Origin of the sequence: Vulcanisaeta moutnovskia 768-28, from assembly GCF_000190315.1 — an archaeon.
Classification (GTDB): Archaea; Thermoproteota; Thermoprotei; order Thermoproteales; family Thermocladiaceae; genus Vulcanisaeta; species Vulcanisaeta moutnovskia.
The window spans coordinates 401,389-632,074 of sequence record NC_015151.1 but is presented as its reverse complement, the minus strand read 5'-3'; the positions used below and the strand labels follow the sequence as shown (position 1 = coordinate 632,074).

The following is a 230,686-nucleotide window of genomic DNA, read 5'->3' as shown; positions in this document are numbered from 1 at the left end:
AATCAATAACATCATCACTAAGGCTTAACCTACCTATTAATTCCCTCGCAGTTCTTTCAAGCATTAACTTCTCATCAGCATGTGGATCCACATTATTAAGGGATCTTGCCATGTAGTTAAACGTCTCAGTAAACACGGTTGCCCTACCCAAAGGCGCTAATTCCATCACGATTTTCCCCAGGTCAGTGAAGGATCTAGCGTCATTAATGCCCAATCTTCTCAACTCACTGAACCTGGACTCAAGGACACAGAGCAAGCAGTCACTGATGCTTATATACCATGGACCACGCATAAGCGTCACCTCACCACTCTAACTCTCCTTCTCATCGTTACTGGATTACCCTCACTAAACCTCTCTTCAAGCCATGGATCACCATTATCATGATAACCAAGTAATTCCCAATAACCAGCTTCATTACTATCCATGACAATTAACTCACTAAGGTACTTAGCACTTTTCCAGCCGTAGCGCGACGGCACAACAAGCCTCAGTGGAAAGCCATGCTCCCTAGGCAGTATTTTCCCATTCATTGCGTAGGCAATTATTGTTGTTTTTTCAAGCAGGGTACTCAGTGGTAGGTTTGTTGTGTAACCATCAATGCCTACGGCCATTACATAATTGCCTTTAGGCTTTGCCATATCAATTACGTATCTAGTAGGCACGCCTCTCCATGTTACGTTTAACACACTCCATCCCGTAACACAGTGAAAATCAGCAACTAGGTCCATACAAGGTGCTTTTGTGAGTAGGTCCACGTACGGTATTTCAATATTATTCTCAACGACCCCAGTTACCCTTAACCTATAGTTAAATAGATCAGGGTCTTTAGGAGGGTCATAAACGTCATAAATTATGAAGCGAGGTATAATCTTCTGGTTTGGTGGTAATTCACGTTTGTAAACTAACTTATCACATGGCCTACTTAATGCGGTCTTGAAGATTTCATCGATTGCTTTAATCACGATTTACTAAGTCAAGGCTACTTTTAATAGGTTTAGGTATGGCTCATTAAAATTAATAGTGAACTTAAACTCTCCATGTCTTAGAGACTAGGCAAAGATAATGGGATGCTCGCTTTTAGGTGTGTAATTAAAATGGATAGTTAGGATTAAATACCTAGTACGTACTTCGTCTTCCGTGGGTTTCGTAAATCTATTAATAAACATATTTAATTATATTGGGATAATGGCGTTCGCGGCATCCGGCGCTTTTAAGGCATATGAGAAAGACCTAGATATTTTGGGCGGTGTTGTACTTGGTTCATCAGTTGCCCTTGCTGGTGGTATAATTAGGGACATCCTCATTGGTGTGTTTCCACCAACGAATATTGTTTACTTGCCCTATCCAATAATGGCGATAATCGCATCATTAATGGCCTATGTATTCTACCCATGCATCTCCAGATATAGGAATGCGCTCATGTATGCAGACGCGATTGGTCTCGGCACGTTCTCTGCCGTGGGTGCTGAGATAGCCGCTGAGCATGGACTTAACATACTTGGCGTGATATTAATGGCTGCGGTGACTGCTACAGGTGGTGGTGTTGTTAGGGACGTGCTAGCCGGTGAGATTCCTACAATTTTCCGACGCGATATTTACGCAACAGTAGCAGTGCTTGGTGGTATAATATACCTAGTGTTTAGGTCATTACTAGGTAGTGAGACTGCGGTGTTTGCTACGGCGATTATAATAATAATTACTAGGTTCGTAATAATAATGAAAGGTCTTGATAAGGCGTATGTGACGGTGCATCTATCAACCCATAGTAAATCAGAGAATGTAAAAAGTACCGAGCAAAGAGGTGTTAATCCTCGTTCAAGTTAATGCCCAATTCGCGGGCTATATTCATTAACTTATTAATGCGGCTCCACGATCTATCTCTAATTATTACAACATTACCCATGAATTCAGCATTTAAGCCTAACTTGCTTAACGATGGTTCTAATAATTCATAAGTCTCGATGTCCATGACAACGACATAATTACCCTCCGGGTCTTTTCGGCGACTTACGTTGATCCCCCTCACCCTCACCACTGGTGTTCACCCCTCCAACGCCGAGTGTCTTCTCAACACTCTCCAGCGAGTAACCCATGATCTTCATTAGGCGTTCAAGTAGCTTCTTCTTGAAGGTATCACTTGTTGCCATTAACCTAAGTAATGGTATGTAGTATAAGGATACCTCGGAACTACTAACATGAAGTTCAACCCTAAGCCTATTAATCAATGCATCCCTTAGTTGCCTAATTTCCTTTGTCTTGGCCATTAGCCTAATCCTCTCAGGAAATGATAACCTAGCGAATCTAGGAAGCGGAGGTTTATTACGCACTAGCGCTACCCCCGCCGTCATTAACTCAAGCATGTACGGCATCAACTCCCACTCCTGAGTCTTTGTAATCCTACCTTTAACTACGTCGGATAGTGATAAATTATCGAAGGCATCACTAACAGCTTCTATGGACTTAGCATACACAGAGGGTATATTATCCAATGCCCATGGATAGTAATTCTCCCAATCAAAACTGGGTAAGAACGTGACAGACCTGGCCTCATCAAACCTCCTTGCATGAAATACCTTATCAAGCACCTTAAACATATCAAATTGGTGCGCCCTCTCTGTTACTGTAACGTCATCCTTTGTTAAGACCTTCTTACCCTCAGCAGCGGCTTGTAAATCATTTATCGCAGCCCTAACATCACCACCAGAAGCTTCTGCAATAAGCTTCAAGGCGTCTTCCTCGCATTTAATACCCTCGTTATTACATATTCTTCTTAATATTGTTAAAATATCATTCTCACGTAAAGGCTTTAACTGAATAACTTCAGCTTCATCCCTCAACTCCCTGAACTTAGGATCCCACGGATTATTTGCGGTCATTATAATGGGCCATGTAGATTCCCTAATTAATTCCACAATTGCTGCCAACCCACCCCTATCCTCCCTGACATTTAATCCATCAACCTCATCAAATAGTATAATCCTACCCCTAAAGCCAAAGAGCGAGCCCATCTTCATCGAGCCACCAATTATCTGCCTAATCCTCTCGCCGGTCCTTACATCACTTGCATTAAGCTCGAGAACTTCATAACCCTTCTCATTGGCCAATGCATAGGCAAGTGTTGTCTTACCAGTGCCAGGTGAGCCTACAAGCATCACAGCCTTCCTACTTGGTTTACCCTTCTCCCAGCTATTTATCCAATCAAGTAACGCCTTCTTAGCCTCCTCCTGATTAACAACCTCAGATAATTTACGCGGCCTATACTTTTCTATCCATGGTATTTTCCTAGACAATTAGTGTCACCTCTTCTTGGCAGGTGCCTTGGTCTCCTTACCAGTTACTAACCCATACTTCTTACCAATCAACATTAGCCTAGCCAGGAAAGCTGAAAGCTGTATCTCCTCATCAGAACCCTCAGTGAGTCTATAATCAATGTCAGCCGCTGTCTCAGCAATCTCAACCTTAGCTTCATCAGGAACATTAATGGCACCGCTCATTATCTGTCTCTGTATTACCCTCAGTATTTCAGTTCCGGATACACCATGCTCATACATTAAAGTCCTTAACTTATCCCGTGCTCTAATGAAGTCGCCATTGAGTGCAATATTTACTAGGTCAACAATATCCTTAGGTTCTATATAACCCACGGTTTTATAAACAACCTCAGGCGTTATTTCCCTGGCCGTGGCAGTCGCTGCCTGTAGTGTGTTTATTGCTTTTCTCATGTCTCCCTGGCTTATGTCCCAGATGGCCTCGAGGGCCTCATCAGTAACCTTAACACCCTCCCTCGAAGCAATATCCCTAAGCCTACCAAGAACAGCATCCTTAGGAAGCGGCGAGAATCTAAACATGGCGCAGCGGGATTGTATTGGATCGATGATCCTGGACACGTAATTGGCAATCAGTATGAACCTGGTCACGTTCGCATACATCTCCATCATTCTCCTAAGGGCCTGTTGTGCATCGGATGTCATGTTATCAGCCTCATCAAGTATTATCAACTTATACGGTGCCTTACCCATAGGGGCAGTCCTTGCGAATTCCTTAACCCTCTCCCTAATTGTTGTTATTCCTCTTTCGTCGCTTGCGTTTAGTTCAAGGACATTCTCACGCCAAGCATCACCATACAGCTCACGGGCTATGGCAAGAGCCATCGTAGTCTTACCAGTACCAGGAGGACCATAAAAAAGCATGTGAGGCATGTTACCAGTCTTAAGAAGCTGCTTCACTCTTTCCTTAACTTCCTCCTGGTCAATAATGTCATCAATCCTCGAAGGACGATACTTCTCAACCCATATCAATTCTGCGATTGACATTACGAGTAATTATTGAATTACTTAGTTAAATAAATATTCCTCCTGGGTGGCCAGTAAAATAATATTAAAATTTAAGAAGTGCATGGTGTATTGTTTCATGCAGGTTAATATTAAGTTATTGCGAGTAGTTGAATATAGAGTAATTAGGTATTGTCATCTTGCGCTTGCGGCTACTCTCTCCATCTCATCCTTCTTCCTAATGGCATAGGACTTCTGGTCATTCTGTGCGGCAGCGATTATCTCATCAGCAAGGCACTCTTCAATGGGTTTAGGATTATTGAAGGAACATTGTCTAGCTCCCTCAATTATCCACTTGATGGCTAGGTCTAGTCTTCGCAATGGCGAAACATCAACGGATACTGGGTATGCAATACCGCCATATACGACCCTAGTGATCTCCTCCCTTGGTGCAGCATTAACCAGGGCGTCAACAAAGATCTGTATTGGATTCTGGCCTGCCTTTAGATAAACCATGTCGAAGGCTCTCTTAACAATATTATAGGCCTTGTGCTTCTTGCCAGCGTTCCTACCTGGGTGCATTAATTGATTAATCAATCTCTCAATGGCTGGTATCTTCGCCTTACCAAACTTTCTCTTCTGATACCTACCACTCGTGTGCGGTAAGTACATGGGCTTAAGGCATAGGTATCTCCTAAGACCTGGGTCCTTAACAATAACGTTATCAAAGGGCCACTTACCAAATAACTTAATTGATTCACCATCCAGTGCCTTCAAATCCCTCGGACACTCCTCAATTATCGTTACACCACTAACCTGATAAGTAACAGTCTCCTTAGACAGTGTAATTCCTCGATCACTCATTACGCAGGATAAGAAACGGGCACCTTTTTAAAGATTTACTATTATCCAGCTGGGAATGGTTTAAAGCAATAAAGCCTTAGCCCTTAACAACACCAATGGGTGTATGCCTCGAGACCCTCTTAGCCATACCAGTTAACTCGGCAATCTCAGCTACCTTATCAACGTTCTTATAAGCCTCAGGCGCCTCCTCAGATATTATCTCACTCTCTGCAGATCTCACGATAATGCCCCTACTCTCCAGAGTACTCCTAACCTTATTTGGTGGTAGCATCCTAACCGCGGCCGACCTACTTAGCGTTCTACCAGCTCCGTGAGGTGCCGTACCAAAGGTTACCTGGAATGACGTTGGTAAACCAATCAATACGTAGGATGCCGTGCCCATGCTACCGGGTATTAGGACGGGCTGTCCAATATCCCTATACTTAGGTGGTATCTCCAGCCTACCCGCTGGGAATGACCTTGTGGCTCCCTTCCTATGCACGAGAACCCTCCTAACGTGACCCTCGTCATCAATCACGTGATCCTCAATCTTAGCGATGTTATGGGCGACATCATAGACAATCTCAAGACCAAGCTTGTCCGGGTCCTTACCAAAGGCCCTCCTGAAGGCTTCCCTAACCCAGTGCGTTATTATTTGCCTATTCGTCCATGCGTAGTTAGCCGCGGCCTTCATGGCAGCTAGGTAGTCCTGGGCCTCCTTGGTGCTCAGGGGCATCGCTGCCAACTCCCTATCCGGCAGGAACAAGCCCCACTGCTTCATCTTATTCTCCGCAACCCTTATGTAATCAGTGGCGACTTGGTGACCAAGACCTCTACTACCAGTATGTATCAGAACCATTACCTGACCCTCCTGCTCAATACCAAGCCTCTTGGCTAGGTTCGCATCGAATATCTTATTAACGACTTGAATCTCAATGAAGTGGTTACCACTGCCAGTAGTACCAAGCTCATCCTTACCCCTCTCCTTAGCCCTCTGACTAACCTTACTCGAGTCCGCACCCTCATAATGCCCAAACTCCTCAATGAAGTTCTTATCATCACTCCAACCATAGCCCTTAGACAATGCCCAATCAACACCATCATCAAGCACCTTATCCAGGTCACCAAAGGACAACCTAAGCAACCCAGTCTCACCAACACCAGCAGGTACTAACTTGAATATAGTATCCACAAGCTCCCTTAATTTAGGCCTGACATCCTTCTCTGTTAAATTTGTTCTAAGAAGTCTCACGCCACAATTAATATCATAACCAATTCCTCCTGGGCTTACTACACCTTGTTCTATGTCCATGGCCGCCACACCACCCACTGGGAATCCATAGCCCTGATGGGCATCCGGCAGTGCAATGCTATACTTATAAATGCCGGGCAAGCACGTGACATTAGCCGCCTGCTCCAGTGTCATGTCCGTCTTCATCTTCTCAAGCAGTGTCTCGTCGGCGAATATTCTAGCTGGCACCTTCATGCACGGCTTATATCCCTTCGGTATCTCCCACACATAATCACTTATTTTCCTTAACGGTGGTACCATGATTAAGCCATAATTCATTATTGGGTTAATAAAACTTCACTCAATATCCAGTTGGGTTAATATCACGTATTTAAAACATGATTTTTCGGATCTATAAACCCCAGTTATGATTAAACCTTACATGATACTTAATAATTGTATTACGGACCATAAGCCATGTATTGACTTACGCATTATGAATTGTGATGCCATTTTATGAAAAGATAAATGAATAATTAGTTTAACGACTAATAAGGGCTTAATCAATCGCCTAAAACATTCTCAATATTTAAGTTTCCCAGGGCTTACTCGCCGATCAGTATTAAGATTTTAAGGATTTAAGGTCTTGACAGATTAATTATTAATGCTTAAAGACAATGGGCGGCGTTAAGTAATTAAATAGGTATGGTTTTTAGTCATGGGTATTATGCCGATTGATTATAGGGCTGTTGGGCTTAAGGTTGGTTTGGAGATTCATGTTCAATTGAATACTGGTAGGAAGTTGTTTTGTAATTGCTCTCCGGTCATTAGGAATGATGAGCCTCATTTCAGGGTTGTTAGGAGGTTGAGACCTAGCATGAGTGAGCTTGGTGAGGTTGATCCAGCGGCCATTTGGGAGTTTAGGAAGCATAGAACGTTCATTTATGAGGGTTATTACGACACCACGTGTCTTGTGGAGCTTGATGAGGAGCCTCCGCATGACCCAGACCCTGAGTCTCTCGAGGTTGCGTTAGCCGTTGCTATGATGTTTAATGCCAAGATATTTGATGAGGTTTACGTGATGAGAAAGACCGTGATTGATGGGTCCAACACCTCGGGTTTCCAAAGGACCATGTTAATAGCCCATGATGGTTTGGCCAAGTTCTTTGATTATAAGGTCCCGATACAGACGATAGCCCTTGAGGAGGATGCGGCTAGGAAGATTGAGGAGAAGGGTGACACGGTTGTTTATAGGCTTGATAGGCTTGGTATACCGCTTATTGAGATTTCCACGGGAATACTCACCTACAGCCCACAGGAGGTTATGGAGGTGGCTTACTACATTGGTCATAGTATTAAGATGACGGGGAAGGCGAAGAGGGGGCTTGGTACGGTTAGGCAGGACGTGAACGTGTCCATTGAGGGTGGCGCTAAGACGGAGATTAAGGGAGTCCCAGACCTTAGCCTGATACCCAGGGTCATTGAGTATGAGGTTCAGCGTCAATTAAACCTACTGGCTATTCGTGATGAATTAATCAAGAGGGGTGTTAAGGAGGAGTGGTTCATTAAGGACTTTGTCGACGTTACTGACATATTCTCATCAACGAAATCTAACTTGATTAGGAGGGTCCTTGATGGTGGTGGTAAGGTCATAGCCATAAAGACACCGGGGCTAAGGGGTATACTAGGTAGGGAGGTTCAGCCGAATAGGAGGTTTGGCACGGAGTTAGCTGATAGGGTCAGGGTTTGGACGAGCCTATCCGGGCTTATTCATAGTGATGAATTGCCAGGCTATGGAATAACGGCTGAGGAGGTTTCTAAGGTATCTTCAAGGCTTGGTATTGATTCTTTCATACTTCTAGCTGGCATTAATGATAGGGATTTAAACGATGCCGTCGATGTTATTATCGATAGGATTAAAGAGGCACTTCATGGAGTTCCCGAGGAGACAAGGGCGGCTAACCCCGATGGAACCAATAAGTTCATGAGACCCAGACCTGGCGCCGCGAGGATGTATCCAGAGACCGATTTAAGGCCTATTAGGGTTACGCCTGAGATGATAGAGAAGGCCAAGTTATTAATACCTGAACCTATTGAGTCGAGGGTTAGTAGGTACGTTAGCTATGGCATGAGTAGGGAATTGGCTATGCAAGTCATTAGATCGCCGTATTATGACCTAATTGATTATCTAATTGAGGAGTTTCAGGGAAAGGTTTCGGCAACCTTAATAGCCAATACCCTAGTTAATACACTTAAGTCTCTTCAAAGGGATGGTGTTGATTTATCATTTATAACGGAGGAGCATCTTAAGTCCTTGTTTAATGCGTTGGCTATTAATATGATAACTAAGGAGGCAGTACCTGACATAATTAAGGCTTGGTCTAAGGAACCAAATAAGGATATTAACATCGTAATTAAGGAACTTGGCTTATTAAGGATGAGTTACGAGGAGGTCAAGAAGGTTGTTTTTGAGAGGGCTAAGGAATTGAATATTAAAGATAAGGACAAGCTATTGAAGGTATTAATGAAGGATCTAAGGGGTAAGGCTGATCCAAACGACATACTGCGTGCTATTGATGAGTATTTGAAAGGATGATTTCTCTAAATGGCCCAGGAAATTTGCGATCTTTTTATTGAGCTCCTTAGGGCGTTTATTTGCTTTATGGTTAATTTCACGGATTTATTAACCATGTTGTGAGTCACCACAAGCCTTACCTCATTGGCATTGTTTATCTTTCTGTCAAGACCATCTTCACGGAACTTCAAATAGTGTATGCTCCTCGGCTGTGCGTTGGGACCATAATCCTCGGGATATATTGGTGTAGCATTAATTCTTTGTCCATCGATTTCCAGAAAGACCGACTTCTCGATACCTCTGTACAGTGGTAGTAAGTTTCGTAATTCATTATCGTTATAAATATACACAAATAGCGTCATGCTTACCTCATTATCACTAGGTATCATGGGCAAGTACGTCCTTACAGCCTCATTTAGTATTTTCTCATCATCAACACCCTCAAGAAATACTGTCTCCTCTATCTGGAACCATACCGTTACAGTGTCCTCAAAGAGTATGGTTAATCTATCATCAACCTTAACGTACCTATTCGCCTTATAGTTACTCACTAATTCGTAAACCCTCTCTCTGATGCCTAAGTATTGTGATGGTGGGTATATATGGCTTATGATTTTAAGTAGGTCACTTGCCATGATTAACGCCTTATAACTTACCCAGTGTTTCGTCCTCTACCTCAGTTTTAACTCCTTTACCCCTATAGTACTTCTCAAGTACCTCATTGAATCTATTTGCATGTAGTCTCTCTACCTTAGCCACGGCCTCAAGCCACTCGGCAACCTCCAGGAATCCCTCCTCCCTAGCTATCTTGGCAAAACCTGGATACATCTGTGTCCACTCATAGGTCTCTCCATATATTGAAGCCCTAAGTGCGTCCTCTATTGTATTTATTTCAATCTCTGCAACAGGATCAACACCTAGGAACATTAGGTGTCCAAAGGCATGCCCTGTCTCAGCATTCGCTGTCTTCTCAAAGGCCTCGGCTATGTCATTAAGCCCTAGCTGCCTAGCCATCCTTGCATAGTATAGATATCTCCTATTTGCCATTGATTCACCTTGAAACGCAATCTTCAGGTTTTCATAGGTTTTCGTACCCTTTGGGATCCTTTTTGTGCTCATTCCTGATCTAAGTAATGCTTTGTGCTCTAATTTATAAATATTTCGAGTTAGAACTTACTTCTGAGAATTACCACCTGAAAGAGAGGGACTTATACAATTGCCGCGAACTACAATGGTAAGATCCCTAATCATTATACCCATACTCCTTATCTTCCTCTCTATTGTGGAAACATCAACATTAACATCAATTATCTGACCTGTATCTTCACAGACAACATTAATATGCGGTTTCTTACGAATCTCATACCAAGTCTTACCATCAACCTCGAAGGATCTCAGTATGCCCAGCTCTACGAAGGTATTTAATGCATTGTACACGGTAGATATGCTAATGTTAGGTTCAATCTTCCTTAACTCATTAAGCACCTGTTCAATATTAAAATGCCCACCGTTCTTCAGTAATCTTAGTATTGCAATTCTTTGCGGCGTTACCTTAAGCCCCCTACTCCTTAGTAATCTTACTATTTCATCTGTTTCATTCATTTCGAGATAATAATTATTTCTGGATAAAAATCTTTCTGAACTCACGTCCTGGCTAAACCCTATATAGTTTATATGTGAATAAGCAATATTAATACGCTGAGAGTACTAAAGCCCGATTAGAATGGGCGAGGACAAGGAAGTATACATGGTTTACTTTAAGAGGACTGCATTCTCCAGGGTTAAGAGGGAGGATCCAAAGTTCGATGTATTTTATGAAATAAGTGGGCCAACACTATTCTCGAAGTTACTTGTCAAGGCAGTTCAGGATATTGGCATAAAGCCTGAGCAGATAGACCATGTAATAGTTGGTAATGCACTTCAGGGCGGTGATAATTGGAGCATGGGTGGTAGAATACCCGTGTTCTTAGCGAAGTTTCCGGTCACCATACCGGCCATGGCTGTGGATATGCAGTGTGCCTCTTCCTTCGATGCAATAGGTATCGGTGCAATGGAAATATGGACGGGACAGGCTGACATAGTGTTTGCCGGTGGTTATGAGCACCTATCGAGAGTACCAATGTACAATAATCCATACATAGTTCCACACCTTGAATTAGCCACAAATCCTGAATACGCCATGTATGACATGGCTACGGGATACGTAATGGGATTAACCGCCGAGAAGTTAGCTACTCTCAAGAAAATAAGCAGGGAGGAAATGGATAGGTGGTCCTACAGAAGCCATATGCTTGCTACTAAGGCCTATGAGGAGGGTTACTTCAGGGATGAGATACTTCCAATAGAGGTTGTTAAGGATGGTCAGAAGACTGTGGTTGACAAGGATCTAAGCGTTAGACCCAATACGTCAATAGAGGCATTAGCTAAGTTACCGCCTGCCTTTAAACCTGGTGGTATAATAACGGCTGGTAATTCAGCACCCCTCAACTCTGGCGCATCACTAGTCGTACTAATGTCAGGTAAGATGGTTAAGGAACTCGGTTTGAAGCCATTGGCTAGGGTCGTATCTCTTGGCTGGGCTGCTGTTGACCCGTCAATAATGGGTGAAGGCCCAGTACCAGCATCAAAGAAGGCATTGGCTAAGGCAGGACTTAAGGTTGATGATATAGACCTATGGGAGATAAATGAGGCATTTGCAGTGGTCACATTAAATGCAATTAAGGAGTTAGGCATTGATGAAAATAAGGTAAACATTAAAGGAGGTGCCGTGGCAATAGGTCACCCACTCGGCGCAACTGGAGCCAGGCTCACCGGTACATTGGCCAGGCAATTGCAGTTAATGGGTAAGGAGTATGGATTAGCAACGGCATGTGTTGGTGGTGGACAGGGCTATGCAATAATAATTCAAAGGGCATAAATCAACTTTCTTCTTAATAGCTTCGAAGTTTAAAATAACAACTTACTAAGTATATCTAAAACAAGTTTGCTTGGTCTCAAAGCATTGTTTCTCTCCGGGTACTATTCAGTTTTTTATCAAGGTTTAGTACATACTTCCTAGTTCTTATGGCGTTCATTGATGCGTCATGAATGACGGAAAACGCTTTTAAATAAGCAATGAATAAACAGAACCCGCGGCCGTAGTCTAGCCTGGTCTAGGATGGCGGCCTTCCGAGCAATGAACGTAGAGAGCCGCAGAACCCGGGTTCGAATCCCGGCGGCCGCACTAATCAATAATTAAATTAACCGTATATTATTGTCATGATCGTTTACGTCATCCTAATGTCCATTAATGTATGAGTTAATTAGGTAATGTTGCATTTAGGATTAAAACTGGGCTATGCCATATTAAATATTAGCATGGTCAATTTATACCTTGTTCGGTACGTTGACCTCTTCCCTGCCCTAAAGGACGAGGCTTTATGTACATTGTAATTGGGTCATTAAGTGGTTAATTATACCAGAACTAGTGCATTAAGGTCTTCTTAATTCCTTGGGAGTCTTTAGCTTCAAAATTATTTCTCTGGCTTCTTTGCCATTCTTGGCTCGCGCAATTATTGTTACTTCCTCAATACGCATTACATAGCCGCAGTATGGACATTGATGCGTTTTAGTAGTATCGCGGGTAATTGAGTAATTCCCACACTTAGGGCATGCCACGACTAGATACATAGTCCTATGCTATATATTACAGGGAATAAATTGCTTTTTGGGTTTCAGCAATTACAGTTGAGGTGAGTGAAAGCAATATATATTCTCTTCACTTAGGTTCGTGTTAACTTATTTTGTCCGCTGCCCCCTAATAAAAGTAATTTAAATTTCCTGTGTGCAATTAAGTACTGAAGCAATAAGTAAGGTGGTTAGAATAAGGATATTAAAGAGGAATGGGAACACTGAGGACTTCTCAAGGGAGAAGTTAGTCCGCTCTCTTAAACTTGCGGGTGTCCCAGACCCTGACCTAGTAATTAATGCCCTCGATATTAAGGGCACACTGCCTAGCAGTGAATTGTCAGATAGAGTTCAATTAATCATGCTTAACATGGTCACTGATGACTTGAAGTGGCATGATGCGGCTAGGAACTACCTACTTTGGAGCATGTATAAGCAGGTTTGGGGTAAGGACGTTGTTAAGGCAATTAATGATGGAAGAACTAGATTCGAGGATGCGTATAGGGAGGGCTTTAGGGCTTGGTTTAGGACAGGGCTTGAGCTTAGGATTTGGGACTCAGAGATGAGTGCCTGGTATGCCCAGCACATTGATGAGTTGGCTAAATACCTTGACCCAAGTAGGGATTTACTACTTACCTACAATGGAGTTAGAACGCTAATGAGTAGGTATCTGTTAAAGAGACTTGACGGTTCATTTTTCGAAGCGCCCCAGTACCTATGGATGAGGACGGCAATGGGCGTAGCCTATGCGGAGCTTAAGTACGGTGGTGATCCAATAACGTGGACGAGGAGGTTTTACGACCTAATGAGTCAATTGAAATTAATGCCCAACTCACCAACGCTTTATAACGCAATGACAAGGCTTGGACAACTTTCTGCATGCTTCGTTGTACCCATTGATGACTGCCTATCCAGAGAGAGCGACACGAATAGGGAGGATCCAGAGTGCAACTTCGGAATAATGGATGCCCTAAGGCTCGCCGCGTTAATATTCCAGTCAGGTGGTGGTGTTGGTTATAACTTCGGTAAGTTAAGGCCTGAGGGTGATATAGTTAGGAGTACGACTGGTATTGCCTCTGGGCCGCTTAGCTTCATGAAGCTCTTTGATACGTTGGTGGACACAATTAAGCAGGGTGGTAAGAGGCGTGGTGCCCAGATGGGCATGCTCTTCTGGTGGCACCCTGACATTGAGAAGTTCATAACCTCAAAGAGCGGTGAGCTTAAGGACATTCAGCTCCAGAACTTCAACATTAGCGTTGCCATAGACGACCACTTCATGCAGAAGGCACTTAAGGGAGAGGACATTTACCTAGTAAACCCAAGGGAGTGTCCATGCCTATATAAGACCTGGGGTGAGGAATTCATTAAATGCTATGAGGGCTGTATTGAGGCAATAAAGGCTGGTAAGATAAGGATTTGGAGAAGAATTAACGCCAAGGAGCTTTGGGACAAGATAGTCAAATCAGCATGGGACAGCGGTGATCCAGGGCTATGGAATAGGGACCTAGCTAATTACATAAATAATGAAAAAATACCAGGCGAGGTCATAAATGCCACTAACCCATGTGTTACTGGTGATACGAGGATACTCACTAAGTATGGGTATTTACAGATTGGGAGATTAGTTAAGCAGGGAATTAACGAGGTTGATTTAGTAGTGCCTGGCAAAGCAGTAGTATTGCATGCAGTTACCAGTCATGGATACAAAGCAGTTAAGGTTAGTGAACCTGTCGTAATGAGGTCCAAGGTCTTTAGCCAAGGCGTTAAGCCTGTATATAAGGTGATTACTAAGGAGGGCTATGAATTAAAGGCAACCCCTGACCATAGGTTAATCGTTGCAACTAAAGATCCATGTGAGGAATGCGACGATGCACCACTTGAGGTACAGCAGGTAATCAGGGCTTCGTTAGGCAATAAAGCATATGATTACTGGATTGTCTGGAAGAGAGTTGATCAATTAAAGCCCGGTGACTTGATATACATGTCCAGGATGGACATAGACAGATTCAGCAAGGACTTTGGCAGTAATAGCATTGGTGAGGACATGGCATTCTTACTGGGCTTATTGGTCGGTGATGGATTCTTACGTGAAAATAAGGAGAGACATAATGGGTATGTTGCGTGGTACTTCAATGCTGAGAAGGAGGAGGGTATTGCACAGATGGTCATCGATATCTTAAGGAATAGATTCCCACGTGCAATAATCCATGTTTACTATGAAGGAAATGAGATAAAGGTCATGGCCACGTCCAAGGATGTACGAACATACTTCAAGAGAATAGCGTCTGAATTAGTAAATGCAGATTCTACGATGAGGGTTGTGCCAGAGATAGTCTATACACTAAAGCCAAGTGAGATTAGGGCGTTCCTTAGGGGATTGTTCACGGCAGATGGTACGGTAGATCGCGACTCAGCAATAAGATTAGCATCAGCATCTTTAAGACTACTCAAGCAGGTTCAGGAGTTACTCCTGTTATTTGGAATAATGTCTACAATATACGAGGATAGGGCTAGGACCGAAACGTCAAAGGCCGAACGTGGCTTCGTATACGTAACTAAGTCTGGCGATGTCAGAGTTTACAGATCGAATACCTTCCACGAATTAGTGATTAAGAATTATAGCAGGAAGTTGTTCATGGAAAAGATAGGGTTTGCTGACCCTGCCAAAAGCGCTAGGGTTTCTCTTAAGAAGGTTAAGGTGGATCCGCCATTAGTAACGGTTAAGGACATAGAGTACATGGGTGAGGAGGAGGTTTTTGATACCACAGTACCTGGTTATCACTACTATGTGGCTGGCGGGTTTGTAAGCCACAATTGTTCTGAGGAGTCGCTTTATGATTTTGAGAGTTGTAATTTAGGTAGCATTAATTTAGTGAAATATGTTTATGATGGAAGGATTGATTGGGATTCCCTGGCTAGGGATGTTCAGTTAGCCGTTAGGTTCCTAGATGATGTTATTGATGTTAATAAGTTACCGCATGATAGGCTTAGGAAGAGGGTTCTTGAGACTAGAAGAATTGGACTTGGTGCTAATGGACTTGCTGATACTTTAATAGCCCTTGGTCTTAAGTATGACTCACCGCAGGCGCTTGCCGTCTCTAATGAGTTGGCTAGCTTCATTGCTAGGATGGCTGTTAGAGCAAGTATTGAGTTGGCTAAGGAGAAGGGTGTTTACCCAGCGTATAAGCATAGTGATTGGGCTGAGGGGGTATTGCCGTGGACAAAACATAGGGAAAGGCTTGAGAAGTTCTCAAGTGCTATCGATAAGGATGCAGTTGATGAATACTTAAAGACGCTGGATGTTGGTTATGGCGATATCAAGGTTAAGGCAATAATTGATGGAGCAACAACAGTACTTAGGGGGTATAAGGCCTCAGATAGTGACCTGTCAATAGATGTAAGTACTATAGGCATTAGGAATGGTTCAATAATGAGCATAGCGCCTGAGGGATCGAGAAGTCTCATTGCTGGTGTGAACTCGAGTATTGAGCCCCTCTTCGCTATCGCTTATATTAGGAATTTATCAATTGGTAAGCTCATTGAGTATAACTATACAGCACTTAAACTGTTAATGCAGACAAAGGCACTTGATGAGGCGACGAGGAGTTTTGTCGAGGAGTACGGAATATTACCAAGAGACCATCCATTAGCCAATCTGCTTAGGACTGCGCATGAGATTCACTGGAAGTGGCACGTCTACATGCAAGTGACTTGGGCTAGATGGAATGACTCAGGTGTTAGTAAGACGATAAATATGCCGAGCGATACCCCTATCGAGGATGTTGAGCAAGCCTATAGATTAGCTTGGCTGCTTAATGCCTTTGGAATAACGGTGTATAGGGATAAGAGTAAGTCCGTTCAGGTGATATACACAGGTGTTAAGGGTGCTGAGGCTAAGCCGTCTGTAGAAGTTAAGGAGGTTAAGGTAGAGACAAAACCTAAGGTTGAGGCCAAGGCTAGTTACACGTCCCTATCTGCGCTTAAGGATAAATTGATTAGAATTAAGGGTAATGGCGGCGAGAGTATTGAGGAGGAGATGCAGGAGGAACTTGGGGAGACTGATGATCCATACTGCAAGACAGGGTCATGCGGTTAAGTTTAACTAATAACGTTCTCCTTAAGTATTCCCTTACTTATCGCCTCGTTAAATAACTCATTAAGCACATCCATGTAATCCCTTTCACCAACCTCAACATCATCCATATGCTTCTCAACCATCCTAGTCCTCTCCTCACTAACTAAGTCGCTGAATTCCTTATTATCCTCAGTCAAGAACTTATAGACTTGACGGCCAAGATTCGTAGGTACAACATACCTAGTCCTCCTGCCGACAACTAAGGCATAACGTCTCTTCAGTATTACATCAACAATCTTGGCATAGGTGCTTGGTCTACCAATACCTCTCTCCTTCATCATGGCGATTATATCACCCTCCCTAAGTGGTAATGTTCTACTCACCTTCTTAATGTAATCAATACTAGTCACGTTATATTCACCTGGTGTAAGTTCTTGGTATTCCTTACCCTCAAGATAGCCCCAAAATCTCGTAAAGCCTGGCTCTAGTATTTTTGAGATTCTCTCAATTTCCTCGTCATGAGTATCAACACCATTAAAATAAACACTTATTCTTAACTTCTCCTTCATAACTTTAGCACTCTTCATCTGGCTTGCGATGAATCTCTTAAATATTAAGTCGTAAACCCTTAAGTGATTTGCTGTAACCTTAATTGCTAACTGAAGTAACCCAGTATTAAGTAGGTTCCTTAAATCATCACTATCAATGGGTCTCGTTGGTCTTATGCACTCGTGGGCGCCAATTTCCTTACCACCCCAAGTCCTGCCTACGAAGTAATCAGAACTGACTTTCTCGCTTATGTACTCCTTAGCAATGCCAATACCCACACTAGATACTCTGGTGCTGTCGGTTCTATGATATGTTATGAGACCTGACTCAAATAATTCCTGCGCAATTGCCATTGTTTGTTCAACGCTTAAACCAAGTATATTCGCCGAATCCCTTAATAGGGCATCCGTGGTATATGGTGGTGGTGGGTTCAATTCTTCCTCAGTTTCCCCGACCTTTGTTACTGCAACCTTAATCACCGCATCAACGGCTTTATTTCTATGCAGAGCCTTGAGGGTCTTTACCAACTCCTCCTTATCAGGTGGTATACCTAGCCTTATCTTTATGCCGTTGCTTAATGTCATGGTAACCGTGTAAATCTTATCTTTCCTGCTCTCATCATATCTTTCTATTATCCAGCCAAGGACTGGTGTTTGAACCCTACCTGCCGATAGGGTCCTCCTACCGAACTTTTCCTGGACTATTTGGCTAAGTCCGAATCCTATCCACCTATCCTCAATCCTCCTTACTAACTGAGCACCAACCATACTGAGGCTTATGGTTCTTGGGTTCATTATCGCATCAATAATGGCTTTCTTAGTGACCTCATGGAACTCAATCCTAGCAATATTACCCACATAGGGTCTCAACATCATATATACATCCCAGGCTATTTTCTCACCTTCGGCGTCAGGATCAGTGCCAATCATTACTTGATCAACCTCAGTAGCGATATCCCTTACCGCGTTAACTATGTCCATGGCGTCAATGAGCTCAGCACCATGTATCTTGCAAACATTGATATCCTCAGTATACGTCTCACCACCAACGGGGCATCTCTTTATCGTGCCATAAATTGGTACGAAATTATTACCAGCTCTAAGTATTCCATAATAATCAAGGAGTTTTTCTGACCTTAAAAATGAAGAGAAGCTCTTAACGTCTGCTGGAGCAGCGGGTATTAAATCCCACATATGGCCCTTAGTGGCGGTTATTAATAGGTATAGGTTACCTAAAGTGGCTTCATAAATAACTAATGGGCCTGTCTCCCTCCTTGTAGGTACACCAAAGAAGTTCGCAATGGTTCTTGCTTTCGTTGGTGATTCCACAATAACAAATGCGGTTCTTAGTGGATCTTTCTCAAGGAATTGATTGGGGATTCTCCCAAGCATTATATTCCTTATTAATTCTCTCTCATTCCTAATCTTCTTCATTAGCTCATCAATATTTATCTCATTAATGTCCTGGACCTTAACATCCTCAAGCCTATACCTAAGATTTCTAACTAAGCCGTTGAATACCTTCTCATTGTCTACTATTAATACTGATAATCCTAGGGATACGCCACCAACGTATAACCTTGATGTTCTACCACTTCCCTGAATATACGTTGTTAGGTCAGGAATAATTACGTAAAGATCATTACCCCTATACTCAAGACCAACCTCATTAGATTGTTCAATTGCTCTTCTAATACCTGGATCACTTAATAACTTATTCACAAGATCGACAGCATCCTTAATCACATCAGCCGCGTATTTATCAAATCCACTCAATTCTCTATTTTCCTCAATTGCCATCAATAAATTATTCACCTGCTCCTGATTAAGTGCCGTTAAATTTCTAAGTCTTGCAATGACTCTATCAACATCGTTCCTCAAGTATTGAGGCACAATATTTCTAATATTAAATAGAAACATTAAATATCTCATTGGTGTGAACTCCTCAAGTTTTATCCTAAACTTCATGCGCGGAACCCCGACAAAAACCACATAAGCTATTCTCTGAGGTAAATCAATACCCCTAACCAAGGAGGACCTAGATGTTGCAAGACCAATGAGTACGTCGATCTTTCCATCAACAAAATCATTAAGTAATGACTTACTTGGCTTAAGGTATGCTGCAGCCTTTATTCCATTATTATTCAATTTTTCACTTAATTCATCGATAATTTCCCTCAGATCGGGTGGTACATATATTATTCCTCCACCGCCTAGTCTCTTTACTATCTCAACCGCTGCACTCACCAAGGAGTCCTTAGGTCTAGTATAAGCATCAACTACATTTCTTAATCCCTCGGCTCTGCCACCAGTTTCGAAACCAAGGAATTCCCTAAACAGGAACAACCTAGCCGTTCTTCTAATTCTTGTTAATGCTCCTGAGGCTATCAATATGCCTATATTATTGCTCTTTACATAATTACTTAGTTCAGTACTTAGTTTCTTAATATCTTCCTTAAGTTTATTAATTTCCTCATCACTTGCCCTGAATCTAATAGCCTTCCTAAGCTTCTTCATTAAATCAACAACGGTCAAGGCCTTATGGAGGGCCTCCTCATTAATACCAAGCAGTAGTAATAATCTATCAATGTTTTTGCTGGATGCTTTTAATACGCTATCTACATCATCAACGAAAATCAGCGAAAACCTATACTTTCTGAGTAAATCCATGTGTCTTGGTAAAAAGGCGTTTGTTATTATCAATATATCGAAGTCGCCATTTTCAATGGCGTTCATTGCATCTATCAACTCCTGTTTGTATAGTATAGATGAAGCCATAATAATCCTTATGTTGCTATTCATTTTCCCTGAATATTCACTTAACCTTCTATGGACGTCGTAAGCCAGTGTTGATGTTGGAACGACTATTAATACCTTACTCCTTTTTCTTAAGGCAATGTATAGTGATGCCATCATACCAAATGTTGTCTTTCCACTACCCGTTGGTGCAACTATTGCGAAGCTCTTGCCTTTAATGAGTCTCCTTGTCCATAGTCTTTGGGCACCCCACATATTTGTTCCAACTACTTTCTTAAACATGTTCATGAATTCGTTATATTCATTGATTAAGTTCGACAATGATTTAAGCCTGTTAATTGTACCGAGCTTCTCTAATGTATTTAATACCTCAATTGTGTTTGCCACCTTCTTTGCCACCTCAGGTAAGCACTTATAACATGGTAATCCAGCGCCCAATCTATCCGATGTTATGTCTCCCCCACAGTTTGGGCATGCTTTTCGATATATTACTATTGGTTGTTTCTCCATTTAATCTTCTCACATTATGAGAAACCCCTTAATAAATATTCGTCGCCAACGCGGTTTCTTAATTGTTAGTATTAAATATTGATATTACATTGGTATTGCTTGAGTAGTATGTCGGTTAATACGGGTGGCATTCAGGATTATGTGCGATACGTATACATAATGTCATTGGTGTCTGCCCTAGCAATGGCTATCGCTGTGGACTACGTATTGACTGAGTTGTGGATATATGGTGCTGCTGACTTAACAATACTTGTGATAACGCCTGTGTTCATGTTCATGTTCTCTATGCTCGTGATATCATCAATAACAATGATCAAGCAGTTAAAGGGTAACTTTGGTAAGATGTCCTCTAAGGCTAAGGCATTAATGATTACCTACATTACATTCTTCATGATAGCTCTCATATACTTCACATACATATCAATAATTCATTACGCTGGCCTAGGACTTACGATTTCAGACCCACAATTAACTGGAGATCATTACCTGGGCTTTGGACTTGCGCTTTATGATGCGGGGTTACTAACAACATCATGGCAATTAGTTGAGGATTTATTAAATAATAAACTATCATCATTATACAAGTTTTTCATTATGATGTTTAAGTCTCATGGAAATGATGATGACGATGGTACCATAACCATTAAATAATATTACCCTTAGTTTATAGCGTAATTTAATAGCATGTGTATGAAACAACTGATTTTAAAGCAGACACTGTAAGGGAAGAAATAATGAGTATGCGAGTTGCTGGTTTAGTCGCTGATTTGCTCATGAGGACTTGCAATGCTAGTTCAGTGGAGAGGCAGTCATTCATGGATGGCTCTAGGTACATGATTAGGTTTAGTGATAATAATAACATGGAGGTTCATTTAGTGGATAGAGGTGAGAGACTTTTTGCTGAATTTTGGATTAGTACATATGCAACGCCAATAATGATAATCGAGTATATAAACGCAGGTATAAAGCCATCAAGTATTTGTGAAGAGATATGTGCATTAATTCGTATAATCAGCGAGTCATTGATAAAACATGGTGAAAAGAGCACTAAAGCCCAATAACCTAACCGTAATGCAAGAAATGTAGAAGCTAACACAAAGTAATTAAGGTGCGGGATCATTAATTTCAGCATATTATAAATAGTCCAAAATCCCGCCTTTTCTGCTTACGGTCATGGCCGTCGTACCAGGTAGCACATCATTTGTTAATATCCTTATTAAGTCATTCCAGGTAAGTGTGTCTTTAATGGCCCAATCAATTAATTCCTGGGTATGATTACTAAGTATCGAAAGGAATTTCTGCCAATTAATACCTGCCCTGGCTAATTCCCGGTTCCAGTGGTTCCATAGGTACTTTGCAATTTCATTACCAAACCATACAGAGAATGAGTCACAACTAGGGCCATTACACACACTCCTCCTTTTTACTATTCTATCCTTAATGTCCTTAGGTTCAGGTGGTATTGGTAACATTACAAGTAAAATACCCTGAAGTATTATATTAAGCTACCGCCTAGGTAATATACTAGGTTCCTCCATGTAGTTGTGAAATGCTAGGTCAAATCATCGATTAATCTCTTACCGTTTATTAATAACCAACCCTCCCTATCGCCTATTACTTCACCCTTAATTTCATATCTACGTAGTAAGGCACCGAGCAATGCCTTACCATCAAACACCTTAAGGCGAAATTCCTTACTAAAGTACCTACTTACATTTTCAATGTCTCTAAGCAGGAACTCAGTCGCGTTAGGGTGATTAGCCTTTACGGCGCTACCCCAATCAATTATTACTAACTCATTTCCTGTGTTTACAATATTGAATTCACTTAAGTCTGAATGAATTATTTTACCCAGAATAAACGCTCTCTCGATATACCTAATAATTGTGAGATAGGCTATTTCAGGGTCTTTAGGCGGTGCATCCTTAATTAATGGTGCTGGCACGCCACTATATCCCTCATAGCTTATGAATTCCATGACCAGGATATTCCTATTGAAGGTTATCGGCTTAGGTACCCTAACCCCTGCATTATATGCATCGCTTAAATTGCTAAACTCCTTCTTGCACCAATACTCAATAAGCTTTCTCGTATTCGTGATCCTTGCATTGGCAAATCGTGGATCACCAAGCAGGTACTTATACCTACCCCTAATGAATTGTGCTGTAGATGTGTAGAATATCTTCAGTGCAATATCCGTGCCGTCAGACGCCTTAGCCCATATCACCTTAGCCTCTTTACCCTGCGCAACTGGTCCGTAAACCTCCTGAACGATGTGTTTATTCATTAATTCCCTTAGGGCATCTATTGTGTATTGATTAAATACGTCGTCAACAGTCTTTAACTGATCAATATCCTTTATTCTAAACCTCCTACTCTCTACTCTATTCCGAATAATTCTATCTATATTATCGTGAACACTCACTGAAATTAATTAATGAAAGTAGCATTTTATATACCAGTGCAGTCCGTAAAGATCATTTTGCTTACTTTCATGAGAAATATTCTAATGAATTCAATATATAAGAATAAATAAAAATGCATGCAAAAGGTTAGTATCAATAGGTATTGTACGATTGAAGAAGAAAAAAGATTTAAAAACATTTCTAATGAAAATAATTAAGCAAATATGATTTTAGCTCAACATGACGAGGTTTGGTCCATGCGTAGGCTCGTTAATCTCCATAAGATGAAACGACCAATTGGTAAGATTATCGTTAACCCTGATCTTTGCAAGGATTGCAGGTTCTGTATTGAGTTTTGCCCTAATGACGTTCTTGAAGAATCTAAGGACGTCAACATCAAGGGTTATCACTACCCAGTTGTTAAACCAGGTAAGGAACTTGACTGTGTTGCTTGTAGAATGTGCGAGAAGGTTTGCCCTGACTTCGCCATTACCGTTGTTTCAGAGGAATACATAACTTATGATAAATACTATGGGGTGAGTAGGCATGCCCACAGTGGCTGAGCTTTATAAAAAGGATCTGGATAAATTATTGAGGCCTGGTATTCACTTTCTAGATGGTAATACTGCGGTTGCTGAGGGTGCGGTAACGGCCGGTTGTAGATTTTACGGTGGTTACCCAATAACTCCGTCAAATGAGATTGCTGAGTATATGTCGTATAGGTTACCTCAGGTTAATGGTAAGTTCATACAGATGGAGGATGAGATAGGTAGCATAATGTCTGTATTAGGCGCATCGGCTGCTGGGGTTAAGTCGATGACAGCAACATCAGGTCCTGGCTTCTCCCTAATGCAGGAGGAGATTGGGCTTGGCTCAATGCTTGAGATTCCAGCTGTGATTGTTAATGTTATGAGGGCAGGTCCATCAACAGGAATACCAACATTACTAGGGCAGGGTGACATTCTTCAGGCTAAGTATGGTTCTCATGGCGATTATGAAATAGTGGCTTACCTGCCGGCTAATCCTCAGGAGGCCTTTGACTTCACGATAAAGGCCTTCAATATGGCTGAGAAATATAGGGTAGTAGCAATAGTGCTTTCTGATCAATTAATTGGGCATATGTATGGTAAGGTCAGGGTTCCTGAGTTTGATGAGATTGAGATCGTTGAGAGACCAAAGCCAACGGTACCGCCAGATCAATATCTACCCTATGATAGTAGGTATTTAGTACCGCCCATGGCTATTGCCGGTACTGGCTATAGGGCTAATAATGAATCATTAACACATACTGACAAGGGATATCCAACCACTGATAGGGATTCTTCGTTTAAGCTCGTCATGAGGCTCGTCCGTAAGATTAGGGAGAATGAGAAGGAAATAGCGGAGTGGGAGGAGTACTTACTTGATGATGCTGAGTATGTCATTGTTTCCTATGGCTCGACCTCAGGCTCTGTAAGGAGAGCAATAAAGGTATTGAGGGCACAGGGCTATAGGGTTGGTATGCTTAGGCCGAAGACGGCTTGGCCATTCCCTGGTTGGGTTGTGGAGAACTTGGTTTCGAGGGGCATTCAGAAGCTCATAACTGTTGAGGTCAATATGGGCAAGATGTACCATGTAGTTAGGGAGTTTTCTAAGGGGGTTCCTGTGGAGCATATACCGTATGCCCCTGGTTATATTCCTGATCCTGATTATGTAATAAATAATGTGAGAAAGGTGATCGAGAAATGAGTGTAGAGGCTGAAGTAACAACCACGGGAGTTAAGGTAGAGCTTCCCAAGTCCTATGAGGATATTAAGGACTTAATAAGGATTGATAGATTACCGCATATATGGTGCCCAGGATGTGGATTAGGGATACTACTTAAGCTATTAGCGAGGGCTATAAAGAACTCTGGCATACCAATTGAGAAGCACGTGATAGTCACAGGCATAGGCTGCACGGGTAGGCTTGGTGGGTATTTAAAGTTAGATGCATATCACGTAACTCATGGTAGGGCTATACCATTTGCCGTGGGTCTAAAAATGGCTAATCCAGAACTCGAGGTGACGGTAGTCGGCGGTGATGGTGACATACTGGCCATTGGTGGTAACCACTTCATACACGCTGCTAGGAGGAATGATGATATTAATGTCATAATAGTAAACAATTTTATCTATGGAATGACTGGTGGGCAATACAGCCCAACTACACCTAAGGGTGCTAAGACGACGACATCACCGTATGGTCATTACGAGAATCCATTCAATGTACCATTACTAGCATATGCAGCAGGGGCTTCATATGTGGCTAGGTGGACTGTCCTACACCAGAATGAGCTTTATCAATCCCTCCTTGATATGTTTAAGGTTAAGGGCTTTGCTGTTGTTGAGGTCTTATCGCCCTGCATAATCTATACTGATAGAAATGCCATGGGTGATGCTGTCGACTTAATGAAGGTTTTGAAGGAGAGACCGGTAATAGATCATAATGCGAACTTGGCTGATTTAGAAATAGACTTTAGCATGAAGAAGGTAATCCTGGGAAATTTTGTGAAAAGAGAGAGACCTATTTCATATGGATAGTGATCATAAAATTTAAACTTTCTTCTTGTTGTTACGTATAGTTTAAAATAATTTTTGTCAAACTAGAATAAAATTTATTAAGGTTTCATAATTATTTATCAATAGAAAAATATGCAACAACAGCTCGATCAGATACGTATTAGGCTTATGGGGCTTGGCGGTCATGGCATAGTCTTTGCCGGCAGACTTCTGGGTATGGCAGCTGCAATGGGTGGTCTTGACTCAATACTAACAATAACGTATAGTCCTGAACAGAGAGGTGGTTGGTCTAGAGCTGATCTTATAATAGCTAAGGAGATGGTTGATTATCCGCTTATTGATGAAGCTGACGTATTCCTTGCAACTAATCAACAGGCATTTAGTCTTGAGTTTAAGAGTCTCCGTAAGGGTGGTATATTTATTTATGAAAGTACAATATATAAACCAGCAATTTCAAATACTAATGATTACGTAATAATTCCTGTACCAGCAACGGAAATAGCGGAAAGTGTAACGGGCAGGAGATTAACAATGAACGTAGTCCTTGTTGGTGTTATTACGGCAATTCTCGAACCACTATTAAAGGAGGATTATATAATTAATGCAATAAGGAATGTGACGAGGAGGGCTGGTAAGCTCGATACTTCCATCCAGGAAATGAACATAAAGGCGTTCCAGGCGGGATTTGATTATGGTCGTAAATTCCTACAGGGGTTAAGGTGATTGCATGCCCACAAACAGGATTCTTATTCTAGGTGGTGGTATTGCTGGTATTGAAGCTGCCCTGGCTTTAGCCAACATGGGTTATAGGGTTACGCTTGTTGAGAAGTCCCCAGCTATTGGCGGTAAGATGGCGATGCTCGATAAGACATTTCCAACACTGGATTGTAGCATATGTATAGAGGGTCCATTAATAAGTGATGTTGCTAGGCATCCATACATCGAGTTATTATCGCCAGCCGAACTACTTGATTTATCAGGATCTCCAGGCGACTTTAAGGCTAGGATACTCGTTAAACCCAGATACGTAACTGATGATTGCACCAAATGTGGCCAGTGTGAAGATGTATGTCCGGTGGTTGTTCCTAGTGAGTTTGAGGCAGGTATTGGCGCGAGGAAGGCCATATACCTACCATTCCCACAGGCGGAACCACTACCATTCCCACAGGCGGAACCAGGTATATACATGCTGGATATAGATCATTGTCTCAATAAACCACCAAATTACTTTCCATGTGATAGGTGCGCCAAGGCATGTGATAGGAATGCCATAATATACACAATGATGCCAAAGGTCATAGAGCGCGACGTGGCTGCCGTGATCGTGTCAACCGGTTTCGAACTTGAAAGGAGTGACATCCTTGGAGAGTATGGATATGGCAAGCATATGGATGTTGTAACCTCACTTGAATTTGAGAGGCTTGTTAATGCGTCAGGACCATCAAGTGGTGTCGTTGTTAAACCGAGCACCGGCGAGGAGCCAGAGAACGTATTGCTTGTGTCCTGTGTTGGCTCAAGAAATAATAAGTATAATGATTATTGTTCAGGTTTTTGCTGCACATACTTGCTTAAACAAGGTATATACGCCAAGGTACTTCATGGCATTAAAAATGTGACTATAATGTACATGAATGATGTTAGGACGTACGGTAAGGGATTCGAGAGTTTCTTCGATAGAGCCCTCAAGGAAGGGGTAAACATTGTTTGGGGTAGACCGGAGATAGTTGGTGAGAGGAATGGTAAGATAATCGTTAGGTTTGAGGATACCAGGAATAAAAAAGTTACTATGAAGGAGTATGACATGGTTGTTCTCGCACCTTCCATAAAACCTGTTAGCGACATGAATAAGTTAAGTAAAATATTAAGCATTTCATTGAATAGGGCTGGCTTTGTAAGAGCAGAGTCAACAAATCCCACATTAACCACAAGACCAGGTATTTTTGTTGCCGGTTCAGTTAGTAAACCTAGGGATATCTCCGAATCAGTGGTCACTGGATTAGCCGCTGCAATACAGGCAATTAGGTATGCAGGTCCTGGTATGATTGAGGAGGAGAAGTATGAGGAAACTATAGAGCCATACCCAATCAGGGTAGGTGTATTTGTATGCCACTGCGGCACAAATATAGCCGGTGTAGCCGACGTACCAGCCTTGGTTGAAGCAGCTAAGCAAATGCCTGGCGTTGTCCATGCTGAGGATCTCCAATTCGCATGTGCAAAGTCATCACTAGACAGAATAACAGAGGTAATAAAGGAGAAGAAACTGAATAGAGTGGTCATTGCTTCATGTTCCCCAGTTACGCATCTCAGATTTTTCCAAGACTCCGCCAAGAGGGCTGGCCTTAATCCATACCTCGTGGAGATGACTAACATTAGGAACCTAGACACTTGGGTGCACAACGATAGGAAGGCGGCCACAGAGAAGGCGAAGGACATGATAAGGATGGCGGTAGCCAAGACTCATCACATGGTACCATTAAATACGATAAAACTGCCAGTAATTAAGAGGGCATTGGTTGTTGGTTGTGGGCCAGCTGGTCTCGCGGCAGCTACTGGATTAGCCGGTGCAGGTATTGAGACAATACTTGTCGAGAAGGCTGATGAGTGCGGTGGCATGCTTAGGCATCTAAATAGGCTTGAGCCTGAGGGTATTGAGGCTAGGAAGTTACTCGATAAAATGGTTGAGGAGGCTAAGGAGGTCGGTGTTAAGTTCATGCTTGGGGCAACGATTAAGGATGTCTCTGGATTCACAGGAAGCTTCCATGTAGTTCTTAGCAATGGTGCAGAATTTGATGTTGGTGCGATAGTAGTTACTACGGGTGCTAAGCCTTACATACCAAGTGAATTTAATTATGGTAAGGATCCCAGGGTATTAACAACATTAGATCTTGAGAATGGGAAGACCGTTGATGGCAAGAATGTGGCAGTAATAAACTGCGTTGGTTCTAGGACCAGTGGTAGGGGATGTTCAAAGTATTGTTGTGCCGTGGGTTTGAGTAAGGCAATTGAACTAAGGAACCAGGGTAAGAATGTAGTCCTAATTTATAGGGATATAATGGGTGTTGATCCCGAGGTCGAAGATCTATACAAGAAAGCTAGGGATGCTGGCGTTCTCTTCATTAGAATACCAAGAAAGGCGGAATTAACCGAGGCTATAAAGATGGATAATGATAAGTTGATAGTTAATGATGTTGAGTTAGGGGATGATGTTGAGGTACCATTTGACAATATTGTCCTTAACATAGGCTTAGTACCAAGTGAGGATACGGACGAGGTCTCTAAGGTACTGAGACTTTCCAAGGATCAGGAGGGCTTCTTAATGGAGGCTCATCCGAAACTTGGCCCCGTGGATACGATGACGCCTGGAATATTCATAGCAGGTGCTGCCAGGGGTCCAAAGAACGTGGCTGAGACAATAGCTGAGGGTTACGCAGCTGCATCAAGGGCGTTGATGATGCTTGCCCAGGGCTATGTCACTAAAGAGCCATTTATTCCAAAGTTTGATTGGTCTAAATGCACTAAGTGCGGTCTCTGTATTAAGGCTTGTCCATATGGTGCCATTAGGGGTGTACCGGGTAAATGGATTGAGCACATACCAGCCGCTTGTCAGGGCTGTGGTTCATGCGTGGCCGAGTGTCCACAGGACGCCATAACACTTGAGGCTTTAAGTGATGATGCTATTATGGCTCAGATTGATGCTGCCCTGGCTGAGGAGCCTGAGAAGAAGGTTGTCATGTTCACATGCGCCTACTGTTCCTACTGGGCCGCCGATAATGCTGGCATATTTAAGATGCAATACCCACCATATGCTAGGATTATTAGACTTCAGTGCAGTTCTAGGTTGTCTTGGAAACATGTTAAGCATGCCTTTGAGCTTGGTGCTGCTGGAGTTTTCGTGACTGGTTGTAGGCTCGGTGACTGCCACTACATAACCGCGAACTACAACACGGTCAAGAGATTCGAAAACTGGAAGAAGAGATTAAAGAACATAGGTGTGAGGGAAGAGAGGTTCCAATTAAGACTATTTGGTGCTCCGGATGTAGTTGACCTTGTCGAAACTATGAAGGAGGCTGAGAAGGTTGTTAAGACTGTGACTAAGGAGGAGATTGAGCAGACGAAACAAAGAATAAAGCAATTGAGGTGATAGACATGCCAGTAACCGTTAACTTTGGTCTTAGGGAGGAGCTCCTTAAGATAGTACCCACATTAAGCCTTTGCTATCAATGCGGTACATGTAGTACTTACTGCCCAATAACTGATGAGTCATATAATATTAGGCTAATTGTTAAGAAGGCTCAGCTTGGTATCGTTGATCCAAAGGATTACAAGGTCATTTGGGACTGCGTAACCTGTGGCACCTGCCAAACCCTATGCCCTAACAACGTTGAAATTGTGAATCTTGTGGAGGTAATTAGAACAATGGCGATGAAGTCCAAGGTATTCCCAACAAAGATTAATGAGATACTTTGGAAGATTTATGAGAACCAGAATCCCTGGGGTTACACAGTCACTGATAAAAGAAGATTCTTAGCTCAATTCAGTGGTCTAATTAATAATGAAAACCCAGATGTGGTTATTTATCCATGCTGTTTATCAATTGGAGATCCAAGAGTTCAGAAGCACATTAAGGCCTTGATTAGGGTATTGACCAAGGCCGGCCTCAAGGTAGGCATGTACACTGGTTTATCTTGCTGTGGTGACATTATTGAGCATACAGGTAACAAAGTATTCTACGAGGAGTACACAGCAAAGTTGAGGGACTCAATAATGAGTAGTGTTAAGGCTCCAGTAATAGTGACATTATCACCACACTGTGAGTACTCACTTAAGAAGTATCTTAAGGGTGTTAAGGTTGTTCATTACGTTGAATTGCTTGATGAACTTATACGTAGTGGTAAGTTAAAGATTGATAAGAAGGCAGACATTACCGTGACTTATCATGATCCGTGTTACTTATCTAAGCATCAGAGAATTATTGAGGAGCCCAGGAGAGTAATCACATCAGTACCTGGTGTTAGGCTTGTTGAAATGGCTCACTCAAGGGAGAAATCCCTTTGCTGCGGTGCTGGTGGTGGGGGTATAACCCTTGAGACTAGAGTATCCACTGATTTATCGAAGCGCAGGTTGAAGGAGGCCATCGATACTGGTGCATCCATCGTGCTTACAGCATGCACCTATTGCTTTAGGATGCTTGAGGATGCGAATAAGGTCGTGAAAACTAACATGAAGGTTATGGACCTAGTTGAGTTCCTAGACAGTATTATGGGTGATTAACATGAGCGAGTGGAGAGGAATATTCGTATTTATTGAGCAGGACAACGGTGAGCTGGAGAGGGCTTCACTTGAGGTTTTGACGAGAGCAGGTGAACTGGGTAGAAGATTTAATGAGGATGTTCTCGGCGTATTATTAGGCCATGAATTAAGGGACATGGCCAAGGAATCCTCTAGGTATGGTGCCGATAAGCTCATCATTGTTGATCACCCTGACTTAAGGCATTACAATAGTGATGCCTATACTGAGGTCATGACTTACTTAGTTAATAAGTACAGGCCTAGATACTTATTATTACCAGCTACTAGGAATTCGAGGGATCTCGCGGGTAGACTGGCCGTTAGGTTTAGAGCTTGTTTGAGTGCTCATGTAATTATGGTTGATATTGATGAAAAGGATAGGAAGTTGGTCACTGCAGTACCTGGTTTTGGCGGTAATATAGTCGCTACTGTGGTTTGTACAGGTGGTAAGCCTGAAATGGCCACTGTAAGTCCAGGAACCTATGAAGCCAGGTTAAGTGATAAGGAGGCTACCGTAATCGAGGAAGCGGTTCCTGAGGATGTATTGAAGGGTCACAGAATAGAGCTTGTAGAGAAGAAGACCTCACCAATGCCAGACTTATCAAGGGCCGAGAAGGTTGTTGTGGCTGGGCTTGGAACTGGTGGTGATCTAGAGTTAATTAGGGAATTCGCAAACCTAATTGGTGCTGCTGTTGGTGTAACGAGACCACTTGCAGACATGGGTATAATACCTAGGGATTATCAAATAGGCACTACAGGTATTTCGTTAAGAGCTAAGACAGTATTCGTATTTGGCGCCAGCGGTGCCCCACACTTTATCTATGGTATCAGGGATTGCGGCACAATAGTTGCGGTTAATACCGATAGGGAGGCACCAATATTTGAGAACTGTGATTACTGTATTGTGGCTGACTTATTCGATTTGCTTAAGGCATTGATAAAGGAGTTGAGGGGTGGTAAGTGATGGTCTCTCTCAGGAACATAATAGTTACAATGAAGGTAACGCCAAAGCCCGAGGAGATAAGGTTTGATCCAGTCACTAAGACTGTCGACAGATCAAAGGCGACTAATGAGATAAATCCAGCGGATAAGAATGCCCTGGAGCTAGCCCTACAATTAAAGGAGAAGTTCGGAGGTAGGGTGATCATACTGTCCATGGGTCCGCAATTCTGGGATCAATTCCTTAAGATGGGCATAGCCATGGGCGCCGATGACGCGGTATTAATAAGTGATAAAGCATTGGGTGGCTCCGATGCCTTTGTAACCTCTAGAGTCCTTGCGGCCGCTATTAAAAAGATAGGTGATTATTCGGTTATTATTACTGGTGAGGAGAGTGAGGATGGTTCAACGGGGCAAGTACCTCCTGGCATAGCTGAGTGGTTGGGTATTCCAGCAGTTACATATGTTTCTCAGGTCATTGATGTAACCGAAGATTCAATAATTGTCAAGAGGACTATTAAGGGAGGATACGAGATTGTTAAGGTTAAGATGCCTACCGTAATATCAGTAGAACTCGGTGTAAATACACCTAGATTTCCAGATTTTGAGAGGTTGCAGTGGGCCCAGAGCCAGTTCAAGACAACAGTATGGGGTATTAAGGACCTAAGCCTTACTGAGGATGAGGTTGGCTTTAAGGGTTCATTAACTGCCGTGACGGAGCTAAGGGAGTTAAGGCCTCGTGAACGTTTACGCCAATTCATTGAAGGGAGTCCCGAGGATATAGCTAAGGAGCTCATTAAGAGGCTTGGTTTAAAATAAATTAACCCGCTAGTTCGTCTAATTGGTTTAAAATATCGGCATAACCACTTTGTCTTAACTCATTGACCTCACCCTTTTCATACTTATAGATTAAGTCGGCCCTATTCGGTTCAAAGTCCCATGGTGCAACCAGGATGTAATCACCAATTCGAAGCCACATCTTCTTTCTATACTTACCTGGTATTCTCACGAGTCTAATCTTACCATCTTGGCAAACGGCCTTTGCCCTATCATCACCGACAAGTTCTATTACCTTAGCAAGCATTTCACCCTCCTCCGGTAGGCGAACCTTACTTCCTTGTTGATTCTCTTTGGGCATTTACGATAATTAATTTCATGTCTTTATAAACCCAACCTTTGTAATTAACACATGCCACTAAGTACGTACTTATCATTATCAATAGTGATCTCTAAATTCTTTGAGTTTTTGTTCTCAATGCACTTGGTTTCATAGTTCGGTATCGAGATCTCGCTCTTAATAATATCATTTAATTTAATATTCACGATCTCTTTACTAGCTAATTCCATTAACTTAATAGTATTCTGTGAGTAGGCGAGAACATAGTAAGGCTTATTTGAGTACATGATTATTGAACCACGGTTTAAAGGAACCAAGACCACACTAATGCTTAATTTCGTGATTACCTTATCTCCACGACCTCTAACCACACTTTGGCTCTCAATTACCCTGCTTGGTATTGTTTTATGTATTTTGTAGGCTATGGATCTTGCAAGACCCTGATCTGAGAGCTTAATATCAAGTCCTTCCCACGCATCCTCAATCTTTAAGAAGCCACTTCTTTCATCCTTAATAGTTTCTTTCCTCACAATATCAATAATTATCCTCTTTAATTGTCCATCCATGGGGATTACACTCCTGACCTGAATAATGGCCTTCTCCTTCTCATTAATCATATCTCTACACCTTGGGCATAATTCCTCACTATACCTAATCTTAACCTGTACATACTCATCATAGTCATTAATAAGTTCATGAACAGAGCCCCTAATCTTAACCGTGGCATTGTTTAATCCATGCCTTAATCCAAGGCTTTCAATAGAAACGCTTGTGACCTTACCTTGATACTCTATGGACTCTAGTATCAGTTTCTCAATAATCTTCGGATCCTTCACCCACCTTCCCTTATAAAGGATTGCACCACAACTTGGGCATCTCACGATACCAACAATCTCCCTCTTTACACTTGCCAATGGATGAGTCCTTCTATAGCAGTCTGGGCATAATCCCTCAATTAATATGTCAGTCTCCCTACCGCATAATGCACATATTTTACGCATTTTCCCATAGCATCCTCAAAGAGGGGATAAATAAATCATATTTTTCATTACCATAATACTTAATATATTAAGGGCGCAAAGTACTTGTGAGTAAGGATATAGAATCGAGGATTATAGATATCGTTAATGAGATGAAATCGTCAGTTGTCAGTATAATAACGACAAGGTTAATGGTTGATGAATGGTTAAACGCAGCACCAGTTAGGGGGCTTGGTACGGGCTTCTTCATTGATGACAAGCATGTGGTCACGGCAAATCATGTCGTGCAGGACGCTGCGGAATTAATCATAGTTACACCAGAGGGTGATGAATACGAGGGCGAATTATTAGGTAGAGATCCCGAGTTTGATGCAGCATTAATAAGGGTTGAGGGTGCTAAATCAATTAAGTCCGTTAAACTTGGTGATTCTGATAAGCTTAAGGTAGGGCAAATGGTGATTGCCATTGGCTATCCGCTTGGCTTGCTTGGAGAACCCACGGTAACCTTAGGCGTAATCTCAGCAATTAGTAGAAGCATAAGAACTCCTGTGGGTGTACTTGAGGGTTTAATACAGACGGATGCCGCAATTAATCCAGGAAACTCTGGAGGTCCTTTACTTGATCTTGATGGTGAGGTTGTCGGTATGAACACCGCAATAATAGCCGGTGCCCAGGGAATAGGATTTGCCGTACCTATAAACCTGGTTAAGTTAACTATCGATGAAATACTAAGGTTTGGTAGGGTTGTTAGACCTAGGTTAGGTATATATGGTATTGATTTGAGTAAGCCCATGGCGAAGTACTTCAGGATACCCACGGAAAAGGGCGTGCTTGTGGTTGGTGTTTTACCTGGCTCACCAGCTGATGATGCTGGTATTAGGCAGGGTGATGTAATTACGGCAATAGACGACGAGGAATTATCAAGCATTATTCAGCTAAAGGTACATTTAGCCAGGAAATTCATTGAGGGTAATAGGGCGTTTGAATTAACAGTGGTTAGGGGCAGGACTAGGTATAGGATCAAGGTTAGTATTTGAGCTATTATCTCATGGGAATTGTTAAAAAATAAATTATATTATTAGGATTGATGGATGAGTTTGCAGTACCTAATTACGCAGGTCTTAGTATTCAAAACTTGGCAAATACGTTATTGTCACACTTCGGCGCGGTGCCTAGAGGCCCTAAGTTAAGGCTTGACCTTGATCTTAACAACCACGTAGTCCTAATACTAATCGATGGGCTTAGTTACCAGGATTTAGTAAACACCATGGGTGATTCATTACCTGTGAGTAGGCTATATAGAATAACCACGGTATTTCCCACAACAACATCCACGGTATTAACAACATTATTCACTGGTCTAAGCCCCGGGCAACACGGTGTCTTAGGCCCTAACTTATATGTTAAGGAGCTTGGTGCTATAATTAACACGTTATCTATGGGTCCAATAATTGGTGAGAGGGACGGTCTTCATAAAATGGGTTATGACTTGAAAAAGTTCTTTCCAGTGAAATCGACAATATTTGAGGAATTGAGTAATATGGGTATAAGGAGTAGGGTTTACGTACCTAAGGGTTTATCTGGTGGCTTATCAAGAATCACCTATACTGGTGCTGAAATTGTGGAGTACGCGACACCATACGACGCAATAATAAACGCATCTAAATTCCTTAATGAATACGAAACGAGTTTCGTGCATATCTATATAACTACCGTAGATTCTGCATCACATAAGTATGGCCCTAACTCTGAGGAATGTGGTGCTGTAATTAGGGAGACGGTTGATTCAGTAATTAAAATGGCTAAGAAGTACATGGTTAATTTCACGGTCTTAATAACCGCAGATCACGGTCATGATGAAATTAAGAACAATATTAAGGCTAATGATATACAGGGCCTAATGAAGTTGTTAGATACACCACCTTATGGCGATGCAAGGGCTATTTACTTAAGGCTAAATGATGGATCAAATACTAATGAATTAATAACGTTACTTAATAAGTATAATATAAATGGGCATTTTCTCAGTAAGGATGAGGCAATGAGTATGGGCTTATTTGGTGAGGTCTCAAGTGATATTGCTGATAGGATTAGTGACGTGATTTTCATACCAAATAGCGGTTCAGCCTTTATTTACCTGTATAGGCCTGATAATGAGGAGTTATTAACTTTCAGAGGACAACATGGTGGCTTAACTGAAAGGGAATTGTACATCCCATTAATTCAATTATAACTTACTCACTGGTTAATCTGCCTAGTCTTCTACGTGACTTCTTTATTTGGTTAACCATCTTCCTCATTAATTGGTAGTAATTCAGTAATTCCTTAACGTCCTTGGAAGTTACACCAGCGCCCTTGGCTATTCTACGTATTCTAGAGGCATTAATTATTTCTGGGTTTAATAATTCCTCCTTAGTCATTGAATCAAGTATGTGTCTCCATCTCCTAAGCATCTCCTGGGCATTGCTTACCTTCTCCTCATCAAGCATAACAGTCCTATACTGCATTGGTAGCATACTTGCTGGTAGTAACTCCATTATCTTACTTAGAGGGCCTAGCTTCATTATGGAATCAATCTGCTTCTTAATGGTTAGTAGATTTATCTTACCCTCCTCAATCTCCTCCATTATTTTATCCTCCTCCTCAATAGCCCTTACCTTCTCAATCAATGCCTCAAGATCGCCCATGCCTAGTAGTCTTGAAACGAATTTATTAGCATCGAAAATCTCTACCTCATCAATATCCTCACCGATACCGATGAACTTAATCCTCGCGCCACTTCTTATTACTGATGTTAATGCACCGCCAGCCTTTGCTGTACTATCCATCTTCGTCAAAAATACGCTATGTATTGGCACATACTTCATGAACGCTTCGGTTTGAGCAGCAGCCTGCCTACCAATTGTTGCATCGATCACGAGCATTACCTCATCAGGCTTAGCCTCATCATAAATTGCCTTAGCCTCCTTCAGCAATTCCTCTTCATTCCTATGCCTACCTGCAGTATCAATTATTATTAAATCAACCTTATTTCGTTGCATGTACTCAAGACCATGCCTAAGTATGGCTATAGGATCCTTCGAATCCTCCTCTCCATAAAACAACGCATTAACCTTCTCAGCTAACTGCTTAAGTTGGTAGTACGCGCCAGGTCTATAGGTGTCAGTTTCAATGAGACCAACCTTCAGATTTCTCTTGATATAGAACCTGGCGAGTTTAGCCGCTGTTGTGGTTTTACCACTACCCTCAATGCCAATTAGCATTAACTTATATGGTCTCTTACTAATGTTAACACTCGGTACTTCCTCACCACCCAAGGCCTTAACCAATTCTTGGTAAAGAAGGTATAGTAAGAATTCCTTGGATGTAATACCTTGTGGAGGCTTCTCTTGTCTAAATCTTTCCTCAATGGTTTTCGTTATTGAGGAAACGACATCAGCACTAACGTCAGCCCTCAATAATATCCTCTGTATCTCCCTTAATATCTCCTTCAGTGTTGCTTCATCTATGTAGTTCAATCCCCTAATCCTATTAACCAGGTTCGTGAATGCCTCAACCAATGGATTTGGCGCCACTGCAGTTCAGTCCTTTCTTAATCCCTATAAATAATTTATTGCGGGTATTGTTGCGTCTCGTAGTACTGGGACGTATAATATTGCTGCTGTGGATAGTAATAATAGCCCTGTGAATATTGCTGTCCGCAGTAATAACCCTTGTAATAATTAAGTGTATTTTCATCATTTAAGGGGCCTATTACGTAAATACCACCAGGCCCTATTTCATATATTAACTTTATTGGCCTAATGGGCATCCATCTCATCTTCCTAATGAACATAATCCTCGCTAGACACCCAAAGTCACTGTTAGCCATCGATATCTCTCTGAGAGACAGCATTATTACACCACTCGCTAAGTACTCCTCGACGCCAAATCTACTAAGCTTATTTTCCTCACCAGTAGGTATCTCTGACGTCATTATTGTGGTCACGTCCTTCATCCTCTTAAGCTGGAAAACGAGTTCCCTAAGGTACTCCCTTATCCAAATGACATCTTGATGGCTCATTATTATCAATGGTGCTATTGGATCGATAACGAGTCTCTTAACATCATACTTCTTAACCTGCTCGATAATCATCTTAGCCAAATCCCTCGGATCAAGGGTTATCTTCTCATCACGTGCATAAATTCTAAAATAGGTCCTGAAGTCCGCCACTATTAACTTGCCTCCTCTTTCATAAGAGTCAAGGTCCCAACCAAGGGCATCACGAACACCCTTCTTAACATCCTCTGATGGTTCATCTACCGTTACGTACATGCCAACTTCACCAAGATCAGCACCCGTCCTCAGGAATGTCAGGCTGAATATTGTTTTTCCTGTACCTGCCTCACCAGCGATTAGATAAACCTCGCCCCTTTTAAGCCCGCCACCAAGTATATACGCATCTAAATAATTAATACCTGTTAATGCCTTATCCTCATAATAATAGTAGTAATATGGATATTGATCCTGTGGATACTGCATTGTCTGCGTATTGTATGGATATTGGTAATAGGTCATTGTATCATTATAGTAATTACCTGTTTGATAATTTCCATAGTAATTATAATTATTATAATTCGAATAAGCATCCGATTCAGTGGTCACTGACTTCCTTATTGAATTCATATTACCTGTCAATAGTTATAAAAGTGCTTATATATGTTGCGTTTCATTACTGTTCTTTTGGTCTTACCTTAAGTTGAACATTGAACTTTCTCCTAATATTCTCAAGCTTAGGTAGACCCTTAGAAATAACAGCGCCTATGTATGCATCGGGGACTTGGATAATCACTGAACCATCATCGCCCTTAATTATTGATATTTCCTCAGGAGGTACGTACTTCCTCAAAACCCTAACAATTCTACTAATCAATCTCTTATCACCAACTGCCTGGCCTACTCTACGTGACTTAGTAATTGGTGTTACAAAAATCTCCTCACCAAATACATAGATCTCATACTCGACAACATCATTTATGAAGTCCTTAACAATAACCACAGGTCTTGCTAAATCTTCCTCGCTCATACCCTCAGGAACCTTAACGGTGAGTTCAAGGCTATAGACCTTCTGAACCTCACCGTCCTTCATAAACAATACCGTGTCTATTATCGATGGAAGCATGCCAAGCTCTGTCCTACCTATGAACCTCTGTATGGCATCAATGGGACTTGTTGCATGTACAACACCAACCATACCGACACCGGCGAGTCTAAGGTCTATGTATAATTGAAAGTCAGCCGTATCCCTCATTTCATCAAATATTGTGAAATCAGGCCTAGATAGTAATAATAAATCATGAACTTCCTCAGATGAGGCATAGGTTTTTGATATTTGCGTTATCTCATTAGGCAGTATCATGTCTCTTGGGGATTCAACTGTCTTAACTACCTTACCAAGGCTCATGTAATACTCAGCTAATGCTTGAGCGAAGGTTGTCTTACCTGCGCCAGGTGGACCGGCTATTAATATTCCCTCGGCTTGTTTGCTCAACCTGTCAAGAACCCTTGGATGAAGTGCGTATTCCTCAAGTTTTCTCTTAATTAATGGTTTTACGGCAGTTATCTCAATGCCGTCAGATACAGGGGGTAGCGCAATGACAATCCTATACTCACCATGTTGTATTATTAATGAATTCTCCCTCCTAATCTCAACTCTAGTATTACTATCGGCCATTAACGATGCTGATATCAACTCCCTAACTACTCTCTCAAGGTACTCCCTACCGAGTGGTTCATTACCAAGAGGCACTAATTGCCAATTTCCCGGCCTACCCTTCTTGGCATAGGGTATTGAACCCTCCTTTAGATGCACAGACATAGTATCATTATCGAAGAACCTCTCTATCTCTAATCTATCCTTATGCTGACCTATGAACAACGTCTCAATGCCCATTGCTCGCGAGATCTCAAAGTTCATCTCATCACTAGTTACTAAAATTGCACCTAATTCTCTAGCTAATTCTCTAACGATTTCATCAACAGAATGCTGATCCGGCCTTGAAATCGACTTAGGAAATATTGATACATACTCTACCTTTACATCCTCAAGGCCAAGTTTATTTATTGAATCCATTATATAATTCAATTCCCTAATACCTAACCATCCCAATGCACCTCCAGCTCTAGCTTCATTCTCAAACCTTCTAATGACTTCGGTATGTATTAGTAACCTACCCCTAATATTGCCCCTTAATATTGCCTCCTTTAAACTACCATCCAAAAACACTGATGTATCAGGTATGTAAATAGTGCTTACCTGCATTCCACTTATCGCTAAGTAATCGATACTAAGTACCCTTAATAAACACTTTTGCTCTTGAGACGTGTGATTAATCATTACTAACAATCGTGGCGCCATTAGTATCTAAACCAGCCCTTAACACGGAGCCGCCGGTAAGCTCTATAGCCTTCTCAACCTCGATCCTATCAGATAAGGCAATCATGCATCCACCACCACCTGCACCAGTTAATTTAGAGCCAAGGGCTCCTGCATGTCTCGCTGCGTAGACCATATCGTTCAGTTGCCTAGTCGATACACCCAGGGCATCTAATAACCCGTGATTAATATTCATTAAAGTGCCCATTAATTCTAGATCACCCATCTCCAGGGCTTCCCTGCCCTTCTTGGTGATTAAGCCTATCGATTTTATTATAGGTTCAATAATGTTTCTCATAATCTCATACTTTCTCCTAACCATAGCAACCAAATCCTTGGTAGTACTAATTCTTGGTACATAACCAATAATCAATGGAACATTAGCCCCAGGTTTTACGGGCTCCATCACCGTATTATTACCCTCGGGTTTTATGTACATGATCCCGCCAAAGGTGGCCATGGTGGTGTCTGTGGGGCTTGCGGAACCCTGGACATCTTTTTCGACTTGCCAAGCCAATCGCGATAATTCACGTTTATCAATATCATAACCTAGTTCTTTAGCGTATGCCAATATTGTTGCAACAGCCACAGCAGCTGATGTGCCTAAACCAGCGCCTACGGGCATTTCTGACCGTATTTCTAAGTCAATACCCACTTTCTTATCTAAGTACTCCATGGCTAATTCAATGGCTCTCTTAACATAACTTAATGCGGAAATAACAGCCCCATAATCTGTCTTAGCAACAACGTCGCCACCCTCACTAATTGTTACTGAAATACCTGCCAATCTTAGATCCCTTGCATTTATGTTTATCTTATTATCATCTCTAGCCCTTGCAGTTACGTATAAGTACTTATTTATAGCCATTGCCAGGGCTGGCTCGCCATAAACCACCGCATGTTCTCCATACAATATTACCTTACCTGGTGCTCTGATGGTAATCATGTAGAATAATGATAATTACTGGGAAAATAATTTTTTCGTTAAATCTATAATTAAATACTAATGATTCATTAAAATCGTAATACAATCACTACCTATTAAGTTTCATCCTATACAGGCTAATCATCATTATCGAACTAAGTGAGAGAATAAGCGGTATTAAGAATATGGACCCTGTACTTACTTTATACAATTCACCTGTTACATAACTACCGATTGTTTGTCCAACCAATTGAAACACTATTAACATGCTCATTCCGTAACCCCTCCTATCAATACTAATACTGCTACCCAACTTGCTCTGTATTGCTGTCATGGCTAACTGAGTACCGATCTGAAGTAGGAGTAGGTATCCTATGGTTGAGTATGCATTTTCAAGTAATCCTATTGCGCTACCCACCGTATTTATTATAATCCCTGAAATAAGCAACTTATTTCTATACTTATCGACATAAAACATTAAGAAAATGCCTATTATTATGTATGCTGCGTATGAAATCGATACTAAGTAACCCCAATAAACTGTACTTAGTCCTAGTTTATAAACAACGTATATAGATAGTAATGTATTAACGGGCATCACCGCAATTGCTATTATTAAGGCTGAGATATAAGTGATCAACAAGTCACTAGGTAAATTAATGATATTCCTTAAAAGATAATAGGAATGCAGGAACTCCCTAAGGGATGCTTTGCTTAATTTATTGTTTAAGGTTTCTTTAATGGCTAATTGCCTAATTACTGCTACGATTGTCGATATTATTGATGAGATTAAATACGCAAACCTAATACCAAGCAATCCATATTTATTAATTAGAAAGCCGCCAATTGGTGGTAATACTAACCAGGGTATTTGAGGTAGTATTGATGTGATTAAGATTCCGCTGGCGTACCTATCCCGTGGTAATGAATCTATCAAGATTGCAAGTAGTGCGGGTTGATAAAACGCAGCGGCCATGTTTATGGCATAAAAGACTGCGAGCAATTGCCAATTGGGTGCAATAACCATTAGGAACGAAGTTATGGTTATTAACCAAGTCCCTATTATTATTGATAATCTGCGGCCCAATGTATCCGTTAAGTACCCACCTGGTATCACAGTGATTAACTGAGCAATTATTGAAATGGAATATGTTAATCCAATATCTATGGCATTAGCACCAAGCATCTTTAAGTAAATTGAAAAATAAGGTATTGTTAATGCATTACCAATTGCATAAAGGAACCAAGTAAGTAATAGAATTCCCACGTTACCTGTTACGTAATACCTAATGTTATTTCTTATATTGCGCAACAATGATCCCTTCTCATTCATGGATATAAACGTGACTTCTTTTAAAGGTTATGAACGCAGGAAATTCAGTTACTTACCCATCATCACAGTTCAAGAGACCGTCGTCTCATCACAAGAAAGCAATGTGTAACAGGCTTTAAAAGACTTGCATTATGATTTTGTTACGGTAGTATGTAATAACGATCCTTAATTAATTCTCTAGCAACTCTCTCATTTACGTATATGGGCATTATTATTGGTAATGCATATGGCGTTGGTATTATCATTAAATGCTCAGTGTTTCGACCATACTGGGCTGCATTAATCTCAATATTTTCCGAGTAACTGCTAGTAATCGTATCTTTCCTTAACTGGATTGGAAATGCTCGTATACTTCTAATTATTGACTTTATGTTCATCATACATTTTTCAATCATTATGAAGGGTTTAAATACTTATGAGGTGGGGAGAGTACACTTGCTATATATCAAGAATAGTGAAAAAATTACTATATATAATATATATTTTACGTAGATTCAAGTACACGTTATTTAATATTTTTCATGGAATCTTGACTATAGCACCTCTCGAACATACCAACTGGCAAATGCCACAGCCAATACATATCTTAGTATCAATTATTGGCTTCCTACTTAATTGAATTGCAGGGCATTTAATTCGTAAACAATCACCACAGTTATCGCAATACTCATCATCAATCTTAAACATGTATTTACCCATGGAATTAGTTATGATATTTACAATGACTATACCCCGTGAATTAATTATGCTTAAAAGACCTGATAACGAGGCTAAGGGAGTACTTGGGTCATAGTTTATGACCTTGTAATTAACGCCTATCTGGGAAAGAACATTAATAGCGTCCTTACATTCATCCTTAATCAACGGAATTATAATGAGGTATTCATTCTTAATGTCGATGATTTCCCGTATAATTTTTTCCTGGTTCATCAATGTGCATGGATTAGCCACAGCTATTAGCCTACCATAGTTATACCCAGACTTTAGAAATGCTAGAACTGCCATTAATGGGTTTATCACGATATCGATTATTTGATCAAAACTTCTTGGTTCAAAGAATGTGGGAAGCATGTCATAGCTCGGTGTTAATCCCTCAATATCAATTAAATGTGCATATGCTGGATCAATTGCAATGATCGGTACCTCACCCTGCCTCCTATATTTTGAAAAGAGCCATTCAATGATCATTAATGGGTCTCCTGGTTCTCGAAAAAAGAATTGCTGGATTATATTATTGATTAAATCATTATACCACTTATCGATATCTTCGCTCATAAGCTTATTAACGCTCAATTCTCTCACTAGGTAATCACCAGGATCAACCACATACTTAGCATTAATTGAATTCTTAGGCAGTGGATTTACGTATAATGACAGTACTATTGAGTAATTACTGACTCTATCAATATGGTCCTTAATGAACGGCCATGCAGAACCCGAAACAAGTACACCATCGCCTTTATTAATGATAGTAATGTTATCACGGGACCTAACCCTAACCTCCTCAGGCATGTCTCTACGGACACCATCCAATAATCGATTAAGACCCCAACGCATAGTCTCACCCCAATTCTTATTGAACGTAGGTTCTCTATGCCTAACACCAATGCCACTAACACTCTCACCTATACTTAACCAAGGCCCTAGTCTCACAACATACGGCAATTCAAAAGCTTCACTATAGTCTCGGCTCTCCTTAATAGCCTTACTTAGGCTCTCTTGATCCCAGGGCTCTAGACATGGCAAGTTCATTAAATTACAGAATGGTCTCACGTCATGAATGTCATAAACGAATACTGTAAGTGAGCCCCTAACCTTAGCAACACCTAGGGAGCCTAGGGAGTTTAGGAAGCCAATATCATCAATTAACACTGCTACATCTCTAAACATGCCTGAGAGAGCCTCGGCTTCATTAATCGTGTTCTCAGGACTTGTTTTAATACTAAATACCTTATTTATTAAGTAAGAGCCTGTTATCAGTACGTCATTGAATGAATTCCTTAATGCATCCGTAATTCTCATGATACTGCCTCTCACATCATGCACTAATTTCGGTGATTATACTGCGATTTAAAAAGTATTATTTTTATTACAAAATTGAAAGTTTTTAATAACTTTAATATAAAGGTAATTATTAAATATAAATGTGAGCCGCAAGAATGGTTTCATGGTTTCATTAAGTGGAAGGTTCTTACTTATTGCGTTAATTGCCTTGATTCTCATGTCAATTAGCACTAGGGCATTAACGCCTTCCGTGGATAGTACGCACTTCCTAGTTTATGACTTAGCAAATGCAGGTTCATTATATGACCAAGCCCTAGATAACTACCTCGAGCAGGCATACTCACTATATACCACTACTTTGGGCATGAAAATGGCGCCACCATGTAATGGAAGCCAATACATAGTGTACGTAGTACCTTTTCTCTCAGGGTCAGAGGCAGGCATAACTGAGTGGGAGTACACCTATACAAGTACCGGGCAAATAACTAGTACTTGTATAGAATATATAAATATAAGTGCTGGCTTATCGAGTCAATGGCTTGAGCATACGGCTTATCATGAGCTTGTCCATGTATCTCAATGGGCATACATACAATACATAACAATACCCCAGAATTACCCGTGGTACATAGAGGCTGATGCTGAGGGCACGGCGAGCTACTACACGAATCAATGCCCGTTGGCCCAGGACTACTTCCAATATAATCAGTATGAGTATGACCCATATGACTACTCAGGGAAGCCAATAATAAACATGTACTATTACTCAGCCTTCATATACTGGCTGATTGCAAATAGCATTAGACCAGCAGAGATTGAGCAAAACGTGTTCAGTAGTAATAGTGTTGTTAATTCATGGCTAGATAATTACTATGTTCAATATCTAACCTCAATAGTTCATGGGCAGGACTTATGCGGTTCAACCTACTACCCAAGCTTCCAAACAATAAGTATGAGCGGCAGTACTTACTCATTTAGCGTTAGTCTCCAAGGTCTCGGTGCCCAGTATTACGAGGTTCAGCTACCTGCCACAGGCACCATAGAAATCACGGCAAGTGGTGGTTCGGTTGTTAGTAACATTGAACTCAATTCCGCATTCTCGATAACAAACACGACACTATACATGGCAGTGGTCAACCCAACAACCAACAGTGAAACCGCCACATTAACGATTGGTTATACCCCAGGCGTAATGGCTAGGATAGTCAATGGCACGTACAACGTAATGAAGCAATCACTAACGCTGGAGTTATACGTCACGTATGGAACGACGCCGATCACAGGCACAATATACGTTAATGGCACATCGGTAAGTGCAAATAATGGTTATGTAAGTATAGCATTTACGGGAATTACCTGGGGCACCTATGCAATAAACGTGACGTATGAAAACTCAACAGCACTTGCCTACGTTACATTAATGCAGCCAACAATGTCGTTAATAACATCATCCACGTTATACTTAACAAGTAATAGTCTTGGTTACCTAGTATTTTCGGTAAACAATCCAAATAATATGACGTTAATCACGAATGTGATGATTACATCACCACCAAGCCCAACAAATATGTATAAACCAATGATTTATTTTGAGCCATCTAATGAAACATTAACGCTAAGTCCAGGTGCATCAACAGTTAGGGTCTATTTCTTCACAAACGCCACGGTATCAAGTAGTCAAGGTGATATTTACCTATACAACAGTCCAAGCACTGCAATAACCCTTGGGTATAATGTAGTGCCTGTACAGGTAGGTATCACTAACGCTACGTATTACTTAAATGATAACTATACAGTGATTAATACCTACATTATTAATGTAGGGGTATTACAGTCAATGATAAGAGGTCTTGCTGGTTCGGTCTACGTTAATTATAGTACATACACAATAACCGTAATTAAAGTAAATATAACAAGCCCAACGATAAAGTTATTACCAAGGATTACAGTGTTAGCGCCACACTGGGCCTTAATAAATGCAACAATCGAATTAATGACACCGAAGTCCTGCCCTAATTATCCAGTATTTTATAAGGGTGTACTTTATGTGAATAATACGTATGTAGGCAGCGTACTGGTGCCATGTAATAGCGAGAGCATTACATGGGGTTTATTAAACATGACTTATACAAAGTACTATATCGTACTTTCCATCACGAATACTACAATTAATACAGGGATTAGTATAGTGTATCCATTAATAAACGTGATTAATTACTTATGGAATATAACGGGTACTAATGAATATGTGTTTGCAAATCTAAGTGTATATGGTCCATATAAGTATGTGGTCCTTGGCCATGAGATAAGCAACTCAACATTACAGGTAATGTATACCTTACCTATGAATTATACTGTATTAACCATAAATACTGGTTTCGGTAACATAACAATTTTAAGACCAACACCAATAATAAGTCTTGAATCACCAGCAATAATCATTTATCCGCAAACACTTAATGTAGTCGTAAATGTAACAATGCCACCAACACTTACTTACCGAGGGCTACTAAACACTTACTTAAATGGTTCTTTATACTCATCAATGACGGTTAATTTACCACCAGGCAAATCAACGTTAATAAGTATAATCGTTAAACCCGCAATACCAAGTATATTCACAATAAACGTTAAACTCGGTATATGGTCTTCGAGCAACATCACAGCAGCAAGTGTGGAGATAAATGGATTAAGTGTACAGGTGAAACCTTTAGTGATTATTGGTCGTGCCGAATTAATAAACATAACGATAATTGATAATCCTCCGATAGAATTGCCAGTGAACCTTACGCTTCAAGGTTGTTTGAATGAAACAACCACGGTTATGGCTAATACCTCACTAAGTCTAGGGTTTAATAATGAATGCGCCCTATACATTAATGCATCATCATATACATTAACCAGTGAAGCCATTAGTTACTGGGATTACTTAAACATGTGGCTTGGCAACATTATTGGTTATTACGAGGGAATACCACTAATACTGAATGAAACGGTAACGGCATACGCCACCTTCCTAAATAACTCGAAAGTGCCAGCTACGGTGCTCATTAATGGAACAAGTACATTCACACCAGAATACCTAGGATCAACCACCCTAATACTAAGTATTAATTATCTTGGCGTTACTAATGAGTCCTTACTCAACGTCTTTGTTGTGCCACCAACGTACTTTGAAGCTGAGGAGATACTTAATGAATTGGGGAATCCACCATTCCTAAACTCAACAATAGGTAACGCAATAACAAGCGGTAATTGGGGCTTAATTAATAAGATCGTTAATGAGTATCAAGAATCATCAAGGCAATACGACCCACTGGCTCAATTATCGAGATACCTATTAGTGCAGGCCATAATGAATGGTGATATTAGTAAGATAAGTCTCGTAAGCACCATACTTAAGTATGAATTCATAATTTATGCAGCATTCCTATTAATAATAATACTGATAATAGTGATGGTATACAGAGTAAGTAGGGCTAGGTCACGTAAGACCTAACTTACCCTCCTCCCTTAAACGCCTATCGAATATCCTTACGAGTATCGCCGTTATGATGAATAGAGATGTCACTGTGATTATTGAGTAAATTATCTGGTAAATAATTGGTATGGGTAACTCCAAGTATCCCAGGGCTGACTCACGCATTAGTATGAATGGGTAAGCTATTGGTGAATATTCGTTTATCATCGTTACGTACCTACTCGTCTCACTCGGTATTAATCCACCCAATGTGGGCATTAGGAATTGCATTATGTCTGTAATAACCCAATTAGACCTAAGCTTAATCACGAGCATTGCATATATGGTTGATATAAAGAGTAATTGTAAAGATGCAAGCACTATGGATATAATGAGGAGTATGGGATCCCTAATACTAATTATTAAACCAAATATTATGTAGAAGCTAACCACGAGTGCAACAAGATCAAGCAATGTATATATGGAGTATGCAATACCCCAACCAATTACGTGAATTAGTATGTTGTTTACAGTGGACATGACGTTTTCAAGGATCCCTTCATAACCTTCCTCAATTATTCCATTACCAAACCCCCATAACCAACTTGAGTATAAGGCGAAGGCATATGCCGCCCATAAAAATAATTGAAGAATCTGCATGCCTAAGGTAAGCACTCCAAACCCCCTGAGGGTTAGTATGAAGAATGCGAGCCATAATGGTGCCGTTACAATATTTATCATTATCGATGATGGCTTAGAGAACAACAGACGTAAGCCTCTCCATACCTCAACACCTAGTTCCCTAAATACCCCTGCTCCTAAAGCTTCTTTCAAGCTTGGCATACGAAGTCACACCGAGTAATAGGTAAATTATTGTCGCAATTATTAAATATACAATAAAGGTGATACTTTCATGACTAGCACTCTCCAGGTACATAGAGTGGAAAGTAATATACATAGGTAATACGTAGATAAGTTCCTTGATCCACCATGGCAATACATATATTGGATACGTAGTTCCAGAGAGTATTGTTAATATTGGTGTTAAGATGTTCATTACTGTATCGGCGTCATTCAATTTCATAACAAGCCCCGCTATTAATAAGCCAAGCCCGTAAAGAGGCAATAACCCAATGAATAATAAGAGCAACGCCAATGCTAATTTTATGGTTCCGACCAATCCATACTCTGCATAGAACAATGGCAAGGAAGCTATTGTGAAGGCACCTATGTTCATTATTATCATTACCATAGACGTACCAAATAACACTATGTACATACTTGTTGGCGTTGCAAGCAAAAACTCAAGCCGTCCACCCCTCTTTTCCTCCCATAGAAATCGAGCCCCTGTTTGCATCATTATCATTGATAGCATTAGTACCTCGAACCCAATAAATTGCCTAAGGAAAACACCACTGGTTATCTTCACGAAAAACGAGGCTATGAAGGCCATACCACCAGCAACAAAGTATGGAAGTATTATTAGCAACGCTAAGCCACCCGGCTCCCTACTTATTATCTTCAGCTCATTTATCATTACTGCATAGAGTATACTTAGTCTACTTACCTTCATTCTCAACCACCCTGACAAAAGCTTCCTCTAACGATGGTTCATTAATCCTTACCTTACCTATTCTTAAGCCCCTTGATTCAGCTTCATTTATTATTTTACGAAGTGTATCAATAGGATTCGTAGTTTCTTCACGTATGATTTCTACACGTCCATTAATCTGAGTCTCGATCTCAATTGTGTATTTTAATCCAAGCATATCCTTGATATCCCTTGGTGATCCTTCAATGATCATTTTCCCATTATTTATTATACCAACTCTATCGCAAATCTCCTCCACCTCCCAAAGGTTATGGCTTGTGAAGAGTATCGCCTTGCCCTCGTTTCTTAGTTTCCTTACCAATTCCCTTACCTCCCTCGCAGAGATTGGGTCTAAACCAATGGTTGGCTCATCGAGAAATAACACAGGCGGATCATGAATTAACGCCCTAGCTATGGCCAATCTAGCCCTCATACCAAGTGAGTACTCCTCATAGGGCCTATTCATTGCATTCTCAAGGCCAACGAGTCTCATTAACTCCCTAGCCCTTGTCTCGACCATGGATTTACTTAACCCATAGAGCTTACCAAAGTAGACGAGGTTTTCATACCCACTAAGTCTTGAGTAAAAGCCCTTGTCTGGGTAAAGAATCAAGCCTATAATGCTCCTAACAATGTTTGCTTCCTTAACTACATCATGCCCATTAATCATGGCATAACCATCATCAGGAATTAATAGGGTGGCCAGTATCTTGACGGTTGTTGTCTTACCCGCTCCATTTGGCCCCAGTAACCCATATACCTCACCCCACTTAACATTGAAGGACACGCCCTTCAGCGCTTCAACTATGATTTTTCTCCTTCTTATGAAGCCAATACGCTCATAACTAACGAATTTCTTCCTGAGATTTAAGGCTATTATTGCATCATTCACACAATCCTTAATGCAGCAATCCCAGATAATAAGGTTTTGTCGCGTTCTCCTTTGGAAGATTAACTATTCATATTATCTTAAGGCATAAGGTTTATTAAGCCAGGTATTTTTATGAGTGTCGAATGAAAATACCGTTTTGTACATTCTGCGTTAAGACTAGGGTGTTCTGCCAGAAGTGCCAATCTTTGCTTGATAGTGGGGAATATTCTATGCTTGATGTTGATGTCAGCGATGCATTGCTAAACATAGCCACCGGCAAGATGGATGAGATTTTGAAGAATGTTGAGTATGTTAAGTCCTATGAAGTTGGTGATTTGGTAATTGTAGTACTTAAGGGTGTAAAGACGCTTCCTCGGTCTATAGTGCAGCAGATTGAACATGATATTGAGAGGACATTGAATAAGAGAGTTAAGGTTGTTGAGAAGGGTGTTAATGTGAATGAATTAGCTACGCAATTGGCATCGCCCGCCCGAATACTCACTGTATCAACGTCCTGGCTGCCTGATGGTACCACAGAAACTGTTGTCAGGATAACTAAGAACGAGCTTAGGAGATTGCCATTTAGACCGAGTGAGTTGGCTAAGGTTCTTAGTCAGATTAGTGGTACAAATATAAGGGTTGAGATTACTAAGTGATCATAATTTTTAAATCCCCAAATCTGTAAGTGGATCGTGGGTCCTTTAAGAAAAACTCACTGGACTAAAGACTTAACGCCTGAACTGGATGGTAAGGAGGTCATACTGACTGGTTGGGTTTGGGACATTAGAGATCTCGGTAATATAAAATTCATATTAATTAGGGATAGGGAGGGCTTTATTCAATTAACAATAAAGAGGGGTGTTGCTCCAGATAGTGTTTGGTCAATGATACCATCATTAAATAGGGAGGATGCTATAGCGGTTAAGGGCGTTGTTAGAGCGAGTAAGATAGTTAAGGCTGGTATTGAGGTTTTTCCAAGTGAAATACAGGTTATTGCTAAGTCGAAAGCCTTGCCCATAGATATATGGGGTTCCGTGGAGACTGATCTAGATACTCGATTAAAGTTCAGGTCAATAGATCTTAAGAGGCCATTTAATTTGTTAATATTTAGGGTAGAAAGTGAAACTGTTCGTGCCATTCGAGAGACGCTGTATGGCCGTGATTTCATAGAGGTGTTTACGCCGAAAATAATCGTAACAAGCACTGAGGGAGGCGCTGAATTATTCACTGTACAGTATTTTGAGAGGATTGCCTATTTAGCCCAGAGTCCGCAGCTTTATAAGGAGGAATTGACAGCGAGCCTTGAGAGGATATTTGAGATAGCACCTGCATATAGGGCTGAAAAGCATAATACTAATTATCATCTTAATGAGTTCATATCCGTAGACATTGAGGAGGCCTTTGCCGATTATATGGATGTTATGGAGATTCTCGAGGATGTAATTGTTAATGTTTATGATAGAGTCAGTAGGTTATATGGTAATGAGCTAGCTAAATATGGAATAGAGGTTAAGGTCCCAAAGAGACCATTTAGGAAGATTACATACGATGAAGCGTTGGATATACTAAGTAAGAGAGGTTTAAGGATTAATTGGGGTGAAGATGTGCCGAAAAATGGCATGGAGATCCTAAGCGAAGAGATCGTAGAACCATTCTTTATAATACACTTCCCAACGGACTTAAGGGCTTTCTATACAAAGCCTCTTGACTCGGATCCCAAGATAAGTGAATCATTTGATCTAGTAATAGATGGTTTGGAAATAGCATCGGGAAGCAGTAGAATTCACATTAAGGAGCAATTAATGGATGCATTAAAGAAGAAAGGTCTTAATCCGGAGAGTTTCGAGAATCACTTAATGATTTACGACTATGGCATGCCACCACATGCAGGATGGGGTATGGGGCTTTATAGATTATTAATGGTGTTATTAAAGAGGAGTAATATTCGAGAAGTCGTACTCTATCCAAGGGATAGATATAGGCTCGAGCCGTAGCTATATCACCTTTTTCTTTCGAGGTATTTTCGTTATTATACATGAACCAACAAACCCTAAACTATCCTTGAATCTCCCACTCCATAGTGAAACTTCCTTAATTGGTTGATGGCTAGGCGTATAGTCGCTTATTAGTATTGATCTTCCTTTCATTTCAAATTCTCTTAACTCAATATTTAATGATAGTATTGATATTATTAATAATGTCCAAGCCACTGGATTAGCCGGTAGTTGTTGCATTGGTATTGAGGTTATTAATGAACTTATAGTTTCAACTGAGGATGTTAATGATACTTCAACAGGTCCTACGTGCCTAATCGCCACCGCATATAGTGTATAGGGTATTACATTACCGATTAGGGCAAGTAACAACGGATAATAGAAGTAATTCAATTCAAAAATAAGTGATAACATAATGAACTTTCGCATTGTTAAGTATGCTATTACTAACGTACCCAATGATTGTCCAAATACGAAATTTATTATATCAATATTATTAATCTTAGCCAAAACTATTGTGTAAATAAGATTCATAACCATGAGTAGTAATGCTATGTATATAGGATCACCATAGCCCTGAAATAATAAGTATAATGCACTAAGCAGTGTGATTGCAGATATTATGTGCCTAATGTTGATTCCCTCGTTATTTATGTAATTAATGATTATCAACGGTATTATATAACTTGAGCTTACAAGAGCCGTTAAGCCACCAACATTATTCGATAACTCCACATATAAATACGTAATTATGTAATTTATTGGTGACAATAATAAGCCCTTAATTATTGACTCAGTGTCATAATTATAATACAATAATGCCGTTAATAATAAAATGGAGAATAGATAGCTCGTTGCTATTAATTCATCAGCACCAAAGAATCTAAGGGCTACGTAAGTAATTGGATATGATATTCCCCATAAGGCCGAGGCAAGTATCGCCAGTACTAGGTAGCGCTTGGTCATAGAAATCACCAAGGAGTTGAGTTATTGATGAGAGCAAAACTTTCACCGCACTTAGTAATTAAAAACCTTTCTAAATTAATTTCTCAGAAAGTGCGTTAATGTTTTAGTATATTTTTCACAACTAATACATTTATTAATTTAATTATTTTCACGAATCATATAAATGATCATAATTCAATTCATAAATAATAGTTCCTTAGTTACTCTTATCTGCGGCTTTATCAAGGACATTTATTGGTAATCCTCTAGTTTCAGTTCCGTGTATAAACCACGCCAGCGCAGCGGAGAAGCCTATGACGTAAAGTATTAAGTTAGATAGTAAATATGTGAAGGCGTTGGTTGAGGCAAGTAGGTAATAGATGAGTAATACGTATATCGTCCATGCAATGAGCCTAACCATACCAACCCAAGTTGCTCTGTTCTTTGTTGGGTATAGTTCGGGCTCAAGAAGTGTTCTAACGGCCCATCCAAATTCACTAAATACCATGTTCAGAAATAATAGTGTATAGAATATGGTTAATGACGAGCCTAGATGGCTATTGGTCATTAGGCCATATATTATGAATATAGGGATCATAGTTAGTAATCCGCCTAAGTATGAGAATAATGTGAATGTTTTCCTGCTTAACCTATCAACAATAAACCCAATTAGACCTGCCATGGATGCACCTAGATTAGCCCATAGTAATACTTGAGTTGCTAGGGTTTCATCACTTGAGAAGGGTAATGACGGCAAGTACACTATGTAATATGCCATTAATCCATACGTGACCAATTGGGACACGCCAAGGAGCGAAAGCACTAAGGTCCTAAACCATAATGATGGAAACTTAATGAGTTGACCAGGACTTTCCGTAAGGGCATAGGATAATCCATACTCCTTAGCTATTCGTTCAGCTTCATGAACCTTACCCTTAGTAACTAACCACCTCACAGATTCAGGGGTTAATAACCTAATTATTATCGCCACAATTAAAACAACAATAGCCGCGCTGATCATGGTCCAGGTAGCTGATAATTGCGTACCCCTCATCAAGGCCAATAATAAAATTGCCGATGCTATCGTTGCACCAATATTGTCGAAATTCGTTATTAAGACGAGCATGGCACCCCTATAATTAGGCGGTATTAACTCAGTGGTAGCAGCCAGCGCAGGAGGTTCTTCACCACCAACGCCAATCTCTGCCAGTATGTATGATATTATGAATAGTATGAATGCCTTTGATACAGATATAATATTCATTAAAAGTATTGATGAACCCATACCAATTAATCCAATGGTATATAGTGCCATAGTATATACATATATACCTCTCCTACCAACGATATCCGCTAATCTGCCCATGAAAACATTACCAATCATTAGGAATATAGGGCCGAGCGCTGCCGATAGAGGTACCAGAAATCTGGGTATGTGGTTGGAGAAATAGTAAAGGGTCATTACACCGCTTGTAGTCACGAATCCCCATATCAAGAATGTTAAGGAATAACTCATAAACATTACATAATGAGTCCCTGATAATCCAGGGCCTCTTGATGATTTATTCATATCAATCACTTTGTTATTATTAATCAATAACAAATTTATATTTAAAGATTACTCGAGATTCTTAACTGCATGCACAATCTGCGAATAAATAATTTACGGAGAGATTTTCCTAGAGAATGATATTTTCGTAGTTATCATTAATTATGATCATTATCTTAATCCTTATATTATTCCTCAGCGGTCTCTTGTGGTAATTCTATATTCAATTTCTTAAACCAATTAACATAATAGTTCTTAATTTTATCCCTAATCTCCTCAAAATGCTTCGGCAGTTCTGTTGGTTCTAAACTCTTCGCAAGATATTGCGAGAAATGGACTTTGTATAATGTCTCATTCTCGTTCTTAAGTTTCTCGGCATATTCAGCAATGTGTTTACCCTCTATTCTATCATCATCAGGAAGTACATCCTCACCATGTGGTATTTCAAGCCCAGCATCAAGTGCCCCCTTAAGTACAGCAAAGATACGAGCACCATTGGTGGGCCTATGAAGTCCTATATCAAGTATTGCCTTCTTAACACCCTTCAGTAGCGCCTTATAACCGATTATTAAGCCCACAAGGTAAGCACTCGCTGTGTTCTTTGTACCACCTTTCCAACCAAAATTAAGTAATTCCTTAGATGTGGCGCTTACAATAACTTCATCACCCATAACCTTAGGCACAATAACCTGGGCAATTATGTACCTATTGGTCCTCCTAACAACAAGCCTAGGCAAACCACTCTTAATCATCTCCCTACGCCTGTAGTAATTAGTCTTACCAATCCTCCTACGCCTAAACTTAACCTTATAACGACCGGTCCTTGCCATGCTCGTAAAGCCAAAAGATAATTACTTAATAAGTATTTCTAGGATAGAGGTATGAGCATTTTTACTGCTGCTTGATGATGTTATTGCTAATTAAATAAGCCCTGAGCGACGCCACACTATCAAACCTACCACCCTTAACCTGCAGGTAAAGCTCTCTCCAAGTCCTTACATCAATTAATCCCCTCCTCTTAAGCGAATTCAAATACCTCCTCAAAGCTCTAATTCTTCCAATCCAAGCCTCCTTAGGATCAAGCCTCGCGTACTTACTACCCCTCCTCCTACCAACATTTCTCCTCCTACCCTTCCTCCTCTTCTCATGCAACTCACGCCACCTACCCCTACTAACGCCCCTGGCATACTCAGCATATATCAACCCCTCCTTAATCAAAGCCCTAATATCAGCCTTCGTAGTAACTTCACCAAGCCTATCAATAGCCTCAGGGCTAATCCTAACCCGTGACTCACCAACACCAAGCACCTCGGCAGCCAATTTCTTAACGTCAACCATCAGTGGCTTGCTGCAAACGCGGTTTTTAAGTGTTTACTTATAAGGAAACTAATGGTAAATCGATCCTAACAAACTTCAGCATGGTCGAGAGACTATACGCTAACTTCTACCACAACTTCATGAGTAGGGAGGAGTTAGAAGTACATAGGTGGTCAGCCCTGGAACTAGTTAAAAGATTAAGAACCATAATCAAAGAATTATAGCATGGCGCTTAAAGAACTTAGTAAGCCTAGGTGTAGTACTTATAATTTAAGATGGAGTATGCCAATAAAATTTATATTGATTAACGCGATCATTAACAAAGAAGAAATACTATTATTCTCGTTAGATTTTTTACTTTATTATAAAATAACATTACCTAAAGCCTACTATGGCGTGAGTAACACCTTACCCACTCTATCCTCTGACCTGAACATGGTATCAAATGCCTCCTTAACCCTGTCAAGGCTCATTTTTGAGTAGATTGGTGCCTTGATCCTACGTTTACTGAGTAAGTCAAGTAGCTTAATGAGCTCAGCCCTGGTGCCGCCTGTTGAGCCTATTACGGCAATCTCCCTTGAGTAAAGTGACGGTAAGCTAAGCGTGGCATCTCCACCAGTCAGTGCGCCTGCGGTTACCCACCTACCATAGCGCGCAACTAATTGGAAGCTTAGGTTCCAGGTTGCTTGACCAACGGCATCAACTACCAAGTCAGCGCCAAGCCCATTGCTTAACTCATTCACCAGTACTTGAGCCTCCTCTGGTGTCACTACGTAATCGGCGCCTAGCCCCATTAATGCGTCCCTGACCTTGCTTGCCTTACGGCTTATCGCGACTACGGTGGCGCCGGCTAGTTTTGTGAATTGAACGGCATAACTACCCACGTTACCCGTAGCTCCAAAAACAACGACCAACTCTCCCGACTTTACGCCAGCCCTGTCAAAGACCATGTGCCAGGCGGTTAATGCGCCAACGGGTAGTGTCGCCGCCTCCTCGAGACTGACGCTCTTTGGTATTCTTATCACGTTAGTTGCAGGCACAACCACGTACTCTGCAAACCCGCCATTAGTCACAACGCCTATTAAACCACCATTCACGCATAATTCTTCATGCCCGATTAAGCAATACCTGCAGCTGCCATCAAATAGCCTGTTGTAAATCACGATCTCATCACCAACACTGACGCCCCTAACGTTGGAACCAACCTCCTCAATCACGCCGGCAAACTCCGCACCTGGTATGTGTGGCATTGGTTTACCGCCCCTATTGATCGTGAAGTAATCCACTGGATTAACACCTGCATATTTAACACGTACTAGCACCTCGTTCAGTCCAGGCCTTGGCGCCTCAATATCCATTATACGCACATTTTCCATGCCTGGTCTATCAAAGACTACAGCACGCATTATGTCGTCGTAATCAGCCTTAATTTAAAGTAGTATGCGGCGGTTTTCAAATTCTTGACACATACAACATGGAGCAGAGGCTCATGATTATCGTGACCGCAGCCACTATGAGCTTGATAAAGCGCTCCGAAAGCCTTCTCTGGGTAATTGTACCTAGGTAAATACCAATCATTCCTCCAAGACCTATGGATAACCCATTAATAATATCGGGCGGGTAACCAAGGTATGTATATGATAGTATTCCGATAAGGGATACGACTAGTGTTACCACCAATGTTGGTCCCGAGATTATGTAGGTCGGTAATCCCATGGGACCTATTAATATTGGTGATAGTATTGACGCACCGCCTATACCATAGGCACCGCTTACGATGCCTACCAATACCGTAATAATCACCAGTAATGCAGTGTTGACCCTATAGGCATTGCCCTTATTCGTTATAATGACCAGCGATGATCCATCACGACTACACCGTATTACTGATTCATAAGTATGGATCTGCCTTACAAACAAGGAGTTTAAGATAAGCTCCGCGGCTAATGAAAATAATACGAAACCCATGAAACAGGAAAATGCATAACCATCGGTTAAGTAATGTTCTCTTAACCATGTCCCTACCACGGTCCCTGCTGACGCCCCCATGATTAGGATTAACGCAAATGGCATTGCGATTCTTCTTTCACGAATATACGCATGAATGCTTAATGGTATTGAGATTAGATTATACAATAAGTTTGTACTACTTATTACTGGGTTTACGGTATTAAGGATATATGATTGTATTGGCAGTAATAAGTAGGCGCCGGATATTCCTCCCTGGGATGTTATAAATGATATAATCAATGCTGCGATAAATAACTCAATAAGCCTAAATAAGCCATAACTCATAAAAGCTCAAAGCGATTATTAATGAGTTTAATCTTAAAGTTTATTCCACTTTGTAAATTTCATGGATTTAATTAGGAAAAACCATAGGGTTAAGAAATATTATTTAACGAAGCGTCATGCTATAATTGGATTCCTTGTTATAGTGGTTTAATTTCATACTTACCATCAGGATAAACGATTGCTCTAGCCCTCCTGGTTGCCCAGCAGGAGAAAACTATGCCTATCGCGAAGGTTGCTGGGTGTCTATAGGCGTACTCAATATGGACATCGAGTGCCGTTACTTTACCGCCAGTTCCATGAGCACCAATGCCCAACTTATTAATGGCATTTAGTAATGCATCCTCAATCTTAGCAATATCAGGATTATTATTCCTAGAACCAACTGGTCTTAGCACCGCCGCCTTCTTGGCGAGTTTAGCCGCAACATCGAGGTTAGGGCCTATACCAATACCAACAATGACTGGTGGACATGGCATCGGTCCTGCATCTATTACGGCGTTAAGTACGAGCTCGGGTAATCTTTCCCAGGCATTACCTGGCGGCACTACGAAAGCCTTACTGGGTAACTCGGTACCACCACCCTTTGGCGTATAGATTAATTCCAGGTAATTCCCATTAAATAACTCGACATCAAAGACAGGTATTCCAATCCCGGAATTATCTCCTGGATTCTTTTCCGTTAATGGATCCACAGAATTAGACCTTAGTGGTAATTCCTTGGTAACCTCCCTCACGGCTTCTGTAAGGATAGAGAATAATTTACTCCTGATTGGGAACTCATCACCCAACTTTATGAAGAATGTTGGAACACCAGTATCCTGGCACACGGCGGCTGTGTACTTCTGCGCCAATTCAATATTAGTTAATATAGCGTTTAACTGAACCTTACTTGGTTCGTGTACCTCAATCTTAACAGCGTTCCTCAATGCATTAATCACATCCTCAGCTGGGGATACGCTAGCCATTCTCACTATTGCCTTCGCTGCCTCCTTTACTACGTCCTCAAGGCTCGGCATGGGTGAACATCGCTTTACTTGTATTAAAACTTTAAACCTATGTTTGCTTATGGAAAATACTTAGAGGAATACTTAATTACACCCGACTTGGGAACTTAATTGATACGTATGGGGACTTACTACCTTAAAACGCCCATACTGGATGACGACATTACTAAATTAAGGGTTGGTGATACAATATATGTAAGTGGGGTCATAATTAGTGCCAGGGATGCGGCGCATGTGAGAATGGTTGAATTACTACATAAGGGTGAAAAACTACCTGTAGACCTTAAGGGTGGTGTTATTTATCATGCAGGTCCCGTGGCGCTTAAGCAAGGCAATACTTGGAGAATTGTAAGTATGGGTCCAACAACGAGTGCCAGGATGGATGATTTCGAACCAGAGGTCATTGAGAAATTAGGTGTTAAGTTGGTCATTGGTAAGGGCGGCATGGGTCCAAAGACTACAGAGGCTATGAAGAGGTATAAGGCGGCATATGCGATATTCACAGGAGGTGCGGGAGTTCTTGCGGCTCAGGCTATAAGGAGGGTAATTGATGTTCATTGGCTTGATTTAGGTGTTGCAGAGGCCATGTGGGTTCTTGAGGTTGAGAATTTTGGGCCATTATCAGTAATAATTGATTCATATGGCAATAATTATTACGAGGACTTAAGAAAAAACGTTAGAGAGAAGGTCCCAGGCTTAAGTGAGGAGGTTAGGGACGTAATTAAGAATGCAATTAAGATCTGATGGCTCTTTCTTAAATGTTTAGTTTCCTTAATTTTATTTTATCATGTTTTTAACAATATCGTGCTCCGTAATAAGGCCCATTAATTTACCCATCTCGACAATTGGTAATGAACTAATGTTATTTCTTCTCATAAGCTTAATAGCATCTATTAGTGATGCGCCACTATCGATCGTTACTGGATTGTGGCTCATTAATTTGGAGATTGTTATATTAAGATCAACCTGGCCCCTGAGTTTATAATACTTAATCACGTGCTTAAGTATGTCCTTAACGGAGATCACTCCAAGTAATTTATCCTGTTCAGTAATTAATAAGTGCCGAATACCATGGCTTATCATGGTCTCCATCGCCGTCCTTAATGTAACCTCCTCATTAATGCATATAGGGCTTTTATTTGCCACTTCATGGACTCTATACTTGATAAATAATTGCTCGGGCATCTTAGAAACCACATCACGCTCGGTAATAATGCCGGTTAAATCATTATCCCTGAGTATTAATGCTGCATCAACATTATTATTAAGCATTTTCTTAATCACCATTACTGCATCATCATCAGGAGATGCAATAATGAATTTATCACTACCATGCTTAGCTACGGGTTCCTTTAGGGCATTAACACCATTATTAATAATACCATTAATAGCCCCTAATGCAGTTATTATGGACTTTAATGAACCACCTTCTAGGATAGGTACATGCCTAAATCCATGGTCAATCATTAATTGTACCGCAGTTATTAATTCCTCATGGGAATTAATTGCAACTACATTACCTGTCATTAACTCACGTGCAATCATTACATAATACTATGTTTACTTACAGATAAGTATTTCTGATCGTTAAATTCCGTAAGGATGATTAAACCCACAAGATTTATTTGAGGTAATTACCAAACATGGTTAATGCAAGTAATTAACGTAAACCTACTCGGCCCGGTAATGCTTCCAGAATTACCAAGAGAGTTTCATGATACTATGACGAAGTTCGGTGTTTTCCGTGTCTTCATTACCGGTTCATGGGTTGACTTTGGTAATTACATGCCTGTTAAATCGCCAATAAATGGCGAGGTAATTGCCCAAGTTAATAAGTTAGGTGCTGAGTACGTAAATTCAGCCATAGAGAGGCTTCATTACTCATGGTTGTCACTTAAGGTAATACCAGCGCATAAACGTGCTGACATGTTGATTAAGGTAGCTGATTTCATAGAGGAATATAAGCAGTTGTTTAGGGATGTTCTTGTTATTGAAGGTGGAAAGCCAATTGATGAGGCTGAGGGCGAAGTTGAATCAGCAATAACTAGGTTAAGGATGATACACCAAGATCTTGGCAGGTTATTAAACGTCGGTATTCCCGGTGAGTACAGTGCGGGTACTGAGAATAAGTATGCAATTGTTGTTAGGGAGCCTATCGGTGTAGTGGCGGCTATTGCTCCATTTAATTACCCATTATTCACGTCGATTGTTAAGATAGCCACAGCCTTACTTGCAGGTAATCCTGTTATTTTTAAGCCATCAAGTTATACGCCAATAACTGGCGTGCTAATAGCTAAGGCTATTGAGTATGCCGGACTCGGTAATTACTTCGCAATGATTACCGGCCCTGGTGCTACCGTGGGTGATGCAATGATTACACATCCACTAGTTAGAGCTATTACCTTAACTGGTAGTACAGAGACCGGACTCAGGGTTATGAGGATGGCTGGATTAAAGAAACTGCAACTTGAGCTCGGTGGTAAGGCTCCAGCCATAGTTCTTGAGGATGCTGATCTGAAGGATGCGGCCAGGAAAATAGTTATTGGTTCATTAAGGCTCTCTGGGCAACGTTGTGATGCCATTAGTAGAGTTATAGCCATGAGCAGTATTGCTGATGAATTAATTAATTACATAATTAAGGAGATGAATGGGTGGGTTGTTGGTGATCCACGTGATCCAAAGGTTAAGGTTGGTCCATTAATAGATACCAATGCTGTTGAGAGAGTTCATTCAATGGTTGATGATGCATTGATGAAAGGCGGTAAGTTAATGTATGGCGGTAAGTACTGGCTCACCTATCATGAGCCTACCGTAGTTGATAACGTAAGTAGGAAGTCTAGGCTGGCGCTTGAGGAGACTTTCGGACCTGTGATACCCATTATAAGGGTTATGTCAATTGATGAGGCTATTGAGGTAGCTAACGAGGTTGTTTATGGCCTTGACGCAGCAGTATTCGGCCGTGACTTAAACACGTTATGGAAAGTAGCGAGGTCTCTGGAAGTGGGTGAGGTCACAATAAACGACTTCCCAAGGCATGGACTCGGTCTATTCCCCTTCGGTGGCGTAAAGGAGTCTGGATTCGGGCGTGAGGGGGTTGGATTTAGTGTGGAGGATGTTACTGAGCTGAAGACTATAGTCATGACGTATAAGTAATCAGTCCCTGACCCACCATTCATTGGTATTCATCCGCCGCTGAAGTTTCATCACCGCAAAATGCTATAAGTGGGTGTTAAAATACATTTATTGAGAATGAGCTTAAGGGAGAGGCTTGTTAAGGCGTTGATAATGGTCTCTAAGGATGGAGTCTTCACACGTGAATCACTTAAGAGAGAGTCTGGTCTTGGCGATTTTATGATTGATGATTTTATAAATTCGTTAATTAATGAGGGGATTTTGGTTAGGATTGGTGATGGCTATAAGTCTGTCATACCGCCTCATAGGTTGATTAGGTACTTTGTGGATAGGGGTGTTTATGTTGATCTTGAGTCGATATCGAGGTATTTACCGTGGGATGAATTTGAGGCTTTGATAAGGCTATTGTTTGAGGAGTGGGGGTTTAGGGTTGTTAGTAGGCTTAGGGTTCCCGTGGCTGGTTCTAGGGTTGAATTCGATGTAATAGCCTATAGGAGGCCTTGGGTATTACTGATAGAGGCTAAGCATTGGAGGAGGGTTTCATCATCGATACGGCAAATAGTGGGTAGACACCTAGAGAAGGTTGGGTCGGTTGCCAGGGAGCCTGAGGTTTTGATGAGTAGGATTGGTGTTAATTGGGGTGAGGCATTGTTAATACCCGTGGTTATTACATGGCATAGGGCATCCACGGAGTTAATCGAGGGTGTACCAGTGGTCAGTATTTACCAGGTTAATTCATTCATTAATGAGTTTGACGGTATAATTGACGGTATAAGGTCATTTAGTGTTTCCTGGAGACGTTTATGATATTAATGAATGATTATTAACTTTTCCTGGTGCTCTACTTTTCCCTGCGTGATGTGATTTTGGCGTAGCACTCAGGGCATGCATAGACCTTGAATACTATGCCTAGCTCCTTAACCTCATAGTCAACTATGTAGTACTCCTTAACCCTTCTTAGACAGAAGAAGCAGATCACGCCCTTATTACTGACCTTCTTCATTACTCTCTGATTGCTCTGTTTCTTCCTCACTCTTAAGCATAACGGTCATGCTCATTAACTGGTCAATATCTGAGTACAGGTTTTCCATGATGGTTTGTTCCCGGTAAAGCCAGGTACTCATTACTAGCAGTACTGTGCTTATTAAGTACATTATTGATGAGAAGCCTACGTACGCATTAATGCCGATAAGAATTGTCTTTGTTAATGATCCTTCACTTAGATATACCTGTGTTGGTATTGGGAATGCAAATATTAATGATATTATGAGCATTAGTAATATGCCGAAGAATAATGGATCTGAGATATCGATTTTCTGATTTTTCTTAATTACTAGGAGTGCTATTGAGATTATTATTCCCACGAAAACGAATATTGGGGATAAATAATCAACCATGTTTATGAATGCTGAATAACCCTTAATGGGTATTAGTGCTAGTGAGCCGTTAGTATCACTAATGATTAATTTCAATCCTGGTGTTACATTAACAACCTCACTTAAACTAGGTATTGATGCGCTAACTATTATTGGTAATGTAATCCTTATGTTTGACATTATGAGTATTATTATACCAATAGCAATGAACGCAATTATGACTTTCCTCATCGCTTATCGATTAATAAGGCATTACTCTATTTTAAGGTTTTCTCTATCAATTTCTAATCTCATACCTGTATCATCGCCTTTAATCCTATTTCTAATAACACCCTTGATATAGTAAATTATTGAATAATCATTATTAATCCACCTGCTCACATTATCAAGTAATGAATCGACAGGGTTCTTCATAAATAACGGTTCAAGCAATTTTCTATTAGTTTCTAATCGCCTTATTACGTTTGATGGGTCAGCATACAATGTTAGAAAATCGTAGACTCTAGCGATTGGTATTGCGGAGAGCTTGGTTGACCAATGCAATGATAATGGTACTCTATACATTTTAACCTTGAGCATTGTATTACCGCCAATTATTATATCATTACCATATGCCTGGAATAAATCAAGGGGTTTCATGCTCCTATTTATGACTTCGTTTATTAGGTTTATGAAAGCTTTCATTTCCTCATTCCCAACTTCCCTAGACAATGATGCAATTACCTTAAACCCATTCATGCCATCAAATACAATGGCATTATTCGTTAAGCCTACGTACTCAAAGGTAACACGTATAGCACTGACTATTAAATCCATGAGCTCTAATCCTCTATCAAGCATCCAAACCTTCCTGCCTCCTTTAACATCAATTATTACTGTATCAATGCCCTTAGACAACGCGGTACTTACTGAAGCCATGAAATCAATACCACCCATTTTAACATACCTAATTAACTCATCCTTACTATTAATAATAATTGGTAATTTACTCCCATCCTCATGCCTGGCTCTGGTCATTAATGTCGCCGTATCACCAACTTGCCTAATAATTGTCGCCTTTCTACCTGTTAAGAAATTGATCATTAAATCACCAATAACATCATAGTACTTAAGAGGTCTAACAGATGGTTTAAGTACCATGGGTATTAACTTCTTAGGCATTACTAATCACCCCAGGTTTATAATAATAAATAAGTTTGCCAAGTATCCAATCCTTAATTAAGGCAATAGCGGCGCCCCTAATGTTTACCTTACCACCCTTTAATAATAATCCCCTCCTTCTACCAACTAATTCCAGGAGTTCCATTGGATCCTCAGAATCAACACCATACCTATCCATAAATGCCTTGGGGTTGAACGACTTAATTCTCATTATTAACTTTACCGCTGGTAAGACAGGATCCTCAAGTTTCGATGGATCTATGGCACCCTTAATAATTAGCAAAGCTTCGTCCTTAACCTCCTCCGGTGGTATGACACCTGGCGTGTCAATGACAATTAACCATTGCTTAGCCTTAACAATTTGTTCGCCGATGGTCCAGCCAGGTACTGGGCTCGTTTCAGCCACGTGCCTACCCTTTAGGTAATTAATTATTGTTGATTTACCCACGTTCGGATAACCAACCACAGAGACCCTGACTGGGAGTCTAGGTGCATATTGCTTAATACTGACAATGAGTTTCCTAGTGCCTAACCTATTCTTGGCACTTATGAATACTGTGGGATACTCCCTCTCTAGGTATTTCTTCCACTCCTTAAGTATATCCATTGGAATTAAGTCCGCCTTATTAATCACAATTATTAATGGTTTGCCCAACCTGTCCAGTAATTTCTCGAGTTTTTTATTCCTGGTTTCTATGGGATCTCTAGAATCAATAACCTCAAGTACTAAATCGCTCATTTCCAAGACATTCCTAACTCTCCTCCACGCTTCGCTCCAGCTCACCCTGCTCATCTACTAAACCTTAACGCCTATGTAATAATGTTTAAAAATATAAAACGTTCCCTAATTACGTGGCCTTTGAGAGACCAATACCATCAAGGCTAACCCTATTGAGACTTAGAAATCAAGAGAGACTGTACAGGGGTATTAAGAAGACTGTGGAGGATGCGAGGAATGCAACAATACAGAGGATTAGGGCGATAATACCTAAGCTCGAGAGTTCTAGGAAAAGTGTTTACGATGAGCTGAGTAAGGTGTCATTAATGCTTAGGGCGGCTATATCGAAAATGAGCATTGAGGATTATGGCAAGTTAAGTGAGGTCATAAAGCCATCAGTCGATGTGGAGTTCATGGATATCGTGATGGAGGGTCTTAAATTCAGAGGTCTTGAGTTCAGGGGTGTATCAAGTCCTAATTATGGAATCTTCGCAATACCGCCTGAACTTGATAGTGCCTTATACGGCATTTACAGTAATTTCAAGGTTATTTCAGATATGATGAACCTAGAGAGCCTATTCTACACATTACTTGCTAGGGTTAGGGAGTACCAGAGAATGGTAAATGCAATAGATAATGTACTATTGCCCAGAATAGTCGAGAGTTCTAAATTCGTCAGACTCAAGCTTGATGAGGATGAACGTGAGGAGTTTGTTAGAAGAATAGTGATTAGTAGGCTTCTTGAGACATTGGGCAGACGTTAAATTTGATAAGTAAGGCTTAAGTATTATACATGGCATTTATCATGTAATGAAGACAGGAGGGATGTACTGAACGATGACGAGGGATTTGAACGCAGATTTTAATAGACCCTCCCTCCTTTACGTAATTTAACTAATAATTCATGGCTAGGAAGCACTAAGCTGATTATGATTATTGAGTTTACGCTTATTGGTGCTCTATGCCAATGCTGAATTAAGTAAGGCGAATAATGAAACTAGCCCCACCACCCAAAATGCGGATTCATTACAAATAGTGACACAGTTTGTGCAATGAATATTCACATACGTGCCATCCAAGCACATACGAGTATGCCTGAGTTAAACCCAAGGGGGAGAGACAAAAATGAAGGGATGAGGACGGTATTTTCAAGCACCGCTAATTAACAGTAAGCACTAAACAGACCCAAACCCTTATTTTTGGCCTCTTCTTACATTTTAGTAAAGTGATGTTTTGTGGCAATAAGCATTAGGAGGGTTGTCTTGATCTATGTAATTGAATTACTAATATTAGTATTTCTATCTATAATGGGTTTTTACGTGGGTCCCTTGTTTATAGGTCAGTCGATAATTGGGTCATTAAGGAATGAATTAATAAGCACAGTAGATTTGGGACCGAATTATATTTTTCTTCATAATCTTGAAATAGACACGTTAATGGCGATACCCGTGATTGGTCCGTTTTTCTTTGTACTTGCATTGGCAATGACCGGTTTCATACTGGGTGTTTACGTTGCATATGCAATTAATTCCATAATAGGGCTCGTCCTATCTCTATTCATTACGATGTTCTTTCCACACGGCATTATAGAGCTCCTTGCATATGCCTTCTCCACAACGGGGTCACTAACCTTTACAAGAGACATCATTAATGCGCTACGTAGAGGAAGGCACATTAGTAGAGGTGATATTACGGCATTGATCATTTATTACTTAATTTCAGTGGTTTTACTTTACATAGCAGCTAATGTTGAGTATTTCGAAATAATCACATTGAAGGGCTTAATAAGTAGGATTATTAGCTAACCATTTAGGTTCTGATAAATGAATTTCTGGGTCATTAGGTTTTGCACGAATATTGGTAATTGAATGTTGTTAATAGTATCATCATAAGCACCAGTCATTGAATTATAACCAAGCATGAATAGTACTGGTGAGTTTATGGGAATCTCATACGTAAGAGGCGTTGGCGTTAAAAACGGAGGTACATAGTATAGAACAAGGACGTAACCAATGAGTCTTTGGTAATTCATAACATATGTTTCATACTTATTTACGCACTCAGTGGCATTGATATTAATACCTAGTTTATTAAGTATCTCCTGTATTGACGCTGTACTTGTAAAATTAGCCACATTACTCGTATTTGAACCTATTATTGAGCCAACCTCACTAAGGAAAAGCAATGCATTATCACTATTAGTTGAATTAAAGTATAGGCAGTAAGCTACGGATGCTACGTTGGTCTCGGCAGTGGTTAATGGTGATGCTGACATAGCGCTCATATATGAATATACGTTAAACGCAATCTCATACTGAACAAGCCCCTCCTCTGAGGTATTAATTATATAATTAGCATTAGTAACTGTGAAATTCGTTGCAGGAGGCATGACTGGATTATATAGTATTAATACCTTAATTGGTGCTGTGTTAGGTCCATAAACTAGGCTGTAATTCTTAAACGTGTTATAAACTACTGATGAGTTAATTAATTGAAAATATGGTGGCCATGCATTTATACCTTCATAGGTTGACGTTATTATTGTAACCCCACTATGTAACCTTGATGGTGGTGCTATTATTTTCACTAGCATAAAGTACGTCAGTACTGCGGCCAATACAATCACCAGCGTAAGTATTGCAATGTCTATTGCCTTATTAATGTCCATCTCGTTGTCATAAGTACCCGGATTTATTAAGGATTACTCACGCATTAATGACGTTATAGAAATATTTAAATTAGTGGTAATTCCACGAAATACTTAATGGCGATACCTAGAGTTGAGAGGCCAAGACCAGCGCTTCATGGACCGACCGTGCCAGTATGTAGTTCATGTGGTAAGCCTATTAAACCCTACGAGAGAGCATCGCACTTCCTATGTCCTAACTGCGGTAAAGCCGAGATATGGAGATGTGAACACTGCAGAAGAACAGGAAACCCATACAAATGCCCGGTCTGTGGTTTTGAGGGTCCATAAATATTTAATTAATTACTCAATCACGCCTTCTCCAATCACTAAATGGATTTGGGAACAACTCACTGAGGTTATGCCTTATCACCTTATCTCCATGAACAATAATCACCTCCTCAACACCGAACTCACTCATTACTTGGAGACAAGCTCCGCAGGGATATATTGGCTTATCTAGGTTTGAGGTCAGTACTATCGTCTTAATTTTCCTCTCGCCATTTGACACTGCATTGAATATGGCAACCCTCTCTGCGCATACCGTGAGTCCAAGAGATGCGTTCTCAACGTTTACCCCTCTATATACCTTACCATCTGGTGTTATGGCCAATGCACTTACCTTAACCCCGCTGTATGGTGCGTATGAGTATTTCAACCCATCCTTAACAAGCTCCACCCACTCCCTTAAGACCACGGTTTGTGATAAGTAATAATGAATTTAAATGGCTCTCGCTTAGGTTACGTGGTCGGTGATTAATATTGAGGATTGCAATAATTATTGGAGCCAACAACGTTAGTATTAACGTGGCTAAAACACTCATGGATAAGTACGAAGTGATGATCGTTGATTCAAACGATGATGCTTGCTCAAGGGCATTTAAGGCGCTTAAATCATCAGCGTTAGTATATAGAGGTGATCCAAGTAGTGAGGATGTCCTAAATGAGGTTGGTATTGATAAGGCTGAGCTTTTCCTGGCTTTGTCAGATAATGATGAATTAAATTATAAAGCATGTAGTATTGCCAAGGGAAAGGGCGTTCCATTAATAATTGCCAGGGTTAATAATAAGGATAATGAGGATTTATTTAAGGAGTTAAATATAAGCATGACATTAAGTGTTGAGGATTTAATAACGAAGAACGTGGAATCATTGATCATGAAAGGCCTAACTAGAGCCCTATTTACAGATACTTCGACAAACCTTACATTCACAATAGTTAGGGTTAGTGGCGATTCACAATTAATAGGCAAATCCATTAGTTACATAGTTAATAATTACGGTGTTGCAATACCATATATAATAACGCTTAATGGCTTAATTAAGCCAAGTAATGACTATGTTATTGAGGGGGATAATGAGTTAGTAATTGTTGGTTCTTTGGAGGACGTTAATAGATTAATAAATGACCTATCGAGTAAGTAGGACCAGAGGTTATTCATTACTTCTGACGCTATATCTCTTTCTCAATTCCATTGATAATTCAAATGCTTTATTAAGTATGGAATACCTAACATCATCTATAGTCCTCAAGTCCTTATAGGTGCCCCTAGCCATTAACTCCACGTACTTATCCTCAATTGCAGCAACATCAACATGAGGATCTTCAATACCCAGTTCCTCCATGTAATCGGTGAGTTCCTTGCGTAGATCATCAATGAGCAATCCATCCTTAGGGGCCTTAAATGGTATCCTAACCTCAATACCCTCAGCAGGTGGTACCTTTCTAATTACGTTCTTTAGTACGAGTGTGTATGGTACGTATATTAACTCGTTACGTGAACTCCTAACTATAAAGCCCATTGATGTCTGCTTAATTATATAACCCTTAATTCCCATGACCTCGACGTGATCCCCAACATCTAATGAATAATCCTTAATAAGCCTACTGAGCTTACCCGTGAAGTACTCCTCAATGATTGGCCTAGTGCCTAGTATTAGGATTACCGCGACAACAATGAGTAATGAACCAACTATTAGGTATTGCTTATAGACGTAGGCTATGGCCGATAGTATAGTCACTATCAGCATTATTCTAAAAATAAATCTCGCGTTCTCAACATCACCCTTTCTCGAGAGTTTCACAACAGCTCTAACCAACTTATCAAATACGTAATCAAGTACGAAGTATATGGCTACAGCAACCACAATAACTACAATAGTATCCCAAACCCAAGTTGGGACTAAACCACCCACCCTACTTACTCCACTGCCTATATTGCTTACATTGACTGCATTAATTATTATTGCCATAATTACAATATCACTGTGTTAATTACGCATTTAAGCCTAACCTTATTTCAATGAATAACAAGAACAGGTTTATTGGCGTACCTAACTACTTTTTCAGATACAGAGCCGAGTAGGAACCTAGTCAATCCCTTTAATCCTCTCGAACCAACAATAATAAGATCCACATTTAGATTATTAGCAATGCTTATTATAGTGTCAGCAGCATCAGTACCTACCTCAAGTAGTCCCTCTGCATTAACACCGAGACTTTTAGCGCGATCAACAGCCTTACTTAGTAAATCTCTGCCCTGTCTCTCCATTGTTTCTATTAAAGCAGGGTACATCGAAGAATCAGGTGCTACGGCGATTTTTCCCTCCTCAATAACATGAAGTATGTAAAGCTTAGCATTGAAGGTCTTCGCGATATTTATTGCGTAGTCCAGTGCCTTTTCTCCAGCCTTCGATCCATCAAAGCCCACCAATATCTTTGTTATTAGTGACATTGGTTTTACTCACTTAATGATTATTAATAAATATTATCGGTCAACATTATTATTAATATTACCTGAACCTATAATGACTTTATTACCCCTATAGATGGCATATGTAATACATATGGGTCTTAGCTCGCACTTAGTACATAATAATGGATCTGGAGGTTCCATAGGCCAACCCTGGTATGTTTCCATTGTCTTGAGTTCCACCAAGACATTTTGGTTCTCCTTCCTTATTTTATTTATAGGTAGTGACTTGACATCCTTCATGGTCACCAGGTACGCCTCCCTAATGGTTATGCCCGCCTCCTCAAGCATTAATGCATAGGAAACTATTTGCTTAAGATACCTTTTTTCTCTATCCTCATTTAGATTCCACGAACTCTTTAACTCAATTAATCCCCAAATCTCCTCACCATCAAACTCCCTCATATACACAATGTCAGCCCTACCTGATGTATCCACGGTCTCTATACCACTTTCAACTTCCACATGAACCCTGGGATTAGCAATCTTAAACCACTCCTGATAAAGATCATGAATTGCTTTACCTCTCGCCAAATTCCTTATACCTTCCATATTGGTTATGGTTCCAAACCTCAACTTTATTAATGACTTAACAAAGCAATCATTACTGAAGAAGGAGGGTGTAGCCCTGCCTGTGGCTCTGTCTATGAGAAATAAGTCATCACCAATGGCCTGGGCACTCCTCAACATTTCGTTTATGTGCTCCTCCATTTTTCTCCTAATCTCGTCTTCACTTACGACATCTGCTATGGGCCTTATGACTAATTTAACCATAAATATTTAAGGAATTAATTAATCACCCTTTATAAACCCATCAATTATGATCCATATAATAACTTAAAAACGGAGATTTTTATCGAAGAACTTATATGGTTTATGTGGGAGTTGATGTTGGCGCAACGTACATAAGAATTGGTTTAATACGCGAGGATGGTAGCGTCATTAATAAGGTAAAGATTAGACAACCTGTGAGTGGCGATGAGAATACTGTAGCAAACGTAATTATAAAGTCAATAAAGGAGCTAACTAATGGTATTCATATTGATGGTATAGGCATTGGCTCAATTGGACCTTTAGATCTAAGTAAGGGCATTGTTCCCTGGGCACCCAATGCGCCCATCAAGAGGTTTAAGCTTGTGGAACCAATAATTAGGGAGTTTAAGGTAACGGTGATTCTAGGTAATGATGCTATGGCCGCTGTTTGGGGTGAATACCTATTCGGTATTGGGAAGGGCATTAATAACCTGGTTTACATAACCTTTAGCACTGGAATTGGTGCTGGCGTAATAGTTGATGGGCATCTACTCGTTGGTAAAGATGGTAATGCCCACGAAGTCGGGCATATAGTTATTGACATAAACTCAAGGATTCAATGCGGTTGTGGTGGATATGGCCATTGGGAAGGCCTTGGCTCGGGCGCTAATATACCGAGGGTTATTAATGAATTCATTAAGAATAAGTCCTACAAGTCAAGAATTTATGAAAAACTCGTTAGAGGTGAGCATGTAAGTACTGAGGAGATATTCCAAGCATACTATGATGGTGATGAACTTGCTAGGGATTTCATCGATAATTACTTAATGAGAGTCCATGCAGTTGGTTTGGCTAATGTAATGAATGCATATGACCCGGAATTAATAGTACTAGGCGGTTCTATGGCTCTTAATAATGTGGATTTATTTAGAATAGGAATTGAAAAGTATCTAAGGGAGTACGTGGCAGTTAAGCCAGCGCGTATTGATTTCACGAAATTCGGCGATGACATTGGCATAATAGGCGCCGCAGCACTTGCAATAAAGGTACCCGAGTCATTAAGAATGTATGTGAGGCATTATGAGGAATTCCTTAGTTAAGTTAATTAAAAATCCTAATTACTACAAATTGTGGTTGATGTTATAGTAATTGGCGCAGGGCATAATGGATTAATTGCTAGTATAGTATTGGCTAAGGCAGGATTAGACGTACTGGTGATAGACCATGTAACATGGCCAGGAGGTATGGCTGGCTATCACGTGATTAGTGGTATTGAGGTGCCCATTGGCGCGTACGTACTTGGTCTAATACCCAATGACCTAATGAGTGAGTTGGGAATAGGTATTGAGCAGTATAAGCCTGAGCCAATTGCGGTATATGTTAAGGGCAGTGAGTTGGTCAGATGGTGGAGAAGCCTTGAGGATAGGATTCGCGAATTTAATAGGTGGGGTCTCGGCGATAACCTAAGGGCCATGTGGAACAAGATTATGGACTTTCATAGGGCATTACGTAAATATCTATACAGATTGAATCCACCAAGTAAGGAGGAACTACTAAATGACCCTGTGTTGAGCGAGTTCATTAGGTCAAAGGGTTGGGAATTCCTTAGTCAATATTTGCCCAGGGAGTTTTGGGATATGTTCATATTCGAGCCGTACCTGGATCAGCCGGCTTTCATGATTGGTTATTACAACCCCGACACTGATTGGTGGTTTCCTGCCAAGAACGGCGAGGTTGGCATTCAAGTCTTCGCGCATGAACTATACAATGCTGTTCTGAGGGCTGGCGCTAAGGTCGTGCTTGGCCTGGGCGTTAAGAAGGTAATTGTTGATAGTGGTAGGGTTAGGGGCGTGTTGACTGATGATGGAAGGAGGATTGAGGCGAGGGCCGTATTATCCACCGCCAGCCCAATAAATACATTGATTAACCTGGTTGGTAAGGAATACTTCGATAAGTCCATAGTTGATAGGTTAATGAATGTGCAGTTGGGAGGTGCATCTAGGCTTGTCATTGTTAATAATGGGCCGATTAAGTTAAGGAATGAGTTGAATAATTACAGGGACTCAATTCTCCAACTACCCTTTGGAGAGACTGTGGTTCATGACAATTACCTAATAGTCACGGGCTTACCGACCAGGGATGAGCTTAGTGAGTACGTGGATATTGACTGGTCAGTTGTAAAGGCCTTTGAATTAATAACGCCGAGTGATTACGAGTCCATGTTTAGATTGGCTGGCGGTAACCTTAATCACTTACCAATGACTGAGGAGTACATGTTCAGTAATAGGCCCATACCTGGTTGGGGCTACTCAACGCCAATAAAGGGCCTTTACCTGGGTGGTGCAGGTACGTGGCCTGGCGGACAAGTAACCGGCGTGCCTGGTTATAACGCGGCCAGGAAAATACTCAGTGATTGGAGTTCGCTGAGGTGATTACCCATGTATAAGCAGGTTATTGTGGTTAGAGCTGACCTTGGGATATCCTGCGGTAAAACTGCGGCTCAAGTGGCTCATGGAGCCGTTGGGGCTGTACTCAGAGTCCTTGAGAATGGTAAGAGGGAATGGCTTGAGTGGTTTAGGGCCTGGGAGTCCTCCGGTCAGAAGAAGGTTGTTTTGATAGTTAATTCATTAGATGAGTTACTCAAGCTTAAGGAGAAGGCTGAGAAGTTGGGTTTACCTACATTTCTAGTTGAGGATGCCGGTCTCACGGAGTTACCGCCAGGTACAGTCACGGTATTAGCGATTGGACCTGGGCCTGAGGATTTAATTAATAAGGTCACTGGCTCGTTGAAGTTACTAAGGTGATTATGTGAGCTTGTCCCAATTCTTTAAGGATGTAATGAATAAGGTCTTTGCATATTCAAACTATGAATTAGTAAATACGGCTATCACGCTCTTCCAACTGAGGAGACTTAGGTATTGGGCCTTTCAGGAGGTAATGACCTCAGTACGTAATTGCAATGGTTATCTACTTGACCTTGGTGCTGGGGATGGCTCAATGACCAGGTTCATAATAAGTAACGGCTTCAGGCATAGGCCAATAATATTGCTCGACCCAGCAATTAGTGGCCTCAGGTCAATGGGAAACCTACACTCTGAATTGGTTGATAGGGTCGTTGGTGTTAGTGAGTACCTGCCGCTTAAGCGTGGGTCGATATGCACTGTTTATACGTCATTTGCGTTAAGGCAGTTTAATAATAAGCCGCTCGCTCTAATTGAGGTACGCCGGATCCTCAGAAAGGATGGATCATTTATAGTTCTCGAGTTTTGGAGACCTGATAATCCACTAACATACGCTGTCCTATTATTTTACCTTGTGTTTGCACTGCCATTGTTGGTGTCGATTGTGGCACCAAGGGAGGTTCGGGATTACGCCACAATGAGGATTACGGTTAGAGGTATCGGAAGTATTTCGTGGTTAAGGGAGTTAATCAAGGAGTTAGTTGGCAATATAGAATCATATCAAACGTATTTAGGAATATTCTTACTAATAAGAGCTGTGAGGACTTAACTCTGAGACAATATCTTAAGCCTGACCAACGTATCCTGCCTGGGTTTTCCCAATTCGTCATAGCCTCTGAGCTCGTAGTATTTCCTAACCATGAATGACCACTCCTCCTCAGTAACCACGTATTTCTTACCGTCATACTCCACGGGTTCCCTTAACCACCTTGGCGGTATTTTATCCTGTTCTATTGTGGTTCCATTCATGTACCTATGAAGCACAATAATCCTCTGAGCGGTCTCCCTTAGCTCATCAATAGTATAATTAAAGCCAGTCACTGCATTCATGACGTCCCTAATGACATCCCATGTATATATAGCCCTACCGAACTTACAGAGAAGCATTGAGTCATACAAGGCATTCCTCTCCTCAATATCCATTATAGCCCTAACCTTATCCTCACCCGTGGCAAACCTACCACCTGCCTGACCAGCAATATCAACGGCGTAAGCACTCGCCCATAAGTGATCAGCGCCTCTCTCGGAAATAGCATTGTTAAGTATCATGCCCTTAAGAGTTCTTGGATCGTAAGCAGCAGGCTCAAGACCCTTAACATGAATTGCCAGGTCTGGCACACTCAGTTTCTCGGCAATGGCCTTAGTACCCAGTGCAGCTAGCTCACCAAGTCCACGCCTATAGGCTGTGTTAATTATTAATTGCTTAATGCCTTCATAATCACCCCACTTTGGTGCATCCTTAATAATACCCTTATCACCGAGGTATATTAGAAAGGCTATTGTGTTCCCGAGGCTTATCGTATCGAAACCAAGCCTATCAGCTAATTCAGCGAGATCAATAAGTCTCTGCGGATCATGAATTCCCGTTAATCCTCCAAGAGCCATCATAGTCTCATACTCAAGGTCATACTCCCCATCGCTTGATCTAACCACCTTATGACAAGCCACTGGGCAGTATAGGCATGCGCCATTTTTAATGAAGTACTTAGGCTTCAAGGTCTTCTCCCACGAGATATTCTCCCAATTAGGCATGACTACCCTAGTCCAATAAATTGATGGGAAGAACCCCATGCCATTACCAGTATCTACTAACCTCACGGTACCACCCTGCCTATACGGTACCATGCCTGGGTTAGTCACGGCTTGCCTACCTAAGTTCCTAACTAAGTCCTGGTAAGCCTTATCGTCAGCCACATCCACGGTCTTACCAACCGGCACGAAGGTTATGGCCTTCACATTCTTACTACCCATAACAGCCCCAGCCCCAGTACGTCCAAACTGTCTCCAATCCTCATGACCAATACATGCATATGGCACCTTATTCTCACCAGCAGGTCCAATCGTTAGGACTGCGGAGTCCCTAAATTCCCTCTTGATCACGTGCTCAGTCTCGACAGTATCCAAACCCCATAACTCCCTGGCATCCCTAAACTCAACTCGACCATCACTAATCACTAAATGAACAGGTCTCGGGCTTATTCCAGTAATCACTACTACATCAACACCTGCATACTTCATGTAGGCGCCCAGGGTTCCACCAACTGTCGAGTAACTCCACCTATTCGTAAGTGGTGACTTAAATATAGCAGCGGCTCTAGTGGTCAGTGGTATCCTCGTTCCACCCAGTGGGCCTGTAGTTATTATTAACGGGTTCTCAGCACCGTATGGATCAATATTATTAAGGCCTAGATTTAGGTCAAAGATTATCTTAAGCCCTAATCCCCTACCTCCTATGAAGAGCCTGGCGTTACCTTCATTAATACCCTCCGCTCTTGTGTTGTTTCGACTCAGATTAATCCATAATATCCTACCGGCATAACCATGCATATTAACATGCAGCAAGAATAACTAATTAAAAGGACTTACTCAAATGTGTTAATCTCAATACTCATTTAAAATGGGTTATTTTAATTCAGAATCTGTGGAGAGGCCCTACTCGAGTGGTTGGTTAGTTAGGGTTAACAATGGCGTCGCCGAGGTCGTAATAAATAGACCACCGCTTAATATAATAACGCTTGAAATGAGGATGGACCTGGGCGGGATAATTAATGAGTTAGAGCAGGATAATAATGTGAGAGTTGTGGTTTTTGAGGGTAGTGGTGACAAGGCATTTTCGGCTGGTGGCGACGTTACCGAGTTCCTAAACACAACACCAAATGACCTAATTAACTGGGGTAAAACAATAGAGGCCGTGGAGAACCTCAGCAAACCAACAATAGCCCTCCTTAGGGGCTACGTACTTGGCGCAGGCACGGAATTAGCCCTCGCATGCGACATTAGGATAGGCACGCCAGACGTGGAGATAGGGCTTCCCGAGATAAGGCTTGGCATGGTGCCGGCTAGCGGTGGTTTAACAAGGATCGTAAAGTCACTCGGCCCACTCCGCGCAAAGTATTATTTACTTCTTGGCAGGAGGATTAAGCCGGAGGAGGCGCTGCAGCTTGGTCTACTTCATGAGGTTGTTGAGTCAGCGAGGATTTATGATAGGGTTATGGAGATAGCCAGGGACTTAATGTCACTATCGCCACTGGCCATTAAGGCATTGAAGGAGGCTATTAAACTCATCCAGGACTCGCCAATGGGGATTGGCTTTGACATTGAAAGGAAGACCTTCGCACTACTGCGATATAGCCAGGACTTTCAGGAGGGTATCGAGGCATTCAAGGAGAAGAGACAGCCCCGGTTCCAGGGCTTATAGTGGCGAAAAATTATTAAATAATTTCAACACCATTAATCAACCACACAGAGACCCGACGAGCGGGCCTATGAAGGTCGTGGGTTACCCCGGCCATATTTCATCCTTAAATTAATTACGAATAATTACTAAGTTCATTCATAATAAGCCTTAAGTCATTTGTAATATAATATTTAATTTGTTTAACTTCATAATCATTGATAAGGTATATTTGTGGTATTCTTACAATACCATTACTAACCCCATACTTAATTATTAATCGCATGGCCTCAGGATCCCTATAGTCCTTAATTTCACAGTTAATACCAGCCTTAATTAATTGTGAGCATAGGTTACTTAGTCTATCCTTAAAGTAGTCCCACTCGGCTGTTACTATGATTATTTTCTTCGGCATCCTATGATCTATTGAATTAAGTAATGTTTTTAAAGCGGTTTTCAAGTGACATGTCGAGGAGATATGGAGTACGTATATGCAGCATTACTATTGCACTACGGTAAGCAGCCCATTAGTGAGGAGAATGTGGTTAAGGTTTTACAGGCAGCTGGGATACAGGTTGATGAGGTTAGGGTTAAGGCGCTAGTTGCTGCCTTAAAGGAGGTCAACATTGATGAGGCAATAAAGACGGCGGCTGCAATGCCCGTGGCCGCTGCCCCCACAACCACTGCTCAGGCAGGTGGTGCTGCGGCTGGTGGTGAGCAGAAGGCTGAGACTAAGGCTGAGGAGAAGAAGGCTGAAGAGAAGAAGGAGGGTCCGAGCGAGGAGGAGATCGCAGCCGGCCTTGCGAGTCTATTTGGTTAATTTAAAATTCATTTATCAAGCATTATTAATTCAAAATTATTTGGCAGTGCTATCCTCGACCTTAAATAAATTCTTCATCACCTTATCCCATAATTCCCTTGGTGATTTATGATAAATCCTTATCTTGGTATATGGAAGTCCAGATAGTGGCTTTGATAGTTGGAACTCTATGAATCTACGCTTCTCATTAATTATTATCTGCTTAACAGGTATTGGCGACTTGAGTAGGTACATGCCATCTATGAGCATTGCATCCTTAAAGATTATTAATTCCTTAGTTACTGTGTATGGGTAATCAGTTACTTGTACGTTGGTCGTCATGAAGGGCATCCTCATCATTCTAAATATTACGTACATAAGTACGAAGAAGACTCCAAAGTATATGAGGTAATCAATGAAATATGCATAGTATAGGTTGGCTTCCTCAATGGTTTGTGTAAACCAGGGCTTTAGGTAGTAACCAATATTTACAGCATTTGATATGTACTTTGCCAGGGTAATAAATGGTCCTGAAAGTACGTATGTATAGAGCATTAGTAATCCTATTAGGACGACCATGAGAATCACTAGATTTTTCATCTGAGCCTTTACGAACTTGTTCATTTCCTGTGCATATTCAGTGTCCTTTTCCATGGCCTTCATGAAATCATCGCGTGTAAGCTTTTCTATAGCCCCCGACTTTGTGGACTTCATGTACTCCTCAATCTCCCTAAATCTAACTCTGGTACTCCTAATACCTATTGTTATGACTATTCCAAAGAATATTGCCAGATATGCAATAACTATTATGTACGTGATAGAGGTTTCATGGGATACATTACCCCAAGCCCCAACTAATGCGAATACTATTGTGAATAGTATTGGCCATAGATACCTAAGTACCTTACTCCTTAGATTGTTTTGTTGAGTAAACATCCCATTTTTAACTCTAATACCCATTTAAAACCTTACCAAGTGTCAGTGGGTGTGAGAAAAGATTTATTTTCTTACATAATTATTCACTTAGTGAAAATGAACGCTAATGGTAAATTAGCAATAAGCGTAATATGTGATAATGAGGTTAAGGCGCCTAACGTGGAGGGGGATAATTCTATATCATTACTTATTAATAATGAGTTATTAATTGATGCCTGTTCAAGTATTAATAAATTAATTAGTAATAGTAAAGTATTGAGTATTAACATTAAACCTAGGCTGCTTGTTGTAACGACACCAGTTAATCATCACTGGGGTGGTATTGAAGCATTGACGGGTGTATCCACGGTTATAATGCCTGTTGATAATACGATACATGGGTTCGAACTTAGGAATAAACTGGATGAACTTGGTCTTGACGTTATTGAGGTTGGCGGTAGAGAGAAGGTTAAACTTAGTTTTGGTACTGTTGAGTTTATTAGAGTTGGTAATAGGAGAGTTGGTGAGTTACTTATTTATTTACCAAGCCATAATTTGCTAATTAGTGGTTGTGGATTGAACCTATGGCTTATTAGCGACGATGAAATAATGAAGTTTTTCAGGGAATTAGATATTAGGTACTTCGTGGGTGGTTTAGGGGCTACATCAATAAGCGAATACCAGGGCGCATTATTAAGGGATATCATTAGAGATCTGAGAGGTGTTTATCCACTTCATGGTACGGGACCCATATTGAGGAAGGAGTTGGTGAGTAGTTATAGGAATGCCCATGATGTCGGCGTAGGTTCTATACTGAGGTTTGGGTGAGTGGTTATGCAATACCTTGGTTTGATAATTGTTATTGCAGCTTGGTTCGTGATTGTCGGCATAATATACCTACTGAGACTTCTTGGTGTTAGGGTACCGGTTAAGGTTTACTATGGGATATTCATCATGCTTAAGGATGAGGAGTTAGTTAAGGAGGTGATAGCGCCACTCGGTAACTTACTACGTAGGGTTCCAAGTTGGCTCATCATAGTATTAACGGTGGGTCTCTTCTCGGTCTCCATGTTCATTATAGTACCAATACCACTAATAATAATGAGTATTAATGAGTGGGGCCTACCATCAATGCTCTATCTGATGTTTAAGAACATCGTCTTAATGATCATAGCCATAATGCATAGATTTAGTCCCATAGAGACTGTAGAGAAGGGATTTACACCATTAGCGCCGTTAATACCTGGAGTCACTGTTTCGCTATATACGTTCATCTACATAATAGTGGCCATAGGCATTGGAATACTACTTCATGAGCTTGCTCATGGGGCGGTATCATCGAGGTATGGCATAAGGATAAAGTCAGGGGGGGCCTTCGCACTTTTATTTCTGGCATTTGGTGGTTTTGTTGAGATTGATGAAGATGAATTAAGGAGCAGAAGCACTCTCATAAGGCTTGCCGTATATTCGAGCGGTGTCTTCATGAATATAGTACTAGCCTACTTAGCCGTAGCCCTTGTGGAATTAGCCCTAATAAGTCCTCAATTAACCCAGGGTCTTTTAGGTACGACGATCGTTTATACGGCTAATTCTACGGATGCCGTGCTCAGGAGTGGTTATATAATAACGGCGGTGAATAACCATCCCATAGCCAGCATTTACACATTGATCTCAATACTTAGCTCCGTTAGTTCAAATAATGTTACATTAACGATTTTTAATCCAGTAAATGGTGCTGTATTTAATGAAGTCTTAAGCACGAGGAATCTAACAATGGAATTACTTGGTTACTCAGCGCTCTATGTAGGTCCGTGGGGTGTCGTTGTTGAGAGTAGGTCCTTCTATAACCTAATGTTTTGGATATACACGTTAAATCTAACCCTGGCCTTACTTAATACCTTCCCTGCGTATCCACTAGATGGTGGTCAATTCCTAGATGCCTTACTCGCAAATGTGATAAAGAATCAAGCATTTAGGAGTAAGGTCATGATAGTAATATCGGTGGTCCTATGGTCACTCATAGGCTTAACACTATACTACACATTAATAACCGGCTTGTACAGGTTGATTTAGCGTGATTCTTTAATAACCACTCAATAGGGCATTTAATAATGGGTAGTAATGATATTGTGAATAGGCGTGATGACGTAAGGACGAGGATTAGGAGAGGGTTCATACTTGGTGTAGTGATTACGATTTTGTTCTTTCCACTGGGTCTTTCTAATTTTGGTGAGGCATTTGCCCTAGAGTCTAGGGTTTATGGTTACGTGATTTACAGATCTGGGAGTATAATCCATGTTGGTTATTTACCGACTTACCTATACATGTGGAGAATTTCATCCCTATTATTCCTTGCGTGGATAATTACATACATCGCCTATATTATTAAACCATCAATAGTACTTGACTCCTCTGGCATTATTTACGGCATTTCCTATGTGATTACCCACTACATTTATCTATTCACAATAGGTGCACCCATAATTATTTACCCGTTCGCTTACATTATGATCACCGTGGGTAAACCACTCCTCTACCTTGATTGGGGTCAAGTCATTACATTAATAACTATTTGGAGGTTCTACTCAATTCGTAAGTTAATGCGGGGTTGAGGATGAGTGGTATTAAGGAGAGAATAGCGGGTATATTACGTGAACTTGGTATTGTTTGGGTTAGGGGCTTCGAGGAGAGGGATCCTCAATATGCCGCTGTGACTAGGCTATGCCGTGAGTTGGAACATGATGTCGACAAGATCCTAAAACTAACAATACTTAATGCCCTAGTCAGTTATCAATTAACGGGTAAGGGTGAGGATCACTGGAATTACTTTGCCAATTACTTTATTGGGAATAAGCCAGTCGATTTATGTAGGGACTTCATTAATTACGTAATGAATAGTAGGTACTTAGCTCGGTATAGGGATTCAAAGGTGAAGAGGATTCGGAGTACCTGCCCACAAATAGCTAGGTTAAGCCTTAGTAATTATCTTAATGACCTAGCATCACTATGGAGATTACTTTCGAGGATAACCAACACGCATGGTGATGAAAAGACCATAGTGTTTGCAGTTAAGATGGCTTATTACGTGGGTAGGGCCTGCGGTCTTGATTTATCGGTTCCAATGGATATACCAATACCAGTTGATTATAGGGTTACGGTTATGACAATATGCAGCGGTTTAATGCCGATTATAGGTAATTCCAACAAGGTGACTGACCTAGCGAGGGAATTAATGACTAGGCACAGGAGAGAAATACAGGGAGTATGGAGTGAGATTGGTAGACTCAGCGGCATACCACCGCTTAACCTTGACTCTGTGATCTGGGTTCTCGGTGGTTTACTAATTAACTCATCATTTAATGTAGATAGGGCAATTAATGAGTTAAGGATTCTCAATGCATATAATGAGAAGGTCCTTGAGCTACTCTATTTACTCAGTGAACGTTGCATTAATAAGTAAGTATTAATGATAATGTCTCTAGCCTCCCTATATACCCGCACCTGGCTCTTATCGGTTTTGAACCTACGTAGTAATTCGACCTCATTATCCTTAATACTTATGTAACCAGTCGAGACTAGCTTATTGAGTATTGCTTTAACATACTCACGACCGAGCCAATACATCATCATTCTATACACCTTTAAGTACCTAAGTTTTGCCTTACCGTTCCTTAACTCAAGTTCCTCAAGTAATAATAATGCCAGCCTAGCCTCAGGACTCACTGACATAAATCTCACCCTTATCTAAGTCTACACGTGCCGTAATTCCACTACTCAGATTGAGTATTTCCTTGGGTAAATTGGTCATTATTGGTATTTGTGCCATAATGGCGCCAATGATGAGCATGGTATCTGCCTTAACGCTAAGTATTGCCAATGGTGCCTTGCCATACTTACTCAGTTGGTACATGACGTAGGGACCTACGGTAGAACCCCTCGAATTCGGTATTACCAGTATCTTACCCACAATACTAGTGTTAATGGTCCTTATGGTACCGCTCTTACCATCAACATCCCCAAGAAAGGAAAGTGACTCGCGATAAACCACCAATTCACCATTAATAATGCCACTTCCAAACAAGGTCTCTCCCTTAAACTTCATGAGAAGTCCAAGAATTCATAAAATAATGACTTATTTATATTTTTAAGATCAACAACATTAATAATTTTACTCAATTCTAATCTTAATAATCCTCTTGGTCTCCTCAACCTCATCCTTCGGCAACTCCTTGTAGGTTAACCACCAAGCATAGCCCTTATACTGCTGGAGTCTCTTTGGAGCCTCCTCAACATGGTGCGGTGGTGGATTCAGCACATTTTCGCCAATTATCTCGTTGTACGGCCAATTCGCCGGCATAACAACACCATACTTATCAATGAGCTGTAACGACCTAACTATTCTGAGTATCTCTGGTATGTTCCTACCAAGTTCCAGTGGGTAATACAGTATTGTTCTTATTGTCGCTTTGTCATCAACTATGAATACTATCCTAACAGTAGTTGTACCCGACTCTGCATGTAACCCTCCTAAGACCTTTGAGACGTTGCCCAGTGGATCGGCGATTATTGGGAATGGTATTTTAACGCCTAAAGACTTCTCAATCCACTGCACCCACTCAATGTGGCTGATGTCCGTATCAACACTAAGTCCTATCAACTCAGTATTTAACTTCTTGAAGTCGTCGTAGTGCTTGGCAAAGCTCACGAACTCTGTGGTACATACTGGCGTGAAGTCACCTGGATGGCTGAAGAGTATGAACCACTTGCCCTTGAAGGCATCCGGCAGTTTCATTGGTCCGTGTGTAGTCACTACATTTAGCTCGGGGAATTTTTCTCCTATTGATGGAATTGTTATTGGCATACTACGACTCAGTAAGCAGCCATACATTTAAGTAAGGTTTCTTTGTTATTTTAAATTTACTAGGCAAATAGTTAGGAATGTCTTGGTATTTATACAATGAGTATGTGAATCATGTGTTTATAGGGATCATTTAAAATACGTGTATTAAATTACTTTAAATTTAATATGCCGATATTGAAGGTGGTGGATTATGAGTAATGAGGGTGTTGCGTTATTGATCATGTATGTTTTTGTAGTATTTACTGTGATATTACCATTGGCATTGACCCCACTTGATTTCTTAATGGGTTATATTAATGCTGTTAATGTTAGGATTCTCGTTAGTAAGTATCTCGAGGTAATGGTTGGTGTGATATTACTTTTAGTATCGGGTGCGTTTTTGGTCTATAGGTATAGTTCATCATTAGTGAGGTTTGTCATGCGTGATATGATAAGGATTTACCATTCTCACGGTATTTTCGACATTTTCATCAATAAAAAATTAATTCAATTATACCTATTATTGTTGATACCAGCGGTGATCACTTACCTAGTTAGTTCAGGCATTCTGAGGGTAACGAATTCTAATTACATAACCCCTAATAATTTCCCATTAATTAATCCAGTTAATTTAACGCTCATGATAATAGGCATTGTTAACCTGGTATTGAGTACGTGGTTAATAATTAGTATTTCTTACCTGCAGTTGAGGATCGCGACCAAACGCATAATTAGCAGGTTAGGTAGTGCTATTGGTAGTACCGTGGGTATTGCAGCGTCTACAGGCACGGCAGCGTTTATCGGTTCGGCCTGTGGATTGGGAGTTTGTACGGCACCCGCCTTCAGCGTTTCACCAATGGCGATGATTGTTATGAGTGTATTTGATATCAATGTTCTCGAATTAATACACTATTCATTAATAGTACTACCGCTCCTAACGCTAATTACATTGGTTCTATTAGCAGTTATTCATAGGAACTTAGTTAGGAGTTTATAATGGTTGTGGTGGTTAATTTCAGCTCTACTTTTAATAAAGGGTTAATGTCTTTACTCTTACATTCAATTTCATTTATTAATTCAGGTAAGAATTTTCATATAATTGTTAGCAAAGTTTTTAAGTTAACCTATGATACCCATATTGATGGGTGTTGTTTTGTTTATTGATACTCAGACCTTGATTTTGATTATCATAGCCTTCATTGTCCTTGTTATTTGGGGTCCGAGTAAGATTCCTCAGTTGGCTAGGAGCCTTGGTCAGTCAATTAGGGAGTTTAAGCGTGGTGCTGCTGAGAATGAGCCGGAGCCTGAGCTTATTGAGGTTGCCAGGAAGTTGGGCATAGACCCAACGGGTAAGACCAGGGATGAGTTGCTCACGGAGATTAATAATATGTTAGGTCAGCAGAAAACCGTTGTGGAGAAGCCCAGTGTTGATCCAAAGGTTCTTGAGATTGCCGAGAGACTTGGAATTAATACTAAGGGTAAGTCTGAGGAGGATTTAATCAAGGAGATTAATTGGAGGCTAAGTAACAAGTAAGTAAGGGATGCTCAAGGGACTCAAAATGCACATCTACCTAGTCCTTGATGAGCAGACCAGTATTTTGATCTTTCTATTCTTCCTAATCCTAATCGCCTGGAAACCAGAGGCCTTGCCTAGGATAGCCAGGGAACTTGGCAAGTGGTATAGTTGGGCCAGGAGGTCAATGGATGACTTCCTCAGGGAGATTAATGAACCTATTAACGAGACAAAGGCATCAATAAACAATACCACATTGGATATAAAAAGGACAATAAACGATGCAATAGACCCAGACCTGCTCAGGATAGCCAAAGCCCTAAACATAAGCACGCAGGGAAGATCTAGGCAGGAGGTAATAGATGAAATAATGAAGAAGCTATCAAGTAATAATAAATAAAATAACTATTGACCTTCCTCACCCATGTTCTTTAGCCTTTCCGTTAATTGTTGTGTCCATTTGTTTGCTATTTCGTTCATTTCCTTGAGTATTTCTTCGTAGTACTGTAGTAGGGCTTGTCCTTCTGGTGTTAGTTTTGCTCCACCCCTTCCTCTACCTCCCTTCCATGCATCAACCAGTTTAATGCCCAGTGTCTTCTCCATCCTATCAATGTAATTCCAAATGAAACGATACGACATGCTCAACTTACGGGCGGCACCACTAATCGAACCAACCTCATCAACAGCCTTAAGAATCTCATAACCACCAGGACCAATAACATGCCTACCACCAACCTCAACCCAAACCCTAAACCTAACACTCACACTCATGTCAATCATGGGTAAAATAAATACAGAACTTTATCTTTTTTGAAATAAGCAATGTTCCTATAATAATTGTTATATCTATTTACTTATCATTTATGTGAAAAAGGAATTTTTACCCAGTATTTAACTTCATAGGTAATAATGAGTGAAGGTGAGAATAAACCTCCATTTGACAGAGAGTTACCCTTTTGGGAGCATATTCGTGAACTTGGGGTTAGATTGAGGAGGGCCTTGATAGTCTTCGCAATAGTCTTTGCAGCTCTTTGGTTACCAATGCCTGGCGTTCATAGTAATAACATTGTCCAGATAGCCATTGGGTTCTTCACCATGAAGTACAACCCAATAATCGCCTACATATTCAAGAGCTACATACTTAATCAAGTAATCTCCTCAGCTAAGTCCGTATCCTGTGCCAGTAATTACATTATTGGTAATTCCACTCAGCCTATAGGCATTATATCGACTACGGTACTCGGCCCCTTTGTCTTCAGCGTTGAGCTTAGCATGGTGATTGCATTACTTGTTACAATACCAGTGCTTATTTATGAAGTATATCAATACGTTAAGCCAGCTCTTTATCCGCATGAGCTCAGGGCTGTTAGGAGGTATGTCTGGATAGCTACGGTATTATTTTATATAGGCATGTTCATTGGTTATTACTTCGTATTCCCAGCCTTCCTGAGGATAAGCCTATTCTGGAGTTGCCTATTTGGTTTTGTGCACTTACTTACTACGAGTGGTTTCCTGGACACCTTCATAGCCACGTTATTTTTTGCAGGTTTCCTCTTCGAGACTCCAGTAATAATGGCCTTACTAACGCAGGTTGGTTTTGTAACCCCTGACATGCTCTCTAGGAATAGGCCCTACATATACTTCGGCGTTTTAGTGGCAATAGCCATAGTGAACCCAGATCCAACACTAATCAGTACATTGCTCTGGTTCATAATGTTCATAGTACTATTTGAGGCAGGATACGCATGGAGCAGGAGCATTTACAAAGGCATACCCAAGGTGTGATTTAGTAGCCTTACTAAATGCTATTAATGGATCATTCTATAAAATATATACTGAAGGTAAGACCAAGAGAGTTCTTGAGTTAGGAAGGTGGTTGGATGGGTAAGGGTTCAGGTCTCTTTGTTGATTATTAGCAAGTGGTGTCTGTGATTATAGTCCTCATTCCTTCATACCTGTTTCTTCTTCCCCTTTCATTTCTCATTAGAAGAACGTTCAGGGTGACCTTGGTGAACCCACACATGCTTAGGTATCCTTAAGAAATATGTTCATTGTGTTAACCATGTTTCTGTTGACTGTAAACCCGGCACTTTGTGCAATACACCAATTATTTATTATACCCATTTATTTCTGGAGATTGGGCACGTAATTGACGTTTTCCCGGACTGGCAAGTTTAGGGTAATTACATGGATATTAGTGATATTGACTAGTGATTATTAGCGATGTCTAGGTATATGGACCAGTTAAAGAGGAGATTATTGCTTAAGAGTTTTATTGAGTCTAGGGTTAAGTTCTTCATATGCACCACCAAGGAATAATGAGCCCATGGTCTGGATAAAACAACCTAAGCGTGAGACTGTTAAGCTAGTTGTCCTAGTTAGGATTTACAGCATAAGCCCTGAATAGATATTGAGAAGATTTATAATTAATTAAGCTAAGGATTATACATAGTATGAGTATACCTCAGTCATTAATTGATGTGCTCAGGAGGAGGGGCCTTGATGTTGATTACATAATTGATATCCTAACGACAAAACTCGAACTAGACCCATCAGATGCCGCAAGGGCACATGCAGAATTAGCATTGACGGCATTTAACGAGGGTTTAAGTTTCGTTGATAAAGGTGACGTAATGCAAGCCAGCGAGAAGTTGTATAAGGCGGTGGAAGAGTGTATCAAGGCCTTAGCTATTGTCAGGGGCTTAGACGAGGCCAAAGAAGCCCTGAGCAAGGGTAGGTGGACAGTAAGCCTACTGGACAATGCAGCGTCAAAGCTTGGTGAAATAGTGGAAAGGGCTTGGGATGCGGCATACTTCCTACATATCAATGGCTTTCACGAGGTCAGGATAGGAATTGATGAGGTTAGGAGGAGGGTTAAGTACATAACTCCATTAATTGAGGAACTTAGGAGGGAGGTTAAGATTTGATGCTGTGAGAGAAGAAATTGAAATTCTTATTTTTAACCGTAATTTAATTAATTAGTGATTATTCGTTAACCGTTACGTATACCTGGAACTTAATACCATATGCCTCGTATTGCCCATCAGCATCGTAGACCCTGACTATGTATGTACCTGGACTAAAGGTTACTGGGGCATAGAGCTTAACAATGGCTGATTGGCCTAGTGGCACTACGAGTGCGAAGCCATCAGAGTGCACTAGGTGCCCTGGTAAATTGTACTTATTTATGATGTCGTACTGCGATATGTGGCCTAAATATGTAGAGTTCCACTCATAGGCTACCGTGCCGTTTGGGTAGAGTACTTGTACAAGCACTATGAATCCGCCGTAGGTGTCTGGACCAGCTACCCTGATGACGTGCAGTAGTAATGTGCCATTCTTAAATAATTGGGTGCCGGCCAGTGAGTATGCGGGTGTCTTTGAATAATTGGTTAGGTGGGTGAATCCCTGGAAGTTTATTTGGTATAGGCCCATTGTCACTCCCGTGGCAATTATGAAGCCCAGCAAAGCCAGTGCTGTCATCCTATCCATGCTCATCACCTTACCATAATGGTATGTAGAATTTCCATATTTTCAATCCTCTTGGGTACTTCTTCGCTAAGTATTGATCTATTGATAACCACCTACTACCAGTAAACATGAACATTAATGCAGCAGCCCCCTCAACAGCCGCTATCTGCCACTCATCAACGCACGTGGGCCCCAACCAACCACCAGCAGCCCCAATGCTCCAGGCTAAGAGAGTTATTACAAGTCCTGATAGTCTCGTTGTAAGGCCAAGTATCATTAATAGGCCGAACAATCCCTCAACGGCAGTGAAGAGAAGTAAGAACATGTAAAGTAGGTGTGGATGCAGTAATATCCACTCGAGTTGGCCAACGATAGGCTGCCATGCATGTGGTAAGAATGTTATTAACTTACCACCAACATATGCTGTAGACAATGGATTAAGTTTAGCAGGCACATTAATGGTCCTCCTAAGAAACGCTGAGAAATACATCCAGCCTAGCGTAATTCTTAAAATTGGCAGATATCTTTCAATAACGAAATTTTCTACTGCTTTTTCTAAAGTTTTGCTTATTTGTGTCATATCTATCAAATCAATGATAGCAATTCATTTCTTAAAGATTAATTTCTAACTATTGATTTTTATCTGCCAAAGGAAGTTAACAATCATTAAAATATCGCGATTGTGTAAATATTTAAATAAATTCATTAATATATTTTTCTATAATTTATAAATTATTGCATCTTTACTTTCTGCGTCTAATTAGCACATTCACTTTCATTTATTGCTGATGACTGTATTGTCATTTTTTTGACAATAAAAGTTAAAAATATAACTAATTCTTCTTATATTTGGCGGTCAGCATGGATATCTATCATTTAGATAATTACCATATCTTATTACTTCAAATCCTTCTTGTTCATTCAGTGGCTTCAATTCCAAGAAACTATTAGACACTCAATGGGTTATTCATTCTCCAATACCACAACCCCATCATCTAGTTCAAATTCAAACTCAGGTACGGATCCAAAGAGTAAGAAAAATGGGCAGGGGTGACCTAAATGGTCCAGCTAGCCATACTCACAGACCTAAGTAAATGCTTTGGATGTAATGCATGTATGTTGGCATGCAAGGAGTGGCATTCCAGTGGTTGTTATGGACCAATGACAGATCTGAAGCCATGGGGTCCAGAACCCGGTAAGGCACCATGGTCAGTATTCTTCATGAGGGTACTGCAGGTTGAGGTTGGTGCGTTCCCAAACACTAAGACGTTTAGTGTGCCAATTAGTTGCTTCCAGTGTAAGAACCCAGCATGTGTTACGGTATGCCCAACTGGGGCCATATATAAGAGGAGGGAGGATGGTGTAGTAGTTATTAACTATGAGGTATGTATTGGCTGCAGGTATTGTGAGAATGCATGTCCATATGGTAACATAATATTTGACCCAGTGGAGGGCGTTAGTAAGAAGTGTGTCATGGCTATTGATAGGGTTTACGATGAGTCATTACCACTCTACGAGAGGGTACCACCCTGCGTTAGGAACTGTCCAGCCGGTGCTAGGGTATTCGGTGACATGGATGACCCTAACAGTATAGTTTATAGAACTGCCATGAGAAAGGGTGCAGTACCAATGGGCCCTGAGTTCGGCACAGACCCACCTAGCCTTTATGTAATGCCCGGCGTACAGACTAACGAATCAACAAGGATAGTAACTAGTGAAGAACCTGAGGAATTTGCCCTAAGAACTGGTGCAGCTGATTTACCAACCTTATTACAGAAGCTGAAGAACGTTAAACCAACCGGTGGTCACTGCAGTGGTGGAGTAGGTAATGCTAAGGGTCAAGGCACGTGATTAATATGGAGAACTTAGATCCTCAGGCTTTAAAATCACTTGCATTTTCCCGTTCTATTATTTACGACTTTCTAGCCTCATCCTACATATACCCGTATAGGCTTAATGATTTTGAGAAGTTAATTAAGTCAAGGATTAGTAGGGTTAGGGATGTTGCCGAGGCACTGGCGAGACTTTACTCATCAATGAATAACCTAATTAAGTTGTTAGACATTGCTAAGGATATTAATGATTATAATGCATTAACGCCAATACAGGTAGACTTCACTAGGATTGATTATGGGGCGATACCCTACGAGGGCTACACTCATACTGGTTATCTTGATATGAACACTGAGATATCGCTTAAGAGGATTTATGCAGATTATAACCTTATCGTGAATAAGGAATTTAGGGATTTGAGAAGTGATCACATTGCCGTTGAGTTTGCCTTCATGAGCTTCCTGGCCTATGAGGAATATGATGATTGGAGTAATGCTACTAGGTATATTGAGGAAGAGGATTACTTCATAAATAATCACCTAGTTAATTGGGTCTCAATATTCGTAAGTACATCGCTCAAGCTTGTGAGGACTGATTACCTTAAGCTTCTGCTCAATTTCACGAAGGATTTCATGACTCAGGATAGGGAGGTCATTAAGATTATGAGGGATGTCTATGGTGGTAAGTGAGGAGGGCAAATTACTAATCCTTGAGGATCCAAGTGATGAGGAATTGAATAGGGCTAGGGAGCATAATGGCCCAATAATTATAGTACTTAGGAAGTTAGGTAGTGTCAATGTCCAGGGTAAGCACCCAATGAACATTTACATACTTAAGTCGCCGAGTGATGAGGAGTTAGAGGCGTTAAAGGCACAGTTAATGGCTAGGAGAACAAGCACGAGGGAGGTCGCCATCGAGGGCCCCATCAGCAGGAGGGAGTTATTGATAGGTAGGGTTGTCAAGGTCATTGAGAAGAACGTACCCACGTACTTCGAAAACGCATGCAGTGCTAGGTTTGGATGTAATGATTGCGTTAATGCATGCCCAACCAATGCAACATCAATTGTTAATAATAGGGTTGTCATTAACGAGAATGCATGCATTGAGTGCGGTCTATGCGTGTCAAAGTGCCCAACAGGTGCCCTGGCAATGGTTGGCGCAGATGATAATGAGTACGTAGCCCTACTCAATAAGTTAAATGACGTGAAGGGCATTAAAAGAATAACATTCACATGCCCATTGAATACTAGGGAGCCTAGGAATGGCGAGTACATTTACAGGGTGCCATGTGTCGATGCCGTTAGCCCTGAGTGGGTGACAATGGCGCTTGCCAAATCCCTTGAAGTAAGTATTGAATGCCCTGACCAGTCATGTAAATTGGGCGGTGCTGACTATGCTAAGGGATTAATCAACGCGTTTATGGGGTCGTTTAAGCTGGGTATTACCAAGGATGACGCATTGTCGATGGCCACTGACGAAACGTTGAGTGAGAGAATTATTTACATGGGTATTAGGCGTAATGACTATGTTAAGGCATTGGTAAGGCTTAGGCCGAGGAGTAAAGGCGTTACTAATGAATTACTTAAGATATTTAGTATTCACATTGATGATGTTAAGTGCTCATTCTGCGGGGTGTGCTTTGCTAAATGCCCTGAGAGGGCGTTTGATGTTGGTAGGGATGGCAATAAGACAGTGCTTAAGTTCAACAGTCTCAAGTGTATTGGTTGTGGCCACTGCGCGAGGTTATGCCCTGAGAAGGCAATAACAATTAATAGGGCTAGGGAATTCCCGATGAGCGATAGCACAGACGTGGTCTATGACGAGGTAGTCACATGTAGGATGTGCGGTAAGCCCTTCGACACGAGGAGACACATAATGACTATGAAGATTAAGCTCGGTATCAAGGGAGACCCGGAGTGGCTATACCTATGCCCAGATTGTAGGAGGTACTACACGGCGAAGAAGATGCTTGAGAATGCATTGGGCGTAAAGGAAGTTAAGAGCTATGTCTAGTGATATGTTTATCATTCATTAAAATCCAAATCCAGTAGTTAAAAGCTCTACGGAACTAGAAACAGCCCTACCACTGGTTGTGTCAGGTCTGTTGTTCAACGATAACCATATTTAGTTACTTAATGACCAAGATTTTCCTTAATTTAAATAGTACTTAGTAATTAGGTAAGAATTTGTAAGAGATTACGAAAAATAGAGTTAAATAAGACCGTGGGTACGTAGTCGATGAACACCCAAACAATAGGACTGGTAATACTGGTGGTAATACTCGCAATAGGACTAGGATACGTGGGTTACCTATACTCAACCACCGCGTCAATAGCCAGTAAGTATATGATACTTCAAAGCCAATACCAGCAGTTGCAGAGTAAGTATGAGACCCTTAAGAGTGAGTACTCAAGCCTAATGACAAACTACACAAACCTAGAGAATCAATACATGAGCCTACAAGGCCAGTACCAATCACTGGAGGGCATGTCCAACTCAAGTATGGGCATTATGCAGCCAGAGTTAATACCAGTTGGTGAGGCTACGGTGACGGTAAACGCCACACAAGGAGCCACGGTTAGGCTTGGCAACATAATAGCCGTGATTAGGCCGGGCACGTACATGGAAACACCAAGTGGGCAGGTACTTAGTACGTATCAATTCTCAATAATAGACTACATGCTAGAGAATGTTGAGCCAACGCCCATGGAGATGGGCATGGGAGGTTCGCCACCAATTTACGCCTTCGCCTATGCCGTTAATGGACAGGTATCGCCGGGATACACATTCGTTAACCAGGAGGGTAAGCCGCAGGCGATAATCACTGTTGTTAGGATGCCGAGCACGTGGACCACTTGGACATGGCTTGGATTCACCGAGGAGTCTAATGGTACATTAATCGGCGGTCACTACGCCTTCCCAGACAACTGGGTGTATGTTGGCTCTGGCATATTCGTGAATTACCAATTCGTTAAACCAGTGCCCTGGGTATTCGTATACACTGGGATGCCGGCAATGTCAATGACAGTGTACACCTCAGAGACCACACCAAATAGTACGGAAATAACGACGATGGAGCCCGAGTTAGTGCCCGTTAGCATAGGCACAATAACTGTGAACGCAACTCAGGGAGGCGCCATTACCGTAGGTAATTTACTGGCAATAATACCGCCGAGCACGTACGTTAAGACCCCGAGCGGTCAAATACTTAATACGTACAACTTCAGCCTAGTATACCAAGCCCTCTACAACTTGGTCTACCTAAATGCGAGTGGTACCATATACTGGCCAATATTCTCCTACGCCTTCGCAGTGAATAATGAGATAAGCCCAGGATACACCTTCGTAAATGCCTCGGGCTCCCCAACACCCGTGATAACTATTGCCTTCCTACCACCACAGGCCTTCTATAATCCGAGCAGTATGATGATGCCTACTAAGGTTACGGCATCATGGACCTGGTTAGGCTATACGGAGTTACCAGACGGGACGTTACTCGGTGGTAATTACGCCTTTGCGGACCCATGGCTGGTGGGTGATGATTACATAGTGAATGCCGTGTTCGTTAAGCCAGTGCCCTGGATATTCGTGGCGCCAATACACGGCTTCGCAAACATGACAGGCACCATGGTGACGTCAATGAGTCAATCATCGACAAGCTACTCATCGGGAGGCTACTCATAATACGTATTGCGTATTCAAATTTCGTTAAAAACACTAAATTGCCTTTCATAATGCTCGTAATCTCGTCGTAACTATTAATTTACCTAATTGGTGAGTTAGACAGTACTTTTGGGTTATTGCAGTGTTATTACAATTTAGTTTCCATTTCATTATTAATGCCCACAGCCCAAATGCGCAACTGCCTTATTAATTGATTCACCTAATGCACGTTAATGCTTAAAACTTATAAATCATTGACAGGTAATGCTGCCTATCTAATGGTTGAGTATGAGAAGGATTTGAAGAAAATACTTATTTGGTTGCTTGGCGGTTCCCGCGGAGGTTTAATGAGGTTAAAAATCCTACTACTACTTAAGAAGAAGCCCATGAATCCCCACCAACTGGCTAGGGCGTTGAACGTGAATTACAGGACCGTGATTTACCACCTGGAGCTCCTTGAGAGGTACGAGCTAGTGAGTAGGCTTGACGTAGGTTACGGAGCACCATACTTCATTAGTGATAAACTTGAAAAAAGGTGGGACCTTATTAAGGATGTTATGAGTATAATAGGCATTGATGAAGAGGAGGCAGGGGGTGGTAAGTCATGACGCATTACCTATGGTACATAGACATTGGCGCCGCAGTTGCACAGACAGTAATTGTGGCATTAATATTCAAGAATTACCTAGGGATTGGTTTTACGAAAATTGGCAGGATACTACTCTCGGTATCAGCAATACTCCTTGTTGAGAGCATATCGATGATAGCTATATACTACATGTGGCTGAGCCTAGGCCTTGGAATGGAAGTCGCAGCGCCAACGCTACTAATCACAATACTGAACCTAGTCGTGATATCACTATTGTACGTCATATCAAGGCTTTAATGAAGCTATAATGAATAACTGGTGCTTTCCCACCCGTTAAGTTAGCAGGAAATGCTATTAAGTACGCATAACTAAAGGACTAGATTTAAGTAAGTAGCCATTAATTGTCTATTAAAAACGGTTTAGGACCTGAATGATTATTAGGAGTTGAGGATTGGGTAGGCAGAGTGGAGGTAAGATTATTCTTATCTCCGCTCTTTCAGTCCAGGATTTGACAGATAATACGACTTCCCTGGGTCGTAGGAATGTTGTTCATGGTCTTGCTAGTGCCTTTACTGCATTTACTATGTTCCTGGCCTTTGCGAGGTCTATTTGTCCCTCCTCGTCCTTTAGGTATGTGCCTACTATGAAACCGTGGGCCTCCCTGTAGTCGTTTATGTTATTTGGGTTTATGCCGCTCCCAACTAGTACCTTTGTGTTTACGGACTTTATGACTCGCCTAAGTAGTAGCGGGTCTGGTGGTTCCCCGGTCCTTGGCCCAGTGACTACCAGTGCATCGGCCAGGGCCCTCTCCACGCAGTCCTTGGCCACGTCTTCAACAGTCATCCTGTGCAGTGGGCTTGCGTGCTTGACAAATATGTCCGCGAGCACCGTGACCTTAGTGTTAAGCCTGGTCATTACCTCAAGGACTTCCCTGGACACAGGCTCGATTATACCCTCGGCACTAACTATGGATTCGCAGTATGCATTTGATCTAATGAAGGATACACCAGTAACAGCAGCTATGGCCACTGCCTCAGGTCCTGAATTCCTGAGTAAGTTTATACCCACAGGTATTGTCATGGTTCTCACCACTTCTCGTGCTATAATCGCCATCGAAGCGATTGTTTCAGTTTCTTTAACCCTAACCCTAAATGGATAGTCATTGAAGTTCTCGAGAATTATCGCATCAAAACCAGCCTCATCAAGTACCCTGGCATTTCTCACGGCGAAGTCTATTATCGTGCTAATGTCAAGACCACCATACCTAATAGAGCCAGGTAGTGGTGGCAAGTGTACGACTCCTATGAGTGTTGGTCGATCGTCCCGAAACTTCAATGTAGGCATTGATTAATGGTCAGATAAGGAATTAAATAATATTACCATTCAAGACCCCTTACACCCACCACGCCCTTATCGAAGTAGTGTCTCTTGGCTTCCATAACAGTTATTAAGTCAGCCAACTCCATAAACTCATGGGGTATGTCTCTACCTGTTAATACGACATTAACCTCGGGTGGTAATGACTTAATACCATCAATCACCTCCCTTGCCGTTAAGTATCCACTCGATACTGCATTATTAACCTCATCTAGAATTAGTAGGAATGGTTTAATCTCCATAGCTCTACTCAGCGCTATCTTAAATACATCTCTAGGTGTTAAATGCTGGTCTGGATCTAGTGAGTAGACATCGACATAGCCACTAAGGAACTTCTTAATTGCCAAGTACTCACCAACGTACTCACCCCTGTAGATTAGGGTCTTCATTAAGTGGGCGATTACTACTCTGTAGTCATGACCAACAGCCCTAAGCATTAATCCCAGGGCTGCCGTTGTCTTCCCCTTACCATCCCCTGTATAAAGCAGTATTAGCCCCATCGAGACACCTTATGAACCAGCTTAATTTGCATTACTGTGATGCTCTGTATCCTTTAGTAAACACTTGTAGAATGTCGATTGGTTATACTTAAAAATACGTGAGTTATGTTTTCCTTGCTATGGTTAGCACGTACATTGGTGCATTAATAACGCTTGGCGTTTTCGCCGTATTATCAGCCATAGGTATCACTGTAACCAAGGACAACCTATACGCAGCGATATACCTGGCAATAACGACGGGGCTCATTGGTGCCGTTTACGGCTTATTTGGAATAACCTATGGTTTCATACTAATATACCTAGTATTTGTTGGGGCGACAATAACAATAACAATAGTCCTAGCTGCAACGTATAGGCGCATTGAGTTCAGAGGCGGTATTGGTAAGTCCTGGATACTACCAATGTTGTTATTCATAGCAACCATAATCATTGCCTCAGTATGGACAAACTATAACGTTGTACCAGTCACTAGTCAATCATTAATAAGCTTCGCATCAACACCAGACAGCATATTATTAATCGCATTATTGTCCTCGCTCTTGATGGCCATAATGATTGGATTAATAATGTACTACCTGGAGGTGAGTGGCCGATGGAGGTGAATGCCGCGATAATCTATGGATTTGCGTCAATATTACTGATGATTGGTTACTACAGCGCATTGAGGGCTAGTGATTTAATTAGGGTATTAATATCACTGGAGTTAATGTTCAACGCAATATTCCTAACATTAGTGCCGTTTTTTGCCGTGAATGCCATCGCGGCTTTCGGTATTCTTATCGTTACAATATTGACATCATCCACGGAATTCATGACATTAATAACGGCGATAATGGCAATGGATAAGGTTAGGAAGTCCGTTAGGGTTGAGGAGATTAAGGCTGGTGGGGAGCAGTATGTTGAGGCGAAGAGTAATACTTAAATCGCATGGTTAAGGGTGATGCGAAGTGTCCATACCATACACATACATTCTCCTTGCCGCAACGATAATTAGCGTGGTTGGTACGGCACCAACATTACTTAGTGAGGAGACCAGGAAGTACTCATGGATAGCACCATTAATTTCAATGGTGATACTCCTTATAACAACTAACATTTACCTAATGGCTTACATAGCCTTCCTGGTGATTATTGGAGCGCTGGGTGTGGTCACATTAATGAGGTTAAACTCGCCAATAAGAGGCGTTGATTATATGCTTGTTTCCATAATGATAATAGCCACAGTACTAGCCCTATACACGAGTGACCTAGCCCTTGTCCTACTATCGCTAATGCTTGTTTCAGCACCAACGTACTTATTAATCCTAATGGGCGACCCAAGCATTAGCATTGAGGTTGGTGTTAAGTACGTGGTCAACATGATAATAGCCACGGTACTATTCTTCGTAGGAGCAATAATGATTAGTTCAGGACCATCACTAATAACATACATAATAGGTTTCTCCCTATTATTGCTTGGTCTATCTCTTGAGGTCGGTGTAGCACCAATGCATGAGTGGGTTCCCGACGTATTCACTGCCGGTAATCCAATACCTGTCTCAATAATAGCATCAATAGCTAAGATAGCACCATTCATTGTTGCAGTTAAGATAACACTAACGTCGATGGAACTATACAAGGTATCACCCTATTACTTGGCCTACATAGCCAGTGCCTTCGCGGTAATATCGATGTTCCTAGGCAACATAGGCGCATTAACAAGTAAAGAGAGCCCCAGGGTATTGGCATACTCATCAATAGCGAATATGGGTTACGTAATGTCAGCCTTTGCAGCGGCAATAATGGGTGCCCAGGAAATGGGCATAACACTTGGATTAGCATTAGTTGGTTTATTACTTCAGTTGTTCATGAATGCGGTTGGTAAAATGGGGTTCTTTAACACAGTATTTTCAAAGGGCAATAATGCCGTGAGTACTTGGTTAATATCGCTAGCCTTCATAGGCACACCACCACTTCTGGGTTTCTGGTCAAAGCTATACATAATACTAGCTCTAGTTTATGGAAACCTGACATGGCTCGCTATTCTCCTTGTCATAAACTCAGTGATCTCAGTACCATACTACGTTAGACTTGCCAGGGAGTTAGGGACTGGTTGGAAGGGTAGCTTGGCTGAGGGCTTGATAATAGTGTTTACGATAATAGTGCTGTCAACAACAATACCACCCTCATGGCTAATAAAACCAATAATGAACTTAGTTAATTACCTAATCCTCAATCTATAAACAATCTACTTAAAAATAAGATACATTCATTAAACAACAATGAGCATTGTTAGGGGTGTTTATGAGGGATTAACGGCAGTAATTTATGGTTTCATATTTGACATAGCCCTAAAGTTACTATTGCTCATTGGTTTTACGGATATAATCTACGATATACTGCAATTGATAATAGCAATACTTTGGATAGGCATGGCAATGTTTGGTTGGGGTGGGGTTTGTATAATCAGTAAGGGTACCTGTAGATTATCAACTATTTATAGGTATGTAATGTTTATTGTAATACCAATAATGGCCTTTTCTTACATACTTTACCTGTACAGCAATGGGGTTGCGGCCGCCCTACTATTCCTAATAGCCGTAAGTATAACACTCGGACTATCAGTGTCAGGTTATGTCGGTGCTTATATAATTAGTAATCAGTTCAGGAATAACCTAGGTAGGATTGGGGTAGTAATCTCGATAATTGCAGTAATTATGTGGTTAACATTGATTCCCAGGGTTATGGAGATTGGTACGGCAATAAATGCCGTGGGTAATGCGCTAATAGTGATTGCCTTAATGCAGGTAAGGAGAAGGTATTCACCAAACATTAGTATTCGCCGTAAATAAACTGATATAGGTAGTTTTAATATATGTAGAGTTCCTCAATAATCTTCATAAACTTCATAAGTCCTGGATAGCCAAATACTCCTTGTCCAATATTCTTTACCAGATTACCAATTATTATTGTTGGTGTTCCTGGCGCACCTAGTTCCTTAGCTATTGACTTAGCCTCCATAACTCTCTGAAGCTCCTCATTAATACAATCATTACTAGCTCCAGTAATAGTCTCCTCACCCTTTAATTTACCGCTTAGGTAAGCCTCATAGTGTCTCTTAAGAACTTCCAGGAAAATCAACGGATCCCTCTTGTAAATGCACCTAAAGGCCGCATGAAACTTCTCAACACCCCTATGCACTGGGTAATCAACGAAATAAAGCGATGCCTTACCCTCCCTGAAAAGCTCGAGTAAGTAATCGCCAGCCTCGTCCTCAAGCAATGCGCAGCCAGGGCAGTATAGATCGTAAAAGATCACAATAAGTAGTCTAGAGCTTTGAGCTCTAAAACCAAGCCCAACACCCTCGACCTTCTCCAGCACTCTCCTAATATCCTTAATCAACCACTCATCAGACATTAAGGCAGTTAATAATGATTAGCTTAAAAAGATTAAATGCTAAGTGCGGTATTTAGTGTTCGTGTTCATTTTATTTGAGGATTCATTGCCTTGAGTGTTATAAGATGAAGCGAAGAAGAATAATCTTGATTTTCCTGATACATGTTTTAACGTGATACCATGGGTCATTTAATCACGTGTCTAATCTCGAGATAGGTCATTACTGCTACCCAGGAATCTATTACTGCTATTCCATAGGCTTCTTCCGTAGCGGCAGATGGCCATGGAACAATCAATGCTATTATTGGCGCTATGATACCGAGAATTAATGAGAATGAGCCCAACACCCTATCTTTAGCCATTAATGAGCCAATTCCCCACGTAATTAATGCCATATCCATCTGGGCAAAGAACCAGGTTGAGACAAAGACATGCGGTCGGGTCCCAGCATGGTAAATACCTATTAGTGCCAGGAATATACCCGCCACAAATACGAAGGCTGAGGCGAAATTCTCAACCTTGTTTCTTGATATTAGTAATAGGTTTATTGAGTATAGAACAATAAATATTGACGTTATTATTAATCCATAATTGTAAATCCAGGGATCAGTAGCATGCGGTCCTCCTAAATCACTGAATGCGTTTTTCGTGAAAACGAACCATGGATTAACAATTATACTAATGGCTATGAATAACCAAGCAAGTACTGCAGCCACCATACCTGTATACGCTAGAAATTGCTTAGCACCCACATGATAAAGATGAAACTATCTTTTTATACTTCACCCAAAATTAAATCTCAACCATAAGTGATTCAGTATCTCTTGGATAGTAAGTTATTACCTCAACATGATCCTCATGAATAACGACAGTATCCGAATGCCTAAAACCACCAAGACCCCTTATGTATATACCCGGTTCAACAGTAACAACCATGCCAGGCCTAAGCACAGTATCATCACCGGCATCCAAAAATGGCGCTTCATGACCCTCTAACCCAATCCCATGACCACTATGATGCAGCAAATATTCAGTCACGCCGAGTTCCTCTGCAGTCCTTATAACGGCCTTATCAACATCCGAAGCCTTAACCCCAGGCTTTAAAATACTTAATGCAGCATCCTGAAGCTTAAGCATTAATTCATGGTACTTAATAACATCATTACTCGGCTTACCAACAAAGAGATTTCTTTCTAGTTCCGCCATGTAGCCACCAACATCTGCCGAGGCTCCTGTCACCAACACATCACCAACCTTAATCGGTCTCTCAACACTTATTGAGTGAGGATAGGCGCCATGCTCACCAACCTGGCCCCTAAAACCCGCGTAAGCAGGATACTCAGACCTCACCGGTTTATACCCAGACCCTAAGGCCTTCTTCATCATTATAGAAGCGTCAAGTGAAGCCCTCAGTGATACCTCGTAGTCATATATACCAGGTGCCGTATAGTCTTGAAGGAGTGAATGAGCAAGATTTGACCATTTAGCACTTTCCCTAAGTAATTCGATCTCCACGTCACTCTTTATTAACCTCATGGAGTAAATATCGACTGATATGCTCACGAACTTAACACCAGGAAGAAGTTCAGCTAGGCTTGGCCCTTTGTATCCCCAATAACCTACATAGCCTGGCGATGTATCATAACCAATGGCGGAGCTATCCAACCGAAGTTCCTTAAGCCAATCAGCAAATAATCGCATTGGATGTACCTCACCTGGGTAATCCCTATATGTATACACCCTACTCACGAACTTTGTCTGGTTTAGTACATGGTCGCTTTCAAGGAGTGGTCCAAAGAAGTAAATATCGCCATTCCTACGCACAATTATGGCCGCCGGTCTCTCTGTTTGTAGGTAGTAAAACCCTATGAAGTACGTAATGTTTATTGGATTAACTATGTAGGCAGCATCCAGCTTCTTCTCATCCATTACCCTATAAAGCAGGTTTAGTCTTCTCTCAAATTCCCTAGTCGGTACTGTGTACATCGTTCATTATTACTTTAAAATCATTTTAATGAATTATCCACTTCTAACCGAATAAATTAACCTCAGGAACATTCTCTGCAGTGGCCTTCTCACTAAGCACGTCATTGCTTATCTCAATCACGTACTTAAGTCTCGCAGTATAAACAACATTGTTACCCTCCTCGCCAGTTGGTGTTAGCGGTATTTCACCAGTAACCCTGGCATAACCCTTCTCCTCATTACTCCTCATCAACTTCCAAACCATGTTAATATTGTACTTACCGCCTACATCCTTAATATCCCATGTTCTCTCACCAGGTGTTAATCCATAGTCCGTGGAGAACGACTTAACAAGCTGCATGAAACTAGTGCCAGAATCATCAAGAGGCACCGATAAGCCAGCTTCCCTAGGCCACCTCTCAAGTCTCTTTCTCTTTGCATCATCGTTGGCCGATTTACTTATTTTTATTGGCACCTCCAAATCCCTTTCATACACGGGTGTGAAGCTCATCAAGATCTCGTAGTTTAGACCAGAATAAAAACACTTTCCTTAATGGTGGGTCTCAGCTAACACCTTACTCGTCATTATTGTCTGAACAGCCATCGCATCATCATTGATGATTACTAGATTAAAAAGTCGGTATTTAAAACCTACTCGGTCCCAATAACCTCATTTATATCCAGTACCTCTACAGCACCCTCAGCATTTCTACTAAGGTTTGCCAGGCATATTGGGCATACGGTCACCACGGTCTTCGACAATTTAGCCAAATTCTCAATCCTAATCTTAGCAATCTTCCTCGAGAGTTCAGGGCTAAGTGACTCAAGTGGTCCTCCACAGCATGTTGATGTTTCCTTACCAGTTATTACTGGGTCCTCAATATGCTTAATACCTGTATTGTCAAGTATTGATCTATAAACATCGTACTTACCCAGATACCTTGCGTATAGGCATGAGTCATGTATTACCACATCACTCCTCACCCTGGACTTAACTTTAATGCCTCTCAGTAGGTCTAGGTAATTAACGACCTCAAAATCAAGCTTAAAGTAATTGGGCGCCGCATTCACCAGTACATTATGGGTATGTGGATCTATCGTTATTACCCTCTTAACTCCATACTTCCTAAACGTCTTAAGTACGGTATTCTCAAAGTACTCCCTGAAAATATCCTCGGCACCAACTTCATATAGTAACGCACCACTGTATGGTTCATCCTCATAAAGAAAGCCAAAGTTAATTCCAGCCCTCTGTAATGCCCTTGCTATATTCCTAAGAATACCATTGGCCCTATCAATATCAGCCCTATTAGGTTTCACCACAAAACCGGCAAACCTAGATAGGACGCTGGCTAATCCACTCAATGGTGTTCCTCTAATCTTCTCTATCCACGGCACTAATTGATTAATCATCGGAGCCATTTGATAAAGGCATGACGTGTAGATAACCGTATCACCACCCCTAGGTATACCCAACCCACTTGCCCATTCTGTGCAGTAGGATTTATCCATCGGTATTGGCAGGCCATTAGAATTAAGGCTTCTCTTCATTATATCGATTAATGATTTAGCCCAACTCTCCAAGAAGATTCACCAAGGATCCCTAAGTCACCCAGTATTTAAGTATTATTTATTATTTATAAAAATAAATTAATACTTACGCAGACTTATTACTCTTGATGTAGAAGTTAACCTTGGATTTGTTTATTATGGCGTCAAGATTACAATCACACTTAAGAAGTATTTTCATTAAACCGAGTATATAGCCCCTAGTGAATGGTAGGCCGGCGTCTAAGTCAAAGGGTTCTATTAACGATATACTGGCCACATTACCGTCCCTCTCTAGATTAAGGTTTATATTCTCAATACTCCTTGCAAGGTTCATAACAACTAGCATGTTTATGGCTGTTTCAAGGACCTTATTCATAGCTGCATTTGCCGGTATTTCATACTTAGTCCTAAGCATTGTACTTGCCATTGATAGACCCATTTCATAACCAAGCTTTGTTAAGAATGCATGAACCTCGCCACCACTTTGCACCATACGCATTAATATACTCCTGAGAATCTCCTTATCAAAGCCCACAAGCTCCATTGGCGCCTCATGGCTTGCCCAAACATCATGAACACCATTAATACTCCTTAGTTTATCAAGGGCACTTATTGGTAGGGAATCGCTAAGTCTCATTGCAATAACTCTCTCTGTCTCTGATGGTATTGATACGAAGACCCACTCAATGCTCGTATAGTCCTTAATTATACCAGATATCTCATGAAGCATTCCACGCCTATTGGCAGTCTTAATTACGAGTAAGGTCATTAATGATTTAATAAAGCGCAGAGACTTTAAACCAGACTGGCCGTAGATTCGAGAGGTAAAATCCTAGGAAATTGATGATGCAGTGCTATGAAGGCAAGAACTTATTAAGCAAAGTGTTAAGTCTCCTGAGACTGGTATGCCAAATGAGGGTAATTACGATGAGCTATACATGAAGTTATTAGATAAGGCCTACACATTGATAACGCCAAGGATCCAGAGAAGGCAGGAAATACCCAGGTTAAGCATTCAAGTCCAGCCTAAGAAGACTATTATTCAGAACTTTAGGGATGTTGCACAGAGACTTAATAGGGACCCAACGCACATAGCCAGGTTCTTCCTTAAGGAACTGGCTCTTCCAGGTAATATTGAGGGTAATGCCCTTGTTCTGTATGCAGAGAGGAGTCCAAGGACTCTCGAGGCTGTTTATGAGAGGTACATTAAATTCTATGTTGAGTGCCCAGTGTGCCACTCAATAGATACTTACCTGGAGAGGGAGGGTAGGATATACGTACTCGTGTGCACTGCTTGCGGAGCGAGGACTCCCAGGAAGAGTATTAGTTAATTTTCAATTTCTAGGTTAAAGTACATTTAGTCAATAGTTTATGTTAATGAGGAAGGGTTTTTATTTACTCCAGGTATATAGCCAAACTGTGTCATTTGATGGATATCCAATCGTTTTAACGGGCGAGATTGCAACAATGAGTGACACGCACGGTTCATCTGTGGTTGGATTCGCAAGTGCAATACCGGAGAATTACTTCAGGGATTGGGCTGCCCGTAGGTTTTTCAGGGTTAAAAGTGATAAATATGGTAGGGTTTTGAGGGCTCCATACGGCTTAGCCAAGGTGGAAGCTGCACTACTTGCTCATGGCTATACGAGGAATGATGTCATTATAGCTGATCCATATAAGCTCGATAAGGTCATTGGCCCTAATACACGTGTCATTGGTATTTACGTAATGGATCCACTAGGTTTGAGTTATGGTTCCGGCATAGTTTACTGGATATTGAAATTGGCGGACCTACCATACAGAGGCTTACCATATATTGCCAAGTCATTCTTTCAAGTCATTAATCATCCAGCAATTAAGAGACATAAAGACCATTTAAAGATTGTCGTTGGTGGACCAGCTGGTTGGCAAATCATTGATACTGGTAGGCAAAGGGAATTAGGGATTGATGTCGTTTATGAGGGTGAGTTTGAGGAGGATGGGCCACAATTATTTGATAAAATAATGAAGGGCGAGCCCATTCCCGAGAGGGTTGTTGCCCATAGACCTGTGCCTATTGATATGGTACCAACGATAGTAACACCATCAATTGGTGGTATGGTTGAGGTTACGAGGGGTTGTGGTAGGGGTTGTCAGTTCTGTACACCAACATTGAGTGGTATGATTAGGTCATTTCCATTTGAGGGTCATATCGATAGGGAGATTAAGCTCAACATTGAGGTTGGAGGCTTTAGTGAGATAACGCTTCATAGTGAGGAATTCTTCAGGTATGGTGCAAAGGGTATTGAGCCAAACCCAGATAAGGTACTTGATTTGACAGTGAAGGCCTATAAGCTCGTTAAGTCCTATGGTGACGACCATGAATTAACCACGGACTTCACCACAGCCGCTGTCGTGAAGTATGCACCGAAGCTTATTAAGGAAGTTTCGGAGTATATGAATGAAGGAGGAACATGGCACTTTATCGAGATGGGCATTGAAACAGGTTCACCTAGGTTACTAAGGATGTTAATGGCTGGTAAGGCGCTTCCGTATAAGCCTGAGCAGTACCCAGACGTTGTTGAGGAGGCAATTGGAATACTCAATGATAATTATTGGGTTGTTGTTGGTACAATGATACTTAATCTACCTGGTGAGACTGACGATGATGTTGTTAAGAGTCTCGAACTACTTGATAGGATCAGTAAGCTTAGGGTTCTTACGTTCCCATTACCCTTCATACCAATGGGTGCATTAAGGAGGAGGGACTTCACAATACTTGATAAGATGCTTGATGATCCATTGAGGCGTGAGTTCATACTTAAGGCATTGATAAAGTCCTTTGAGGAGGCTAAGGCATTTAGTAGTCTTATAACTAGGAAGGTTGAGAATTTCATTGTCAAGAGACTTATTGGGTACATAGCCGTTAGTAGCTTCAACCTGGTGCTCAAGAGGTATAAGGAGAAGCTTGGTTCATTGATTGAGCAATACGGAGAGTTCAAGGAGAGGATTAAGGAGGAGGTGAGTAGGGCCGTAATATCCATAAAACTGGATAGGGGTGAGCAGGATAATAATTCATGAGTTTCTCTTTATCTTAACTGCCAATAGTTAGAAACCTTGATAAGGGGCTTTAATGCTAGTTTCATGTGGGGGTTAATAATAAGCCTATTGAGGAATTGGATGCATTAGTCATCAAGAGAGCCTATTATGTGCTCGGCATTAGTATAGCAGGTCTATCATTAATAATGTTTAATTGGTTAAGCTTGTCAGCAATAATGTTTAATATAATGGCTATAAAGAAGGTGGTACTCAACGCCGTGTATTATGTAATACCCATGGCCACCGCGATGATGGGCTTCGCTACAATGCAATTACCAGCTACACTCCTATTTAGCAGGTTTGGTAATAGGGTCTCCATGTTCCTAGGCTTGATACTAAATGGTCTCTCTCTCATCTTCTCAACAACAGGTAGTTATCACACGGCACTTCTCCTTAGATTCCTGGCAGGTATGGGTCTTGGGCTATACCTAATGCCCTCACTCCTGTTAATACTTGGTTGGTGGAGCATTAGAGGGTTGACTAGGTGGGTTCAGGTTACTTACTTATCATCAATAACGACACTGATTCTACTTTCATCAGTAATTACTATGGGTATAACACAAAACACGGCATTATACCTAGGCATAGCATCTATTGTACTTGCCATCCTCATTCTCTTTACTATGAAGGATGCCGTAATAATAAAGAGTGTCTCGGTAATGGCCGTTATGAATAACCCAGACATTCTCATGCTATCCATAGCCTTCTCAATACCCTGGGGAGTATACCTAGGTCTTCTCCCTCTCGTTATTAATGCAGGTAGTTACTTAGGGATCACTGAATTAACAGCGCCACTAGCCCTAACCCCATTGCTTTATAGGTTTAGGCATTCCATAAAGACTGAGAGACGTAAGGCATTGTTGTACTTAACGGTAGCCCTCGGTGCATTAACAATGCTTATGGGTATTGCCAAGGCTCAAACAATAATCCTAGTTATTGTGGGTTTCACATTTACACTAATCCTACTCTTGACATTGTATGTTGTGAATGATCTCGTAAGTCCAATACTAATTGCCCAATCCACTAGTTACTTACTCACCGTATCCTCAATAATAGGATCAATAGCAGGTATAGTCATGGGATATGCAATACAATACTTTGGAATGTTTGGTTGGGTAATGATTGGGGCTCTAATAATCCTATCATCACTAATCTACAGAATCCTAAAAATCACCCTCTAAACCCTCAGATGTCTATCAAGCTTTGCAGGCTATATTGAATGCATATTTAATAAGGGTAATTATCATGATTAGAGTTCAGGATTGCCTTGGTGTTTTAGATACCATTAGAACATTAAGTAAGATACCGAATAACCTGCTTACCATATAATAGGCATACAACCTCAAGGCTTATAAGATAGGGTAATAATTTAGGCAGTATGATGAGTAGGGACCTCGACTGCCAGAGAAGTGACGAATTTGCCGAGTGCTGATTTAACCGTTACTGACTAGCTCTTTCAACCTGTTAATTGCGATCTACTTCTCATTTTCTATTTCTAAAAGACTCTCTTTATAAATTGAAATAATAAAATAGAAATAAGGAACAAAGTACACCGAAAGTACTACAGAGGTAATACTTAAAAATATTAAATGAGAATATTACCTATGACGAGGAAAGCCCTAGCACTAGTACTACCCGCTTTACTACTCGTAGTAGCACTAATGGCAGGAACAACAATGGCAATGCAAGCAGCAAAAATAAAGCCAGACACACCAGGCGTAACAATAATCAAAGAAGTAACAGCACTAAAACTAAAGACATTACCACCAACCCACAGAATAGACCCAACACTACCGCCAAATACGGGCGTATTAATAGGACCATACACACTAAGTTCAGGCCAAGAATTAGGGGTTTATGTAACTTGGTCACCATCATCTGCGACTTTATTTGTGGGAGTGATAAATGCAAATACATGGTCAGGATATGGAGGCTACGTTAGTGGTGGTTCTGCTTTACTCATATTTAACCCAGGATATGGTTCTTGGTATGTTCTTGTATATAATGTGAGCCCATATACTGTTAGTGCAACAATATATATATTCTTGGTAGGATAGATTCATTTAATCATAGTATATGTATCCGATATATTATACTTTGTTAGATTAAAATTATAAATATAATTAACTGATACATTTGCTGTATTTGTTATATTATTGCATGAAAATTCATATATATCATTATTATATTTAACTAAATGGCATTGAGAAAACAAAGTAACTATCGTATTATTTCTATTTTCATTATTTATAACATATTTTGGAACTATAGAAAATACACTATAAATAAGAACTCCTAGTATTATTAGTAATAAAGTTATACTAATAACAATTATTTTTTATTTTTAGTATCTTTATGATTATATATGTTATTTTCTTTTAATTCTTCCGATGTTTTATTGTCTTTTATTAGTATTTTGTTTAGGTTTACTTTGTCTATTGTTCCTATGTAGTGCCAGGTATTTCCGTGCTTTATGTATACGTAGTTTCCTGCCTTTATTACTACTGTTCCTGGTTTTCCGCACCTTGGGCACATGCCCATGCCTATTGCTCTGCTGGGCATTTGGTTTGTGTTCAATCCCTTCTTTAAATCTCTTTCTGTTCTTTATCTTACGTGAAACCTTTATTTACCACTGTGCATGTTGGTGCATTTTCAATTTGGTTTCACGTATTTTCCACGGAGTATTACTTAAGTGTGGTAGTATTGAGGAACTGATTGGTGATAGACGTGGTTGTTAGGGTGACTGTACGTAGGAAGTTGGAGAGGTTTAATGTGACCACACTGCCCTTCACGGTTAGGTTGTACATAAATAACCAGGTGTTATTACCAGCAAGCTTAGTTAGGGCTTTGGGTATAACCCACATAAGGTTCGCTGATGTTGACCTTGAGTATAAGGGCTTTGTAATCGAGCTGAAGGGTGTTAGGTTGCTGAGGACTAGGCATACTGACTCGAGACAATTCACAATACCCAGGGGTGTTAGGGAATTGTATGGTATTGGACCTGGCGATACCATTAAGGTACTATCCATAAGACCATCCGTTATTAACCAATGACACTTTAAATAATCGAGAAATAAAATTAAAATCAAAACCTAATTAGTAATCCTATGACTAGTAGTATTGTATATGCCAGGGAGTATAGTGACGTGGTCTCATCAAGGTGCTCAAAAACCCCATTAGTAGCATTCCTAATCATCTTAATTGTTAATGGGATCAATGCAATGGTTATTAATGTATAAATGGGTAATAACCTAAGTAATATTAGCACTGACTGGGTTGCATAGGCACTTGCTAACAATGTCACGTAAAACCACTTAGCATTACTACCAAGTCTAATGGCTAGTGTATACGCACCCCTACCTCTATCCCTCTCAATATCTCTAACATTATTTGCATACAATGTGGCAACCACAAGGAGAGCCACGGGCACCGATACTATAGCAACCGCGTAATTAATAAGGCCGGTTGAAGCAACTATGGATCCTAACGTCATTAATGGACCCCATGCCAGAAACACCGATAATTCACCAAGGGCCCTATACTTGAGTTTCAGTGGTGGTCCCGTGTATTCATAGACCAGGAATATGCCGGTGATACCGAGTATTAGTATTAATGGACTTACCACAATGGATAGGTAAATCCCTATTAATGAACCTGTTATTAGTAATATAAGGCCTATGTTGAGCATTGACCTAGTGTTTACAATACCCATGAATATTGCATGAGGCCTGTACTTAAGTACATCAGGTGCATCTACTCCATACAATGTGTCGTAGTAATCATTAATCACATTAACGCTCATATGAAGCAGTAATGCACCAATTAATGCCAGGATAAAGAATACAATGTTAATTCTGTAACCGAGGTAATAGGCATACGCCGCACCAAGTGAGATTGAGGCTATGGTCATAGGCATTGACCAGGCCCTAACAATGACAGTCCATGCCTGCAAATAACTCAAAACCTTACCAATCATCAAACCCGGCAATCTAAGGCGTACTTTTAAGCCCTATGGGTTAAAGACACGGGCTCTAATCAAATATCTTACCTGGGTTAAATATGCCATATGGGTCAAATACCCTCTTAATGTTCTTCATTAAGTTTATTACATAGTCGCTATTACCATCATTCCTACTACTAATTGCCTCCCGTAATAATCCCTTCTTCTGTACTCCAATCCCATGCTCAGCGCTTACCGTACCATTAAGCCTTATAGCCAGTTTACCAACATCCTCAAAGAACTTCATAATCCTCTCCATTTCATCCTTATCAGAACGCCTAGCCCAAACAGTTGGGTGTAAATTCCCATCACCAATGTGCCCACCAATGACCATCTTAACATTATACTTCTGGCCAAGGGTCTGTATCTCCCTAACTGCTTCTGGTAACTTGCTTGTTGGTACTGCAATATCCTCGAAGGCTACGAAGGCGTCTGTGCCATAATCATTAAATGCGGCCTTTAACGTTGCTGAGTAAAGCATTCTTCTTGGTTCCAAGATCTTCGAGAATTCCTGCCACGTGAATGCCTTATCAATAATCTCACCACCACTTAGTGATACGTCATTATTAAGCTTAGAAAGTATTTGCTGTTCACTACCACTGTAGGTGTCAATACCAATCCATAGGTAATACATAGGTTCAAGACCGAGTACTTGTGCAATCATATAATCAATGAACTCAGTTACCATGGGCCATAATTTATCTCTCTTAACCCTAATCACAGCATTAACTAGTGATTCGGCATCCCTGAACCTTGCCATTAACCCTACAAAGGATTCAGGTAATGGTGCCAACCTTAACGTTGCCTCTGTGATTATTCCCAACGTACCTTCAGAACCAATGAAAGTTTGGACTAGGTTGTACCCCTCACGGCACTTAACAGTCCTACAGCCAATCCTAATAACATCACCAGTACCGATAACAGCCTCAAGACCAAGAATCCAATGTGAAGCCGGGCCATACTTAGCGCCTCTCATTCCGCCACCACCATTACTAATTACACCGCCGACTGTCGCGGTTTTTGATGATGCAGGATCCACAGGCCACTGAAGGCCGTAGCTCATTAACTCCAGGTTTAGTTCATCATCTTTAATTCCAGGCTGGACCCTAGCGTACCAATCAATGTCAGAAATCTCAATTATTGAGTTCATTCTCTCTAGGGAGACTATTACCGTATTCTCAAGCTTAGGTGTTGCGTTACCAGATAGACTTGTTGATGAGCCAACCGGTATTATTTTAAAACCATAATCAATGGCTAACTTAACTATCTTAACAACCTCATCAACGCTCACCGGTTGAATAACAGCCATTGGTTTAACACCGACCTCCGAGGATGCATCATGACTATACAAAGACAATATATGTGGTTCCGTGAATAACCTATCCTTAAACACTGCCTCAAGCTCCTTAATCACATCACCCTGTCTCTGGACCATACTAACCATACTAAACACCACTACTTAAGCATTGTTTCTAAGATAATTGCCTTAAAACTATGTATAGCATCGGCAATCCTAATACCCGCTGGACACTGAGTATCGCAGGCGGCACAGTGTAGGCAGGTCATTATTGGATTAATAACGTCACCACCAAGCCCCACGTCCTTACCTTGCCCAAAACCATTCTCGATTAGCGTCTTAATTAGGTTAATCCTACCCCTGGGTCCATAAGCCCTACTGCGTAGGGTGTTGAATGTTGGGCATGGGAACTCACAGAACCCACAGAATTGGCACTTCCTAACCTCCTCATAAACTTCCTTAATACTCATCATTAACCACTCACCTCAATAGCTTCGGCAATGTCGTAAAGATTAACCTCAACGCCGCTGAGTTTGACGCCTCTCCTTAGGTTTACGTAACATATTGGGCATTGAACAATTACGTTACGGGAGAGCCTAGCCAACTCCTTAACCCTATTGCTAGCCACCTTACCCGCTATCTCTGGGTATGTAGACTCAATGGGTCCGCCACAGCAGTGCGAGGTATCTCTACCCGTTATTACTGGGTCCTCCTTAACATCAGCCTTACCCCTAAATAAACCCCTAATTAAGTCATACTTATTTAGGTACCTTGCGTATAGGCATGAATCATGTATTGCGAACTCACCAAGTTTAACGCGGACTCGACCTGGGTCTAGGTAATCTAAGTAACTCCTAATTTTAATGTTGAATTCAGGTACGTACTTTGGATAGAGCTTCTCGAGAGTATGCTGGGTATGTGGATCTATGGTTATTACCTCATTCACATTATTATCCCTAAAAATCTTGTAAACACTTTTGGCGTAATCGGCAAAATCATTTACGAAACCTAACTCATAGAGCAGGGCGCCACTGTAAGGCTCGTTATCGAGGACCCTAAATTTGATGCCCAAGGCCCTAAGCGTGTTGTATATGTTCTTAACGATTACATTAGCCCTATTAAGCTCCTCGTCACTGGGCCTAAGTAATGCCTTACCAAAAACCTTGGTACCAACAGCTGCAAATCTAGCTAATACGCCGCCCTTAGTGACGCCAAATCTCTCAAGTTCAGTAACAGCTCTTTCAATAACAGGAGCTAATTGGTAAAGACACGAGGTATACAGTACAGTGCCACTATCACTATCAAAGGCCAGACCCTCTCTCCACTTGTTACATATTGACTTATCAACGGGAAATGGAAGCCAGGAATCCCTAAGACTGGTCACAATGACATCCCTTAAGGACTTAAACCAGTCAAGAGACACGAACATAAAGAGTCATTTAATAATTTAAAAATTTAACTTGCCTTAAGATGATATTTTATTATTTACGAATGATAAAGATTGCGTTAAATTATTTATATATTGTAATTCATTATCTCTACATTTTTATTTGATAAAATAGTAATACTTAAAATATAATAGGGAATTATGCTTGAGGTTTATATGGATCTGAAGTTCATTGTGATTTCAGATGATTTAACTGGCGCAAATGGTATTTCTGGCTTCATGTCTCGTTTCTGTAATTCTATTGTTATTAATTATGATAATAGCTTTATCAATGATGTAGCTTCTTTACCATATAATTGCGTAGTTGTAAATACTAAGAGTAGAATGATAGACGGCGTAAGTGCAAAGAACTGTGTAAATTATGTACTAGGGTTATTTAATAATGGCAGGTATAGATTTGGTAAGAGAATTGACAGTGCATTAAGGGGGAATATTGAGGATGAAATTCTACCCTTCATTGAAAGAGGATTTATTATTGTAATCACCGATACGATACCTGAATATGGTAGATATACAACTAATGGCTTTACGGTAATAAATAATTCAAGGGATAGCATACTTACTAGATTCAGTCGTGTTACTCCAATCATAATAAATGACATTAACAAACTGATTGATATAAAGAATACTACTGGTAAGGTATTTATAATCGACTCAAGGTCTCATGATGACTTAAGGAAGATAGCTAATTTTATTACAAGAAATCAAAATATAGTACCTGTGGATCCATTATATTTAATTGCCTATACCGCTCAGCAGCATGCTGCATTAATTCACCAGGAACAGTCACGCCTAATAATGAATAAAGTCACTAGGAGAATAGCTTTTGTTATTGGTAGTACGCAGGAAATGACAATTAAGCAAATAAATTATGCTAAGAGTCATGGTTTTTATGTAATTGGACTTTATGATTTAATCAAAACAAATTATGCTGTTGATAATGATTGGATTATCATTTACTTTGATTACATGAGAGATAGAGGGTTACTAACGCAGGAATTGGTAAAGTATTTAATGAATTTTGATGCGATAGTTCTGAGTGGTGGGGAAACCGCAAATTTCATTTTTGAATTATCTGGCGGTTTGTTTATTGAAAGTATTGCCGATATTATGCCATTAATTGGTGTCGGTATTATAAAAGGAGGCATATTAGATGGTAAGTTGATTGTAACTAAGGGAGGGTTCATTGGAAAGGAGGATACCTACGTAATAATTAGGGATTTCCTACTAGGTTTAAGTGCGAAAAATAAAAATAGATGATAAGTACTTAATGGATCGTGAGGCCCAAGATAGGTATAACCTTAGGAGACCCAGCTGGAATTGGGTATGAGATTACTGCCAAGGCACTAAGTAAATTAAAGGATAAAAGTAATGCGGATTTCATCCTAGTTGGGAATAAGAATCAATTTCTAAAGGTACTAAAAATACTTAATTTAGAGCCAACTGATATATTAAGAAGTATTGATTTTATTGAAATTCCTGGTCAAGATATAGAGTTTGGTAAAGTGCAAAGGGAAGCCGGCAGGATATCTCTTGAGAGTGTTAAATTAGGAGTTGAACTAGCAATGAAGAATGAAATTGACGCATTGGTAACCGCACCAATAAATAAAGAAGCTTGGAAATTAGCTGGCTCTAAACATATTGATCATACTACGTTACTTCAGGATTTAACAAACTCCAGTAAATCCATAACGATTTTTGAAGTTAAAAAGTTAAGGATATACTTCCTAACTAGGCATATACCATTTAGTAAAATAGTTTCTGAAGTTACTAAAGATAAAATAATAAGGGGAATATTCGAAGCCGATTTATCACTTAAGTTATTAGGCGTTAATAACGGTAAGATCGCAGTTGCCGCCTTAAATCCCCATGCTGGTGAGGATGGATTACTAGGTCGTGAGGAAATTGATGAAATAAAACCTGCAATTGAGGAGGCTAGGACAAAGTACGATATTGAGGTTTACGGGCCGTTTCCAGCCGATTCTGTATTTTATATGGCTGCCAGGGGTAATTATGATATTGTGATTTCACTATACCATGATCAAGGACATATAGCTGCTAAAATGTATGATTTCAGGAGAACCGTGAGCTTAACACTTGGGTTGCCGTTCTTAAGAACATCAGTTGATCATGGAACAGCATTTGATATAGCCGGTAAAGGGATTGCTGATGAAACAAGTATGGTGGAGGCTATTAAAAAAGCTGTTAAATACGCAGTTAAGTATAAGGAGAATTATTCACGATATTATAAGGATACTAATGGTAATATTTAAAAATAAACACAATATAACGGTATATGGGTAAATATTCTAATGTCGATGAGATGAGGGATTTATTTTCTATTAGGGGTTTGGTTGCTGTGGTTACTGGTGCTGCTTCGGGTATTGGTCAGGGTATTGCCTTTGCGTGGGCTGCCAATGGCGGTAAGCTTGTTATCAGTGATATTAATGAGGATGGACTTAAGGAGACTGAGAGGGAGATTAGGAGCGTTACCAATGATGTTGTTAGTGTTGCTGCTGACGTTACGAAGCTTGATGACGTTAAGAGGCTAGTTAATGAGTCAATGAAGGCCTTTGGTAATATTGATGCGCTTTATATAGTTCCTGGTATCAATGTTAGAAAGTCAATACTTAGTTATACTTATGATGAGTTTGAGCGAGTTCTTAGGGTTAATCTATGGGGTACGTATTACCTACTTAAGGAGTTTGGTAATGTCATGGTTAAGAATCCGAGAGGTGGTTCAATAGTGTTAATGTCATCAATTAGGCACTTGGTTGTTGAGCCTGGTCAATCAGTCTATGCAGCCACTAAGGCTGCAATGGTACAATTAGCTAGGACAGCCGCTGCAGAGTGGGCTAAGTATAATGTTAGGGTTAATGTTATTGCACCTGGCGTAGTTGAGACAGAATTAACGCAACAAATTAAGAAGGATACGGCATGGTATGAGGCATATAGAACTAAGCCTGCTCTAAAGAGGTGGGCAACAGTTAGGGAGATAGCTGGTCCAGCAATATTTCTGGCGACGCCAGCAGCGTCTTACATAACGGGTACCGTGATTTACGTTGATGGTGGATGGACAGCAATAGATGGAAGGTACGAACCAAACATACCATGAATTTAAAAATTATTAGCGCCTTAAAACCCTATTTATTATTTCGTTTGTAAATTCCTCCGTAGTTACCTTACCGCCAATGTCAGGCGCACTACCATGAACAGGCTCAAACATTGCTCTATCATCACCAATATTACCAGACCATGCAAGCCCAACACCGCCCACGGTAGCCGCGGCTAGCTCAGAAAGTATATCACCGAACATATTCTCAGTAACCACAATATTTAGCATTTCTGGGTGTAATATCATGAACTGAGCCATGGCATCAGCATACATAAAGTTATACTTAACATCTGAGTAATTCCTGGCGACCTCCGTGAATACCTTCCTAAAGAAATAGAAACTTTTTAAAACATTGCTCTTATCAACGCATGTCACGACTTTTTCACCATAGGCATTGCCCTTACTTCTCCTAGCTAATTCAAATGCAAATCTCACTATTCTCTCAGTACCTTTCCTAGTTATTGTTTGAATATCAATAGCTACATCATCCCTAAGTATTAAACCACCAAAATGACTTGAATAAAGTCCCTCACTGTTCTCCCTTATTAACACATAGTCAATTGTTTTACTACCATCACCATAGTCCCTCAATGGAGATTGAACGCCAGGAAGCAACTTAATAGGCCTTACATTTGCGTAAAGGTCAAGGTTAAACCTAAGTCCAAGTATTATGTCCAAGCCAGCCTCAACACCATCCTTGGTCCTAATATTTGGGTCACCCATAGGTCCCTTTAAAATGGCCCTATACTTCCTTGCCTCATCAAGTACGTAATCAAGGGTTACTTTACCAGAGGCTATATTCCTCGCATTTATGTTATCGTAAACCTGTGATTCAATCTTAACATTAAAATTACTACGCATTATTTCAAGGATTCTTAGTGCGCTTCTCATAATTTCAGGTCCAATACCATCGCCAGGTAAAACCATTATATCCATATATCAATACTTACATTTAATGATCCTTTTAAGTTCTACCAATTCTGATCTATAAGGTCTACTCTAGGACAGCACCTCTTGATGCACTTGTTACCAACTTAGCATACTTAGCCAATACTCCCGTTGTGTATTTAGGTTTTGGTGGTGTCCAATTCTTCATTCTATTTTTTATCTCATCATCACTCAACTTAACCTCTAACCTCTTTTCATAGGCGTCAATGACAACTATATCTCCATCCTTAACAATTGCTATTGGACCGCCGACGGCAGCTTCGGGTGCAACGTGGCCTACCATGAACCCTCGCGTAGCGCCACTAAATCTTCCGTCAGTGATTAACGCAACCGTATCCCCAAGTCCAGCACCAACTATTGCCGAAGTTACTGAAAGCATTTCTGGCATACCAGGTGCACCCTTAGGACCTACGTATCTAATGATCACAACATCACCAGGCTTAATCTCGCCTCTTGTTACGGCCTTAAATGCATCTTCCTCATTATCAAAGACACGTGTCGGTCCTTCATGTCTTAATCGCTTAACTCCGGCAATCTTAACAACAGCGCCTTCAGGTGCTAAGTTACCCTTTAGAATCACAATGCCTCCCATGGGCAGTATTGGTGAATCAGCATCTTTAACTATGGTCTTATCCTCCTCCCTAACAGGTAAAAGCCACGGAGCCTTATACTTCTCAAGGTTCTCCTTCAACGTCATCGTAGTTACAGTTAATACATCGCCATGGATTAATCCCTTCTTAAGCAATCTTCTTAATACCAATGGTAATCCACCTAACCTATCTAACTGCCAAACCGCGTATCTACCCCCTGGTAGCAAATCAGCTATGTAGGGAGTCTTTGAGTAAATTCTGTCGAAGTCATCAAGGGTTAATTTAACCCCGGCCTCATGGGCTATTGCGAGTAGATGAAGTACGGCATTTGTTGAACCACCCATCGCGGCATCAATGGCTATGGCATTTTCAAACGCCTCATAAGTCAATATGTCCCTAGGCTTAATACCAAGCTCTAATAACTTCATCACTGCTTCGCCAGCTGCACGAGCAGCAATCCTTCTCCTAGAATCCACAGCAGGTATTGTCGAGGTTCCAGGCAAGGCCATGCCTAATGCCTCAGCTAGTATGGCCATTGTATTTGCAGTATAGAGCCCAGCGCATGAACCAGGTCCTGGACATGCATTGTTCTCTATTAACTTTAATTCCTCAAGCGTTATCTTTCCTGCATAATATGCACCTACGGCCTCAAACGCATCACCTAATGACAGCATTTTCTCGCCAAGGAAGCCAGTCATCATGGGACCACCATTAAAGAATATGGCAGGGATATTCATTCTAGCCCCGGCCATAAGCATGCCGGGTTCAATCTTATCACAACTAGCTAGCAAGACGACAGCATCAAGGCCATGAGCCATAACCATTTCCTCTACAGAATCCGCAATAGTCTCCCTACTAACCAGTGAATATTTCATGCCCTCGTGACCCATAGCTATACCATCATCGATAGCTATGGTGTTGAACTCTATCGGGGTACCGCCCGCTACTCTAACGCCTTCCTTAACATACTTAGCCAACTCATTTAAATGTATATGACCAGGCACAATCTCATTCCACGAATTTGCAATTGCAACTAATGGTTTGGCTAAATCCTCATCGCTAAATCCGGCAGCTTTAAAGAGACTTCTATGTGGGGCTCTTTCAGGGCCTTCGGTAACGACCCTACTTCTAACTTTAATTGTTATTTTGCCCGTAGTCATAAACAAAAAAGTATAATATATTTTTAAGTTTTTACCTGGCTATTACTTATAATTATTACTTAGCACTAACTTGTACTTGTTTAAATAATTTTAATGAGTATACTAATGCTGCATCTATAACAAAGAAAATGGTGAGTATTAAATATGCTAATACAAAACTATGTGTTGCGGTTTCTACGTAGCCGACGATATAGGGCCCTACGAAACCACCTAAGTTACCAACTGAGTTTATAAACCCAATAGCCACGGCCGCCGCCGCACCGGATAAATATAGTGTTGGTAAACTCCAGAAGGAACCAAAACCACCTAGTATGCCCATGGTCATTAGTACGAGTGCTATGGTTACTATTGTAAAGTTACTTGGAAAGGCTAATGCCAAGGCTGATCCTATGGCACCTATTATGAGAGGTATGGCCGTATGATGAAGTCTCTCCATGGTCCTGTCGGAGTGCCTACCCCATAAAACCATCCATATTAATCCGATTATCCAAATAACAGCTACTATGATACCAATTACCATATAACCATAACTACTACCCAACTTCTCAATGGCTGGCGTCCAAATGTTGACTGCATAAAGGTCCGTAATCCAGAAGAAGTATATCAGCGCAAGTATTATCGTAACAGGATTAGCCAAGGCTGACCAAATGCTCTGTCTAGCTCTCTTAGCAGCCTCCTCCCTTTCAGTATTTAATGCTTGTTCAAGTACGTTCTTTTCTTCATCACTAAGCCACTTAGCATCTCTGGGTCTATTCGTAATGAAGAAGTACGCTATTGGGGCAAATATCATTGCTAGTAGGCCCTCTATGTAAAATACCCAACGCCAACCAAACGTTACTATTATGTAACTGGCCAATGGGCTATTTATTATTGTTGACACGGGTATTGCCGTCATAAATAAGGACACTGCCTGTGCTCTCCATTTTTGTGGGAACCATAACGATAAATAATAAATTATTCCGGGGAAGAAAGCCCCTTCCATGAAGCCTACCATGAACCTATATACGTAAAGCTGAATTATGTTCGTTACAGTACCCACTAATAATCCGAAGAGACCCCATCCAAAAAGAAATATGGCAACTATAGTCCTTGCACCAATCTTGTCGACTAGGTACGTACCTGGCATTTGGAATATAAAGTATCCTATGAAGAATATTCCTGAAGCTAAACCTAAAGCTGCGTAAGAAAAGCCTAACTGCTCATGCATCGGTACTATAGCGAACCCTATATTGGTCCTATCAAGAAATGCTATTATATATAATACAAATACGAAGGGTATTATACGACTCCATAACTTACTAACAACCTTCTCAAGCGTAACCTGCCCAGGCTGAGTAGACATAGTTATTTTAATATTTTTTATTTATTTTAAAAATATTGCGCTCATTTTTCCTCATTAATTTTAAATATATTTCCATAAACCTCTCAAATAAAACCATAAAAATAAGTATCTCAAGAAACCACTTTTCTTTTCACTATTATTCATGCACCTCCTAATACAATTAGTGTATAATATTTCATCATTCTCATATTTACTACACCGTCTATAGCATTTTAATACCATATATAACCCAAATTACTTATTGCAGAATTTAAATTTTAAATATGTTCTCTCCATAAATTAACCTTCATGACAGCGCAAAATAAGATTAAAGGTAAACTCCCCATTAAGGATCTCTGGTCAATGCCGGGTAATACGCCGCTCTTTGCAAAGTTGCCGCAGTATTTCCCTGATGCCGAGGTTTTGCAGGTATTCTTTGAGGCTGATCCAGATGGTGCTGCTGAGGTTGTTCCTGAGGATTTAGAACTTCCAGTACCTACTGAAGCCATTATCACATTCTTTAAATTCCCATTCAGTACTCTGGGGCCTTATAATGAGTTTGCCGTGGACATTAAGGTGTTGCTTGATGGTCAGGAGAAGTATTATACGGCTTATAACTATGTTAATAGTGACGTTGGTTTAGCCGCAGGCAGGGAAATATGGGGCGTACCTAAAAAATTCGCGGTCCTCGATATTAAGAGGAGCTTTGACTTGGTCTATGGATTCCTAGAAAGACCTGAGGGATTGAGGCTTGTCACCGCTGTTATTAGGCCTGAGGAGCCCGCTAAGATCGAGCCACTGCCAATCACCAGGCTTGCCCTTAAGGTTATTCCACCGGCTGGTGATGGTGCTGAGCCATTGATTCAATTAGTTGATAGGTATAGGCATAGGTTGGCTCCCAAGAGTGTTTGGGCTGGTCCCTGCACGCTGGTGTTCAATAATAGGAGCGATATTGACCCACTCTATAGGTTGGGGCTGAGAAGGGTCATTAGATGTGTTTACGGGACCTTTGATTACGTACTCGATTTTGGCAGGGTAGTTAAGGACTATAGTAAGTATTAAGGTCTTTGTGCTCTATTGATCGTTATTAAATATCAACAGAATTAATTAATTATTATATCAATTACGAAACTCATACTACTCCTTCTCAGTTACCTCCCTTATGGTCTCCTCAACATACCTCCAATCTATCCTTTTCCTCAACCTAATCCTTATCTCCGTGATACTCCTCCTCTTTGATTCTAGGATTATTCGATCACCCTCAAGCCTAACTATGAGCGTATCCTCAACTCTTAGTCTAAGTTTCCTCCTAATGGCTGCCGGTATCGTTACCTGATAATTCCTGGTAATTTTAGTTTCCTCAATCATAGTAGGGCTAAGCAGTTAGGCCTTGTAGCGGTATGAACGCGTTAGGCCTTTTAACCATATTTGACTCATAATCGTTTATAGAAATAACTTATATTAATTAGTTATTATTTTTCTTCACCAGTGCCTAGTAGGACTTTGGTTAGGCTTGTAGAGGATTTAAGTGACTCGGGATTTAGTGGTGTGGTTAGGGCTTATTACGTCAGGGGCGGTCCTAACTCGTTGAGTATTGAGTTCATTATTTATAGGAGACCGAGTGCGGCTAGAAGGTTTTGGGTTAGGTTGAGGAGGACTATTGAGGCTGTGCCGTCAATGATCATTGCCGTGGTCGTAGGCTTTATCCTGGCATTGATAATGAGGTGGTTCGTTTAGTGCAGTAGTGCCTTTCTTAGGAAACTTATTATTGTACCTAGTTTCACATCATGCAGGCATTTACTCTCTATCATTTCATAATCATCACTTATTAGGATTAATCGAATACAATCATCACCTTTCTTAATCATTAATCTATATGTATGTTCACCATCTGCTATTGCCATGTCCAATTCCTTCACGGTAATGCCCATTAACCTCCTCCTTAGTTCATACTTATTGCTTTGCACATAATTTACTTATTAATGGTCTTTAATTACTGCATGAGTTATTTTAGTTAGTTACGTTATCCATATTACTGCTCAAGGAATCCGAGGGATTTCATGGTATTAATCTCATAATTTACCCTAGACTTAATTATATCCAGCACGTATTTACACTGGCTCACGCAGTTCATAGTTAACTCCCTGGCATAACCAATGTATTTACCCGGGCTCAGTCCACGCAGGGTATCATCATTAACACCCAATTCACCCAGCGCCCTCTCATAATCCTCTGCACCCATCCTGGATACCCTGAATATTGTTAATGCCCTTTCATAGGCATCAGCCATACCCAACGCCCTAAGCCTAACCTGAACAGCTTCACTAAGTACCTCCCAATGATCATTCAAGTCCTTGCTTATAGTATCCTCATCAACATCAATACTACTCAATACGGCATTCAGTCTCCTTACCCCAAGGATCACGTGGGCAACGCCAAGCCCAATATTCCTCTTAATAGTTGAATCACTTAAGTCTCTCTGAAGCCTACTCACTTGGATATGCCTACTTATCTCCATGAGGATTGAAGAACCAAGCTTTAGATTACCCTCAGCATTCTCCAGATCCACCGGGTTTACCTTATGGGGCATTGTGGATGAGCCTATTGGTTTACCACGGACATGTACATAACCAAGCATATTATAGATCCATAGGTCCTGGGCGAGATTAATAAGTGCCTGAGACATTAGGCCAATGGACGTTAACAATTGAGACAGTGAGTCAGGGGGCAGTATTTGCGTTGTGACCAGCGCAGGTTCGAAACCAAGTCCTCTAACGAATCTGTTCAACTCGTCAATCCAATCAATATCTCTACTAATCATTGAGAAGCTCGCCATTGAACCAGTGGCTCCTGAAACCTTACCCTGCAACTTAATGTCAGCAATCACGCTAAACCAGTGGGTTAACCTGCAGGCGTGGTATGCAATCTCCTTACCAAGGGTTGTCGGTGTTGCTGGCTGTCCATGAGTCCTCCCAAGCATTGGTAAACTGGCGTACCTCTCCATTAGAGTAACCAACGTACTTAATAAATTAGTTAGTTCAGGCATTAAGTAATTGTACGTGGCAATTCTAACGAGGATTCCAAGAGCCAAGTTATTCACATCCTCAGAGGTCAATCCAAGGTGCGTTAAATGGGTTATCCTAACGAGACCAACGCCACTTAATTTCTCCCTGAACAGGTACTCAATTGCCTTAACATCGTGACCGAGTTTACTCTCTATTTCCTTAAACCTCTCGTAATCATCATCACTAAACTTCAATGAAAGTAATCTTTCCTTCTCCTCTTTAGTCAATGGCTTCACTAGACCTACCCTACTTAGTACATTAACTACGAAGTTAAGGTATAGAATCTCAACCCTCAATCTATACTTCACGAATGCCTTTTCGGAAATCACTGCCGCGTAATCCCTCAATTCATCGTAATACCTATCATCCAGTGGTGATATATAATCCACAGTAACTTAATGGTATCGTTATTTAAAAATTTATTTAATGATAGTGACCATGTATTACGTGTACCTGCTGAAGCAATGTTTAAATAAGTGTTGATGTCTTTAATTAAAAAGTGCCACTAACAGTAGTTGTTGGTGGATGGTTTGGCGATGAGGGCAAGGGTAAGGTAGTGTCTTACTTAGGTCTCGTGGATAAACCAAGCATTTGCGTTAGGACTGGTTCTATAAATGCTGGTCATACCGTAAATTACGGCGGGAAGTCCTGGAAGCTTAGGATTATACCTTCATGCTTCATTAATACATCGACCAGGCTCATGATAGCGCCAGGCGCATTGCTTAAGATTGATGTTTTGTTCAGGGAGATCGAGGAGACAGGTAGTAGGGGTAGGGTTTGGGTTGACGCTAATGCAGGCGTCATTGAGGATAGGCACGTGGAGAGTGAGAGGAGTAATGAGTATTTAATGAAGGTCATTGGTTCAACTGGTCAGGGCGTGGGTGCGGCAATGGTTGATAGGGTGTTGAGGGTTTTGAAGACAGCCAAGGAGTTTCCTGAGCTTAGGGACTTAATAACTGACGTTAGTAAGGAGGTTAATGAGGAGTTGGATAGGGATGGTAATGTAATTATTGAGGGTACTCAGGGAACTTTCCTAAGTCTTTATCATGGTACTTATCCATTCGTGACTTCGAGGGATACCACGGCCGCAGGCGTGATTAGTGAGGTTGGGGTTAGTCCAAGGCTTGTTGGTGATATTATACTCGTGTTTAAGGCCTATGTGACTAGGGTAGGTGCTGGTGAATTACCTGGTGAGTTAAGTATGGATGAGGTGGTCACGAGGGGCTGGGCTGAGAGGGGTACAGTCACTGGTAGGCCAAGACGCGCTGCGCCATTTAATATTGACTTAGCCAGGAGGGCTATAATGCTAAATAGACCAACTCAGATAGCCATAACAAAGTTTGACGCATTATTTCCAAGTATTCGTGGAAGGAGGAGGTGGGATGACCTACCAGTTGAGGCTAGGAGGTGGATTGAGAGCGTTAGTGAGGCTCTGAAGGTACCGGTTACGTTAGTAGGGACTGGCGAGGATTCCATGGACATGATTGACATGCGCCGTGAGGTGGTTGGGCCATGATGTATGATGTGGCGATAATTGGAGGTGGACCTGCAGGTTTATTTGCGGCTTATGAGATTGTAGAAAACACTAGGGATACAAGCGTTGTGTTGGTTGATAAAGGCTACATGCCTAGGCAAAGGCATTGTCCATTGGCTAATATTGGTAAGTGTGTCTGTGTGCCTTGTCACATAACTCATGGTATTGGTGGCGCTGGGCTCTTCAGTAGTGGTATTATTAACCTAAGGCCTGACATTGGTGGTGATCTTCAGGAAATCCTCAATAGTTGGGATGCAGCTAACCTACTCATTGATTACATTGATAGGATCTTCCTAAAGTTTGGGTCGCCGCAGGATAGGGTTTTTGAGCCTAGGGGGTCTGCATTCGAGGAGTACCAGAGATCACTGGCTCGTGTTGGTGCCCAGCTCGTGCCCATTAGGCAGAGGCACATTGGTACTGACGGTTCTATAAGAGTTATTGAAAACTTCGCTTCATACTTAACAGAGGCCGGAGTTAAGTTCATTATTGGTACTGCGGTTGAGCGTATAGAGCGAGGTAATGGGTTCTTCTCGTTAAAGACTAAGAGAGGAATTATTGAGGCTAGGACGGTACTAATGGCACCAGGCAGGGCTGGAGCTGAGTGGTTTAGGGATGAGGCGAGAAGGCTAGGCATTGAGTTAATGCCTAATCCACTCGATGTTGGTGTTAGGGTTGAGGTTCCTAAGTACGTTATGGACCCAATAACTAGCCTGTATATGGATCCAAAGGTTATTATGTATACGAAATCTCATGATGATAAGGTTAGAACATTCTGCGTTAATCCAGGGGGTTTTGTGGTCATGGAGAGATATGATGATGGTACGGTTGGTGTTAATGGGGAGACATACGTAGATAGGAATAGCAATAACACTAACTTTGCATTATTAACTTCGATTAGGCTTACGGATCCCATGGAGGATACGATAGAGTATGGTAAGTCAATTGCTAGGTTGGCTACGAAGTTAGGTGGTGGTAAGCCAATAATTCAGAGGCTTGGTGATCTTGAAGATGGTAGGAGGTCTACGTGGGATAGGGTCAGGAGGAATGTTATTGAGCCAACGCTTAAGTTTGTAACACCAGGTGACATAGGGATGGCATTACCACATAGGGTTCTCGATAATTTAATGGAGTTCCTACACAAGGTGGATAATGTAATACCTGGACTCGCCTCAAAATACACATTGCTCTACGCACCAGAGATTAAGTACTATAGTATGAGAGCCATTACTAATAAATCCATGGAAACCACAGTCGATGGAATATTCGCAGCCGGTGATGGTGCTGGTTTATCAAGGGGCATAAATGTAGCTGCAGCCACGGGCGTCTTGGCTGCGTGGGGAATATTGATGAGGTTAGGTAAGGATGTTAAAAATGAGCTCATAAATAAAATTAAATAAGGATAGATAATTGGGTTCCTTATCCTGCCCTCGTTACCCTTTTTATTACTAATGTTGATACCAACGCCACAACAGCGCATATAAGTAATACTACACCTAAAATGAGGTTGCGGAATTAATCCGGGAGATAACGAGTAGGAGGGCCCGCGTAATAATAAACAGGACAAGCAAGACTCTTGCAGTCCACGTCTATAAAAACCACGTGGGGCTAAGCATAAACAAAATACGAAACAACGACAAAAGCATAACAATACAAAAGACTCAAAGGCCTAAACGGACTCAAAATACAAATACCCAACATATTCAGGGAAACCATGAACAATGAAGACTACGAAAAACTCGAAAAAAGAAACACTAACACCACTAAGACTAGGGCTTGCAATAACCGACGAAGGAAGAGACGCAAATAACAGACCAACAATGATCGCAGCACACCTATGGCAAACCATACTATGGATGGTACTATACCCAGACAAGATATACATCAGCATCAACGCTATCGACATAAACAAAAATGACGTAAAAATTAAATGGTACTTGGTGGCTAATGATTATGTCTCACTGAAAAACAAGGCTATTGATATACTTAGAGGATTTAATTATGAGGAGTTACTAAGGTTTATGAGTACGGTAATACTTGGCGATGGCAATGTAACCTTACTAAAACATAGTAACAGTAAAGCCAGGCTAAAGCCCGTGATTAAAATATCCATTGGCCAGGTTGAGTTTAATGAATGGGAACCGATTCTTAGCATGCTAAAAAATCATGACATTGACTATGAGATATTCAACAGCGCGAAAGGTGAGGTTCCAATATTTATTAGAGGTAACAATGCCATTAACTTGGCGAGGAAAATATTTGATACTACACCACCGGTAATAAGGATATTATTTGATGTTCTTAATATTGATAAGTGGAATAAATTGAAACAAATGTCTGATTTAATGCCAATAAGAGGCATCTCTCAAATTAAGATAGCTGGTATAAGGTTTTCTATAGATGTTCTTAAGAGGGGCGTCGAACTAAGGGTTGTGAGATGCAATGAGGTTGATGCGCATAAAATTATTAAGCAATTAAAACAAATATACGGTGAGGATTTTGATGTTAGGAAGAGAAGGGCTGGGAAGTGTGTAAAGGTTGTAATTCCCTGGGATGAGGTTAGGCACGTGAAGACATTAAAATGTCGGTCATTCCTAAGCTTTATGAAATGTTAAATAGGACGAAGAATGAGAAAAGGAAAGAACGAATAATCAGGGCATTGACGAAACTTGATCCGAATTATAAAGGATAAAAATTATTCAAACCGAACCTGCCGAAAGGCTTAAATCTCCCGTACAAGAGCATAAAAATGCCCCGGTGGCCGAGTGGTGAAGGCGTTGGGCTGCAGGATCAATTTCTAATGCAGACACCCAATCTTCCCGGGTTCGAATCCCGGCCGGGGCTCCAGGAAATTTTATTAGTTTGTGTATTGGCGTTTTAGGCAGTGGGCTTTGGGTGGGGTTTTAGCAGTTTAGGTTGGTCATAACACTTGTTATTGTTATCATTCTCCTTGTCCTGCCTTTGCTCATTGCCTTTCTACACATCCTCTTTAGTACTTTGCAGATCTCGACCACGAGGTCTTGGTATTTCTCGATTTCATTCATGCTCATGTAGGCCATGCATCTTCCGCTCCATTTAGTCAGCTCAGCTCCATTATAACTTGTTCTCTTCAACCTCTCCAAAATACTCATGGCACCCCCATAATCCATACGCACGGTCCTAAGCTTCACGTAGCCGCTATTATCCACGTAAACAATCAACTTCACATCGACTTCATCAACTAATGATCTATCTAGGGGCTTAACATTCATGTTGACTAACGCCAATAGTTGCCTAAGCTTCTCGGCATCAAGCAACTTGCCCCAGTCCTCAATCAAAGTCTCAATCGGTTTTGTCAGTGGACCTTGGTCACTGTAGCTAGGTAAGTAACGCCTAAGCCCGGTCTATGCAGGGTGGTTTACTTGGAGTGACCTACTTAATGCATTCATTGCCTTGGTGAATTCATGGTGAACAATCATGATTGACTTAACAACATTGTAAAGCCCCTTGTTTTTGTGAATCCTAGATGCCAGTTTCTCCCTAAACGCCATAACCCTAAAGCCCATTGACGACTTAACCTACCCAACCCCTTAACCTTCCTCTCGAGGCTGATTAGGTAGACCCACCTGTTGAAGGATTCATTGACACCAATTAACAATTGATATGACTTGACATTGCCAGGAGACACAACGAATGCACTTGGCATGTAGGTTAACCTACTCAGTAACTGATCATTAGGAGTCTCCACGATAAGTTACGTAGTATGGACATTATTGACTTACGAATGCTTTTATACTGTTTTGTTTTTATTTATATTTTTTCTTAGTCTTTTGTTTAGTTTTATAAGATTATTTTTTAGGTGCATAAAATGCACTTGATTTTATTATTTTTATTCATTTGAATACTCCGTATCCTTGTATGAGCTCGGGTAAGGATAAAATAAGCATGATCGTGTTCTCGGGGACTGAGGACAAGTTAATACCGGTCGGTGTGATTTCGCAGGCGGCTGCGGCGCTTGGTTACGAGGTAAATATCTTCTTCACTGGATGGGCAATGTTTAAGCTACTGAAGAACCCAACACCACCCGTTTGGCCTAGGGAGTTTGAGCAGTTCGTGCCTAGGCTTCAGGAGGGTATGGCTAAGATAAAGGCGCCTACATGGCTCGACATGCTCAGGGAAGCCAAGAACATGGGTGCTAAGGTGTATGTGTGCTCAATGATGTCGTCGGCCGCCGGCCTTAAGAAGGAGGACTTTGACCCATCGCTGGTTGATGATGTCGTTGGTGTAACAACCTTCCTAGAAATGGCCAAGGGAGGGCAGGTATTATTCATATGAGGTGATGGTAATGAGCCAGGGTAATAAGATACTCGTCGACGCAAGGGGCATTGCTTGTCCCGGGCCAATTACTGAGGTTGTTAAGGCATATAGGAATGCGAAGAATGGCGACGTGATTGAGATATGGGCCACGGATCCAGGATTCGAACCAGACATAAAGGCATGGATTCAGAGAACTGGTAACCAACTCCTGGATCTCAGGAAGGAGCCTGATAAAATAGTCGCGGTAATTAGGGTAACGGCAAAGAAGTGATTGGGGCAAAGACCATGTCCTCCGTTAAAAAGAAGGTCATTATTATTGGTGGCGGTACTGGCGGCGCAATGCTTGCCAATAGGCTTCCTAGGGATGAGTTTGAGGTTACCATTATTGATAGGCAACCCTATAATTACTTCTGGCCCTGGCTGCTGTACATAGCGTTCAGAGGTTCTAGGAGACCCATTAAGCGTGAAATACGTTCAGTACTTAAACACTGGGTCAACTTTATTCAGTCGGATGTTAGAGTTATTAATCTCAAGGATAAGTACGTAGAGCTTGAAAGTGGGAAAAGACTGGATTATGACTATGTTGTGATAGCCACCGGAGCTACTGTGGATTACTCGAGAGTTCCTGGTCTCGATAAGGTCACAGAGATGTACGGTAATTACCACAGCAATGAGGAGAATGCCTGGAGGGTTTGGCAGACGCTGAATAGTATGAGGGAGGGTACATTAGCGGTCATACTGGCCCCAGGTGCATATCGATGCCCACCAAGCCCGTTGGAGGGTACATTCCTTGCCGAGGAATTCTTCAGGAGGAGAGGTTTAAGGGACAAGGTGAGGATTGTCTTTGCCACTTTCTACCCAAGGCCTTACCCGGCAGAGCCAATAAACGAGTTGATAGAGCCACTACTTAAGGAAAGAGGTATTGATTACATAACCTTCTACACACTTGACCATATAGACCCTGAGAAGAGGGTTGCCTACTCAATGGAAGGTGAGGAGCTTAAGTTCGACGCTGCGATAGTCATACCGCCGCATGTCGGTGTTGATATTAAGTATGTACCTGATGACGTACTTGATAGCGATAGGTTCGTCCAAGCTGACAAGTTCACGAATATGATCAAGGGGTTTGATGATGCATTCGTGATTGGTGATGCCTCAGCACTGCCGGTGGCTAAGACTGGAGTTACTGCTCATCTACAGGCTGATGTTGTTGCTAGGATACTTCAGGGTGAGGATGCCCACAATACTGGGCGTACTAACTGCCCATTTGATGTTGGTTATGGTCTTGGTACATTCGTAATAAGTGATTTCAATAACTCGACTATTAAGTATCCGATAAATAGAATTAATCACTTATTTAAGGTAGCCTTTGCGGCAGCTTATTGGGACATAATACTATATCCAGAGCTCTGGGATTCCATATTCGAGGCTTATTTTGAGGCAACGGAACCCGCGAAACTACGTTATCTGTATAGGTGAGTGACATGTTCGAGAATCAGCTAGAGTTTGAGAGCAAGCTTCTTGAGGTGTTAACGCCTGAGTACCTTGAGCCTCTCATTAAATTCCTAAAGGTTGTGAAGAGACTTGATGAACTTGGTATACTTGATTCATTAAGTGACTTATTGAATAATGAGGTTATTGAGGACATTACGAAGAATCTATTAACAACAAACATTATTAAGTTGCTCAATGACTATGATAAGCTGCTATCCATACTTGTAAAGCTCACAGAGCCTCATGTAAAGGAAGGTCTTGAAAAGGCACTTGACCTGGTAGGCGCAATGGGTAATGTTGGGTTATTAGATACATTAAGGGATTTACTCGGTGATCCCGAGGTATTGAATGAATTAGTACATACGCTTATCAATGAGAATAGTACATATTTAATGACTAATTTAGATACACTGCTTGAGTTCATGGCACGCATTAGATGCTGCGCATATGTGGCGTCTCTAAATGCTGCAAGGGAAGCCACTACTGACGGCAAATCCATAGCCGAAACAATGAGTGAGGCGTTAAGAGATAATGATGCCAGGAGAGGATTAAGGTTCCTATTACTGGCAGCTAAGTACTTGGGTAGGCAATTGAGCGAAAGTGAGACTAAGTAACTATGCCTTTAAGTAAACAATGTATGCTTTTAATCCATTAAAATCGTTACCTTGATCATATTCCTTAAACCACAATCCATCATTACCCATTGCTAAGATATATGCCTTAATGTAATCCCTTAATTGAAGAGTCTCCTTAGTCGTTATTACACGTATTATAATATTGTCTCTCCTATACGATACTCTATCCTCTCTCTCCATTAGTAATAACTCAAGAGCAACTTGTATTGGTGAGACGCCAACGACCCTATAGATCATTATTCTGTTATTACCATCACCTGATTGATAGATCGCATCCAGGTACGGCTTTACAACCTGGGAGTCTAGTAATGAATCCATAACCAATGCCGCAGAACCACCATTATTAGCGACTGTATACACTATTTCCTCAAAACCCTGCGGTTCATAATTCACCAACCTCTGCATGGCACAAGTACATTTAGTGAACTCAAGGTAACTCGTTGGAACACTATCAGTATAAAAGGCCACTGCAGTAGCCCTTAGTACCCTATAGATCCTAAATGTCATGCTTGGTATTGTGCCAAGCCCAATATCTATGACGTAAAGCCCAGGTGTTACGTCAATCCTATCCTGTGTGAGATTCCTAAAATTAAGCCTGTACATGTACCTCCTCCTCTCCTTAACATCCAGGTAAGCCTCTATCAATCCTCTCTTACGCAGTAGATTAATGGCATTCCTTGCCGTTCTTGTCCCAAGGCCCGTACCATCAATTATCTCCTTAAATGTTATATAATTCTTATTATTTATTAAGTGCTCAAATTCTAAATAATTAATAATCAATCTAGCCGAGAGAGGTAATTCCTCAAGTGCGCCTACAGTCTCCTCCCCATTATGCTCGCTCTTCATTACAATAAATTAAGCTAATATTCCTAATATAAATAAAGTTTCCCTTTACCTTAACGTCTGTTAAACCCGTACTTCCTAATTATGTAGTTATAGGCTGAGTAAGCTGCTAGGGCGCCTTGACCAGCGGCTACCACGATTTGCCTAAAGTCCCTTGGCGTTAAGTCAATGCAGTCACCAGCCGCATAAATACCTAGTATGCCTGTTTCCATTAGGTGATTAACCTTTATGTAACCATCCTGTGAAAGTTCAAGACCTATCCTCTTAAACAACTCAATAGGCGGCTCTGCGCCTATTTCGACAAATAATCCATCCAATGGCAACTCAAAGATCTCCTTAGTATCTACTCTTTGTAGCACTGCCTTTCTGAGTAACTTATCGCCCTGCAATTCCTTAACAACGGCATTCCAAATGATCTCTATCTTCGGATTCTTAAGCAGTAAATCCTGGTAATACTTCTGTGCCCTTAATTGGTTCCTTCTGTGTATCAGGTAAACCTTACTGGCATACTCAGTTAGTAATAGTGCTGCTGACGCAGCTGAATCACCACCACCAACCACAGCGACAACCTTACCCTTAAATAATGGTGCATCACAGGGGGCGCAATAACTAACGCCCCTACCATTGAATGCATCTTCACCAGGCACGTTAAGCTTCCTCTTCTTCTCACCAACAGCGATTATTATGGTTCTACCCGTATACTCATCTCCATTTAGAGTATAAACCTTGAATAATTCGCCATCCCTCTCCACATTCTCCACAGAATCAATAATTATCGGCACATTGTAGTACTTAACGTGTTCCTCAAATTTAGTCACTAGGTCAGGACCCATTATCCTTGTATAGCCGAGGTAATTCTCAACCCAGCCAGACTTACCAACCTGCCCGCCTATTTCCTCCGTAATTATTATGGTGCTCATTCCATACCTAGCCGCATAAATCGCTGCTGATAAGCCTGCAGGGCCTCCGCCAATTATTATAGTATCATAAACCTTTCCAGTCAATTCTTCACTAACTCCAAAATCCATCTTAGTGACTGAGATCTTGAAGGTGCTGCTCATTGTGCCGTAAAGAGCAGAATTCAATAAAAACCTAACGCAGCTAATTACTAACTATTATGAATACAATTCCTCATCACCGAATCCCTAATCCTTTGCGCATTTTCCTCGGGTACCGAGTCGTACGTGAAATTACCGCCTCCAGTCTCCATGCCAGCTGCGTACTTAATCTTATCCTCCTCCCTCAATATACCATAAACCTCAATGTGCAGATGATAATATGCATAGTCACCCCTTAAGGGCGCCTGGTGTAATACTAGTATGTATGGCATGGGTTTACTAAATACATGTGTTAATCCACATAATGATACCTTAAGGACTTCTGACAGGCTTCTAACTTCCTCATTCGTGAGTTCAGTGATCAATTGAATGTGCCTTTTTGGGTATATATGTACCTCAAAGGGCCAATGGGAATAAAACGGCATGAATGAGACCCACTGATCATTGTTATAAATTATCCTAGCATAGTCTTTAAGCTCGGCCTTAACTATGTCGCAGAAGAGACACCTACCATAATTATTGAAGTATTCCCTGGCACTATCGAGTTCTCTCTCAATTCTGCTTGGCGTGAAGGGCAATACGTAAACTTGACTATGTGGGTGTGTTAATGAAACACCGATTTCCCTACCCTTATTTCTAAACCAAAGAAAGTAATGCGCATAGTCCTTACCTGATTCTTCCCTCACCTTATTAATTATCATACTTAGGACATACTCTATCTGGTCAATGGGTAAGTCACTGATATCATCAATATTATGCTCAGGGGTCTCAACGACCACATAGCACTTACCCACTGACCTACTTGTTTTATAGAACCAGTGATTACCAGGTTCCGGTGGGTTTTCCATCAACATTGGGTACCTATTCTCTAGAATGAGGGCCCTCCATCCATAACCAGTCTCTGGATTTCCAGGGCAAAACGGGCAATAATTACTTGGTTGCCATGGTCTGAAGCGCCTAATATTGGATACCAAGACCCATTCCCTCAGTATTGGATCCCACCTGAGCTCCATCGTAGGCTTACTGCCCATGTATAGTCACCCCACTGTCTATACTAACAACCCAGCCCCTGGGAGCCAAGCCCCTATCCAGGACCTTACCTAACAACTCCTTAGCTTTATCCTCATCCCTAACAAGTGCTATGACAGAACCTCCCAGACCAGCCCCAGATAATTTAGCTCCATAGGCACCCTCGCTCACTAGGAAATTAACTAACTTATCTATTTCAGGTAGGCTAACGTCATAGTACTCACTAAGTAATTTATGTTGATAGGTCATAACTTTACCAATTAACGTCTCCCTCCAATCATAACTGGAAACTAAGCTATCTACCTCAGTATTACTTAAGTTAAGCGTTTTTATTAAGTCCTTAATATCAACGGCCTCTCCCTTAATAACCTTCAATGCCAATTTCGTACTTTCGTTAGCTCTCAATGTATATAATATCCTTCTCCTGGGTGTGTCATCCAGTTCCCTAATAAATCGCGACATATCATCCTCCTTGATCTCATTCCAATGAACCTCCCAATAATGGATCCCAAGTTTCTTCCTCAGATTCCCTGGTATGTCCATACTAAGTAATTTACTAAGTCCTTCATCTATCTCCTGCTGACGCTTGGGATGTATATCCGCAGTACTATGCCTAATGCCTGTATCTACAACCAGGAACGCTCCACTGAGGCGTGGTAGAACCTCGACATTATAGGGAGGCTTGGTCTCAATAACGACAATATCGCCAAAGGCAGCCGCATACTGATCAAGCCTACCGCAAGGTATACCCATAACATCGTGCTCTGCCTCGTAGGCTATCTCGGCGACTGCCTTTCTATCGAGGTTGAATCCATTAACTGCACTGATTGCAGAGGCTAACGCTACTAATAATGTTCCGCTACTTCCAAGTCCTGACGCTATTGGTACATAACTACGTATCCAAGCCCTAAAGGGATTAACCGCATAACTATGTCTCATAAATGCCATTACAAGAGCCCTAACATAATCACCAAACCACTTACCACCAATCAATTTTAAACCACTTAGTGAGAATTTGTCGAAGTAATTCACATTATCATCCCTTAAATTACCTGACGCCACCATAAACTCACCCTGGGATTTAGAAATAGCGATGTAAGTCCTTAGATTAATACCAACGGCAACCACCGGCAACCCTTTATAATCCTGGTGCGTATTCAGAAAGTCTAATCTGCCAGGTGCCGAAGTTACCAGGGTTGGTTCCTCATTAAAGAATTCCCTGAATTCCCTAGTAACTATGTCTACGGCCATAATTACTGAAGTGTCTTTATAATTTATTGTATTAAAGGATTAAAGGGCAACTTATTAGTTAAGTATTGTAGTTGAGGTACGTAGAGAGAACATTATAGGATTAACGGTAGATATCCTCGAATTCAACCATGGTGTCGAGACAGTGGAAAGCGCATCAATGGAGAGTGGTGAACCTGCAACTAAAATAGTGAAGACATTATTACTTAAGGTAGATGATGAATATTTAGTGGCGATAGTTAGGGGGTGATAAGGCAATTAATTTTGATAAGTTGTCCATGATACTGGGTAAACACGTGGTCATGGCTAAGGCTAGGGAGGTTAGGCAGGTATTGGGCGTTGATGTCGGTGTAGTAACGCCACTTAGCGATAAGGTTTTGCCACTTAGGGTTATTATGGATCCATTAGTACTGGAGAATGAGTATGTATTATGCGGCAGTGGATCCAGGAGCACATTGATTAAGAAATACTAGAGATTTAGTGGATCTACTTAAGCCTGAGTTCATTGATGCATTTGAGTAGGCTTCCTGAGTTTGGCTATAAAATAGCCTGGCGTATCATGTACATGCGGGTAAAACCTAATGACCGAGTTTCTATACCTATCAACAAGACCGCCGGATGTGTTAGGTATGCTTATGTCAATAACCTCGAACCCCAGGTTCTCGGCATAGGCTATGTTGTCCTCGTTCTCAAGTGGTGGTATTGTGCATGTTGAGTAAACCAGGACCCCACCTGGCTTCAGTAGTTTCCAGGCAACCTTAATGAATTGCTCCTGGTACTTTGCTGTCGATTTCACTGTTTCCATGGTCTTCATGTCAAAGAGCCTGGGTCTAACGCCCATGTCAGTGCAGGGTGGATCAATTAATATCTTATCCACAGAGTTAATTAGGTCGGGTTCATCAATGTCCAGAAACCTTGTATCCCTAACCTCAACCCTATATAGGCTATCCATTCCCAACCTACTTAGATTCTCGATTATTTCCCTGATCTTATTCTCACTTCTATCAAACGCATAAACCACAGCCTTACCACCACCAAGTTGTACTATGTGGCTCGTCTTACCACCTGGTGCAGCATTCATGTCAACAATCACATCACCAGGTCTGGGATCTAATATATGGGTAACCCATTGAGCTGGTAGGCTCTGATCATAGAAAAGACCAAGCTCATACTCACGCAAATCCCTAACCTTAGGCATATTATATACACTAACCAGTGTCTTAACAGCGATGCCTCGCCTAATGCTTCTAGCCTCATCACCATTAACCTCAGCAATTCCAAAGGCAACTATCTCACCATTGGGAGCAATTATATTAACCTCATCACCCTTCTTAACATCCTTATTCATTTTAACCACGCCAGGTACATATAAGTTAGCACCCACATAAACACTCTCAGAGGCTTTTTTATCGGCTAAGACGTACTTACGCGCCGAAGGTACTTTATTAGGTCCCTTAACAGGGAACCACAGGGCTTCGGGTAGATCCTTATCTTGATAAACATCAACTGAGTGTTCGCGTAATAATTTTAGTAATTCTTCAGGACTTATCTTCAATGTATTGACTCTTATATAATACTTACTCGGTGGTTTCCTTATACTTTCGAAAATGCCTTGCAATTCACTGTCGGAGAAGTACTGTAAAAGGTATTTATATAATTGATAGTCAAGCCTATGTCCTTTAACAATTTCCACCTCTCTTTCCTCACTACCCCTCATTCGCGTTAAGTCTGGGTTCCATCATAATTACTTAAATCCCTTAATCTCCTCAGTAGTACGTTAGCAGCGCCATTGGGATTCTCCTTGGCTAACTTCCACAACTCCATACTCTCGGTTATTATATACCTAAGCACCCTAGACCTAGTCTTAATGGGTTTAGTACTCTCAACCCTAACATAACCATCACTCGCCAATTTCCCAAGGACTTTAGCCGTCTTTAATATGTCGGAGTGCCTACCATTAAGTCCAGCGAATTTGAGCAATGACCTTGCCTTAATCGTGACCCTCCTGCCCCTGCTCTTACTTATTAAATCAATGAGTGCTTTAACAATTCTTGAATCATACTCCTCCATACAAAGCACACTTCAATTAAACCCTATATAACAGTTATTCACTGAGACACAACGCAAATCTCTTTTAAATAGGGCAAAATAACAGGTACTGTGGAGCTTGATACTAAGTTAAGATCGTTATTAATGGAGCTACAGTATAGCTTCCCAATAGTAAAAAGGCCATTTCTTAAAATTGCAAATAGGCTTAATGAGGACGAGGACTGGGTACTAGAAAAAACAAGGGATTTGTTTCGCAATAGTGTAATTAAGAGAATAGGTGCCCTCGTGAATTATAGATCAAGGGGATTGGTATCAGCATTGGTCGGTGTTAATGTACCTAGTGATTTAATTAATGATGTTGCCAAGGCTATAAATTCTGATGCGCAGGTTTCGCATAATTTCGTTAGGGAGCACCCTAGGTATAATGTGTGGTTTGTTACAAAGGCCAGGAGCAGGGAGGAGTTAATAATGAAGGTTTCCAATACTCTATCTAAATTTAGTATTAATGACTTTGTAATTCTAACGGCTTTAAGGACCTATAAGATAGATGTTAAGTTCGACCTAATGAGTGGCGTATCTCGCACGAAGTCCATGGTATTACCACTTAACGTGCCATCAATAGAATCCGCAGGACTATCAATGGAGTTCTTCAGGAGGTTAAGGTCAATAAACATTGTGAGGGAACCCTTCAATGAAATAGCCAGTTTAGCCGGGACTAGTGTTGATGAGTTGGGGAATTTACTGGATAATTTAATGAGGATTGGAGTAATAAGGGACTTTTACGCAGCACTGGATTCGGATAGGGTAGGTTTTAGAGAGAACGCCATGGTTGTCTTCAAGGCAACCCCAGAAACCTGTGAGAGGACTGCTTTAATTGAGGAGACGACACACGTAGTACTTAGGGAAGTGACCCTTGGTTCATGGCCCTACAACTGCTATTTCATGATACATGGTATTAATAGGAATGTGCTTGAGGATGCCATAGGAGATATAATGAGGAGACTCGGCGTTAATGAATACGAAACCCTGTATAGCACCAGGAACTTACTGCCTGAAATGCCGAGGAGACTTGAATTAACTAGTATGTGATATAGCCTTTGCCCTATTGACTAACCAATATGCCAACGCAAGTATTAGTATACTCATAACTAGTAATATTCCATAGTCTAGGGAACCGCTGGGCGATGCAATGTAGAGCAGTAATTCTCTTGAGATGGCAGTAAGCACTACGGCTAATACTAAGTCAACAACCACGGTACCTGACCTAATGTACTCCAGAAACATATCAACAAATTCAAGGGCAATAACCACAAGGAATACTGCGGACAAGGCGCTCAGTATTTTTAGATCCGATATTGAGGAGAAGGGCATTAATGATGCTATATCCCTAATGGCGAGGTACAGTGCCACTGCACCAAGAATTACTGTTATGACAATTATCACTAGGTATAGGGCGATACTTATGAACCTGAATATCCTTACAACATCCCTAACATCCACACTGTGAATTTTTGGGGAGATTTTTAAGGCTCTGTCATAATTTATCATTATTAATATGTCATGGATCAAGTCCTCAGTTTCATGAATTATAATGCAATAATATTTTTAAGGCTCTCCCATAGGCGCTTATCGTGTCCTTAGAACGACTTTATGAGATTCTTAGGAAAGTTGATAGTAAGGTTGATGAAGTATATAAATTGAGAGATAGTAGTGATGCTGAGATTGCCAGGTTGATAAATGAGGTTAAGGTTAAGGTTCAGAGCGAAGTTGAGGAGTATATAAAGAGTGTCGTTAATGAGTATAGGGAGAGTAAGTCTAGGGAAATTGAAAATGAAGTAAGCAAGTATTCTGAGCAGTTACGTAAGGAAACTGAGGAGTTCAGAAGGAAGGTAAATGATGCGATTGACAAAACTGTTGATGAGGTCATTAAGTTATTAATCGGTGAATAGGCGAGATGTCGAGTAGTTACGTAATTAAATTGACGGCATTAGGTCCTAGGGTTAGGGGGTTAAGGGCTAGGTACTTAACTAAGGATAAGTTAAATGCATTAATACTTGCTCAGACGCTTGATGATGCAGTTAATGTATTAAAGGGTACTGACTATGGCGATGTGCTTGAGAGGTTAGGTAAAATAGTTGATGAGGCTCAAGTAACTAATGAAATTAGATCTCATGTAATCAAGTCAATAAGTTTATTGGCGTCATCAGTGCCATCACCAGCATCTACAGTATTAAAGTCATACTTAATGAGGTTTGAGCTAGAAAATATTAAGGTTATCACCAAATCGTTAATGAAGAGTTTGGAGAGTGGCGTTTCTCTGGAGAGCTTACTTAATGTGGCTGTTGAGGAGGAGCTTGGCAGGAGGCATATTCTAGCTGCCATTATGAGTGTTAGAGATGTTGAGGATCTACGTAATAAGTTAATGGAGTTTCAGCATCCTGCAGGTCCTGCACTCGACGGTTTCCTAAAGGTTAGTAAGCAGTATCCTCAATATAGTATCATGCTCATTGATACGTTCATTGATAAGGCCTTCATAGAGTACTTAATGCATTTAGCAAGGATTGATTACTCGGTTGGTAAGTTCATTAAGGAGCTTGTTGATTACTATAACCTTAATGTGTTTCTAAGGGGTAAGTTGTGGGGTATATCTCAGGAGTTAATTAATGAGTTAGTAATACGTTCAGGCGCGGTGTTTAGTACCGTAATTAAGATCTACGGTGAATCACCTACGAGAATTCTCGAGGAACTAGCCTCAGTATTTGTATCATTAGATCAGTTAATTAAAGTAGCCGGGTCCTCAGATTTAAGGTCGTTAGTTCAGTACCTCGGACCGTTCAGTTATAGGTTTATTAAGGATCTTGAGGATTCCATGATATCATTATTCACAGAATTCTCTCCAGGGGCTTCATTAGCCGCTGTGCACTTTAAGTTTATTGAAAGTGACATGGTCATTGCATTACTGAATGCCTTCTTAGAGGGCATACCTAGGGATTTCGTAGTTAAGCTTTATGGTCCAGTTATTTAATGTTCTTTATATCCTCAATCTTCTTCAGTAGCTCCTCCTTAGTCTTATTTATCCTCTCATTTACCTGCTCAAGATACTTATTCACTATCTTCTTTGCTTCCTCCTGGACAATCTCGTTAATACCTGGCATCAAGCCTTGTATATTGGCAAATTATAAATGTTTTATGCCCCATAGATCCATCGCTTAATTTCAGGGGTTAATGAAACCATGAGTGCAATTAATGAAGTTAACAGGAGTATTAATACACAGGTCCTATAGGGATTATTACTAACCGCATTACTGCTCTTTATATACGCGATTGATGTTATAATGGCGCTGTTACGTTCAACGCATGTGCCGTTTACTGATACGTTAACTATAGTGTTTATGCAGGGGCACGATAATGGAACAGCCGGTTTTATTAGTAGGTTAACGCTATCATTGGCGTACGTCGATATGTATAGTGAGTACGTGTATGGGGTATAATCAACGGCTCTCCCATTACTTAATACAGTAATTGAAATATACCCACTACCAAGTATTGTTGTATTTATTGTGAGGATGCACGAACCGGGTAGTGTAATGTTAACCCACTTACTCGTTGGGTTATAAATGTTGAATATAACCTGGGTTTGATTAATGATCCTTACGTAATTAACCATTGGTATTAACGTGATTTCGCGGGCGGTTATTGAACCATTACCTAACTTTTCAGGTTGTCCATTATTTACTGATACTAAGGCATTACCAATCACATAATTATTTATCCTAACTACCTGGGGAAATACGCAGGTCGTGTTGTCTCTTAACTCACCGTTTATGCATGTGTAGGTAGTGAGCATGCCCTGGCTTGGCGGTATTACCAGTAGTATTGAACTTACGATTAATAGTAACAACGATACTACTCCCAAATACTTAATAACGTCTAGGTTTCTCGACATTACTAAGCCCTACGGAAGTGATTACTTATTGCATCCCAATCCTCCTTATTTAACCTCCAACCCATTGCACCCGCATTCTCCTCAACATGCTCCAACCTACCAGCCTTCGGTATTGACACAAGATTATCAATACCTATGTACCAATTAAGCACGACTTGTATTGCAGACTTACCATACTTCCCACCAATACTTCTGAGGAACTCATTATTAGCAAATTCGCCCTTCTCAAGCGGCGTATATGCCAGGTAAAGCATGCCATTTCTCTGCACGTATGGTATTACTGAAGTCTCATCAACCCTATGAAGAAGGCTATACCTATTCTCCACGGCAGCAATATCATACTTACTAAAGCACTGCCTAGCTCTCTCAATACCCTCAACATCAAAATTACTCAAACCAACAAACCTAACTACACCATCATCTATCAACCTCTCAAAGGCCTTCATAGTCTCGCAAATAGGTACGTCAGTGGCGGGCCAATGAAGTAAGTACAGATCTATATACGTGCCCAGTCTCTCCCTACTCGCCCTGGCCGATTTAATGGCGTCATTATACTTCGAGTGCGTCGGCCATACCTTAGTGACTATGAAGAGTTCCTCCCTTGGGAAGCCCCTTATTGCCCTACCAACTAATTCCTCCGCATGACCACCACCGTACATCTCAGCCGTATCAATAAGCGTCATACCCAACTCAATACCTCTCCTTAATACCTTGACCCAACCCTCGTCGTTTGAGTAATCAGGTGACCAGAAACCTCCGCCGAGCCCCCACGTCCCCATTCCGATTACGGAAACCTTACCATTTATTGATTTTATGTACTTAGTATCCTTACTTAATGGCATGAGCGATCATGAAAGCGCTTTCATGAAGCTTATAAGGGTTATGCCGAAGACCTAATGACTTAGTTCTTGAATTGAATTATCGTATTAATTTAATATTATTCATTATTAAATATATGCATTGATCTAAATATAAAAATCCTTATTAATAAGTTGTGTAATAAGTAAATGATATTTATGGAATTAGGTGATAGAGAGAGGACGGTCTTAAGGATTATTGGTGACGCCTGTGATAGGAAGGGTCAAGACAGTATTAAGCTTGAGGAGGTTTCTGAGCGATTTAGAATAGCTGGTTTTAATATTAATGATGTCATGGACGTATTATATAGGCTTGAGGACTTGGGCTTAATTAGGCTCGAGATAATTGGCTACTCAACAATAATACGCATTACGGATAAGGGTAAGGATGTTTATAGATCCCTATAGTCTTTGCCTAATTAAGGCGTTAAGATTAAAATCATTTTGTTAATTGAATTATAAGGGGCTTAATCATCATGTTTAAGAAGGGTCTCAATTTCATTAGGGAACCTTACAAAACGGTCATACAAAACCTACTTAACTCATTAATTAAGTTGTATGATGATAAATTAGTTTCACTTGTTGTTTACGGTAGCGTTGCGAGGGGTAATCCACGTATAGATAGTGATATTGATATGTTGGTAATTTTCGAGGAATTACCAAAGCCCATATCTGATAGGATTAAAATGTTTGAGAGGGCTGAGGACGAGATCCAACCGCTACTTGATGAATTAATGAATAAGGGCTACGCTATTACCCTATCCCCATTAATAAAGACTAGGGAAGAGGCTGGAAGATTCTCGCCACTCTACCTGGACATGACCGAGGATGCGGTAATCGTCTACGATAAAGATGGATTCTTTGAAGGAGTTCTTACAAGAATAATTAATAGGCTGAGGGAATTGGGCGCAACGAGGGTCTGGATTAGCGATAGGGCTTGGTACTGGGTCCTGAAGAAGGACTATAAATTCGGCGAGGTGATTGAAATTGAATAACCTTGAAATGGCAAGATCCTACATTAACCAGGCAACTGAGAGAATAAAGCACGCAAAAGAAGCCCTAAATGGTGGTAATTACCCATACGTGGTTAGGCAGTGCCAGGAAGCAGTCGAATTACTGCTCAAGGCAGCATTGAGGATTATTGGCGTGGAACCACCGAGGTGGCATGATGTTGGTCCGGTGCTCAGGAGGGAACGTAATAAATTTCCTGGGTGGTTTCAGGAATATATTGATGAATTAGCGTCAATATCAAGGAGCCTAAGAAAAGAGAGGGAGTTCTCAATGTATGGTGATGAGGAAAGTGGGATACCTCCCGAAGAGTTATACACCAGGATAGACGCTGAGAGGGCACTTAATGATGCCGAGAAGGTTCTTTCATTAGCTAGCAAACTGTTTAATGAGGTAAGTTAGGTTGTAAGGAGGAGATTTTAAGTAAGTTAAGTGTAGAGATTTTTATCGTTTGTTATACGCATCCTGTTGGTTTTGGTGCTCCTGCTACTTTGCATGCTCCGTGGGCTGGTCCGTCTGGGAATAATTCGTATATACTCTCCAGTGTTTCTCCAGTTTCCTTTAGTAACATCTTTATTGGTGGACATACGCCATATGTTTCCCAGTACTGCCTTAGGTACTTAACCACCTTCCAATGTCTCTCGGTCATTTGTTGTACGCCTTCGAGATTCTTAGCCATCCACTCGGCAACTTTCTCATCCCAGATTTCAGGATTTTGCAGGAAGCAATCTTCATCTAACACTACCTTCTTTCCATTAACCTCATACTCACCTGGGCACGTGACTGGCATTTAATCACCCAGGACTGTAAGTACTGCATGGTGTAAAAGGGTTATTACACGTTGCAAGTGAAATTTCATTAATTTTTACAATTAAGTCCTCCTTAACTTAACTCTAAATATACCCTTTGGTATCTCCATTAACGTATGAAAAAGCTTCCTTGCCTCATTAAGACTTAGATTATAGGCAAATCTGATTAATGTATTATCGATCAATATAGCCCTATCCCCAAGTAAGTCCTTATCAACTCCACCGAGGACCTTCATCTTCAGTATTGTGTAAATCAGGGCCTGGGCGCCAAGTAGGTACTCCTTATTCTCATCCATAGTGATACCATATAGGTAATTATGGGTTAGCACAAGTCCTGGATGATGAAGAGTCCTAACCCCCAGTCTTTTACTAACCACATCATTAAGTCTCATAACGCTGGGTCTACACATCAACTTACTGCCTAGGTATTCCACAAGGATTTCATTATAATGATCAGCATGTATTAATATATCGCGGCCCCTAAAGGCACCCAATACCTTAGTTAACTCCCTAGCCCTTAATTCAGACTTGAACTTTATTCTCTCAGTATCGAGCCTTGCATACTTTATTACCCACCTCACTGAATCATCAAAACTCCTCCTAAATAATGCCGAGTTATAACCCCTGTAGGCCTCGGCTATTTTGGTCTCCATGTAGGCTATGTACACCTCCTCATTGCTTATTGATATGCTCGATAATCCACCAGTTATTGCCTTAATTCTAATTTTCATGCTAATCAATCCATAGGGATCAATTGGTATTACCTCAATACCACCTTTATTCAACTCTTTTAGTACTCCATAGAATACTCTGGCATAATTAACATCAAAATACTCAATTTCATAAAGTAACTGATCAAAGTCAATCTCACCATTTAAGTAACGCCTAACACCCTCAACATCAGGAACCTCAACTATGAAAACATCATAATGCTGTGCAATCTCCCTTAAGTACTTCATGTATTCAACACTAGGTGGCGATAGGATTATGCTTATCAAATTGAATCACCATTATTTACCCATTGAATGAAAAATGGATTATTATTTTATTTTTAAGCAAATCAATTACCTTATAATCAATTACATATACGTTATGAACTGCCTAACGCCAAAGTTCCACGAAGCCTCCTCGCACCTATTATGCCTAGTCCTCGGTACACCTACCTTGCTCATAAACTCATCAATACTAATCCTATCAATATAATCACCAAGTCTTTCACCAGGCTGGGCTTCTCTCCTCCATACATCGATTATCTTCTTAACAGCAGCCACAATCTCCCTATACTCGGGCGGATTAACCGGTAGCCATGGAATAACCTTATAGGGCAACCTTGGGCCTGTCCCTGTATTGCTTGTCTTACCGCCAACGAATATCGCCACACCAATCTTCGTGGGGTCCCAATCAAAGTAATCACAGACATTCTTACACCTGCCACACGCTATGCACTTCCTCTCATCAACCTCAATACCCACTGATCCATCCGGCTTACCAAAGACCTTAATGGCACCGACAGGGCATACAGCTGCCACGTCGGGCACCGCCTTCTTAAGGGCCTCGGTGCTAGATGGCAGACAGAACTTAATTCTCTCTGGGTCGGGCTTTGGGGCTTGTCCATAGTGTCCAACAATAACTATGTCGCCAGCTAATGTGCCACCGCACACATTTGTGCAACCGGCCACAAAGACCATTAACTTAGCCGGTAACTTTTCCTCGCCCGTGAAGTACGGCTTTAGGTTATTATAAAGTACCTGGGTTATTGATGGTGCATCAACTACCGCTGTTGTGCATGTTAGGTAGGCAGTGCAGGAGGTTATGTGCCACAGTGATGTTCCCCATCCTCCCACTGGAAAGCCTAACTTCTCGACCTCTTCCTTAATTTTCAACGCTTTATCAAGGCTATCAGTTATGAACTCAATATTCATGCCTCTAGTTGCCCTAACAACACCGAGGCCATACTTATCAGCAATTTCTATAAATTTCTCAAGAGTATCCACACTAACCCTACTATTTGATGGTAAACCAACCTTAACAGTGAATACCTTATCACCAGTCTCAGATACGTGTTCAATGATCCCATTACCATGGAACTTTCTATCGATCCACCTACCATAATTGCTCCTAATAACCTCAGGTAATTGGGTTGAGAACGGTACTGGCAGTCTCTTATTCATTCTATCCCTAGGTTCAGGAGTTATGGAGAGACTCATGAGCATCACCTCGAACCAGAACCACCTCCGAAATACTCACTCATCACTTGTTTAGCCCAGTTTTCATACATTTTCCTCTCATCATCAGTTAAATTAGTCCCTATAGAAATCCTCAAATGCGATGACGGTGTTCCCTTGGGCTTATTTGGTAGAGTCTTATCAGCAACCTCACTAATGACCTTAAAGCCCCTCCTAATTATCATGTCACCTATCCTATGTCTACGTGGCGCCAAATCCATGTACTTATTAATTAATTCTGTAGCAAATGGAACAACCTCCTCAACTGAGTCTAACAAAGCAACGGCTCTTGCGAGCTTAGGCCCGAAATGTCCTTGAACATGGGCACCAACGAGTAATGCAATCTTTCTATTCTTGCCTGGCCTTATTGCAGGAAATGCTTTCCTGATGCAATTCATGGCTTTCAGGCACTTGGACCCATCTATATTGAGTTCCTTCTTTTCTTCATTCCAAGTAATGGCCTTTGATGGACATGAATTAACGATTTCCTTTGGATTTATTTTACCCTCCTCGACCATCTTCCTGAACAATCCTTGATCAATTTCAGGAGCACCAACCCACGTACCGATTAATGCAAAATCAGCCCTAGAATTGGCTGTGGCGCAATCCATTGGACAACCACTAAACTTGAACTTTATTTTATACGGGAACATCTGTGTATTTAAATATCTGTAAAACGCCGGGTGTGATCTGATGTAGTCCATGGCGTGTAATGTATCGTATAGTGCGAACTCACATAGGGCTGGTCCAGGACACGCATAAAACTCTCTAAATGTGTCGCCTGAACCACCGACATCACTACCCATTATGGTCCTAATGGCATCCACGGCCTCGTCAGCCTTCTCAGCAATCATATTAAGAACAAGCGCTCCAGTGTTACCGCCAAACTCCATCAAACCTATCCCATACCTCTTAGCGACCTCAACAACCTTTCTCAAGTAACTGGTTGAGTAAAACCTACCGGCAGGTGCATAGGTCCTGAAGTGAATTTCCACGAACTTACCATCCCTACTCCTTCTAGCCAATATTCCACTGAATACATACCTAACTCTGAATGATCCGCTAAGCCATGGGGTGTACTTCCTGGCTAGGCCCTCGGCGTAAGGCTCAAGTGGATACTTCGTCTTCTTAAGTTCTGTGACATAGCTAGGCCAGGGACCCTTCTCAAGGTACTCAAGCATCTTCATGCCTCGTTCCAAATCACTTATCGTTTGAGCAGTCTCTGTACCCATAACTTATCATAGATTGTAAGGGCTATTTATTTTGAAAAGCTTATTACACATAGAACGTGATATTTCTCAGTACATAAAACAAATAATGAAGTGATCATAGTGTAACTTAAAGCTCGGCGCTTTAGTGGGCTCCCTTATTTGGTGGTATGTATTGATGTGTAATGCTACGGTTTAATGAATAATGAAATTAATACCGATAATATAATCTATAAGGTTTCGTTACGATGCATGGAATGTCTCATGGGCAAAGTAAGAAAGCAAGATGATGAAGAAGCTCTATTCTAGATGTAGGTGGCTTACATGGCTTATGTGAAATAAAATCAATTAATTAAGTATTAATGTAAGTACTAATGAGTAGGAATAAGGATAGGGTAATTTTCTTCACAACAATGTCTCCCTCTGAGGAGGACCGAATCCAGGCAGTACTAAGGCTTGCGTTGATTGCCTCCTCATTAGGCTATGAAGCCTTCATATACCTAGCACTTCACTCAGTGGTTATGGCTAAGAGGAATGTATTTGAGAAGTTGAGTAATGCCACGAAGGACATGTTGAGGAATGCCATGAAGAGTAATGTTAAGATCATGGCATGCAAAGTGGCCATGGAGGGCTTTAACGTTAAGAAGGAGGAGCTAATTGACGGTGTATCAATTGCGGAACCTAAGGATCTATTTGAAATTGCTAAGGGTTCTATTATTCTCTCCTGGTAGTTTCAATACCATTTAGTAATTCTGATAGATACATCATATAATTAAGTTCTAAATCCTCTATTAAACCTTCCATGAAATTCTCATTAAATAGATCCTCAGTAATAGCCGCCTTTACACCACAAATAATCACCGCCCTCTCATTATTGGTATCAAGTCTGAGGGGAAATAAAAATGGCGCAATCGATCTATCTCCATGAAACTCATAACCCAACTTTGTCGTTATTTCCTCAAGATCATTAAAAACCTGAGCAATACTGGGAAACTCCTTAAGGCTAACATCCATAACAAGCTCCAGGTCAAGCAATGCAAGCGACACATAATCCTCCTCCCTAGCGGCGTTTATCAGCAATGGCTCACTACCCTGGGTATATAGTATTAAATTAACCTCCTCACCCGTCGACTTCATTATATCATCAATGGCATCGGAAACGCTGAGTTCCTCCAGGAAACCGGAGTTCCTGGCCCTATTTACCAATTCCAAGATCTCGTTCCTCTTCCTATCACCTTCACTACTCATTAATTAATGAATTTCCCATTATCTTTAATATTATTTTGCACATACTACGTGTAATAATATTTTTTATGTTTGATGACTACTACGAATAGAGTATGAACGAGTTTTACCTTGTTCTCTACGGATACATTCCATATGCCGTAGTAGTGATATTCCTAGTGGGCATTATATATAGAGTGGTCACGTGGGTCACGGCAAAGGGATTAGTGGGGCTTTACAATGTTAATGTCTGCCTGTATAGAGATGGTTGGGGTTCAACAACTATAGAGGTTCTTAAGAGAATTTTCATTTTCTATACATTACCTGGTAGGGATAGGGATTGGTCACTATTCATAGGGTCCTTCCTATTCCACTGGGGAATCTGGATTGCATTGATCGGGCATCTCGGCATAATAATTCCAGGTACATACCTGGAAAAGTGGCTTGGATTAACGCCAAGCCTTCACCAAGTCATTGCACTATATGTTGGTGGTACTGCTGGTACAATAGCACTAATTGGGTTATTGATTCTAATTACGAGGAGGATCACTGGTAGAACAATTACTGTAAGGGTAATGAATGAATATAAGGTACGCATTCCTCTACGTATGTTTAGCTTCCTCGATGATTACTTCGCAGTGGCAATACTACTGGCAATAATAGTTCTAGGGCTTTATCAAACACTCGGTATAACACCATACAATCCAGCCTATGTCGACATAATCAGTAGATGGATGTGGTCCCTGGTTACGCTTCACCCAAACATCCAACCAATAATTAACTACCCAATACTCCAGGTACATGCATTACTCGCCATGGTATTTATTGCATACTTCCCATGGAGCAAGATGATGCATCCATTCTCATTCCTCTTCATGCCAACAATAGCAAGACCAGCAATAAAGGTGAAGACCACGTAGGTGAGGTGATGAACTATGTCATTTGACAAGGTATTCAGAGAAAGACCATTCAAGTGGGGTGATGTATCTAACTTCATGCATTACTTGGCGGATGAGAAGCTGGTCTCAAGGCTTCATGAGGCAATTAAATTTAGGCAGCAGGTAACCACTGATGAGAAGAAGGTCGAGTACTTCAGGAGAAGATTACTTGAGGAGTATGAGAATAATAAGAATGTGAGGATGGCTGTGGACGTATGTGTTCACTGCGGGCAGTGCCTAAATGCGTGTCCAACATACATAACGACTGGTGATCCATATAACTCACCCCTTGGGCGTGCTGAGTTGATAAGGGCTGTAATTAAGGCGGATAAGGTTAGCGGTAAGTTGTTTGGTAGAGCTGTTGGTGCAGTTAAGAAAATCGACATGAATTACATAAAGAAGATATACACGTATTACTGGTTATGCCTTATATGCAGGAGGTGTGGTTATGCTTGTCCGCTTGGTGTTGAGCAGACTGACGTAACAAGGGTAGTAAGGGGGATACTCTATGAGATAGGCATGGCATCTAGATTTACGGCATTAACAGTAGATGCCCATTGGAAGAGCGGCAATAACATGAATTTAACTCCTGGAGCTGTTAAGTCCATAATCGACTTCGTGGTTAACGAAATCAAACAGGAAAGAGGTATTGAACTTAAGGTTAAGATTGACGAACCTGCCTACGCCCTATTACTACCGTCATCAGCTGATTATTTCATGAACATGGAAACCCTCAAGGGTTATCTACTATTCCTATATGCAATCGGCATAGACTATACATTGAGCACGAAGGCTGCAGAGACAGCCAACTTTGGCCTGTTCCTTCATCCCAAACATTTGCAGGGCTTGGCTGAGAAGTACGTCAATGTTGCCAGGGAGTTAGGCGTAAAGCTTGTAATTGCTGGTGAGTGTGGGCATGCATGGAGGGCGCATAAGAACTATACGTTGCCGAGGCTTAGGGAGTACGGGATAGAACTGGTGCACATACATCACTTGGTGGCGAAGGCCATAAGGGAAGGAAAAATAAAGTTGAATCCTGAGGCTAATGGCGATATAGTCTATATGTACCAAGATCCGTGCCAATATGCCAGAGGAGGGGACTTGACCGAGGAACCGAGATTCATACTAAGTCATGTTGCAAAGAGGTGGGTTGACCCTGAACATAATAGATCATGGACCTGGTGCTGTGGAGGCCAAGGGGGGAACCTAACGGATGAGGTAGTACCGTTAGTTACGCAATATGCAAGGCTTTGGTATGAAGAAGCACTTAAGAAGGATGCACAGTGGGTTATTAGGCCATGTTCAATCTGCAAGGCGCAACTCAGTCATGTTGTTCCTTACCTAAATAAGATGTATGGGAAGGAGATTAAGTATTCGGGACTTATGGACTTGGTTTATAGAGCACTAGTTATTTAAATGCATCTAAATAGAAATTAATGCTTTTCAACCGAAAAATAACTATTTACATTTTGTTTATTCTCTATGCAATTTTTGCACTAAACAAGCGACTTAATAGCAAATGAATACAGGTGGATATTAATGAAGTCTAGTAATGATGTTAGTTCCATAGGTTTAGTTCCTGAAAGTCTTAGGGTAGAACTTCGGAGACTTGTGAATGTTGAGTATGATAATGTAATGAGTGATATGCTCGCATATATAATTATTAGGGGTCCCGTTACGTTATACAGGGTCTCCAGGGAAACTCCATATAGTATTTCATCTATTTACAAGAAGGCTAAGTACATGGTCAAGAACAACCTATTGACACCTATGGGATTGAATGGTAAATCAAATGGTAAGCATATATATGAAGTTACTGTTAAGGGGTTACTAACATGCCTAGCGTATAAGTGCCTTGATGACGATATTGTACTAAATAAGCTTAAGATTAGATGGAATTTAAGAAACTATAATAATTACAGGTTAGTATCCATACTCACGGTATTGCCATACATAATTAAGAATGAAAATCTAAGGATAATTGAGAATATAGACACACTAATGATAACTGCATTAAGTGCACTCGTCAATAATACAATAATAAATAACAAGTTAATTGATGAGTATACAGTAACAAACGTAAAGAACACCTCAATTTACTACCTAGTTAGCAATATCATAAATAGCATGTCGAATAATAAGAAGCCAGATATAATACTTGGTAATAACTCATTCCTTATCGGATACTATAAGAATAGCAAGATACTATATGTATACATATGCAGACTATGTGATAAGAATTGTATACTAACATACGCATCATGCGATAATCATTGCCCATTAATCGCTGAACTAAGTAAAGATATGATAAACCTAGTAAAATAATTAAGATATTAATAAAATATTCCAAAATTATTATATATTATCATGAATATTAATAAAATATTATATATTATCATTGATTAAGATACGAATTAATATTGCATTTATTAATATTCGTAGTAATATATAATAATTTATTCGTAAACATATAAACTTTCACAATCTATGTGAAATAATTCTTTTTTTAACTAAAGTAATATGATGCTGATGCTCGAGCTATACTTACCAATACCACACCTGTGGATAATATATGGCGCCATAGCACTTGTTATAGAGATGGTGATTGGCTTCGCAATTGAAATAAACCGAGGCATACTAGCCCTATCACACTTAAATAGTATGTTGCCCATAAAGGGACCCACAAGGAACTGGGGCTCAGCAGGTGCATTTATTGCTGGGCTAATTACGGCATTCCTATATCCATTCTATGGTGCACCCATGACATCTTGCCACACACAATCCACATACCTAAGCAAGCCCAAGGTTAAGGCGCTCGCCCATGCACTTGTTTGGTGGGGGTTCGTGTTTGCCGCAATATCAACAACGCTAGGCTTTATCTATGACGAGTGGGTGCCAAGTGGTGTTCCAGGTCTCGTGGCCTTTATACCAGGCGGTAAGCTTGGCCCTACAGGTCCGTATGCGGTAATAGGAACTGGGGCAGTTGGCGGTATCCTAATTGTAATTGGTTTTATAATCATGATGGCAATTAGGTGGCAAGGCACTAGATCAGTAAGTGAACCTGCGGTTACGGATTTCTTCCTATGGACTACATTCTTTGTTGCACTAAGTGGTTTCGGTATAATGGGTGTTGAACTCACGGTTCCAACCAACTACTATGCATTGGCCACGGCGTTTAGTGTACATATATTTCTCGTTGCGATGATGTTCGCGACAATGCCTTGGACAAAGTTTGGCCACGCCATATACATGTACATATGGCAATTATACGATAGATACAGGACTTGGAAAGGTGTGGAGCCTAGGCTACTTGGTCCATGGAGCGGTGAATTAGCAGAGAAAGCACTGCATTCTCATCATCCAGGTCATACTACTAAGGTGAGGTCCTGAGGTGGTGGACATGCCCTCCTACGTAATTCCAGCTAAATGTACGGGTTGTGGGGACTGCGTTAACGTATGCCCAAGCCACATAATGAAGTTCACAAAATCAGGTATACTCGGTAGGAAGGCCTATAATGCAGAACCAGAGTCCTGCTGGGAGTGCTATAACTGCGTTAAGCACTGTCCACAGGGTGCTGTTCAGATAAGAGGTTACATGGACTTTACGCCACTTGGTGGTGCCGTTGAGGTCTATAGGGATGAGAAGACGAATAGAGTTTACTGGACGATTAGGTATAGGAATGGAACTGTTAAGTACTTCGTGTTCCCAATAAGGACCACACCCTGGAACTCAATAAAGCCACCACATGAATACCCAGAACCATCTAAAGAGCTCCTGAGGACTCCATACCTGTCCTGTGAACATGAAAAGCTTGGTGGCAATAAACTCGGTGTTGAATTACCCAAGATGAAGGTTCCAGAAGTTGTTAAGGTTGAGGTGAGGGGGTGAGAGTATGACTAGGGTTAGGTACGTAGATGCTGATATCTTAATAATTGGTGGCGGAATGGCTGGAGCAGGAGCCGCATGGGAGGCCAGGTACTGGTGCAGGAATTGCAGGGTGGTACTTGCCGAGAAGGCGAATATTAATAGGAGTGGTGCAGTGGCGATGGGATTATCCGCGATAAACACGTACCTGGGCCTTAAGTGCAAGGAGAATACTGTAGAGGATTACCTTAAGTACGTTAGAGGCGACCTAATGGGTATTGTGAGGGAGGACCTCGTCTATGATTATGCGAGGCATGTAGACTCAACAGTTCACTTATTTGATGAGTGGGGACTTCCAATATGGCCTGAGCCTAAGACAGGCTGTTACGTTAGGGAGGGTAAGTGGCAAATAATGATTCATGGAGAATCCTACAAACCAATAGTTGCTGAGGCAGCAAGGAAGGCCCTTGGTGATGAAAACATACTAAACAGAATCATGGTGACCCACCTAATAAAGAGTGCAAGCAATCCAAATAGGGTTGTTGGTGCCCTAGGTTTCAATGTGAATGATGGTACGTTCTACGTATTTAGAGCAAAAGCTACAATACTCGCTGCTGGTGGTGGATCACAGATATATAGGCCCAGATCGCAGGGTGAGGGACTGGGCAGGAGTTGGTATCCGCCATGGTCATCAGCTTCCTCCTATGGCATGTTAATCGAGACTGGCGCGGTGATGACAATGATGGAGGCCAGGTTCGTGGTACCAAGGTTTAAGGATGGCTACGGACCAGTGGGTGCTTATCAATTACTGCTTAAGACAAGGATTAGTAATGCCTATGGCCAAGACTTCTGGAAGCCTCATGTTGATGAGATAAGGAAGTTATACGGTGGTAAGGGTAAGTATGTTGACTCACCAATCACACCAACAACGCTCAGGGTGTTTGCCCAACGTCTTGAGTGGATGGCTGGCCGTGGACCGAGCCTAATGAGGACCGAGGAAACAGTGAAGAAGGGTACAGATAGTGAGGCAATTGCTTACGAGGACTTCCTAGACATGACCATAAGCCAAGTTGTCATATGGGCTGGACAGAACCATGAACCATCAGAGAGACCTTACGAGGTAATCACCACGGAACCCTACGTAATGGGTAGTCACGCCACTGAATGTGGTGCGTGGCCAAGTGGTCCTGAGGATCTAACACCCAAGAAGATTGATGGCCTGCCTGGCGATAGGGGATACCAGTATTACTGGGGTTATAATAGGATGACGACACTGGACGGCCTATTCTGCGCAGGTGATGCTTGCGGTGCTAATCCGCACAAGTTCAGTAGTGGTTCATTTACTGAGGGTAGGTTGGCAGGTAAATCAGCCGTACTTTATGTAATGGATCACAGCGACGAGAAGATAGATATGAATAGAGATCAGGTTGATTCATTAATAGCCAAGGTGATGGAGCCACTGGAGCGTTACCAGAGAGGTAGGTACAATGTTGTTACTGGGCCAAGTTACATGCACCCAGTAGACCCAACCAAGATGTTTTGGAAGCAGGGCTTGTTTAGACTTCAGAAGATAATGGATGAATGCGCGGGTGGTTGGTCCAATTATTATATGACCAACGAAGTTATGCTCAACAGGGGTTTAGAACTACTGCAGTTCCTTAAGGAGGACTTCATGAATTATGCTGCTGCCCAGGATTGGCATGAGTTAATGAGGGTTTGGGAGCTTTGGCACAGGATACTGACTGCAGAGGCCGTGATTAGGCATATGCTATTTAGGAAGGAGACCAGGTGGCCTGGTTACTACGTTAGGTCGGACTATCCGGCGCTGGATGATGATAATTGGCATGTATTCGTTAATTCAAGGTATGATGCGAAGACTGGACAGTGGGAGTTATGGAAAGTACCTGTGATTCACATAATAGAGTTTCCATGAGGTGGTCAGCATGAGCCTTAAGATAAACACACCACCCCCACATGGGGGTAAACTCGTGGATGCAGTAATTAGGGATAAGGATAAGGCAATTAGTATGGCTGTTGGTGCGATTCCCTACGATTTAAAGGCCACTAGGGATCCAGTTAGCGGCTTACCAATTAGGAATGTGTATAGGGAAATAATGTCCATTGCCTACGGCTTCTTCAGCCCACTGGACAGGTTCATGACTAGGAATGAGGTTGAGAGCGTGCTTAAGGAGAGGAGACTCCTTGATGGTTGGTTGTTCCCATTTCCAATAATATTCGATATTAGTGAAGATGACTTGAAGAAACTTAGTGTAAAAGAGGGTGATAGGTTGTTATTGAGGCTTAAGGGCCAGCCATTTGCGATACTTAATGTTGAGGAGATATGGAATTTTGATCCGAAGGACTTGGCTGATAGGACATTTGGAACTCCTGAGAGAAATCCAGAGGTTGTTAAGAGGAAGTTCGACGAGAAACATCCAGGTTGGTTAATATACAGGAGTATGACGGGTATTGCGTTAGCTGGTAAGGTATACGTGATTAATGAGCCAGTGTTTAAGGATCCATATAACAGGTTCTGGTACCCACCGGCTAGGTCACGTGAAGAGATGCAGAGGAGGGGTTGGAGGACCGTAATCGCTCACCAGACTAGGAATGTACCGCACACTGGTCATGAGCATTTAATGAAGAATGCAGCCTACCTTGGGGATATTGAGCCGTGCCATGGAATATTGGTTAATGCAATAATCGGCGCCAAGAGACTTGGAGATTTCATTGATGAGGCAATACTCGAGGGACATGAAGCACTTAATAAGTATGGCTATATAAGCCCGAAGAGGCACATCGTTACCTTCACCCTATGGGATATGAGGTATGGTAACCCACTCGAGTCACTACTTCACGGTATAATTAGGCAGAACATGGGTTGTACACATCACATGTTTGGTAGGGATCATGCGGCTGTCGGTGATTACTACGACCCATATGCAACACAGATACTTTGGGAAAAGGGTATACCGAGCTTCGGACTAAATGCGCCCCCCTACGACCTTGATAAAGGCCTTAAGATAAGGCCAGTCAACATTAAGGAGTTCTGGTACTGCCCGAAGTGCGGTGAGATAGCCTACAGTGATACATGCGCTCACACAGACATAGCCCAGAGATTCAGTGGCAGTTTCATTAGAGGATTAATCGCAGAGGGTATTGAACCACCACCCATAATCTTCAGACCTGAGGTTTATAGAGTAATTGTTAAGTGGTGGAGGGTTTACGGCTACCCATTCGTTAATAAGAAATACCTTGAGTTAAAAGAGAGGGAGCTTGAGGCCGATGTACCACCAATGGATGTACCAATGAAGAGGTGATAGAGATGCCCTACAAGATCTCCGTAATACTGGATAGGGCGAGGCTTGAAAGGATTAAGGGAACTCCATTAGAGAGATTAGTTAAGGATCTATATGGTGGTTATTTAAAGGTAATTGAGCTTGAGGTTCCTGATGATATAGCTCAGAGGATATTAAAGGAGTTTCCGAGGGCTAGAATCGACGCTAGGGGATTCATTGAAGAGACACCTGTCGCCTTTAAGAGAGAACTCTTTGAGGTGATTGCCCAATTAAGGAGTGTTAGTAAAGAGATCTTTGGCGAATTATTGAAGCCAGAGAGACTCAGCAGGGTTAAGGAGTTGGCGGCTAAGGAGGAGGAGTACTTGCCACCACCAACCTTGCCTGAGGAGAAGTAATGTCTATGGTTTCTATTTAAAACATCTTTTGATTAGTTCTTATTTATGGGTTCTTTATTATGTTTCATGATTATGAAACGGAATTTATTAAGGTGCTAAGATTAGAGCTTAGGAATTTAGGAATTGAACTTACTGACGAACAACTTAATAGAGTAAGGGTATGCGTTAATGAATTAAAGAGAAGGCATTTACCACTAAGTGAGGCTAAGGAAATAGCCAGGATAATTGCACAAATACTTTCCGAAAACCCACTAGTTACATCAACGAGAGAGGATGTTAGGCAATTCCTCTCGGTAATAAGCTCCTGTAGGTTAGTGGGTTTTCAATTGCGTAGACACGAGTCAATATATTGCCCAATAATGGTTCCCATGGGCTTCATAGGTATATCAATAATAGCCATATCAACTAGCTCAGGTAATGTGACTCTACTCATAAAGAGAGTTGGTGAACCAGTAAGTGATAATGCTTATTATGCTGAAGACATAACATTGGTTGGCTATTTCGATATAAGTAATGTGGTATGGACACAGAGAATGAATCCAGGTATTTATCTCGTGGAAATAAACAATTTATATGGTAATGATGTTAATATCAGTATTGATGTAGTGACATGCATTTTAGAAACTAAGAAAGATTGAACTGAGAAGGATCATAATCATGGTAACTTATAAAGACGCTTATTTAATGCATTTTATGCACTGATAAAATTGTATTTATTCAGTTGAATATCAATCATATTTAATGAATAAAGCATTAATGAAAGAAGCCATAATGGGCTATGAAATTCCGTATTCACTTAATCAGTTTACTATGGCTTTGAATATGGACGTTGATGATACAATGAAGGAACTATTAACGTATATAATTTATAATGAGCCAATAACACTATACAGAGTTTCTAAGAATACTAGATTTGCAATATCAACAGTATATAAGAAGGCTAGAAAAATGATGCAATATGGATTAATACGACCATTAAATGGATACGGCTCAAATAATGAAAAGTATATCTATGAATCCACAGTCAAGGGATTACTAACATGCCTAGCCCTTAACTGCATAGGTGATTCAAGCATTATCTTAAGCAAGATATGCAGAAAATGGCGATTAAGAAATTATTGCTGCCAAAGAATCATGAAAATCATGAAGGCATTAATGATAATGCTTAATCTCAATAATGACATGATAAAGGTTATTGAGGATCCCAAGACCATAATGATTTCAATACTTGAACATAGAGATCAACTGAGACATTTTCTTAGTAATGATGAGCTGAATGATATAATTAATATTGCCACGCATTACTTAATTAGTAGATTAATTATTGATGGTAACATAGTTACGAAATCATCACTATTAGTAGGTAATGAAAAGTTCGTTGTGAGTATAGACCTTGATGGAAATATGTACGTCTATATGTGTAAGCTTTGCGAAAAGTCGTGTATGAATGTACCCATACCATATGGTTCCTGTAAATGTATTTTATTTAACGAAATTAGGAAGTTAAGATTTACCCAAGTATTGTGAATTATCATAGAGTTTTACGTGCTATGTGTAATAATTATTTAATCATCATAATACAATATAAGGTATAGGGTGATTGTTATTTCGATTTATGTCGTTGGAGTAGGTCCCTGGGATCCTGAATTAATTACTGTAAAGGCCATTAAGATACTGAACAAGGCGGATATTGTCTTTTACGGTTCATTAGTCAATGAGGAGATAATAAGTATGTATGCACCAAAGGCTGAAAGGATATATATGGGTCATGTTAGGGGTGATGCCCATAGGGAATACATAATCAAAGCAATAGAGCTGGCCAGGAGAGGTCTTAATGTTGTTTTCCTTAAGAACGGTGATCCAGTGATCTTTGGCAGAGGAGTTGAGATTTGTAAAGAGTCCATACGTAATGGTATTCCCTGCGAGATAGTACCGGGAGTTAGTAGTTTTACAGCCGCGGCCGCCAGATTCATGGTTGAATTAAAGGGCATAGTTACATTAATGGCCTATCCAGACATTGATTATGATGTTGAATCCGACATTAAGGTCATATTTATGGGAACAAGGATTGCGAAGGAGTTAATACGTAAATTCAGTGACAGGAATGACGTAATAGTGATTAGTAGGGTTACGTATCCTGATGAAGAAGCACATAGACTAGATATTAACGATCCAGTTATTGATGAACTTAATGTAAAACCTCCATCATTAATATTTATAATAAGACGTGATAATTATGGAAATTACGATACCTAGGCTCATCATAGCATCGTATAAGGGTAAGAATGGTAAGACAACGGCCACATTAGCGTTGTCTTATGCATTGATTAGGGCAGGATTAAAGGTATCTCTATTTAAGGTTGGTCCTGATTATATAGATCCAAGTTATCACCTTGCGGTCACTAATACATTGAGTAGGAACCTTGATTACGTATTAATGGGTGATAAGGTCATTTCAAGGTTTTACAAGTACTCCCTGAATTCGGACATTGCAATCGTTGAGGGTGTCTCAGGGCTTTATGACAGCATTGATGGCATTAGCGAAGTGGGTAGCACCGCTCAGATTGCTAAGCTTCTTAAGGCACCTATTGTTCTTGTAATTAATGGGGAGAGGATTAATAGAACGGTGAGAGCAATAATTAGGGGATTAAAGGACTTTGATAGTGACGTGAGGATAGCGGGTGCTGTAGTAACTAACGTTAATCAAAGACAATTAGAGAAGTTAAGGATTGCCGTTGAGGATGAAGGTTTGATTTTTCTGGGTTATATACCGAGGAATGATGATTTAGAGAGTATAATGCAATATAGGCATTTAGGCTTGATTCATGCTGAGGAAATTAATAAGCAGCGTTTAATTGAGGTGTTTAAGGACGTGTCGAAATTTATAGATATTGATAAGGTTGTTAGGGTTGCCAGGGAATACTCGGAACCCCTTGAAGTGAGGAATTACGTAAGCTTAGATACATCTAAAATAATAAGTAATGAGGTAAGAGTGGGTATATTAGGTGGGAGAGTGTTTACATTCTATTACCCAGAAACCATAGAGAGAATTCAAACATTTACGAATAATATTAAGTTCATTGATCCTGAAGTTGACCAGGAACTTGGTGATCTAGACCTATTATTAATTGGTGGTGGTTTTCCTGAGGTTTATGGAGAATCCCTTGAGAGGAATAGGTCGCTTAAGTCCGACATACGTAGGTTCATAGATTCAGGAAAACACCTATACGCTGAATGTGGTGGTTTAATGTATTTAACGGACTCAATTATTTATAATAACGAGGAATACGAGATGGTGGGTGCCATAGACGCTATAACAATAATGCATAGAAAGCCCATGTGGTATGGCTATGCGAGGGCTAGGGTGATTAGGGATTCTGTGATTGGTGATGCAGGTACTGTTTTAATGGGTCATGAGTTTCATTACTCCTCATTAATATTGCGTGGTAATTATGAATTCGTTATTAAATATGAAAGAGGAGTTGGTATTCATGGCTTTGATGGTTTTCAAATAAATAATGCCTACGCTCATTACCTACACATTCACCCAGATACTTATGATGTAATTGGTAGGATGCTTAGAAGAATCTTGATCAATAAGGCCAGATCCTAGTTTAATTAAGTATATACTCGTTACCGCACTGCATGGCTAATGCCTTTACTTTATTGCCATCCATAATTGCTACTGACCTGCACCCATTAACGAGAGTAGTTGGAAAATAATCAATTAATGCCTTTACAATAACTCTCCTTGCCTTACTAACGGTATTTATATCACCATATTTATCAATTAACATTTCATATAATGAATTAGAGGCTATTGATTTAAGATTATCAGGTAGGATAAATAGAACGTTTTTAGGAAATTCCTGATATAGCATTAAAAGCTCATTACTAGGTCTCCCTTTGCTACTCAGATAAAGTAGCCTTACGTAACTTTCAATCTCATAATCATTAAATTCAATTAAACCCCAATTACCCTTAATAGCCCTAATTGCCAATTGGGCGGTATCCTCATTTACACCATCAACACGCATGAAATACGCGAAAAGAAGTAGTAGATACCCACCTATACTTATCAAGTACTTATTCCTACTTACCCTCTCTAATAAGCCCATCATTTCCAACTCAGAGACTTTCCTATAGAACGTTGCCTTACTAACATGTCCTGTTAATGATGCCCATAGTGGGAATGGATCCTCCTCTCTTGCAGTCTCACGAATTGTATGAAGTATCAACTTCAGTATCATTAGGTGTACTACATCGATTCCAATACTAGTTAGCATCACTATTTTTCAACGGCCGAAGTTAAAAACGCTTATTTCACGTGGAATTAACCTTAAATCTCATAATTATAAGACTGATAATAATAAATAATGAAGAAGCAATGCATAAAACTCAAGCTACCTAACGAACTTAGTAACATAGTTAATAATGCTATAGAACTGGCTAGTAATTATGACCCAAATAGCAGGGTTAGAGAAAACGCTGAATTATTTATTAAGGCTCACATAGTCCCTCTTGAATCATTCATCATAATTAATGATGATGTAAAAATTAAGATTAACGTAATGGAGAGATTAGTCCTTAAAGATACATCAATACTATTAAGTGACATCATGCCATGTAAGATTCAATTAAAGAACAAGTATCAATCACTAATGAACCTTTACCTTGATTATAAGATAAAGTTACTAACTCTATTTTATGGATATTTCGTGTGTAATGACATACTTAATTATTTAATATGGGCTTACGATTCGTTAACTAATGATTATTTAATTAAAAGGTTAATTAATGATTATAGAGTTAAGGAAAAATCCATAGTAAAGGTATTAAATGATATCTTTAATTTAATAATTTGTGACTTAATTAATTATGTACTAAAAAGAAGTACTTCGATAGAGCGTTCATTAATTGAAAAATTTCTTAAGGATATAAATAATAAGATATTTATATTATTAAAGGTAGATAATGATTGCATATACGTGGGTTTAACATAACTATGCATATCACTTTTATCGAAATGTATTTTACATATATCGTGGAATAGCATTAAAATTCACTTCTACCTAGATATTATTGTGAATAGTATTAATGCAATAAACAAGGTTATTAATAATGCAATAAGTAAGGTTAGGCTATTTGAGCCCAACTCATTGATTAGGGAGAGAGCTGACTTATTTGTTAAAATCCATATTATTCCCGTAAATCAACTAGTAAGAATAGAGAATGGTATGATTATTCCTGTGGCATACATAATTGACTTAGCGGTTATTAGTCATTCAGTAGTGCGCATTAAGGATTATCTTGAGATGCATGAAAGTGATGAGTTAAGCCTTGGTAAGAGAGTAGGAAAGGCTAAGAATAAGGATTTATTAGTCACTAATTATATCGATTTAATAATTAGGACCTTAAGATTCTTTAACGATTACTTTATATGTAGGCATGTTCTTGACCATGTAGCATGGGCCTACGATGAAATCATAGGTAATAGTGCCGTAATTAATTTATTTAAACGGGAGTTTAGGGATGATAGGGAGGTCGATAAAGCTCTTAATGAATTATCAAAACACATAATTGCGTCGATTATGGATTTCTATAATGGAGTGAGAATGTGGGTTCTTAATCATGAATTAAGAAGGCCTTCATATACTCAATACTTCATTGTTAATGAAATACTAAAAAAGCTCTCACTAAATGAGCATTTAACGGTTGTTGAGGCTAATGAAGACTACTTCTACCTAGGACTCTTTAAAGATGTATCATTAATGAATACATTAATTAAATTGAGCTAAACTAAATTCTTCTGAATAATTTCATATTATTATTATATAATAGTTTTCATTTATATTGAATTTTATATTAATTTTATTTCCATAATGTGGAATAAAGTTTATAAGTCTTCGTAATAGTGAAAATGTACTTTATTATGTTGCCCGAGAAGTCTCGTAATTATGAGACTATTTCCGTGGAGGAATTTTACGGGAATTAAACACAAATGCAAATACAGGGCTTAGTGATGCTGAGGTTAACGAGAGGGCCAAGAGGTATGGCTATAACGAGGTACCCGAGAAGAAGGAACACCCAGCCAAGAAGTTTGCTAAGAAGTTCTGGGGATTCACTGCATGGATGCTTGAAGCAGCGATGATTGTCTGCATAATCCTTGGTTTAACAATAGATCCGGCCAGGCTTGTTGATGCTTACATCATCGCTGCTTTGCTTGTTGTTAATGCATTAATTGGTTTTATCCATGAGGAACACGCTGCAAGGGCGGTTGAATTACTTAAGCAGAGACTTCAGGTTATGGCTAGGGTTCTTAGGAATGGCGTCTGGCAGGCACTACCAGCGAGGTTCTTAGTCCCTGGTGATATAATTAGAATTAGGGCTGGTGATATAGTGCCCGCTGATGCTAAGATAATAACCAGTGAGGAGGTTGAGGTCGACCAATCAGCACTCACTGGGGAGAGCATGCCTGTGATTAAGAGGAAGGGTGATATAATGTACTCTGGATCCATTCTCAGGAGGGGAGAGGCTACTGCCGTGGTTGTTAGGACTGGGTTAAATACGTACTTTGGAAAGACAGTACAACTAGTTCAAACAGCTAGGCCTAAGTTACATATGGAAGAGATAATATCTAAAGTCGTCTCGGCCTTGCTAATTATGGTTTCCATTCTCGTAATAGTCATGTTCCCACTAACCTACTTCTACCTACACAGTCTAATGTTTCTGGCGGACTACGTACTGCCCCTGGCAATAATGCTAATCGTATTCGCAGTACCAGTTGCGCTACCCGCCATGTTCACGGTAACCATGGCCGTTGGAGCTCAGGAAATGGCTAGGAAGGGTGCATTAATAACGAAGCTCAGTGCCGTTGAGGATTCAGCATCTATGACAGTATTATGCGCGGATAAGACGGGAACCCTAACCTACAATAGGTTAACAGTTACTCATGTTGTTCCCATGAAAGGTTACTCTGAGAATGAAGTATTACTTTATGGTGCATTAGCGAGTCAAGAGGCTAATCAAGACCCAATAGACCTGGCCTTCATAAGGGCTGCGAAGGAAAGAAAATTACTAATTAATGATTTCGAGGTTAAGGAGTTCAAGCCCTTTGATCCATCAACGAGGCGCACAGAGGCCTTGGTTGTGGATAGAAATAATGGTGGTCGCATATTTAGGGTTACTAAGGGTGCCGTTAGGACATTAGCTGAGGATTTATGCAGGATAAAGTTGGGTGAGGATGTTGAAAGTATTATGAATTCCTTTGCGGCAAGTGGCTATAGGACGCTGGGTGTGGCTAAGTCTGAGGATGGTGATCACTGGGAGATGGTTGGCCTCGTGGCATTATATGACATACCTAGAGAGGACACTCCTAAGCTAATCCAGGAGCTTAGGAATTTGGGTGTTAGGGTTAAGATGCTGACCGGTGATGCTAAGCCCATTGCCAGGGAAATAGCCAAGATCATCGGCCTTGGCGAGAATGTGATGTCTGGTAAAGAACTAAAGGAATTACTTGAGAAAGAACCGCAGAAGGCAGCTAAACTTGCTGAGGAGGCTGATGTATTTGCTGAGATTTACCCGGAGGATAAGTACTTCATCGTGAAAAGCCTGCAGGCAAGTAGGCAAATAGTTGGTATGACTGGTGATGGTGTTAATGACTCACCAGCCCTTAAACAGGCCGAGGTTGGTATAGCCGTTAGTAACGCGACTGATGTGGCTAAGGCGGCGGCTAGTGTTGTTCTGACTGTTGAGGGACTTTCGGGTGTTGTGGAGCTCGTTAGGATTGGCAGGTCAACATTCCAGAGGATCATCACATGGATACTCAATAAGGTTGTTAAAACATTTGAAATAGCTGTTTTCGTAACCTTGGCCTTCATAATCTCAGCTCTATTTTGGCACAACCCAATATATGCAGTCTCTGCGCTTGACGTAACGCTTTTCCTATTTTTGATTGATTTCGTGACCATATCCTTATCCACGGATAATGCCAAAGGCTCACCAACGCCGGAGAAGTGGGACGTACCTAAACTTGTGAAGTTAGGTGTTGGACTTGGGATATTTACTGTAGCCGAGATGTTCGGTCTATTGTTCCTAGCTCTTGACTACTTCCACATAGGCAACGTACATGTGTTACATACGTATTACTTCACGGCGATTATGTACATGGGAGTACTAACACCATTCATAGTTAGGGAGAGAGGGCCATTCTGGGTATCAAGACCAGGTAAGTGGCTAATAATAGCATCAGTAATAGATATGGTTGTGGTAGCGTTTATAGCATTAACGGGATTGCCGGGTCCATGGGGTCATTTATTAACACCAATAACCTGGCAGGAATTCGCGGCGGTAGCACTCTATTGCTTATTTGTTAATTTTGCAATTAATGATAGAGCTAAATTAATGCTTGGCAGGTTAGGTATATCAAGGTAACGCTAATTATTATACACCATTAAAACAATTGTATATTTTTATATTCAGTTTCCTTAATTATTAGTCATTTATAAATATTTATTAATAAAAATATGTTATTATGTTAAAAATATTCATTTATTTACGATATAATTACTAAATTATTTCTCGTTTAGTGTATTGTATCGTGTAATAATGTTTATATATCGTGAAGTCAAGTTTTTGACTGATGATCACCGTAATATTTGATCTATTGAAAATGCTGGAGTTCATAATTGCAGGTATTGTAGCTGGTTTACTCGGTGCCTTGGCTGGGCTTGGTGGAGGCGTTGTCTTGACACCGGTACTAACACTATTCCTAAGTATACCAATAATATATGCCACGGGCTCCGCGTTAATATCAACAATATCCACATCGGCTGGTTCAGCCAGCGTGTACGTTAAGAAGAGACTAGCTAATGATAGGATAGGCATTAGCCTAGTCACTGCAACAACCACGGGTGCAATAATAGGCTCACTAACAGCAAATTTCGTATATGCACACGGCCTTACCTGGGTCATATACGTAATATTCGGCGTTGTCCTGCTGGCATCAATAGTACCCACCGTACAGAGAAGCACTTGCGAACTTCCACCGCCAAGGAATCCAGATCGAACAACTAAGGTCTTTAAGCTCTATGGGGTGTGCTATGATCCAGCACTAAAGATTTGGTATAAGTATTGGGGTGTTCGTTGGTGGCTCGGTTGGTTGATAATGTTCTTTGCTGGTTTTATTAGTGGTTTGTTGGGTATTGGTAGTGGCGCGCTTAAGGTACTCGCCATGGACTGGGGCATGAACCTGCCCATGAAGGTGAGTACAACAACGAGCAACTTCATGATAGGAGTAACAGCCGCAACCAGCGGCTCACTTTACTGGTACTTTGGGTATATAAGTCCATTCATAGCAACATGCACCGCAATAGGTGTCTTAATAGGCTCTAGGATTGGTACTAGAATGCTCATGTACGTAACTAATAAGCAAGTCAGGTGGGTTTTCGTAGCGGTGCTGGCTTATCTAGGCTTCAGAATGGTACTTAGGGGCCTCGGCAGAGAGGGTTTACTACCAATAACATCGCTGGAGAGAACGATAATTGCCACCGTGCTTGCTTCAGTAATAATAATATCACTCTATATTATATTCACACATAAGTATAAAGAAGTTCAGGATATGTCAATAACGATATACCAAGCTCAACCTGAGAGCCCTAGTGCGGTTGAGAGGAAATTCACGAGCATCGTGAGCAACCTACTTAAATACGGAGTACTCCTGAGCATCATATTCTTAATATTGGGCTTAATAATGCTTTTCCTACATGGAGGCAGTGTCGGCCTTCACGTGCAGCTGAAGCAAATTCTTGATCCCTCAAGTATGGTAAATACGCGCGAAATCACTGTAATGTACGTACTCGATGGTATTCTAAGGTTGGGTGGATTAAGTCTAATGATGTTTGGGTTAATGGTATTAATAGCGATTCCAGTAGTTATGGTTTTATTGAATTTCGTAAGATTCTTGTTAGAAAGAGATATCCTATACACGTTGCTAGCCTTAATAACCTTCGTGAATTTGATGATAGCCATATTCGTGCTACCTATCTTCATACTACATGGGTGATTCCTATGCTCTTCATTATCGAATTTATAATAACACTTTTAATAATCCTAGCATGTGGATTCGTGGCTGGGTTAATAGGGGGTCTTCTAGGTCTTGGTGGTGCCGTTATATTAACACCACTATTAACGTCAGTGTTCGAGAACCTACCAATACAGTATGCTGCTGGCATTAGTCTTGTGTCAGCGCTAATGACTTCTCTAATGAGCGGATATAGATACTTAAACATAAGGCTTCCTAACGTTAAGGTGATGTTATTCCTATGCCCAATAACGACGTTTGGTGCCATTATGGGATCGCTAATGGCATACCATTTAATAAGCAGAGGATTTAATTGGATATTATACTTGGTATTTAGTTTCATAATGATATTAACAATGGTTCTATCATTAAAAAGAAAGGAAAAATACAATATCACCCCAATATTAACTAGACGAGAAGATATTGACCATATAATATTGAACGATGTATTCTTCGACACTACTCTTAAGACCTACGTGAATTACACAATTTATAGAATGAACCTCATTAAGTCAATACCCATTATGTTCTTTGGAGGATTAATGTCAGGATTATTGGGCATAGGTGGCGGCCCCATAAACATACTTGCACTATATAATGTAATTGGCTTACCATTAAAAGTAGCCACAGCAACGAGCAACCTGATAGTAGGTGTGACAGCGGCGACTAGCGGATCACTTTATTGGGCTTTTGGGTATATACAGCCATACCTAGCCATGGCATCGGCAGTCGGTATAGCGCCAGGCGCGTACTTAGCATCGTACTTATTACCCCGTGTTCGATCATCATCAGTAAAGGTAGTGTTACTTTCGGTATTCTCATACCTATCAGTTAGGATGCTACTTTCAGGATTAAATAGGGGGCACATACTCATTATACCAATAATGACCAGGCATATTATAGCATTCTCAGTACTATTATTAGCATTAATGATATTGTTAATCATGAGAAAGTATATAACTGATTAGAGTTGAAAACAAATTTGTATTAAGTAATACCGAAGAATAATGTTAATCGCTTAAGAATAATATTTTGTAAATTTATTTAATTATTATTTCATAATAATTAATAAATTAGTTTTATTTTAGGAAAATCTGGAGAACAAAGTTTATTAATATTTAGGCTAATCATAGCTTGAAGACCATGCCTGTACACATCAATATAATCAGTGGATTATTAGATAATATATTTACATTGCTTAATTCTCCAGTTATATTTTTAATAATAATCTTTTTAATATGTATATTGATAGGGTTTGTTGCGGCATTGGCTGGTGTTGGTGGTGGTGTCTTATTCACACCGATAATGATGGCCTTCACGACTATAAATCCAGACATAGTGCGTGCGACAGGCCTTGCGATAGCTACAATGAGCTCACTTATGTCCGCAAGACCTTATCTAGGTAGAGGTATTGCAAACTTTAACCTGGCCCTCTTCTCGTCTCTTCCATATACTATTTTCGCAATTATTGGCTCCTTCATCGGGCTTCATATAACTGCGGTTATGGGGAGTTTCGGTAAGGCCTTGATTAGATTCGCTCTGGGGGTGTTGGTATTATTTATTGTAATACTCATGATAACTAAGGGAAGAAGAACAGAATATCCCATACCACCAGAGGGTAAGTATGATAAGTTGGCTAACGCGTTTGAGCTTAATTCTAGTTATTATGAAATTTCGTTGGGTCGCATAGTAGAGTATAGGATCGTTAATACGGTGTGGGGCTTACTATGCTTTGTGGGGATAGGCCTCGTCTCTGGCATGTTTGGTTTAGGTGCTGGTTGGGCTATTGTGCCGGTGTATAATTTAATTATGTACGTGCCACTTAAGGTAGCTACAGCAACCAGTCTCGTGGTGATAGGCATTGGCGATACGGCCGCCATGTGGGTCTACATAAACAGTGGTGCTATGATACCCATATTCGCAGTACCCTGCCTCCTTGGTTGTATGATAGGAGCGCAGGTAGGCTCAAGATTAATGCCTAAGTTGAGGGCTTACGTGATTAGGTGGTTTGTAATCCTCGCGATGCTTTTAGCGAGTGCCAGATTAATCCAACAAGCACTACCTGTAATAATGGGGGTGGTGTAATATGGCATCGGACAAAGTATTATCAGTGATATCAAGGACCTACAGCAAAATTGCCTTCTGGATAGCAATAGCTGGTATCATAACGGCCTTCATGGGTCTCCTATTAACAGTGACTAAGCATTATGGCAATACTGTTTGTATTATAAACAGGCTATTGGATGGTGAGGCACCAAATGTCATACAGTCATGTATACAGAGTAGTGGAATTAGGATAATAAATATAATAACGTACATGCATACTAATTCATATGCCATGATGCTTCAGGACATTGGTTTTATACTATTCGGCATAGCCGCCATAATGGGGATTATCGTAACCGTAATTATGCTATATACAAGAAGGAAGATCAACTTTGCATTAATCGCATCATTAATAATGATAGTATTAATACTATCGGCCCTTGGATTAATATCGATTAATATGTGAATCTGAAACCAAATATAAGTTTATATAGTACTTTAAGGATACTATAATTAGTAATGCAATCCTCATTGCTATTAATCCTAGGACTAACCTTGATATTCATAGTATTATTTATAGGCCCTAGTATACTCGTGACCTACTTGAGACATAACATTAATTTTAATAGGTATATCAGCAGCTTAAATATAGTGCAGTATTATTGCCAAAGCGGTTTATGCATTGTAGAGTACATCAACGGATCAGTGACTTGGGTCACGATAAACAAAACAAACCCTACCAACCCTGGTGTTGGCGTAATTATACCACGTGGCATGAACTATACCGGTGTTAAGGCGTACTTTTGCGTTTATAACGCAGATCCAGCATTAGGAGTTTCATTGCCACCCACGGTAAATAACTATAAAAACTTAACTTTAATACCTGGCTATAGTGTACAATTAAACACCTGGCTTAAGGCAATTAATGGAAGCTGGTATTGGGTGCAAGACGTACTACTCATTACCTCTTATAATGGTGAGAATGTGGTAGAGCCCTTATGGTGCTTGCTGAAATTTAATGGGACAATAACATGTCGTGAAATAGGTATGAGGCATGAATTACACTATCCAATATGCGGTACATTAATCATGGTCTATCTACCAAGTAACGAAACATTGATTTTATACTATAATGATACTGAAATAACTAGAATGAAAGTTTACATGAAAAGATTTGGCCTAATTGATGTAACGGTGGTCGGCGCAAGTAATTATCAGGGTGTTCGATTTAATTACTTGAATGCAACGTTATCATTATGGCTATTGAAGAGTGGATCATGGATCGCACCAAGCAATTTGCAATGGACCTACGCGGGTTATTGGACTGGTGAGTACATTAATGGCGTGAATACAATTATTAAAACATATAACACAGTATTCATAGTCACTAACACGACTAAATAATTAAAGTTTTACATGTGTATAAGATTGCTTTTATTGTATTCTCTAGAATTTTATTCTATAATATTGATAATATAATAATAAAAATATCTTAATTTACGAACATAATGTAGAACAAAGTTTATAAATAATACGTGTAACAATTGATCGGTGATAGAATGATGCTAAATACCTACCCACTTCTCGTTGGGACCACACTCTACATAGGCGCATCCAATGCACAGTGGGATTTTGTTGTGTTCTGTATTACCATGCTCGTTATATGCATTATTATAGGCTTCCTGGCAGCATTGGCTGGTGTTGGTGGTGCTGTCTTATTCACACCGATAATGATGGCCTTCACAGCCATTAATACGGACGTTATAAGGACAACGGGTCTCGCGATAGCCACTGTAGGTTCCTTAATTGCGTCAAGGCAATATCTAAGTAAAGGGCTTGCCAATTTTAACGCTATAATCCTTACGGCAGTACCATATACCGTATCCTCGATACTTGGTGCGGTACTGGGGCTTGAGATCACTAGATCCTTCGGTAATGTGGGTGTCGCCTCAATTAGGCTTGGCTTAGCTGCTCTGATGTTGTTTATTGTCGGTTTATTCCTATGGAGGGGAAGGCAGGTGGATATTCCTAACTCAGTCAATAAGGTTGATAGAATAGCGAGGATATTCCAATTAGAAAATGCTCGATATTACGAGGAATCATTAAGGACAGTCGTAACGTATAAGGCCGTTAATACGGTATGGGGCTTACTATGCTTTATTGGTGTAGGCTTAGTATCTGGTATGTTTGGTGTTGGAGCTGGTTGGGCTATTGTGCCGGTATATAATCTAGTAATGTACTTACCATTAAAGGTCGCCGCTGCAACGAGCAAGGTATTGATAGCTATTGGCGATACGGGTGCTTTGTGGGTTTATATAAATAGTGGTGCCTTGGTTTTTCCATTCTTAGCTCCCTGTGTCATCGGTATGGTCCTTGGTACGGAATTAGGGGTTAGAGTTATGCCCAAGGCTAAAATACCGATCATTAGATGGGTAATAATTGCAGTCATGCTAATAACAAGTGTAAGGCTATTTCAACAGGCAATACCTATTCTCATGGGGTGGTCGCCATGATGCTCATGTATAAAATACGTAGGTCTGCTGAGGCACCACCGGAGGCAAAGGCTTATGGGCTAGTCGCCTATTGGTTAGCGATTATTGGAATAATAGCCCTTACTGGAGCCTTCATAGCCCTCGCCCTAGTAAATACCAATGCGGTGACTTGTCAACTCAATAAACTGGTTTCAGGAGCTAAGGTGGCTGCTATGAAGACTTGCTACGTCGGTATGCCCAAAATAGCCGTTGCAGAGAAGATAGCCGTTGCGGTGATAGGCTTCGCCGTAATCGCAGGACTAATACCCGCCACGGTATGGCTATTCAGGAGAAAACTATTCTTACAATCAGTTATACCATTCATAATACTAATTTTACTAATATTGGCCATGTTAGGCATAATATCTATACCTGCGGCGTAGCGTTATGCAGTATTTCAAATTAAAAATTATAAATCATTCTTTTAATAACAATCACATACCTACTGAAACGAATACGCAACAACTCTTAAGAATGCCTTTAACAATGCCTGCATGGATACTATTATAGTATTTTACGATTATCGTAACCATTCACAATTCAGAAAACGCAATATTAAAAGCGCCATTTCCATATTCGGCATATAGATGCTCCTGCATACATAGTGCCATTCTGCACTTCTGTTAGTATCATTCGAATTTAGCATGTAAAAGTTTATCAAACAATTAAACCATTACCTCTATAAATATGGCATTGACACTATCACCAACGATCATAGAACTACTGAAGAAATTGGCTGGTGATAGAGATGTTGAGAGGTTCATAGCTGACTTAATTGCCGAGAGGCTCGACCCTTCACGAAGGATAGAATTATACCTTAAGCTTCATGAGGATTACCTTAGAGCTGCCTACGCAAAGGATGACCTAGCCCAGGCCGGCGAGAAGTACTGAGGTGCAGTTACGGCGTTGCTTAACGCCATTGCCGAGGCTCGCAGCTGGGAGCACTACAGCCATAGGGACTATGACATGGTAATTGAGAGACTCTATAAGGAGACCAGCGATAAGTCAATCCTAATGAATTTCAGCATGGCTGAAAGACCACATGCAAACTCCTACCACAACTTCATGAGTAGAGAGGTTCGAAGCGCGTGAGCAAGCCGTCTTAGAGTTAGTGGGCAGATTGAAGAAGATGCTGAAAGGCCATAAATAATTTAAATTCATTACTGAAAAACGTATTAGGCGATGGCAGCTTCTCTTATAGGATCTACGATTGGCCTTCGCTGGTTACGGTAAACGTTACTTTAATCATGATGGATGGAGTCTCATCATAGTTCGGTGACCAGAAACCTCAATCACCAGCGAAAACTATTCTAGAGTAACCTTAAAGATTGACTTACGCAACTTACACTAGCTAAGGATTGATAAATTCTACAGGCTCGGCGTGGCTTGAACCTACGATTCACGGCTTAAAAGTCGATTTCCCTGAATTAAAGTAATTTAATGTGAGATTACTTGAATAACGTTCTTCACATCATTTATGTATCTCCTAACCTTGTCTAGTTCCACCTTAATGTCATTAATATCCACTATACCCTCGTAGAAGACCAACTCATGGAAATTCCTCTCCCTGGCTGAATATCTATCCCTAAACCCAAGTTGAGCGATCACCTGATTCGCTAACTCAAGCTCCCTAAGCAACCTCCTCCTCTCCCAATGACTAGCCGGAACCTTCTTCATGAATGCAAATATTAACGCATTAGTAGCCTGAACCACGGCATTCCAGGCCTTCTCGGCAGCATCCCTAATCTTTAACTGATCACCACTCTTAACACCATTATTAAACTCCTCAATAGCCTCATTAAGGAACTCCTCAGCATCACTTAGGTAAATATCAACCCTACCCTCCATAACTACATTTCACTACTCAACTCAATATCTTAATCCTTAAATATTTTATATGCTAATAACGGTTTTCTCGCTCTATACTGCATTATGGCAAAGCATACCAATACTTTTCCAGGGTTTTGAATAACATGTGTGTTAAGACCATCGTGTGATAAAGGATAGAAGTATCGTGCTCATTACTTAGGCATTCCCTATAGAACGCCAACCCTCGATCATACATAACCCATCATTAAATAGGTATCCTCTTCTTATCTAGTTCGTGGCGCTAAGCCTCAGTAACTCGCAATTAATCATGTTAATTATATTGTAGAGAATTCACAACATTAAAATCAATGAGTTATAATATTGTGCAATACTTAACAGTTAAGTATTGACTAAAATTTGGCGGCCCCGGTGGGATTTGAACCCACGACCTACGGCTTAGAAGGCCGCCGCTCTATCCATGCTGAGCTACGGGGCCAATTTATGATTAGTTTACTTGGTTTTTTAGCTTTTCTCGTCTAAGCCCTTAGTACCTTTATCGTGAACCTAAAGTTCTTTTCCTCCCCTGGCTTTATTATAGTTAGTCCCATGCCATTATGGTACGCGTCTGGTGCTCCGCTCATCGGCTCTATGGCTATGGCATTAGGCACTCCCGTGAATATTTGTATGTAGGGCATACCATGCCTTATGATCTTAATTGTTGAGTAGTGGGACTCTAGGGTTATGTCGCCATTAACCAAGAAGCAATCATCAAATTCCCTTCTTTCTGTGTTATTTAGATCAACAGGTATTAATTTGCCGGTTGGTATCTTATTAACTGTCTCACACATTAATATCTCTCCCTGAGTATTTATCATCCAGTCATTACTGACTATAAAGTATGGATGAGCACCAACAACTAATGGTGCGCTCCTGAGTCCTGTATTTTTAATGATAAACTCAACATCGAGTTCTCCTTCAACTAGTGTGTATTTGATTATTGATGTTAATTCCGTTGGATAATCAGGGTGTTTAAGAACATGTTCGAGCGAGACACTGTTCTCACCGATGTATGTTATGCTCCATTCCTCGTTTAAGATGAGGCCATGAATTGCATGGCCCTCCTTATTCCTAGGTAGCGAGTACTTTATGCCTTCAAATTCGTATTCTCCATTCTTGATCCTGTTCGCGAAGGGTATCATTATTGCCATGCCGCTCCACGTTGGTCTATCAGGATCACCAGGTAGTATTATATCCTTGCCTGAGACCGACCACTCGAGTAAGTACGCACCCCTATTGCATATTACAGCCCTCGAGGTGTAACTACTTACTTCGAGACAACCCACGGTGGTATTTTATTATGCCTTGCTAATTTATTTTTCGTGCTCGGTCTGTGAAAAATGCTTTTAAATTGATTATTTAATCAAGTCGTAATGAGTAAGGCAAAGGCCGTGAGTAAGGCTAAAATGGAGTCTATTACGCAGGTAGTACCTACTGTGCCACTTGATGTGAGGGTTACGCAGTGGGTTGCGATGCTTTCAGCCGTGGTCTCATTCACACTACTTGCATATTACCTGAGACTTTACCCTGTGTTGCTTTATGGTTGGTACATAAATGAGTTTGACCCATACATAAGGCTCTTCATGACCGAACAAATGCTTAAGTATGGAACCATCAAGGGACTTTTTTGGTGGCTTCATAAGGGTTATGGTGCACTATTCACACATTTCTGGTATCCATGGGGTGTTAACTGGACAGTAGTACTATCGCCAGGTGTTTCATGGTTTGGGGTACTTGCATACAAGGTACTGTCGCACTTGGGTTTTGATCTAGTACAATCGGTAGTTTTGCTTCCAGCAATTGCAAACGCCGCAGTGGTCCCAGCAATGTTTTACCTTGGCTACAGACTTGGCGGTAAGTATGTGGGACTATTAGCGGCTCTATGGTCTGTATTTTCAACAATGCTTCTTCAGAGGGGTACGGCTGGTTGGTTCGCGGCTGAACCATTATTTCAATTTATAGCGACACTAGGCATTGCCTTCTATATCGAGTCCCTGATTAGGAAGGATAATTACTGGATACTTTTTGCGGTGCTTTCGGCAATATTTAATGGAATAACGACTTGGGTGTGGGGTTCCTACGTATTCCTATGGAATTTCTACGGCTTATTCACAATAGTAATACTACTTTACCTGCTCATTAGGATAGCTAGGAGACAAAACCTACCATTCACCATTGATAAGCTTGTGATAACCTACGTACTCACTGACCTTGGGTTCTCGGCCTTTGTAGCAATAACCCCTAGATATGGCTTCCACACATTGATATCTGGAATGGGTGGCGTCGCCAATGCCGCTTTATTATTCTCAATAATCGCTTATGCCCTAATTAAGCTATACCCAAGGTACCCAAGGATTATGGTCCCTATAATTAGGTACTTCCTCATGGCTATTGTAGTGCTCGTGGTCGCCGTAATAGGACTAAGCTTCACATCGATAGGTGGTAAGTTCCTTGGTGCATTAGCGCCATTTGCCAGGAGCGCAATTGTACAGAGCGTTGCTGAGCACTCCCCATCAACTCTCCAACAGAGCATGTACAATATATCAATAACAATACCGTTTATGATATACACAATGATCCTCTCCATAATGTCACTATCACTTCCAGTAATACTAATTAGTCTTGGATCACTGGTCGCAGCCTACTTCGCATCGTCAGAGGTCTGGCTATTCATGCTGCTCGGCCTATTTTGGGTGCCGGCTGCAGCATATGGCTTTGTAAAACTCACTGAGTTAGCACTAAATAGGCGCATAGTTATTGGACTTTCCTTAGCAGCCCTTCTCGGTATTATATTGGCAATCGCTCTCATTGTTAATATTCAACCTGCACTGTCAATGTCCATAATGCCGCAGCAAATAGTTAGTACTGTAACGCCACCAATACCAACGCCTGACTGGCTTGATGCGCTTCAGTGGTTGTCTTACAATACACCGCCAAATGCTACTGTGCTCTCATGGTGGGATTACGGCTATTGGATCGCTGTTATAGGTAATAGGACTAGCCTAGCTGATAATTCAACAGTAAATGGTACACAGATAGCGTTGATAGGTAATTTCTTCATGTCGAACCCCTATAATTACACGGGTGTTTTGGAAAAACTGAATGAGCTTCATGATCCACAGTATATACTGATTTTTGAGCCATATTATATATATGGACCTGTAAATATGACAAATTATGGCTTAGGATCAATATGCATTCTCATACCTGAGTATCCAGCGGGTGGTGATTTTGCAAAGAGCTATTGGATGGCAAGGATAGCCGGCTATACCAATAATTACATACTAAATACATTTATTTATCCTGCCCCGGTGGGCTCCTCAACCATTTACGTACCATATGCCAACAACACCTTCTATGCGGCTTATAACGTCACACTCTACAGCCTAATGTTTAACTCAGAGGTTGTTAGCGCGTCATATGCTGTGTGGTCAACATGCACTGTGAATAATATTCCGGCTTATTGGATATTTGAGGGTGTACCAACAATAATGCCAGGGGCAAGCCTCACATCAGCTAAATTAACCTACATAGGCATACCTGGTTATAATGGTCCCACAACACCCTGGTCTCTCCTATGGTATCCACCACCCTGGGCCCAATTAGTATATGTCTCTAGACCATATGGTTGGGTAATAATATACAAGGTTAATTACAGTCTCCTCAATGCATTAGCACGTAATCAAACACTTATTAATCAATAATTTCACTGGGCCTTAGAATCGGTTGAGGTTAATCCCAAAACCGCCGATATAACGCTTTTATCAAGCTTTATTTTACCACTCATTATCTTCATTAATAATCTGTACCTACCGTACTTATCCTCAGGCGAGAATTTAGGTGGATGCGGAATTTCAAGATCACCACCACAGTATGGACACTTGTCCTTCCTCATTGTATACCTACCGCAGTTCCTGCACCTCCTTAGTATTGAATCCATAATTACTCGCCTATCCTGGTGAAACTTGCCTCCCCACCCCTCCTCTTGATCTCTGTGGTGACTAGATTAACTACATCCTTCAGAACTTGTTCCAATTTCTTCGGATCCCTGCCCATAATGTCTATCCTATACCTGGGAGGACCAATTGTATATATCTTAACACTCTCAGCGCCCTCCTTCCTAGCCAACTCCATGGCCTTAAGCAGTACATCCCTGATGTGCTTAACACCATCAGGTTTAATGTTTATCATCCTAATAATACCTGAAATCTCCACAGGTTCTACCTCGATCCTCTCCTTAGCAACCTCCATAATGGCGTTAATAACATTATCGCTAAGTCCTAATTTCCTGAGGTCCACAGGTCCATACTTTACCACATTCTCAAAAATCGATAGAAAGTCTCCATAGTAGTCCTCGAGCTTCCAACCAAAATCCTGTAAAGCTCTATCAAGCGTAATGTTTAATCTCTTGGCAACAAGCTCAAGAAGCTTAACACCCCTAATTGTCCTCTTCCATCTAGCTAGTTTCTCCTTCTTCTCCTCTTCCTTGACTCTCCTAAGCGAGATATCTATGAGCCTCCTACGTGCATCAACCCTGATAACTCTAAAAACAGTCTTCTGACCCGGCCTTAGGTAGTCCTTAATATCGTGAAACCATGATTGAACTATCTCATTTATTGGCGCATAGGCCTCTAAACCTCCATACTCATCAAGAAGGACATAAGCGCCATGCTCCAGTATTCTATATACCGTGCCAATAACCAATTCACCTATTTCGGGTAATTCCTTCCTAGCAATCCTGACCGAGAAAACACTCTTCTTAATATCGTCTAACTTCTCCTCCCTCTTACTCATCGACTATGATAGGATGGGGTGCATTTATACCTTTTTCGTTATTTTACTCGTACGTCGCAACTACTGTTGCGCCAACAATCTTACCCTTACTACCGGTTGGTTCTATCAGGACATTGCCACAGACCAGGCACCTAACGGCCATGGCTGGTCTATCGAAGACCACCTGCTCATTACCACAATTATTACACCTAACCCTTAGGAACCTTGATCTCGGCCTTGGAACAAGGACTGAACGCCAATTACTGGGCATAATCACCACCTCACTTTGTTTCAACTATCTCAAGCTTCTTTAACCTACCAATTGGTCTTAATAATACATAACCGCACTGCCTGCATTGAAGCTTAACGACGATCTTCTTTGTAGTCTTAGCAAATCTCTTCTGCTTAGGCTTCCTGCTTGAACCATAACCCTTAAGCTTCCTTAAGTATCTTCTCTGCCCCTCGGCTAAGTTCCTCCTCTTCCCATGGCTATATATCGTAACTGTGTGGTCCGTATACGCATTACACCTTGGGCAGTAGGCTCTCACAACCTTAGGAAACTTCACGAGAAGCTCGGGGAAAACCCCCTTTTATTTTTTTACCTCCGTTGTTTTTAACGCACAATATCAATTACACTCCTACGTAGTAACTCCTCAGCATCACTTCTCGGTATTGCTGCGATGTCAAATTGCGAAAATGGTCCAATAGTCACTAAACGAACACTATAGAGCACGGGAAATCCCTTCTTAAAGGATATTATTGCTAATCCCTGGGCCTCGCTCTTTGGTGCCTCAGTAATTCTTAGCTCGAGTAATGGCATGAGAAACCTTCTCTCCTCCATAAACAATGCGTCTTGCGGTATCTCCTTATTAGTCTCATAGTACCTCATTATTTTCTCAATTCTCTTTCTAATAAGTGCTGCAATGGTTTCTCTAACCATTGTTCTTGTGGATTCAATCAATTCCTTATCAAGTACATTACCACTCATTAACAACCTATTATTCAATTCCTGCACTAACTGGGCGTATGACTCAAACGGTGGTCTCTGAATCTCCTCAGTACCTATCTCTAGTTTCGTGAAGTCTATCAACCTTCTAAGCACATCACTAATCAACTAACTCACCCCAACCACTAATTACTAGATATATACCGACATATGTGGGCACTTTAATAATACTGCCCTCATCACCCACGACATCCTCACCCAAAACCCTCCTAACTGGTACCTTCTTAATAAGCCTAAGCGTTAATGTACCCCTTCTAAATTGTATTGCCTTATCAATAATAAAATCAGCACCCCTCTCTAGATCACTTGGACCTACCTTAACGACTCTAAGCCCTGTCTTACCATGCAATGAATTAGGCATCCTAATTAATCTATGTATGTCCATGGTCACCACCTCATCTATGTGTATGGAAAGCCTCTCACTAATTACGGAATTAAGTGTATTTAGTTTCCGAATTAAGGACTTACTCAATCTCTTCTTACTACTAAGGTTATTAAGTAATTCAGGATCCAATTCATGGATTAGGGACGCCAACCTACCACCAATACCCCTTAACCTAGCATCTATGAGAACAGCATTACCCCTGATTAGGCGTTCTATGTCAAAACCACGGAGAAGCAGGTAATCTATGATCTCCCTCCTCTCATCATCCATTAATCCCCTAATCTCAGGTAATTCAATATGTACATGATAACCCCTATGACCACTAAAGAATATCTTAATTGATGAGTCAGAGAAGCCGAAGTCCTCAATGAGGGAATCAATGAGCTTACTAACTTCATCCGTGGCATCATTTAAGCACTCAAGCGTCATTAATTCAGCACCTTGACAGTTGGGTGTTGGTAAGTGATCACCATCAATGTCAAAAATCAAGTCAGCACCTAGCCAACCCTTAGCGTCCATATCGGGGTTTGCTGGGTCATTGTAGAGCGCTGATGAGTAGTAGACGTGGGATGGCACATTACTTATTAAGTAATGCCTTAGCTCGTCGCTATTTCTAAAACTAGCATGCCTAATCATTCCCTCCTTATCGAAGAATTGAAAACCGAACTCCCTCTTCTCTAGGTCACTGGTTTCCGATAGGTCAATACCTCGATAATAATTCCTAAATAATACCTTTACTAAATCAATAAAACTGGGCATATCACATGCCGAGTACTAATCTGCATTAAAAATTATTTTTACCACTTAATTAATTATAATACTTGGTATTACTCAATCATTGGTGCTATGTAGTACGTTAACTTACCACCCATGGGAATCTCGAATGTTAGCGCAATGGGTTTTTGCGTTGCGAATTCTACCGTGACTATATCACTTATCCTATAGGCCTTTGATATTGTATCAATCAAGTAGTCAAGGCTATACTTGGCTGTTGCTGGCTCCTTGAGGTCATACTCAAACATTACCTCGCCCTCCCTCTCAAACTTAACCTCAACATCACCCTTATCACTACTTGCCGATACATAAAGACCATCATCCTTAGCATCAAACTTAACGGCATCAGCAATTACATCAGCATCCTTAAGTGCCTCATTCAATGCATCACTAGACACCTTAGCCAGTACTGTGTATACTACCTTTGGTGTTGGTAACTCCTCGGCACCAATATCAATAAGTGGGAGCGTCATTGTCCTAGATGCCTTACCAACAAGCCTAACCTTGAGCTTGCCCTCGCTTGTCTCAATACTCAATTTATCGCCTTTCCTAATTCTCCTAAGTAGCTTTTTGAAATCATCGAAATTAATGCCAATTTTAACCTCTTCATTAAGGCTTTCAGGAAACTCCTCAAAGGCCTCCCTGGGTATTAATAAATCAATCATTGCAGTCCTCGATGGGTCTAAAGCCCTTAACTTAAGCCCGTCGCTCGCTAATGTAAAGCTTGCCTCCTCAATTAGTGCCGATACTGCATCTATTATTTGCGAGAATTCCCTGGCATCTGGGTATGTTATCTTAACCTCAGACATCAATTACTACTTAGTCGCCACTTAAATATAAACTCTACATCTTCAGCAAAAACAGTATTATTTAGCGACGCTTAAGCCTACTCATATTCACGCCAAACGTACCCACACCTAGCACATTTATAAAACCTGGTTGGTGGTTCATCAGCAGCTCTCGTCTGCTGAACCCAGAAGTACGCCTCTTCATAACCACACTTAGGGCATGTCTTTTTAACCTTAGGCAGAGCCTCCTCACCAGACTTTGTTAGTACTATTGGTTTATCATCCTTCCTGGTTAATGTCGTCTTCTCAACAAGCTTCGCACTACTAACACTAACCTCCTCTTCATAACCACACTTAGGGCACTTCCAAACAGCTTTACCACCCTCCTTTGTTAGAACCATTACACTCTTACATCTCGGGCAGAATTTAATGGCCATTGCTCAAACCCACAAAACAACCTATTTATTAATCCTTCTAATCATTAATCAACAAACCCCTACGCCTAGCCTCATTAATTAAGTAGCGATAAACCGATCCCCAGATCTTATCATCATTCCTAATCTTGTTCTCGAAATTCTCGAGGCCAGCCCACGCCTTGAAGGCCTCCTCGGTTGCCTCATCCCAATTGCCATGAACATCACCATTATAAAAACCAAGCCCCTTAAGTATCCTCTGAACTGTTGATGCAACACTGGACTTTAGGATCACATCATTGGGATCCTCCCTATTCAACAACGTCAATTCCCAAATGCTGAATAACCTACGTAACTCAGCAACAGGGTCTGGGTGGTCATCTACCCTAAGATCAACGTAAGTATCGGTAAGGCCTAGGTAACCACCACTCGGCCTGAGCACCAAAATAGCGGCTGACTGCCTACCTCTCTTATCACCACCAGCTGCATCACCTGCTGATAGAGCATCAAGCAATTTATCCACTAACTCACCTCGCTTCGTCTCGAAGGCCCTAGCCATTCTCTCAAGAACACCAGGACCAGTCAATATATTGCCCTGAACTGCATAACCGCTACCCACGATATGTCCTGCATATTCAGAACACTTAGAGCCTGTATATGCGGTTGCATCACCACGTATAGAAACAACACCAACCTGTCTCTCCTCCTTATCAGAATCCTCATTTAGCGCCTTACTTAATGCATCATTGGTATTAAGGCCCGACTCAAGTAACTTAAGTATTAATGAACCCAACCTAGGGTTTGCATAACACTGTGATGCAACTGCACCAACTTTAGCCTGGGCCTGTGGTACTATTGCACCCACTGCTATGAATTTAGATGCCACGGCAATGCCAACATCAATCCCATCAGTTGCCACAATGGAGAACGTCATATAACCAAGATAAAAAGAATCTATGCTATATACTTAACTGGTATTAAGTTCATTGCTATACGTGACTGTGAATACCACGTTTAGTAAATACTTATTAACCCTAGCTATCCGCATTCTTGATCGGCCTTGGTTAGTGTTAAGGACGTACCCGCAGAATTACTAATTAGGGAATTGGCTAAGTACCTTAAGGAGAATGTGCCTCAGGTTAAGCCGCCGGACTGGGCGTTATTCGTTAAGACAGGCCCGAATAAGGATAGACCTCCAATGCAGGATGATTGGTGGTACATAAGGACCGCCGCTATTTTAAGGAAGATCTACCTAAACGGACCTGTGGGTATTGGCAGCCTTAGGATGGCATTTAGCTATAGGGCTAAGGCTGGTAGTGCCGTTAGGAGCGAGAGGACTAGGAAGGCTGGTGGCGCGGTAATAAGGAATATACTTCATCAACTTGAGACTGCTGGTCTCATAACCAAGACCAAGGCAGGTAGGGTGATAACACCCCAGGGCAAGTCATTATTAGATAAGATAGCCCTAAATACACTTAAGGAGTTAGTTAAGCAAAGACCCGAGCTCACTAAATACTTAACGCCAAAGACTACCGCTGAGTAGGTTTGTTCACGGTTAAGATCCCAAGGTTTAAGGTTAATAAATAGGTTTACTGCCTTTGTTATGCCATGTCTATTGACGAGAATTACGGAGAGGAGGAAGGTAGTGATCAAGAAATGAGTGAGGATGAACTTGAAGCCATTAGGCAGAAGAAGCTTCAGGATCTTCAGAAACAAATGGAGGAGGAAAGGAAAAGACAGGAATTAGCTGCCCAGAGGAGAGCCGTGCTCAGGGTGATACTAACGCCTGAGGCCAGGGAGAGGCTTGATAATCTTAGGGTTGTTAAGCCCGAACTTGTCGAGGCTCTTGAACAACAATTAATAACATTAGCCCAATCCGGCAGAGTCAAAGTGCCCATTACGGATGAAGACCTCAAGAAGATACTGGAAACAATTTATAAACAGACCCATAGAGAGTTCAGGATAAGGTATAGGTGAGGGATATGGCCAGGAATAAACCACTGGGTAAGAAGTTAAGACTTGCGGCTGCGAATAAGTCAAATAGGGCACCACCGATTTGGGTAACTGCCAAGACTGACAGAAAGGTTTTAACAAATCCAGCGAGAAGACTTTGGAGAAGAACAAAACTTAAGGTGTAAAAATAAAATTAAGTGCTTTGTAATGATTAGTGAAATCCTTAGAGATAGGTTTATAGTTGCCGCCTACATCATTGGTATAGTCACGATTATACTGGCCATTTACATAATACTGAACCCATTTAATACGCATTATTATTATAGTGGGCCTGCCATTAATGGTTCATTTACCGTGAATCCATCGGAAATAGTCTTTATAATGTTAAGGACAAATAATAGTAATCTAAACACTAACATAACTATAATTAAGTGGATACCTGAAACGAACATAACACTGACACTTTACTATATGGTAAACCTAGGCCCTTATCAATTAAAGGAACTAAACTTCACAACAATAACCAACCTTAATTTAGCGTCAATGGGTAGAGGGCAAGTTACCATTATTGGTATTTATAGACCTGAAATTATTAATGTATTAACAATTATACTCACAATATTATTTATATTGGTAATAGCATTATTAATAATTGGATTTACAGAATCAATAATTAATATACATGGAAAAGTTTAAAAACTTAATCCAAAATAACATGATATGCCTAAACAAAGGAGGATGACAAACTACGTATCCATACTTATGGCAGTAACTCTGATCGCAGCCATACTAGTAATAGGCCTTGTTGTTAATGCCCAACAAACAATGCCATCAACAGTAAACCTGTACGAAGTCACGCCAACAGAGGCCGTTCAATACTTCACATCAAGCAAAATAGATGTTTATCTAAACCCATTTGCGCTACCGCCCAATGTATTATCGCAGTTAAGTACGACACCTGGTATTCAGATGGTTAGTCCATCATTAACGTCAGGCTTCGACCTACTATTCAACCCATATCCAAGCAATACTACGTTTAATCCGTTTGCTTATTGGCAATTCAGGTTCTTAATGAATTACCTAGTTGATAGGCACGCAATAATTACCCAGGTCTTTTCAGGCTATGCAACACCCGTATATAACTGGCCTGGGCCCTTCGCAATAGACAGCCAACTCCTAATTCAGCCAATGGTTGTGCAGGCAAACATTCACTATGACCCAACCTACGTTAATCAATCAATCTTCGCCCTCTTCCAGGCAATAAACACAACGTCGAACTTCGACGGTATGTATAATCCATGGGTTGGCAGGATACTATACATTAACCACCAGTGGTACTACATACCACCAAACAGTACAACCCCACAGCCTGTTACAATAATATTCTTCATTAGGAAGGATGATCCATTCAGATACGCCATTGGTCAATTATTTATGTCTGAACTCCAGGATGTGGGCTTTACCGTTAAACCGATATACGGCGACTTATCAGAGGCGTTAACAATAGTTTATGGTTCGAACCCAGCACAAATGGAGTGGCAGATATACACCGAGGCTTGGACAATATACGCAGAGCCCTGGGATACCTATGCTGGTGCATCATTCTGTGCCTCATGGACTGGCGACATGCCCGGTTGGGGCGTTACTGGTTATTGGCAGTATAGTAACTCAACAATTGACACAATAACCATGTGGGCCACTACGGGCAACTTCACATCACTGCAGCAATTCGAGAGTTACTCAGAGACCTCACTATACGACTGCTTCCAGCAGGCTGTTAGGGTATGGCTCGTTGCAGCCACATTCCCATACCCAATACAGAACTTAACCAACTGGATGCCAAGCATATTCGGCCTTGAGTGGCCTCTAGGCATTAAGTTCGCATACTCAACGACTCATCCCAATGTGCTTAATGTCGGCATGTTCCACGTTAGTGAATTCCCATGGAATAACTTCGGATGGTTCGTCTCAATAGATACCTACTCATATGACGTCATTCAGGAGTTCACGAGCGATCCATTCGCCTTCTACAACCCATTCACTGGCGAGCCAATGCCAATTAGGGGTGCTTGGAATGCAATACTAAGCCCGAATGGTTCAGCAGTATTCCCAGTACCGTCTAACGCAGTCTTTTGGAATGCAACTACTAAGCAGTGGCAAGATGTTGGTCCTGGACAGTACGCCAAATCCATCGTTTACCTGTACTTCAACGGTACATGGCTTGGCCAGTACTGGCAGGATGGTCAACCAATAACCATGGCTGACATAATCTACTACTACTACACATGGTTTGACCTAGCGGCAACAACGACAACTGGAGCACCAGACCTAGGCCCTAACCAAGCAACCGCGAGCGATGTTGGTGGTATAATATCACCAACAGTAAGCTCAATTGTTGGTATGCAGTTCTTCCCGAATGGCACGGTGGTGATTTACGGCAACTACTGGTTCCCAGACCCCAACTTCGTGGCAGCTTACTATGCACCTGGCTTCCCATCATTTGCTAATCCATGGGTTGACCTCGCCCTTGAGTTCTACGCATATCAGCAGGGTAAGTACGCATTCACGAGTGGTGAGGCTCAGTCACTGAGTATACCAGAGGCTGACTTCAGGTCATCATCATTTAACCAATACCTAGCAAGCGTACTACAGAACTGGATTAAGACTGGGTACATATGGGATAATGGTTCGTGGGCTATAATAAATGGTCAGAACTTCCTTGGATCAAATGCAACTGCAACGGCTATACAGGACTATGAGGACGCCCTTAACTTCTACAGCACATATGGTAATCTCTGGATTAGTAATGGACCGTACATACTAAAGAGTATAACCACGGTAACGCCACAGTCAGCCATACTCGTTAGTTGGAGTAGCTATCCGTACAACTACACGTATTGGTTTAACCAAGTCTTCGTTAAGTTGGGCGTTACATCAGTACCAACGAACTTAATACCAAGTATATCCTCAGTGTCCCCGTCAACAATAACTGCCAATACCACAGCCACATTAACGGTAAGCATAAGTGCTGTTGGTAATCCAGAGGCCTATGTATACCTGGTTAACCCAGCCACTGGGCAGATTATCTATGAGACACTTGCATCATCAACAACACCTGGAACTTTAACAATAACAATACCGAGTAACGTAACTGCAACACTGACACCAGGTACCTATGAATTATTGTTATATGCGTTCACTAATGTCGTGAAGATACCTACTCAGTACGTAACATCACTAACGGTATCACCACCTCCGCCACCACCTCCACCGCCACCTCCACCGCCCAAGAAGACACCAGCAATGAGCACAACATTATTAATAGCTATAATAGTGATTATAGTTGTGATAATAGTTGCGGTTGGTGCTTGGCTGGCTATTAGGAGAAGAAGATAATTATTTTTGTAAAACGATAAAATTAATCAAAATTCTTTCTTATATTTATTCTAGATTGGGCTACATAACGTTAGTAAGGCTTAAATAACGCGAGAAGTTTCTTCAAGTTCGATGGGTCTTGCAAGGACGCTTGCCGTTAGAGCAGCAACGCTGGTTGTTTTGTTATTTATAGTGCTCTTCGTAATATCCTTTGCCCTAGCTGGACCTGCATCAAAGATACTTAAGGATGAGATAATGATGGAGACAAAGTCCATAATAATGAACTTAATGCTTCATGGTCACTACAACTCAACACAGATACAGCAATTACAAACACAAATAATGACCGAATTGGAGAGCGCCTACGGACTTAATAAACCACCTGCGATTAGGACCCTCTACATAATGTATAATATGATTGTTTTTAATTGGGGTTACTCATACTTCCCAAGTGAGTATGGTAATGTTGGTGGTGGTAAGGTTGTTGATATAATATTATCTGCATTACCTGGTACAATACTCCTCGATACCTTTGGCATATTGCTAAGCGCATTTATAGGTATTGAGATAGGGCTTAGATCAGCCCTTAAATATGGTTCTAAATCCGATAGAGTAGTTATGTACTACGCAGCATTAGCTAATGGCATACCTCAGTGGTGGTTGGGTATTGTCATGCTACTGATATTCTCATTTTACCTAGCACAAATGCACTCACCGATTTCCTTCCCAACAGGCGGTATAATAAGTCCTAAGTACTACGAATTGTGGCTAACAGACCCAGTTAAGGTATTTACAATACCGCAGGCAGTCCTTGACTTACTATGGCACTTCACACTGCCTCTCATAACTGTGCTAATAATTAATATTGGTAGTTGGGCCTATTTCGCAAGGACTGTGGTACTTAATATTTCTCAGGAGGATTTCGTAACCTTTGCGAAGATTAAGGGATTACCCGAGAATCACGTGGTAAATAGGTATATACTCAGGCCTGCTGCTCCTTCAATATTAACGAGTATCTTCATAACAATACCATTCATAATATTCGGTGGCTTCCTGGTCACGGAGATGGTGTTTCATTGGTGGGGATTGGGTTATGTATATAACATTGCAATTGTTGGTTCTCCAACACCTGATCTACCCGTCGTAGTTGCGCTTACGTATGCCTCAACACTACTCTATATCGTGATAATATTCATAATGGAAATTGTTTATATAATGCTTGATCCAAGGCTTAGGGAGTAAGGTGATGAGCATGGCAAAGAAGCAGCGTGAGTTTAGGATCCTAGGGATGACCCCCAGCGAGATTACTAAGGAGTTCTTCTCGTCAAGTACTGGTAAGATATCCGCTGCGCTATTCATAATATTGGTAGTAGTATCAATGTATGCACTTATTGTTTTACCACCGAACTTTGCAAGTGTGTGGAATAATCCAAAGTATTGGCAATTAAATCCGCAATACGCGCCACCAGCTTGGATTAACTCATTGATAGGCCCAGTATATTCACCCCAGGTTTATGTTCATGATTATACATACGCAGTACAGCAGCAGAATGGCGTGACCTATATTACTGTGACATTTAATGTTAATTATGAGTATGATAAACCATGGAGCGAGATCTTTATTGTTATTAATAACCCAGCTATATATAGCATGCCTCAACCTCCTGTGTTATCAGTAACGGTTTATAGACCCGATGGAAGCAAAATAACACTTGGTCCCTTGCCAATTAATAGTAGAGTAACCACGTTTGGCGTGGCTTCTGAGGTTATAAGCCAGGTTAACCTATTCTATAATGAGGAATACCATGTAAGTAGTATAGTGCCTACTGGGTCCTCGGCTACGCCATACATATTTTACACAATTAACAATGGTAAATTAACACCATTAAAGGGAACATATAAGTTTGACTTTGTCTTTTACGTATTCTCACAGAACTCATCAGTAATTAATAGAAATAACTTAGAAATAGTACTTCAGGGGCAGACATATGGTTTAATGGGTACTGATAATGAGGGTCATGACCTATGGCTTGGGTTATTGGCTGGCTTCCCAATAGACCTAGCTGTTGGACTGCTCTCTGCATTAATAATAGTAGTGATAGCAGTAATAATTGGTATTGTTGCTGGATTTTACGGTGGATTAACCGATGAATCCCTAATGAGACTCACGGATTTCGTAATATTACTACCTGCCTTTCCATTATTAATAGTCTTCTCAGTTCTGTTTGGTTGGAGTATTTGGGATGCCGTGATATTCTTAGCAATTGTATCCTGGGGCGCGTCGGCTAGGATTATTAGGGCTATGATTATGCAGATAAGGAGTGCCCAGTACATAGAGTCAGCCGTAATAGCTGGCGCAAGTAGGATGTGGATATTGAGGAATCACATTCTACCTCAGATAATTCCATACATACTTTACCTGCTGGTCACGAATGTACCCGGTGCAATATTAACGTTAGCCTCCATAAACTTCCTCGGCTTAGCAGGCTCAGAATACCCAACATGGGGTATGCTCCTCTATTATGCTGATGAATTTGGTGCATTAACATCAGGTTACTGGTGGTGGGTAATACCACCTGGTCTACTTGTTGCTTTCGTGGCAGTGGTATTTATATTAACCGCAATGGCCTCAGAACCCGTGGTTAATCCAAGGCTTAGATATGGGTGATGAGCATGGTATTGCTTGATGTTAGAAACGTAAAGCTTTACTACACCACGACTAAGGGTATCGTTAAGGCTGTTGATAACATATCCTTTGAGTTAGACGAGGGAGAGACCCTAGCAATAGTTGGTGAGTCGGGCAGTGGAAAATCAACACTTGCTAAGTTACTTGTTAGAGTTTGGGAGAGGAATGTATCCCTTGTTGATGGTGAGATATACCTAGAGGGTAAGGAAATACTTCACATGCCTGAGGAGGAGTTTAGGAGAGAGATTAGGTGGAAGAGGATTGCAATGGTACCTCAAGCATCAATGAATGCCTTGAATCCCGTGATCAAGATAGGTGATCAAATGACAGAACCGTTACTATTACAGGGAACTGGTAAAGATGAGGCTTTGAAAATGGCCATGGATGCCCTAGAATCCGTCGGATTACCCAGAGATTTAGTGAATAGATATCCGCATCAACTTAGTGGTGGTATGAAACAGAGGGTGATAATAGCCATGTCAATAATGGCCCATCCGAAGGTCGTAATTCTTGATGAACCCACATCAGCACTCGACGTAATAACCCAAGCAAACATAATGAATCTACTTAAGAAACTTAAGTGGGAGTATAAACTGTCATACATATTCATAACCCATGATCTCTCATTGGCAAGTGAGCTCGCAGATTCAGTGGCAATAATGTATGCTGGAAAACTTGTGGAAATTGGTGGCGCCGAGGATATTTATACGAACCCAAGCCACCCATATACCCAGGGCTTAATATCTAGCGTGCCCACACTGAGAACTGACAAGACACTATCATTCATACCTGGCGAAGTACCAAGCCTAATTAATCCGCCAAGTGGTTGTAGATTTCATCCAAGATGCCCATTCTATAAGGATAGGGATTACCTAAAGGGTCTTTGTGACGAGAAGGAACCACCTATGGTGGAACTCGAGGGTAAGGCAAGCAGGAAGCACCTTGTGGCTTGTTGGTTATATAAATAATTTATAAGCAAATAAATTATAAATGCAAATATAGGTTAGATTTTTAAGCAATCCCTGAAAGGCATAATCGCTATATGCCTGGGGTTTTTGAGGACACACCATGGGTTAGGAAGGATAGCCTTGTCATTGCCCATAGATTGAGAACTTACTATACCATAAAGCCCGGCCTATTTGCAAAGCCCAGGTATGTTAAGGCTGTTGATGATATTAGCCTAAGCATTGATAGAGGCATTACATTGGCAATAGTTGGTGAGTCGGGCAGTGGAAAGACAACATTAGGTAGGACATTGATCAGGCTTCTTGAGCCAATATCTGGTGAAGTATACTTTGATGACAATGATATAACGCATATGAAGGAAGAGGAATTGAAGAAAATAGGATTTAGAAGGAGAGTTAGTATGGTATTTCAAGACCCATATTCAAGCCTTAACCCATTCCACAGCATACACTTTATACTTGAGGAACCACTCATGGTACAGGGAATATCCATGAAAGAAAGAGAAGAAAGAATATACAGAGCCCTTGAGGAGGTTAAGTTAACACCACCTGAGGATTTCGTGAACAAGTACCCACACATGCTCAGTGGTGGCCAGAGACAGAGGGTTGCCATTGCGAGGGCAATAATAACGGACCCGGACTACATAGTCGCTGATGAGCCCGTATCAATGCTTGATGCATCAATAAGGGTTGAGATACTAACTATACTTAAGGATATTCAGCAAAGGCATAAGATGGCATTCATGTACATAACCCACGACATATCAACCGCGAAGTACTTCAGCGACTACATACTGATAATGTATGCGGGGCAATTTGCTGAGTATGGGCCATTTAGGGATGTGGTTAAGAATCCGCTTCATCCATATGCTCAATCACTCATTGAGGCAATACCAGACCCGGACCCAAGCAATAGGTTGAGGGAAAGGAAGGTAGCTCCTGGTGAACCGCCCAACTTAGCCAATCCACCGACTGGCTGTAGGTTTCATCCAAGATGCCCATATGCAATGGATATTTGCAAGAAACAAGAACCACCAGTTGTTGAGGCAAGGCCTGGCGTCTTCGTTAAATGCTGGTTATATGTTAAGAGATAATTAGCACAGGATTAAAGATTTTAATAATAATACGTTATTAATGCCGTAATGACCATATCCAGTGAATTACTCAAGGCTGTAATGAGGAATTATCCAACAGGCGTTACAATAGTGACAACAACCTATAATGATGAATATTACGGATTAACTGTTAATTCATTTACATCGTTATCGCTTGATCCACCACTTGTGCTCATAGCTATTGATAAGAGGCTCGCAAGTCATGAGGCAATTGATAAGTCAAATGTCTATGCGGTGAACATACTATCTGATGATATGAAGGATTTAGCCATTAAATTCGCAACAGCGCCTAGGGAGGAGAGATTTAGTGGATTGAAAGTAAAAACTGCAAAGACGGGCTCTCCAATAATTGAAGGAGCAATTGCATATCTAGATTGTAAGGTTGTTGCTAAATACCCAGGTGGCGACCATACTATATTCATTGGTGAAATTCTTGATGCCCAGATAATGAACAATAAAGTTCCATTAATATATTATAACAGGGGTTATTATAGTATTAAACAGGCAGTACCAATACCATAATTAGGTCTCAGCTGATAAAGCCATTTAAATAAGCGGGCTAACTCCAGTACTAATGATGATGGGTATCAAAACTGAGTAATGAAGAGCTCACGACGAGCTGATTAGCCTTACTCTACGAACTCATTAAATAGGTAGGGAACCGATGATGCAATTGCCAAGGCCTTCCTTATAGTACCAGTTACCTTCACAGTAATTACCGTAATATCACTTTCTCTACCAGCCATGATGACCGCGGATCTCAAGTACTTAAGTAAGTTACTAGGTACTTGAATCACAACCCTGCCCTTACCCTCATACTTAGCAATTACCTTTAATTCAGAACCTATTGCATCCTTACCTGAGAATAACCTAAACCAACTATTTAAATCAGTAATTACCTTATCAATAGAATCCCCCGGATAAACATCCACAATCACGTACATCATAGACAAACACCCCTCCTATATAACGCATCAACTAATAACTCATAAGGATTCTCACTAATTAGGGGCTTAGCATCAACACCAGTTAATACCCTAATTAATTCCACGATATCCCTAGGATTCCTAACATCAGACACCTTACTTATGCCCTGTGATACCACGATTCTAAGTCCATCGATTGTTGAGTAGTCATTGATTACATCCCTTAAAAACGCAAGTCCAGATTCGCCATTACTCACAATTGGGTTTATGACAATCTCCAATGCCTTACCTTCCCTGGCCATGGCCCTAGCCTGAGCCTTTGATGGCAGGACCTTCCTATTGACTTCATTAACCGTTATTGCGTCAATCCTATCATCACTTATTAACTTATTAAGGGCAAACCTGCTCCATGGTACTACGGACACTAAGTCAAAACTCCTGGACAAACCTATTTTCCAGGCGCTTCCCTTTGTAATCACGAGCTTCCTGAATGCAGGTAATTCCTCGATGTCATTGTTTCCACTAATTATCAATGCCACTAAACCATAACCAAGCCTCTTTAATAGGCTAATTAATCTCCTGTCCGCTGAACCCAAATGCAATTCTACAAACATTGTTTTTACCATAACTTACAAACCTCATTAATAAATTGCATAGCATCAACACCCGTAATCTTAATCCTAACCCTAATCACGTCATCTCCGTCACTAAGCACAATACGCCCCATCACAAACTCCTGCTTATCAAACCTAAGGAAAACATTCCCAGAATCATCTACCCTACTCACCGCAGTCCTCAGAAGGTAATCCCTATTTGTAAGTGATGAACATACGTACTTAATGATACTCATGGCAAGCTCCTCATTTTTAATGGATGATTGAACCTTATATATTGGATTACCGTAATGTCCATAAAGCACTTCTATAACTATTGGTGCTTTATCTGTTAATAACCTTACAAGGTAATTAACGGTCTTATCAAGATCCTCAGTTGCATGGAGAATAACCTCAAGATCTAATTGAACAATCGCCATAAAAGATAAGAATTTATGATTGCTGGGATTGAGATTGCTGAGACTGCTCAGCCTTCTTCCTTAATCTCTCAATCAACTTCCTCTGTCTCTCCCTCAGCCTTCTCCTCCTACGTCCCTCCTTATCCTCCTTACCAACGAGCCACGCAAAGTCTGAGTCGCTCCTAATGGCTGGATGGCTTGGATCTACAAGAATAACCTCATACCATACGTACGTGCCATCCTCACCAACCCAGTATGAACCGAGAACCTCCATGTTCGGGTACTTCCTGGCAGCCCTTTCTTCAGCAATTAACTGGAGACTCTTGCTAGTGGTTATTCCATAAACACCCATTCTCTTCGGTCTCCTACCACTGTTCGGTCTTCTCCTGTTGAATGGACCCCTCCTAAGCCTGACCCTAACAACTATTATGCCCTGCTTAGCCTTATAACCATACTGCCTAGCCTTGTTAATCCTCGTGGGTTTCTCAACCCTAACAATAGATGGTTCCCTACGCCACTCTATCAATCTCTGCTTCATGATCACGTCCCAAATCCAGCTACTCCTGGCTCCAGCCCACGCCTCAGCTAAATAGTGATAAAGTCCCCTCGCCATCAAGACCAGGTTATGAGTGGGTATTAAAAACATTATGCTAACCAAGCACGTTCTCGCAGGGTCTCCTCAAATCAAGGGCTAAATCCCTCAGGGCATCGCCCTCAATACCACCTTCCTTAAGTGACAACTCTCTAAACGCCACTGAGAGTAGCACTGCAGCATCCATATCCTGATAGGCATTGACCAACCTTATTAACTCATTAAACAAGTCCCTCAACTTCACTATTAAGTAATCACCAAATAGCACGTATTCGTTGCTCATACCGTATAACTCACCTATTAATCGCCTACCCTTATCAGTGACCTTGACCATTAACCTACCGTTTATTGTTCTTAACTCGATCAATCCCTCACTAGCAAGAGCACTCAAGTCACTTAGTATGGACTTACTGTTTATTGGCGGTTGCTCGAACACGTATCTAACAATATATGATGCCAAGTAAGTTATCAACAACAATCTATATAGACTTATTGATGAACCTCTCGAGTACCAAGCCATAAATAACAACGCATACTTACTAGGAAGCGCCTTGAACCTACCACGCCCTACATTAACTTCCGGGAGCATCATTGATTCATTAACCACGTTGTGTATATAACACTAATGCCGTAAGCCAACGCAATAGTAGTCCTCATAGGATGACCAGTCATGGGCCCAAGCCTAATTTCATACATCGCCCTGCCCCTCAGGTTCAGGCTAACATCATCGTACTCATTACCAAGTATCAAGCCAATCCTCAACCCCTTACTAAACGCCTCCCTACTCACCTCAATCAACTTCCTCTCATTGTAGTTGGCATGCATTGACAACACAATGGGTATGTCAATGCCATTCAACGCCTCATCAATATTCACAATCCTAACCCTAGGTAAGGAACCAAGTCTCAAAGCTCTAAACGCCCTATCAACAATTAATGGATTAGTTATTAACCTAATCTCAATACCTAATGCATGACTTAATTGTACTAGATCCATCGCTTCGTAAACCTCCTTAGGACCATCAACAATACCAACCACACGATTCACCCAATCACTCGGTATTGCCTCCCTCCTCTTACGGAATAAATCTCTTGTTGAATGAGCAACTATGAAGGAGTCATCCCTAACCTCAACATACACTATGTAATCAGGATCCTCCAAATCCACCCTAGCGAACTGAGCAAGGTATTCACCAAGCTTTTTTGCAAGCTCGATACTAGTCACTGGGTACTTCTTATCCATCCTTCTAACAACGACCTTAAATGTACCATCTCCATTACCAATAAGGCCCAGCAACGTCTCTTTAGCCACTACGAATAGGGTATCTAGGTCCCTACTAATTATTTGATCTATTATCGATATATGACCAACATAGTTAATATCCCTAAGCATTGTTAGAATATTTGTATCGCAATCGCTCAGGTCAATAATACATTTATTACGACCACACTCAACGATTTGACCACAGTTAATCCTAGCTAGTAAATCGTATGGGTTTATACTCCTTGCATATGGTTCAAGTGTTATTAAAGCCCTCATTTTTACCTACGGTTAGGCTAGAGAATTATGGATTTAAAAGGGTATGGATCGTACTTACTATGGTTCCGTAAGTAATGACACCACTACAGTCTTTATGTCATTTATAACATCAGTAAGGAGCACATGCTCATCAGGTGCGTGAGCCGTTTCCTTGGAGGTCATCCAAACGGCCACGGGTATACCTCGGGCCCTTAAGTAACGTGCGTATGTACCACCACCAATACCCATTAACCTGGGCTCTAGTCCTCTGACAACTCTTATTGCCTTAGATAGTCTCCTAACAATCTCACTATCTGCACTGGTTGGTTGCACGGGATCATCCCTACTAATAACCTCAATATCGACCCTACAACCATGTGAACTACAGTAATTACTTGCCGTATCCTTAATAATCTTAAGAACATCATCGATGTTGTACTTAGGCAATATCCTACAGTCAATATAGAATACGTGCCTACCGGGTATTGTGTTTACATTCCCTACATTAGGTTCTACCTTAGTTGGTTCAAAGGTCGACTTCGGTGGTATGAATAAGGCATCCTCATGGTTAAACGTTTCGTGCAACTTCCTGTCTATTTCGAGCGTTAATTCACTACCAAGCCTATAGGCATTGAGGCCAAGCTCAGGGAGCGAGGCATGTGCTTGCTTCCCGTAAACAGTCACTTTAACCCAAAGTATTCCCTTCTCGGCAATCTCTATCATTGTGCCATCAGCATTACCAGCATCAGGCACAACAACTAAGTCCCTACCTGTTATTAGATTCGGCTCCTTATCAATAACATACCGAATACCGTACTTACTATTAACCTCCTCATCACTTGCCAGTATAAGTCCATAGTTAATTGGTGGCTTAATACCAAGCTCCCTAAGCACCTTACCAACGGTGATTCCCATGACTATTCCCTGTCCATCATCCTCAACACCCCTGCCATAAATAGTATCACTAACCACCGTGGCCTTAAATGGATCATAACTCCACAAAGACCTATCACCCTCAGGCACAGTATCCATGTGTGCAATAACCCAGTAGGTCCTTGACATATCAAGCCCTTTTATCAGGGCTACTATGTTCGGCCTTGAACCCCTACTAACCCTGTTATCAGAAGCCTCTATAACCTTAACCTCATCAAAGTATTTTCTAACCACATTCAATAGGTAATTAGCCCTATCCCACTCACCATCACCTCCATTCTCAGGAGCTAGTGCCTTTATTGGTATGAATTCCCTGTATAGTGTGATTACGAATTCTCTTTGATTGTCAGCGTATTTCAGTACCTCGTTTAAATCATTTACCATACTCACGGAAAGCTAAAACTAGGGCTTATTATTTAGTTTTTATGTTATGTTTAGCGTTGTTATTTTACGTTGTCACCTGAAACAATGCTTAAATTAGTATTATATTTAATGCTTGATGATTATGAATGGTTAAGGTTAAGGCATTGGTAATGACTTATCGGGATTACGACCTCAATACATTAGCTAAGGCCTATTTCACAAATGATGAATTAGTTAAGTTGTATAAATTCTATGACTCAGTAATAGCACTAGAGACTTGCAACAGGATTGAGTTTTACCTAGATGGGGATGAGGATGAGGATATACTAATTAAGTTAATTAATGAGAGGGCTGGGATTAAGCCTAGGATTCTCTATGATTTAGATGCCGTTAAGCATTTATTATTAGTAACGGCAGGCCTCGACTCGATGTTTTTAGGAGAAAGGGAGATACTGTCCCAGGTTAAGAGGGCTTATGGTGTAGGTAAACCGTCATTAAGGCTAAGGATATTGTTTGAATCAGCAATTAGGTTTGGGGAGAATTTTAGGCGTAAGTATGATCTTTACGATATATCATTCGTGAAGTTCCTGTCGGACTACATAATAAGGAGTATAAGTAAGGACAGTAATGTGCTTATCATTGGTGGTGGTGAGGTTGCCAGGGGTATTGCTAGGGAGCTTATTAAGAGCGGTTATAGTAACATAACAGTCATAAATAGGACTCTGGATAAACTTAGGTATGAATTTGGAAACTCAATAAGGCTATTGGGTCTTGAATCATTAATGAGTGAACTAACGTCTAATAAATACGACATACTAATTACTGCAGTGTCAGTACAATCACCACTAATTAACCTCAATGCAACTGACTATTCACTGCCAAACCTGGTAATTGATGTTTCAACTCCAAGTGCCATTAAGGTGCAGGGCAACGGTCATGTCAGGATTATTAGGCTTGAGGATTTGAGGGAACCCTATCTAAAGTATGTTAATGGTAGGAGCAATATAATGGAGAAACTGTCGGAGATCAATAATGAGACTGAGAGAATAATGAGATTAATTATGCGTAGTGATGCTGATGAGGTAATTAGGGATGTTATGAGGTTTGTTGAGAATATCAGGGAGGAGGAAGTTAAGGAGACGCTAAATGCATTAAGAAGGAGTGATAATGTTGAGGCCATTATTGATGCCATGAGTAGGTCCTTGGTTAAGAAGATCATGCATAACTATTTAGAAAATATGAGGAGGTACGCGGAAGTAGGTGATGAGACTACCGTTAAGAAATTAAGGAGTTATTTAATGGAAGTAGTAAAGGAAAATGACAATTAGACCTGCTTAAGGACCTTAGCAGCATCCTCCATGTGCCTTAATGTCTCCTCAATTATTTCAGTGGTATGGCTTGAACTCGTGAAAACAGCCTCAAACTGGCTGGGCGCTATGAAGATTCCACGCTTCAATAACTCCTCGTGGAGCTTAAGGTACTGCTTTGCATTTGATTTACTGGCTGTTTCATGGTCAATAACTTCACCCCTAGTGAAGAATACCTGTAACATGGTTGGTACCCAATTAATCACATGGTCAATACCTAGTCTACTAAGTATGTCATTAAGCCCTTCAGCTAACCTACGTGATGCGTTAATAGCAATATCATAGGCATTCGTGGTTTCAAGAACCTCTATAGTGGCTAACCCAGCAACCATTGATATTGGGTGTCCATTAAATGTACCGGCATTAAAAACGGGGCCCTTTGGTGATAATAATTCCATTATTTCATCACGAGCGCCCACAGCACCCACTGGGAATCCTCCGCCAATTATCTTGCCCAGTGTAGTTATGTCGGCACTAACGCCGTAATATCTCTGAGCACCACCAAGGCCAAGTCTATAGCCAGTGACCACCTCATCAAGTATTAATAAGGCTCCGTACTTATCCGCGATTTCCCTAAGTCCCTTCAGGAAACCCTCCCTGGGTGGTATTACCCCATAATTAGCCATTACAGGTTCAACAATTATTGCGGCAACATCATTACCCTCGTTCCTCATTATTCCTTCCACACTATCTAAATCATTGTACTTAGCCACAAGAGTTAATTTAGCTACATCCTCAGGTACTCCGGCCGATGAAGGAGTTCCAAAATGCGCTGCCGCACTACCTGCCTTAACTAGCACGTAATCAATGGCACCATGATAACAACCCTCAAACTTCAATATCTTTCTGCGTTTAGTATATCCACGTGCTAACCTAATCGCTGCTGAGACGGCCTCACCACCACTATTAACAAACCTAACCTTCTTTATACTTGGAAAATGAACCACTATTTTCTTCGCTAGCGCTACCTCAACCTCCGTTGGTGCTCCATAAAGCCAGCCTTTGCCTAGGTGCTCCATCACTTGCTTAACAACAGGCTCTGGGGAGTGACCGAGAATTAATGGACCGTAACCAAGCACGTAATCTATCAATCGATAACCATCCACAGTAAAGAGATATGGACCCTTACCTTCCTTCACAAAGAACGGGTATGGCTTAATCGCGGCCCTAACAGGACTATTAACACCACCAACAAGAACCCTCTGTGCCTCTCCATATAACCTACTGGACTCACTCATCAAGTTCCTAAATCAATTGCCCCATTAAGCTTTACTTCCCTAGGATCATAAAACTTTAAAGAGCATTAGTGTTATCGATTCGTAATATGATTGAGAGAACACTGGTAATAGTAAAGCCGGATGCCGTTAAAAAGGGATTGATTGGAGAAATAATCAACAGGTTCGAGAGAGCTGGATTAAGGATTATTGCCATGAAAATGATAAGGCTAAGCAAGGAGGGGGCAGCCAAGTTCTACCCAAGTGACGAGAATTGGCTACGCTCAGTGGGTAGTAAGTCCCTGAAGTCCTACTCAGAGATTGGGAAGGATCCAAAGGTTGATTTGGGCACTGACGATCCAGTGGAGATTGGGAAGATAATTAGGGGTTGGCTCGCTGACTACCTATCAATGGGTCCAATAGTCGTAATGGCTCTCGAAGGCAATAGAGCCGTTGAAGTTGTTAGGAAGATCGTCGGCTCAACAACACCATACTCATCACCACCAGGCACAATTAGAGGAGACTACTCAGTGGATAGCCCAGACCTGGCGAACCTAGAGAAGAGGGCGTTATTCAACCTAGTGCATGCAAGTGATAGTCCTAAGGAAGCTGAAAGAGAAATTAGATTCTTCTTCCGTGAGGATGAATTCGTGGATTACTCTTAATCCAATGACAATACTAAAAGTAAAATCACTAAACTTACAAAAGGGCTAGAAAATACTTCCTAACAATTCAGTCATGATTTCAGCCATGATGATGCTATATATTGTCCGTATGTTACGTCCGAGTTAATAATTTACCTACATAGATTGCCACTTCATGTAATGATTGCGGTATAATATCTATGCTCCACTGTGTCTGTAACCATATCGTCTCTGTATTACATAGGTAGCCTTAACCTAATGCTCATCAAGCCAGGCTATTCGGGACCGTTATTTAACTTATATCTAACTTATTAGCCATGGTCATCATGAACAGCGTTTAACCGCCACAAATATACGGTATATACACTGTGCGTGATGAAATCCCCGTTATGGCGTATGGACTTTGTGAACTCAGCATGGAAACATTATGATTTACTTGTGACAATGCACCTGGATTGTATTGGAGTACCCATAATAGCTTTGCCCAGATTATTTCGTAGTTGTAAATCCACTCGGTGCATGGGATGTCTCGAATAGAAGTTACTAGGTTAATGCCAAGTTCATTGTAGAATGTGGCTTTTTGCTGGGTGTTGAGGCCTTGTGGTAACACCCACTCATCAGCGTCCTCTGCAAAGGCAACCATGTAGGCTTGATTAGCCTGCTGGTTACCACCCATGTAAAACCACCAGGTATTGTTAACCACAGCAGTATTAGTAGTCGGTGCCGTATTCTTGTAAATAATCTCCGTAGACGATGGAGATTCGATGTACTCCACCGGTAATGCCATGACTATACCACTAGCCCCAAAGTTTACAGTGAATGACTTAACATAATTAGGCGATGTTGATAATACCGGTTTTGCTCCACTTTCATACTCAAGGTATGAATTGACGGGTATCCCCAGATACGAATTATAACCGTTTTGATAATCGAACCACCCTGGATTATGGTCCATTGTACCTATGAAGTAGTTTATGTAGCCGTCATTATTGATAATCGTGCTTGATGACACATAAGCCATCCACGCGGCGGTAGCTACGGGATAGTACGGTCCAGCACCGGCTGGTTTATACGGCTCCCCAGTCCCATTAAACACGAATATGCATGCATCGTAGAAGAAGGTGCCATTACCATCACTGAAAGCTTCGGTACTAACACCACCATAATAGGGTTGGTAATCAAAGACCACACCACTCAAGCTACTAGCCTCCTGAACATACTCCTGACAAGGGTCGATGTTCGTCAATAACGCACTTTGCAGTCCATACGGTCCATAAATACCGAGAGATAATGCTTGGCTTATTTCAGCTTTGTGTCTCCATACATCAATTACACCTTGGTAGTAATTAACCATGCCGACCACGTCCTTAGCCTCATAACCACTACCGAATACCAAGGCATTCCTACCTTCAAAGACCGATACATAATAACCACTAATAGCCGGGTACACCACTACTCTTTCATTATAAGCCCTAGCCCACGCCAATGCCAGGGTCTCTACAATAACGAAATCTTTAGATACATCGGTTGTATGGATAATTACTAAATCATCATGATTAATCAATCTCTCAATTAGTTTAAAGATTATGGAATTAGTATTTACCTGGACTATACCACTCTTATTAATAATGAGACTTTGTTCAATCAGAGACCAATCAATAAGCACAGCACTACCGTTTGGTAAGGTTGATAATTGATTTATGGTTATTAATTTAATCAGAGATCCATTAACGCCAGCATTTATAAGTCCCTGTACTAACGTCGTCGGTCCGACTACATAGATCGGCATGTCAATGTTAATTGACGATGCAACATTAACTGCACTGGGATCCACCTGGCTGTCAGCTTTTGCTGATGTACCACTAGCGATGGAAAGCAGGAAGATTGATGCTAAGAAAGCAACGATGACCATTAAGGCTATCGTAAACACTCTTAGATTAAGAACCATTAATTCCTAGATCATTGAAACCTTAATAAAGTTTAATCAATCTAGATGAGAACTATTAATGAAGAGGTATTCCTCATTGTAGGCTAATCATGGACTGGTCAAATCGTGGTTTATAAACTCCTTATTTGGATCACGGACTTTATATCCTCATGACCCCAGTTATATGCGTATTCATACTCATCAAGTGTTACCTCCTTAGTTATTAACTTCCTAACCCAACCTCCAAACTCGAACTTAGCCTTAACGAGGTCCGCAACACCCATTTCGAAAGCCCCTATACTGGCATTGGTCGCACCAATAATTAATTTATTCCTTCTCCAATCATCCAGTAACGGCCTAATATTAACATTCTTACTATCTAGATATATCCCCAGTAACACTGCCACGCCATCAGCCCCTAGATGCCTTAGTGCATCGTATGCCGCGCTTGTTGAGCCCGTTGCCTCAATTACTATGTCGAAATCACCATTTATTTGATCAATGTTCGTATTAACATAAGTTGCGCCTATCTCCCTAACAAGCTTCGCCTTGAGACTGTCGTAGGGTCTCGTAGCTGTTACCGTTATGTCAGCGAAATCCCTAAGTCTCATAACCATTAATGCCAACATACCAATAGGCCCAGCACCCATTATCAAAACCCTCCTTGGACTCCAGGACTCGAACCTAGCTTTACCAAGCCTCAATGCCAAGTCAATGCCCTTCTCAACAATGCTTAGGGGCTCCGTAAGCACAGCAACGTCGATGGCCTCCTTAGGTACCTTAACAAGGTACTGGGAATCCGTTACAGCGAACTCAGTGGCGAATCCGTGCAAGTACCATATGCCGTGCTCCGCATATGTACCTCTTGGGCAGTAATCCACCTCAGTTATTGGTAGGGTGCACGTTGTCGGTCTCCTTACTGTTGGTACGACTATGTCACCGACACTCACGTTATCAACATCGTCACCAAGCTCAACAACCTCAGCCACAGACTCATGACCAAGGATAAGGTACTCCTCACCCGGTGGTGGCGCACCGTACCTTCCCTCAATGATATCCTTATCAGTACCACAAACACCTACCTCAATTGGGCTCAATAGGACTTGGTATCGCTTTGGTGATGGCTTAGGCATATCCCTTAATGCCAATGAATCCTTAACCAATGGAATTACCGTAACGGCCTTCATCAATGGTCATGGATGTATTCCTCTTAATAAACCAGATATGTGTAGTGTTTTCAATTCATTAATAATCGTTAAATCATGTTTAAACACTCTAAGGGGTTTAATCACTATATAGGTTATTGAGCCACTAGAGGAAATGCGTATTAAGTCCATAGTATATAATTAGCACGGTATGTCGCAAACCCTAAAGGAGTTAATTAATCAGTTAATGAGTAAGAAACTCATACTAATAGACCTAACCCACGAACTATATAATGGAATGCCCACTTACCCTGGTGACCCACCCTTTATGCATGAGTACATTAAGGTTGGGAGAAGTTACGGTGAATCAACACTATCAAAAATATCTGCAGGGTTACACAGTGGTACACACATAGACTTACCACGACATTTCGTACCAAATGGCTTAACTGCAGAGTCATTACCATTAATGGATTTCATGACTTACGGCGTAGTACTTGACCTAAGTTACAAGAGATATGGTGAAGCCATCACTGTGGATGACCTGAGGAGATTCGATGATAAGATAAAGCGTAATTACGCAGTAATGCTCTACACAGGCTTCTCTAAAGCCTGGGGTACTGAGGAATTCCTCTATAATTGGCCATATTTGGATAGATCCGGAGCCGATTACTTAGTAAGCAAGGAAATTAGAGTTGTGGGTATTGAGGCACTGAGTATAGCTGGTTGGCCGGGTAAGGAGGGTTATCCATACCCACCCAGAGTTCCTAAGGATGATGTTGCCTACGTGCATTATAAATTACTGTCAAATGGCATATACATAATTGAGGGCGTTACTAACCTAGATAGTGCATTAAGTACATGCAAGAATGGTGAGGGATTATTCATATTCATGCCACTTAAGATCAGAGGAGCTGAGGGTTCACCATTACGGTTAATAATGGTGTGCGAGCCTAGATAATTCATGGAAGCACCTAGTCAATGTCTCTTGGATCCTTTGGTAGGTTTATGCTGAAGGCCTCTTTCAGTAATCTGCGTAGTATTCTGTAAGTCATGCCCCATATTATTACGTCTTCCATAATTATTGCAGGTCTTGGAAAACCCTTTATATTAACATTTATATTAACATGCTTGGTAATGTCATCAATCCTTAGCCAAAATACCTTTGATAGTTCGGTTTTATTTATCGTTAATTTAGGATTACAATCCCTTAGCGAGAATATTACGGGCGCCACACTAATGTTCGGTGCATTACTTGGTGAGAAAAAATCTAAAACACCCAATAAATCGGCATCCCTAATAAGGTCAAGCCCCACTTCTTCCCTGGCCTCCCTAATCGCAGTCTCCACTAAATCGTTATCCTTACTTGGATTAAATCTACCGCCAGGGAATGCCGCATCGCCACTCCATGGATCCGTCGGATTCTCCGTTCGCTTACCTATGAGGATTGCATTAAGGCAGGGATTATAAATAACAGCTACTGCAGCCCATAAATGCTTATTATCCGGAATTGGCCTATTATTCTTCGTAACTTTCCTTAATCTTGCCACATTATATGACTCCATAATTATTTCTTAGTGATCTATGCCTAAACTAATAAATGCTATTCACCATAACTCATATCAAGGCCTGTAATGGTCTAATTGAGAGAACCTCAGGATTAGCTAAGTAAAGGGGTCTTTTTCCCATTAATACATTAATGAGGTTTCTAACCGCGATTTCCGCCATTCTCTCCCTTGTTTCATAAGTCGCAGACCCTATGTGTGGCGTTAATACAACGTTATCAAACTTAGTTAATTCGTGCGTGCTTGGTAAGGGTTCCTCCTCAAACACGTCTAATGCGGCACCTGCTATCCAACCTTCCTTAAGTGCCTTAACTAAGGCATTGGTATCCACAATGTCGCCCCTAGCCACGTTTATTAGGTAGGCAGTTTTCTTCATGAGCCTTATTCGCTCTTCATTAATTAAGTGTCTGGTCTCTGGAGTTGCGGCTATTGTTATTACCACGAAGTCTGACTCACTAAGTACTGACTCAAGGGGTCTATACTCAATACCGAGTGCAAATTCTATGTGTGGTTTCCTAGTCCTTGACCAATAAATAACCTTCATATCAAATGCCTTGGCTCTCCTGGCCAATGCCGTACCAATATTACCTAAACCCACTATACCCAATGTGGCATTATGAATCTCAGTTCCGAGAAGCCAACCCCATTTATCATATATACCGCCTATTCTGACAAGCCTATCGCCCAGGACTATCTTCCTGCCCAGTGCTATTAATAGGCCCATTGCCAGGTCAGCCACGGCCTCAACAAGCACCTCAGGTGTATGCGTTACGTAAATTCCCTTCTCGGTGGCTGCCTTAACGTCTATGTGATCAACACCAACGCTATACGTACTAATCACAAACAACTTCTCTGCCTCATTAAGTAGGGATCTATCAATGACATCGCCTAAAGTCACAATGGCACCAACACAATTCTTAAACACGTCAATCCAAACCTCTCTTGGTGGTGATGCTTGTTTACCCCACATAGGTCCTGTCTCTTTCCACATCCTAATCTCCACTGGTAACTTATTGAGCTCTGTGTATATTATTGAGGGTAAGTTACTCCTACTTATGAATACGCAGGGACCGACCATCACTAATCGCTAGATCGACTACTTAATTAAGATTTCATTGCATAGTCAGTATTAAATAATAATGCTCCTCCTTCCAAAATGATTGTGGTAACTATAAGGGATATACTCAATAAATTAAAGTGGACTAACCAGTTAGACAATTACGTGCTCATCTACATATCAAGAGGATCACCTAACAATGAGGAGGTTCTGGAATTATCTAGGATAACCGTGATAAGTAGGGATGGATTTATGTTCGTAAGTAAGGACGGTAGGGAAACGTATATACCCTATCATAGGGTTGTAGAGATTAGGAGAAAGGATAATGGCACAGTAATATTCCGTAGGAATGTACCTCATTGATGAGTTATGGATCGTCGATTTCATCCCTATACCTCAGTATTACTGCATTTATGCGCTCATGGAATAGCTTTATGAGTGATCTTCTCGTAATAATAATCGTGTATATACTCAGTAGCGTAATCAACGAATAGGTAATAAACCACTTAAGGCCTTGCTCTATGCCTTTCGCGATAAATACATTATTCAGTTTCACAAGGATTGTGAAATTCAGTTCCTTATAAACTATATTCCGAAAAATATCAATAAATCTACCGAGTAACTTAAGAAATTTCAAGGAATAATTATGAACAATCATTTATTTTCCACAGTAAGACTATGAATAAATCTTTGATGATTATCAACGAAATCCTTACTCGCATTTAACACATGGACTAAATAGTCAACCTCCACGGGATTTAATAACCCAGGTATGACGATAGTATGTGGAGTATCACCAATATCGGGCACATTATTTACTGTGGAAACGACAATCCTATGATCAACCCAGCCCAGCCTAGCCACATAAATAACCAACAACCTCTCATTAACAATGCCTAGTTTCCTCTCCTCCTCTAACCTCCTGAGTATATCAACCGCCTCATTAGCACTCATAAAGCCTTCATCATCCCGAATATCAAGTAATAATATCGTGTGCAGCCCACGTTTAAGATTGTCGCCCAACACATCGTAAGCCCTAGTACTAAGCACGCCCATTCTAGGGTAGGTCACTGTGGCTATGGAACCCAGTTTATACGGTGATAAACCAAGCTGACTAAGTAATGCACAAACTATGCTTACTGAATTCACAATCTTAACATTAAAGCCATGTCTCTTGGCAATTACGGCAATTGCCGCATGTGTCGTGGCTATCATGGGATCACCAAAAACAAGAAGTGCAGCATCATGCCCCCTTTCTAACTCCCTCATTATGACATCACCATTCCTATTCTCTAGGTCCTCCCTTGAAACTAGGATTAAATCATTCCTAATACTTCTCAAATAGTTCATGAATTCTACGGGACCCTTTGACGTATAGGTTTCCAGGAAAACCACATCGACGAGCCTCATGACCTCTAACGCTTCAGTTGTAATATTCCTAGGGCTTAGTCCAAGACCAGTAATGTATAATGTTGGTCCTCCTCTACTCACATTATTCCTCGATTATTGAAAGATTTAAAAACGTAGTAATTACGTAAATAGAGATGGCATCTAGGATTAAGATACCGGAGGATGGGGAACCAATCGTGGTTCAGGGCGGTATCTGGAATGTCCCCAATAAGCCACTAATTCTTTATATTGAAGGTGATGGAATAGGACCCGAAATAACGAATGTGGCTATTAAGGTAATTAATAAGGCCGTTGAAAGGGCTTACGGCAGCTCAAGAGAGATTAAGTGGGTTAAGGCCTATGCAGGTGAAGAGGCTGAGAAGATATACGGTAATAGATTCCCGGAGGAGACCATAAACCTCATCACGAAGTACAGGGTCATCCTGAAAGGACCACTGGAGACACCGATTGGCGGTGGTTGGAGGTCAATAAACGTGGCCATTAGGATGCTCCTGGATGCATATGCCAATGTCAGGCCTGTTAAGTACATGCCTGGCTTAGAATCACCACTTAAACACCCTGAGAGGGTTGATCTAGTGATCATTAGGGAGAACACTGATGATCTATACAGGGGTATTGAGTGGAGTTGGGATAGTCCGGAGGCCGTTAAGTTGAGGAAGTTTCTTAAGGAGGAATTAAAGGTGGAACTTGAGGATGACACTGGAATAGGCATTAAACCCATCAGTAAGTATAAGACACAGAGAGTTGCTAGGTTTGCCCTTAAGTTCGCCATTGAGAATAAGAGGAGGTCCGTAACAATAATGCATAAGGGCAATATCATGAAATACACCGAGGGTGCCTTCAGGGAGTGGGCCTACGAAGTAGCCCTTAAGGAATTTAGGGATTACATAGTTACTGAGGAGGAGATGAATAAGCAGTATGGTGGTAAAGTACCACCTGGTAAATTACTCGTTAATGATAGAATTGCCGATAACATGTTCCAGCAGATAATCACAAGACCTGAGAGTTACGACGTAATACTGGCGCCCAACCTAAATGGTGATTACATAAGTGATGCCGCTGGAGCCCTCATAGGCGATATTGGAGTACTTGGTGGCGCGAATGTTGGTGATACTGGCGGCATGTTCGAGGCAGTGCATGGTACAGCGCCTAAGTACGCTGGTAAGAATGTGGCTAATCCAACGGGTATAATTAGGGCTGGTGAGTTAATGCTCAGGTTTATGGGTTGGAGGGAGGCTGCAGACTTAATTGATAGGGCGATAACAGAGGCCATTAACCAGAAGAAGGTTACTCAGGACCTGGCCAGGTTCATGGGTGTTCAACCATTAGGTACTAAGGAATTCGGTGATGCATTAATAGAGATAATTAATCAACTAAAGTAATGAATTAGTACTATTATTTAAAAATTGAATTAGTATTTCATTGTATGTATTAATAATTACTGACTGTCGTTACCTCCTTCTCTTTAGCCTTGATTATTGGTAGTTTTGGATTTAAGTACTCAGTGAGTGCCTTTACTACGAGATCCACATCACTTGGATCAAGGTCCTTAAGTATTGGCCTATGACTCCTATAATTAGCAATATCACTCGGATCTACCTCAATAGTTTTCACATCCTCTTCGTAATACTTAGCCTTAATGAGAACATTACCTAGTGGATTAACTACGTGACTACCTCCAAAGAATCCAAGTCCATCATACTGCCCAACCGTATTAACATAGACTGTGTATGCCACGTTCTCCAGTGCCCTAGCTATCATGAATGTTTCAAAATGAAGTCTAGACATATCGGGTGCGGCGCTTATGTATACATGAACCTCGGCACCCCTAAGCATCATAACCCTCGAAACCTCTGGATAGAAAGCATCATAGCATATCGCTATCCCAACTCTATGTCCGTTAATATTAATAACGGGTATGTCACCCTTGCCAATCCCAAAATACCTATACTCATCAAATATGCCATACGATGGTAAATGCCTCTTCCTATATACTGCTAATACTCCATTAGGGCCTACGGCAACTGCTGTATTATAAAGTACGTGAGTATCCTCATCCCTCTCAGCAAATCCAGCAATCACGTGACAATTTCTCCTTCTAGCCTCCATGGCTAATTTCGTAATGGTCTTGCCACTTATCGGCTCGGCAATTTGGAAGAACATATCCTTAGACATGTAACCTGGTAAGTAAAGCTCCGGCGTCACTATTAGATCTGCCCCATCACCTACACAGAGTGTTTCCATGGCCTTAATTAACCTGCCCAGGTTAAAGTCCACGTCACCCAACTTACTGCTATATTGAAGCAGGTGTATCCTAAGCATTAATTAATAATGAGCGCGGGGAATTAAAAATACAAACTCCATTTTGTAAAATGAGTAAGCAATATAAGTCATTAATGACTGAACCCATGTGCCTAGAATAACACTTGAAAACCTAGTACGCATTGATTATGATTACGTAACACAGAGAATAATTGATTTCATTAGGTCATATGTTAAGGATTCAGGGGCCACCGGTGCCATTATAGGTCTTAGCGGTGGTGTTGATTCCAGCGTTACGGCATACCTACTCGTTAAGGCATTGGGTAAGGATAACGTTATTGGCTTAATACTACCATATAAAACAACGCCACCTGAGGATATAAGGGATGCTAAGTATGTTGCTGAAAACCTGGAGATCAAGTATTACTATATAGACATTGGTAAAATAAGAAATGCCTTCGTTGAGTCAATACCTGTGTTTGATGAAAGTGATAAAATAGCGACCGGAAACCTCCTTCCAAGGATTAGGATGACCATACTTTATTACTTTGCCAATAGATTTAACAAGGTCGTGGTTGGTACTGGAGATAAGAGCGAATTGTTAATTGGGTACTTCACGAAGTATGGCGATGGTGGCGTCGACATATTACCAATAGGTGACCTATACAAGACACAGGTTAGGTACCTAGGTAAGTACCTGGGCTTGCCGGATAGCATTGCCTTCAAGCCTTCAAGCCCAAGGCTTTGGGAGGATCAGACGGCTGAGGGTGAGCTTGGAGTGAAGTATGAGGACATTGATGTAATTTTGCATGCACTTATTGATTATAGGATGAACACCGAACAGGCGGCTGAGGCCACGGGCAAGCCTATCGAGCTTGTACAGACCGTATGGCGTAGGGTATTGAATACTGAGCATAAGAGGAAGATGCCAATAGTTCCCAGGATTTCCATGAGAACCCTTGGTATCGACTGGAGAATGCCAGTGAATAAGACCGGTGTAAGCGAATTCATGGAATAAGCCTTATAATTTAACGTTTCTTATTTCCTTAAATGAATAGGCCACTCTGGCATGTCATTGAGGATCCAGCATACATCATTAATTTATATGCGGGCATTGTAATAACTCTCATGCTTATTGGCGCCATAGTCATCTTCATAATAACTCAATCAATAATTGATGTAGTACTCGTATCATTACCACCAATATTCATTGCGTTAATAATGGTTGCTGCCAAGAAAGCCATTAAGAGGAATGAGGTGATAATGTATGCAGATCGATTCATAGCCCTAAGGGGTTCCGAGAGGATTGAATTATCATTATTTCAAATAACTAGGGTGAGGATAAGGCCCGTAATTAATACTGTTAGAATTATAAACATGAGATTAATACCAATACCCTCAATACCTAGGTTCAACACCTGGTCCATTACCTTTATGTCTGGTAATAATGAGATTATTAAAGTGTGGATAAATGAGAATGAACTTGATAAGTTAAGGGCAGTTATTAGGAAATTATGCACTGAGAGATCGATATGCATAAATATTGAGAATACAATGCCCATTTAATGAGTATTACAATAAGGGCGGGACCCGTAGATAATGTGCACATTGAAACCACGTTCTCAGCAATATGTCCGGTGGATCATAGTGTTGATAATTACAACCTTGAAATAGATTATAAGCCGTTATGTCGCAATAATGAGTGTATCTATATAGAATTGAATAGTCTTAGGGAATACTTAGACGGATTTAAAGGCAGGATTGTATATCACGAGGACTTAATTAATGAATTAATAAATGAGTTAGTGAAGGTTCTATCTCCCATCGAAATAACAGTGACACTTACAAGTAATTATAGGGGCATTAAGTACGTAATAAGGCGTAGTATTAGTACACGAGGTTCCCAATACGCACCTTAATCCTTATTCTACTTAAATCACCTGATGAACCCTCTACAAAATTAGGCTTCCTAAGTGAATTTGCATAGATCATAGCCTTCATTAAGCCCTCTCTATCCCTAGTTCTTATATATGGCCATAGATCAACCACGGGTTCCTTATATAAGCAGGTCTTCAATTTACCATCACTTGTTAACCTCATTGTTGTGCAGCCTGCGCAGAACGTTGGGTTATTATAGTTCTTTACAATCTCAACCCTAACGCCATCAACCTCGTATAACGGCCTATTATGAAGGTCCTTCCTCGTTCCTAGTAATTTACCATGCTTATTTAACCAATTTATTATATCGCTTAGGTCGTCATAATATCTGGCAAATACGGGAAAGCCCTCGCCCATGGGCATCAACTCTATTAATTGAAGGACGAAGCCATACTTAGCGGCGAATCTTATCATCATTGGTATTTCATTTGTGTTCAATCCTCTTAAGGCAACAACATTCAGTTTTATCTGCCTAAAGCCCAGTTTACTCACGTAATCAATATTCTCAAGAACCTTATTCAGGGCATCAACACCAGTTATGAAACTGTACTTCCTTCTATCTAATGAGTGGAGCGATATATTTAATCTACGTAAACCATGAGAAAGCAAATCCTCAGCATATATATCAAGGAAATACCCATTTGTCGTTAACGAAAGATCCTTAGGACCAATCCTGCTAATCTCGTCTACGACCTTTACAATGTCCTTACGCAGTAATGGCTCACCACCAGTTATCTTGAAATCATCAACACCTAAATCCTTGGCCACAGAAGTCACGAAACCAATATCCTCAGCACTTAACTCCCTACTTAGAAATTTGCCCTGACCCTCAAAGTGGCAGAAAATACATCTATAATTACATACGCTGTTCACCACAATCCTGAGTTTCAACCAAGGTCTTCCATAATTATCAATTAGCATTATACGGCATAGCCTAATTGCGCATTTAAAATCATTATTCCTGCATTAATTGGGCTTAATCAATAAACTTACCACCATGAATCTTATCAGTTAAGTAATCATGAAGAAACCTCAAACCATGTGTTGATAAAGCCTCAATCTCAACCTTCTTCTTAGTTCTTAGGAAAAGCTCAATTTCCTTCTTCCAATGGTCACTCTGGAACCAGGGATACCTAATGAGCTCCTGAGCCCTCTTCAAATCCCTATCCGTAGCCTTTATCACATATTCATCGCTTATCTTATAAGTACGTATGTCCGTTGCCGTAACACCCACGAACTTAGCCTCAGGGGTTGCCAACCTATCGCTCTCGTAGCTAAGCTTTATCGAACCACTCTTATAGACACTATATATATACCACCCGTATGGATCGCCATCAGTCAATATATAGATGGGTAATCCATACTCCTCATTAAGTCTCCTAACAAACCTCCTGGTAGCCCTATCAGGCATACCCTTAGCCGTAATTAATAAACAACTCTCCTTATTCCAGAAACCCTCCCTATTAAGCCTCTGAAATATTGCATCCTTCTCTATGACTAATACGTAATTGGCCTCGACCTTAACAATATCGAGATCATCAGGATTCGGCGGAAGACTTAACGCAGTATCACCAAGCTTTGTTGCATCTATCTCAAACCCCTTAGACCTTACAATTATTGGGCCCACGACCTTACCCTTAACATCAGCTGAAAGCCCCATCTCCTCCCTGAGCATTCCAGTGGCTACTTCAATATCCTCAATAACAGCATTTGATTCTGACTGTTCATCCCATGTGTTCTCCCTAATAACCTTATTGATTATGTCCGCCTTAAACTCCATCGTATGTTTACCATTATAGTAGAGATCCCTTATTGTTGGGTAAACACCCTCCCTAATCGCTTGAACAATAAGCCTAAGCATTAGCATTGTCTGCATGAACCTCTTAGATTCCTTAAGATCGAGGAATCTCCTCTTTAGTTTTTCTGGACCAAGTACAAGCATCTTCTTCTTAGAGTCCCATATAGTATTACTTAATGTTCGTGATGGTATTTCAAGAACAGGTTCCTCATTACTAAGTATCTTATTTGTTACTGAATCTCCCCAATTCTCAAGAACCTTAAGTACCTCATCCCTATTCCTAGCCACGACACATGACAAAGCACTTACTATAAAAACTTAACGCCGTGAGGTCATGCTTTAATAACCCCTATCAATAATACATTACCGTGACAAACGTAAGAGCACTCAAGGGTAGGGACTACATAACACTTATGGACTACACAACCGATGAAATCAAGTACTTACTAAACCTCTCCAGAGACCTTAAATCAAGGTATTACCAAGGTGAGCGGTATAACGATATACTGAGGGGCAGGACTCTCTTAATGATCTTTGAAAAACCAAGTACGAGAACCAGGGTAAGTCTTGATGCGGCTGCAACTCAGTTGGGAATGCATGTCATTTACTCAAATCCGCAGGAGCTTCAGCTAGGCCGTGGAGAGACCATTGCGGATACCGCGAGGGTTGTTGATAGGTTCGTGGACGCCATCGCAGCCAGGGTGTATAAGCATGAGTCATTAATCGAGATGGCTAAGTACGCCGTAGTACCTGTTATAAATGCCTTGAGCGATAAAGAGCATCCATTACAGGCATTGGCAGATGCATTAACCCTATGGGAAGTAAGGAGCAGACTTGAGGGATTAAGAATTGCTTTTGTTGGTGATGGTGATAATAACATTGCCCACTCTCTAATGATAATAGGCGCTAAACTTGGTTGGGAGGTTAGGATAATATCACCTAGAAAGTACTGGCCCACTAAATTTGCTGAGTTGCTTACGGAAGATACGAGGAGGACTGGTGCGAATATCATGATTAGTGATAATACTGAGGACGTGAGAGGGGTTGATGCGGTGTATACGGACGTTTGGGTTAGTATGGGTATGGAGACTGAGGCCGAGGAGAGGAAGAAGGTATTTAGGTCCTATCAAGTCAATGCTGAATTAATGAGGAAGGCAGGTCCTCAAGCTGTCTTCATGCACTGCCTACCCGCACATAGGGGTGAGGAGGTTACTGATGATGTTATTGATGGGCCACAAAGTGTAGTTTGGGATCAGGCGGAGAATAGGCTGCACACGGCTAAGGCCGTGTTAATATCACTATTAGCGTGAGAATTTACAATTACTCATTTAAATTAATTCGATTAGTGAAGTGTGTAAGTTTTATTAATCAAGGGAGCATCATCACATTGTATGGTCAAAGACCTTAAGATAGTAAGTATCATAATACTGATGGCGTTGGTCCTAGTACTAAGTTCGTTAATAATTGGATTGGCAGATGAGTGGCAGCAAATCGTCGTATATACTAGGTCATTGACTGTGCATGCATTAGCTGTGTCCTCAAACAATAGTGGTGCTATTATAAATATAACAATAACGGCAATAAAACCAGGCTCAGGTTATGTATATGTTGCCTCAAGCCCACTACCAACTGCTGAAAGTGGTACGTTCTTATCATCATCCCAAATAGCCGCATTGGTCGCCACATACTTAGCAAATCAACCATTTAACGAGTACAATTTCTTAATAAACGTTGAACCAACAACCCTCGAAATTGGTGGTCCATCAGCAAGTGGCTATATGACGGTCGCAATGTGGGCATTAATAACGAATCACACGTTAAATCCTGATGTTGTGATGACCGGCATGATATTACCCGACGGTTCAATAGGTCCAGTGGGTGGCTTACCGTCCAAGATTGAGGCAGCGGCTCAGGAGGGTTATGAAATAGTGTTGATACCGTATGGACAACAAATATATCAGACCAGTAGTGGTCAGGTGATTAACTTAATAAGTTATGGAAAGAGTTTAGGTGTTGATGTAATACCCGTAATGGATGTTAGACAAGCCATTTATTACTTCACGGGTGCCAATCTCTCAATACCATCAGTATCAACACAAGTACTTAAGAATCAGGCTTATGTCAATGTTACGGAATTCCTATGGATGAGGATATACGATAGGATAATTAGCACGGGTGCCATTAACTCCACAGATCCTAATGTCACTAATTACATTAAGAAGGCGATTAATTACGGAAATCAGAGCATGTACTATACCGCAGCAAGTCTTGGATTTCAGGGATTAATTAATTATTACCAAGACGAAATGCAGAACTATACAAGCCAGCAGCTAAGTGGGTTACTTAATCAATTGAACATTGAATTACAGAACTATGAAAATACACTACAGCATTATAACGTGACTACAGCCAACATAGATATAATAATTGGAATATATGATAGGATCTTTGATGCACAACAATCATTGAGTGCCGCGGCTCAGGACTTATCAAGTAATGATATCAGTGACGCAATAAGTAACTTGGCTTATGCGAAGGCTAGGATAGAGACACTGGGTGATTGGTTAGCAGTACTGAATGCAATAAAGGGTGGAGCACCATTATCAGAGTTTTACCTTGAGGATTTAACAAGCATGTACCTGGTATATGCACAATCAATAACCGAGTACACACTCTCATTATCAAGTGCGGTTGGAGTATCTAGTGTTCTTCAGGGTATGAATTCAATAACTCAAGAGGTTCAGGAAGCACAAAATAATTACCAAAATGGCCTCTATCCACTAGCTCTTGCGCAAAGTCTTGATGTTATATCGAGTAATGACGCCATGCTACATCTATTATTTACGCCGATAATAAACGGAGAAATAAACACTGGGTATCTGGTTAATGTTACGGATTACGTCAAGGAGCTAGCAATATTCAATACATATGAGGCAGAGAATAGGTGCGGCTTATTCCCCATGCTTGCAGTATCATACATAGACTTCGGCAACTACTACCTAACCAGGTATAATTCAACCGGTAATATTAATGACCTAACAGCCGCATTGCAACTCTATGAACTAGCAGCCTCATATTCACAGGCTCTTTATGAATTGGCTTCCTCAACGAATTCCTGTAGTATTTCATTCACGATATCGAGCATAGTACCAATAAATGCAAGTAATGCCTCATTAAATGTTGCGCCTAATCAACCAATAAGTTATAACACAGTACCCCTTGCCGTGGGGATCGCATTAATAGCACTTGCGGTAGGTGTTGCTGTATTCTCAATAAAAAGCCTAAAAGCAACTCAAACTTAATCCTGGTAAATGAATATAATACCAATATTAATAATGGATTTATTCGTAAGCTTCATAAGTAATGCAGTGCCATTCTTCGGTGAGGCATATACAGTGTACGCATCACTAACCTTACTTAGTACTAAAGCATCGACCCTATATATAGCCTTAGCAATTATTATAACGGCATTAGGTGCGACAGTCTCTAAGAACGTATCATACATTCTAGGCTATGCATTACGAAGACCCCTCAAACGAACCAGCGCCGTGAAACTAATAATACTATTATCTAATAAGGCGCCATTATGGATACTAGTAATAATCTTGGCTGCATTACCGGGATTGCCCCTTGATGATTACCTATACATAGGCACCGGGGCTGCATTAATAAGTCCATTAAGATTAAATGCGTACGTACTCATTGGTAAAATAATAAAGAGTTCAATAGAAATACCAATAGAACTTCTCCTCTTCTCATCATTATACGGCATATTAAGACCAAGCATTGGCCTAACCACGTTCCAGATAATCATGGCAATTACATTTACAGCATTAGCCTTCATAATATTCAGGATTGATTGGATAAAAATATACATAGAACTTCAGAATAGGATTAGTGTATTACCAAGAATAAAAAATGAAGATTTTTAATGGAGTAAAATTCATCGATTCTATTATGTCTGCACAATCTTTTTAGCGAGAGCATAAATTAACGGTATTACTATTATGCCAAAGGCAATTGCTAGACCCCATGCCATAGCGTATATTATCTGTGTTATGTTAGCGAAGGGCTGCACGATTATGGCCACAGTGACTAGTATGAATATTGCGTAAAGTATTAACCTCGCATAGCCAAGTATATCCTTCATCTCTGGGTGTTCCTTACTAATGTCGTTAATTGCCTTATTAACGATGCTGAAGCTGAATAGTAGGATTATCGATGCTATTATTATATCGTAGAATAGGTATGGGCTTATGTTAGGTATCCAATAGAAAATGGCTAGGTTAGCCGCTATCGTTATTATCACTGCGTAAAGACCGAACCTAAGTACATTAATTATCGTTGCAAGTAACTCATCTGTAATACCCATCTTCTTCTGCATATAGTCGACCAATAAGTCAACAAGTAATAAGCCCAGTGTCAGCAATATAATGGCACCGGCAAGCGATGGCAGGTACTTAGCGATCATTGCAACCCAAACCGTGGCAGGTCCAAGACTCAACACTGAGAAGGCTATAGCAAGCGCTATCAGAATTATGAAGGCCTCAACGGCACCAGCAATAATACCAACAATCTCAGGGCTCAAACCAGCCTGCTTGATCAATGATGGCAGGAGCTTTTTAATTACCCTGGCTACAACAACGGCTATTGCATAACCTATTAGTGCTATTATTATGAAGAGTATTATCGATGGTATAGCAAGAATTAACTCACTCAACATACTGGACAAGGCACTGGATATGGACGTAGTTGCTTGGAGTATAAAATCTGTCATTAGGTAATATATTCTTTGAGAACTTTTTAAGTATTATGTGAATATTAAGATTGAAATATTATTAAAGGCCATATTTAAAGATAAAGGTTTGAACTAAAAGTACGATAGTATTAACAATAGAGATAGTGAAATAAGTACGAACTAACATAATTAAATTAAGGCGCACAGCACCGCGAAAAGCAACTTCAGTTTTTGGTGCGGGGGGTGGGATTCGAACCCACGCAGGCCTTCGCCAGCGGATATCTCACTTATAATCTTGAGTCCGCCCCCTTTGACCAGGCTCGGGCACCCCCGCAAGATAAATACTTCTTCATAGTATTTTTAAACCTTAAATTACCTTTACTCATGCTCTATCTATTTCTTGATAACGGCTTCAGAACCCTTCTTGGATTATCATCAACTATCTTCTTTATCACTTCCTTCGACATTGATATATTTAGGAATTCCTGCAGATTTGCCTTTATATCATGGACGCCAGGTCCTGGATAGTCACTCCCATATATTGATTTATCACTTATTTCAGAGAGTCTTGGTATGTAGTCCAGTATCCTTTTAGGAGGTATACTTGAAAGATCAGCTAAAATGTTTGGTCTTATCCTGATTAATTGAAATGCTGTAGCAATCCAATTCGGTCTACCTACATGCGATACGAGAATCGTTAGTCTTGGAAAATCCACAGCGACATCATCAACGAATATTGGATCTCCATATTTATTCCTGGCCCTTGAGAATGCGCTCGTACCCGTATGTATGTAGACCGGCAATCCATGATCTACTGCGAATTGATAAATAATCTCAAGCTGCCTTAATCCACCCTCCTCCGGCCTGTATGCGTTCGGTTTCAGCCACATGTGCGGTGGATGAACCTTAATTGCACTAATACCCGCCTCATACTGTCTCTCAAGCCAGTGCCTAGTATCCTCTATGGACAACTCATTAGCTTCCACACCACCTATTATCGCAAATCTATCCGCGTAATCCCTAACTGCGTTTATTACCCTTATTGCATAATCCTCCTTGGCAATACCCAGCTTTCTCGATGGAAATGCCATAATACCTACATAATCAATATTCGCATCATCAAGTATCTTAACAACGTCCTTAACACCCATTAGTACCGTCTCACGGGGCGCACCCCATTCCCTTAATGCAAAGTTAAGTAATTCCTCAGTTATTGTTTCCTTAAATACAATGTGTGTATGGGCATCGATATACCCCATCAATCCTTTATTATATGGCCATGTACTTATACGTTTTAACTATATTTAGAACATATTTTTATACCCTAATAATATACCGTCTTTATATGAACGAAACATCATTAAGAAGATCACTTGTTGAGATCTTTAGATTAGCATATGCAAGAAAACTCGTAGACCTACTTGGCGGAAATGCCAGTGCTAGGTTGAGTAATGATGAGGTTTTGATAACACCGACATCGATGCCAAAGATACTCATAAAGCCGCAGAGCATCGTCAAGATTAGGCTTGATGGAACAATCATATCCGGCAGCAATCCCAGCAGTGAGTGGAGGATGCACGTAGGTATTTATAAGGCTAGGAATGATGCTAAGTTTATACTTCATACTCACCCACCCAATATATTGGCATTAAGCAGAGCCGGTCTTAAGATTGACCTATCACTTAGTGAGGCGATATCATACGTTGGTGAAGTTGTTGAGGTGCCTTACCTGAAACCTGGAAGTGCTGAGTTGGCCAATGCCGTTAGTAAGGCAGTGTCTAGAAGGGGCGTGACCGCTGTGATTCTAAGGAATCATGGATTAGTCACACTAGGTTCAACACCGTATGAAGCACTTAATAGGGCTGAGGTTCTTGAAGACCTTGCTTACATAACATTAATATCTAACTGTTCCAGTAAGTAATTTAGACGCTCATAGGTTCACTAATACCTCAACCTCATCACCATCCTTAAGACCTAATTCATACCTTAATCTATAGGGCGATATTATCTCTATTGTGTCAAGACCGTGGTGAGTTCTTTCAATCAGTAATATAGCACCTGGTAATCCATGTATTGATGCCTTGAAGCACTTAACACTTCCATACGTTCTAACACCATTACTAAAGCCCTCTATGTATATGCCTGGCAATGCGTCTAGGTAAAGTCTGTACTTAATGTACTCGGGCTTTAGCCTAATATTGAGGGTTCCTGGGTATGGCTTAAACCCAAGCTTCTCAATAAATTGTTTAACATAGCCATCAAGACTCATGTAGAAACTACCCTCACCAAGCCCAGAGACCACATTACCAACAAGTCTAATCACCAGCCTCTCATCAAGGTAATGCCTAATCGTGTCTATCACGAATCGAAGAGCCTCGGAGGCCCTTTGGGAAAATTTAATCGCTAATTGACCATTAATCGTAGACTTAATAATTAAATCGTCCTCAGCAAGCCTATTTATTATTTTAAATACATTCTGTGGTGTTGTGCCTACATCATTAGCGAGTCTAGTTAGGTTTATTGCCACGTAATCTCTATCATTAATGCCGTACTTAACCAATAATATTAAGTATGGAATCCTTCGAAGGAGCTTATAATCAATTCCCAAGGAAGTGCGGCTCACGGAATTCTCCATAGACTCCGCATTGGCGTAAATTACCCATTTATTAACGCTTCCTCTTTTAGTGAACAATCATGGACGATTAATAATGTTAGTATTTTAGTCAGTGTGAGACAGTCTCGTCATTTTTACGGATTCTGCCCGCCTCATCATTCAGATACTACATTAATTCTTGAATTAAAAAGCCTAAGTCTCCCCCGTCGTCTCCTCACCCTCCATGACCTCCTCCTTAACCTCCTGCTCAAGTGCCTTAAGCGCCTCCTGAGCATTATCTGAAGCCTTCCAGTAGGCCACCTTACCTCTCTTAATTTCCCTAATTAATCCATCCCTCTGAAGAAGCTTTAATGCGTAAAAGACCTGGCTGTGGCTTAAGTTCGTTTTCTTAACAATTTCATTGGTCGGTAACTCACCCTCCTTAATTAATAATTCTAGTATTTCCTTTTTCCTCTCCACTATTCTAACGGTTTGCTTGCGAGGCATTACGTTGTTTTTTAACTATTTATTTTTAAAGATTAAGATACCGACAAACCGATATTATTGAAACACCTTAATCAAGTTCCTGAATCTTAAGTAAAGGGCGTAGTCTAAGTATGACTTATTCTCAAGGTAGTAACTAACGGTCCTAGCCCTACCCACCTTCTCAGGTAGTAAGTCCGTGGTCACTAGACTAAAGGCATTAGAACCAGCACCGCTTCCAAAGGATACCATGAGTATCCTAGAACCTGGCTTGGCATTTTCAAGGATGTTTGCAAGACCTATTAATACAGCGCCATTGTATGTGTTGCCTATCCTATCAGCAATAATGCCAAATTTAACCTTCTCAAGGGGTATACCAAGCATTTGGGCAACCCTAACTGGGAATCTGGCATTTGGTTGATGAAAGACCGCGTAATCAAAGTCGCTTGGTTTAAGTCCCGTCGCCTCCATTAGAGCCTTCGCGGCATTCACAATATGCCTAAAGTAGGCTGGTTCTCCGGTGAATGACTCACCATGTACGGCATAAGGCATGCCATCCCTACGCCAAAAGTCCGGCGTGTCAGAATTATATGCATATATATGCTCAATCTCAGCTGCAACACCATCAGACCCTATGATATAGGCCGCCGCACCGCCAGACACCGTATAGTCAAGGTGATCCCCCGGCTCTCCATGACTGTGGTCAACACCAACTGCAAGTCCATACTTAATAAGACCGCTCTTAACGAGACCTGTTGCATTAACTATTGCGTCTGAGCCGGCCTTGCATGCGAATTCCATGTCCACGGCAAAGGATTGTTTTCTCATTCCTAGTGCATCAATTAATATTGAGGCTATTGGCTTAACGGCATAGGGTTTCGACTCAGTGCCAACAAATACTGAACCCAGTTCCTTAGGATCAATACCTGCCCTCCTTAATGCATTTCTAGAGGCTTCCACAGACATGGTAATGGCATCCTCATCAGAACCACCAACACTCCTCTCCTCAACCCAATAAAGATCCTTAATCCTTAGTGGGTCATCACCCCAGACCCTGGCTATTTCCTTTGTGCTTATTCTGAACCTAGGTATATAGATGCCCCATCCAACAATGCCTACCTTACCCACAGAATACGTTATTTTATACCCTATTTAACTTTTAGCGTTGTTGAATTCGACAGTAAACGCATGGTATTGAACCAGTGAGAGAGCAAAATAAAGATAATTATATAAGCTAATCACAAGAATTAAATAACGAGGATAAGTCATGGGTTCTAACAATGAGGTTAGTCTTAGGGTTGCAGAGGCCAGGACTAGGGATGTTGGTAGGCTAATTGTTAGGATACCACAACGTTACATGAGGGTACTTGGCATTGAGCCTGGTGAATACGTTGAAATAATTGGTAATAAGCGTAGTGCCTATGCCCAGGTATGGCCTGCCTACACTGATGATGAGGATAAGGACTACATAAGGATGGATGGTGTCTTGAGGCAGAATGCCGGTGTTAGTATTGGTGATGTTGTTAAGGTTAAGAAGGCGAATTTAAGATCTGCACAAAGAGTTACAATAGCGCCTGTGGGTGAGTACATTAGGGTTGACCCTGATTACCTAAAGAGGGCTTACTTGCTTGGTAAGCCTGTTTGGAAGGGTTCAATCATAGAGATACCGTATTACACAGGCTCCATTAGATTCATGGTCACGAGTGTAACGCCAGGACCGGCTGCGTATGTTGGTATTGATACCGAGGTTCAGGTTAGGGAGGAACCAGTTAGAGAGATGGAATTAGCGATGCCTAGGGTTACTTGGGAGGACATTGGTGACCTTGAGGAGGCTAAGAGGAAGATTAGGGAATTGATAGAATTACCATTAAGACACCCTGAAATATTTAAGCACCTTGGTATTGAGCCTCCTAAGGGCGTTCTTCTCATAGGTCCACCAGGCACAGGCAAGACCCTTTTGGCGAAGGCCGTGGCCTCTGAGGCCAATGCTTACTTCGTATCAATTAATGGCCCAGAAATCATGAGTAAGTATTATGGTGAGTCTGAGGCTAAGTTGAGGGAGATTTTTGAGGAGGCTAAGAAGAATGCTCCTGCTATTATCTTTATTGATGAGATTGATGCCATAGCACCAAAGAGGGAGGAAGTAACTGGAGAAGTGGAGAAGCGTGTTGTTGCTCAGCTCCTCACATTAATGGATGGTTTGCAGGAGAGAGGCCAGGTAATCGTAATAGGAGCAACCAATAGGCCAGAGGCCGTAGACCCAGCACTAAGAAGACCAGGAAGATTCGACAGGGAAATTTACATAAGCATGCCCGATAAGAATGCGAGGAAGGAGATACTCCAAGTTCATACGAGGAATGTGCCGTTGTGCACTGAGGAGGATGTTAAGGAGAATATGTGTGATCCTAATAGTGATGTTGTGAGTATTGATGAGTTGGCAGAGATGACTCATGGTTATACAGGGGCTGACCTAGCGGCACTTGTTAAGGAGGCTGCGATGATAAGACTTAGGGAGGCTATAGAGAAGAAGGAGATTGATCTTGAGCAGTCAGAAATACCATCAGAACAATTAGCAAGGATTAGGATTAGGAGGAGGGACTTCCTTGAGGCTATGAAGTATATACAACCAACAGTTCTCAGGGAGGTCATTGTTGAAGTTCCTGAGATTCACTGGGATGATATTGGTGGCTACGATAATGTTAAGCAGGAGCTTAAGGAAATGGTGGAGTGGCCGCTTAGGTATCCCAGGTACTTTGAGGAACTCGGTATTGATCCGCCTAAGGGTATTTTGTTGTTTGGTCCTCCTGGTACTGGTAAGACTTTGTTGGCTAAGGCTGTGGCTACGGAGTCGAATGCGAATTTTATTGCTGTTAGGGGTCCAGAAATACTGAGTAAGTGGTTTGGGGAGAGTGAGAGGGCAATCAGGGAAATATTCAAGAAAGCAAGAATGGCAGCACCATGCGTAATATTCTTCGACGAAATAGACGCAATAGCACCAGCAAGAGGTTTGAGGGTTGATAGTGGGGCCACTGATAGAATAGTCAATCAGTTATTGGCAGAGATGGATGGAATAGCACCACTAAAGAACGTCGTTGTCATAGCAGCAACAAATAGGGCGGATATAGTAGACCCAGCATTGCTTAGGCCAGGTAGGTTCGATAGAATCGTGTATGTACCACCACCTGATGAGAATGCTAGGTTTGAAATAATTAAGGTTCATATTAGGGGTTTGAAATTATCTGATGAGGTTAAGGACAGCGATTATAAGTACCTTAAGGACCTCGCAAGGAGAACCGAGGGTTATACAGGTGCCGATCTAGCTGCCTTAGTTAGAGAGGCTGCAATGCTTGCGTTGAGAGAAACAATTAGGAGCAACTCTAACCAAGTAAGGCCTGTTGATATTGAGCACTTTGAGGAGGCCTTAAAGGTCGTTCCGCCATCATTAGCCAAGCAGGATATCGCTAGATTTGAGGAGATGGCAAGGAATTTGAGGAGAGCATTAAGGGGTCTCTGATTTTTCATATTCAATTCTCTTCTTTATGAAAACATCGACACTATAAATGGATTTAGCAGGTACGCCAACAACTACCTCACCTGGTGGTACATCCTTAGTTACGACAGAGCCAGCCGCAACCACGGCATTTTCCCCTATTTCGACACCAGCTATCAATGTCGCATTAGCCCCTATGACCGCGTTTCTTCCTATTTTAACGCCATCAAGCCTTTTACTTGGTGGATACTTATCATTGGTTATTACTACATTTGGCCCCAGGAACACATTATCCCCTATCACAGTACCCCTTGGTATATATACCATGCTTTGTATACTAACGTTGTTTCCAATTACCGTATCCCCATCTATAATAACACCAGATCCAATTCTAGTGTTACTCCCTATCTTCGTATTCTCCCTAATCAATGCATTATGCCCTGTTTCAACACCATCATGAACCTCCACGTTTTCGTAAATAACAACATTACTCCTAATAATGCAATTCCTGCCGATTACTGTACCATTACTTACCTCATTCATTAATTGTTCAATCTCTAAATCCGTATTCCTCATACTTATTAACTTCGACCTAATGGGATGCCCTATTACAACAAGCGGCTCTATTATTGTACCTTCACCAATTACTGAGGGTCCTAGTATCACGACATCCCTACTTATGCTTTTACTTAGTATTTTTGCCTTAGGAGATATGTATGTCATTAATTGATTATCATGAGATAAGTATTTAAGTAATTACTAATTGGTCTAATGCAATGAGTTATTACCCAGCACCACCGCCTCCGCGTGAGGATCCAATAGCCAGAATACTTAGGGAGTTAATGAATCTCAGTAATAAGGTTGATCAAATATCCAGAAGCTTAACCGATATTAATACGAGAGTTGAGAACCTGGAGAGTAGGGTTAAGGAGATTGAGAACTCATTATCAGGCCTAATTAAGACTCAGGAATTAATTAGTGGAATAACACCACAAAGTATGGCCGAATTAGCTGGTATGCTTTCCAATACATTAAGGGAATTGACTAGGATTGAAGCATCATTAATTGCCTATAGGGATTCCATATCCTCAATACAGGGTAAGGTTGAGAATGCTGTGGATCTCCTGGCAAAGGTATCAATGGATTTAAAGGAATATAGGACGCTCGATGTTAACCAGGTTGTTGATATCACGAATCAATTGTCCAATGTTGCTACGAGACTTAATGAACTCCAGAAACTTATTGAGGAGCAGGGTATTAGGTTGATTTCCGAGTATAGAAAAAGTTCTGAGGTTATTGAGGGTCTTAAATCAGTTATTTTGGATGTTCTGGGTAAGGGTTCTAATAGGTCTTAAGTTCGGTGTTGTTTTCATTACGTTCAATTTCATTTAGAATAATAAAAGCAAAATATATTAGTTCCCTTGCTTAAAATACGTACTGTGTTCAGACAGCCTAAGGAGTATACGGAGCTTTATCAGAGGATTAACGATATAAATAATTTACTTCAGGCGCTGCAACAGAATGTCCAACAACTAATAAATAATGCCAATCAAATGCAAAAGAATCTTCAGGCCATTTCAAATGGGATTGAAAGAAATGATAAAACACTACAGGATGCTATAAAGGTCATAAACTCATCAACCACGGACATAGCCAGTAGAGTTGCTCAAATGAATAACATGGTTAATCAATTCAATGACATGAGCAAGAAATTAATGGACTCCTTATTCGATGCCCTTGAGAAAATAAATAACCTGGTGGATAGACTTCAGGGATTATCGAGTAATATGCAACAAAGCCTCACAAGCGCCACTACGACTCTCGAATTAATTAATAACAATGTTAAGGATCTTAATACCAAAATTGAAAGTGGTGTTGACAAGGCATCATCGCTCGTATCTGAGGTTTCTAAGTTAAGTAGCCTATTGGGAGAATTGAATAGGGTATATAACGAAGTCCTAAATAGGGAGAAGGAACTAGAGAGCAAGTTACTTGATATAAGCAGAAGAGAGAGTGACGTTTCAGTTAGGGAGAAGAGTATTGAGGAGATTAGGCAGAGGTTGGAAAGCGACAGAAAGGCACTTGAGGAGGAGAAGGCTAAGTTGGCCGAGATGAGCAATGTAATGGCATCTCTCATAACACTTTCTAATCAATTAACATCAAGGCTTAGTGAACTTGATAGTAGAGAAAAGGCATTGCTCGAGAGAGAGAAGGCGCTTGGTGAGAGAGAGACTAAGCTTAGGGATTGGGAGGTTGAGTTGAAGTCCCGTGAACAGAGACTTGAGATGGAGGCTGTTAGGATAGATGCAGAGAACGCAAGACTTAGGGAGCTTGAGAAGAAGGAGCAGGAGGTTAAGGAAAGACTTGAGCAATTATCACAGAGGGAGGCTGAGCTTAAGGAGCTTGAGAAGAAATTGAATGAAAGACAAAATGCATTGAATAAGCTTGAGGCTGAGCTTAAGGATAAAGAGAGTAGACTCAACTCGCTAGAAAACCTGCTTAAGGAAAGAGAGAATGCATTGAAGAGCCTTGATGATGAGATCAATAAGAGGAGGAAGGAAATTATGGAGAAGCTTGAGCCATTAATGACGAAGTTAATTGAGGAGGAAAAGAGACTCACAGATTGGGAAAAGAGACTTCTTGATAAGGAGAGGGAGTTAATGAATTATCAAAGGGCGTTAATAATTAGGGAGAATACCTTAGTCGAACTTAGGGAGAAGCTTGATAGGGAGAAGGAGGAACTAGAGAGCAAGATGAAGGAGGTTAGTAAGATTGAGAGCGAGTGCCAAGACATACGTAAGAAGTATGAACAACTACTTAAGGAGAGGGAGGAGTTAATGAAGATTATTGAAAGTAAGGATAAGGAGCTTAATCAATTAAGGGCTTTGATTAAGAAGTGATCAAATAGCCACAATAAGTACATAAGCAAATACTAAAATAATATTAACAATATTCAATCCTAATGCAAAGAATGCAAGTATTCGCTTTAACTTCCCAATAATTAATTCCCTATCTGTATATGCTGTATTAACATCATACCATGTCTGCTTAATTGATAGGAATGACGTGAAGAAACTAATTAATGTTAGAATAAGTATAGCGACATCAAGGGTTAAATTACCCTTACTAGGTAAGTAGGTGCCTGCTAATGATGATAATAAAACCGTGTAAACAACCACGGCAAAAACAATCGCCATCACTAACAACCTAGACATGGTAATCACCTCAATGAATCCCTTAACCTATTAAGTACGAATTCCTTACCCAGCATCGCCAAGTATGGCGCTATCCTCGGACCACTTGGCTTACCAAAGAATATTAAGTACGTGGCCTCAAAGAAAGCCTTCTCAATGTTCTTATCCTCCCTAGGCACGCTCTTCATCGCCTCCTTAATATTATCCTCACTCCAAACGTCAATTCTCTCAAGCTCCTGTAGCAGCAACTTCAACTTAGCCCTTTGAACATCCGTTAGCGAATTCCTTATGGAACCAGGTAATTCCTCAAGAACTCTAATCCTATAGGTCTCAGGTGCATACTTGTTTACCCAATTACGAGCTCTGATGAGCCTTGATCTAATCCTTTCATATGACACATTATCTAAGTCCTTCGTTAGTATCTTTGTTTCCTTCAGTCTCTTAATAACTCTCTCCATAAGCTCATCCTCACTTAATGACTGCGGCAATGTTTGTATTAATGCCACTGCGTGGAGATACGGCAATTGGAACGGCAATTCCCTAGGTAATGGTCTCTTTAACTGTGCATACTCATAGGACCTAATAATTAAGTCTAGGTAATCCTTCTCCTTAGAGCTTGGTTTATCAATTCCATAGTAAAGGCGCTCAGCTCTATCATAAATATCAACATATTGATAAATGGAATCTAGACTAAATGTTAACCTTCTTGTTGGCTCATGGAATATATAGATATACCTAAGAACCTCAGGCTCAGCAACCTCAACCCATTCTCTCGGCGTAAAGCCTATGAAGTCACTACTACCCATGTCACCCACGTCCTTACCATTAACCACATAACCAACCCACTCATACCAAGTACCTAACGGTGGATTAATACCGTAAACGGACTTAGCAATCTCAATTGCAGAGTCCCTTGAGCCACCTGGCATTGCATGATCCTTACCATAAGGCTCAAAATCGACTTGCAACGTGTACCAAACACCAACCCACTCAACCCTCCACGGAAGCTTACCATCAGTCAACTTAGCCCTACCAACATGTCCGCAATACGTACACCTGTACTCAACTTCATACTTATCAAGGTCTAGTTTCGTGACCTCCGCAGTGCCAATCCTACCGCAGTTCTCGCAAATTGGCTCGAAGGGTATCCAATCCTTTGGATACGGATTCCTACCCCTATACTTATTAATGACCTCAATCAACCTCTCCCTATTCCTCATGGTCAT

251 protein-coding genes, 4 tRNA genes and 1 pseudogene (2 of these 256 running past the window's edge) are annotated in these 230,686 nt (G+C 41.0%); 129 read left to right on the top strand and 127 right to left on the bottom strand.

The window, feature by feature from the left end; genetic code table 11:
- Positions 1 to 292: the beginning of an ARMT1-like domain-containing protein gene (locus tag VMUT_RS03415; protein WP_013604033.1), read on the bottom strand. It extends 560 nt beyond the left edge of the window; only the first 292 of its 852 coding nucleotides appear in the window; its start codon is at positions 290 to 292; the stop codon falls past the left edge of the window.
- Between the two features lie 5 nt (positions 293 to 297).
- Entirely contained in the window at positions 298 to 963 is a 666-nt protein-coding gene (locus VMUT_RS03410) for a molybdopterin-dependent oxidoreductase (RefSeq protein ID WP_013604032.1), read from the bottom strand.
- A gap of 175 nt (positions 964 to 1,138) precedes the next feature.
- Here VMUT_RS03410 and VMUT_RS03405 point away from each other — a divergent pair, with 175 nt between their 5' ends.
- Positions 1,139 to 1,825: a trimeric intracellular cation channel family protein gene (locus VMUT_RS03405; protein WP_013604031.1), complete on the top strand. Its 687-nt coding sequence runs from the start codon at positions 1,139 to 1,141 to the stop codon at positions 1,823 to 1,825.
- Here the strand turns inward: VMUT_RS03405 and VMUT_RS12605 are convergent.
- The 5 genes from VMUT_RS12605 to VMUT_RS03385 form a co-directional block, all read right to left on the bottom strand.
- Positions 1,806 to 2,036: a hypothetical protein gene (locus VMUT_RS12605; RefSeq protein ID WP_148224641.1), complete on the bottom strand. Its 231-nt coding sequence runs from the start codon at positions 2,034 to 2,036 to the stop codon at positions 1,806 to 1,808. The two genes, VMUT_RS03405 and VMUT_RS12605, sit on opposite strands and share 20 nt — an antisense overlap.
- Entirely contained in the window at positions 1,984 to 3,291 is a 1,308-nt protein-coding gene (locus tag VMUT_RS03400; protein WP_013604029.1) for a replication factor C large subunit, read from the bottom strand. Before VMUT_RS03400 ends, VMUT_RS12605 begins: the two co-directional genes overlap by 53 nt.
- Positions 3,292 to 3,297: 6 nt before the next feature.
- Positions 3,298 to 4,308 (bottom strand): replication factor C small subunit, encoded by a 1,011-nt coding sequence (locus VMUT_RS03395; protein WP_048057160.1) that lies wholly within the window; start codon positions 4,306 to 4,308, stop codon positions 3,298 to 3,300.
- Between the two features lie 159 nt (positions 4,309 to 4,467).
- On the bottom strand, positions 4,468 to 5,136 hold the full coding sequence (locus VMUT_RS03390) for a 30S ribosomal protein S7 (RefSeq protein WP_013604027.1): 669 nt from the start codon (positions 5,134 to 5,136) through the stop codon (positions 4,468 to 4,470).
- Positions 5,137 to 5,212: 76 nt separating this feature from the next.
- Positions 5,213 to 6,667: an RtcB family protein gene (locus VMUT_RS03385; RefSeq protein WP_048057159.1), complete on the bottom strand. Its 1,455-nt coding sequence runs from the start codon at positions 6,665 to 6,667 to the stop codon at positions 5,213 to 5,215.
- 412 nt (positions 6,668 to 7,079) lie between these two features.
- Between VMUT_RS03385 and gatE the strand changes: the two genes are divergently transcribed.
- Complete coding sequence (gene gatE, locus VMUT_RS03380) at positions 7,080 to 8,942, top strand: Glu-tRNA(Gln) amidotransferase subunit GatE (RefSeq protein WP_048057158.1); 1,863 nt, start codon at positions 7,080 to 7,082, stop codon at positions 8,940 to 8,942.
- A 5-nt stretch (positions 8,943 to 8,947) separates the two neighbouring features.
- Here the strand turns inward: gatE and VMUT_RS03375 are convergent, their stop codons facing one another.
- The 3 genes from VMUT_RS03375 to VMUT_RS03365 are packed head-to-tail and all read right to left on the bottom strand — an operon-like array spanning position 8,948 to position 10,523.
- Positions 8,948 to 9,556 (bottom strand): DUF3501 family protein, encoded by a 609-nt coding sequence (locus tag VMUT_RS03375; protein WP_013604023.1) that lies wholly within the window; start codon positions 9,554 to 9,556, stop codon positions 8,948 to 8,950.
- 10 nt (positions 9,557 to 9,566) lie between these two features.
- The gene (locus VMUT_RS03370; RefSeq protein WP_013604022.1) at positions 9,567 to 10,040 is read right to left on the bottom strand and encodes a rubrerythrin family protein; all 474 of its coding nucleotides are present in this window, start codon (positions 10,038 to 10,040) and stop codon (positions 9,567 to 9,569) included.
- 54 nt (positions 10,041 to 10,094) lie between these two features.
- A complete protein-coding gene (locus VMUT_RS03365; RefSeq protein WP_013604021.1) occupies positions 10,095 to 10,523 on the bottom strand; it encodes a Fur family transcriptional regulator in 429 nt (142 codons plus the stop codon).
- Positions 10,524 to 10,644: 121 nt separating this feature from the next.
- Here VMUT_RS03365 and VMUT_RS03360 point away from each other — a divergent pair, with 121 nt between their 5' ends.
- Both VMUT_RS03360 and VMUT_RS03355 read left to right on the top strand, forming a co-directional pair.
- Positions 10,645 to 11,838 carry an acetyl-CoA C-acetyltransferase gene (locus VMUT_RS03360; RefSeq protein WP_013604020.1) on the top strand — a complete coding sequence of 398 codons (1,194 nt, stop codon included), beginning with the start codon at positions 10,645 to 10,647 and terminating at the stop codon, positions 11,836 to 11,838.
- Positions 11,839 to 12,052: 214 nt separating this feature from the next.
- A tRNA-Gly gene (locus tag VMUT_RS03355) sits at positions 12,053 to 12,144 on the top strand.
- Positions 12,145 to 12,392: 248 nt separating this feature from the next.
- Here the strand turns inward: VMUT_RS03355 and VMUT_RS03350 are convergent.
- The gene (locus tag VMUT_RS03350; RefSeq protein WP_048056839.1) at positions 12,393 to 12,590 is read right to left on the bottom strand and encodes a DUF1922 domain-containing protein; all 198 of its coding nucleotides are present in this window, start codon (positions 12,588 to 12,590) and stop codon (positions 12,393 to 12,395) included.
- Between the two features lie 154 nt (positions 12,591 to 12,744).
- On the opposite strand from VMUT_RS03350, the gene VMUT_RS12435 reads away from it, so the two are divergent.
- Positions 12,745 to 16,683, top strand: coding sequence for an intein-containing adenosylcobalamin-dependent ribonucleoside-diphosphate reductase (locus VMUT_RS12435; RefSeq protein ID WP_013604018.1), 3,939 nt, complete (start codon positions 12,745 to 12,747; stop codon positions 16,681 to 16,683).
- 2 nt (positions 16,684 to 16,685) lie between these two features.
- Here VMUT_RS12435 and rgy read toward each other — a convergent pair whose 3' ends face one another.
- Entirely contained in the window at positions 16,686 to 20,477 is a 3,792-nt protein-coding gene (gene rgy, locus VMUT_RS03340) for a reverse gyrase (protein ID WP_013604017.1), read from the bottom strand.
- Between the two features lie 108 nt (positions 20,478 to 20,585).
- On the opposite strand from rgy, the gene VMUT_RS03335 reads away from it, so the two are divergent.
- Both VMUT_RS03335 and VMUT_RS03330 read left to right on the top strand, forming a co-directional pair.
- Entirely contained in the window at positions 20,586 to 21,128 is a 543-nt protein-coding gene (locus VMUT_RS03335; RefSeq protein ID WP_013604016.1) for a hypothetical protein, read from the top strand.
- An 83-nt stretch (positions 21,129 to 21,211) separates the two neighbouring features.
- Entirely contained in the window at positions 21,212 to 21,538 is a 327-nt protein-coding gene (locus VMUT_RS03330; RefSeq protein WP_013604015.1) for a hypothetical protein, read from the top strand.
- 72 nt (positions 21,539 to 21,610) lie between these two features.
- On the opposite strand, the gene VMUT_RS03325 is transcribed toward VMUT_RS03330, so the two are convergent.
- Together VMUT_RS03325 and VMUT_RS03320 are read right to left on the bottom strand one after the other, a co-directional pair.
- The gene (locus tag VMUT_RS03325; protein WP_013604014.1) at positions 21,611 to 21,949 is read right to left on the bottom strand and encodes a hypothetical protein; all 339 of its coding nucleotides are present in this window, start codon (positions 21,947 to 21,949) and stop codon (positions 21,611 to 21,613) included.
- Positions 21,950 to 22,029: 80 nt separating this feature from the next.
- Complete coding sequence (locus VMUT_RS03320) at positions 22,030 to 22,902, bottom strand: serine protein kinase RIO (RefSeq protein ID WP_013604013.1); 873 nt, start codon at positions 22,900 to 22,902, stop codon at positions 22,030 to 22,032.
- 237 nt (positions 22,903 to 23,139) lie between these two features.
- On the opposite strand from VMUT_RS03320, the gene VMUT_RS03315 reads away from it, so the two are divergent.
- The 8 genes from VMUT_RS03315 to VMUT_RS03280 all read left to right on the top strand — a co-directional run bounded on the left by VMUT_RS03315 (position 23,140) and on the right by VMUT_RS03280 (position 32,469).
- Positions 23,140 to 23,445, top strand: coding sequence for a 4Fe-4S dicluster domain-containing protein (locus VMUT_RS03315; RefSeq protein WP_048057156.1), 306 nt, complete (start codon positions 23,140 to 23,142; stop codon positions 23,443 to 23,445).
- The gene (locus tag VMUT_RS03310) at positions 23,429 to 24,610 is read left to right on the top strand and encodes a 2-oxoacid:acceptor oxidoreductase subunit alpha (protein WP_013604012.1); all 1,182 of its coding nucleotides are present in this window, start codon (positions 23,429 to 23,431) and stop codon (positions 24,608 to 24,610) included. The genes VMUT_RS03315 and VMUT_RS03310 overlap by 17 nt, the downstream gene beginning before the upstream one ends.
- Entirely contained in the window at positions 24,607 to 25,443 is an 837-nt protein-coding gene (locus VMUT_RS03305; RefSeq protein WP_013604011.1) for a thiamine pyrophosphate-dependent enzyme, read from the top strand. Before VMUT_RS03310 ends, VMUT_RS03305 begins: the two co-directional genes overlap by 4 nt.
- Positions 25,444 to 25,554: 111 nt before the next feature.
- Positions 25,555 to 26,145: a 2-oxoacid:acceptor oxidoreductase family protein gene (locus VMUT_RS03300; protein WP_148224640.1), complete on the top strand. Its 591-nt coding sequence runs from the start codon at positions 25,555 to 25,557 to the stop codon at positions 26,143 to 26,145.
- Positions 26,146 to 26,149: 4 nt separating this feature from the next.
- On the top strand, positions 26,150 to 29,563 hold the full coding sequence (locus VMUT_RS03295) for a hydrogenase iron-sulfur subunit (protein WP_013604009.1): 3,414 nt from the start codon (positions 26,150 to 26,152) through the stop codon (positions 29,561 to 29,563).
- A gap of 5 nt (positions 29,564 to 29,568) precedes the next feature.
- Positions 29,569 to 30,693 (top strand): (Fe-S)-binding protein, encoded by a 1,125-nt coding sequence (locus VMUT_RS03290; RefSeq protein WP_048057153.1) that lies wholly within the window; start codon positions 29,569 to 29,571, stop codon positions 30,691 to 30,693.
- A gap of 1 nt (position 30,694) precedes the next feature.
- Positions 30,695 to 31,675 carry an electron transfer flavoprotein subunit alpha/FixB family protein gene (locus tag VMUT_RS03285; protein ID WP_013604007.1) on the top strand — a complete coding sequence of 327 codons (981 nt, stop codon included), beginning with the start codon at positions 30,695 to 30,697 and terminating at the stop codon, positions 31,673 to 31,675.
- The gene (locus tag VMUT_RS03280; protein ID WP_013604006.1) at positions 31,675 to 32,469 is read left to right on the top strand and encodes an electron transfer flavoprotein subunit beta/FixA family protein; all 795 of its coding nucleotides are present in this window, start codon (positions 31,675 to 31,677) and stop codon (positions 32,467 to 32,469) included. The genes VMUT_RS03285 and VMUT_RS03280 overlap by 1 nt, the downstream gene beginning before the upstream one ends.
- A gap of 1 nt (position 32,470) precedes the next feature.
- Here VMUT_RS03280 and VMUT_RS03275 read toward each other — a convergent pair whose 3' ends face one another.
- Together VMUT_RS03275 and VMUT_RS03270 are read right to left on the bottom strand one after the other, a co-directional pair.
- Entirely contained in the window at positions 32,471 to 32,788 is a 318-nt protein-coding gene (locus VMUT_RS03275; protein ID WP_013604005.1) for a translation initiation factor aIF-1A, read from the bottom strand.
- Between the two features lie 44 nt (positions 32,789 to 32,832).
- Complete coding sequence (locus tag VMUT_RS03270; protein WP_013604004.1) at positions 32,833 to 33,768, bottom strand: 60S ribosomal export protein NMD3; 936 nt, start codon at positions 33,766 to 33,768, stop codon at positions 32,833 to 32,835.
- An 86-nt stretch (positions 33,769 to 33,854) separates the two neighbouring features.
- Here VMUT_RS03270 and VMUT_RS03265 point away from each other — a divergent pair, with 86 nt between their 5' ends.
- Entirely contained in the window at positions 33,855 to 34,784 is a 930-nt protein-coding gene (locus tag VMUT_RS03265) for a S1C family serine protease (RefSeq protein ID WP_013604003.1), read from the top strand.
- 50 nt (positions 34,785 to 34,834) lie between these two features.
- Entirely contained in the window at positions 34,835 to 35,980 is a 1,146-nt protein-coding gene (locus VMUT_RS03260; protein ID WP_013604002.1) for an alkaline phosphatase family protein, read from the top strand.
- Between the two features lies 1 nt (position 35,981).
- Here VMUT_RS03260 and VMUT_RS03255 read toward each other — a convergent pair whose 3' ends face one another.
- The 7 genes from VMUT_RS03255 to VMUT_RS03225 form a co-directional block, all read right to left on the bottom strand.
- Entirely contained in the window at positions 35,982 to 37,322 is a 1,341-nt protein-coding gene (locus VMUT_RS03255; RefSeq protein ID WP_013604001.1) for a signal recognition particle protein Srp54, read from the bottom strand.
- Between the two features lie 35 nt (positions 37,323 to 37,357).
- The gene (locus VMUT_RS03250) at positions 37,358 to 38,413 is read right to left on the bottom strand and encodes an ATPase domain-containing protein (protein ID WP_013604000.1); all 1,056 of its coding nucleotides are present in this window, start codon (positions 38,411 to 38,413) and stop codon (positions 37,358 to 37,360) included.
- Between the two features lie 46 nt (positions 38,414 to 38,459).
- Positions 38,460 to 40,049, bottom strand: a complete 1,590-nt coding sequence (locus tag VMUT_RS03245; RefSeq protein ID WP_013603999.1) for a PINc/VapC family ATPase — start codon at positions 40,047 to 40,049, stop codon at positions 38,460 to 38,462.
- A 67-nt stretch (positions 40,050 to 40,116) separates the two neighbouring features.
- Positions 40,117 to 41,109, bottom strand: coding sequence for a mevalonate kinase (mvk, locus tag VMUT_RS03240; RefSeq protein ID WP_013603998.1), 993 nt, complete (start codon positions 41,107 to 41,109; stop codon positions 40,117 to 40,119).
- Positions 41,110 to 41,197: 88 nt separating this feature from the next.
- A complete protein-coding gene (locus VMUT_RS03235; RefSeq protein ID WP_013603997.1) occupies positions 41,198 to 42,421 on the bottom strand; it encodes an MFS transporter in 1,224 nt (407 codons plus the stop codon).
- 140 nt (positions 42,422 to 42,561) lie between these two features.
- Positions 42,562 to 42,801 carry a hypothetical protein gene (locus VMUT_RS03230; protein ID WP_013603996.1) on the bottom strand — a complete coding sequence of 80 codons (240 nt, stop codon included), beginning with the start codon at positions 42,799 to 42,801 and terminating at the stop codon, positions 42,562 to 42,564.
- A 139-nt stretch (positions 42,802 to 42,940) separates the two neighbouring features.
- Positions 42,941 to 44,467 (bottom strand): 4Fe-4S ferredoxin, encoded by a 1,527-nt coding sequence (locus VMUT_RS03225; RefSeq protein ID WP_013603995.1) that lies wholly within the window; start codon positions 44,465 to 44,467, stop codon positions 42,941 to 42,943.
- A 100-nt stretch (positions 44,468 to 44,567) separates the two neighbouring features.
- Between VMUT_RS03225 and VMUT_RS03220 the strand changes: the two genes are divergently transcribed.
- Positions 44,568 to 47,924 (top strand): hypothetical protein, encoded by a 3,357-nt coding sequence (locus VMUT_RS03220; RefSeq protein WP_237699703.1) that lies wholly within the window; start codon positions 44,568 to 44,570, stop codon positions 47,922 to 47,924.
- Here VMUT_RS03220 and VMUT_RS03215 read toward each other — a convergent pair.
- The 3 genes from VMUT_RS03215 to VMUT_RS03205 are packed head-to-tail and all read right to left on the bottom strand — an operon-like array spanning position 47,910 to position 50,368.
- Positions 47,910 to 48,728 carry a hypothetical protein gene (locus tag VMUT_RS03215; RefSeq protein WP_048056838.1) on the bottom strand — a complete coding sequence of 273 codons (819 nt, stop codon included), beginning with the start codon at positions 48,726 to 48,728 and terminating at the stop codon, positions 47,910 to 47,912. The genes VMUT_RS03220 and VMUT_RS03215 overlap by 15 nt on opposite strands.
- Complete coding sequence (locus tag VMUT_RS03210) at positions 48,688 to 49,458, bottom strand: ABC transporter permease (RefSeq protein WP_237699702.1); 771 nt, start codon at positions 49,456 to 49,458, stop codon at positions 48,688 to 48,690. Before VMUT_RS03210 ends, VMUT_RS03215 begins: the two co-directional genes overlap by 41 nt.
- On the bottom strand, positions 49,445 to 50,368 hold the full coding sequence (locus tag VMUT_RS03205) for an ABC transporter ATP-binding protein (RefSeq protein WP_013603991.1): 924 nt from the start codon (positions 50,366 to 50,368) through the stop codon (positions 49,445 to 49,447). Before VMUT_RS03205 ends, VMUT_RS03210 begins: the two co-directional genes overlap by 14 nt.
- A gap of 122 nt (positions 50,369 to 50,490) precedes the next feature.
- Between VMUT_RS03205 and VMUT_RS03200 the strand changes: the two genes are divergently transcribed.
- Both VMUT_RS03200 and aspS read left to right on the top strand, forming a co-directional pair.
- Positions 50,491 to 51,003 (top strand): transcription elongation factor NusA, encoded by a 513-nt coding sequence (locus tag VMUT_RS03200; protein WP_048056837.1) that lies wholly within the window; start codon positions 50,491 to 50,493, stop codon positions 51,001 to 51,003.
- Between the two features lie 36 nt (positions 51,004 to 51,039).
- Complete coding sequence (gene aspS / locus VMUT_RS03195) at positions 51,040 to 52,341, top strand: aspartate--tRNA(Asn) ligase (RefSeq protein ID WP_013603989.1); 1,302 nt, start codon at positions 51,040 to 51,042, stop codon at positions 52,339 to 52,341.
- On the opposite strand, the gene VMUT_RS03190 is transcribed toward aspS, so the two are convergent.
- The 4 genes from VMUT_RS03190 to VMUT_RS03175 form a co-directional block, all read right to left on the bottom strand.
- Positions 52,342 to 53,307 carry a DMT family transporter gene (locus VMUT_RS03190; RefSeq protein ID WP_013603988.1) on the bottom strand — a complete coding sequence of 322 codons (966 nt, stop codon included), beginning with the start codon at positions 53,305 to 53,307 and terminating at the stop codon, positions 52,342 to 52,344.
- 196 nt (positions 53,308 to 53,503) lie between these two features.
- Positions 53,504 to 54,856 carry an MFS transporter gene (locus tag VMUT_RS03185; protein ID WP_048057151.1) on the bottom strand — a complete coding sequence of 451 codons (1,353 nt, stop codon included), beginning with the start codon at positions 54,854 to 54,856 and terminating at the stop codon, positions 53,504 to 53,506.
- A 167-nt stretch (positions 54,857 to 55,023) separates the two neighbouring features.
- Complete coding sequence (locus VMUT_RS03180; RefSeq protein ID WP_013603986.1) at positions 55,024 to 55,665, bottom strand: 50S ribosomal protein L18; 642 nt, start codon at positions 55,663 to 55,665, stop codon at positions 55,024 to 55,026.
- 61 nt (positions 55,666 to 55,726) lie between these two features.
- Complete coding sequence (locus VMUT_RS03175) at positions 55,727 to 56,173, bottom strand: 50S ribosomal protein L19e (protein WP_013603985.1); 447 nt, start codon at positions 56,171 to 56,173, stop codon at positions 55,727 to 55,729.
- 29 nt (positions 56,174 to 56,202) lie between these two features.
- On the opposite strand from VMUT_RS03175, the gene VMUT_RS12600 reads away from it, so the two are divergent.
- On the top strand, positions 56,203 to 56,376 hold the full coding sequence (locus VMUT_RS12600) for a hypothetical protein (protein ID WP_193387203.1): 174 nt from the start codon (positions 56,203 to 56,205) through the stop codon (positions 56,374 to 56,376).
- Positions 56,377 to 56,541: 165 nt separating this feature from the next.
- On the opposite strand, the gene VMUT_RS03165 is transcribed toward VMUT_RS12600, so the two are convergent.
- The 3 genes from VMUT_RS03165 to VMUT_RS03155 form a co-directional block, all read right to left on the bottom strand.
- A complete protein-coding gene (locus VMUT_RS03165; protein ID WP_013603984.1) occupies positions 56,542 to 57,558 on the bottom strand; it encodes an alcohol dehydrogenase catalytic domain-containing protein in 1,017 nt (338 codons plus the stop codon).
- Positions 57,559 to 57,604: 46 nt separating this feature from the next.
- Positions 57,605 to 58,447 carry a sulfite exporter TauE/SafE family protein gene (locus VMUT_RS03160; protein WP_013603983.1) on the bottom strand — a complete coding sequence of 281 codons (843 nt, stop codon included), beginning with the start codon at positions 58,445 to 58,447 and terminating at the stop codon, positions 57,605 to 57,607.
- A gap of 137 nt (positions 58,448 to 58,584) precedes the next feature.
- Positions 58,585 to 59,463, bottom strand: a complete 879-nt coding sequence (locus tag VMUT_RS03155) for a fumarate hydratase (RefSeq protein WP_013603982.1) — start codon at positions 59,461 to 59,463, stop codon at positions 58,585 to 58,587.
- 108 nt (positions 59,464 to 59,571) lie between these two features.
- Here VMUT_RS03155 and VMUT_RS03150 point away from each other — a divergent pair, with 108 nt between their 5' ends.
- On the top strand, positions 59,572 to 60,195 hold the full coding sequence (locus VMUT_RS03150; RefSeq protein ID WP_013603981.1) for a FumA C-terminus/TtdB family hydratase beta subunit: 624 nt from the start codon (positions 59,572 to 59,574) through the stop codon (positions 60,193 to 60,195).
- A 33-nt stretch (positions 60,196 to 60,228) separates the two neighbouring features.
- Here VMUT_RS03150 and VMUT_RS03145 read toward each other — a convergent pair whose 3' ends face one another.
- The gene (locus VMUT_RS03145) at positions 60,229 to 60,996 is read right to left on the bottom strand and encodes a CBS domain-containing protein (protein ID WP_013603980.1); all 768 of its coding nucleotides are present in this window, start codon (positions 60,994 to 60,996) and stop codon (positions 60,229 to 60,231) included.
- Positions 60,997 to 61,101: 105 nt separating this feature from the next.
- Here VMUT_RS03145 and VMUT_RS03140 point away from each other — a divergent pair, with 105 nt between their 5' ends.
- Positions 61,102 to 62,604 carry an aldehyde dehydrogenase family protein gene (locus VMUT_RS03140; protein ID WP_013603979.1) on the top strand — a complete coding sequence of 501 codons (1,503 nt, stop codon included), beginning with the start codon at positions 61,102 to 61,104 and terminating at the stop codon, positions 62,602 to 62,604.
- A gap of 96 nt (positions 62,605 to 62,700) precedes the next feature.
- On the top strand, positions 62,701 to 63,390 hold the full coding sequence (locus tag VMUT_RS03135; RefSeq protein WP_048056836.1) for a PDDEXK family nuclease: 690 nt from the start codon (positions 62,701 to 62,703) through the stop codon (positions 63,388 to 63,390).
- A gap of 34 nt (positions 63,391 to 63,424) precedes the next feature.
- Here VMUT_RS03135 and VMUT_RS12925 read toward each other — a convergent pair whose 3' ends face one another.
- From VMUT_RS12925 to VMUT_RS03120, 4 genes are read right to left on the bottom strand one after another with little or no spacing between them, the layout of a single operon-like run.
- Positions 63,425 to 63,586 (bottom strand): hypothetical protein, encoded by a 162-nt coding sequence (locus VMUT_RS12925; protein WP_013603977.1) that lies wholly within the window; start codon positions 63,584 to 63,586, stop codon positions 63,425 to 63,427.
- Positions 63,570 to 64,190, bottom strand: coding sequence for a hypothetical protein (locus tag VMUT_RS03130; protein ID WP_013603976.1), 621 nt, complete (start codon positions 64,188 to 64,190; stop codon positions 63,570 to 63,572). The genes VMUT_RS12925 and VMUT_RS03130 overlap by 17 nt, the downstream gene beginning before the upstream one ends.
- Positions 64,191 to 64,211: 21 nt before the next feature.
- Complete coding sequence (locus VMUT_RS03125; protein ID WP_013603975.1) at positions 64,212 to 65,120, bottom strand: hypothetical protein; 909 nt, start codon at positions 65,118 to 65,120, stop codon at positions 64,212 to 64,214.
- Positions 65,113 to 65,913 carry a GTPase gene (locus VMUT_RS03120; RefSeq protein ID WP_013603974.1) on the bottom strand — a complete coding sequence of 267 codons (801 nt, stop codon included), beginning with the start codon at positions 65,911 to 65,913 and terminating at the stop codon, positions 65,113 to 65,115. Before VMUT_RS03120 ends, VMUT_RS03125 begins: the two co-directional genes overlap by 8 nt.
- A gap of 59 nt (positions 65,914 to 65,972) precedes the next feature.
- Between VMUT_RS03120 and VMUT_RS03115 the strand changes: the two genes are divergently transcribed.
- The gene (locus tag VMUT_RS03115; protein ID WP_013603973.1) at positions 65,973 to 66,602 is read left to right on the top strand and encodes a V-type ATP synthase subunit D; all 630 of its coding nucleotides are present in this window, start codon (positions 65,973 to 65,975) and stop codon (positions 66,600 to 66,602) included.
- Positions 66,603 to 67,073: 471 nt separating this feature from the next.
- Complete coding sequence (locus VMUT_RS03110; RefSeq protein WP_013603972.1) at positions 67,074 to 67,643, top strand: stage II sporulation protein M; 570 nt, start codon at positions 67,074 to 67,076, stop codon at positions 67,641 to 67,643.
- On the opposite strand, the gene VMUT_RS03105 is transcribed toward VMUT_RS03110, so the two are convergent.
- Positions 67,640 to 68,506, bottom strand: coding sequence for a hypothetical protein (locus tag VMUT_RS03105; protein WP_013603971.1), 867 nt, complete (start codon positions 68,504 to 68,506; stop codon positions 67,640 to 67,642). The two genes, VMUT_RS03110 and VMUT_RS03105, sit on opposite strands and share 4 nt — an antisense overlap.
- A gap of 96 nt (positions 68,507 to 68,602) precedes the next feature.
- Here VMUT_RS03105 and VMUT_RS12430 point away from each other — a divergent pair, with 96 nt between their 5' ends.
- Positions 68,603 to 68,815 carry a zinc finger domain-containing protein gene (locus tag VMUT_RS12430; protein WP_013603970.1) on the top strand — a complete coding sequence of 71 codons (213 nt, stop codon included), beginning with the start codon at positions 68,603 to 68,605 and terminating at the stop codon, positions 68,813 to 68,815.
- Positions 68,816 to 68,831: 16 nt separating this feature from the next.
- Here the strand turns inward: VMUT_RS12430 and VMUT_RS03100 are convergent, their stop codons facing one another.
- Positions 68,832 to 69,221, bottom strand: a complete 390-nt coding sequence (locus VMUT_RS03100) for a cytidine deaminase (RefSeq protein WP_013603969.1) — start codon at positions 69,219 to 69,221, stop codon at positions 68,832 to 68,834.
- A gap of 65 nt (positions 69,222 to 69,286) precedes the next feature.
- Between VMUT_RS03100 and VMUT_RS03095 the strand changes: the two genes are divergently transcribed.
- Complete coding sequence (locus VMUT_RS03095) at positions 69,287 to 69,949, top strand: potassium channel family protein (protein ID WP_013603968.1); 663 nt, start codon at positions 69,287 to 69,289, stop codon at positions 69,947 to 69,949.
- Between the two features lie 9 nt (positions 69,950 to 69,958).
- Here VMUT_RS03095 and VMUT_RS03090 read toward each other — a convergent pair whose 3' ends face one another.
- Genes VMUT_RS03090 through VMUT_RS03080 form a run of 3 tightly spaced genes read right to left on the bottom strand, consistent with a single transcriptional unit; the run spans position 69,959 to position 72,051 of the window.
- Positions 69,959 to 70,777 carry a mechanosensitive ion channel domain-containing protein gene (locus VMUT_RS03090; RefSeq protein ID WP_013603967.1) on the bottom strand — a complete coding sequence of 273 codons (819 nt, stop codon included), beginning with the start codon at positions 70,775 to 70,777 and terminating at the stop codon, positions 69,959 to 69,961.
- A 47-nt stretch (positions 70,778 to 70,824) separates the two neighbouring features.
- The gene (locus VMUT_RS03085; RefSeq protein ID WP_013603966.1) at positions 70,825 to 71,259 is read right to left on the bottom strand and encodes a universal stress protein; all 435 of its coding nucleotides are present in this window, start codon (positions 71,257 to 71,259) and stop codon (positions 70,825 to 70,827) included.
- 33 nt (positions 71,260 to 71,292) lie between these two features.
- Positions 71,293 to 72,051, bottom strand: a complete 759-nt coding sequence (locus tag VMUT_RS03080) for a Dna2/Cas4 domain-containing protein (protein WP_013603965.1) — start codon at positions 72,049 to 72,051, stop codon at positions 71,293 to 71,295.
- 95 nt (positions 72,052 to 72,146) lie between these two features.
- On the opposite strand from VMUT_RS03080, the gene VMUT_RS03075 reads away from it, so the two are divergent.
- The 4 genes from VMUT_RS03075 to VMUT_RS03060 are packed head-to-tail and all read left to right on the top strand — an operon-like array spanning position 72,147 to position 75,540.
- The gene (locus VMUT_RS03075) at positions 72,147 to 73,130 is read left to right on the top strand and encodes an ROK family protein (RefSeq protein ID WP_013603964.1); all 984 of its coding nucleotides are present in this window, start codon (positions 72,147 to 72,149) and stop codon (positions 73,128 to 73,130) included.
- Between the two features lie 30 nt (positions 73,131 to 73,160).
- Complete coding sequence (locus tag VMUT_RS03070) at positions 73,161 to 74,462, top strand: phytoene desaturase family protein (protein WP_013603963.1); 1,302 nt, start codon at positions 73,161 to 73,163, stop codon at positions 74,460 to 74,462.
- A gap of 6 nt (positions 74,463 to 74,468) precedes the next feature.
- Positions 74,469 to 74,834 (top strand): peptidyl-tRNA hydrolase Pth2, encoded by a 366-nt coding sequence (pth2, locus tag VMUT_RS03065; protein ID WP_013603962.1) that lies wholly within the window; start codon positions 74,469 to 74,471, stop codon positions 74,832 to 74,834.
- A gap of 4 nt (positions 74,835 to 74,838) precedes the next feature.
- On the top strand, positions 74,839 to 75,540 hold the full coding sequence (locus VMUT_RS03060; RefSeq protein ID WP_237699701.1) for a class I SAM-dependent methyltransferase: 702 nt from the start codon (positions 74,839 to 74,841) through the stop codon (positions 75,538 to 75,540).
- Here VMUT_RS03060 and VMUT_RS03055 read toward each other — a convergent pair.
- Positions 75,537 to 77,318 (bottom strand): aldehyde ferredoxin oxidoreductase family protein, encoded by a 1,782-nt coding sequence (locus VMUT_RS03055; protein WP_013603960.1) that lies wholly within the window; start codon positions 77,316 to 77,318, stop codon positions 75,537 to 75,539. The genes VMUT_RS03060 and VMUT_RS03055 overlap by 4 nt on opposite strands.
- Before the next feature lie 94 nt (positions 77,319 to 77,412).
- Here VMUT_RS03055 and VMUT_RS03050 point away from each other — a divergent pair, with 94 nt between their 5' ends.
- Positions 77,413 to 78,189, top strand: a complete 777-nt coding sequence (locus VMUT_RS03050) for an enoyl-CoA hydratase/isomerase family protein (RefSeq protein ID WP_202795182.1) — start codon at positions 77,413 to 77,415, stop codon at positions 78,187 to 78,189.
- Positions 78,190 to 78,301: 112 nt separating this feature from the next.
- Here the strand turns inward: VMUT_RS03050 and VMUT_RS03045 are convergent, their stop codons facing one another.
- Positions 78,302 to 78,580, bottom strand: a complete 279-nt coding sequence (locus VMUT_RS03045; RefSeq protein WP_013603958.1) for a hypothetical protein — start codon at positions 78,578 to 78,580, stop codon at positions 78,302 to 78,304.
- 63 nt (positions 78,581 to 78,643) lie between these two features.
- On the opposite strand from VMUT_RS03045, the gene rpl12p reads away from it, so the two are divergent.
- A complete protein-coding gene (rpl12p, locus tag VMUT_RS03040; protein ID WP_013603957.1) occupies positions 78,644 to 78,985 on the top strand; it encodes a 50S ribosomal protein P1 in 342 nt (113 codons plus the stop codon).
- 36 nt (positions 78,986 to 79,021) lie between these two features.
- Here the strand turns inward: rpl12p and VMUT_RS03035 are convergent, their stop codons facing one another.
- Entirely contained in the window at positions 79,022 to 79,900 is an 879-nt protein-coding gene (locus tag VMUT_RS03035) for a DUF2208 family protein (RefSeq protein WP_148224637.1), read from the bottom strand.
- Positions 79,901 to 79,996: 96 nt separating this feature from the next.
- Between VMUT_RS03035 and VMUT_RS03030 the strand changes: the two genes are divergently transcribed.
- The 4 genes from VMUT_RS03030 to VMUT_RS03015 are packed head-to-tail and all read left to right on the top strand — an operon-like array spanning position 79,997 to position 83,339.
- Complete coding sequence (locus VMUT_RS03030) at positions 79,997 to 80,707, top strand: hypothetical protein (RefSeq protein ID WP_013603955.1); 711 nt, start codon at positions 79,997 to 79,999, stop codon at positions 80,705 to 80,707.
- Positions 80,708 to 80,713: 6 nt separating this feature from the next.
- On the top strand, positions 80,714 to 81,952 hold the full coding sequence (locus VMUT_RS03025) for a site-2 protease family protein (RefSeq protein WP_013603954.1): 1,239 nt from the start codon (positions 80,714 to 80,716) through the stop codon (positions 81,950 to 81,952).
- A gap of 38 nt (positions 81,953 to 81,990) precedes the next feature.
- A complete protein-coding gene (locus VMUT_RS03020; RefSeq protein WP_013603953.1) occupies positions 81,991 to 82,491 on the top strand; it encodes a hypothetical protein in 501 nt (166 codons plus the stop codon).
- Positions 82,492 to 82,493: 2 nt separating this feature from the next.
- Positions 82,494 to 83,339 carry an N-glycosylase/DNA lyase gene (locus tag VMUT_RS03015; protein WP_013603952.1) on the top strand — a complete coding sequence of 282 codons (846 nt, stop codon included), beginning with the start codon at positions 82,494 to 82,496 and terminating at the stop codon, positions 83,337 to 83,339.
- Here the strand turns inward: VMUT_RS03015 and VMUT_RS03010 are convergent.
- From VMUT_RS03010 to VMUT_RS03000, 3 genes are all read right to left on the bottom strand, one after another.
- On the bottom strand, positions 83,306 to 83,608 hold the full coding sequence (locus VMUT_RS03010) for a hypothetical protein (protein WP_048056834.1): 303 nt from the start codon (positions 83,606 to 83,608) through the stop codon (positions 83,306 to 83,308). The two genes, VMUT_RS03015 and VMUT_RS03010, sit on opposite strands and share 34 nt — an antisense overlap.
- On the bottom strand, positions 83,592 to 83,981 hold the full coding sequence (locus tag VMUT_RS03005) for an aconitase X swivel domain-containing protein (RefSeq protein ID WP_013603951.1): 390 nt from the start codon (positions 83,979 to 83,981) through the stop codon (positions 83,592 to 83,594). The genes VMUT_RS03010 and VMUT_RS03005 overlap by 17 nt, the downstream gene beginning before the upstream one ends.
- A gap of 66 nt (positions 83,982 to 84,047) precedes the next feature.
- Positions 84,048 to 84,740, bottom strand: a complete 693-nt coding sequence (locus tag VMUT_RS03000; protein ID WP_013603950.1) for a peroxiredoxin — start codon at positions 84,738 to 84,740, stop codon at positions 84,048 to 84,050.
- Positions 84,741 to 84,930: 190 nt separating this feature from the next.
- Here VMUT_RS03000 and VMUT_RS02995 point away from each other — a divergent pair, with 190 nt between their 5' ends.
- From VMUT_RS02995 to VMUT_RS02985, 3 genes are all read left to right on the top strand, one after another.
- Entirely contained in the window at positions 84,931 to 85,716 is a 786-nt protein-coding gene (locus VMUT_RS02995; RefSeq protein WP_013603949.1) for a hypothetical protein, read from the top strand.
- Positions 85,717 to 85,860: 144 nt separating this feature from the next.
- Positions 85,861 to 86,253, top strand: a complete 393-nt coding sequence (locus VMUT_RS02990; RefSeq protein ID WP_048057149.1) for a Sec-independent protein translocase subunit TatA/TatB — start codon at positions 85,861 to 85,863, stop codon at positions 86,251 to 86,253.
- 7 nt (positions 86,254 to 86,260) lie between these two features.
- Positions 86,261 to 86,632, top strand: a complete 372-nt coding sequence (locus tag VMUT_RS02985) for a twin-arginine translocase TatA/TatE family subunit (protein WP_237699700.1) — start codon at positions 86,261 to 86,263, stop codon at positions 86,630 to 86,632.
- Positions 86,633 to 86,637: 5 nt separating this feature from the next.
- On the opposite strand, the gene VMUT_RS02980 is transcribed toward VMUT_RS02985, so the two are convergent.
- Complete coding sequence (locus VMUT_RS02980) at positions 86,638 to 87,003, bottom strand: winged helix-turn-helix domain-containing protein (protein ID WP_048057148.1); 366 nt, start codon at positions 87,001 to 87,003, stop codon at positions 86,638 to 86,640.
- A 138-nt stretch (positions 87,004 to 87,141) separates the two neighbouring features.
- On the opposite strand from VMUT_RS02980, the gene tatC reads away from it, so the two are divergent.
- From tatC to VMUT_RS02970, 3 genes are all read left to right on the top strand, one after another.
- Positions 87,142 to 88,017 carry a twin-arginine translocase subunit TatC gene (gene tatC / locus VMUT_RS02975; RefSeq protein ID WP_013603945.1) on the top strand — a complete coding sequence of 292 codons (876 nt, stop codon included), beginning with the start codon at positions 87,142 to 87,144 and terminating at the stop codon, positions 88,015 to 88,017.
- Positions 88,018 to 88,507: 490 nt separating this feature from the next.
- Positions 88,508 to 88,639: a hypothetical protein gene (locus VMUT_RS13185; RefSeq protein WP_258167470.1), complete on the top strand. Its 132-nt coding sequence runs from the start codon at positions 88,508 to 88,510 to the stop codon at positions 88,637 to 88,639.
- 46 nt (positions 88,640 to 88,685) lie between these two features.
- Entirely contained in the window at positions 88,686 to 89,159 is a 474-nt protein-coding gene (locus tag VMUT_RS02970; RefSeq protein ID WP_013603944.1) for a PaREP1 family protein, read from the top strand.
- A gap of 58 nt (positions 89,160 to 89,217) precedes the next feature.
- On the opposite strand, the gene VMUT_RS02965 is transcribed toward VMUT_RS02970, so the two are convergent.
- Both VMUT_RS02965 and VMUT_RS02960 read right to left on the bottom strand, forming a co-directional pair.
- A complete protein-coding gene (locus VMUT_RS02965; protein ID WP_202795190.1) occupies positions 89,218 to 89,724 on the bottom strand; it encodes a TQO small subunit DoxA domain-containing protein in 507 nt (168 codons plus the stop codon).
- A gap of 10 nt (positions 89,725 to 89,734) precedes the next feature.
- Positions 89,735 to 90,283 (bottom strand): TQO small subunit DoxD, encoded by a 549-nt coding sequence (locus tag VMUT_RS02960; protein WP_048056833.1) that lies wholly within the window; start codon positions 90,281 to 90,283, stop codon positions 89,735 to 89,737.
- Between the two features lie 479 nt (positions 90,284 to 90,762).
- Here VMUT_RS02960 and VMUT_RS02955 point away from each other — a divergent pair, with 479 nt between their 5' ends.
- The 6 genes from VMUT_RS02955 (at position 90,763) to VMUT_RS02930 (ending at position 96,085) form a co-directional block, all read left to right on the top strand.
- On the top strand, positions 90,763 to 91,554 hold the full coding sequence (locus tag VMUT_RS02955) for a 4Fe-4S dicluster domain-containing protein (protein ID WP_013603941.1): 792 nt from the start codon (positions 90,763 to 90,765) through the stop codon (positions 91,552 to 91,554).
- A 5-nt stretch (positions 91,555 to 91,559) separates the two neighbouring features.
- Positions 91,560 to 92,225, top strand: a complete 666-nt coding sequence (locus VMUT_RS02950; RefSeq protein WP_013603940.1) for a TorD/DmsD family molecular chaperone — start codon at positions 91,560 to 91,562, stop codon at positions 92,223 to 92,225.
- Positions 92,206 to 93,549, top strand: a complete 1,344-nt coding sequence (locus VMUT_RS02945; protein WP_237699699.1) for a 4Fe-4S dicluster domain-containing protein — start codon at positions 92,206 to 92,208, stop codon at positions 93,547 to 93,549. Before VMUT_RS02950 ends, VMUT_RS02945 begins: the two co-directional genes overlap by 20 nt.
- A 225-nt stretch (positions 93,550 to 93,774) precedes the next feature.
- Positions 93,775 to 95,220: a hypothetical protein gene (locus VMUT_RS02940; protein WP_013603938.1), complete on the top strand. Its 1,446-nt coding sequence runs from the start codon at positions 93,775 to 93,777 to the stop codon at positions 95,218 to 95,220.
- Positions 95,221 to 95,432: 212 nt separating this feature from the next.
- A complete protein-coding gene (locus VMUT_RS02935; protein WP_013603937.1) occupies positions 95,433 to 95,807 on the top strand; it encodes a helix-turn-helix domain-containing protein in 375 nt (124 codons plus the stop codon).
- Positions 95,804 to 96,085, top strand: coding sequence for a hypothetical protein (locus VMUT_RS02930; protein ID WP_013603936.1), 282 nt, complete (start codon positions 95,804 to 95,806; stop codon positions 96,083 to 96,085). The genes VMUT_RS02935 and VMUT_RS02930 overlap by 4 nt, the downstream gene beginning before the upstream one ends.
- A gap of 252 nt (positions 96,086 to 96,337) precedes the next feature.
- Here VMUT_RS02930 and VMUT_RS02925 read toward each other — a convergent pair whose 3' ends face one another.
- Together VMUT_RS02925 and VMUT_RS02920 are read right to left on the bottom strand one after the other, a co-directional pair.
- Positions 96,338 to 97,132, bottom strand: coding sequence for a BtpA/SgcQ family protein (locus VMUT_RS02925; protein WP_048056831.1), 795 nt, complete (start codon positions 97,130 to 97,132; stop codon positions 96,338 to 96,340).
- Between the two features lie 32 nt (positions 97,133 to 97,164).
- Positions 97,165 to 97,665, bottom strand: a complete 501-nt coding sequence (locus tag VMUT_RS02920) for a cob(I)yrinic acid a,c-diamide adenosyltransferase (protein ID WP_013603934.1) — start codon at positions 97,663 to 97,665, stop codon at positions 97,165 to 97,167.
- A gap of 119 nt (positions 97,666 to 97,784) precedes the next feature.
- On the opposite strand from VMUT_RS02920, the gene VMUT_RS02915 reads away from it, so the two are divergent.
- From VMUT_RS02915 to VMUT_RS02900, 4 genes are read left to right on the top strand one after another with little or no spacing between them, the layout of a single operon-like run.
- The gene (locus VMUT_RS02915; RefSeq protein WP_013603933.1) at positions 97,785 to 98,267 is read left to right on the top strand and encodes a hypothetical protein; all 483 of its coding nucleotides are present in this window, start codon (positions 97,785 to 97,787) and stop codon (positions 98,265 to 98,267) included.
- The gene (locus tag VMUT_RS02910) at positions 98,258 to 98,587 is read left to right on the top strand and encodes an NADH-quinone oxidoreductase subunit K (RefSeq protein ID WP_048056830.1); all 330 of its coding nucleotides are present in this window, start codon (positions 98,258 to 98,260) and stop codon (positions 98,585 to 98,587) included. The genes VMUT_RS02915 and VMUT_RS02910 overlap by 10 nt, the downstream gene beginning before the upstream one ends.
- Positions 98,588 to 98,612: 25 nt before the next feature.
- Entirely contained in the window at positions 98,613 to 99,887 is a 1,275-nt protein-coding gene (locus VMUT_RS02905; protein WP_013603931.1) for an NADH-quinone oxidoreductase subunit N, read from the top strand.
- Positions 99,888 to 99,926: 39 nt separating this feature from the next.
- On the top strand, positions 99,927 to 100,496 hold the full coding sequence (locus VMUT_RS02900; protein WP_013603930.1) for a hypothetical protein: 570 nt from the start codon (positions 99,927 to 99,929) through the stop codon (positions 100,494 to 100,496).
- A gap of 16 nt (positions 100,497 to 100,512) precedes the next feature.
- On the opposite strand, the gene VMUT_RS02895 is transcribed toward VMUT_RS02900, so the two are convergent.
- The 6 genes from VMUT_RS02895 to VMUT_RS02870 form a co-directional block, all read right to left on the bottom strand.
- Entirely contained in the window at positions 100,513 to 101,061 is a 549-nt protein-coding gene (locus VMUT_RS02895) for a DsbA family protein (protein WP_013603929.1), read from the bottom strand.
- A gap of 164 nt (positions 101,062 to 101,225) precedes the next feature.
- A complete protein-coding gene (locus VMUT_RS02890) occupies positions 101,226 to 101,792 on the bottom strand; it encodes a DUF998 domain-containing protein (RefSeq protein WP_013603928.1) in 567 nt (188 codons plus the stop codon).
- A 40-nt stretch (positions 101,793 to 101,832) separates the two neighbouring features.
- Positions 101,833 to 103,026 carry a M24 family metallopeptidase gene (locus VMUT_RS02885; RefSeq protein ID WP_013603927.1) on the bottom strand — a complete coding sequence of 398 codons (1,194 nt, stop codon included), beginning with the start codon at positions 103,024 to 103,026 and terminating at the stop codon, positions 101,833 to 101,835.
- A 43-nt stretch (positions 103,027 to 103,069) separates the two neighbouring features.
- Positions 103,070 to 103,516: a hypothetical protein gene (locus VMUT_RS02880; RefSeq protein ID WP_013603926.1), complete on the bottom strand. Its 447-nt coding sequence runs from the start codon at positions 103,514 to 103,516 to the stop codon at positions 103,070 to 103,072.
- A 140-nt stretch (positions 103,517 to 103,656) separates the two neighbouring features.
- A complete protein-coding gene (locus tag VMUT_RS02875; RefSeq protein ID WP_013603925.1) occupies positions 103,657 to 104,589 on the bottom strand; it encodes a heterodisulfide reductase-related iron-sulfur binding cluster in 933 nt (310 codons plus the stop codon).
- Positions 104,590 to 104,662: 73 nt separating this feature from the next.
- The gene (locus tag VMUT_RS02870; protein ID WP_013603924.1) at positions 104,663 to 105,325 is read right to left on the bottom strand and encodes an ACT domain-containing protein; all 663 of its coding nucleotides are present in this window, start codon (positions 105,323 to 105,325) and stop codon (positions 104,663 to 104,665) included.
- A gap of 136 nt (positions 105,326 to 105,461) precedes the next feature.
- On the opposite strand from VMUT_RS02870, the gene VMUT_RS02865 reads away from it, so the two are divergent.
- The 4 genes from VMUT_RS02865 to VMUT_RS02850 all read left to right on the top strand — a co-directional run bounded on the left by VMUT_RS02865 (position 105,462) and on the right by VMUT_RS02850 (position 109,691).
- Complete coding sequence (locus VMUT_RS02865; protein ID WP_013603923.1) at positions 105,462 to 105,887, top strand: translation initiation factor IF-2 subunit beta; 426 nt, start codon at positions 105,462 to 105,464, stop codon at positions 105,885 to 105,887.
- Between the two features lie 88 nt (positions 105,888 to 105,975).
- Positions 105,976 to 107,616, top strand: a complete 1,641-nt coding sequence (locus tag VMUT_RS02860; RefSeq protein WP_237699698.1) for a B12-binding domain-containing radical SAM protein — start codon at positions 105,976 to 105,978, stop codon at positions 107,614 to 107,616.
- A 65-nt stretch (positions 107,617 to 107,681) separates the two neighbouring features.
- The gene (locus VMUT_RS02855) at positions 107,682 to 108,815 is read left to right on the top strand and encodes an MFS transporter (protein WP_013603921.1); all 1,134 of its coding nucleotides are present in this window, start codon (positions 107,682 to 107,684) and stop codon (positions 108,813 to 108,815) included.
- Between the two features lie 423 nt (positions 108,816 to 109,238).
- Positions 109,239 to 109,691, top strand: coding sequence for a hypothetical protein (locus VMUT_RS02850; protein ID WP_148224635.1), 453 nt, complete (start codon positions 109,239 to 109,241; stop codon positions 109,689 to 109,691).
- A gap of 274 nt (positions 109,692 to 109,965) precedes the next feature.
- Here the strand turns inward: VMUT_RS02850 and VMUT_RS02845 are convergent, their stop codons facing one another.
- Positions 109,966 to 110,196 carry a hypothetical protein gene (locus tag VMUT_RS02845; protein ID WP_048056829.1) on the bottom strand — a complete coding sequence of 77 codons (231 nt, stop codon included), beginning with the start codon at positions 110,194 to 110,196 and terminating at the stop codon, positions 109,966 to 109,968.
- 156 nt (positions 110,197 to 110,352) lie between these two features.
- On the opposite strand from VMUT_RS02845, the gene VMUT_RS02840 reads away from it, so the two are divergent.
- Positions 110,353 to 110,688 (top strand): AbrB family transcriptional regulator, encoded by a 336-nt coding sequence (locus tag VMUT_RS02840; RefSeq protein ID WP_013603919.1) that lies wholly within the window; start codon positions 110,353 to 110,355, stop codon positions 110,686 to 110,688.
- A gap of 31 nt (positions 110,689 to 110,719) precedes the next feature.
- Here VMUT_RS02840 and menA read toward each other — a convergent pair whose 3' ends face one another.
- From menA to VMUT_RS02820, 4 genes are read right to left on the bottom strand one after another with little or no spacing between them, the layout of a single operon-like run.
- A complete protein-coding gene (menA, locus tag VMUT_RS02835; protein WP_013603918.1) occupies positions 110,720 to 111,610 on the bottom strand; it encodes a 1,4-dihydroxy-2-naphthoate octaprenyltransferase in 891 nt (296 codons plus the stop codon).
- A 55-nt stretch (positions 111,611 to 111,665) separates the two neighbouring features.
- Positions 111,666 to 113,078 carry an FAD-binding oxidoreductase gene (locus VMUT_RS02830; RefSeq protein WP_013603917.1) on the bottom strand — a complete coding sequence of 471 codons (1,413 nt, stop codon included), beginning with the start codon at positions 113,076 to 113,078 and terminating at the stop codon, positions 111,666 to 111,668.
- A gap of 11 nt (positions 113,079 to 113,089) precedes the next feature.
- Complete coding sequence (locus tag VMUT_RS02825; protein ID WP_013603916.1) at positions 113,090 to 113,404, bottom strand: 4Fe-4S dicluster domain-containing protein; 315 nt, start codon at positions 113,402 to 113,404, stop codon at positions 113,090 to 113,092.
- Positions 113,404 to 114,360, bottom strand: a complete 957-nt coding sequence (locus tag VMUT_RS02820) for a heterodisulfide reductase-related iron-sulfur binding cluster (protein WP_013603915.1) — start codon at positions 114,358 to 114,360, stop codon at positions 113,404 to 113,406. Before VMUT_RS02820 ends, VMUT_RS02825 begins: the two co-directional genes overlap by 1 nt.
- Before the next feature lie 159 nt (positions 114,361 to 114,519).
- On the opposite strand from VMUT_RS02820, the gene VMUT_RS02815 reads away from it, so the two are divergent.
- From VMUT_RS02815 to VMUT_RS02805, 3 genes are read left to right on the top strand one after another with little or no spacing between them, the layout of a single operon-like run.
- Positions 114,520 to 115,638, top strand: coding sequence for a four-carbon acid sugar kinase family protein (locus tag VMUT_RS02815; protein WP_013603914.1), 1,119 nt, complete (start codon positions 114,520 to 114,522; stop codon positions 115,636 to 115,638).
- A 17-nt stretch (positions 115,639 to 115,655) separates the two neighbouring features.
- Entirely contained in the window at positions 115,656 to 116,651 is a 996-nt protein-coding gene (gene pdxA / locus VMUT_RS02810; RefSeq protein WP_013603913.1) for a 4-hydroxythreonine-4-phosphate dehydrogenase PdxA, read from the top strand.
- A gap of 23 nt (positions 116,652 to 116,674) precedes the next feature.
- Positions 116,675 to 117,493, top strand: coding sequence for an SDR family NAD(P)-dependent oxidoreductase (locus VMUT_RS02805; protein WP_013603912.1), 819 nt, complete (start codon positions 116,675 to 116,677; stop codon positions 117,491 to 117,493).
- 12 nt (positions 117,494 to 117,505) lie between these two features.
- Here VMUT_RS02805 and VMUT_RS02800 read toward each other — a convergent pair whose 3' ends face one another.
- From VMUT_RS02800 to VMUT_RS02790, 3 genes are read right to left on the bottom strand one after another with little or no spacing between them, the layout of a single operon-like run.
- Positions 117,506 to 118,429, bottom strand: a complete 924-nt coding sequence (locus VMUT_RS02800) for an isocitrate/isopropylmalate dehydrogenase family protein (RefSeq protein ID WP_013603911.1) — start codon at positions 118,427 to 118,429, stop codon at positions 117,506 to 117,508.
- 58 nt (positions 118,430 to 118,487) lie between these two features.
- The gene (gene ilvD, locus VMUT_RS02795) at positions 118,488 to 120,191 is read right to left on the bottom strand and encodes a dihydroxy-acid dehydratase (protein WP_013603910.1); all 1,704 of its coding nucleotides are present in this window, start codon (positions 120,189 to 120,191) and stop codon (positions 118,488 to 118,490) included.
- A gap of 55 nt (positions 120,192 to 120,246) precedes the next feature.
- On the bottom strand, positions 120,247 to 121,533 hold the full coding sequence (locus VMUT_RS02790; protein WP_013603909.1) for an MFS transporter: 1,287 nt from the start codon (positions 121,531 to 121,533) through the stop codon (positions 120,247 to 120,249).
- A 288-nt stretch (positions 121,534 to 121,821) separates the two neighbouring features.
- On the opposite strand from VMUT_RS02790, the gene VMUT_RS02785 reads away from it, so the two are divergent.
- Positions 121,822 to 122,574 carry an acetoacetate decarboxylase family protein gene (locus VMUT_RS02785; protein WP_013603908.1) on the top strand — a complete coding sequence of 251 codons (753 nt, stop codon included), beginning with the start codon at positions 121,822 to 121,824 and terminating at the stop codon, positions 122,572 to 122,574.
- A 75-nt stretch (positions 122,575 to 122,649) separates the two neighbouring features.
- On the opposite strand, the gene VMUT_RS02780 is transcribed toward VMUT_RS02785, so the two are convergent.
- Positions 122,650 to 122,880 carry an AbrB/MazE/SpoVT family DNA-binding domain-containing protein gene (locus tag VMUT_RS02780; protein WP_013603907.1) on the bottom strand — a complete coding sequence of 77 codons (231 nt, stop codon included), beginning with the start codon at positions 122,878 to 122,880 and terminating at the stop codon, positions 122,650 to 122,652.
- Between the two features lie 120 nt (positions 122,881 to 123,000).
- Here VMUT_RS02780 and VMUT_RS02775 point away from each other — a divergent pair, with 120 nt between their 5' ends.
- On the top strand, positions 123,001 to 123,249 hold the full coding sequence (locus VMUT_RS02775) for a hypothetical protein (RefSeq protein WP_013603906.1): 249 nt from the start codon (positions 123,001 to 123,003) through the stop codon (positions 123,247 to 123,249).
- On the opposite strand, the gene VMUT_RS02770 is transcribed toward VMUT_RS02775, so the two are convergent.
- Positions 123,246 to 123,479, bottom strand: coding sequence for a hypothetical protein (locus tag VMUT_RS02770; protein WP_013603905.1), 234 nt, complete (start codon positions 123,477 to 123,479; stop codon positions 123,246 to 123,248). The genes VMUT_RS02775 and VMUT_RS02770 overlap by 4 nt on opposite strands.
- A 65-nt stretch (positions 123,480 to 123,544) precedes the next feature.
- The gene (gene purB / locus VMUT_RS02765; RefSeq protein ID WP_013603904.1) at positions 123,545 to 124,966 is read right to left on the bottom strand and encodes an adenylosuccinate lyase; all 1,422 of its coding nucleotides are present in this window, start codon (positions 124,964 to 124,966) and stop codon (positions 123,545 to 123,547) included.
- Positions 124,967 to 125,076: 110 nt separating this feature from the next.
- Here purB and VMUT_RS02760 point away from each other — a divergent pair, with 110 nt between their 5' ends.
- From VMUT_RS02760 to VMUT_RS02745, 4 genes are all read left to right on the top strand, one after another.
- A complete protein-coding gene (locus VMUT_RS02760; RefSeq protein ID WP_013603903.1) occupies positions 125,077 to 126,093 on the top strand; it encodes an adenylosuccinate synthetase in 1,017 nt (338 codons plus the stop codon).
- Positions 126,090 to 127,508, top strand: coding sequence for an NAD(P)/FAD-dependent oxidoreductase (locus VMUT_RS02755; protein ID WP_013603902.1), 1,419 nt, complete (start codon positions 126,090 to 126,092; stop codon positions 127,506 to 127,508). The genes VMUT_RS02760 and VMUT_RS02755 overlap by 4 nt, the downstream gene beginning before the upstream one ends.
- 321 nt (positions 127,509 to 127,829) lie before the next feature.
- Positions 127,830 to 128,723 (top strand): hypothetical protein, encoded by an 894-nt coding sequence (locus VMUT_RS02750; protein WP_013603901.1) that lies wholly within the window; start codon positions 127,830 to 127,832, stop codon positions 128,721 to 128,723.
- Between the two features lie 136 nt (positions 128,724 to 128,859).
- Positions 128,860 to 128,955: transfer RNA gene (locus tag VMUT_RS02745), tRNA-Cys, on the top strand.
- 56 nt (positions 128,956 to 129,011) lie between these two features.
- Here the strand turns inward: VMUT_RS02745 and VMUT_RS02740 are convergent.
- Together VMUT_RS02740 and VMUT_RS12920 are read right to left on the bottom strand one after the other, a co-directional pair.
- Positions 129,012 to 129,425 carry a hypothetical protein gene (locus tag VMUT_RS02740; RefSeq protein ID WP_013603900.1) on the bottom strand — a complete coding sequence of 138 codons (414 nt, stop codon included), beginning with the start codon at positions 129,423 to 129,425 and terminating at the stop codon, positions 129,012 to 129,014.
- Between the two features lie 137 nt (positions 129,426 to 129,562).
- Positions 129,563 to 129,793: a hypothetical protein gene (locus VMUT_RS12920; protein ID WP_193387201.1), complete on the bottom strand. Its 231-nt coding sequence runs from the start codon at positions 129,791 to 129,793 to the stop codon at positions 129,563 to 129,565.
- Between the two features lie 212 nt (positions 129,794 to 130,005).
- Between VMUT_RS12920 and VMUT_RS02735 the strand changes: the two genes are divergently transcribed.
- The 4 genes from VMUT_RS02735 to VMUT_RS02720 are packed head-to-tail and all read left to right on the top strand — an operon-like array spanning position 130,006 to position 132,512.
- Positions 130,006 to 130,422: a DsrE/DsrF/DrsH-like family protein gene (locus tag VMUT_RS02735; RefSeq protein WP_013603899.1), complete on the top strand. Its 417-nt coding sequence runs from the start codon at positions 130,006 to 130,008 to the stop codon at positions 130,420 to 130,422.
- Between the two features lie 4 nt (positions 130,423 to 130,426).
- A complete protein-coding gene (locus VMUT_RS02730) occupies positions 130,427 to 130,675 on the top strand; it encodes a sulfurtransferase TusA family protein (RefSeq protein WP_013603898.1) in 249 nt (82 codons plus the stop codon).
- Between the two features lie 14 nt (positions 130,676 to 130,689).
- Positions 130,690 to 131,883: an NAD(P)/FAD-dependent oxidoreductase gene (locus VMUT_RS02725; protein WP_048057141.1), complete on the top strand. Its 1,194-nt coding sequence runs from the start codon at positions 130,690 to 130,692 to the stop codon at positions 131,881 to 131,883.
- Positions 131,884 to 131,888: 5 nt separating this feature from the next.
- Complete coding sequence (locus tag VMUT_RS02720; RefSeq protein WP_013603896.1) at positions 131,889 to 132,512, top strand: helical membrane plugin domain-containing protein; 624 nt, start codon at positions 131,889 to 131,891, stop codon at positions 132,510 to 132,512.
- Here the strand turns inward: VMUT_RS02720 and VMUT_RS02715 are convergent, their stop codons facing one another.
- The 4 genes from VMUT_RS02715 to VMUT_RS02700 are packed head-to-tail and all read right to left on the bottom strand — an operon-like array spanning position 132,513 to position 136,714.
- Positions 132,513 to 133,379, bottom strand: coding sequence for a hypothetical protein (locus VMUT_RS02715; protein WP_013603895.1), 867 nt, complete (start codon positions 133,377 to 133,379; stop codon positions 132,513 to 132,515).
- 50 nt (positions 133,380 to 133,429) lie between these two features.
- Positions 133,430 to 134,437, bottom strand: coding sequence for a thioredoxin-disulfide reductase (gene trxB / locus VMUT_RS02710; protein WP_013603894.1), 1,008 nt, complete (start codon positions 134,435 to 134,437; stop codon positions 133,430 to 133,432).
- Positions 134,438 to 134,484: 47 nt separating this feature from the next.
- Positions 134,485 to 135,465, bottom strand: a complete 981-nt coding sequence (galT, locus tag VMUT_RS02705; RefSeq protein ID WP_013603893.1) for a galactose-1-phosphate uridylyltransferase — start codon at positions 135,463 to 135,465, stop codon at positions 134,485 to 134,487.
- Complete coding sequence (locus tag VMUT_RS02700) at positions 135,455 to 136,714, bottom strand: galactokinase (protein WP_013603892.1); 1,260 nt, start codon at positions 136,712 to 136,714, stop codon at positions 135,455 to 135,457. The genes galT and VMUT_RS02700 overlap by 11 nt, the downstream gene beginning before the upstream one ends.
- Positions 136,715 to 136,989: 275 nt before the next feature.
- Between VMUT_RS02700 and VMUT_RS13075 the strand changes: the two genes are divergently transcribed.
- Entirely contained in the window at positions 136,990 to 137,184 is a 195-nt protein-coding gene (locus tag VMUT_RS13075; RefSeq protein WP_013603891.1) for a YbaK/EbsC family protein, read from the top strand.
- A gap of 29 nt (positions 137,185 to 137,213) precedes the next feature.
- On the opposite strand, the gene VMUT_RS02690 is transcribed toward VMUT_RS13075, so the two are convergent.
- Both VMUT_RS02690 and VMUT_RS02685 read right to left on the bottom strand, forming a co-directional pair.
- The gene (locus VMUT_RS02690) at positions 137,214 to 138,428 is read right to left on the bottom strand and encodes a PUA domain-containing protein (protein ID WP_013603890.1); all 1,215 of its coding nucleotides are present in this window, start codon (positions 138,426 to 138,428) and stop codon (positions 137,214 to 137,216) included.
- Positions 138,429 to 138,433: 5 nt separating this feature from the next.
- On the bottom strand, positions 138,434 to 138,781 hold the full coding sequence (locus tag VMUT_RS02685) for a hypothetical protein (protein ID WP_013603889.1): 348 nt from the start codon (positions 138,779 to 138,781) through the stop codon (positions 138,434 to 138,436).
- A 90-nt stretch (positions 138,782 to 138,871) separates the two neighbouring features.
- On the opposite strand from VMUT_RS02685, the gene VMUT_RS02680 reads away from it, so the two are divergent.
- Positions 138,872 to 139,849 carry an Lrp/AsnC family transcriptional regulator gene (locus tag VMUT_RS02680; protein WP_013603888.1) on the top strand — a complete coding sequence of 326 codons (978 nt, stop codon included), beginning with the start codon at positions 138,872 to 138,874 and terminating at the stop codon, positions 139,847 to 139,849.
- Here the strand turns inward: VMUT_RS02680 and VMUT_RS02675 are convergent.
- Positions 139,835 to 140,260: a phosphate-starvation-inducible PsiE family protein gene (locus tag VMUT_RS02675; RefSeq protein ID WP_013603887.1), complete on the bottom strand. Its 426-nt coding sequence runs from the start codon at positions 140,258 to 140,260 to the stop codon at positions 139,835 to 139,837. The two genes, VMUT_RS02680 and VMUT_RS02675, sit on opposite strands and share 15 nt — an antisense overlap.
- Before the next feature lie 131 nt (positions 140,261 to 140,391).
- Here VMUT_RS02675 and VMUT_RS02670 point away from each other — a divergent pair, with 131 nt between their 5' ends.
- Entirely contained in the window at positions 140,392 to 140,709 is a 318-nt protein-coding gene (locus tag VMUT_RS02670) for a hypothetical protein (protein WP_013603886.1), read from the top strand.
- A gap of 5 nt (positions 140,710 to 140,714) precedes the next feature.
- Positions 140,715 to 141,785 (top strand): V-type ATPase subunit, encoded by a 1,071-nt coding sequence (locus VMUT_RS02665; RefSeq protein WP_013603885.1) that lies wholly within the window; start codon positions 140,715 to 140,717, stop codon positions 141,783 to 141,785.
- Here VMUT_RS02665 and VMUT_RS12915 read toward each other — a convergent pair.
- The 3 genes from VMUT_RS12915 to VMUT_RS02655 are packed head-to-tail and all read right to left on the bottom strand — an operon-like array spanning position 141,778 to position 143,548.
- Positions 141,778 to 141,915 carry a hypothetical protein gene (locus tag VMUT_RS12915; RefSeq protein WP_013603884.1) on the bottom strand — a complete coding sequence of 46 codons (138 nt, stop codon included), beginning with the start codon at positions 141,913 to 141,915 and terminating at the stop codon, positions 141,778 to 141,780. The genes VMUT_RS02665 and VMUT_RS12915 overlap by 8 nt on opposite strands.
- A gap of 32 nt (positions 141,916 to 141,947) precedes the next feature.
- Entirely contained in the window at positions 141,948 to 142,706 is a 759-nt protein-coding gene (locus VMUT_RS02660) for a hypothetical protein (protein WP_013603883.1), read from the bottom strand.
- 2 nt (positions 142,707 to 142,708) lie between these two features.
- Complete coding sequence (locus tag VMUT_RS02655) at positions 142,709 to 143,548, bottom strand: aldo/keto reductase (protein ID WP_013603882.1); 840 nt, start codon at positions 143,546 to 143,548, stop codon at positions 142,709 to 142,711.
- A 165-nt stretch (positions 143,549 to 143,713) separates the two neighbouring features.
- Here VMUT_RS02655 and VMUT_RS02650 point away from each other — a divergent pair, with 165 nt between their 5' ends.
- From VMUT_RS02650 to VMUT_RS02640, 3 genes are all read left to right on the top strand, one after another.
- Positions 143,714 to 143,971 (top strand): phenylalanine--tRNA ligase subunit alpha, encoded by a 258-nt coding sequence (locus VMUT_RS02650; RefSeq protein ID WP_237699696.1) that lies wholly within the window; start codon positions 143,714 to 143,716, stop codon positions 143,969 to 143,971.
- A 68-nt stretch (positions 143,972 to 144,039) separates the two neighbouring features.
- Positions 144,040 to 144,558: a nucleotidyltransferase domain-containing protein gene (locus VMUT_RS02645; protein WP_013603880.1), complete on the top strand. Its 519-nt coding sequence runs from the start codon at positions 144,040 to 144,042 to the stop codon at positions 144,556 to 144,558.
- Positions 144,551 to 144,973, top strand: coding sequence for a HEPN domain-containing protein (locus VMUT_RS02640; RefSeq protein ID WP_052298563.1), 423 nt, complete (start codon positions 144,551 to 144,553; stop codon positions 144,971 to 144,973). The genes VMUT_RS02645 and VMUT_RS02640 overlap by 8 nt, the downstream gene beginning before the upstream one ends.
- Before the next feature lie 52 nt (positions 144,974 to 145,025).
- Here the strand turns inward: VMUT_RS02640 and VMUT_RS02635 are convergent, their stop codons facing one another.
- The 4 genes from VMUT_RS02635 to VMUT_RS02620 form a co-directional block, all read right to left on the bottom strand.
- The gene (locus tag VMUT_RS02635; protein ID WP_013603878.1) at positions 145,026 to 145,361 is read right to left on the bottom strand and encodes a TusE/DsrC/DsvC family sulfur relay protein; all 336 of its coding nucleotides are present in this window, start codon (positions 145,359 to 145,361) and stop codon (positions 145,026 to 145,028) included.
- 81 nt (positions 145,362 to 145,442) lie between these two features.
- Entirely contained in the window at positions 145,443 to 146,378 is a 936-nt protein-coding gene (locus VMUT_RS02630; protein WP_013603877.1) for a hypothetical protein, read from the bottom strand.
- A gap of 81 nt (positions 146,379 to 146,459) precedes the next feature.
- Positions 146,460 to 147,593: a dissimilatory-type sulfite reductase subunit beta gene (gene dsrB / locus VMUT_RS02625; RefSeq protein ID WP_237699695.1), complete on the bottom strand. Its 1,134-nt coding sequence runs from the start codon at positions 147,591 to 147,593 to the stop codon at positions 146,460 to 146,462.
- Positions 147,593 to 148,837, bottom strand: a complete 1,245-nt coding sequence (locus tag VMUT_RS02620; protein ID WP_013603875.1) for a sulfite reductase subunit alpha — start codon at positions 148,835 to 148,837, stop codon at positions 147,593 to 147,595. Before VMUT_RS02620 ends, dsrB begins: the two co-directional genes overlap by 1 nt.
- Positions 148,838 to 149,187: 350 nt before the next feature.
- On the opposite strand from VMUT_RS02620, the gene VMUT_RS02615 reads away from it, so the two are divergent.
- Entirely contained in the window at positions 149,188 to 149,544 is a 357-nt protein-coding gene (locus VMUT_RS02615) for a DsrE family protein (RefSeq protein WP_013603874.1), read from the top strand.
- Here the strand turns inward: VMUT_RS02615 and VMUT_RS02610 are convergent.
- Positions 149,528 to 150,061, bottom strand: coding sequence for a hypothetical protein (locus tag VMUT_RS02610; RefSeq protein WP_013603873.1), 534 nt, complete (start codon positions 150,059 to 150,061; stop codon positions 149,528 to 149,530). The genes VMUT_RS02615 and VMUT_RS02610 overlap by 17 nt on opposite strands.
- A 92-nt stretch (positions 150,062 to 150,153) precedes the next feature.
- Here VMUT_RS02610 and VMUT_RS02605 point away from each other — a divergent pair, with 92 nt between their 5' ends.
- From VMUT_RS02605 to VMUT_RS02550, 12 genes are all read left to right on the top strand, one after another.
- The gene (locus VMUT_RS02605; protein WP_048056827.1) at positions 150,154 to 150,957 is read left to right on the top strand and encodes a respiratory nitrate reductase subunit gamma; all 804 of its coding nucleotides are present in this window, start codon (positions 150,154 to 150,156) and stop codon (positions 150,955 to 150,957) included.
- A 15-nt stretch (positions 150,958 to 150,972) separates the two neighbouring features.
- Positions 150,973 to 152,391 (top strand): (Fe-S)-binding protein, encoded by a 1,419-nt coding sequence (locus tag VMUT_RS02600; RefSeq protein WP_013603871.1) that lies wholly within the window; start codon positions 150,973 to 150,975, stop codon positions 152,389 to 152,391.
- A 123-nt stretch (positions 152,392 to 152,514) separates the two neighbouring features.
- Positions 152,515 to 153,300, top strand: a complete 786-nt coding sequence (locus VMUT_RS02595) for a hypothetical protein (RefSeq protein ID WP_013603870.1) — start codon at positions 152,515 to 152,517, stop codon at positions 153,298 to 153,300.
- 204 nt (positions 153,301 to 153,504) lie between these two features.
- The gene (locus VMUT_RS02590; RefSeq protein ID WP_013603869.1) at positions 153,505 to 154,365 is read left to right on the top strand and encodes a hypothetical protein; all 861 of its coding nucleotides are present in this window, start codon (positions 153,505 to 153,507) and stop codon (positions 154,363 to 154,365) included.
- A 10-nt stretch (positions 154,366 to 154,375) separates the two neighbouring features.
- Positions 154,376 to 154,864 (top strand): adenylyl-sulfate reductase subunit beta, encoded by a 489-nt coding sequence (gene aprB / locus VMUT_RS02585; protein WP_048057135.1) that lies wholly within the window; start codon positions 154,376 to 154,378, stop codon positions 154,862 to 154,864.
- 4 nt (positions 154,865 to 154,868) lie between these two features.
- Complete coding sequence (aprA, locus tag VMUT_RS02580) at positions 154,869 to 156,773, top strand: adenylyl-sulfate reductase subunit alpha (RefSeq protein ID WP_013603867.1); 1,905 nt, start codon at positions 154,869 to 154,871, stop codon at positions 156,771 to 156,773.
- A gap of 10 nt (positions 156,774 to 156,783) precedes the next feature.
- Entirely contained in the window at positions 156,784 to 158,160 is a 1,377-nt protein-coding gene (gene sat, locus VMUT_RS02575) for a sulfate adenylyltransferase (protein ID WP_013603866.1), read from the top strand.
- A gap of 5 nt (positions 158,161 to 158,165) precedes the next feature.
- On the top strand, positions 158,166 to 158,534 hold the full coding sequence (locus tag VMUT_RS02570) for a DUF6955 family protein (protein WP_013603865.1): 369 nt from the start codon (positions 158,166 to 158,168) through the stop codon (positions 158,532 to 158,534).
- A gap of 59 nt (positions 158,535 to 158,593) precedes the next feature.
- A complete protein-coding gene (locus VMUT_RS02565) occupies positions 158,594 to 159,172 on the top strand; it encodes a hypothetical protein (RefSeq protein WP_013603864.1) in 579 nt (192 codons plus the stop codon).
- Between the two features lie 103 nt (positions 159,173 to 159,275).
- Positions 159,276 to 160,061 carry a hypothetical protein gene (locus VMUT_RS02560; protein WP_013603863.1) on the top strand — a complete coding sequence of 262 codons (786 nt, stop codon included), beginning with the start codon at positions 159,276 to 159,278 and terminating at the stop codon, positions 160,059 to 160,061.
- Positions 160,062 to 160,130: 69 nt separating this feature from the next.
- Entirely contained in the window at positions 160,131 to 160,790 is a 660-nt protein-coding gene (locus tag VMUT_RS02555) for an SAM-dependent methyltransferase (protein ID WP_013603862.1), read from the top strand.
- Positions 160,771 to 162,147: a cobyrinic acid a,c-diamide synthase CobB gene (locus tag VMUT_RS02550; RefSeq protein WP_013603861.1), complete on the top strand. Its 1,377-nt coding sequence runs from the start codon at positions 160,771 to 160,773 to the stop codon at positions 162,145 to 162,147. The genes VMUT_RS02555 and VMUT_RS02550 overlap by 20 nt, the downstream gene beginning before the upstream one ends.
- Position 162,148: 1 nt before the next feature.
- On the opposite strand, the gene VMUT_RS02545 is transcribed toward VMUT_RS02550, so the two are convergent.
- Positions 162,149 to 162,820 (bottom strand): hypothetical protein, encoded by a 672-nt coding sequence (locus VMUT_RS02545; protein ID WP_148224633.1) that lies wholly within the window; start codon positions 162,818 to 162,820, stop codon positions 162,149 to 162,151.
- 90 nt (positions 162,821 to 162,910) lie between these two features.
- On the opposite strand from VMUT_RS02545, the gene VMUT_RS02540 reads away from it, so the two are divergent.
- From VMUT_RS02540 to VMUT_RS02490, 11 genes and pseudogenes are all read left to right on the top strand, one after another.
- On the top strand, positions 162,911 to 163,537 hold the full coding sequence (locus VMUT_RS02540) for a hypothetical protein (RefSeq protein WP_013603859.1): 627 nt from the start codon (positions 162,911 to 162,913) through the stop codon (positions 163,535 to 163,537).
- 81 nt (positions 163,538 to 163,618) lie between these two features.
- The gene (locus VMUT_RS02535; protein WP_013603858.1) at positions 163,619 to 164,332 is read left to right on the top strand and encodes a hypothetical protein; all 714 of its coding nucleotides are present in this window, start codon (positions 163,619 to 163,621) and stop codon (positions 164,330 to 164,332) included.
- A gap of 181 nt (positions 164,333 to 164,513) precedes the next feature.
- The gene (locus VMUT_RS02530) at positions 164,514 to 166,967 is read left to right on the top strand and encodes a plasma-membrane proton-efflux P-type ATPase (protein WP_048056826.1); all 2,454 of its coding nucleotides are present in this window, start codon (positions 164,514 to 164,516) and stop codon (positions 166,965 to 166,967) included.
- A gap of 208 nt (positions 166,968 to 167,175) precedes the next feature.
- Positions 167,176 to 168,597, top strand: coding sequence for a TSUP family transporter (locus VMUT_RS02525; RefSeq protein ID WP_013603856.1), 1,422 nt, complete (start codon positions 167,176 to 167,178; stop codon positions 168,595 to 168,597).
- Between the two features lie 5 nt (positions 168,598 to 168,602).
- The gene (locus VMUT_RS02520) at positions 168,603 to 169,583 is read left to right on the top strand and encodes a sulfite exporter TauE/SafE family protein (protein WP_013603855.1); all 981 of its coding nucleotides are present in this window, start codon (positions 168,603 to 168,605) and stop codon (positions 169,581 to 169,583) included.
- A gap of 175 nt (positions 169,584 to 169,758) precedes the next feature.
- Positions 169,759 to 170,700: a sulfite exporter TauE/SafE family protein gene (locus tag VMUT_RS02515; protein ID WP_013603854.1), complete on the top strand. Its 942-nt coding sequence runs from the start codon at positions 169,759 to 169,761 to the stop codon at positions 170,698 to 170,700.
- A gap of 1 nt (position 170,701) precedes the next feature.
- Complete coding sequence (locus VMUT_RS02510) at positions 170,702 to 171,127, top strand: hypothetical protein (RefSeq protein WP_237699693.1); 426 nt, start codon at positions 170,702 to 170,704, stop codon at positions 171,125 to 171,127.
- Positions 171,128 to 171,312: 185 nt separating this feature from the next.
- Positions 171,313 to 172,065, top strand: coding sequence for a hypothetical protein (locus tag VMUT_RS02505; protein WP_237699692.1), 753 nt, complete (start codon positions 171,313 to 171,315; stop codon positions 172,063 to 172,065).
- A gap of 155 nt (positions 172,066 to 172,220) precedes the next feature.
- Positions 172,221 to 173,174 carry a sulfite exporter TauE/SafE family protein gene (locus VMUT_RS02500; RefSeq protein WP_237699691.1) on the top strand — a complete coding sequence of 318 codons (954 nt, stop codon included), beginning with the start codon at positions 172,221 to 172,223 and terminating at the stop codon, positions 173,172 to 173,174.
- Positions 173,171 to 173,575: a hypothetical protein gene (locus VMUT_RS02495; RefSeq protein ID WP_013603850.1), complete on the top strand. Its 405-nt coding sequence runs from the start codon at positions 173,171 to 173,173 to the stop codon at positions 173,573 to 173,575. Before VMUT_RS02500 ends, VMUT_RS02495 begins: the two co-directional genes overlap by 4 nt.
- Before the next feature lie 304 nt (positions 173,576 to 173,879).
- A pseudogene (locus VMUT_RS02490) lies at positions 173,880 to 174,342 on the top strand (PaREP1 family protein).
- Positions 174,343 to 174,629: 287 nt separating this feature from the next.
- Here the strand turns inward: VMUT_RS02490 and VMUT_RS02485 are convergent.
- From VMUT_RS02485 to VMUT_RS02475, 3 genes are all read right to left on the bottom strand, one after another.
- Positions 174,630 to 175,040 (bottom strand): PaREP1 family protein, encoded by a 411-nt coding sequence (locus VMUT_RS02485; protein ID WP_013603849.1) that lies wholly within the window; start codon positions 175,038 to 175,040, stop codon positions 174,630 to 174,632.
- 379 nt (positions 175,041 to 175,419) lie between these two features.
- Positions 175,420 to 175,497: transfer RNA gene (locus VMUT_RS02480), tRNA-Arg, on the bottom strand.
- 40 nt (positions 175,498 to 175,537) lie between these two features.
- Positions 175,538 to 176,344 carry an aldose 1-epimerase gene (locus VMUT_RS02475; protein ID WP_013603848.1) on the bottom strand — a complete coding sequence of 269 codons (807 nt, stop codon included), beginning with the start codon at positions 176,342 to 176,344 and terminating at the stop codon, positions 175,538 to 175,540.
- An 87-nt stretch (positions 176,345 to 176,431) separates the two neighbouring features.
- On the opposite strand from VMUT_RS02475, the gene VMUT_RS02470 reads away from it, so the two are divergent.
- Positions 176,432 to 178,762: an STT3 domain-containing protein gene (locus VMUT_RS02470; protein WP_013603847.1), complete on the top strand. Its 2,331-nt coding sequence runs from the start codon at positions 176,432 to 176,434 to the stop codon at positions 178,760 to 178,762.
- Positions 178,763 to 178,764: 2 nt separating this feature from the next.
- Here the strand turns inward: VMUT_RS02470 and VMUT_RS02465 are convergent, their stop codons facing one another.
- From VMUT_RS02465 to VMUT_RS02425, 9 genes are all read right to left on the bottom strand, one after another.
- Complete coding sequence (locus VMUT_RS02465) at positions 178,765 to 178,998, bottom strand: RNA-protein complex protein Nop10 (RefSeq protein WP_013603846.1); 234 nt, start codon at positions 178,996 to 178,998, stop codon at positions 178,765 to 178,767.
- 2 nt (positions 178,999 to 179,000) lie between these two features.
- A complete protein-coding gene (locus tag VMUT_RS02460) occupies positions 179,001 to 179,852 on the bottom strand; it encodes a translation initiation factor IF-2 subunit alpha (RefSeq protein WP_013603845.1) in 852 nt (283 codons plus the stop codon).
- 43 nt (positions 179,853 to 179,895) lie between these two features.
- Positions 179,896 to 180,102 (bottom strand): 30S ribosomal protein S27e, encoded by a 207-nt coding sequence (locus VMUT_RS02455; RefSeq protein WP_048057133.1) that lies wholly within the window; start codon positions 180,100 to 180,102, stop codon positions 179,896 to 179,898.
- Positions 180,103 to 180,112: 10 nt separating this feature from the next.
- On the bottom strand, positions 180,113 to 180,397 hold the full coding sequence (locus VMUT_RS02450; protein WP_013603843.1) for a 50S ribosomal protein L44e: 285 nt from the start codon (positions 180,395 to 180,397) through the stop codon (positions 180,113 to 180,115).
- A 47-nt stretch (positions 180,398 to 180,444) separates the two neighbouring features.
- On the bottom strand, positions 180,445 to 180,945 hold the full coding sequence (locus VMUT_RS02445; RefSeq protein WP_013603842.1) for a hypothetical protein: 501 nt from the start codon (positions 180,943 to 180,945) through the stop codon (positions 180,445 to 180,447).
- Positions 180,938 to 181,981, bottom strand: coding sequence for a DNA primase catalytic subunit PriS (priS, locus tag VMUT_RS02440; protein ID WP_013603841.1), 1,044 nt, complete (start codon positions 181,979 to 181,981; stop codon positions 180,938 to 180,940). Before priS ends, VMUT_RS02445 begins: the two co-directional genes overlap by 8 nt.
- 68 nt (positions 181,982 to 182,049) lie before the next feature.
- Positions 182,050 to 182,805: a proliferating cell nuclear antigen (pcna) gene (gene pcn, locus VMUT_RS02435; RefSeq protein ID WP_013603840.1), complete on the bottom strand. Its 756-nt coding sequence runs from the start codon at positions 182,803 to 182,805 to the stop codon at positions 182,050 to 182,052.
- A gap of 77 nt (positions 182,806 to 182,882) precedes the next feature.
- Positions 182,883 to 183,185 (bottom strand): transcription factor S, encoded by a 303-nt coding sequence (locus VMUT_RS02430; protein WP_013603839.1) that lies wholly within the window; start codon positions 183,183 to 183,185, stop codon positions 182,883 to 182,885.
- A 73-nt stretch (positions 183,186 to 183,258) separates the two neighbouring features.
- Positions 183,259 to 184,131, bottom strand: coding sequence for a DUF1028 domain-containing protein (locus VMUT_RS02425; RefSeq protein ID WP_048056825.1), 873 nt, complete (start codon positions 184,129 to 184,131; stop codon positions 183,259 to 183,261).
- 126 nt (positions 184,132 to 184,257) lie between these two features.
- Between VMUT_RS02425 and VMUT_RS02420 the strand changes: the two genes are divergently transcribed.
- The 10 genes from VMUT_RS02420 to VMUT_RS02375 all read left to right on the top strand — a co-directional run bounded on the left by VMUT_RS02420 (position 184,258) and on the right by VMUT_RS02375 (position 193,813).
- Positions 184,258 to 184,740, top strand: a complete 483-nt coding sequence (locus VMUT_RS02420) for a 30S ribosomal protein S19e (protein WP_013603837.1) — start codon at positions 184,258 to 184,260, stop codon at positions 184,738 to 184,740.
- Positions 184,741 to 184,805: 65 nt separating this feature from the next.
- Positions 184,806 to 185,174, top strand: coding sequence for a DNA-binding protein (locus tag VMUT_RS02415; RefSeq protein ID WP_013603836.1), 369 nt, complete (start codon positions 184,806 to 184,808; stop codon positions 185,172 to 185,174).
- A 5-nt stretch (positions 185,175 to 185,179) separates the two neighbouring features.
- Positions 185,180 to 185,335 carry a 50S ribosomal protein L39e gene (locus VMUT_RS02410; RefSeq protein WP_048057131.1) on the top strand — a complete coding sequence of 52 codons (156 nt, stop codon included), beginning with the start codon at positions 185,180 to 185,182 and terminating at the stop codon, positions 185,333 to 185,335.
- A 22-nt stretch (positions 185,336 to 185,357) separates the two neighbouring features.
- Complete coding sequence (locus VMUT_RS02405) at positions 185,358 to 185,846, top strand: hypothetical protein (RefSeq protein WP_013603834.1); 489 nt, start codon at positions 185,358 to 185,360, stop codon at positions 185,844 to 185,846.
- Positions 185,847 to 185,870: 24 nt separating this feature from the next.
- Positions 185,871 to 188,546 (top strand): ABC transporter substrate-binding protein, encoded by a 2,676-nt coding sequence (locus VMUT_RS02400; RefSeq protein ID WP_148224632.1) that lies wholly within the window; start codon positions 185,871 to 185,873, stop codon positions 188,544 to 188,546.
- 111 nt (positions 188,547 to 188,657) lie between these two features.
- A complete protein-coding gene (locus VMUT_RS02395) occupies positions 188,658 to 189,767 on the top strand; it encodes an ABC transporter permease (RefSeq protein ID WP_013603832.1) in 1,110 nt (369 codons plus the stop codon).
- Positions 189,768 to 189,771: 4 nt separating this feature from the next.
- Entirely contained in the window at positions 189,772 to 191,193 is a 1,422-nt protein-coding gene (locus VMUT_RS02390) for an ABC transporter permease (protein ID WP_237699690.1), read from the top strand.
- A gap of 5 nt (positions 191,194 to 191,198) precedes the next feature.
- Positions 191,199 to 192,179 carry an ABC transporter ATP-binding protein gene (locus VMUT_RS02385; protein WP_048057129.1) on the top strand — a complete coding sequence of 327 codons (981 nt, stop codon included), beginning with the start codon at positions 191,199 to 191,201 and terminating at the stop codon, positions 192,177 to 192,179.
- Between the two features lie 74 nt (positions 192,180 to 192,253).
- Complete coding sequence (locus VMUT_RS02380) at positions 192,254 to 193,270, top strand: ABC transporter ATP-binding protein (protein WP_013603829.1); 1,017 nt, start codon at positions 192,254 to 192,256, stop codon at positions 193,268 to 193,270.
- Between the two features lie 48 nt (positions 193,271 to 193,318).
- Complete coding sequence (locus VMUT_RS02375; RefSeq protein WP_013603828.1) at positions 193,319 to 193,813, top strand: flavin reductase family protein; 495 nt, start codon at positions 193,319 to 193,321, stop codon at positions 193,811 to 193,813.
- A 107-nt stretch (positions 193,814 to 193,920) separates the two neighbouring features.
- Here the strand turns inward: VMUT_RS02375 and VMUT_RS02370 are convergent, their stop codons facing one another.
- Genes VMUT_RS02370 through VMUT_RS02340 form a run of 7 tightly spaced genes read right to left on the bottom strand, consistent with a single transcriptional unit; the run spans position 193,921 to position 198,656 of the window.
- A complete protein-coding gene (locus VMUT_RS02370; protein ID WP_148224631.1) occupies positions 193,921 to 194,238 on the bottom strand; it encodes a hypothetical protein in 318 nt (105 codons plus the stop codon).
- Positions 194,235 to 194,831: an RNase P subunit p30 family protein gene (locus VMUT_RS02365; RefSeq protein WP_048056824.1), complete on the bottom strand. Its 597-nt coding sequence runs from the start codon at positions 194,829 to 194,831 to the stop codon at positions 194,235 to 194,237. Before VMUT_RS02365 ends, VMUT_RS02370 begins: the two co-directional genes overlap by 4 nt.
- Positions 194,832 to 194,836: 5 nt before the next feature.
- Positions 194,837 to 195,250: an RNA-binding domain-containing protein gene (locus VMUT_RS02360; RefSeq protein ID WP_013603825.1), complete on the bottom strand. Its 414-nt coding sequence runs from the start codon at positions 195,248 to 195,250 to the stop codon at positions 194,837 to 194,839.
- 13 nt (positions 195,251 to 195,263) lie between these two features.
- Positions 195,264 to 195,842 carry a 50S ribosomal protein L15e gene (locus tag VMUT_RS02355; protein WP_013603824.1) on the bottom strand — a complete coding sequence of 193 codons (579 nt, stop codon included), beginning with the start codon at positions 195,840 to 195,842 and terminating at the stop codon, positions 195,264 to 195,266.
- Positions 195,843 to 195,879: 37 nt separating this feature from the next.
- Positions 195,880 to 196,413 (bottom strand): hypothetical protein, encoded by a 534-nt coding sequence (locus VMUT_RS02350; RefSeq protein WP_013603823.1) that lies wholly within the window; start codon positions 196,411 to 196,413, stop codon positions 195,880 to 195,882.
- Positions 196,410 to 197,360: a THUMP domain-containing protein gene (locus VMUT_RS02345; protein WP_013603822.1), complete on the bottom strand. Its 951-nt coding sequence runs from the start codon at positions 197,358 to 197,360 to the stop codon at positions 196,410 to 196,412. Before VMUT_RS02345 ends, VMUT_RS02350 begins: the two co-directional genes overlap by 4 nt.
- 57 nt (positions 197,361 to 197,417) lie before the next feature.
- Positions 197,418 to 198,656 carry a M20 family metallo-hydrolase gene (locus tag VMUT_RS02340; protein ID WP_013603821.1) on the bottom strand — a complete coding sequence of 413 codons (1,239 nt, stop codon included), beginning with the start codon at positions 198,654 to 198,656 and terminating at the stop codon, positions 197,418 to 197,420.
- 125 nt (positions 198,657 to 198,781) lie between these two features.
- Between VMUT_RS02340 and VMUT_RS02335 the strand changes: the two genes are divergently transcribed.
- Positions 198,782 to 199,963 (top strand): glutamyl-tRNA reductase, encoded by a 1,182-nt coding sequence (locus VMUT_RS02335; RefSeq protein WP_013603820.1) that lies wholly within the window; start codon positions 198,782 to 198,784, stop codon positions 199,961 to 199,963.
- Here VMUT_RS02335 and hemL read toward each other — a convergent pair.
- Positions 199,960 to 201,240: a glutamate-1-semialdehyde 2,1-aminomutase gene (gene hemL / locus VMUT_RS02330; RefSeq protein ID WP_013603819.1), complete on the bottom strand. Its 1,281-nt coding sequence runs from the start codon at positions 201,238 to 201,240 to the stop codon at positions 199,960 to 199,962. The genes VMUT_RS02335 and hemL overlap by 4 nt on opposite strands.
- Positions 201,241 to 201,326: 86 nt before the next feature.
- Here hemL and VMUT_RS02325 point away from each other — a divergent pair, with 86 nt between their 5' ends.
- On the top strand, positions 201,327 to 201,881 hold the full coding sequence (locus VMUT_RS02325) for a nucleoside-diphosphate kinase (RefSeq protein ID WP_013603818.1): 555 nt from the start codon (positions 201,327 to 201,329) through the stop codon (positions 201,879 to 201,881).
- Positions 201,882 to 202,197: 316 nt separating this feature from the next.
- On the opposite strand, the gene VMUT_RS02320 is transcribed toward VMUT_RS02325, so the two are convergent.
- Positions 202,198 to 203,808: a hypothetical protein gene (locus tag VMUT_RS02320; protein WP_013603817.1), complete on the bottom strand. Its 1,611-nt coding sequence runs from the start codon at positions 203,806 to 203,808 to the stop codon at positions 202,198 to 202,200.
- A gap of 110 nt (positions 203,809 to 203,918) precedes the next feature.
- Positions 203,919 to 204,974 carry a glucose 1-dehydrogenase gene (locus VMUT_RS02315; protein WP_013603816.1) on the bottom strand — a complete coding sequence of 352 codons (1,056 nt, stop codon included), beginning with the start codon at positions 204,972 to 204,974 and terminating at the stop codon, positions 203,919 to 203,921.
- A 169-nt stretch (positions 204,975 to 205,143) separates the two neighbouring features.
- Between VMUT_RS02315 and VMUT_RS02310 the strand changes: the two genes are divergently transcribed.
- Positions 205,144 to 205,893, top strand: a complete 750-nt coding sequence (locus VMUT_RS02310; RefSeq protein WP_013603814.1) for a cyclase family protein — start codon at positions 205,144 to 205,146, stop codon at positions 205,891 to 205,893.
- A gap of 13 nt (positions 205,894 to 205,906) precedes the next feature.
- On the opposite strand, the gene VMUT_RS02305 is transcribed toward VMUT_RS02310, so the two are convergent.
- Together VMUT_RS02305 and VMUT_RS02300 are read right to left on the bottom strand one after the other, a co-directional pair.
- Complete coding sequence (locus VMUT_RS02305; protein ID WP_237699689.1) at positions 205,907 to 206,482, bottom strand: NUDIX hydrolase; 576 nt, start codon at positions 206,480 to 206,482, stop codon at positions 205,907 to 205,909.
- 67 nt (positions 206,483 to 206,549) lie between these two features.
- Positions 206,550 to 207,575: a 2-hydroxyacid dehydrogenase gene (locus tag VMUT_RS02300; protein ID WP_013603812.1), complete on the bottom strand. Its 1,026-nt coding sequence runs from the start codon at positions 207,573 to 207,575 to the stop codon at positions 206,550 to 206,552.
- Between the two features lie 78 nt (positions 207,576 to 207,653).
- Here VMUT_RS02300 and VMUT_RS02295 point away from each other — a divergent pair, with 78 nt between their 5' ends.
- Positions 207,654 to 207,917, top strand: a complete 264-nt coding sequence (locus VMUT_RS02295) for a DUF504 domain-containing protein (protein WP_013603811.1) — start codon at positions 207,654 to 207,656, stop codon at positions 207,915 to 207,917.
- Positions 207,918 to 207,921: 4 nt separating this feature from the next.
- Here the strand turns inward: VMUT_RS02295 and VMUT_RS12590 are convergent, their stop codons facing one another.
- Positions 207,922 to 208,110, bottom strand: coding sequence for a hypothetical protein (locus VMUT_RS12590; protein ID WP_148224630.1), 189 nt, complete (start codon positions 208,108 to 208,110; stop codon positions 207,922 to 207,924).
- A 98-nt stretch (positions 208,111 to 208,208) separates the two neighbouring features.
- A complete protein-coding gene (gene dph5 / locus VMUT_RS02285; RefSeq protein ID WP_013603810.1) occupies positions 208,209 to 209,045 on the bottom strand; it encodes a diphthine synthase in 837 nt (278 codons plus the stop codon).
- A gap of 53 nt (positions 209,046 to 209,098) precedes the next feature.
- On the opposite strand from dph5, the gene VMUT_RS02280 reads away from it, so the two are divergent.
- A complete protein-coding gene (locus tag VMUT_RS02280; protein WP_013603809.1) occupies positions 209,099 to 210,346 on the top strand; it encodes an NADP-dependent isocitrate dehydrogenase in 1,248 nt (415 codons plus the stop codon).
- Between the two features lie 49 nt (positions 210,347 to 210,395).
- Here VMUT_RS02280 and VMUT_RS02275 read toward each other — a convergent pair whose 3' ends face one another.
- A complete protein-coding gene (locus tag VMUT_RS02275; RefSeq protein ID WP_013603808.1) occupies positions 210,396 to 211,286 on the bottom strand; it encodes a carbon-nitrogen hydrolase family protein in 891 nt (296 codons plus the stop codon).
- 88 nt (positions 211,287 to 211,374) lie between these two features.
- Between VMUT_RS02275 and VMUT_RS02270 the strand changes: the two genes are divergently transcribed.
- The 3 genes from VMUT_RS02270 to VMUT_RS02260 are packed head-to-tail and all read left to right on the top strand — an operon-like array spanning position 211,375 to position 213,145.
- Entirely contained in the window at positions 211,375 to 212,244 is an 870-nt protein-coding gene (locus VMUT_RS02270; protein ID WP_013603807.1) for an NAD+ synthase, read from the top strand.
- 32 nt (positions 212,245 to 212,276) lie between these two features.
- A complete protein-coding gene (locus VMUT_RS02265; RefSeq protein ID WP_013603806.1) occupies positions 212,277 to 212,792 on the top strand; it encodes a hypothetical protein in 516 nt (171 codons plus the stop codon).
- Complete coding sequence (locus VMUT_RS02260; protein WP_048056822.1) at positions 212,792 to 213,145, top strand: hypothetical protein; 354 nt, start codon at positions 212,792 to 212,794, stop codon at positions 213,143 to 213,145. The genes VMUT_RS02265 and VMUT_RS02260 overlap by 1 nt, the downstream gene beginning before the upstream one ends.
- Here the strand turns inward: VMUT_RS02260 and moaA are convergent.
- Together moaA and VMUT_RS02250 are read right to left on the bottom strand one after the other, a co-directional pair.
- Entirely contained in the window at positions 213,114 to 214,085 is a 972-nt protein-coding gene (gene moaA / locus VMUT_RS02255; RefSeq protein WP_013603805.1) for a GTP 3',8-cyclase MoaA, read from the bottom strand. The two genes, VMUT_RS02260 and moaA, sit on opposite strands and share 32 nt — an antisense overlap.
- A gap of 55 nt (positions 214,086 to 214,140) precedes the next feature.
- Positions 214,141 to 215,250, bottom strand: a complete 1,110-nt coding sequence (locus tag VMUT_RS02250; protein ID WP_013603804.1) for a DNA topoisomerase IV subunit A — start codon at positions 215,248 to 215,250, stop codon at positions 214,141 to 214,143.
- An 80-nt stretch (positions 215,251 to 215,330) separates the two neighbouring features.
- On the opposite strand from VMUT_RS02250, the gene argF reads away from it, so the two are divergent.
- The 3 genes from argF (at position 215,331) to VMUT_RS02235 (ending at position 218,894) form a co-directional block, all read left to right on the top strand.
- Positions 215,331 to 216,272: an ornithine carbamoyltransferase gene (gene argF, locus VMUT_RS02245; protein WP_013603803.1), complete on the top strand. Its 942-nt coding sequence runs from the start codon at positions 215,331 to 215,333 to the stop codon at positions 216,270 to 216,272.
- Positions 216,273 to 216,353: 81 nt separating this feature from the next.
- Complete coding sequence (locus tag VMUT_RS02240; protein WP_013603802.1) at positions 216,354 to 218,264, top strand: S16 family serine protease; 1,911 nt, start codon at positions 216,354 to 216,356, stop codon at positions 218,262 to 218,264.
- Positions 218,265 to 218,273: 9 nt separating this feature from the next.
- Complete coding sequence (locus VMUT_RS02235) at positions 218,274 to 218,894, top strand: hypothetical protein (RefSeq protein ID WP_013603801.1); 621 nt, start codon at positions 218,274 to 218,276, stop codon at positions 218,892 to 218,894.
- Positions 218,895 to 218,917: 23 nt separating this feature from the next.
- Here VMUT_RS02235 and VMUT_RS02230 read toward each other — a convergent pair whose 3' ends face one another.
- The 3 genes from VMUT_RS02230 to VMUT_RS02220 all read right to left on the bottom strand — a co-directional run bounded on the left by VMUT_RS02230 (position 218,918) and on the right by VMUT_RS02220 (position 220,959).
- On the bottom strand, positions 218,918 to 219,739 hold the full coding sequence (locus tag VMUT_RS02230; protein WP_048056821.1) for a mechanosensitive ion channel family protein: 822 nt from the start codon (positions 219,737 to 219,739) through the stop codon (positions 218,918 to 218,920).
- A gap of 193 nt (positions 219,740 to 219,932) precedes the next feature.
- Positions 219,933 to 220,034, bottom strand: a tRNA-Leu gene (locus VMUT_RS02225).
- A 55-nt stretch (positions 220,035 to 220,089) separates the two neighbouring features.
- Positions 220,090 to 220,959 carry an amidohydrolase family protein gene (locus VMUT_RS02220; protein ID WP_013603799.1) on the bottom strand — a complete coding sequence of 290 codons (870 nt, stop codon included), beginning with the start codon at positions 220,957 to 220,959 and terminating at the stop codon, positions 220,090 to 220,092.
- Positions 220,960 to 221,045: 86 nt separating this feature from the next.
- On the opposite strand from VMUT_RS02220, the gene VMUT_RS02215 reads away from it, so the two are divergent.
- Entirely contained in the window at positions 221,046 to 221,621 is a 576-nt protein-coding gene (locus tag VMUT_RS02215) for a class II aldolase/adducin family protein (protein WP_013603798.1), read from the top strand.
- Between the two features lie 9 nt (positions 221,622 to 221,630).
- On the opposite strand, the gene VMUT_RS13320 is transcribed toward VMUT_RS02215, so the two are convergent.
- The 3 genes from VMUT_RS13320 to VMUT_RS02200 all read right to left on the bottom strand — a co-directional run bounded on the left by VMUT_RS13320 (position 221,631) and on the right by VMUT_RS02200 (position 223,904).
- Positions 221,631 to 222,323, bottom strand: coding sequence for a DUF120 domain-containing protein (locus VMUT_RS13320; protein ID WP_373419224.1), 693 nt, complete (start codon positions 222,321 to 222,323; stop codon positions 221,631 to 221,633).
- A 183-nt stretch (positions 222,324 to 222,506) separates the two neighbouring features.
- Positions 222,507 to 222,800 carry a winged helix-turn-helix transcriptional regulator gene (locus tag VMUT_RS02205; RefSeq protein ID WP_048056820.1) on the bottom strand — a complete coding sequence of 98 codons (294 nt, stop codon included), beginning with the start codon at positions 222,798 to 222,800 and terminating at the stop codon, positions 222,507 to 222,509.
- Between the two features lie 54 nt (positions 222,801 to 222,854).
- Positions 222,855 to 223,904 carry a hydroxymethylglutaryl-CoA synthase gene (locus tag VMUT_RS02200; protein ID WP_013603795.1) on the bottom strand — a complete coding sequence of 350 codons (1,050 nt, stop codon included), beginning with the start codon at positions 223,902 to 223,904 and terminating at the stop codon, positions 222,855 to 222,857.
- 139 nt (positions 223,905 to 224,043) lie between these two features.
- Here VMUT_RS02200 and VMUT_RS02195 point away from each other — a divergent pair, with 139 nt between their 5' ends.
- Positions 224,044 to 226,290 (top strand): CDC48 family AAA ATPase, encoded by a 2,247-nt coding sequence (locus tag VMUT_RS02195; RefSeq protein WP_013603794.1) that lies wholly within the window; start codon positions 224,044 to 224,046, stop codon positions 226,288 to 226,290.
- Here the strand turns inward: VMUT_RS02195 and VMUT_RS02190 are convergent.
- Complete coding sequence (locus tag VMUT_RS02190; RefSeq protein WP_013603793.1) at positions 226,276 to 226,989, bottom strand: N-acetyltransferase; 714 nt, start codon at positions 226,987 to 226,989, stop codon at positions 226,276 to 226,278. The genes VMUT_RS02195 and VMUT_RS02190 overlap by 15 nt on opposite strands.
- Positions 226,990 to 227,042: 53 nt before the next feature.
- On the opposite strand from VMUT_RS02190, the gene VMUT_RS02185 reads away from it, so the two are divergent.
- Positions 227,043 to 227,621 carry a hypothetical protein gene (locus VMUT_RS02185; RefSeq protein WP_013603792.1) on the top strand — a complete coding sequence of 193 codons (579 nt, stop codon included), beginning with the start codon at positions 227,043 to 227,045 and terminating at the stop codon, positions 227,619 to 227,621.
- An 84-nt stretch (positions 227,622 to 227,705) separates the two neighbouring features.
- Positions 227,706 to 229,166 carry a chromosome segregation ATPase gene (locus VMUT_RS02180; RefSeq protein ID WP_013603791.1) on the top strand — a complete coding sequence of 487 codons (1,461 nt, stop codon included), beginning with the start codon at positions 227,706 to 227,708 and terminating at the stop codon, positions 229,164 to 229,166.
- Here VMUT_RS02180 and VMUT_RS02175 read toward each other — a convergent pair whose 3' ends face one another.
- Entirely contained in the window at positions 229,167 to 229,481 is a 315-nt protein-coding gene (locus VMUT_RS02175; RefSeq protein ID WP_048056819.1) for a hypothetical protein, read from the bottom strand.
- Positions 229,482 to 229,486: 5 nt separating this feature from the next.
- Positions 229,487 to 230,686 carry the 3' portion of a lysine--tRNA ligase gene (gene lysS, locus VMUT_RS02170; protein WP_048057125.1) on the bottom strand. It continues 456 nt past the right edge of the window, so the window shows 1,200 of its 1,656 coding nt (coding positions 457-1,656); its start codon lies beyond the right edge, outside the window — the gene reads right to left on this strand; the stop codon is at positions 229,487 to 229,489.

What these genes read in the sequence shown, in the direction of transcription:
- VMUT_RS03390 (WP_013604027.1), bottom strand. Translation starts at nt 5,136, where the DNA reads ATGAGTGATCGAGGAATTACACTGTCTAAGGAGACTGTTACTTATCAG.
- VMUT_RS03385 (WP_048057159.1), bottom strand. Translation starts at nt 6,667, where the DNA reads ATGGTACCACCGTTAAGGAAAATAAGTGATTATGTGTGGGAGATACCG.
- VMUT_RS03375 (WP_013604023.1), bottom strand. Translation starts at nt 9,556, where the DNA reads ATGGCAAGTGACCTACTTAAAATCATAAGCCATATATACCCACCATCA.
- VMUT_RS03370 (WP_013604022.1), bottom strand. Translation starts at nt 10,040, where the DNA reads ATGAGCACAAAAAGGATCCCAAAGGGTACGAAAACCTATGAAAACCTG.
- VMUT_RS03365 (WP_013604021.1), bottom strand. Translation starts at nt 10,523, where the DNA reads ATGAATGAAACAGATGAAATAGTAAGATTACTAAGGAGTAGGGGGCTT.
- VMUT_RS03360 (WP_013604020.1), top strand. Translation starts at nt 10,645, where the DNA reads ATGGGCGAGGACAAGGAAGTATACATGGTTTACTTTAAGAGGACTGCA.
- VMUT_RS03350 (WP_048056839.1), bottom strand. Translation starts at nt 12,590, where the DNA reads ATGTATCTAGTCGTGGCATGCCCTAAGTGTGGGAATTACTCAATTACC.
- rgy (WP_013604017.1), bottom strand. Translation starts at nt 20,477, where the DNA reads ATGGAGAAACAACCAATAGTAATATATCGAAAAGCATGCCCAAACTGT.
- VMUT_RS03335 (WP_013604016.1), top strand. Translation starts at nt 20,586, where the DNA reads ATGTCGGTTAATACGGGTGGCATTCAGGATTATGTGCGATACGTATAC.
- VMUT_RS03330 (WP_013604015.1), top strand. Translation starts at nt 21,212, where the DNA reads ATGAGTATGCGAGTTGCTGGTTTAGTCGCTGATTTGCTCATGAGGACT.
- VMUT_RS03325 (WP_013604014.1), bottom strand. Translation starts at nt 21,949, where the DNA reads ATGTTACCAATACCACCTGAACCTAAGGACATTAAGGATAGAATAGTA.
- VMUT_RS03315 (WP_048057156.1), top strand. Translation starts at nt 23,140, where the DNA reads ATGCGTAGGCTCGTTAATCTCCATAAGATGAAACGACCAATTGGTAAG.
- VMUT_RS03310 (WP_013604012.1), top strand. Translation starts at nt 23,429, where the DNA reads ATGCCCACAGTGGCTGAGCTTTATAAAAAGGATCTGGATAAATTATTG.
- VMUT_RS03305 (WP_013604011.1), top strand. Translation starts at nt 24,607, where the DNA reads ATGAGTGTAGAGGCTGAAGTAACAACCACGGGAGTTAAGGTAGAGCTT.
- VMUT_RS03300 (WP_148224640.1), top strand. Translation starts at nt 25,555, where the DNA reads ATGCAACAACAGCTCGATCAGATACGTATTAGGCTTATGGGGCTTGGC.
- VMUT_RS03295 (WP_013604009.1), top strand. Translation starts at nt 26,150, where the DNA reads ATGCCCACAAACAGGATTCTTATTCTAGGTGGTGGTATTGCTGGTATT.
- VMUT_RS03290 (WP_048057153.1), top strand. Translation starts at nt 29,569, where the DNA reads ATGCCAGTAACCGTTAACTTTGGTCTTAGGGAGGAGCTCCTTAAGATA.
- VMUT_RS03285 (WP_013604007.1), top strand. Translation starts at nt 30,695, where the DNA reads ATGAGCGAGTGGAGAGGAATATTCGTATTTATTGAGCAGGACAACGGT.
- VMUT_RS03280 (WP_013604006.1), top strand. Translation starts at nt 31,675, where the DNA reads ATGGTCTCTCTCAGGAACATAATAGTTACAATGAAGGTAACGCCAAAG.
- VMUT_RS03275 (WP_013604005.1), bottom strand. Translation starts at nt 32,788, where the DNA reads ATGCCCAAAGAGAATCAACAAGGAAGTAAGGTTCGCCTACCGGAGGAG.
- VMUT_RS03270 (WP_013604004.1), bottom strand. Translation starts at nt 33,768, where the DNA reads ATGCGTAAAATATGTGCATTATGCGGTAGGGAGACTGACATATTAATT.
- VMUT_RS03260 (WP_013604002.1), top strand. Translation starts at nt 34,835, where the DNA reads ATGGATGAGTTTGCAGTACCTAATTACGCAGGTCTTAGTATTCAAAAC.
- VMUT_RS03250 (WP_013604000.1), bottom strand. Translation starts at nt 38,413, where the DNA reads ATGAATTCAATAAGGAAGTCAGTGACCACTGAATCGGATGCTTATTCG.
- VMUT_RS03245 (WP_013603999.1), bottom strand. Translation starts at nt 40,049, where the DNA reads ATGCAGGTAAGCACTATTTACATACCTGATACATCAGTGTTTTTGGAT.
- mvk (WP_013603998.1), bottom strand. Translation starts at nt 41,109, where the DNA reads ATGATTACCATCAGAGCACCAGGTAAGGTAATATTGTATGGAGAACAT.
- VMUT_RS03235 (WP_013603997.1), bottom strand. Translation starts at nt 42,421, where the DNA reads ATGAATGAGAAGGGATCATTGTTGCGCAATATAAGAAATAACATTAGG.
- VMUT_RS03230 (WP_013603996.1), bottom strand. Translation starts at nt 42,801, where the DNA reads ATGATGAACATAAAGTCAATAATTAGAAGTATACGAGCATTTCCAATC.
- VMUT_RS03215 (WP_048056838.1), bottom strand. Translation starts at nt 48,728, where the DNA reads ATGCCAAGCTTGAAAGAAGCTTTAGGAGCAGGGGTATTTAGGGAACTA.
- VMUT_RS03210 (WP_237699702.1), bottom strand. Translation starts at nt 49,458, where the DNA reads ATGAAGGTAAGTAGACTAAGTATACTCTATGCAGTAATGATAAATGAG.
- VMUT_RS03200 (WP_048056837.1), top strand. Translation starts at nt 50,491, where the DNA reads ATGAAAATACCGTTTTGTACATTCTGCGTTAAGACTAGGGTGTTCTGC.
- VMUT_RS03190 (WP_013603988.1), bottom strand. Translation starts at nt 53,307, where the DNA reads ATGACCAAGCGCTACCTAGTACTGGCGATACTTGCCTCGGCCTTATGG.
- VMUT_RS03185 (WP_048057151.1), bottom strand. Translation starts at nt 54,856, where the DNA reads ATGAATAAATCATCAAGAGGCCCTGGATTATCAGGGACTCATTATGTA.
- VMUT_RS03180 (WP_013603986.1), bottom strand. Translation starts at nt 55,665, where the DNA reads ATGGCAAGGACCGGTCGTTATAAGGTTAAGTTTAGGCGTAGGAGGATT.
- VMUT_RS03175 (WP_013603985.1), bottom strand. Translation starts at nt 56,173, where the DNA reads ATGGTTGACGTTAAGAAATTGGCTGCCGAGGTGCTTGGTGTTGGTGAG.
- VMUT_RS03165 (WP_013603984.1), bottom strand. Translation starts at nt 57,558, where the DNA reads ATGCGTGCTGTAGTCTTTGATAGACCAGGCATGGAAAATGTGCGTATA.
- VMUT_RS03160 (WP_013603983.1), bottom strand. Translation starts at nt 58,447, where the DNA reads ATGAGTTATGGCTTATTTAGGCTTATTGAGTTATTTATCGCAGCATTG.
- VMUT_RS03155 (WP_013603982.1), bottom strand. Translation starts at nt 59,463, where the DNA reads ATGCCGAGCCTTGAGGACGTAGTAAAGGAGGCAGCGAAGGCAATAGTG.
- VMUT_RS03150 (WP_013603981.1), top strand. Translation starts at nt 59,572, where the DNA reads ATGGGGACTTACTACCTTAAAACGCCCATACTGGATGACGACATTACT.
- VMUT_RS03145 (WP_013603980.1), bottom strand. Translation starts at nt 60,996, where the DNA reads ATGATTGCACGTGAGTTAATGACAGGTAATGTAGTTGCAATTAATTCC.
- VMUT_RS03140 (WP_013603979.1), top strand. Translation starts at nt 61,102, where the DNA reads ATGCAAGTAATTAACGTAAACCTACTCGGCCCGGTAATGCTTCCAGAA.
- VMUT_RS03135 (WP_048056836.1), top strand. Translation starts at nt 62,701, where the DNA reads ATGAGCTTAAGGGAGAGGCTTGTTAAGGCGTTGATAATGGTCTCTAAG.
- VMUT_RS12925 (WP_013603977.1), bottom strand. Translation starts at nt 63,586, where the DNA reads ATGAAGAAGGTCAGTAATAAGGGCGTGATCTGCTTCTTCTGTCTAAGA.
- VMUT_RS03130 (WP_013603976.1), bottom strand. Translation starts at nt 64,190, where the DNA reads ATGAGGAAAGTCATAATTGCGTTCATTGCTATTGGTATAATAATACTC.
- VMUT_RS03125 (WP_013603975.1), bottom strand. Translation starts at nt 65,120, where the DNA reads ATGCCTAAGAAGTTAATACCCATGGTACTTAAACCATCTGTTAGACCT.
- VMUT_RS03120 (WP_013603974.1), bottom strand. Translation starts at nt 65,913, where the DNA reads ATGAGCAGGGTGAGCTGGAGCGAAGCGTGGAGGAGAGTTAGGAATGTC.
- VMUT_RS03105 (WP_013603971.1), bottom strand. Translation starts at nt 68,506, where the DNA reads ATGGACATTAATAAGGCAATAGACATTGCAATACTTACGCTGGTGATT.
- VMUT_RS12430 (WP_013603970.1), top strand. Translation starts at nt 68,603, where the DNA reads ATGGCGATACCTAGAGTTGAGAGGCCAAGACCAGCGCTTCATGGACCG.
- VMUT_RS03090 (WP_013603967.1), bottom strand. Translation starts at nt 70,777, where the DNA reads ATGGCAATAATAATTAATGCAGTCAATGTAAGCAATATAGGCAGTGGA.
- VMUT_RS03085 (WP_013603966.1), bottom strand. Translation starts at nt 71,259, where the DNA reads ATGTCACTAATAACAAAGATATTGGTGGGCTTTGATGGATCGAAGGCT.
- VMUT_RS03080 (WP_013603965.1), bottom strand. Translation starts at nt 72,051, where the DNA reads ATGGTTAAATTAGTCATAAGGCCCATAGCAGATGTCGTAAGTGAAGAC.
- VMUT_RS03075 (WP_013603964.1), top strand. Translation starts at nt 72,147, where the DNA reads ATGGTTTATGTGGGAGTTGATGTTGGCGCAACGTACATAAGAATTGGT.
- pth2 (WP_013603962.1), top strand. Translation starts at nt 74,469, where the DNA reads ATGTATAAGCAGGTTATTGTGGTTAGAGCTGACCTTGGGATATCCTGC.
- VMUT_RS03055 (WP_013603960.1), bottom strand. Translation starts at nt 77,318, where the DNA reads ATGCATGGTTATGCCGGTAGGATATTATGGATTAATCTGAGTCGAAAC.
- VMUT_RS03045 (WP_013603958.1), bottom strand. Translation starts at nt 78,580, where the DNA reads ATGCCGAAGAAAATAATCATAGTAACAGCCGAGTGGGACTACTTTAAG.
- rpl12p (WP_013603957.1), top strand. Translation starts at nt 78,644, where the DNA reads ATGGAGTACGTATATGCAGCATTACTATTGCACTACGGTAAGCAGCCC.
- VMUT_RS03035 (WP_148224637.1), bottom strand. Translation starts at nt 79,900, where the DNA reads ATGTTTACTCAACAAAACAATCTAAGGAGTAAGGTACTTAGGTATCTA.
- VMUT_RS03030 (WP_013603955.1), top strand. Translation starts at nt 79,997, where the DNA reads ATGAACGCTAATGGTAAATTAGCAATAAGCGTAATATGTGATAATGAG.
- VMUT_RS03025 (WP_013603954.1), top strand. Translation starts at nt 80,714, where the DNA reads ATGCAATACCTTGGTTTGATAATTGTTATTGCAGCTTGGTTCGTGATT.
- VMUT_RS03020 (WP_013603953.1), top strand. Translation starts at nt 81,991, where the DNA reads ATGGGTAGTAATGATATTGTGAATAGGCGTGATGACGTAAGGACGAGG.
- VMUT_RS03015 (WP_013603952.1), top strand. Translation starts at nt 82,494, where the DNA reads ATGAGTGGTATTAAGGAGAGAATAGCGGGTATATTACGTGAACTTGGT.
- VMUT_RS03010 (WP_048056834.1), bottom strand. Translation starts at nt 83,608, where the DNA reads ATGTCAGTGAGTCCTGAGGCTAGGCTGGCATTATTATTACTTGAGGAA.
- VMUT_RS03005 (WP_013603951.1), bottom strand. Translation starts at nt 83,981, where the DNA reads ATGAAGTTTAAGGGAGAGACCTTGTTTGGAAGTGGCATTATTAATGGT.
- VMUT_RS03000 (WP_013603950.1), bottom strand. Translation starts at nt 84,740, where the DNA reads ATGCCAATAACAATTCCATCAATAGGAGAAAAATTCCCCGAGCTAAAT.
- VMUT_RS02995 (WP_013603949.1), top strand. Translation starts at nt 84,931, where the DNA reads ATGAGTAATGAGGGTGTTGCGTTATTGATCATGTATGTTTTTGTAGTA.
- VMUT_RS02990 (WP_048057149.1), top strand. Translation starts at nt 85,861, where the DNA reads ATGGGTGTTGTTTTGTTTATTGATACTCAGACCTTGATTTTGATTATC.
- VMUT_RS02985 (WP_237699700.1), top strand. Translation starts at nt 86,261, where the DNA reads ATGCTCAAGGGACTCAAAATGCACATCTACCTAGTCCTTGATGAGCAG.
- VMUT_RS02980 (WP_048057148.1), bottom strand. Translation starts at nt 87,003, where the DNA reads ATGAGTGTGAGTGTTAGGTTTAGGGTTTGGGTTGAGGTTGGTGGTAGG.
- tatC (WP_013603945.1), top strand. Translation starts at nt 87,142, where the DNA reads ATGAGTGAAGGTGAGAATAAACCTCCATTTGACAGAGAGTTACCCTTT.
- VMUT_RS02970 (WP_013603944.1), top strand. Translation starts at nt 88,686, where the DNA reads ATGAGTATACCTCAGTCATTAATTGATGTGCTCAGGAGGAGGGGCCTT.
- VMUT_RS02965 (WP_202795190.1), bottom strand. Translation starts at nt 89,724, where the DNA reads ATGGATAGGATGACAGCACTGGCTTTGCTGGGCTTCATAATTGCCACG.
- VMUT_RS02960 (WP_048056833.1), bottom strand. Translation starts at nt 90,283, where the DNA reads ATGACACAAATAAGCAAAACTTTAGAAAAAGCAGTAGAAAATTTCGTT.
- VMUT_RS02955 (WP_013603941.1), top strand. Translation starts at nt 90,763, where the DNA reads ATGGTCCAGCTAGCCATACTCACAGACCTAAGTAAATGCTTTGGATGT.
- VMUT_RS02950 (WP_013603940.1), top strand. Translation starts at nt 91,560, where the DNA reads ATGGAGAACTTAGATCCTCAGGCTTTAAAATCACTTGCATTTTCCCGT.
- VMUT_RS02945 (WP_237699699.1), top strand. Translation starts at nt 92,206, where the DNA reads ATGTCTATGGTGGTAAGTGAGGAGGGCAAATTACTAATCCTTGAGGAT.
- VMUT_RS02940 (WP_013603938.1), top strand. Translation starts at nt 93,775, where the DNA reads ATGAACACCCAAACAATAGGACTGGTAATACTGGTGGTAATACTCGCA.
- VMUT_RS02935 (WP_013603937.1), top strand. Translation starts at nt 95,433, where the DNA reads ATGCTTAAAACTTATAAATCATTGACAGGTAATGCTGCCTATCTAATG.
- VMUT_RS02930 (WP_013603936.1), top strand. Translation starts at nt 95,804, where the DNA reads ATGACGCATTACCTATGGTACATAGACATTGGCGCCGCAGTTGCACAG.
- VMUT_RS02925 (WP_048056831.1), bottom strand. Translation starts at nt 97,132, where the DNA reads ATGCCTACATTGAAGTTTCGGGACGATCGACCAACACTCATAGGAGTC.
- VMUT_RS02920 (WP_013603934.1), bottom strand. Translation starts at nt 97,665, where the DNA reads ATGGGGCTAATACTGCTTTATACAGGGGATGGTAAGGGGAAGACAACG.
- VMUT_RS02915 (WP_013603933.1), top strand. Translation starts at nt 97,785, where the DNA reads ATGGTTAGCACGTACATTGGTGCATTAATAACGCTTGGCGTTTTCGCC.
- VMUT_RS02910 (WP_048056830.1), top strand. Translation starts at nt 98,258, where the DNA reads ATGGAGGTGAATGCCGCGATAATCTATGGATTTGCGTCAATATTACTG.
- VMUT_RS02900 (WP_013603930.1), top strand. Translation starts at nt 99,927, where the DNA reads ATGAGCATTGTTAGGGGTGTTTATGAGGGATTAACGGCAGTAATTTAT.
- VMUT_RS02895 (WP_013603929.1), bottom strand. Translation starts at nt 101,061, where the DNA reads ATGTCTGATGAGTGGTTGATTAAGGATATTAGGAGAGTGCTGGAGAAG.
- VMUT_RS02885 (WP_013603927.1), bottom strand. Translation starts at nt 103,026, where the DNA reads ATGTACACAGTACCGACTAGGGAATTTGAGAGAAGACTAAACCTGCTT.
- VMUT_RS02880 (WP_013603926.1), bottom strand. Translation starts at nt 103,516, where the DNA reads ATGAGCTTCACACCCGTGTATGAAAGGGATTTGGAGGTGCCAATAAAA.
- VMUT_RS02870 (WP_013603924.1), bottom strand. Translation starts at nt 105,325, where the DNA reads ATGACCTTACTCGTAATTAAGACTGCCAATAGGCGTGGAATGCTTCAT.
- VMUT_RS02865 (WP_013603923.1), top strand. Translation starts at nt 105,462, where the DNA reads ATGCCAAATGAGGGTAATTACGATGAGCTATACATGAAGTTATTAGAT.
- VMUT_RS02850 (WP_148224635.1), top strand. Translation starts at nt 109,239, where the DNA reads ATGACGAGGAAAGCCCTAGCACTAGTACTACCCGCTTTACTACTCGTA.
- VMUT_RS02845 (WP_048056829.1), bottom strand. Translation starts at nt 110,196, where the DNA reads ATGCCCAGCAGAGCAATAGGCATGGGCATGTGCCCAAGGTGCGGAAAA.
- menA (WP_013603918.1), bottom strand. Translation starts at nt 111,610, where the DNA reads ATGATTGGTAAGGTTTTGAGTTATTTGCAGGCATGGACTGTCATTGTT.
- VMUT_RS02830 (WP_013603917.1), bottom strand. Translation starts at nt 113,078, where the DNA reads ATGGTTAGTATGGTCCAGAGACAGGGTGATGTGATTAAGGAGCTTGAG.
- VMUT_RS02825 (WP_013603916.1), bottom strand. Translation starts at nt 113,404, where the DNA reads ATGATGAGTATTAAGGAAGTTTATGAGGAGGTTAGGAAGTGCCAATTC.
- VMUT_RS02820 (WP_013603915.1), bottom strand. Translation starts at nt 114,360, where the DNA reads ATGTTCGTGTCTCTTGACTGGTTTAAGTCCTTAAGGGATGTCATTGTG.
- VMUT_RS02815 (WP_013603914.1), top strand. Translation starts at nt 114,520, where the DNA reads ATGCTTGAGGTTTATATGGATCTGAAGTTCATTGTGATTTCAGATGAT.
- VMUT_RS02805 (WP_013603912.1), top strand. Translation starts at nt 116,675, where the DNA reads ATGGGTAAATATTCTAATGTCGATGAGATGAGGGATTTATTTTCTATT.
- VMUT_RS02800 (WP_013603911.1), bottom strand. Translation starts at nt 118,429, where the DNA reads ATGGATATAATGGTTTTACCTGGCGATGGTATTGGACCTGAAATTATG.
- ilvD (WP_013603910.1), bottom strand. Translation starts at nt 120,191, where the DNA reads ATGACTACGGGCAAAATAACAATTAAAGTTAGAAGTAGGGTCGTTACC.
- VMUT_RS02790 (WP_013603909.1), bottom strand. Translation starts at nt 121,533, where the DNA reads ATGTCTACTCAGCCTGGGCAGGTTACGCTTGAGAAGGTTGTTAGTAAG.
- VMUT_RS02785 (WP_013603908.1), top strand. Translation starts at nt 121,822, where the DNA reads ATGACAGCGCAAAATAAGATTAAAGGTAAACTCCCCATTAAGGATCTC.
- VMUT_RS02780 (WP_013603907.1), bottom strand. Translation starts at nt 122,880, where the DNA reads ATGATTGAGGAAACTAAAATTACCAGGAATTATCAGGTAACGATACCG.
- VMUT_RS02755 (WP_013603902.1), top strand. Translation starts at nt 126,090, where the DNA reads ATGATGTATGATGTGGCGATAATTGGAGGTGGACCTGCAGGTTTATTT.
- VMUT_RS02750 (WP_013603901.1), top strand. Translation starts at nt 127,830, where the DNA reads ATGAAGACTACGAAAAACTCGAAAAAAGAAACACTAACACCACTAAGA.
- VMUT_RS12920 (WP_193387201.1), bottom strand. Translation starts at nt 129,793, where the DNA reads ATGCCAAGTGCATTCGTTGTGTCTCCTGGCAATGTCAAGTCATATCAA.
- VMUT_RS02735 (WP_013603899.1), top strand. Translation starts at nt 130,006, where the DNA reads ATGAGCTCGGGTAAGGATAAAATAAGCATGATCGTGTTCTCGGGGACT.
- VMUT_RS02730 (WP_013603898.1), top strand. Translation starts at nt 130,427, where the DNA reads ATGGTAATGAGCCAGGGTAATAAGATACTCGTCGACGCAAGGGGCATT.
- VMUT_RS02725 (WP_048057141.1), top strand. Translation starts at nt 130,690, where the DNA reads ATGTCCTCCGTTAAAAAGAAGGTCATTATTATTGGTGGCGGTACTGGC.
- VMUT_RS02720 (WP_013603896.1), top strand. Translation starts at nt 131,889, where the DNA reads ATGTTCGAGAATCAGCTAGAGTTTGAGAGCAAGCTTCTTGAGGTGTTA.
- VMUT_RS02715 (WP_013603895.1), bottom strand. Translation starts at nt 133,379, where the DNA reads ATGAAGAGCGAGCATAATGGGGAGGAGACTGTAGGCGCACTTGAGGAA.
- trxB (WP_013603894.1), bottom strand. Translation starts at nt 134,437, where the DNA reads ATGAGCAGCACCTTCAAGATCTCAGTCACTAAGATGGATTTTGGAGTT.
- galT (WP_013603893.1), bottom strand. Translation starts at nt 135,465, where the DNA reads ATGGGCAGTAAGCCTACGATGGAGCTCAGGTGGGATCCAATACTGAGG.
- VMUT_RS02700 (WP_013603892.1), bottom strand. Translation starts at nt 136,714, where the DNA reads ATGGCCGTAGACATAGTTACTAGGGAATTCAGGGAATTCTTTAATGAG.
- VMUT_RS13075 (WP_013603891.1), top strand. Translation starts at nt 136,990, where the DNA reads ATGATACTGGGTAAACACGTGGTCATGGCTAAGGCTAGGGAGGTTAGG.
- VMUT_RS02690 (WP_013603890.1), bottom strand. Translation starts at nt 138,428, where the DNA reads ATGAGGGGTAGTGAGGAAAGAGAGGTGGAAATTGTTAAAGGACATAGG.
- VMUT_RS02685 (WP_013603889.1), bottom strand. Translation starts at nt 138,781, where the DNA reads ATGGAGGAGTATGATTCAAGAATTGTTAAAGCACTCATTGATTTAATA.
- VMUT_RS02665 (WP_013603885.1), top strand. Translation starts at nt 140,715, where the DNA reads ATGTCGAGTAGTTACGTAATTAAATTGACGGCATTAGGTCCTAGGGTT.
- VMUT_RS12915 (WP_013603884.1), bottom strand. Translation starts at nt 141,915, where the DNA reads ATGCCAGGTATTAACGAGATTGTCCAGGAGGAAGCAAAGAAGATAGTG.
- VMUT_RS02660 (WP_013603883.1), bottom strand. Translation starts at nt 142,706, where the DNA reads ATGTCGAGAAACCTAGACGTTATTAAGTATTTGGGAGTAGTATCGTTG.
- VMUT_RS02655 (WP_013603882.1), bottom strand. Translation starts at nt 143,548, where the DNA reads ATGCCATTAAGTAAGGATACTAAGTACATAAAATCAATAAATGGTAAG.
- VMUT_RS02650 (WP_237699696.1), top strand. Translation starts at nt 143,714, where the DNA reads ATGATATTTATGGAATTAGGTGATAGAGAGAGGACGGTCTTAAGGATT.
- VMUT_RS02645 (WP_013603880.1), top strand. Translation starts at nt 144,040, where the DNA reads ATGTTTAAGAAGGGTCTCAATTTCATTAGGGAACCTTACAAAACGGTC.
- VMUT_RS02635 (WP_013603878.1), bottom strand. Translation starts at nt 145,361, where the DNA reads ATGCCAGTCACGTGCCCAGGTGAGTATGAGGTTAATGGAAAGAAGGTA.
- dsrB (WP_237699695.1), bottom strand. Translation starts at nt 147,593, where the DNA reads ATGCTCATGAGTCTCTCCATAACTCCTGAACCTAGGGATAGAATGAAT.
- VMUT_RS02620 (WP_013603875.1), bottom strand. Translation starts at nt 148,837, where the DNA reads ATGGGTACAGAGACTGCTCAAACGATAAGTGATTTGGAACGAGGCATG.
- VMUT_RS02615 (WP_013603874.1), top strand. Translation starts at nt 149,188, where the DNA reads ATGAGTAGGAATAAGGATAGGGTAATTTTCTTCACAACAATGTCTCCC.
- VMUT_RS02610 (WP_013603873.1), bottom strand. Translation starts at nt 150,061, where the DNA reads ATGAGTAGTGAAGGTGATAGGAAGAGGAACGAGATCTTGGAATTGGTA.
- VMUT_RS02605 (WP_048056827.1), top strand. Translation starts at nt 150,154, where the DNA reads ATGAACGAGTTTTACCTTGTTCTCTACGGATACATTCCATATGCCGTA.
- VMUT_RS02600 (WP_013603871.1), top strand. Translation starts at nt 150,973, where the DNA reads ATGTCATTTGACAAGGTATTCAGAGAAAGACCATTCAAGTGGGGTGAT.
- VMUT_RS02595 (WP_013603870.1), top strand. Translation starts at nt 152,515, where the DNA reads ATGAAGTCTAGTAATGATGTTAGTTCCATAGGTTTAGTTCCTGAAAGT.
- VMUT_RS02590 (WP_013603869.1), top strand. Translation starts at nt 153,505, where the DNA reads ATGCTCGAGCTATACTTACCAATACCACACCTGTGGATAATATATGGC.
- aprB (WP_048057135.1), top strand. Translation starts at nt 154,376, where the DNA reads ATGCCCTCCTACGTAATTCCAGCTAAATGTACGGGTTGTGGGGACTGC.
- aprA (WP_013603867.1), top strand. Translation starts at nt 154,869, where the DNA reads ATGACTAGGGTTAGGTACGTAGATGCTGATATCTTAATAATTGGTGGC.
- sat (WP_013603866.1), top strand. Translation starts at nt 156,784, where the DNA reads ATGAGCCTTAAGATAAACACACCACCCCCACATGGGGGTAAACTCGTG.
- VMUT_RS02570 (WP_013603865.1), top strand. Translation starts at nt 158,166, where the DNA reads ATGCCCTACAAGATCTCCGTAATACTGGATAGGGCGAGGCTTGAAAGG.
- VMUT_RS02565 (WP_013603864.1), top strand. Translation starts at nt 158,594, where the DNA reads ATGTTTCATGATTATGAAACGGAATTTATTAAGGTGCTAAGATTAGAG.
- VMUT_RS02560 (WP_013603863.1), top strand. Translation starts at nt 159,276, where the DNA reads ATGAATAAAGCATTAATGAAAGAAGCCATAATGGGCTATGAAATTCCG.
- VMUT_RS02550 (WP_013603861.1), top strand. Translation starts at nt 160,771, where the DNA reads ATGGAAATTACGATACCTAGGCTCATCATAGCATCGTATAAGGGTAAG.
- VMUT_RS02545 (WP_148224633.1), bottom strand. Translation starts at nt 162,820, where the DNA reads ATGCTAACTAGTATTGGAATCGATGTAGTACACCTAATGATACTGAAG.
- VMUT_RS02540 (WP_013603859.1), top strand. Translation starts at nt 162,911, where the DNA reads ATGAAGAAGCAATGCATAAAACTCAAGCTACCTAACGAACTTAGTAAC.
- VMUT_RS02525 (WP_013603856.1), top strand. Translation starts at nt 167,176, where the DNA reads ATGATCACCGTAATATTTGATCTATTGAAAATGCTGGAGTTCATAATT.
- VMUT_RS02520 (WP_013603855.1), top strand. Translation starts at nt 168,603, where the DNA reads ATGCTCTTCATTATCGAATTTATAATAACACTTTTAATAATCCTAGCA.
- VMUT_RS02515 (WP_013603854.1), top strand. Translation starts at nt 169,759, where the DNA reads ATGCCTGTACACATCAATATAATCAGTGGATTATTAGATAATATATTT.
- VMUT_RS02510 (WP_237699693.1), top strand. Translation starts at nt 170,702, where the DNA reads ATGGCATCGGACAAAGTATTATCAGTGATATCAAGGACCTACAGCAAA.
- VMUT_RS02500 (WP_237699691.1), top strand. Translation starts at nt 172,221, where the DNA reads ATGATGCTAAATACCTACCCACTTCTCGTTGGGACCACACTCTACATA.
- VMUT_RS02495 (WP_013603850.1), top strand. Translation starts at nt 173,171, where the DNA reads ATGATGCTCATGTATAAAATACGTAGGTCTGCTGAGGCACCACCGGAG.
- VMUT_RS02485 (WP_013603849.1), bottom strand. Translation starts at nt 175,040, where the DNA reads ATGGAGGGTAGGGTTGATATTTACCTAAGTGATGCTGAGGAGTTCCTT.
- VMUT_RS02470 (WP_013603847.1), top strand. Translation starts at nt 176,432, where the DNA reads ATGAGTAAGGCAAAGGCCGTGAGTAAGGCTAAAATGGAGTCTATTACG.
- VMUT_RS02465 (WP_013603846.1), bottom strand. Translation starts at nt 178,998, where the DNA reads ATGGATTCAATACTAAGGAGGTGCAGGAACTGCGGTAGGTATACAATG.
- VMUT_RS02460 (WP_013603845.1), bottom strand. Translation starts at nt 179,852, where the DNA reads ATGAGTAAGAGGGAGGAGAAGTTAGACGATATTAAGAAGAGTGTTTTC.
- VMUT_RS02455 (WP_048057133.1), bottom strand. Translation starts at nt 180,102, where the DNA reads ATGCCCAGTAATTGGCGTTCAGTCCTTGTTCCAAGGCCGAGATCAAGG.
- priS (WP_013603841.1), bottom strand. Translation starts at nt 181,981, where the DNA reads ATGCCCAGTTTTATTGATTTAGTAAAGGTATTATTTAGGAATTATTAT.
- pcn (WP_013603840.1), bottom strand. Translation starts at nt 182,805, where the DNA reads ATGTCTGAGGTTAAGATAACATACCCAGATGCCAGGGAATTCTCGCAA.
- VMUT_RS02430 (WP_013603839.1), bottom strand. Translation starts at nt 183,185, where the DNA reads ATGGTTCTAACAAAGGAGGGTGGTAAAGCTGTTTGGAAGTGCCCTAAG.
- VMUT_RS02425 (WP_048056825.1), bottom strand. Translation starts at nt 184,131, where the DNA reads ATGACGTTCTCCATTGTGGCAACTGATGGGATTGATGTTGGCATTGCC.
- VMUT_RS02415 (WP_013603836.1), top strand. Translation starts at nt 184,806, where the DNA reads ATGTCTATTGACGAGAATTACGGAGAGGAGGAAGGTAGTGATCAAGAA.
- VMUT_RS02410 (WP_048057131.1), top strand. Translation starts at nt 185,180, where the DNA reads ATGGCCAGGAATAAACCACTGGGTAAGAAGTTAAGACTTGCGGCTGCG.
- VMUT_RS02405 (WP_013603834.1), top strand. Translation starts at nt 185,358, where the DNA reads ATGATTAGTGAAATCCTTAGAGATAGGTTTATAGTTGCCGCCTACATC.
- VMUT_RS02400 (WP_148224632.1), top strand. Translation starts at nt 185,871, where the DNA reads ATGCCTAAACAAAGGAGGATGACAAACTACGTATCCATACTTATGGCA.
- VMUT_RS02395 (WP_013603832.1), top strand. Translation starts at nt 188,658, where the DNA reads ATGGGTCTTGCAAGGACGCTTGCCGTTAGAGCAGCAACGCTGGTTGTT.
- VMUT_RS02390 (WP_237699690.1), top strand. Translation starts at nt 189,772, where the DNA reads ATGAGCATGGCAAAGAAGCAGCGTGAGTTTAGGATCCTAGGGATGACC.
- VMUT_RS02385 (WP_048057129.1), top strand. Translation starts at nt 191,199, where the DNA reads ATGGTATTGCTTGATGTTAGAAACGTAAAGCTTTACTACACCACGACT.
- VMUT_RS02380 (WP_013603829.1), top strand. Translation starts at nt 192,254, where the DNA reads ATGCCTGGGGTTTTTGAGGACACACCATGGGTTAGGAAGGATAGCCTT.
- VMUT_RS02375 (WP_013603828.1), top strand. Translation starts at nt 193,319, where the DNA reads ATGACCATATCCAGTGAATTACTCAAGGCTGTAATGAGGAATTATCCA.
- VMUT_RS02370 (WP_148224631.1), bottom strand. Translation starts at nt 194,238, where the DNA reads ATGATGTACGTGATTGTGGATGTTTATCCGGGGGATTCTATTGATAAG.
- VMUT_RS02365 (WP_048056824.1), bottom strand. Translation starts at nt 194,831, where the DNA reads ATGTTTGTAGAATTGCATTTGGGTTCAGCGGACAGGAGATTAATTAGC.
- VMUT_RS02360 (WP_013603825.1), bottom strand. Translation starts at nt 195,250, where the DNA reads ATGGCGATTGTTCAATTAGATCTTGAGGTTATTCTCCATGCAACTGAG.
- VMUT_RS02355 (WP_013603824.1), bottom strand. Translation starts at nt 195,842, where the DNA reads ATGGCGAGGGGACTTTATCACTATTTAGCTGAGGCGTGGGCTGGAGCC.
- VMUT_RS02350 (WP_013603823.1), bottom strand. Translation starts at nt 196,413, where the DNA reads ATGATGCTCCCGGAAGTTAATGTAGGGCGTGGTAGGTTCAAGGCGCTT.
- VMUT_RS02345 (WP_013603822.1), bottom strand. Translation starts at nt 197,360, where the DNA reads ATGAGGGCTTTAATAACACTTGAACCATATGCAAGGAGTATAAACCCA.
- VMUT_RS02340 (WP_013603821.1), bottom strand. Translation starts at nt 198,656, where the DNA reads ATGGTAAATGATTTAAACGAGGTACTGAAATACGCTGACAATCAAAGA.
- VMUT_RS02335 (WP_013603820.1), top strand. Translation starts at nt 198,782, where the DNA reads ATGGTTAAGGTTAAGGCATTGGTAATGACTTATCGGGATTACGACCTC.
- hemL (WP_013603819.1), bottom strand. Translation starts at nt 201,240, where the DNA reads ATGAGTGAGTCCAGTAGGTTATATGGAGAGGCACAGAGGGTTCTTGTT.
- VMUT_RS02325 (WP_013603818.1), top strand. Translation starts at nt 201,327, where the DNA reads ATGATTGAGAGAACACTGGTAATAGTAAAGCCGGATGCCGTTAAAAAG.
- VMUT_RS02320 (WP_013603817.1), bottom strand. Translation starts at nt 203,808, where the DNA reads ATGGTTCTTAATCTAAGAGTGTTTACGATAGCCTTAATGGTCATCGTT.
- VMUT_RS02315 (WP_013603816.1), bottom strand. Translation starts at nt 204,974, where the DNA reads ATGAAGGCCGTTACGGTAATTCCATTGGTTAAGGATTCATTGGCATTA.
- VMUT_RS02310 (WP_013603814.1), top strand. Translation starts at nt 205,144, where the DNA reads ATGTCGCAAACCCTAAAGGAGTTAATTAATCAGTTAATGAGTAAGAAA.
- VMUT_RS02300 (WP_013603812.1), bottom strand. Translation starts at nt 207,575, where the DNA reads ATGGTCGGTCCCTGCGTATTCATAAGTAGGAGTAACTTACCCTCAATA.
- VMUT_RS02295 (WP_013603811.1), top strand. Translation starts at nt 207,654, where the DNA reads ATGATTGTGGTAACTATAAGGGATATACTCAATAAATTAAAGTGGACT.
- VMUT_RS02280 (WP_013603809.1), top strand. Translation starts at nt 209,099, where the DNA reads ATGGCATCTAGGATTAAGATACCGGAGGATGGGGAACCAATCGTGGTT.
- VMUT_RS02275 (WP_013603808.1), bottom strand. Translation starts at nt 211,286, where the DNA reads ATGCTTAGGATACACCTGCTTCAATATAGCAGTAAGTTGGGTGACGTG.
- VMUT_RS02265 (WP_013603806.1), top strand. Translation starts at nt 212,277, where the DNA reads ATGAATAGGCCACTCTGGCATGTCATTGAGGATCCAGCATACATCATT.
- VMUT_RS02260 (WP_048056822.1), top strand. Translation starts at nt 212,792, where the DNA reads ATGAGTATTACAATAAGGGCGGGACCCGTAGATAATGTGCACATTGAA.
- moaA (WP_013603805.1), bottom strand. Translation starts at nt 214,085, where the DNA reads ATGCTAATTGATAATTATGGAAGACCTTGGTTGAAACTCAGGATTGTG.
- VMUT_RS02240 (WP_013603802.1), top strand. Translation starts at nt 216,354, where the DNA reads ATGGTCAAAGACCTTAAGATAGTAAGTATCATAATACTGATGGCGTTG.
- VMUT_RS02235 (WP_013603801.1), top strand. Translation starts at nt 218,274, where the DNA reads ATGAATATAATACCAATATTAATAATGGATTTATTCGTAAGCTTCATA.
- VMUT_RS02230 (WP_048056821.1), bottom strand. Translation starts at nt 219,739, where the DNA reads ATGACAGATTTTATACTCCAAGCAACTACGTCCATATCCAGTGCCTTG.
- VMUT_RS02220 (WP_013603799.1), bottom strand. Translation starts at nt 220,959, where the DNA reads ATGGGGTATATCGATGCCCATACACACATTGTATTTAAGGAAACAATA.
- VMUT_RS02215 (WP_013603798.1), top strand. Translation starts at nt 221,046, where the DNA reads ATGAACGAAACATCATTAAGAAGATCACTTGTTGAGATCTTTAGATTA.
- VMUT_RS02205 (WP_048056820.1), bottom strand. Translation starts at nt 222,800, where the DNA reads ATGCCTCGCAAGCAAACCGTTAGAATAGTGGAGAGGAAAAAGGAAATA.
- VMUT_RS02195 (WP_013603794.1), top strand. Translation starts at nt 224,044, where the DNA reads ATGGGTTCTAACAATGAGGTTAGTCTTAGGGTTGCAGAGGCCAGGACT.
- VMUT_RS02190 (WP_013603793.1), bottom strand. Translation starts at nt 226,989, where the DNA reads ATGACATACATATCTCCTAAGGCAAAAATACTAAGTAAAAGCATAAGT.
- VMUT_RS02185 (WP_013603792.1), top strand. Translation starts at nt 227,043, where the DNA reads ATGAGTTATTACCCAGCACCACCGCCTCCGCGTGAGGATCCAATAGCC.
- VMUT_RS02175 (WP_048056819.1), bottom strand. Translation starts at nt 229,481, where the DNA reads ATGTCTAGGTTGTTAGTGATGGCGATTGTTTTTGCCGTGGTTGTTTAC.